200 protein-coding genes, 3 tRNA genes and 2 pseudogenes (2 of these 205 cut by a window edge) are annotated in these 228,104 nt (G+C 70.8%); 106 read left to right on the plus strand and 99 right to left on the minus strand.

The window, feature by feature from the left end; genetic code table 11:
• Window positions 1-202, minus strand: the 5' portion of a protein-coding gene (locus AC07FA_RS25055; RefSeq protein ID WP_479078371.1) for a PLD nuclease N-terminal domain-containing protein. It extends 206 nt beyond the left edge of the window; only the first 202 of its 408 coding nucleotides appear in the window; its start codon is at window positions 200-202; its stop codon lies beyond the left edge, outside the window.
• A 90-nt stretch (window positions 203-292) separates the two neighbouring features.
• On the opposite strand from AC07FA_RS25055, the gene AC07FA_RS25060 reads away from it, so the two are divergent.
• Together AC07FA_RS25060 and mqnP are read left to right on the plus strand one after the other, a co-directional pair.
• Window positions 293-1,750: a menaquinone biosynthesis decarboxylase gene (locus AC07FA_RS25060; protein WP_479078372.1), complete on the plus strand. Its 1,458-nt coding sequence runs from the start codon at window positions 293-295 to the stop codon at window positions 1,748-1,750.
• The gene (mqnP, locus tag AC07FA_RS25065) at window positions 1,747-2,649 is read left to right on the plus strand and encodes a menaquinone biosynthesis prenyltransferase MqnP (protein ID WP_479078373.1); all 903 of its coding nucleotides are present in this window, start codon (window positions 1,747-1,749) and stop codon (window positions 2,647-2,649) included. Before AC07FA_RS25060 ends, mqnP begins: the two co-directional genes overlap by 4 nt.
• Here mqnP and AC07FA_RS25070 read toward each other — a convergent pair.
• Entirely contained in the window at window positions 2,639-3,250 is a 612-nt protein-coding gene (locus tag AC07FA_RS25070; protein WP_479078375.1) for a rhomboid family intramembrane serine protease, read from the minus strand. The two genes, mqnP and AC07FA_RS25070, sit on opposite strands and share 11 nt — an antisense overlap.
• A 122-nt stretch (window positions 3,251-3,372) precedes the next feature.
• Here AC07FA_RS25070 and AC07FA_RS25075 point away from each other — a divergent pair, with 122 nt between their 5' ends.
• The gene (locus AC07FA_RS25075) at window positions 3,373-4,044 is read left to right on the plus strand and encodes a UbiX family flavin prenyltransferase (protein ID WP_479078377.1); all 672 of its coding nucleotides are present in this window, start codon (window positions 3,373-3,375) and stop codon (window positions 4,042-4,044) included.
• Window positions 4,045-4,054: 10 nt separating this feature from the next.
• On the opposite strand, the gene AC07FA_RS25080 is transcribed toward AC07FA_RS25075, so the two are convergent.
• The gene (locus AC07FA_RS25080; protein ID WP_453543696.1) at window positions 4,055-4,201 is read right to left on the minus strand and encodes a hypothetical protein; all 147 of its coding nucleotides are present in this window, start codon (window positions 4,199-4,201) and stop codon (window positions 4,055-4,057) included.
• Between the two features lie 121 nt (window positions 4,202-4,322).
• Between AC07FA_RS25080 and AC07FA_RS25085 the strand changes: the two genes are divergently transcribed.
• The 5 genes from AC07FA_RS25085 (at window position 4,323) to AC07FA_RS25105 (ending at window position 8,856) form a co-directional block, all read left to right on the plus strand.
• Entirely contained in the window at window positions 4,323-4,778 is a 456-nt protein-coding gene (locus AC07FA_RS25085; RefSeq protein WP_479078378.1) for an Lrp/AsnC family transcriptional regulator, read from the plus strand.
• Window positions 4,779-4,826: 48 nt separating this feature from the next.
• Window positions 4,827-5,990, plus strand: a complete 1,164-nt coding sequence (gene mqnE, locus AC07FA_RS25090; RefSeq protein ID WP_479078380.1) for an aminofutalosine synthase MqnE — start codon at window positions 4,827-4,829, stop codon at window positions 5,988-5,990.
• 136 nt (window positions 5,991-6,126) lie between these two features.
• Complete coding sequence (locus AC07FA_RS25095; RefSeq protein ID WP_479078381.1) at window positions 6,127-6,684, plus strand: N-acetyltransferase family protein; 558 nt, start codon at window positions 6,127-6,129, stop codon at window positions 6,682-6,684.
• 75 nt (window positions 6,685-6,759) lie between these two features.
• Complete coding sequence (locus tag AC07FA_RS25100; RefSeq protein ID WP_479078383.1) at window positions 6,760-7,053, plus strand: DUF4229 domain-containing protein; 294 nt, start codon at window positions 6,760-6,762, stop codon at window positions 7,051-7,053.
• 438 nt (window positions 7,054-7,491) lie between these two features.
• Window positions 7,492-8,856 (plus strand): dicarboxylate/amino acid:cation symporter, encoded by a 1,365-nt coding sequence (locus tag AC07FA_RS25105; RefSeq protein WP_479078385.1) that lies wholly within the window; start codon window positions 7,492-7,494, stop codon window positions 8,854-8,856.
• A 61-nt stretch (window positions 8,857-8,917) separates the two neighbouring features.
• On the opposite strand, the gene AC07FA_RS25110 is transcribed toward AC07FA_RS25105, so the two are convergent.
• Window positions 8,918-10,105: an alpha/beta hydrolase family protein gene (locus AC07FA_RS25110; protein WP_479078386.1), complete on the minus strand. Its 1,188-nt coding sequence runs from the start codon at window positions 10,103-10,105 to the stop codon at window positions 8,918-8,920.
• A gap of 326 nt (window positions 10,106-10,431) precedes the next feature.
• Between AC07FA_RS25110 and AC07FA_RS25115 the strand changes: the two genes are divergently transcribed.
• Complete coding sequence (locus AC07FA_RS25115) at window positions 10,432-11,049, plus strand: TetR/AcrR family transcriptional regulator (RefSeq protein ID WP_479078783.1); 618 nt, start codon at window positions 10,432-10,434, stop codon at window positions 11,047-11,049.
• Window positions 11,050-11,058: 9 nt separating this feature from the next.
• Here AC07FA_RS25115 and AC07FA_RS25120 read toward each other — a convergent pair whose 3' ends face one another.
• Together AC07FA_RS25120 and AC07FA_RS25125 are read right to left on the minus strand one after the other, a co-directional pair.
• Window positions 11,059-11,943: a MaoC family dehydratase gene (locus AC07FA_RS25120; protein WP_479078387.1), complete on the minus strand. Its 885-nt coding sequence runs from the start codon at window positions 11,941-11,943 to the stop codon at window positions 11,059-11,061.
• Window positions 11,944-11,948: 5 nt separating this feature from the next.
• The gene (locus AC07FA_RS25125) at window positions 11,949-13,274 is read right to left on the minus strand and encodes a 3-oxoacyl-ACP reductase (RefSeq protein ID WP_479078389.1); all 1,326 of its coding nucleotides are present in this window, start codon (window positions 13,272-13,274) and stop codon (window positions 11,949-11,951) included.
• A 99-nt stretch (window positions 13,275-13,373) separates the two neighbouring features.
• Between AC07FA_RS25125 and AC07FA_RS25130 the strand changes: the two genes are divergently transcribed.
• Together AC07FA_RS25130 and AC07FA_RS25135 are read left to right on the plus strand one after the other, a co-directional pair.
• The gene (locus tag AC07FA_RS25130; protein WP_479078785.1) at window positions 13,374-14,651 is read left to right on the plus strand and encodes an acetyl-CoA C-acetyltransferase; all 1,278 of its coding nucleotides are present in this window, start codon (window positions 13,374-13,376) and stop codon (window positions 14,649-14,651) included.
• A 78-nt stretch (window positions 14,652-14,729) separates the two neighbouring features.
• Complete coding sequence (locus AC07FA_RS25135) at window positions 14,730-16,643, plus strand: AMP-dependent synthetase/ligase (RefSeq protein WP_479078391.1); 1,914 nt, start codon at window positions 14,730-14,732, stop codon at window positions 16,641-16,643.
• Window positions 16,644-16,819: 176 nt separating this feature from the next.
• Here the strand turns inward: AC07FA_RS25135 and AC07FA_RS25140 are convergent, their stop codons facing one another.
• On the minus strand, window positions 16,820-17,584 hold the full coding sequence (locus tag AC07FA_RS25140; protein ID WP_479078393.1) for an ATP-grasp domain-containing protein: 765 nt from the start codon (window positions 17,582-17,584) through the stop codon (window positions 16,820-16,822).
• Between the two features lie 248 nt (window positions 17,585-17,832).
• Between AC07FA_RS25140 and AC07FA_RS25145 the strand changes: the two genes are divergently transcribed.
• The 6 genes from AC07FA_RS25145 (at window position 17,833) to AC07FA_RS25170 (ending at window position 26,018) form a co-directional block, all read left to right on the plus strand.
• Window positions 17,833-18,741, plus strand: a complete 909-nt coding sequence (locus AC07FA_RS25145) for an LLM class F420-dependent oxidoreductase (RefSeq protein WP_479078787.1) — start codon at window positions 17,833-17,835, stop codon at window positions 18,739-18,741.
• Window positions 18,742-18,755: 14 nt separating this feature from the next.
• Entirely contained in the window at window positions 18,756-19,541 is a 786-nt protein-coding gene (locus AC07FA_RS25150) for an SDR family NAD(P)-dependent oxidoreductase (protein ID WP_479078394.1), read from the plus strand.
• A 112-nt stretch (window positions 19,542-19,653) separates the two neighbouring features.
• Window positions 19,654-20,781 carry an LLM class flavin-dependent oxidoreductase gene (locus AC07FA_RS25155; RefSeq protein ID WP_479078396.1) on the plus strand — a complete coding sequence of 376 codons (1,128 nt, stop codon included), beginning with the start codon at window positions 19,654-19,656 and terminating at the stop codon, window positions 20,779-20,781.
• Window positions 20,782-20,965: 184 nt separating this feature from the next.
• Window positions 20,966-22,705 (plus strand): N-acyl-D-amino-acid deacylase family protein, encoded by a 1,740-nt coding sequence (locus tag AC07FA_RS25160; protein WP_479078397.1) that lies wholly within the window; start codon window positions 20,966-20,968, stop codon window positions 22,703-22,705.
• Entirely contained in the window at window positions 22,702-24,183 is a 1,482-nt protein-coding gene (locus tag AC07FA_RS25165) for an aldehyde dehydrogenase family protein (RefSeq protein WP_479078399.1), read from the plus strand. The genes AC07FA_RS25160 and AC07FA_RS25165 overlap by 4 nt, the downstream gene beginning before the upstream one ends.
• A gap of 269 nt (window positions 24,184-24,452) precedes the next feature.
• Window positions 24,453-26,018, plus strand: coding sequence for an APC family permease (locus AC07FA_RS25170; protein WP_479078401.1), 1,566 nt, complete (start codon window positions 24,453-24,455; stop codon window positions 26,016-26,018).
• 40 nt (window positions 26,019-26,058) lie between these two features.
• On the opposite strand, the gene AC07FA_RS25175 is transcribed toward AC07FA_RS25170, so the two are convergent.
• Complete coding sequence (locus AC07FA_RS25175) at window positions 26,059-26,790, minus strand: siderophore-interacting protein (protein ID WP_479078403.1); 732 nt, start codon at window positions 26,788-26,790, stop codon at window positions 26,059-26,061.
• 114 nt (window positions 26,791-26,904) lie between these two features.
• Here AC07FA_RS25175 and AC07FA_RS25180 point away from each other — a divergent pair, with 114 nt between their 5' ends.
• Window positions 26,905-29,616, plus strand: coding sequence for a GNAT family N-acetyltransferase (locus AC07FA_RS25180; protein WP_479078405.1), 2,712 nt, complete (start codon window positions 26,905-26,907; stop codon window positions 29,614-29,616).
• A gap of 18 nt (window positions 29,617-29,634) precedes the next feature.
• Here the strand turns inward: AC07FA_RS25180 and AC07FA_RS25185 are convergent, their stop codons facing one another.
• On the minus strand, window positions 29,635-30,525 hold the full coding sequence (locus tag AC07FA_RS25185) for a DUF4344 domain-containing metallopeptidase (protein ID WP_479078407.1): 891 nt from the start codon (window positions 30,523-30,525) through the stop codon (window positions 29,635-29,637).
• Between the two features lie 225 nt (window positions 30,526-30,750).
• Here AC07FA_RS25185 and AC07FA_RS25190 point away from each other — a divergent pair, with 225 nt between their 5' ends.
• On the plus strand, window positions 30,751-31,596 hold the full coding sequence (locus tag AC07FA_RS25190; protein WP_479078409.1) for an LLM class F420-dependent oxidoreductase: 846 nt from the start codon (window positions 30,751-30,753) through the stop codon (window positions 31,594-31,596).
• 81 nt (window positions 31,597-31,677) lie between these two features.
• On the opposite strand, the gene AC07FA_RS25195 is transcribed toward AC07FA_RS25190, so the two are convergent.
• On the minus strand, window positions 31,678-33,189 hold the full coding sequence (locus tag AC07FA_RS25195) for a M4 family metallopeptidase (RefSeq protein WP_479078789.1): 1,512 nt from the start codon (window positions 33,187-33,189) through the stop codon (window positions 31,678-31,680).
• A gap of 296 nt (window positions 33,190-33,485) precedes the next feature.
• Here AC07FA_RS25195 and AC07FA_RS25200 point away from each other — a divergent pair, with 296 nt between their 5' ends.
• Window positions 33,486-34,970, plus strand: coding sequence for a peptidoglycan D,D-transpeptidase FtsI family protein (locus tag AC07FA_RS25200; protein ID WP_479078411.1), 1,485 nt, complete (start codon window positions 33,486-33,488; stop codon window positions 34,968-34,970).
• 167 nt (window positions 34,971-35,137) lie between these two features.
• On the opposite strand, the gene AC07FA_RS25205 is transcribed toward AC07FA_RS25200, so the two are convergent.
• Window positions 35,138-37,036: a protein kinase domain-containing protein gene (locus AC07FA_RS25205; RefSeq protein WP_479078413.1), complete on the minus strand. Its 1,899-nt coding sequence runs from the start codon at window positions 37,034-37,036 to the stop codon at window positions 35,138-35,140.
• A gap of 63 nt (window positions 37,037-37,099) precedes the next feature.
• Between AC07FA_RS25205 and AC07FA_RS25210 the strand changes: the two genes are divergently transcribed.
• Window positions 37,100-37,693, plus strand: coding sequence for a TetR/AcrR family transcriptional regulator (locus AC07FA_RS25210; RefSeq protein WP_479078415.1), 594 nt, complete (start codon window positions 37,100-37,102; stop codon window positions 37,691-37,693).
• A 19-nt stretch (window positions 37,694-37,712) separates the two neighbouring features.
• Here AC07FA_RS25210 and AC07FA_RS25215 read toward each other — a convergent pair whose 3' ends face one another.
• From AC07FA_RS25215 to AC07FA_RS25235, 5 genes are all read right to left on the minus strand, one after another.
• Window positions 37,713-38,555, minus strand: coding sequence for a GNAT family N-acetyltransferase (locus AC07FA_RS25215; RefSeq protein WP_479078417.1), 843 nt, complete (start codon window positions 38,553-38,555; stop codon window positions 37,713-37,715).
• Between the two features lie 191 nt (window positions 38,556-38,746).
• Entirely contained in the window at window positions 38,747-39,055 is a 309-nt protein-coding gene (locus AC07FA_RS25220) for an SCO5918 family protein (RefSeq protein ID WP_479078419.1), read from the minus strand.
• An 89-nt stretch (window positions 39,056-39,144) separates the two neighbouring features.
• The gene (locus AC07FA_RS25225; protein ID WP_479078421.1) at window positions 39,145-40,659 is read right to left on the minus strand and encodes a DEAD/DEAH box helicase; all 1,515 of its coding nucleotides are present in this window, start codon (window positions 40,657-40,659) and stop codon (window positions 39,145-39,147) included.
• 208 nt (window positions 40,660-40,867) lie between these two features.
• On the minus strand, window positions 40,868-41,071 hold the full coding sequence (locus AC07FA_RS25230; protein WP_479078423.1) for a cold-shock protein: 204 nt from the start codon (window positions 41,069-41,071) through the stop codon (window positions 40,868-40,870).
• Between the two features lie 311 nt (window positions 41,072-41,382).
• Window positions 41,383-41,721: a MerR family transcriptional regulator gene (locus AC07FA_RS25235; protein WP_479078425.1), complete on the minus strand. Its 339-nt coding sequence runs from the start codon at window positions 41,719-41,721 to the stop codon at window positions 41,383-41,385.
• Between the two features lie 877 nt (window positions 41,722-42,598).
• Between AC07FA_RS25235 and AC07FA_RS25240 the strand changes: the two genes are divergently transcribed.
• The gene (locus AC07FA_RS25240; protein ID WP_479078427.1) at window positions 42,599-42,988 is read left to right on the plus strand and encodes an ATP-binding protein; all 390 of its coding nucleotides are present in this window, start codon (window positions 42,599-42,601) and stop codon (window positions 42,986-42,988) included.
• A gap of 64 nt (window positions 42,989-43,052) precedes the next feature.
• On the opposite strand, the gene AC07FA_RS25245 is transcribed toward AC07FA_RS25240, so the two are convergent.
• Window positions 43,053-43,733: an HAD family hydrolase gene (locus AC07FA_RS25245; protein WP_479078791.1), complete on the minus strand. Its 681-nt coding sequence runs from the start codon at window positions 43,731-43,733 to the stop codon at window positions 43,053-43,055.
• 119 nt (window positions 43,734-43,852) lie between these two features.
• Between AC07FA_RS25245 and AC07FA_RS25250 the strand changes: the two genes are divergently transcribed.
• Window positions 43,853-46,435, plus strand: a complete 2,583-nt coding sequence (locus AC07FA_RS25250; protein WP_479078429.1) for a bifunctional FO biosynthesis protein CofGH — start codon at window positions 43,853-43,855, stop codon at window positions 46,433-46,435.
• A gap of 70 nt (window positions 46,436-46,505) precedes the next feature.
• On the opposite strand, the gene AC07FA_RS25255 is transcribed toward AC07FA_RS25250, so the two are convergent.
• Window positions 46,506-46,880 carry a MerR family transcriptional regulator gene (locus AC07FA_RS25255; protein ID WP_479078430.1) on the minus strand — a complete coding sequence of 125 codons (375 nt, stop codon included), beginning with the start codon at window positions 46,878-46,880 and terminating at the stop codon, window positions 46,506-46,508.
• Window positions 46,881-46,956: 76 nt separating this feature from the next.
• On the opposite strand from AC07FA_RS25255, the gene AC07FA_RS25260 reads away from it, so the two are divergent.
• From AC07FA_RS25260 to AC07FA_RS25270, 3 genes are all read left to right on the plus strand, one after another.
• A complete protein-coding gene (locus AC07FA_RS25260; protein WP_479078432.1) occupies window positions 46,957-48,048 on the plus strand; it encodes an alkene reductase in 1,092 nt (363 codons plus the stop codon).
• Window positions 48,049-48,151: 103 nt separating this feature from the next.
• On the plus strand, window positions 48,152-48,625 hold the full coding sequence (locus tag AC07FA_RS25265) for a carboxymuconolactone decarboxylase family protein (RefSeq protein WP_479078433.1): 474 nt from the start codon (window positions 48,152-48,154) through the stop codon (window positions 48,623-48,625).
• 238 nt (window positions 48,626-48,863) lie between these two features.
• Window positions 48,864-49,988: an ADP-ribosylglycohydrolase family protein gene (locus tag AC07FA_RS25270; protein ID WP_479078434.1), complete on the plus strand. Its 1,125-nt coding sequence runs from the start codon at window positions 48,864-48,866 to the stop codon at window positions 49,986-49,988.
• A 63-nt stretch (window positions 49,989-50,051) separates the two neighbouring features.
• Here the strand turns inward: AC07FA_RS25270 and AC07FA_RS25275 are convergent, their stop codons facing one another.
• The gene (locus AC07FA_RS25275) at window positions 50,052-51,638 is read right to left on the minus strand and encodes a sodium:solute symporter family protein (RefSeq protein WP_479078436.1); all 1,587 of its coding nucleotides are present in this window, start codon (window positions 51,636-51,638) and stop codon (window positions 50,052-50,054) included.
• Window positions 51,639-51,988: 350 nt separating this feature from the next.
• The gene (locus AC07FA_RS25280; protein ID WP_479078438.1) at window positions 51,989-52,771 is read right to left on the minus strand and encodes an SDR family oxidoreductase; all 783 of its coding nucleotides are present in this window, start codon (window positions 52,769-52,771) and stop codon (window positions 51,989-51,991) included.
• 79 nt (window positions 52,772-52,850) lie between these two features.
• Between AC07FA_RS25280 and AC07FA_RS25285 the strand changes: the two genes are divergently transcribed.
• A complete protein-coding gene (locus AC07FA_RS25285; RefSeq protein ID WP_479078440.1) occupies window positions 52,851-53,690 on the plus strand; it encodes a hypothetical protein in 840 nt (279 codons plus the stop codon).
• Window positions 53,691-53,804: 114 nt separating this feature from the next.
• On the opposite strand, the gene AC07FA_RS25290 is transcribed toward AC07FA_RS25285, so the two are convergent.
• The 3 genes from AC07FA_RS25290 to AC07FA_RS25300 form a co-directional block, all read right to left on the minus strand.
• Complete coding sequence (locus tag AC07FA_RS25290; protein ID WP_479078442.1) at window positions 53,805-54,011, minus strand: DUF397 domain-containing protein; 207 nt, start codon at window positions 54,009-54,011, stop codon at window positions 53,805-53,807.
• Between the two features lie 223 nt (window positions 54,012-54,234).
• Window positions 54,235-55,092, minus strand: coding sequence for a helix-turn-helix domain-containing protein (locus AC07FA_RS25295; protein ID WP_479078444.1), 858 nt, complete (start codon window positions 55,090-55,092; stop codon window positions 54,235-54,237).
• A 209-nt stretch (window positions 55,093-55,301) separates the two neighbouring features.
• The gene (locus AC07FA_RS25300) at window positions 55,302-56,021 is read right to left on the minus strand and encodes a GOLPH3/VPS74 family protein (RefSeq protein WP_383785596.1); all 720 of its coding nucleotides are present in this window, start codon (window positions 56,019-56,021) and stop codon (window positions 55,302-55,304) included.
• A gap of 193 nt (window positions 56,022-56,214) precedes the next feature.
• Between AC07FA_RS25300 and AC07FA_RS25305 the strand changes: the two genes are divergently transcribed.
• From AC07FA_RS25305 to AC07FA_RS25335, 7 genes are all read left to right on the plus strand, one after another.
• On the plus strand, window positions 56,215-58,614 hold the full coding sequence (locus AC07FA_RS25305) for a D-alanyl-D-alanine carboxypeptidase family protein (protein ID WP_479078446.1): 2,400 nt from the start codon (window positions 56,215-56,217) through the stop codon (window positions 58,612-58,614).
• Between the two features lie 139 nt (window positions 58,615-58,753).
• Entirely contained in the window at window positions 58,754-60,622 is a 1,869-nt protein-coding gene (locus AC07FA_RS25310) for an MFS transporter (protein WP_479078448.1), read from the plus strand.
• A 115-nt stretch (window positions 60,623-60,737) separates the two neighbouring features.
• Window positions 60,738-61,679 carry an adhesin gene (locus AC07FA_RS25315; RefSeq protein ID WP_479078450.1) on the plus strand — a complete coding sequence of 314 codons (942 nt, stop codon included), beginning with the start codon at window positions 60,738-60,740 and terminating at the stop codon, window positions 61,677-61,679.
• Between the two features lie 183 nt (window positions 61,680-61,862).
• The gene (locus AC07FA_RS25320; protein ID WP_479078452.1) at window positions 61,863-62,381 is read left to right on the plus strand and encodes a hypothetical protein; all 519 of its coding nucleotides are present in this window, start codon (window positions 61,863-61,865) and stop codon (window positions 62,379-62,381) included.
• A gap of 62 nt (window positions 62,382-62,443) precedes the next feature.
• Window positions 62,444-62,941, plus strand: a complete 498-nt coding sequence (locus tag AC07FA_RS25325) for a DUF2975 domain-containing protein (protein ID WP_479078454.1) — start codon at window positions 62,444-62,446, stop codon at window positions 62,939-62,941.
• Window positions 62,941-63,189: a helix-turn-helix domain-containing protein gene (locus tag AC07FA_RS25330; RefSeq protein ID WP_479078456.1), complete on the plus strand. Its 249-nt coding sequence runs from the start codon at window positions 62,941-62,943 to the stop codon at window positions 63,187-63,189. The genes AC07FA_RS25325 and AC07FA_RS25330 overlap by 1 nt, the downstream gene beginning before the upstream one ends.
• Window positions 63,190-63,336: 147 nt before the next feature.
• Window positions 63,337-63,750, plus strand: a complete 414-nt coding sequence (locus tag AC07FA_RS25335; RefSeq protein WP_479078458.1) for a hypothetical protein — start codon at window positions 63,337-63,339, stop codon at window positions 63,748-63,750.
• Here the strand turns inward: AC07FA_RS25335 and AC07FA_RS25340 are convergent.
• The 10 genes from AC07FA_RS25340 to AC07FA_RS25385 form a co-directional block, all read right to left on the minus strand.
• A complete protein-coding gene (locus AC07FA_RS25340; protein ID WP_479078460.1) occupies window positions 63,740-64,537 on the minus strand; it encodes a helix-turn-helix domain-containing protein in 798 nt (265 codons plus the stop codon). The genes AC07FA_RS25335 and AC07FA_RS25340 overlap by 11 nt on opposite strands.
• A 58-nt stretch (window positions 64,538-64,595) precedes the next feature.
• A complete protein-coding gene (locus AC07FA_RS25345) occupies window positions 64,596-65,798 on the minus strand; it encodes a type III PLP-dependent enzyme (protein WP_479078461.1) in 1,203 nt (400 codons plus the stop codon).
• Window positions 65,795-67,555, minus strand: a complete 1,761-nt coding sequence (locus AC07FA_RS25350; RefSeq protein ID WP_479078463.1) for an IucA/IucC family protein — start codon at window positions 67,553-67,555, stop codon at window positions 65,795-65,797. The genes AC07FA_RS25345 and AC07FA_RS25350 overlap by 4 nt, the downstream gene beginning before the upstream one ends.
• On the minus strand, window positions 67,555-68,859 hold the full coding sequence (locus AC07FA_RS25355) for an MFS transporter (protein ID WP_479078465.1): 1,305 nt from the start codon (window positions 68,857-68,859) through the stop codon (window positions 67,555-67,557). The genes AC07FA_RS25350 and AC07FA_RS25355 overlap by 1 nt, the downstream gene beginning before the upstream one ends.
• Before the next feature lie 6 nt (window positions 68,860-68,865).
• Window positions 68,866-70,641, minus strand: coding sequence for an IucA/IucC family protein (locus AC07FA_RS25360; protein WP_479078466.1), 1,776 nt, complete (start codon window positions 70,639-70,641; stop codon window positions 68,866-68,868).
• Window positions 70,638-71,825 (minus strand): ATP-grasp domain-containing protein, encoded by a 1,188-nt coding sequence (locus tag AC07FA_RS25365; RefSeq protein ID WP_479078468.1) that lies wholly within the window; start codon window positions 71,823-71,825, stop codon window positions 70,638-70,640. Before AC07FA_RS25365 ends, AC07FA_RS25360 begins: the two co-directional genes overlap by 4 nt.
• 98 nt (window positions 71,826-71,923) lie before the next feature.
• Window positions 71,924-72,943, minus strand: coding sequence for an ABC transporter substrate-binding protein (locus AC07FA_RS25370; protein ID WP_479078469.1), 1,020 nt, complete (start codon window positions 72,941-72,943; stop codon window positions 71,924-71,926).
• A gap of 76 nt (window positions 72,944-73,019) precedes the next feature.
• A complete protein-coding gene (locus tag AC07FA_RS25375) occupies window positions 73,020-73,847 on the minus strand; it encodes an ABC transporter ATP-binding protein (protein ID WP_479078471.1) in 828 nt (275 codons plus the stop codon).
• Window positions 73,844-74,923 carry a FecCD family ABC transporter permease gene (locus tag AC07FA_RS25380; RefSeq protein ID WP_479078473.1) on the minus strand — a complete coding sequence of 360 codons (1,080 nt, stop codon included), beginning with the start codon at window positions 74,921-74,923 and terminating at the stop codon, window positions 73,844-73,846. The genes AC07FA_RS25375 and AC07FA_RS25380 overlap by 4 nt, the downstream gene beginning before the upstream one ends.
• Window positions 74,920-75,912 carry a FecCD family ABC transporter permease gene (locus tag AC07FA_RS25385; protein ID WP_479078793.1) on the minus strand — a complete coding sequence of 331 codons (993 nt, stop codon included), beginning with the start codon at window positions 75,910-75,912 and terminating at the stop codon, window positions 74,920-74,922. The genes AC07FA_RS25380 and AC07FA_RS25385 overlap by 4 nt, the downstream gene beginning before the upstream one ends.
• A gap of 186 nt (window positions 75,913-76,098) precedes the next feature.
• On the opposite strand from AC07FA_RS25385, the gene AC07FA_RS25390 reads away from it, so the two are divergent.
• Both AC07FA_RS25390 and AC07FA_RS25395 read left to right on the plus strand, forming a co-directional pair.
• Complete coding sequence (locus AC07FA_RS25390; RefSeq protein WP_479078474.1) at window positions 76,099-76,980, plus strand: (2Fe-2S)-binding protein; 882 nt, start codon at window positions 76,099-76,101, stop codon at window positions 76,978-76,980.
• 228 nt (window positions 76,981-77,208) lie between these two features.
• Entirely contained in the window at window positions 77,209-77,643 is a 435-nt protein-coding gene (locus tag AC07FA_RS25395; RefSeq protein WP_479078476.1) for a hypothetical protein, read from the plus strand.
• 79 nt (window positions 77,644-77,722) lie between these two features.
• Here AC07FA_RS25395 and AC07FA_RS25400 read toward each other — a convergent pair.
• The 3 genes from AC07FA_RS25400 to AC07FA_RS25410 form a co-directional block, all read right to left on the minus strand.
• Window positions 77,723-77,795 (minus strand) — tRNA-Arg (locus AC07FA_RS25400).
• A 116-nt stretch (window positions 77,796-77,911) separates the two neighbouring features.
• Window positions 77,912-78,334, minus strand: a complete 423-nt coding sequence (locus AC07FA_RS25405) for a hypothetical protein (RefSeq protein ID WP_479078477.1) — start codon at window positions 78,332-78,334, stop codon at window positions 77,912-77,914.
• 14 nt (window positions 78,335-78,348) lie between these two features.
• The gene (locus tag AC07FA_RS25410) at window positions 78,349-78,906 is read right to left on the minus strand and encodes an AMIN-like domain-containing (lipo)protein (RefSeq protein WP_479078478.1); all 558 of its coding nucleotides are present in this window, start codon (window positions 78,904-78,906) and stop codon (window positions 78,349-78,351) included.
• Between the two features lie 295 nt (window positions 78,907-79,201).
• Between AC07FA_RS25410 and AC07FA_RS25415 the strand changes: the two genes are divergently transcribed.
• Window positions 79,202-83,374, plus strand: a complete 4,173-nt coding sequence (locus AC07FA_RS25415) for a NocE (RefSeq protein WP_479078479.1) — start codon at window positions 79,202-79,204, stop codon at window positions 83,372-83,374.
• 63 nt (window positions 83,375-83,437) lie between these two features.
• On the opposite strand, the gene AC07FA_RS25420 is transcribed toward AC07FA_RS25415, so the two are convergent.
• The 8 genes and pseudogenes from AC07FA_RS25420 to AC07FA_RS25455 form a co-directional block, all read right to left on the minus strand.
• Window positions 83,438-84,127: a hypothetical protein gene (locus AC07FA_RS25420; RefSeq protein ID WP_479078480.1), complete on the minus strand. Its 690-nt coding sequence runs from the start codon at window positions 84,125-84,127 to the stop codon at window positions 83,438-83,440.
• Between the two features lie 121 nt (window positions 84,128-84,248).
• Window positions 84,249-85,223 (minus strand): RCC1 domain-containing protein, encoded by a 975-nt coding sequence (locus AC07FA_RS25425; RefSeq protein WP_479078481.1) that lies wholly within the window; start codon window positions 85,221-85,223, stop codon window positions 84,249-84,251.
• Window positions 85,224-85,305: 82 nt separating this feature from the next.
• On the minus strand, window positions 85,306-86,289 hold the full coding sequence (locus AC07FA_RS25430; RefSeq protein ID WP_479078483.1) for an RCC1 domain-containing protein: 984 nt from the start codon (window positions 86,287-86,289) through the stop codon (window positions 85,306-85,308).
• 101 nt (window positions 86,290-86,390) lie between these two features.
• Window positions 86,391-87,371 (minus strand): RCC1 domain-containing protein, encoded by a 981-nt coding sequence (locus AC07FA_RS25435; protein WP_479078485.1) that lies wholly within the window; start codon window positions 87,369-87,371, stop codon window positions 86,391-86,393.
• A gap of 87 nt (window positions 87,372-87,458) precedes the next feature.
• Entirely contained in the window at window positions 87,459-88,439 is a 981-nt protein-coding gene (gene cs1 / locus AC07FA_RS25440) for a clavaminate synthase Cs1 (protein WP_479078487.1), read from the minus strand.
• Window positions 88,436-89,395, minus strand: a complete 960-nt coding sequence (gene speB, locus AC07FA_RS25445; protein ID WP_479078489.1) for an agmatinase — start codon at window positions 89,393-89,395, stop codon at window positions 88,436-88,438. Before speB ends, cs1 begins: the two co-directional genes overlap by 4 nt.
• A 108-nt stretch (window positions 89,396-89,503) precedes the next feature.
• Window positions 89,504-91,015: pseudogene (locus AC07FA_RS25450) on the minus strand (asparagine synthase-related protein); the annotation flags it as partial.
• A 2-nt stretch (window positions 91,016-91,017) separates the two neighbouring features.
• On the minus strand, window positions 91,018-92,736 hold the full coding sequence (locus AC07FA_RS25455) for a thiamine pyrophosphate-binding protein (protein WP_479078491.1): 1,719 nt from the start codon (window positions 92,734-92,736) through the stop codon (window positions 91,018-91,020).
• Window positions 92,737-93,000: 264 nt separating this feature from the next.
• Between AC07FA_RS25455 and AC07FA_RS25460 the strand changes: the two genes are divergently transcribed.
• Window positions 93,001-94,296: a LysR family transcriptional regulator gene (locus tag AC07FA_RS25460; RefSeq protein ID WP_479078492.1), complete on the plus strand. Its 1,296-nt coding sequence runs from the start codon at window positions 93,001-93,003 to the stop codon at window positions 94,294-94,296.
• 175 nt (window positions 94,297-94,471) lie between these two features.
• On the opposite strand, the gene AC07FA_RS25465 is transcribed toward AC07FA_RS25460, so the two are convergent.
• Together AC07FA_RS25465 and AC07FA_RS25470 are read right to left on the minus strand one after the other, a co-directional pair.
• On the minus strand, window positions 94,472-96,151 hold the full coding sequence (locus AC07FA_RS25465; protein ID WP_479078494.1) for an ABC transporter substrate-binding protein: 1,680 nt from the start codon (window positions 96,149-96,151) through the stop codon (window positions 94,472-94,474).
• Window positions 96,152-96,279: 128 nt separating this feature from the next.
• Entirely contained in the window at window positions 96,280-97,023 is a 744-nt protein-coding gene (locus AC07FA_RS25470; protein ID WP_479078496.1) for an SDR family oxidoreductase, read from the minus strand.
• A 239-nt stretch (window positions 97,024-97,262) separates the two neighbouring features.
• Between AC07FA_RS25470 and AC07FA_RS25475 the strand changes: the two genes are divergently transcribed.
• Genes AC07FA_RS25475 through AC07FA_RS25490 form a run of 4 tightly spaced genes read left to right on the plus strand, consistent with a single transcriptional unit; the run spans window position 97,263 to window position 101,021 of the window.
• Window positions 97,263-98,492: a cytochrome P450 gene (locus tag AC07FA_RS25475; RefSeq protein WP_479078498.1), complete on the plus strand. Its 1,230-nt coding sequence runs from the start codon at window positions 97,263-97,265 to the stop codon at window positions 98,490-98,492.
• Window positions 98,489-98,704: a ferredoxin gene (locus tag AC07FA_RS25480; RefSeq protein WP_479078500.1), complete on the plus strand. Its 216-nt coding sequence runs from the start codon at window positions 98,489-98,491 to the stop codon at window positions 98,702-98,704. Before AC07FA_RS25475 ends, AC07FA_RS25480 begins: the two co-directional genes overlap by 4 nt.
• A 17-nt stretch (window positions 98,705-98,721) precedes the next feature.
• Entirely contained in the window at window positions 98,722-100,035 is a 1,314-nt protein-coding gene (locus AC07FA_RS25485; protein WP_479078502.1) for a serine hydrolase, read from the plus strand.
• On the plus strand, window positions 100,032-101,021 hold the full coding sequence (locus tag AC07FA_RS25490; RefSeq protein ID WP_479078504.1) for an EamA family transporter: 990 nt from the start codon (window positions 100,032-100,034) through the stop codon (window positions 101,019-101,021). Before AC07FA_RS25485 ends, AC07FA_RS25490 begins: the two co-directional genes overlap by 4 nt.
• Here the strand turns inward: AC07FA_RS25490 and AC07FA_RS25495 are convergent.
• The 4 genes from AC07FA_RS25495 to AC07FA_RS25510 are packed head-to-tail and all read right to left on the minus strand — an operon-like array spanning window position 100,973 to window position 106,144.
• Window positions 100,973-101,995 carry a GNAT family N-acetyltransferase gene (locus AC07FA_RS25495; RefSeq protein WP_479078506.1) on the minus strand — a complete coding sequence of 341 codons (1,023 nt, stop codon included), beginning with the start codon at window positions 101,993-101,995 and terminating at the stop codon, window positions 100,973-100,975. The genes AC07FA_RS25490 and AC07FA_RS25495 overlap by 49 nt on opposite strands.
• The gene (locus AC07FA_RS25500) at window positions 101,992-103,710 is read right to left on the minus strand and encodes an ABC transporter substrate-binding protein (protein ID WP_479078508.1); all 1,719 of its coding nucleotides are present in this window, start codon (window positions 103,708-103,710) and stop codon (window positions 101,992-101,994) included. The genes AC07FA_RS25495 and AC07FA_RS25500 overlap by 4 nt, the downstream gene beginning before the upstream one ends.
• Window positions 103,707-104,855, minus strand: a complete 1,149-nt coding sequence (locus AC07FA_RS25505) for a GNAT family N-acetyltransferase (protein ID WP_479078509.1) — start codon at window positions 104,853-104,855, stop codon at window positions 103,707-103,709. Before AC07FA_RS25505 ends, AC07FA_RS25500 begins: the two co-directional genes overlap by 4 nt.
• Window positions 104,852-106,144 (minus strand): ATP-grasp domain-containing protein, encoded by a 1,293-nt coding sequence (locus tag AC07FA_RS25510; RefSeq protein ID WP_479078511.1) that lies wholly within the window; start codon window positions 106,142-106,144, stop codon window positions 104,852-104,854. The genes AC07FA_RS25505 and AC07FA_RS25510 overlap by 4 nt, the downstream gene beginning before the upstream one ends.
• Before the next feature lie 275 nt (window positions 106,145-106,419).
• Here AC07FA_RS25510 and AC07FA_RS25515 point away from each other — a divergent pair, with 275 nt between their 5' ends.
• Window positions 106,420-108,069: a penicillin-binding transpeptidase domain-containing protein gene (locus AC07FA_RS25515; protein ID WP_479078512.1), complete on the plus strand. Its 1,650-nt coding sequence runs from the start codon at window positions 106,420-106,422 to the stop codon at window positions 108,067-108,069.
• A 71-nt stretch (window positions 108,070-108,140) separates the two neighbouring features.
• Here AC07FA_RS25515 and AC07FA_RS25520 read toward each other — a convergent pair whose 3' ends face one another.
• From AC07FA_RS25520 to AC07FA_RS25530, 3 genes and pseudogenes are all read right to left on the minus strand, one after another.
• Window positions 108,141-109,169: an MBL fold metallo-hydrolase gene (locus tag AC07FA_RS25520; RefSeq protein WP_479078513.1), complete on the minus strand. Its 1,029-nt coding sequence runs from the start codon at window positions 109,167-109,169 to the stop codon at window positions 108,141-108,143.
• 160 nt (window positions 109,170-109,329) lie between these two features.
• Window positions 109,330-110,514, minus strand: a complete 1,185-nt coding sequence (argJ, locus tag AC07FA_RS25525; protein WP_479078514.1) for a bifunctional glutamate N-acetyltransferase/amino-acid acetyltransferase ArgJ — start codon at window positions 110,512-110,514, stop codon at window positions 109,330-109,332.
• A 191-nt stretch (window positions 110,515-110,705) separates the two neighbouring features.
• Window positions 110,706-111,440 (minus strand): annotated as a pseudogene (locus AC07FA_RS25530) (AfsR/SARP family transcriptional regulator); the annotation flags it as partial.
• Window positions 111,441-111,640: 200 nt separating this feature from the next.
• Here AC07FA_RS25530 and AC07FA_RS25535 point away from each other — a divergent pair.
• The 4 genes from AC07FA_RS25535 (at window position 111,641) to AC07FA_RS25550 (ending at window position 115,937) form a co-directional block, all read left to right on the plus strand.
• Complete coding sequence (locus AC07FA_RS25535; RefSeq protein ID WP_479078515.1) at window positions 111,641-112,078, plus strand: helix-turn-helix domain-containing protein; 438 nt, start codon at window positions 111,641-111,643, stop codon at window positions 112,076-112,078.
• A 366-nt stretch (window positions 112,079-112,444) separates the two neighbouring features.
• Window positions 112,445-113,008, plus strand: a complete 564-nt coding sequence (locus AC07FA_RS25540; protein ID WP_479078516.1) for an ImmA/IrrE family metallo-endopeptidase — start codon at window positions 112,445-112,447, stop codon at window positions 113,006-113,008.
• Window positions 113,005-114,177 (plus strand): MAB_1171c family putative transporter, encoded by a 1,173-nt coding sequence (locus AC07FA_RS25545; RefSeq protein WP_479078517.1) that lies wholly within the window; start codon window positions 113,005-113,007, stop codon window positions 114,175-114,177. The genes AC07FA_RS25540 and AC07FA_RS25545 overlap by 4 nt, the downstream gene beginning before the upstream one ends.
• A gap of 41 nt (window positions 114,178-114,218) precedes the next feature.
• Window positions 114,219-115,937 carry a class I adenylate-forming enzyme family protein gene (locus AC07FA_RS25550; protein ID WP_479078518.1) on the plus strand — a complete coding sequence of 573 codons (1,719 nt, stop codon included), beginning with the start codon at window positions 114,219-114,221 and terminating at the stop codon, window positions 115,935-115,937.
• Window positions 115,938-115,949: 12 nt separating this feature from the next.
• Here AC07FA_RS25550 and AC07FA_RS25555 read toward each other — a convergent pair whose 3' ends face one another.
• Window positions 115,950-117,227 (minus strand): M6 family metalloprotease domain-containing protein, encoded by a 1,278-nt coding sequence (locus AC07FA_RS25555; RefSeq protein WP_479078519.1) that lies wholly within the window; start codon window positions 117,225-117,227, stop codon window positions 115,950-115,952.
• A 259-nt stretch (window positions 117,228-117,486) separates the two neighbouring features.
• On the opposite strand from AC07FA_RS25555, the gene AC07FA_RS25560 reads away from it, so the two are divergent.
• Together AC07FA_RS25560 and AC07FA_RS25565 are read left to right on the plus strand one after the other, a co-directional pair.
• Window positions 117,487-118,143, plus strand: a complete 657-nt coding sequence (locus tag AC07FA_RS25560) for a TetR/AcrR family transcriptional regulator (protein ID WP_479078520.1) — start codon at window positions 117,487-117,489, stop codon at window positions 118,141-118,143.
• A gap of 156 nt (window positions 118,144-118,299) precedes the next feature.
• The gene (locus AC07FA_RS25565; RefSeq protein ID WP_479078521.1) at window positions 118,300-119,823 is read left to right on the plus strand and encodes an MFS transporter; all 1,524 of its coding nucleotides are present in this window, start codon (window positions 118,300-118,302) and stop codon (window positions 119,821-119,823) included.
• A 104-nt stretch (window positions 119,824-119,927) separates the two neighbouring features.
• On the opposite strand, the gene AC07FA_RS25570 is transcribed toward AC07FA_RS25565, so the two are convergent.
• A complete protein-coding gene (locus AC07FA_RS25570) occupies window positions 119,928-120,440 on the minus strand; it encodes a MarR family winged helix-turn-helix transcriptional regulator (protein WP_479078522.1) in 513 nt (170 codons plus the stop codon).
• Window positions 120,441-120,528: 88 nt separating this feature from the next.
• On the opposite strand from AC07FA_RS25570, the gene AC07FA_RS25575 reads away from it, so the two are divergent.
• Entirely contained in the window at window positions 120,529-121,311 is a 783-nt protein-coding gene (locus tag AC07FA_RS25575) for a dioxygenase family protein (protein WP_479078523.1), read from the plus strand.
• A gap of 40 nt (window positions 121,312-121,351) precedes the next feature.
• On the opposite strand, the gene AC07FA_RS25580 is transcribed toward AC07FA_RS25575, so the two are convergent.
• On the minus strand, window positions 121,352-121,885 hold the full coding sequence (locus tag AC07FA_RS25580) for an N-acetyltransferase family protein (RefSeq protein WP_479078524.1): 534 nt from the start codon (window positions 121,883-121,885) through the stop codon (window positions 121,352-121,354).
• Between the two features lie 147 nt (window positions 121,886-122,032).
• On the opposite strand from AC07FA_RS25580, the gene AC07FA_RS25585 reads away from it, so the two are divergent.
• Window positions 122,033-123,031: a sigma-70 family RNA polymerase sigma factor gene (locus AC07FA_RS25585; protein WP_479078525.1), complete on the plus strand. Its 999-nt coding sequence runs from the start codon at window positions 122,033-122,035 to the stop codon at window positions 123,029-123,031.
• Between the two features lie 131 nt (window positions 123,032-123,162).
• Here the strand turns inward: AC07FA_RS25585 and AC07FA_RS25590 are convergent, their stop codons facing one another.
• Window positions 123,163-124,134, minus strand: a complete 972-nt coding sequence (locus AC07FA_RS25590; protein WP_479078526.1) for a helix-turn-helix transcriptional regulator — start codon at window positions 124,132-124,134, stop codon at window positions 123,163-123,165.
• A 61-nt stretch (window positions 124,135-124,195) separates the two neighbouring features.
• Between AC07FA_RS25590 and AC07FA_RS25595 the strand changes: the two genes are divergently transcribed.
• Complete coding sequence (locus tag AC07FA_RS25595) at window positions 124,196-125,770, plus strand: MFS transporter (RefSeq protein WP_479078527.1); 1,575 nt, start codon at window positions 124,196-124,198, stop codon at window positions 125,768-125,770.
• Window positions 125,771-125,850: 80 nt separating this feature from the next.
• On the opposite strand, the gene AC07FA_RS25600 is transcribed toward AC07FA_RS25595, so the two are convergent.
• A complete protein-coding gene (locus AC07FA_RS25600; RefSeq protein WP_479078528.1) occupies window positions 125,851-126,597 on the minus strand; it encodes a DUF6227 family protein in 747 nt (248 codons plus the stop codon).
• Between the two features lie 326 nt (window positions 126,598-126,923).
• Between AC07FA_RS25600 and AC07FA_RS25605 the strand changes: the two genes are divergently transcribed.
• From AC07FA_RS25605 to AC07FA_RS25630, 6 genes are read left to right on the plus strand one after another with little or no spacing between them, the layout of a single operon-like run.
• A complete protein-coding gene (locus AC07FA_RS25605) occupies window positions 126,924-128,075 on the plus strand; it encodes an MFS transporter (protein ID WP_479078529.1) in 1,152 nt (383 codons plus the stop codon).
• Window positions 128,072-130,396 carry a molybdopterin oxidoreductase family protein gene (locus tag AC07FA_RS25610; RefSeq protein ID WP_479078530.1) on the plus strand — a complete coding sequence of 775 codons (2,325 nt, stop codon included), beginning with the start codon at window positions 128,072-128,074 and terminating at the stop codon, window positions 130,394-130,396. The genes AC07FA_RS25605 and AC07FA_RS25610 overlap by 4 nt, the downstream gene beginning before the upstream one ends.
• Before the next feature lie 7 nt (window positions 130,397-130,403).
• Complete coding sequence (locus tag AC07FA_RS25615; protein WP_479078531.1) at window positions 130,404-131,006, plus strand: 4Fe-4S dicluster domain-containing protein; 603 nt, start codon at window positions 130,404-130,406, stop codon at window positions 131,004-131,006.
• Window positions 131,003-131,761, plus strand: coding sequence for a Rieske (2Fe-2S) protein (locus AC07FA_RS25620; RefSeq protein WP_479078533.1), 759 nt, complete (start codon window positions 131,003-131,005; stop codon window positions 131,759-131,761). The genes AC07FA_RS25615 and AC07FA_RS25620 overlap by 4 nt, the downstream gene beginning before the upstream one ends.
• Window positions 131,758-132,180, plus strand: coding sequence for a hypothetical protein (locus AC07FA_RS25625; RefSeq protein ID WP_479078534.1), 423 nt, complete (start codon window positions 131,758-131,760; stop codon window positions 132,178-132,180). The genes AC07FA_RS25620 and AC07FA_RS25625 overlap by 4 nt, the downstream gene beginning before the upstream one ends.
• Before the next feature lie 21 nt (window positions 132,181-132,201).
• Complete coding sequence (locus AC07FA_RS25630) at window positions 132,202-132,432, plus strand: hypothetical protein (protein WP_479078536.1); 231 nt, start codon at window positions 132,202-132,204, stop codon at window positions 132,430-132,432.
• A 79-nt stretch (window positions 132,433-132,511) separates the two neighbouring features.
• Here the strand turns inward: AC07FA_RS25630 and AC07FA_RS25635 are convergent, their stop codons facing one another.
• Window positions 132,512-133,045, minus strand: a complete 534-nt coding sequence (locus tag AC07FA_RS25635; RefSeq protein ID WP_479078538.1) for a large conductance mechanosensitive channel protein MscL — start codon at window positions 133,043-133,045, stop codon at window positions 132,512-132,514.
• 113 nt (window positions 133,046-133,158) lie between these two features.
• A complete protein-coding gene (locus tag AC07FA_RS25640; protein WP_479078539.1) occupies window positions 133,159-133,671 on the minus strand; it encodes an RcpC/CpaB family pilus assembly protein in 513 nt (170 codons plus the stop codon).
• Window positions 133,672-133,744: 73 nt separating this feature from the next.
• On the opposite strand from AC07FA_RS25640, the gene AC07FA_RS25645 reads away from it, so the two are divergent.
• Complete coding sequence (locus AC07FA_RS25645; protein WP_479078540.1) at window positions 133,745-133,870, plus strand: hypothetical protein; 126 nt, start codon at window positions 133,745-133,747, stop codon at window positions 133,868-133,870.
• A 155-nt stretch (window positions 133,871-134,025) separates the two neighbouring features.
• Here the strand turns inward: AC07FA_RS25645 and AC07FA_RS25650 are convergent, their stop codons facing one another.
• From AC07FA_RS25650 to AC07FA_RS25665, 4 genes are all read right to left on the minus strand, one after another.
• Complete coding sequence (locus AC07FA_RS25650; RefSeq protein ID WP_479078541.1) at window positions 134,026-134,919, minus strand: S-methyl-5'-thioadenosine phosphorylase; 894 nt, start codon at window positions 134,917-134,919, stop codon at window positions 134,026-134,028.
• A gap of 101 nt (window positions 134,920-135,020) precedes the next feature.
• Window positions 135,021-135,377, minus strand: a complete 357-nt coding sequence (locus AC07FA_RS25655; protein ID WP_479078543.1) for an FmdB family zinc ribbon protein — start codon at window positions 135,375-135,377, stop codon at window positions 135,021-135,023.
• 66 nt (window positions 135,378-135,443) lie between these two features.
• Window positions 135,444-136,724 (minus strand): MFS transporter, encoded by a 1,281-nt coding sequence (locus AC07FA_RS25660; RefSeq protein WP_479078544.1) that lies wholly within the window; start codon window positions 136,722-136,724, stop codon window positions 135,444-135,446.
• 304 nt (window positions 136,725-137,028) lie between these two features.
• Window positions 137,029-138,795, minus strand: a complete 1,767-nt coding sequence (locus AC07FA_RS25665) for a potassium/proton antiporter (protein ID WP_479078795.1) — start codon at window positions 138,793-138,795, stop codon at window positions 137,029-137,031.
• A gap of 276 nt (window positions 138,796-139,071) precedes the next feature.
• On the opposite strand from AC07FA_RS25665, the gene AC07FA_RS25670 reads away from it, so the two are divergent.
• Complete coding sequence (locus AC07FA_RS25670) at window positions 139,072-141,822, plus strand: penicillin acylase family protein (protein WP_479078546.1); 2,751 nt, start codon at window positions 139,072-139,074, stop codon at window positions 141,820-141,822.
• On the opposite strand, the gene AC07FA_RS25675 is transcribed toward AC07FA_RS25670, so the two are convergent.
• The gene (locus tag AC07FA_RS25675; RefSeq protein ID WP_479078547.1) at window positions 141,809-142,420 is read right to left on the minus strand and encodes a 5-formyltetrahydrofolate cyclo-ligase; all 612 of its coding nucleotides are present in this window, start codon (window positions 142,418-142,420) and stop codon (window positions 141,809-141,811) included. The genes AC07FA_RS25670 and AC07FA_RS25675 overlap by 14 nt on opposite strands.
• Window positions 142,421-142,514: 94 nt before the next feature.
• On the opposite strand from AC07FA_RS25675, the gene galU reads away from it, so the two are divergent.
• From galU to AC07FA_RS25710, 7 genes are all read left to right on the plus strand, one after another.
• A complete protein-coding gene (gene galU / locus AC07FA_RS25680; protein WP_479078548.1) occupies window positions 142,515-143,417 on the plus strand; it encodes a UTP--glucose-1-phosphate uridylyltransferase GalU in 903 nt (300 codons plus the stop codon).
• Between the two features lie 4 nt (window positions 143,418-143,421).
• Window positions 143,422-144,732 carry a molybdotransferase-like divisome protein Glp gene (gene glp, locus AC07FA_RS25685; protein WP_479078549.1) on the plus strand — a complete coding sequence of 437 codons (1,311 nt, stop codon included), beginning with the start codon at window positions 143,422-143,424 and terminating at the stop codon, window positions 144,730-144,732.
• Window positions 144,733-144,856: 124 nt separating this feature from the next.
• Window positions 144,857-145,357 carry a cyclic pyranopterin monophosphate synthase MoaC gene (moaC, locus tag AC07FA_RS25690; RefSeq protein ID WP_479078550.1) on the plus strand — a complete coding sequence of 167 codons (501 nt, stop codon included), beginning with the start codon at window positions 144,857-144,859 and terminating at the stop codon, window positions 145,355-145,357.
• The gene (locus AC07FA_RS25695; RefSeq protein ID WP_479078552.1) at window positions 145,354-145,893 is read left to right on the plus strand and encodes a MogA/MoaB family molybdenum cofactor biosynthesis protein; all 540 of its coding nucleotides are present in this window, start codon (window positions 145,354-145,356) and stop codon (window positions 145,891-145,893) included. The genes moaC and AC07FA_RS25695 overlap by 4 nt, the downstream gene beginning before the upstream one ends.
• A gap of 17 nt (window positions 145,894-145,910) precedes the next feature.
• Entirely contained in the window at window positions 145,911-146,531 is a 621-nt protein-coding gene (locus AC07FA_RS25700) for a GNAT family N-acetyltransferase (protein ID WP_479078554.1), read from the plus strand.
• 157 nt (window positions 146,532-146,688) lie between these two features.
• On the plus strand, window positions 146,689-147,876 hold the full coding sequence (sepX, locus tag AC07FA_RS25705; RefSeq protein WP_479078555.1) for a divisome protein SepX/GlpR: 1,188 nt from the start codon (window positions 146,689-146,691) through the stop codon (window positions 147,874-147,876).
• Between the two features lie 86 nt (window positions 147,877-147,962).
• Window positions 147,963-148,036, plus strand: a tRNA-Ala gene (locus AC07FA_RS25710).
• A gap of 732 nt (window positions 148,037-148,768) precedes the next feature.
• Here the strand turns inward: AC07FA_RS25710 and AC07FA_RS25715 are convergent.
• The 6 genes from AC07FA_RS25715 to AC07FA_RS25740 form a co-directional block, all read right to left on the minus strand.
• Window positions 148,769-149,215 (minus strand): DUF4265 domain-containing protein, encoded by a 447-nt coding sequence (locus tag AC07FA_RS25715; protein ID WP_479078556.1) that lies wholly within the window; start codon window positions 149,213-149,215, stop codon window positions 148,769-148,771.
• A 180-nt stretch (window positions 149,216-149,395) separates the two neighbouring features.
• Entirely contained in the window at window positions 149,396-149,515 is a 120-nt protein-coding gene (locus AC07FA_RS25720) for a DUF6461 domain-containing protein (RefSeq protein WP_479078557.1), read from the minus strand.
• A complete protein-coding gene (locus AC07FA_RS25725; protein WP_479078819.1) occupies window positions 149,478-149,600 on the minus strand; it encodes a hypothetical protein in 123 nt (40 codons plus the stop codon). Before AC07FA_RS25725 ends, AC07FA_RS25720 begins: the two co-directional genes overlap by 38 nt.
• 137 nt (window positions 149,601-149,737) lie before the next feature.
• Window positions 149,738-150,367 (minus strand): hypothetical protein, encoded by a 630-nt coding sequence (locus AC07FA_RS25730; protein ID WP_479078559.1) that lies wholly within the window; start codon window positions 150,365-150,367, stop codon window positions 149,738-149,740.
• A gap of 10 nt (window positions 150,368-150,377) precedes the next feature.
• Window positions 150,378-151,877 (minus strand): hypothetical protein, encoded by a 1,500-nt coding sequence (locus tag AC07FA_RS25735; protein ID WP_479078561.1) that lies wholly within the window; start codon window positions 151,875-151,877, stop codon window positions 150,378-150,380.
• Window positions 151,878-151,887: 10 nt separating this feature from the next.
• Window positions 151,888-152,367: a hypothetical protein gene (locus AC07FA_RS25740; RefSeq protein ID WP_479078562.1), complete on the minus strand. Its 480-nt coding sequence runs from the start codon at window positions 152,365-152,367 to the stop codon at window positions 151,888-151,890.
• A 353-nt stretch (window positions 152,368-152,720) separates the two neighbouring features.
• On the opposite strand from AC07FA_RS25740, the gene AC07FA_RS25745 reads away from it, so the two are divergent.
• Window positions 152,721-153,548 (plus strand): alpha/beta fold hydrolase, encoded by an 828-nt coding sequence (locus tag AC07FA_RS25745; protein ID WP_479078564.1) that lies wholly within the window; start codon window positions 152,721-152,723, stop codon window positions 153,546-153,548.
• A gap of 4 nt (window positions 153,549-153,552) precedes the next feature.
• On the opposite strand, the gene AC07FA_RS25750 is transcribed toward AC07FA_RS25745, so the two are convergent.
• Window positions 153,553-154,038 carry a GNAT family N-acetyltransferase gene (locus AC07FA_RS25750; RefSeq protein WP_479078566.1) on the minus strand — a complete coding sequence of 162 codons (486 nt, stop codon included), beginning with the start codon at window positions 154,036-154,038 and terminating at the stop codon, window positions 153,553-153,555.
• Window positions 154,039-154,088: 50 nt separating this feature from the next.
• On the opposite strand from AC07FA_RS25750, the gene AC07FA_RS25755 reads away from it, so the two are divergent.
• A complete protein-coding gene (locus AC07FA_RS25755; protein ID WP_479078567.1) occupies window positions 154,089-154,904 on the plus strand; it encodes an exodeoxyribonuclease III in 816 nt (271 codons plus the stop codon).
• A 28-nt stretch (window positions 154,905-154,932) separates the two neighbouring features.
• Here AC07FA_RS25755 and AC07FA_RS25760 read toward each other — a convergent pair whose 3' ends face one another.
• Window positions 154,933-155,586 carry a MerR family transcriptional regulator gene (locus tag AC07FA_RS25760; protein WP_479078797.1) on the minus strand — a complete coding sequence of 218 codons (654 nt, stop codon included), beginning with the start codon at window positions 155,584-155,586 and terminating at the stop codon, window positions 154,933-154,935.
• A 168-nt stretch (window positions 155,587-155,754) separates the two neighbouring features.
• Between AC07FA_RS25760 and AC07FA_RS25765 the strand changes: the two genes are divergently transcribed.
• The 4 genes from AC07FA_RS25765 (at window position 155,755) to AC07FA_RS25780 (ending at window position 159,370) form a co-directional block, all read left to right on the plus strand.
• A complete protein-coding gene (locus tag AC07FA_RS25765; protein ID WP_479078569.1) occupies window positions 155,755-157,281 on the plus strand; it encodes a flavin-containing monooxygenase in 1,527 nt (508 codons plus the stop codon).
• Window positions 157,278-158,207 carry an alpha/beta fold hydrolase gene (locus AC07FA_RS25770; protein WP_479078570.1) on the plus strand — a complete coding sequence of 310 codons (930 nt, stop codon included), beginning with the start codon at window positions 157,278-157,280 and terminating at the stop codon, window positions 158,205-158,207. The genes AC07FA_RS25765 and AC07FA_RS25770 overlap by 4 nt, the downstream gene beginning before the upstream one ends.
• Window positions 158,204-159,088: an SDR family oxidoreductase gene (locus AC07FA_RS25775; RefSeq protein ID WP_479078571.1), complete on the plus strand. Its 885-nt coding sequence runs from the start codon at window positions 158,204-158,206 to the stop codon at window positions 159,086-159,088. Before AC07FA_RS25770 ends, AC07FA_RS25775 begins: the two co-directional genes overlap by 4 nt.
• 87 nt (window positions 159,089-159,175) lie before the next feature.
• Window positions 159,176-159,370 (plus strand): hypothetical protein, encoded by a 195-nt coding sequence (locus tag AC07FA_RS25780; protein WP_479078799.1) that lies wholly within the window; start codon window positions 159,176-159,178, stop codon window positions 159,368-159,370.
• A 203-nt stretch (window positions 159,371-159,573) separates the two neighbouring features.
• Here AC07FA_RS25780 and AC07FA_RS25785 read toward each other — a convergent pair whose 3' ends face one another.
• Window positions 159,574-162,957, minus strand: a complete 3,384-nt coding sequence (locus AC07FA_RS25785; RefSeq protein WP_479078572.1) for a S41 family peptidase — start codon at window positions 162,955-162,957, stop codon at window positions 159,574-159,576.
• A gap of 183 nt (window positions 162,958-163,140) precedes the next feature.
• On the opposite strand from AC07FA_RS25785, the gene AC07FA_RS25790 reads away from it, so the two are divergent.
• Complete coding sequence (locus tag AC07FA_RS25790) at window positions 163,141-163,713, plus strand: TetR/AcrR family transcriptional regulator (RefSeq protein WP_479078573.1); 573 nt, start codon at window positions 163,141-163,143, stop codon at window positions 163,711-163,713.
• 119 nt (window positions 163,714-163,832) lie between these two features.
• Window positions 163,833-166,070 carry an MMPL family transporter gene (locus AC07FA_RS25795; protein ID WP_479078575.1) on the plus strand — a complete coding sequence of 746 codons (2,238 nt, stop codon included), beginning with the start codon at window positions 163,833-163,835 and terminating at the stop codon, window positions 166,068-166,070.
• Between the two features lie 156 nt (window positions 166,071-166,226).
• On the opposite strand, the gene AC07FA_RS25800 is transcribed toward AC07FA_RS25795, so the two are convergent.
• Complete coding sequence (locus AC07FA_RS25800; protein ID WP_479078576.1) at window positions 166,227-166,592, minus strand: SsgA family sporulation/cell division regulator; 366 nt, start codon at window positions 166,590-166,592, stop codon at window positions 166,227-166,229.
• A 181-nt stretch (window positions 166,593-166,773) separates the two neighbouring features.
• Between AC07FA_RS25800 and AC07FA_RS25805 the strand changes: the two genes are divergently transcribed.
• The 6 genes from AC07FA_RS25805 to AC07FA_RS25830 all read left to right on the plus strand — a co-directional run bounded on the left by AC07FA_RS25805 (window position 166,774) and on the right by AC07FA_RS25830 (window position 171,888).
• A complete protein-coding gene (locus tag AC07FA_RS25805) occupies window positions 166,774-167,823 on the plus strand; it encodes an energy-coupling factor ABC transporter permease (RefSeq protein WP_479078578.1) in 1,050 nt (349 codons plus the stop codon).
• 1 nt (window position 167,824) lies between these two features.
• Window positions 167,825-168,586 (plus strand): cobalt ECF transporter T component CbiQ, encoded by a 762-nt coding sequence (gene cbiQ, locus AC07FA_RS25810; RefSeq protein WP_479078580.1) that lies wholly within the window; start codon window positions 167,825-167,827, stop codon window positions 168,584-168,586.
• Window positions 168,583-169,341, plus strand: coding sequence for an energy-coupling factor ABC transporter ATP-binding protein (locus AC07FA_RS25815; RefSeq protein WP_479078581.1), 759 nt, complete (start codon window positions 168,583-168,585; stop codon window positions 169,339-169,341). The genes cbiQ and AC07FA_RS25815 overlap by 4 nt, the downstream gene beginning before the upstream one ends.
• On the plus strand, window positions 169,338-169,823 hold the full coding sequence (locus AC07FA_RS25820; RefSeq protein ID WP_479078582.1) for a MarR family winged helix-turn-helix transcriptional regulator: 486 nt from the start codon (window positions 169,338-169,340) through the stop codon (window positions 169,821-169,823). The genes AC07FA_RS25815 and AC07FA_RS25820 overlap by 4 nt, the downstream gene beginning before the upstream one ends.
• A gap of 86 nt (window positions 169,824-169,909) precedes the next feature.
• Window positions 169,910-171,073 (plus strand): serine hydrolase domain-containing protein, encoded by a 1,164-nt coding sequence (locus tag AC07FA_RS25825; RefSeq protein WP_479078801.1) that lies wholly within the window; start codon window positions 169,910-169,912, stop codon window positions 171,071-171,073.
• Complete coding sequence (locus AC07FA_RS25830; protein ID WP_479078583.1) at window positions 171,070-171,888, plus strand: SDR family NAD(P)-dependent oxidoreductase; 819 nt, start codon at window positions 171,070-171,072, stop codon at window positions 171,886-171,888. The genes AC07FA_RS25825 and AC07FA_RS25830 overlap by 4 nt, the downstream gene beginning before the upstream one ends.
• A gap of 57 nt (window positions 171,889-171,945) precedes the next feature.
• Here the strand turns inward: AC07FA_RS25830 and AC07FA_RS25835 are convergent, their stop codons facing one another.
• The 5 genes from AC07FA_RS25835 to AC07FA_RS25855 all read right to left on the minus strand — a co-directional run bounded on the left by AC07FA_RS25835 (window position 171,946) and on the right by AC07FA_RS25855 (window position 177,506).
• The gene (locus AC07FA_RS25835; RefSeq protein ID WP_479078585.1) at window positions 171,946-172,797 is read right to left on the minus strand and encodes an EamA family transporter; all 852 of its coding nucleotides are present in this window, start codon (window positions 172,795-172,797) and stop codon (window positions 171,946-171,948) included.
• Window positions 172,794-173,303, minus strand: a complete 510-nt coding sequence (locus AC07FA_RS25840) for a YbaK/EbsC family protein (RefSeq protein ID WP_479078587.1) — start codon at window positions 173,301-173,303, stop codon at window positions 172,794-172,796. Before AC07FA_RS25840 ends, AC07FA_RS25835 begins: the two co-directional genes overlap by 4 nt.
• Before the next feature lie 262 nt (window positions 173,304-173,565).
• A complete protein-coding gene (locus tag AC07FA_RS25845) occupies window positions 173,566-173,826 on the minus strand; it encodes a DNA-binding response regulator (RefSeq protein ID WP_479078589.1) in 261 nt (86 codons plus the stop codon).
• Between the two features lie 173 nt (window positions 173,827-173,999).
• Window positions 174,000-175,634, minus strand: a complete 1,635-nt coding sequence (locus AC07FA_RS25850; RefSeq protein ID WP_479078591.1) for a penicillin-binding transpeptidase domain-containing protein — start codon at window positions 175,632-175,634, stop codon at window positions 174,000-174,002.
• A 105-nt stretch (window positions 175,635-175,739) separates the two neighbouring features.
• On the minus strand, window positions 175,740-177,506 hold the full coding sequence (locus AC07FA_RS25855) for a dolichyl-phosphate-mannose--protein mannosyltransferase (RefSeq protein ID WP_479078592.1): 1,767 nt from the start codon (window positions 177,504-177,506) through the stop codon (window positions 175,740-175,742).
• 53 nt (window positions 177,507-177,559) lie between these two features.
• Between AC07FA_RS25855 and rsmI the strand changes: the two genes are divergently transcribed.
• From rsmI to AC07FA_RS25885, 6 genes are all read left to right on the plus strand, one after another.
• A complete protein-coding gene (rsmI, locus tag AC07FA_RS25860; RefSeq protein ID WP_479078594.1) occupies window positions 177,560-178,450 on the plus strand; it encodes a 16S rRNA (cytidine(1402)-2'-O)-methyltransferase in 891 nt (296 codons plus the stop codon).
• A gap of 165 nt (window positions 178,451-178,615) precedes the next feature.
• Window positions 178,616-178,984, plus strand: coding sequence for a hypothetical protein (locus AC07FA_RS25865; protein ID WP_479078596.1), 369 nt, complete (start codon window positions 178,616-178,618; stop codon window positions 178,982-178,984).
• 33 nt (window positions 178,985-179,017) lie between these two features.
• A complete protein-coding gene (locus AC07FA_RS25870) occupies window positions 179,018-179,884 on the plus strand; it encodes a TatD family hydrolase (protein WP_479078597.1) in 867 nt (288 codons plus the stop codon).
• 291 nt (window positions 179,885-180,175) lie between these two features.
• Entirely contained in the window at window positions 180,176-181,420 is a 1,245-nt protein-coding gene (locus tag AC07FA_RS25875) for a ubiquitin-like domain-containing protein (RefSeq protein ID WP_479078599.1), read from the plus strand.
• Complete coding sequence (gene rsmA, locus AC07FA_RS25880; protein ID WP_328910627.1) at window positions 181,417-182,301, plus strand: 16S rRNA (adenine(1518)-N(6)/adenine(1519)-N(6))-dimethyltransferase RsmA; 885 nt, start codon at window positions 181,417-181,419, stop codon at window positions 182,299-182,301. Before AC07FA_RS25875 ends, rsmA begins: the two co-directional genes overlap by 4 nt.
• Window positions 182,298-183,203 carry a 4-(cytidine 5'-diphospho)-2-C-methyl-D-erythritol kinase gene (locus tag AC07FA_RS25885; RefSeq protein ID WP_479078601.1) on the plus strand — a complete coding sequence of 302 codons (906 nt, stop codon included), beginning with the start codon at window positions 182,298-182,300 and terminating at the stop codon, window positions 183,201-183,203. The genes rsmA and AC07FA_RS25885 overlap by 4 nt, the downstream gene beginning before the upstream one ends.
• A 19-nt stretch (window positions 183,204-183,222) precedes the next feature.
• Here AC07FA_RS25885 and AC07FA_RS25890 read toward each other — a convergent pair whose 3' ends face one another.
• A complete protein-coding gene (locus AC07FA_RS25890; protein ID WP_479078603.1) occupies window positions 183,223-183,888 on the minus strand; it encodes a lipoprotein in 666 nt (221 codons plus the stop codon).
• A gap of 147 nt (window positions 183,889-184,035) precedes the next feature.
• Here AC07FA_RS25890 and AC07FA_RS25895 point away from each other — a divergent pair, with 147 nt between their 5' ends.
• The 5 genes from AC07FA_RS25895 (at window position 184,036) to AC07FA_RS25915 (ending at window position 192,546) form a co-directional block, all read left to right on the plus strand.
• A complete protein-coding gene (locus tag AC07FA_RS25895; RefSeq protein ID WP_479078604.1) occupies window positions 184,036-185,853 on the plus strand; it encodes an ABC-F family ATP-binding cassette domain-containing protein in 1,818 nt (605 codons plus the stop codon).
• A gap of 83 nt (window positions 185,854-185,936) precedes the next feature.
• Window positions 185,937-187,637 (plus strand): outer membrane protein assembly factor BamB family protein, encoded by a 1,701-nt coding sequence (locus tag AC07FA_RS25900; RefSeq protein WP_479078606.1) that lies wholly within the window; start codon window positions 185,937-185,939, stop codon window positions 187,635-187,637.
• 243 nt (window positions 187,638-187,880) lie between these two features.
• On the plus strand, window positions 187,881-189,719 hold the full coding sequence (locus AC07FA_RS25905) for an outer membrane protein assembly factor BamB family protein (protein WP_479078802.1): 1,839 nt from the start codon (window positions 187,881-187,883) through the stop codon (window positions 189,717-189,719).
• A 55-nt stretch (window positions 189,720-189,774) separates the two neighbouring features.
• A complete protein-coding gene (locus AC07FA_RS25910; RefSeq protein WP_479078607.1) occupies window positions 189,775-191,622 on the plus strand; it encodes an outer membrane protein assembly factor BamB family protein in 1,848 nt (615 codons plus the stop codon).
• Window positions 191,623-191,850: 228 nt separating this feature from the next.
• Window positions 191,851-192,546: a helix-turn-helix transcriptional regulator gene (locus AC07FA_RS25915; RefSeq protein ID WP_479078608.1), complete on the plus strand. Its 696-nt coding sequence runs from the start codon at window positions 191,851-191,853 to the stop codon at window positions 192,544-192,546.
• 36 nt (window positions 192,547-192,582) lie between these two features.
• Here AC07FA_RS25915 and AC07FA_RS25920 read toward each other — a convergent pair whose 3' ends face one another.
• Together AC07FA_RS25920 and AC07FA_RS25925 are read right to left on the minus strand one after the other, a co-directional pair.
• Window positions 192,583-192,870 (minus strand): hypothetical protein, encoded by a 288-nt coding sequence (locus AC07FA_RS25920; RefSeq protein WP_479078610.1) that lies wholly within the window; start codon window positions 192,868-192,870, stop codon window positions 192,583-192,585.
• Between the two features lie 15 nt (window positions 192,871-192,885).
• Window positions 192,886-194,556 (minus strand): sodium:solute symporter family protein, encoded by a 1,671-nt coding sequence (locus AC07FA_RS25925; RefSeq protein WP_479078612.1) that lies wholly within the window; start codon window positions 194,554-194,556, stop codon window positions 192,886-192,888.
• Window positions 194,557-194,791: 235 nt separating this feature from the next.
• On the opposite strand from AC07FA_RS25925, the gene galT reads away from it, so the two are divergent.
• The 3 genes from galT to galK are packed head-to-tail and all read left to right on the plus strand — an operon-like array spanning window position 194,792 to window position 197,987.
• The gene (gene galT / locus AC07FA_RS25930) at window positions 194,792-195,835 is read left to right on the plus strand and encodes a galactose-1-phosphate uridylyltransferase (protein WP_479078614.1); all 1,044 of its coding nucleotides are present in this window, start codon (window positions 194,792-194,794) and stop codon (window positions 195,833-195,835) included.
• Window positions 195,832-196,812: a UDP-glucose 4-epimerase GalE gene (gene galE / locus AC07FA_RS25935; RefSeq protein WP_479078615.1), complete on the plus strand. Its 981-nt coding sequence runs from the start codon at window positions 195,832-195,834 to the stop codon at window positions 196,810-196,812. Before galT ends, galE begins: the two co-directional genes overlap by 4 nt.
• Window positions 196,809-197,987: a galactokinase gene (galK, locus tag AC07FA_RS25940; protein ID WP_479078616.1), complete on the plus strand. Its 1,179-nt coding sequence runs from the start codon at window positions 196,809-196,811 to the stop codon at window positions 197,985-197,987. The genes galE and galK overlap by 4 nt, the downstream gene beginning before the upstream one ends.
• Here galK and AC07FA_RS25945 read toward each other — a convergent pair.
• A complete protein-coding gene (locus tag AC07FA_RS25945) occupies window positions 197,980-198,426 on the minus strand; it encodes a GNAT family N-acetyltransferase (protein WP_479078618.1) in 447 nt (148 codons plus the stop codon). The two genes, galK and AC07FA_RS25945, sit on opposite strands and share 8 nt — an antisense overlap.
• A 241-nt stretch (window positions 198,427-198,667) precedes the next feature.
• Here AC07FA_RS25945 and AC07FA_RS25950 point away from each other — a divergent pair, with 241 nt between their 5' ends.
• Window positions 198,668-199,462: a LuxR C-terminal-related transcriptional regulator gene (locus AC07FA_RS25950; protein WP_479078619.1), complete on the plus strand. Its 795-nt coding sequence runs from the start codon at window positions 198,668-198,670 to the stop codon at window positions 199,460-199,462.
• Here the strand turns inward: AC07FA_RS25950 and AC07FA_RS25955 are convergent.
• Complete coding sequence (locus AC07FA_RS25955) at window positions 199,424-199,918, minus strand: MarR family winged helix-turn-helix transcriptional regulator (RefSeq protein WP_479078621.1); 495 nt, start codon at window positions 199,916-199,918, stop codon at window positions 199,424-199,426. The genes AC07FA_RS25950 and AC07FA_RS25955 overlap by 39 nt on opposite strands.
• A 74-nt stretch (window positions 199,919-199,992) precedes the next feature.
• Here AC07FA_RS25955 and AC07FA_RS25960 point away from each other — a divergent pair, with 74 nt between their 5' ends.
• Window positions 199,993-200,820, plus strand: coding sequence for a trans-aconitate 2-methyltransferase (locus tag AC07FA_RS25960; RefSeq protein WP_479078622.1), 828 nt, complete (start codon window positions 199,993-199,995; stop codon window positions 200,818-200,820).
• Window positions 200,821-200,935: 115 nt separating this feature from the next.
• On the opposite strand, the gene AC07FA_RS25965 is transcribed toward AC07FA_RS25960, so the two are convergent.
• Window positions 200,936-201,622: a TetR family transcriptional regulator gene (locus AC07FA_RS25965; RefSeq protein WP_479078623.1), complete on the minus strand. Its 687-nt coding sequence runs from the start codon at window positions 201,620-201,622 to the stop codon at window positions 200,936-200,938.
• Window positions 201,619-202,581: an acyl-CoA desaturase gene (locus tag AC07FA_RS25970; RefSeq protein ID WP_479078624.1), complete on the minus strand. Its 963-nt coding sequence runs from the start codon at window positions 202,579-202,581 to the stop codon at window positions 201,619-201,621. Before AC07FA_RS25970 ends, AC07FA_RS25965 begins: the two co-directional genes overlap by 4 nt.
• Window positions 202,582-202,925: 344 nt before the next feature.
• Here AC07FA_RS25970 and ppc point away from each other — a divergent pair, with 344 nt between their 5' ends.
• A complete protein-coding gene (ppc, locus tag AC07FA_RS25975) occupies window positions 202,926-205,655 on the plus strand; it encodes a phosphoenolpyruvate carboxylase (protein WP_479078625.1) in 2,730 nt (909 codons plus the stop codon).
• A 28-nt stretch (window positions 205,656-205,683) separates the two neighbouring features.
• On the opposite strand, the gene AC07FA_RS25980 is transcribed toward ppc, so the two are convergent.
• From AC07FA_RS25980 to AC07FA_RS26005, 6 genes are all read right to left on the minus strand, one after another.
• On the minus strand, window positions 205,684-206,154 hold the full coding sequence (locus AC07FA_RS25980) for a hypothetical protein (protein WP_479078627.1): 471 nt from the start codon (window positions 206,152-206,154) through the stop codon (window positions 205,684-205,686).
• 75 nt (window positions 206,155-206,229) lie between these two features.
• Entirely contained in the window at window positions 206,230-206,823 is a 594-nt protein-coding gene (gene pth / locus AC07FA_RS25985) for an aminoacyl-tRNA hydrolase (RefSeq protein WP_479078628.1), read from the minus strand.
• A gap of 123 nt (window positions 206,824-206,946) precedes the next feature.
• Window positions 206,947-207,534, minus strand: a complete 588-nt coding sequence (locus AC07FA_RS25990; protein ID WP_479078629.1) for a 50S ribosomal protein L25/general stress protein Ctc — start codon at window positions 207,532-207,534, stop codon at window positions 206,947-206,949.
• Between the two features lie 198 nt (window positions 207,535-207,732).
• Window positions 207,733-208,716: a ribose-phosphate diphosphokinase gene (locus tag AC07FA_RS25995; protein ID WP_362843893.1), complete on the minus strand. Its 984-nt coding sequence runs from the start codon at window positions 208,714-208,716 to the stop codon at window positions 207,733-207,735.
• A 120-nt stretch (window positions 208,717-208,836) separates the two neighbouring features.
• Window positions 208,837-210,285: a bifunctional UDP-N-acetylglucosamine diphosphorylase/glucosamine-1-phosphate N-acetyltransferase GlmU gene (gene glmU, locus AC07FA_RS26000; RefSeq protein WP_479078631.1), complete on the minus strand. Its 1,449-nt coding sequence runs from the start codon at window positions 210,283-210,285 to the stop codon at window positions 208,837-208,839.
• Window positions 210,286-210,390: 105 nt separating this feature from the next.
• Window positions 210,391-210,465: transfer RNA gene (locus tag AC07FA_RS26005), tRNA-Gln, on the minus strand.
• Window positions 210,466-210,610: 145 nt separating this feature from the next.
• Here AC07FA_RS26005 and AC07FA_RS26010 point away from each other — a divergent pair.
• Window positions 210,611-211,924 (plus strand): sensor histidine kinase, encoded by a 1,314-nt coding sequence (locus AC07FA_RS26010; RefSeq protein ID WP_479078633.1) that lies wholly within the window; start codon window positions 210,611-210,613, stop codon window positions 211,922-211,924.
• Between the two features lie 87 nt (window positions 211,925-212,011).
• On the opposite strand, the gene AC07FA_RS26015 is transcribed toward AC07FA_RS26010, so the two are convergent.
• Window positions 212,012-212,587, minus strand: a complete 576-nt coding sequence (locus tag AC07FA_RS26015; protein ID WP_479078635.1) for a TetR/AcrR family transcriptional regulator — start codon at window positions 212,585-212,587, stop codon at window positions 212,012-212,014.
• 113 nt (window positions 212,588-212,700) lie between these two features.
• Here AC07FA_RS26015 and AC07FA_RS26020 point away from each other — a divergent pair, with 113 nt between their 5' ends.
• Window positions 212,701-213,414 (plus strand): SDR family oxidoreductase, encoded by a 714-nt coding sequence (locus AC07FA_RS26020; RefSeq protein WP_479078637.1) that lies wholly within the window; start codon window positions 212,701-212,703, stop codon window positions 213,412-213,414.
• Between the two features lie 27 nt (window positions 213,415-213,441).
• Here AC07FA_RS26020 and AC07FA_RS26025 read toward each other — a convergent pair whose 3' ends face one another.
• Together AC07FA_RS26025 and AC07FA_RS26030 are read right to left on the minus strand one after the other, a co-directional pair.
• Complete coding sequence (locus tag AC07FA_RS26025; protein WP_479078638.1) at window positions 213,442-213,987, minus strand: SUKH-3 domain-containing protein; 546 nt, start codon at window positions 213,985-213,987, stop codon at window positions 213,442-213,444.
• Between the two features lie 10 nt (window positions 213,988-213,997).
• Window positions 213,998-214,522, minus strand: a complete 525-nt coding sequence (locus tag AC07FA_RS26030) for a YwqJ-related putative deaminase (RefSeq protein ID WP_479078640.1) — start codon at window positions 214,520-214,522, stop codon at window positions 213,998-214,000.
• Window positions 214,523-214,783: 261 nt separating this feature from the next.
• On the opposite strand from AC07FA_RS26030, the gene AC07FA_RS26035 reads away from it, so the two are divergent.
• The 3 genes from AC07FA_RS26035 to AC07FA_RS26045 all read left to right on the plus strand — a co-directional run bounded on the left by AC07FA_RS26035 (window position 214,784) and on the right by AC07FA_RS26045 (window position 219,425).
• Window positions 214,784-215,761 (plus strand): SMI1/KNR4 family protein, encoded by a 978-nt coding sequence (locus AC07FA_RS26035; protein ID WP_479078641.1) that lies wholly within the window; start codon window positions 214,784-214,786, stop codon window positions 215,759-215,761.
• A 5-nt stretch (window positions 215,762-215,766) separates the two neighbouring features.
• Window positions 215,767-218,331: an SUKH-4 family immunity protein gene (locus AC07FA_RS26040; protein ID WP_479078804.1), complete on the plus strand. Its 2,565-nt coding sequence runs from the start codon at window positions 215,767-215,769 to the stop codon at window positions 218,329-218,331.
• 191 nt (window positions 218,332-218,522) lie between these two features.
• On the plus strand, window positions 218,523-219,425 hold the full coding sequence (locus AC07FA_RS26045; protein WP_479078643.1) for a cellulose-binding protein: 903 nt from the start codon (window positions 218,523-218,525) through the stop codon (window positions 219,423-219,425).
• Here AC07FA_RS26045 and AC07FA_RS26050 read toward each other — a convergent pair.
• The 3 genes from AC07FA_RS26050 to AC07FA_RS26060 form a co-directional block, all read right to left on the minus strand.
• Entirely contained in the window at window positions 219,422-221,071 is a 1,650-nt protein-coding gene (locus tag AC07FA_RS26050; RefSeq protein WP_479078644.1) for a sodium/solute symporter, read from the minus strand. The genes AC07FA_RS26045 and AC07FA_RS26050 overlap by 4 nt on opposite strands.
• Complete coding sequence (locus AC07FA_RS26055; RefSeq protein WP_479078646.1) at window positions 221,068-221,577, minus strand: DUF485 domain-containing protein; 510 nt, start codon at window positions 221,575-221,577, stop codon at window positions 221,068-221,070. Before AC07FA_RS26055 ends, AC07FA_RS26050 begins: the two co-directional genes overlap by 4 nt.
• Before the next feature lie 147 nt (window positions 221,578-221,724).
• Window positions 221,725-223,344 (minus strand): MFS transporter, encoded by a 1,620-nt coding sequence (locus AC07FA_RS26060; RefSeq protein ID WP_479078647.1) that lies wholly within the window; start codon window positions 223,342-223,344, stop codon window positions 221,725-221,727.
• Window positions 223,345-223,710: 366 nt separating this feature from the next.
• Between AC07FA_RS26060 and AC07FA_RS26065 the strand changes: the two genes are divergently transcribed.
• From AC07FA_RS26065 to mfd, 3 genes are all read left to right on the plus strand, one after another.
• Window positions 223,711-224,499, plus strand: coding sequence for an ABC transporter ATP-binding protein (locus AC07FA_RS26065; protein WP_479078648.1), 789 nt, complete (start codon window positions 223,711-223,713; stop codon window positions 224,497-224,499).
• Window positions 224,496-227,078, plus strand: coding sequence for an ABC transporter permease (locus AC07FA_RS26070; RefSeq protein WP_479078650.1), 2,583 nt, complete (start codon window positions 224,496-224,498; stop codon window positions 227,076-227,078). The genes AC07FA_RS26065 and AC07FA_RS26070 overlap by 4 nt, the downstream gene beginning before the upstream one ends.
• A gap of 312 nt (window positions 227,079-227,390) precedes the next feature.
• Window positions 227,391-228,104: the 5' portion of a transcription-repair coupling factor gene (gene mfd, locus AC07FA_RS26075; RefSeq protein ID WP_479078651.1), read on the plus strand. The gene runs 2,817 nt beyond the window's last position; only the first 714 of its 3,531 coding nucleotides appear in the window; the start codon lies at window positions 227,391-227,393; the stop codon falls past the right edge of the window.

The following is a 228,104-nucleotide window of genomic DNA, read 5'->3' on the forward strand; positions in this document are numbered from 1 at the left end:
GCGTACGGCCTCCGGCGGGCGCCACGCGGATCTTGCCCGCGGCGAACCACACGATCGGGCCCACGATCCAGAACAGCAGGATGATGAAGACCCAGGCCAGCTTCGGGAGGTGCTTGGCCTCGTCCTCCGGAGTGTTCAGACAGTCGATGAACGCGTAGATCGTCAGTGCCAGCGGAAGGAGATAGATCAAGGCCCTGAGCATGGTGGAAGGGTCCCCCGAGAAGAGGTGAGGGGGCGCGGTGTCCCGCCCCGGTGACGGGGCCAGGGTAGCGGGTGGCAGATACTGGACGGCATGGCTTACGACGATCTTCGCTCCCTGCTCCGGGCTCTGGAGCGCGAGGGCGATCTCAAGCGCATCAAGGCCGAGGTCGACCCGCACCTGGAGGTCGGCGAGATCGTCGACCGGGTGAACAAGGCGGGCGGACCCGCGCTGCTCTTCGAGAACGTCAAGGGGGCGAGCATGCCTCTGGCCATGAACGTCTTCGGGACGGACCGGCGCCTCCTCAAGGCGCTCGGGCTGAAGTCGTACGCCGAGATCAGCGACAAGATCGGCGGGCTGCTCAAGCCGGAGCTGCCGCACGGTTTCGTCGGGGTCCGCGAGGCGTTCGGGAAGCTCGGCTCGATGGTGCACGTGCCGCCGAAGAAGGTGAAGTCCGAGAACGCGCCCGTCCAGGAGGTCGTCCTCACCGGCGACGACGTGGACCTGGAGCAGCTGCCGGCGCTCTTCACCTGGCCGAAGGACGGCGGCTCCTTCTTCAACCTGGGGCTGACGCACACGAAGCACCCCGAGACCGGTATCCGGAATCTGGGGCTCTACCGCCTCCAGCGCCACGACAAGCGCACCATCGGTATGCACTGGCAGATCCACAAGGACAGCCGTAACCACTACCAGGTCGCCGCGAAGCGCGGCGAGCGGCTGCCGGTCGCGATCGCGTTCGGCGCGCCGCCCGCCGTGACGTACGCCTCGACGGCTCCGCTGCCCGGTGACATCGACGAGTACCTCTTCGCGGGCTTCATCCAGGGCAAGCGGATCGAGATGGTCGACTGCAAGACCGTGCCGCTCCAGGTCCCGGCGCAGGCCGAGGTCGTCATCGAGGGATGGCTGGAGCCGGGGGAGATGCTGCCGGAGGGGCCGTTCGGTGACCACACCGGCTTCTACACTCCGCAGGAACCGTTCCCCGCGCTGACGATCGACTGCGTGACCATGCGGAAGCGTCCGTTGATCCAGTCGATCGTGGTGGGCCGGCCGCCGACCGAGGACGGGCCGCTGGGCCGGGCCACGGAGCGGTTCTTCCTGCCGCTCCTGAAGATCATCGTGCCGGACATCGTGGACTACCACCTGCCGGAGGCTGGCGGTTTCCACAACTGCGCGATCGTCTCGATCGACAAGAAGTACCCGAAGCACGCGCAGAAGGTCATGAGCGCGATCTGGGGCGCGCACATGATGTCGCTGACCAAGCTGATCGTGGTGGTGGACTCCGACTGTGATGTCCACGACCTCCACGAGGTGGCGTGGCGGGCGCTCGGGAACACCGACTACGCACGGGACCTGACCGTCGCCGAAGGACCGGTCGATCATCTCGACCATGCCTCCTACCAGCAGTTCTGGGGCGGCAAGGCGGGGATCGACGCGACGAGGAAGTGGCCCGAGGAGGGCTATACGCGGGACGGCGGCTGGCCCGACATGGTCGAGTCCGACCCGGAGACGGCCGCGAAGGTCGACCGCCGCTGGAAGGAGTACGGCCTGTGAGCGCCTCGGCCGCAGCGCTGCCCGAGCCCGGCAGGACCAAGGCGTTCCTCCGGCTGGTGATGATCGAGCACTCGGTCTTCGCGCTGCCCTTCGCGTACATCGCGGCGCTGACCGCGATGTTCCGGCTGGACGAGAACATCCACTGGGGCACGCTGCTGCTCGTCACGCTCGCGATGGTCGGGCTGCGGACGTTCGCGATGGCCGCCAACCGGATCATCGACCGGGAGATCGACGCCCGTAACCCCCGTACCGCGGGCCGTGAGCTGGTCACCGGCGCCGTGTCGGTGAAGTCGGCGTGGACCGGGGCGCTCGTCGCGCTCGTCGTCTTCCTCGGGGCGGCGGCGCTGCTGAACCCGCTCTGTCTGGTGCTGGCGCCGCTCGCCGTGGTGCCGATGGTGGTGTATCCGTACGGCAAGCGGTTCACGAACTTCCCGCACGCCATCCTGGGAATCGCGCAGGCCATGGGGCCGATCGGCGCCTGGCTCGCGGTGACGGGCAGCTGGTCGTGGGACGCGGTGATCCTGGGGCTGGCCGTCGGGATCTGGATCGGCGGCTTCGATCTGATCTTCGCGTGCCAGGACGTACAGGCCGACCGGGCGCACGGGGTGCGCTCGTTCCCGGCGCGCTTCGGGATTCCGGCGGCGCTGTGGGGCGCGCGGGTCTGCCATGTGGTGACGACCGGGATGCTGGTCTGGTTCGGACTGGCGACCGGGGCTGAGCTGCTCTACTGGATCGGCATGGTGGTCGTCGCCGTGGCCTTCGTGTACGAGCACCGGGTGGTGCGGCCGCACGATCTGTCCCGCCTCAACCGGGCGTTCTTCTCGGTGAACGGCTTCATCGGCATCGCGCTGTTCGCCTGCGCGCTGCTCGACCTGCTGGTGCGCGGCCTCACGCCGTGACGGCGGTGGCGGTCTCGCGGGGGCGGCGGAAGGCGAAGGCCGCCGCCACCCCGCCGATCAGGCCGAAGAGGTGGCCCTGCCAGCTGATTTCGGAGTCGGTGGGCAGGACGCCCCAGAGGATCGAGCCGTAGACCGCGGCGATGATCACGCCGATCACGATGTCGAGCGGGCGCCGGTCCACGAAGCCGCGGACCAGCAGATAGCCGAAGAGGCCGAAGACCACTCCGGACGCTCCGAGGGTGACGGTGTGGGCCGGGGCGGTCAGCCAGACGCCGAGGCCGCCGGTCACGATGACCGTGAGGACGACGGCGGCGAACCGGCGCAGTCCGGCGAGCGCGGCGATGAAGCCGAGCACCAGCAGCGGGACGCTGTTGGAGGCCACGTGGTCCCAGCCGCTGTGCAGGAACGCGGACGGGACGATGTCGAGCAGTTCGGACGGCTCGCGCGGACTGATTCCGTATGTGTCGAGTGACTGCCCCGTGGCCGTGTCGATGCCTTCCAGCACCCACAGGAGGGCGACCCAGCCCAGCATCAGGGCGCCGGCCGTGACGGCCCGTGCGCCGGTGGTCGTGGTGGTGGCGGAGTTACGGATGCCGGTCATGGCTCCCCCTGTCCCGGGCCTGCGCAGTCCTGTCCCTCACCTGTCGGAACGTGCCGAGGCCCTGACTCGGTTCCTGATGCGGGGTGCCGGATAGGCTCACAGGTGTGAAATCCGGGACTTCGATGAGTCAACAGCAGCGGCGGCCTTGGATTGTCGGGGTGTCCGGCGCTTCGGGTACCCCCTTCGCCGCCTCGGTCCTGCGGGGGCTGCTGGCCGCCGGGGAGAGCGTGGACCTCGTGGTCAGCCGCGCCTCGCGGCTGACGCTGCTGGACGAGACCGGGATCGCCTTCCGGGACGCGCACTGGCGCGAGGATCTGCGTGGCTGGCTGGCGCGGGGTGCGGACGGGAAGCCGGACACCTTCGCGGTGAGCGAGGACGGCCTCGACGGCGTACGGCACTGGGCCGCCGGTGATCTGGCGGCCGGCCCTTCCTCGGGGTCGTACCCGGCGAAGGGGATGCTGATCGTTCCGGCGTCGACGGCCTGTGTGGCCGGGGTGGCGCTGGGTCTGTCGAAGGATCTGCTCCAGCGGGCCGCGAGCGTGACGCTCAAGGAGCGGCGGAAGCTGGTCGTCGCGGTGCGCGAGACGCCGCTGAGTGGTCAGACGCTGAAGCAGATGGTCGCGCTCGATGAGGCGGGCGCCGTGGTGCTGCCCGCCTCTCCGGCGTTCTACGCGGGTGCGACGCACATCCAGGATCTGGTGGATTTCGTCGCGGGGCGGGTGCTGGACGCGGCAGGGGTGCCGCACCAGCTCTACCGCCGCTGGGAGGGAGAGCTCGGTGGCTCCCGCTCCTAGGAGGCCGGGGTCAGCGCTTCTTGGGTGCGCGCGGGGTCCGGGCCTTGTCGATCCGGAGCGCGGCGGCGGGCTGGTGGGCACGCGAGCGGTTGGCCAGGTCCTGCAGCTCGCGCATCCGGGCATAGGCCATCTCGATCGTGTACACGGTGAAGTTCACTCCTGAAGATTCGAAAGCGTTTCTTGGATGTTCTGAAAGATTTGCAGGAGTTGAAGCCTGCATGCCTTAGATTCTATACGTAAACTCGCGGTACTGCTGAACAATGGAAGGTTTCAGTCATATGGACGCGGTGGACAGGCAGCTCATCCAGGCCCTCAGGGAGAACGGCAGGGCCTCGTATGCCGAGCTGGGGCGGCTCGTGGGGCTCTCCGGGCCCAGCGTCACCGACCGCATCAATCGGCTGGAAACCGCCGGTGTCATCACCGGCTACCGCGCCACCGTCGACTCCGCCTCGCTGGGCCTCGGGGTCACGGCGCTGATCGGTATCTCGCTCTCCGACGCCGCCGACCACGAGGACGTGGCGCACCGGCTGAAGGACCTGGCGGAGATCGAGGACTGCTGGTTCATCGCGGGCGACGACTCGTACATGCTCAAGGTCCGCGTCGGTGACGTGGACGGCCTGGAGAAGACGATCCGCAGGCTGAGCGGTACGAAGGGGGTCTCCCGGACGCGTACGACGATCGTGCTGTCCACGAAGTGGGAGAACCGGGTCGGGGACCTGCCCGAGGAGGGCTAGGCGTACGGTGGTCGAAGGCTGTTACACGGAGATATGGGAGGCGCCCTAGTGGACGCGGGACTCAAGCGCGAGCTGGAGGAGAAGGTCCGGGCCGGCGAGCGGCTGACCCGCGAGGACGGGATCGCCCTGTACGAGTCCGACGACCTGGCGTGGCTCGGCGGACTGGCCCATGAGGTGCGGACGCGCAAGAACGGCGACGTCGTTCACTTCAACGTCAACCGGCACCTCAACATGACCAACGTGTGCACCGCGTCCTGCGCGTACTGCTCGTTCCAGCGCAAGCCGGGCGAGAAGGACGCGTACACGATGCGCATCGAGGAGGCCGTCCGCCTCGCCAAGGCGATGGAGAACGAGAACCTCACCGAGCTGCACATCGTCAACGGGCTGCACCCCACCCTTCCGTGGCGCTACTACCCGCGTTCGCTCAGTGCGCTGAAGGAAGCCCTGCCGAACGTGGGGCTCAAGGCGTTCACGGCGACGGAGATCCACCACTTCGAGACGATCTCGGGGCTCACGGCCTCCGAGATCCTCGACGAGCTGATCGAGGCCGGTCTGGAGTCGCTGACCGGCGGTGGCGCGGAGATCTTCGACTGGGAGGTCCGTCAGCACATCGTCGACCACGACACCCACTGGGAGGACTGGTCGCGCATCCACCGTCTCGCGCACGAGAAGGGGCTCAAGACCCCGGCGACGATGCTGTACGGGCACATCGAGGAGCCCCGTCACCGCGTCGACCACGTGCTGCGGCTGCGGGAGATGCAGGACGAGACCGGCGGTTTCCAGGTCTTCATCCCGCTGCGCTACCAGCACGACTTCGTGGACATGAAGGACGGCAAGGTCCGCAACAGGCTCCAGGCGCGGACGACGATGGCGACGGGCGCGGAAGCGCTGAAGACCTTCGCGGTCTCCCGGCTCCTCTTCGACAACGTGCCGCACGTCAAGGTCTTCTGGGTGATGCACGGTGTGCAGACCGCCCAGCTCGCCCTTCAGCACGGCGCCGACGACATGGACGGCTCGGTCGTCGAGTACAAGATCACGCACGACGCGGACAACTACGGCACGCCGAACAAGCTCGGCCGTGACGATCTGCTGGACCTGATCCGCGACGCGGGCTTCCGGCCCGTGGAGCGCAACACCCGGTACGAGATCCTTCGCGAGTACCCGGGACCGGACGCGAGCCGGCGCGAAGAGCCGCAGCCGATGCGCCTCTGACGCCCTCGCGCATCTGTTCCGCCTCCGCAGGAAAGCCCCGGCCGCTGCCGACCGGGGCTTTCTCGCGTCCGGCCTGGGCCTTCTCGCGTTTCGGACACTGCTTGAGCCCCTTCAATGTAATAGTTAACATCGAGCTATGGCGCTTACATTCGAGCTGGACCCCGCCTTCGGCCGGCCTCTGCACGACGGCATCACCGCACTCTGGGCCGATGTCACCGACGCGGGCGGCGCCGTCGGATTCGTACCGCCCGCGAACCCCGACGAGATCCGGCCCGAACTGCTCAAGCACCTGGCCGCGATCACCGAGGGCCGCACCCGGCTCCTCGTCGGCTACGACGAGGACGGCACCGTCGCCGCCACCGCCTTCCTCGCCCGCACCTCCCACCGGCTGATGACCCACTGGGTCCTCTGCCACACGGTGATGGTCCACCCCCGGCTCCAGGGTCAGGGCCTGGGCCGGGAGCTCATGGCGGCGGCGGCCGACGCGGCCCGCGCCACCGACGGCATCGAGGCCATCCGGCTCACCTGCCGGGGCGGCACCGGAGCCGACCGCTTCTACGCCTCGTGCGGGTACAAGGAGGTGGGCCGCGTGCCCGGCGCGATCCGCGTCGCCCCGGGTGACGACCGCGACGACATCACCATGCTCCTCCCGCTCTTTCCCCCGCCGCGCGCGGCCGGCCCGGGAGCCCCCTGAACCACAGGAATTCGGGTCATGCTTCACTGGTCGGGCAGGTTTCGTGACGTGCCGTACGTAGAGAGAGGGTCAGCCGTGTCCGCTGCCAAGCCGAGCGCAACGATCCGGTACACCGCGTTGCGTCTGTTGATCTTCGTGGGCTGCTTCTTCGTCGCCGGTGTGGCGGTTCACTTCGGGCTGATGCCGGCCGGGCTCAAGGGCTCCAACTTCATCTGGGTCCTGCTGCTCGGGCTGCTGCTCTCGGCGCCGCTCAGCTTCGTGCTCCTGCGCAAGCAGCGCGACGAGATGTCTGAGCAGCTCATCACCAAGGTCGACCGGACCAAGGCCCGCCTGGAGGCCAACCGGACCCGCGAGGACGCCGTCCAGTAGTCGGCGCGGGCCAGTAAGCGGAACGTAAGCTTCCTCACACTCGCGCCCCCAGGTGCCCTCGGGCGCCCGCAACCCCAGCCCGGAGCCACCGCTCCAGTGCTGGGGTTTCGCTGTTTCCCGGCGTCGCGCGACGGGGCCCGGCGTGTCTTCTTGACGAAGAAGACCAAAGAACACCTTTGAGGTTCCCAAAGTTCAAGTGTTAACGTGTTCGACATGAAGACCGCAGTGCGCCACCCGCTTGCCGCGAGCGTCCCGCTCGTGGCGCGCCTGCATGTCGATCTCTGCCGCTGTATGTCCGCGGTCTGTTGCCGCAACGTCTGAACCGGCATCATGCAGCGGCGCCGCCCCTGACGCGGGCGCCGCACCCCGTCCCCGTTCGACCGCACGACCGTGCGTATGCCCCCGTACGCCACGCTGCGTCCCCACAGGAGTGTGTCCGTGTCCGCGAACTCCGCGCCCACCACCACCGGCACCGGTAAGCCCTCCGGTACCGGCACCGGTTTCCGCATACCCAAGGTCCCGTTCTGGGCCCAGATCGTCACCGGTCTGGTCCTCGGTGTCCTCCTCGGCTGGCTCGCCCGCAGCCAGGACATCGACTGGCTCTACACCACGCTCGACCAGGTCGGCCACATCTTCGTCCAGCTGCTCAAGCTGGCCGTCGCGCCCCTCGTCTTCTTCGCGATCCTGGTGTCGATCACCAACCTGCGCAAGGTCAACAACGCCGCCAGGCTGGCCACCCGCACACTGCTCTGGTTCATGATCACCTCGCTGATCGCCGTGGCCATCGGCCTCGCGATCGGTCTGATCACCAACCCGGGCGCCGGCACCGGCCTCACCCCGAAGGACGGCGCCAAGCCGGAGAGCGCCGGTTCCTGGCTCGACTTCCTGACCGGCATCATCCCGACGGACGTCATCACGCCGTTCACCGAGCTGAACGTGCTGCAGATCGTCTTCATGGCCGCCGTCGCCGGTATCGCCGCGCTCCAGCTCGGCGACAAGGCCAAGCCGATCCTCGCCCTCAGCGAGTCGATCCTGGAACTCCTCCAGAAGGCCCTGTGGTGGGTCATCCGCCTCGCCCCGCTCGGCACCGTCGGCCTCATCGGCTACGCGATCGCCGACTACGGCTGGGACCTGATCGGCAAGTACGCGACGTTCACCGCCGACGTCTACATCGGTTGCGCCCTGGTGATGTTCGGCGTCTACCCGCTGCTGCTCGCGACGGTCGCCAAGGTCAGCCCGCTCCAGTTCTTCAAGGGCGCCTGGCCCGCGATCCAGCTGGCCTTCGTCTCCCGCTCCTCGGTCGGCACGATGCCCGTCACCCAGAAGGTCACCGAGCGTCTTGGTGTCCCGAAGGAGTACGCGTCCTTCGCGGTGCCGTTCGGCGCCACCACGAAGATGGACGGCTGCGCCGCGATCTACCCGGCGCTGGCGGCGATCTTCATCGCGCAGATCTTCGATGTGCAGCTGGGTGTCGGTGACTACATCCTCATCGCGTTCGTCTCGGTCATCGGTTCGGCGGCCACCGCCGGCCTCACCGGTGCGACGGTCATGCTGACACTGACCCTCTCGACGCTGGGCCTCCCGCTGGAGGGCGTCGGCCTGCTGCTGGCGATCGACCCGATCCTGGACATGATGCGCACCGCCACGAACGTGGCGGGACAGGCGCTGGTCCCGGTGATCGTCGCCTCCCGCGAGAAGATCCTCGACCACGACGCGTACAACTCGGCCTCGGCCTCCCCGGTCGAGGAGACCGAGAACAGCGACGCGGAGTACAAGGACGACGCCGTACCGGTCCCCGCGTAACGCGGTCGGCCACACTTCGGCATCGAGTGCCCCGGATCGGCCGATCCGGGGCACTCGTGCGTCAGGGGCTGACGAACCTGACCTCCGGGTTGCCCGGTGCCGGGCCGTCCAGGAGCGGCTGGTGGATGCCGCGCAGATGCTGGTCGAAGAAGGCCGTGACGTACTCCCGGGTGAGGGCCATCGACCGGTCGCCGGCGATCGGCGTCCCGGGGTCCTCGATGCCCAGTTGCTGGGCGAGCACGGGGGTGTCGGTGAAGGTGAAGTGGCCCGAGCCGTCGACCGTCAGCCAGCGCTTCCAGCCGTCCAGGGCCGGCCAGCCGCTGTCCCAGCTGTCGTCGCCGCCGGGGCTGTGGCCGGCGGTGGAGCCGAGCATCAGGAACGGCCGGCCGCCGAGGCCGGAGGCGGGGACCGGGTCGGCGAAGGTGCCGTCCATGTTGATCCCGGCCCGCACGCGTGGGTCGGTGGCCATCGTCGACGCGGCGGCGCTGCCGCCGATGGAGTGCCCCGCGGCCCCGATCCGCCGCCGGTCGATGACGTCGGCCTGGCGCCAGGCCGGGTGGCGGCCGGTCAGCCGGTCGATGACGAACGAGAGGTCCGCCGCCCGGCCCTCGGACACCAGCTTCATGCCCTCCCGGCCGGTCCCCCTGACCCGGTCGCAGGCGACGCAGGTGAGCAGCCGCCCGCCGGGGAACGCGGTGCCGGTGGACTCGTAGGCGTGGTCGACGGTCGCCACGACGTATCCACGGCTCGCCAGTTCCTCGGCGAGGCCGGTGAGGGTCGTACGCGGGGTGGAGAAGCCGGGGGAGAGCACCACCAGCGGGAACCGGCCCCGGGCGGCGGGGGCATGGGTGCGGGCGTACGTGCGGGTGGCCGCGACCGTGGTGGCGGGGACGGTGTCCTCCAGGCCCTTGGCCACCAGGAGCAGCCGGGCCTCCTCCGTGGTCATGTACGGCGCGGGCCTGCCGCCGGTGCCAGGCCGGGCGGGGTAGTTGACGGACACCATGAGCTCCCGTGCGCCCGCTTCGGGGACCCAGGGGTCGCGGCGGCTCGTGTCGGTGAGGTGCAGGGTGTCGCGGCCGGTCGCGTACGGGCCGGTGGGGCGGGGCAGTTCCAGTAAGGAGGCGGGGGCGGCTTCGGCCGCCGGGGCCGCGTCCGGGGCGGAGAGGGCCGTGGCGGCGGTGGCGGGTGTCGCGAGGAGCAGGGTCAGGGCGAGCGCCGTGACCGCTGCCCGGCTGCGGTGACTGGTCATGGGCGCAACGCTAGGGCGGGGGCCCGCGCGCCCGCATCGCCCGCCGGTTGTAACGCCGTCTCCGCCCGTGGACGGAGCGCGGGGGCGGTTTCGCCCCTATACGCGTCAGGGTCGGCTGAGGGCGCGCGGGTGTCGCGCGGGGCTGGTCGGGGAGGGTGCCCGGGGGGCGCCCGGGGGGTCGGCCGGGCACCGCTTTCCGGCCGCTTTCGGGCATGGGAGCGGGAGTGCGCGTACGGCGGGTGCGGTGCCCGCGACATACTCTTGGCGAGGAGTGGCACAGCCGGGGGTGGGAGGATTATGTCGTGGGTGTTGTGAAGAGCAAACGGATGCCACGCGCCGTGCGCGAGCAGCAGATGATGGATGCCGCGGTGCGGACGTTCGGGCAGCTCGGGTACCGGGCGGCGTCGATGGACGAGATCGCGGAGCTGGCCGGGGTGTCCAAGCCGCTGGTCTACCTGTATCTGAACTCCAAGGAGGAACTCTTCACCGCCTGTATCCGCCGCGAGGCGAAGTCGCTGGTGGAGGCGGTACAGGCGGCGGTGGAGCCGGGGCTGCCCGCCGATCGTCAACTGTGGGCCGGGCTGCGGGCCTTCTTCACGCACACGGCGCAGAACCCGGACGGCTGGGCGGTGTTGCACCGCCAGGCGCGGACGCACGGGGAGCCGTTCGCCACCGAGGTCGTGGTGATGCGGGACGAGATCGTTGCGTTCGTGACGGGTCTGATCGGGGCCGCGGCGCGCGAGGCGCACCGTGATCCCGCGCTCCCGGACCGGGATGTCACCGGGCTGGCGCAGGCGCTCGTGGGGGCCGCCGAGGCGCTGGCCGGATGGGCGAACGACACCCCTGGGGTCTCGGCGAAGGAAGCGGCGGCCACCCTGATGAACTTCTCCTGGGCCGGCCTGGAGAACCTGATGAACGGCCGGCCCTGGCAGCCGGGGGCGTAGGGGCTGTCGTTACGCGTCCCGGGTCGTCCTTCCGGTGAGGTGGACGCGGCCGGTGGCGTCGCGCAGCTCGAAGGCACCGCCCGTGCGCGTGGTGTCCGCCGCGTAGGTCACGGTGGACGGCAGCAGGACGGGGGCCCTGAAGTCGGCCCGCACATGCCGGACGCGGCCGGGTTCGCCGGTCTCGGCGAGGCAGCGGGCGACGGTCCACATGCCGTGCGCGATGGCCCGGGGGAAGCCGAACAGCCGGGCGGTGAGCGGATGGAGGTGGATCGGGTTGCGGTCCCCGGACACGGCTCCGTACCGCCGCCCCAGGCCGGCGGGCAGGGGCCATGCGGCGACGGCGGGCAGCGTGGTGGGCGTGACGGGCGGAGTCCCGGACTCCGTGCCGTGCGGGGGCGCGGGCTCCGTGTCGTTCGGGGCGCCGGACTCCGTACCGTGCGGTGTTCCGTGGCGGGAGAGGTAGCCGCTCCGCGACTCCCACACCAGCTCGCCCGCGCACCGCGCCTCCGTCACCACCGTGACCTCGGTGCCCCGCCGGTGAGGCGTCAACCCGTCCGCGTACACCGTGAGTTCGAGCAGGTCGTGCGGCTGCGGGGACCGGTGGCGGGTGATCTCGATCCAGGTGTGGACGAGCCCGACGACGGGCAGCGGGAAGCCGCGGTCCGTCATCAGCCGCATGGCCGGGGCGAAGCCGAGCACGTGGGGGTACGTGAGGGGCAGTGCGCCCGACTCGGAGAAGCCGCAGATCCTGCTGTACGCGGCGAGGTGGGCGGGGTTCACGGGTGCGGGCGGCAGGGTGATCCGGGTGGCGGGCAGCACGGCGCCCGGCCGGCCTGCCCGCTTGAACGGGGACGTGACGGCCCCGCGTACCAGGGAAGCGATCGGGCTCGGCATCCGCGTCACGCCCCCAGCAGGCTCTGGCCGCAGACCCGCAGGACCTGGCCGTTCACGGCGCTGGACGCGGGCTGGGCGAACCACGCCGTCGCCTCGGCCACGTCCACCGGAAGCCCGCCCTGGGACAGGGAGTTCATGCGCCGGCCCGCCTCGCGGATGAGGAAGGGCACGGCGGCGGTCATCTTCGTCTCGATGAAGCCGGGGGCGACGGCGTTGACCGTGACGCCGTGGTCGGCGGCGGCGCGCGGGGCGAGGGAGCGGACGAGGCCGATGATGCCCGCCTTGCTCGTCGCGTAGTTGGTCTGGCCGTTGTTGCCCGCGATCCCGGCGATGGAGGCGGTGGCGACGATCCGGCCGCCGCGGCGGAGCGTGCCGGCCTTGAGCAGCGCGTCCGTGGTGCGCAGCACGCTGTCCAGGTTGACCTCGATGACGGAGGCCCAGCGCTCGGCGGGCATGTTGGCGAGCCGCCGGTCGCGGGTGATGCCCGCGTTGTGGACGAGGATGCCGAGGCCGTCCGGGGCGGCTGCCGCGATGCGGTCGGCGGCGTCGGGTGCGGTGATGTCCAGGGGGAGGGCCGTGGCGCCGAACCGCTCCGCTGTGCGCACGAGTTCTTCCCGCGCCTGCGGGACGTCCAGGCAGATCACCGTGGCTCCGTCCCGGGCGAGCACGGAGGCGACCGATGCGCCGATACCGCGTGCGGCGCCGGTGACCAGGGCGGTGCGGCCGGTGAGCGGGGCGGCCCAGTCGGCGACGGGTCCTGGGGTGGCGGCGGTGAGTTCGATGACCTGGCCGCTGACGTACGCGGACTTGGGGGAGAGCAGGAAGCGGAGGGTGGACTCGGCGGCGGCGACGCCCTCGGCTCCTGGGGCGAGCCGGAGCAGCTGGACGGTGGAGCCCTTGCCGGCTTCCTTGCCCAGCGAGCGTACGAACCCTTCCAGTCCCTGCTGGGCCGCCGCCTGGTGGTGGTCATCGGGGGAGGGGCGGGTGCCGAGGACGACGACGCGGCCGCCCGGGGCGAGGGAGCGTATGACGGGGTGGAGGACCGCGTGCACGTCGCCGAGTCCGGCGGCGGTGGCGACGGCCGTCGCGTCCACGACGATGCCGACGGGGCGTTCGGCGCGGTCGGTGACCTTCAGGCCGGTCCTGCCGAGGAGCGCGCCGAGTGCGTCCGTGACCGTCGACGGGCCCGCGGTGAGGTGCAGCAACGGGCCGTCGAGGGAAGGGGTCTCCAGGGACCACCGGCGCAGGGGCACCGGCTGCGGCAGGCCGAGCCTGCGGGTCAGGAAGCGGCCGGGTGCTGTGCCGGTGACGTGCAGATAGCGGTCGGCCATTGTCCAGACTCCTGCTCAGTCGTAGATTTACTCTTAAGTAAGGTTACTCAGGAGTCAGGAGTAGGTCGAGATGAGCTGCCCGAGATCGATCGAGACGAGCTGGTCGCCGTGATCCCCCTGCCACTTCCGCAGCCGCGCAGGGTGGCGGTCATCGGCGGCAGCCGTATCCCGTTCGCCCGCTCCGACGGCCCGTACGCGCGGGAATCCAACCAGGACATGCTCACCGCCGCGCTCGACGGGCTCGTCGAGCGGTACGGCCTGGCGGGGCAGCGGGTCGGCGAGTTCGTCGCCGGCGCGGTCCTCAAGCACAGCCGGGACTTCAACCTCGCGCGGGAGACCGTCCTCGGCTCCGGCCTCGACCCGCGTACGCCTGCCTACGACATCCAACAGGCTTGCGGCACCGGGCTCCAGGCCGTCATCGCCGCCGCCAACAAGATCGCGCTCGGCGCCGTGGACTCCGCGATCGCGGGCGGCTCCGACACCACGAGTGACGCGCCCCTCGGCGTCAACGACGAGCTGCGCAGGCTTCTGCTGGCGGCCCGCCGCGCGAAGTCGACGGGCGGCCGGATGAAGGCACTCGCGGGTGTACGTCCCCGGCATCTCGTCCCGGACATCCCGCGCAACGCCGAACCGCGTACCGGCCTGTCGATGGGCGAGCACGCGGCGGTCACCGCCCGCCGGTGGTCCGTGAGCCGCGAGGACCAGGATCTCCTGGCGGCCACCAGCCATCAGCGGCTCGCCGCCGCGTACGAGCGGGGCTTCCTGCACGACCTCGTCGTCCCGCACCGCGGGCTGGACCGCGACCAGAACCTCCGCCCGGGCTCGACCGTGCAGAAACTCGCCACCCTGAAACCGGTGTTCGGCACCGACCACCCCGACGCGACGATGACGGCGGGCAACTCCACCCCGCTCACCGACGGGGCCGCCACGGTCCTGCTGGCGAGTGAGGAGTGGGCGGAGCGGCGCGGCCTGGAACCGCTCGCGTATCTCTCCCTCTACGAGACGGCGGCCGTCGACTACGTGAACGGCGAGGACGGGCTGCTGATGGCGCCCGCCCACGCCGTACCCCGACTGCTGGAACGCGCCGGTCTCACCATCGAGGACTTCGACCTGTTCGAGATCCACGAGGCGTTCGCCTCCCAGGTGCTGGCCACGCTCGCCGCCTGGGAGCAGCAGGGCCTGGCCCCGGTCGACCGGGAGAAGCTCAACGTGGCGGGCTCCTCACTGGCCACCGGGCATCCGTTCGCGGCGACGGGGGCCAGGATCGTCGCCACCCTCGCCAAGCTCCTCGCGGAGCGGGACGGGCCTGGCCGCGGCCTGATCTCGGTCTGCGCCGCGGGAGGCCAGGGAGTCACGGCCATCCTGGAGCGCCCCTGACGGCGTGGTCGCACGGCCAGCGCCCGGCCGCCGGACGGACCCGGCGGCCATCCGCCCCACCCCGATGAGGAGCCGCACGTGTCGACGCCAGACTCCGCCCCCGTCACCCCTTCCCGCCCCGTCCTCGTCGAGCCGACCAAGGTCAGGGCCGCCGACGGGACGGTACGAGAAGTCTCCGTACCCGCATTCGCCCCGCCCGTCCGCCGTGGTTCGCTCGCCGAGATCCCCTTCGTCAACGCCCGCGAGGCTCCCGCCGAGGCGGTGCTCAGCCGCAAGCAGCCCGACGACAGCTGGCAGGACGTGACGGCCGCCGAGTTCGCCGCGGAGGTGACCGCCGTCGCCAAGGGGCTGATGGCCGAGGGCCTCCAGGCCGGCGACCGGGTCGCGATCATGGCCCGTACGACCTACGAGTGGACGCTGCTCGACTTCGCGTGCTGGGCCGCGGGGCTGGTCACCGTACCCATCTACCCGACGTCGTCCGCGTTCCAGGCGCGCTGGATCCTCCAGGACGCCGGTGTCGTCGCCTGCGCGGTGGAGACGACCGAACAGGCCCGGCTCATCAGCCAGGAGCGCAAGCAGCTCGGTGACCTTGCGCACCTCTGGCAGTTCGACACCGGGTCGCTCGGCCGGCTCAAGGCCCTCGGCAAGGACGTCCCCGACGAGGCGGTCGCCGCCCGCAGAGCCACCCTCGAACCGGACACCCCCGCCACCCTCATCTACACCTCGGGCACCACGGGCCGCCCCAAGGGCTGTGTCCTCACCCACGGCAACTTCTTCGCCGAGGTCGACAACGCGATCGAACTGCTCCACCCGGTCTTCAAGTCCGTCTCCAAGTACCCGGCGTCCACGCTCCTCTTCCTCCCCCTCTCCCACGTCTTCGGACGGATGGTCGCGATCGGCTGCCTGCGGGCGAGGGTCCGGCTGGGGCACGCGCCCTCCATCAAAACGGAGGATCTGCTCGCCGACCTCGCGGGCTTCAAGCCGTCGTTCCTGCTGGCGATCCCGTACGTGCTGGAGAAGGTGTACAACACCGGCCGGGCCACGGCCGAGAAGATGGGCCGCGCCTCGTCCTTCGACCGGGCGGCCCGCATCGCCCGGCGCTACGGCGAGGCGGTCGAGGCCGCCGAGCACGGCAGGGGCCCCGGGCCCGGGATCGGGCTGCGCATGGCCCGTGCGCTCTACGACCCCCTGGTCTACCGGCGTATACGGGCGGCGCTCGGCGGGCACGTACGGTACGCGATCTGCGGCGGCTCCCCGCTGGGCCACCGGCTTGCCGCGTTCTACGCGGGCGCGGGCATCGAGATCTTCGAGGGCTACGGCCTGACGGAGACCACCGCGGCCCACACGGTGACCCCGCCGCTCAGACCGCGCCTCGGCACGGTCGGCTGGCCCCTGCCGGGCACCGCCGTGCGGATCGCGGACGACGGGGAGGTCATGCTGCGCGGTGGCCAGGTGTTCCAGGGCTACTGGGACGCCGAGCGCGGGGCGGCGGTGCCGCATCTGGACGACGGATGGTTCGCCACCGGCGACCTGGGGGCGCTCGACGAGGACGGCTACCTCACGATCACCGGCCGCAAGAAGGACATCATCATCACGACCGGCGGCAAGAACGTCACGCCGGCCCCCCTGGAGGACTGGCTGCGGGCCCACCCGCTGGTCGGCCAGTGCATGGTGGTGGGCGACAACCGTCCGTTCATCACCGCGCTGATCACCCTGGAACCGGACGGCCTCGCGCACTGGCGCCAGATGCGCAAGAAGCAGGACGTCCCCCTGCGGGACCTCGTCAACGACGAGGAGCTGCGCGCGGTGCTGCAACGCGCGGTGGACGAGGCGAACCGGCTGGTGTCGCGTGCCGAGTCGATCCGTAAGTTCACCGTCCTGCCCACGGACTTCACGGAGGAGGGCGGCCATCTGACGCCGTCCCTGAAGCTGAAGCGGACGGTGATCGAGGAGGACTTCCGGGCGGAGATCGAGGAGCTGTACCGGAAGTAGGGAGAAGTCCGGACTTCCTCGGGGGCGGGTCCTGCCGGGCCCGCCCCGTGGGACTCCACCCCGTGACGGCCTACCGTTGCTCGCATCCGATCGGCCGGATCGGGCACTTCATGGCGGAAGGCCGGGTCATCGTCTCCGGAGCGGGCATCGCCACCAAGGAACAGGTCCACGCGATCTCATGCGTCGGCCCGCGGCTTGGGAACGCGGAGAAACCGCTGATCGCCGAGTCCGACGGCCTCGGCCGGGCCTGCGGCCTGGAGGACGACGTCCAGCACCCGCTGCGGGTCGGCGGTGTACATGCCGCTCGCCCAGGCGGCATTGGCCTCGATCACCGACCAGCGCCCGGCGACCGTACCCACGTCCACGACGATGGCGGAGGGCAACGTATCGCGGCACTCGGCGAGCAGCTCCGCTCCGAAGGAGGCCGCGTCCCTGTTCAGTGGCCCGGGACTCAGTCGCCCGTGCTCCGCGTACTGACTGCCGGTGTGTACCGCCCCGTTGAACAGGTACAGCCGGTACTCGGCGGCGAACTCCACCACGTCGCTGACCAGCACGGGCGTGTGCGGATCCACGGCGTCCGGGCCCGGCAGCCGTGACCCGTCCGTATAGACCCGCGCCGGGATCTGCTTGTCGTTGGGGGACTTGATGAAGGCGGGCCGACGCAGGGTGTAGGCCTCCCGGATCGGCCCGAAGGTGATCTCACGCCCGGTGAACTTCCGGGGCAGACGAGCCAGCCAGTCCTCGGGGGCCTCCAGGAGCGCGATGTTCAGAGCGGGTGCCGCGATGTCCGCGAAGCCGGGCCCGGCGTGCAGATGCTCGGCGCGCACATCGGGCGGCACGGCCAACGCAGGGAGCTGCACTGTCGGCAGGCCGCGTCGGTGGGCGGCAGCACGCAGAGCCTGCGCGGAGGCCGTAAGACGGGGCGGCAGAAGGAGAGTCACGAGGCCGAGCATCGCTCACGACCAGCAGCCGGCGCACCCGATATCTGCTCCCGCTCCCGGGCACGATGACCACGACGCGGGTCATCACCTCGGGCGGGCGCGCTGCGCGACTCCCCTTGCCTGATGGAGCGTCAGGTACGACGATGGCCCCGCCCGTCATGTGACGGGTTGTCAGATCCGCTTCGGGTCAGCCAGGGGAAGGAGGCCGGTCGGTGCCGATACTGTCCGCCGGGCCGCTGTCGTACGGGATGCAGCTGCCGATTCAGTCGCAGAGCACCATCTACGCGGAGAGGTGGGAGGCCGGGGCCACCCCCGACGACCTTGCCGAGATCGCCCGGACCGCGGACCGGGCCGGGTTCGGGTATCTGGCCTGTTGTGATCACGTCGGTGTGCCACCGCGGCTCGCCGAGGCCATGAGTACGGTCTGGTACGACCCCGTGGCCACCCTGTCGTTCCTCGCGGGGGTCACCGAGCGCGTCCTGCTCATGAGTCATGTCGCCGTCGTCGGGCTGCGGCATCCGCTCGTCACCGCCAAGCAGTACGCCACGCTCGACCACCTCAGCGGCGGGCGGCTGATTCTCGGGGTCGGGGCCGGGCACGTGCGGGAGGAGTTCGAGGCGCTCGGGGCCGACTTCGACGGGCGCGGGGGGCTGCTCGACGAGACCGTCGACGCGCTGAAGGCCGCGCTCGGCCCGGCGGAGTATCCGGAGTTCGCCGGGGAGCGGTTCTCCTTCGGCGGACTGGGGCAGCTGCCGCGGCCCGCGCAGGAGCGGGTGCCCGTCTGGGTCGGCGGGTCCTCGCCCGCCGCCGTCCGGCGGGCGGCCGTGCGCGGCGACGGGTGGCTGCCGCAGGGCGACCCCAGGAGCAGGCTGCCGGCCCAGATCGCCCGGCTGCTCGGCCTGCGCGAGGAGGCCGGGGTCGCGGAGCCGATCGTCATCGGCGCGATCACCGAGCCGCTGTACGTGGGCGAGCCGGACTGGGCCGTGGGCAGGCGCACCCTCACCGGGAAGCCGGAGGCGATCGCCGAATCGCTGCGGGAGTACGCGGCGATGGGCGTGCACCAGATCCAGGTGCGGTTCCGCAGCCGGAGCCGTGACGAGCTCACCGACCAGATGGCGGCCTTCGCCGCCGGGGTCGCACCTCATCTCGACAGGTAGGGAGGCGCAGGGGCATGGGCAAGCTGGACGGACGTGTCGTGCTGATCAGCGGTGCGGCGCGCGGGCAGGGCGAGCAGGAGGCGCGGCTCTTCGTCGCGGAAGGGGCGCGGGTGGTGATCGCCGATGTGCTCGACGGGCAGGGCGAGGCGCTGGCGAAGGAGCTGGGGGAGGACGCCGCGCGGTACGTGCATCTGGACGTGAGCCGTGAGGAGGAGTGGCAGGCCGCTGTCGAGGAGGCGAAGGGCGCCTTCGGGAAGATCGACGGGCTCGTCAACAACGCGGGGATTCTGCGCTTCAACGAGCTGGTGAGCACGCCGTTGGCGGAGTTCCAGCAGATCGTGCAGGTCAACCAGGTGGGGGCGTTCCTCGGGATCAGGACCGTCGCCCCGGAGATCGAGGCCGCCGGAGGCGGGACGATCGTCAACACCGCCTCGTACACCGGGCTCACCGGGATGGCCTTCGTGGGTGCCTACGCCGCCACCAAGCACGCGGTGGTCGGGCTGACGAGGGTGGCGGCGCTGGAGCTGGCGGGGAAGGGGATCCGGGTCAACGCCGTGTGCCCCGGAGCCGTGGACACCCCGATGACCAATCCGGCGGCGCTGGACCCGTCGGCCGATCCCGCGGAGACCGGGGCCGCGGTGGCCGAGCTGTACCGCAAGCTCGTGCCGCTCGGGCGGATCGGACGGCCGGAGGAGGTGGCGGCGCTCGCGCTGTTCCTGAGCTCCGAGGACTCCTCGTACATCACCGGGCAGCCGTTCGTGATCGACGGCGGCTGGCTGGCCGGCGTCAGCCTGTTCTGACGATGCGTCAGCTATTGACGGGTCGGACCGCCGGTGGAACAGTCGGTCGCACCGTGAACTGACGGTGTGTCAGAAATGGTGTGTCGGACATGACTGAGGACGGTGAACCTCCGTGGAATTCGGGCTCTTTGTGCAGGGTTACGTGCCTGCCGCGCGCGCCAAGACCGACCCCGAGGCAGAGCACAAGGCACTGATCGAGGAGACCGAGTACGTCATCCAGGCGGACAAGTCCGGCTTCAAGTACGCCTGGGCCTCCGAGCACCACTTCCTGGAGGAGTACTCGCACCTCTCCGCCAACGACGTGTACCTGGGCTACCTCGCGCACGCCACCGACCGGATTCACCTGGGGTCCGGCATCTTCAACCCGCTCGCCCCCGTCAACCACCCGGTGAAGGTGGCCGAGAAGGTCGCCATGCTCGACCACCTGTCGGAGGGGCGCTTCGAGTTCGGTACGGGGCGGGGCGCCGGCAGCCACGAGATCCTGGGATTCATGCCGGGCATCACCGACATGGACCACACCAAGGAACTCTGGGAGGAGACCATCGCCGAGTTCCCCAAGATGTGGCTCCAGGACGAGTACGTCGGCTTCCAGGGCAAGCACTGGTCACTGCCGCCGCGGAAGATCCTGCCGAAGCCGTACGGGAGGTCGCACCCCGCGATGTGGTACGCGGCCGGGTCGCCGTCCTCGTACGCCATGGCGGCCAGTAAGGGGCTCGGCGTGCTGGGCTTCAGCGTGCAGAAGGTCGCGGACATGGAGTGGGTCGTTGAGTCGTACAAGACGGCGGTGAAGGAGGCCCGGCCGGTCGGGGACTTCGTCAACGACAACGTGATGGTGACGTCCACGGCGATCTGTGCGCAGACGCATGCGAAGGCCGTGGAGATCGCGGTGGGCGGGGGGCTGAACTATCTGCAGTCGCTGCTGTTCCGCTACCACGACACGTTCCCCCGGCCCGAGGGGGTGCCGGAGTGGCCCGAGCTGCTGCCGGAGTACTCCGAGGAGATCATCGAGCTGCTCATCGCGGAGGAGCTGATGATCTGCGGTGATCCGGACGAGGTGCTGAAGCAGTGCCGGCGGTGGGAGCAGGCGGGGGCGGACCAGCTGAGCTTCGGGCTGCCGATCGGGATCTCGCCGGAGGACACGTTGAACTCGATCAAGCTGATCGGGGAGCACGTGATTCCGAAGATCGATACGGATCCTGTGCATCGGACGAGTCGGTTCCGGGCGGGGGGCGGGGCGTAGGGGTCTCGCCGGGGGCGGGGTGCGGTTCCGGGCGGGGCGCCCGCGGCGGGCCGGGAACCGCACCCCACCCCCGGGCAGTGACCGGGCGGCGTCTTCCCGGACCGTCGCCCCGGCCGCCGGGGCGCGTACCGCGGCCAACCCGTACGTACCCCGGCGGCACACCACCACCACGGAGGGAAGCGTCATGCTCGACCACCTCATTCGCGGAGCGACCGTCGTGGACGGCACCGGCGCTCCCGCGTACGTCGCCGATCTCGGCATCCGTGACGGCCGTATCGCCGTCATCGCCGAGCCGGGCACCCTCGCCGAGGAGGCCGTCACCAGTGAGGACGCCACGGGGCTCGTGCTCGCACCCGGCTTCGTCGACCCGCACACCCACTACGACGCCCAGCTCTTCTGGGACCCGTACGCCACGCCCTCCATGAATCACGGCGTCACCACCGTCGTCGGCGGCAACTGCGGGTTCACCCTCGCCCCGCTCCACCCGGACCGGCCCGAGGACGCCGACTACACCCGGCGGATGATGTCGAGGGTCGAGGGCATGGCCCTCGCCGCGCTCGAAGAGGGCGTCGAGTGGAGCTGGTCCGGTTTCGGGGAGTATCTCGACGCCCTCGAAGGGCGCATCGCCGTCAACGCCGGGTTCATGGTCGGGCACTGCGCCCTGCGCCGGCATGTGATGGGCCAGGACGCCGTCGGCGGGCAGCCCACCCCGGAGCAGCTCGCCGCCATGCTCGCGCTGCTGCACGACGCCATGGACGCCGGCGCCTGGGGCCTTTCCACCACCCAGTCCTCCACCCACTCCGACGGCGACGGCCGGCCCGTCGCCTCCCGGCACGCGCGGCCCGAAGAGCTCCTGGCCCTGTCACGGGCCGTGGGGGAGCACGAAGGCACCCAGCTCGAAGCGATCGTCGCGGGCTGCCTCGACCAGTTCTCGGACGACGAGATCGAGCTGCTCGTCGACATGAGCGCCGCCGCCGGACGGCCCCTCAACTGGAACGTCCTCACCATCGACGCCGCCGTCCCCGAACGCGTACCCCGCCAGCTGATACCCAGCGAACGGGCCCGCCGCGCGGGCGGCCGGATCGTCGCGCTCACCATGCCGATCCTCACCCCGATGAACATGTCGCTCGGCACCTTCTGCGCCCTCAACCTCATTCCCGGCTGGGGCGACCTCCTCGCCCTCCCCGTCCCCGAGCGCGTCGAGCGCCTGCGCGACGCCGGTACCCGCGCCGGGATGCTCCGCCGCGCGGAGAGCAAGGAGGCCGGTGTCTTCCGCCGCCTCGCGGACTTCGGCCGGTACGTCATCGGGGACACGTACAGCGCGGCGAACGAAGGACTCACCGGGCGCGTCGTCGGGGACATCGCCGCCGAACGCGGTCTCGACCCCTTCCACTGCCTCGTCGAGATCTGCGCCGCCGACGACCTGCGTACGGTGCTGTGGCCCATGCCCTCCGACAACGACCCGGCCTCCTGGGCCCTGCGCCGGCAGACCTGGGAACACGAGGACGTCCTGCTCGGGGGCTCCGACGCGGGCGCGCACCTGGACCGGATGTGCGGGGCCCCGTACACCACACGCTTCCTCGGCGACTGCCTGCGCGGCCGGAAGCTCCTCCCGCTGACCCAGGCCGTCAGGATGCTCACCGACGACCCCGCGCGGCTCTTCGGGCTGCGGGAGCGGGGGCGGGTGCGGGAGGGTTTCCACGCCGACCTCGTCCTCTTCGATCCCGAACGCGTCGACGCCGCTCCCGCCACCCTCGTACACGACCTGCCCGGCGACAGTCCGCGCCTGGACTCCAAGGCCATCGGCGTCGTGTCCGTCCGCGTCAACGGCGTCGAGACGCTGCGTGACGACAAGGTGACCGGCGCGGTCCCCGGCACGGTGCTCCGCTCCGGCCGCGACACCCGGACGGTGAGCACCGCATGAGCGGGACGAAGGAGATGAGGGGAAGGGCCCAGCGGCTGTTCGTCGGAGGGGAGTGGACCGAGCCGGACGACGGCTGTTACGAGGTGATCAACCCGGCCACCGAGGACGTCGTGGGCCTGGCGCCCGAGGCGAGCCGCGCGCAGGTGTACGCCGCGGCCGCCGCGGCCCGCGAAGCCTTCGCCACCTGGTCGCGCAGCCGTCCCGAGGACCGTGCCGCGATCCTCGACCGGGCCGCCGGGATCATCCAGCGGGACGCCGCCGCCCACACCGCGCTGGCCTCGGCGGAGAGCGGTGCGACCACGGGTACGGCCGGTGCGATGCAGGTGGCCGTGGGCGCGGCCCGTTTCCGGCGGTACGCGAAAGGCGCGCTGGAGCCCGTCGACGAGGCCGTGCCGCCGCAGATCAACGAGGCCGGTCCGATGGGGCGGGCCGGGGTCTTCGGCGCGCTCGCCGTCCGTCGGCCGGTCGGTGTCGTCACGTGCATCACCTCGTACAACAACCCCTGGGCCAACGCGGCCGGCAAGATCGCGCCCGCCCTCGCTATGGGCAACACGGTCCTCGTGAAACCGGCTCCGCAGGACCCGCTCTCCGTCTACGCGATGGCCGCCGCCCTCGAAGAGGCGGGCATCCCGCCGGGCGTCGTCAACGTCGTGACCGGCTCGGGCGCCGGGGCGGGGGAGGCCGCCGTCGACTCGCCCGACGTGGACATGGTCAGCTTCACCGGCTCGACGGCCGTCGGGCAGCGCATCGCCGAGGTGTGCGGGCGCTCGATGAAGCGGCAGCTGATGGAGCTGGGCGGCAAGGGGGCGGCGCTCGTCCTCGACGACGCCGACCTGGACGCGGCGGCGGCGGGCATCGGCACGACGTTCTCCTTCTACAGCGGCCAGATCTGCACGGCCCCGACCCGGGTGCTGGCGCAGCGCGGGGTCTACGACGCGCTGGTCGGGAAGCTGGCCGCGTACGCGGGCCACCTGAAGGTCGGGGACCCGGCCGTACGGGGAACCGTCGTCGGCCCGGTCATCTCCGCCGCCCACCGCGACCGGATCGAGTCGTACGTCGAGCTCGGCCGGAAGGAGGGGGCGCGCCTCGTCACGGGCGGCGCCCGTCCGGCCGGCCTCGACCGCGGCTTCTACGTCGCGCCCACCCTGCTCGCCGACTGCACGAACGACATGCGTGCCGTACGGGAGGAGATCTTCGGCCCGGTCGTCGTGGTCGTCCCCTTCGACGACGAGGAGGAGGGCATCGCCCTCGCCAACGACAGCGACTACGGGCTCCTCGACTACGTCTGGTCCGGGGATGTGGCACGGGCCTTCCGGATCGCCGGGCGGCTGCGGGCGGGCGGGGTCGGGATCAACACCGTCGGCCGGAACATGGAGGCGCCGTTCGGCGGGTTCAAGAGGAGCGGGGTGGGGCGGGACGTGGGGTCGTACGCCCTGCACGCGTACAGCGAGACGCAGGCGATCGTCTGGCCGGGCTGAGCGCGCGGGGCGGTGGCCCGGACGGAGGGCCGGGGCGGTGACTGTTCGGCATGCGGACAGGCACGGGAAACTTTTGAATCGTACAAAACGGACAGTGCTGCGGTTCTCGTACGGGACGCGTCGGTCCGTGGATCAATCATCGAGAGGCGCAGAGTTGCTCGGGCCTTTCATTCATCAACCTGTCATCGCCTATTCACATTCAATCGAAGGGTGAGACGCCGGAGTCTCACACTCCGGATGTGGATATCGCAGCGCATAGCGTCCTCTTCATGACTCAGCTGGACGCGCGGCCACAGGCCGGAGAAACGGTACGGGGAACGACCCCTGCCGACGGCGGTGTACGCGGCAAGGGCCTCGGTGGCAACTCCGTGGGTCTGATGGGCAGCGCCGTCATCGGCGTCTCCACCGTCGCCCCCGTGTACTGCCTGACCTCGACGCTCGGCTCCACCGCCGGAGAGGTCGGCGTGCAGATGCCCGCCGTCTTCCTCGCGGGTTTCCTGCCGATGCTGCTGGTCGCCTTCGCCTACCGCGAGCTCAACAGGGTCATGCCCGACTGCGGCACCTCCTTCACCTGGACCGTGAAGGCGTTCGGCCCGCGCGTCGGCTGGATGTGCGGCTGGGGCCTGGTCATCGCCACGATCATCGTCCTGTCGAACCTGGCGGGCGTCGCCACCTCGTACTTCTGGCTCCTGGCGGGCGAGGTCAGCGGCAGTGCCTCGGTCGCCGCCCTGGACGACAGCAAGCCGGTCCACATCCTCACCTGTCTCGTCCTGATCGCCGTCGCCACGGCCATCAGCTACCGCGGGATGACGGCCACGAAGGGCATCCAGTACGCACTGGTCGGCCTCCAGCTCGTGGTCCTCGCGGTCTTCGTGGTGATGGCCTTCCAGAAGGCGAGCAGCGGTGCGTTCGACACGGGCCTGGACTTCTCCTGGTCCTGGATGAACCCGTTCGCGGTGCAGTCCTTCGCCGCCTTCACGGCCGGTCTGTCGCTCTCGATCTTCATGTACTGGGGCTGGGACGCCTGCATGACCACGAACGAGGAGACCGTCGGCAGCGCGAAGACGCCCGGCCGCGCCGCCCTCATCGCGATGGTCGTCCTCGTCGGCTCGTACCTGGCCACCGGCATAGCCGCCCAGATGATGGTCGGTTCCGGCGACAAGGGCCTCGGCCTCGCCAACCCGGAGACCTCCGACAACGTCTTCGCCGCGCTCGCCGGCCCGGTCATGGGCCCCGGCCTGGGCATCCTGCTCTTCGTCGCGGTCCTCGCGTCGGCCGCCGCGAGCCTGCAGACCACGTTCATCCCGGTGGCGCGCACGGTGCTGGCGATGTCCTCGTACGAGGCACTGCCCGCCTCCTACGCCAAGGTCCACCCGCGCTTCAAGACCCCGGGCCGCGCGACGGTCACGGCGGGCGTCGCGACCGGCACGTTCTACACGGTCATGACGCTGGTCAGCGAGAACGTCCTCGTCGACACGATCTACGCGCTCGGCCTGATGATCTGCTTCTACTACTCGATCACGGCGTTCGCCTGTGCCTGGTACTTCCGCCGCGAGCTGTTCCGCTCCTCCCGCGACTTCGCCTACAAGGGCCTCTGCCCGATCCTCGGCGGCATCCTGCTGACCGCGGTCTTCGGCAAGACCCTGTACGACATGTGGGACCCGGCGTACGGCTCCGGCTCCTCCGTCCTCGGCGTCGGATCGGTCTTCGTCATCGCCGTCGGACTGCTGCTCCTCGGCGGAGTGCTGATGCTCGTGATGCAGCGCCGCAGCCCCGCGTTCTTCCGCGGCGAGGTGCTGACGCGGGAGACCCCGACGCTGGTCGTCGCGGACTGAACGACCGGTGCCGGGCCGGCGGTCGCCGGCCCGGCGGGGATCAGGTGGCGCGCCAGTAACCCAGGGCGTTGACGCGGTCCTTGGGGACGGACAGCTCCTTGCGGACGTACGCGGTCAGGGACCTGGTCGTCGCCGTGTCGCAGGCGATCCAGACGTACGCGTCGGACGGGTCGTCGCCCAGCAGGGCGGGCAGGGCCGCCTTCACCTCGGCCACCAGGTGCGCACCGGCCTCGCGGCGCGGGACCCTGTGCAGGGTGTGGTGGGCCGGGTCCAGACGGAACGGCAGCTTCTCGTCGGATGCGTGCGTCGTCTCGAACCAGATCGTCGCCGGGGTCCGCGGGATCGCGTCCAGCAGCGAGTTGACCGCCGGGAGGGACGCGGCGTCACCGATCACGAAGAGCCGGGCGGGGCCGGGCTCGGGCAGCGTGAAGCCGGTGCCCTGGAGGGTCGCGTCGATGGTGTCGCCCGGCCGGGCGGTGCGGGCCCAGTCGCTCGCGGTGCCGTCGTGCAGCGCGAACTCCAGGCTGAACGTGCCGGCGGCCGGGTCCGGGTCGACCAGGGTGTAGGCGCGCTGGTGCGGCTTCCCGGCCTCCTCGAACCAGACGCGCACCCACATCGTGGGGTGCGCGCCGCCGGTCGCGGCGAGCAGTCCGCCGTCCTTCATGTGCACCCTGCGGAAGTGCTCGGTGACCTGCTCGGCCCCCGTCACGGTGAACGTGAAATCACGCCCCCGCATCAGCTTGAGGACAACGCCCTCCCAGCCATGACCCACGACTGATCCCCTCCCTGTCCCCTGCCCCGAAAAATCCTTTAGGTTAGGCTAACCTAAATTGCGGGGGCTGGGGAGTGGCTGAAAAGCGCCGTAGAGCGGTGCTCGGGAGTGGGGATGGGGACTGTGGGCGGATCAACGGCCTCGGAGGCCGGTTTCGACGTCTTCAGGGACGACTGGGGGATACCCCATCTGCGGGCGGACAGCGCGCTCGCGCTCGCCCGCGCGCAGGGCCACAACGCCGCGACGGACCGCGCCTGGCAGGTGGAGACCGAACGACACCGGCTCCAGGGCACCACGGCGGCGTTCCTCGGCGAAGAGGCCCTGTCCTGGGACCGGTTCGCCCGGCAGGCGCGCCTGGAGGACACCGCACGCCGCTGCTTCGACCGTCTCGACCCGGGGACGGCCGCCTGGGTGGCGGCGTACGTCGACGGGGTCAACGCCGGGCTCGGTGCGGGGGCTCTCGCGGCGCCGGAGTTCGCGGCCGCGGGGCTCGCTCCGGGCCGGTGGCAGCCGTGGACCCCGCTCGGCGTCTGGCTCTCCACCCACATCCTGTTCGCCGGCTTCCCCACGAAACTCTGGCGCGAAGAGGTCGCCCGAAGACTCGGCGGTGACGCGATCACCCTCTTCGCCACCGATGGTCCCGGCACCTCCGGCAGCAACGGCTGGCTCCTCACCGGGGACCGCACCGTCACCGGCGCCCCCGTCATCGCGGGCGACCCGCACCGCTTCATCGAGGACCCCGGGGTCTACCAGCAGATCCGGCTGGCCTGCCCCGAGTTCGACGTGGTGGGCCTCGCCGTCCCCGGGGTCCCCGGTCTCGCGCACTTCGGCCACACGGGCGGCGTCGCCTGGGCGATCACCAACGCGATGGCCGACTACCAGGACCTGTACCGGGAGCAGCTGCGGCGTACGGAGGACGGCGGCGTCGAGGCCCTCGGCCCCGACGGCTGGGAGACGGCCCTCGCGCACACCGAGACGATCACCGTGGCGGGCGGTGAACCGGTCACGGTCGAGGTCATCGAGACGGGGCGCGGCCCGGTGATCGCCGACACCCCCTCCCTCAGCCTCCGTTATCCGCCCCGCGTCACCGGCAGGCTCGGCTTCGAGGTGCTGCCCGCCCTCCTGCGCGCCCGTACCGTCGCCGACCTCGACGCCGCACTCGACGACTGGGTCGAACCCGTCAACGTCGTCCTCGCCGCCGATACGACCGGCGCGACCCTGCACCGCGTCGCCGGGTACGTACCGCTGCGGCCGCGCGACAACCAGCTGCGGGTCGTCCCCGCCCACGACCCCGCGTACGCCTGGCGCGGCCGGCACTCGCCCATGCCGCGCACCGCGTCCGGCGCCGACGGGACCGGCACGGCGGTGATGGCGAACGAGCGCGGCCTCGCGGCCCCGCTGGGCGTCGAGTTCGCCCCCGCGCACCGGGCCGCGCGCATACGCGAGCTGCTCGACGGGGACGGGCGCTGGACCGTCAAGGGCATGGCCGGGATTCACACCGACACCCGACTCGCCTCGGCCCGGCCCTTGCTGGGCCTGCTGGCCGAGACGGCGGAGCTCGGCCCCGGGGCGACGGAGCTGCGCGGCAGGCTGCTGCGCTGGGACCGGCACATGGACGCCGACAGCACCGACGCCACCCTGTACTCGGCGCTGCGCGCGGAGGTCGTCCACCGCCTGGCGGCCCACCCGGCCCTGGCGGCCCTGACGGGCGCCGCCGACCCCGCCCGCAGCACCGCGTACCCCGAGCTGTTCCGTCCCTGGCTCGCCGCCGTGCCCAGGATCGGGTACGCGCTGGAGACGCTGATCGGCCACGAACTCGTCCCGTACGAGGACCGGTTGACGGTGGTGACCGAAGCCGTGGAGGCCATCGCGGCCCGGTACGGCGACGGGAGCCCGGCCCGCCCGTGGGGCGAGGTGCACCGCCTCGCGCCCTGGCAGGCGTGGCCGGGCACCGACCCCGACCCGGAGGCGAGCCGGCCGGGGCTGGCGGGCGACCACGACTGCGTGCTGTCCACCTCCAGCGTCCCCGGCATCACCGACCGCAGCGCCCGCGGCCCGGCCGCCCGCTACGTCTGGGACCTGGCGCGCCGCGAGGACAGCCTCTGGGTGGTCCCGTTCGGCGCGTCCGGGAAACCCGGCGACCCGCACCACCGTGACCAGCTCCCGCTGTGGACGAGGGGCGAGCTCGCACCCGTGGTCACCGACTGGAATCTGCTGCACCGCGACCGATCCGAGGAGACCACCGAAGTGACCGCAGCCCGCGCCACCGTCCCCGCCCAGCGCGAGACCGTGTACGAGCAGGAGGTCGACGGTTTCGGTACCGTGCGCCTCGTCGCCATCGATCCCGCCGCCGACCTGGACCTCATCCACAGCTGGGTGTCCGAGGAGCGCGCCCGCTTCTGGGGCATGTGCGAGTCGAGCCGCGAAGAGGTCCTGGAGGCGTACACCTTCCTGGACTCGCTCACGACGCACCACGGCTATCTGGCGCTGCGGGACGGCGTGCCCGTCGCGGTCTACCAGACGTACGAGCCGGCGAAGGACCCGCTCGGCGAGTGCTACGAGGTGCTGCCCGGCGACTTCGGCGTCCACCTCCTGATCGGTCCCGGTGACGGCGTCGAGCGCGGCTTCACCGGCCTTCTGCTGTCCGTACTCGTCGGCCACGTCTTCAGCGACCCGGCGCATCTGCGGATCGTCGTCGAGCCGGACGCGCGCAACGAGCGGGCGGTCGCCCGGATGGTCAGGGCGGGCTTCGAGCTCGGCCCGGAGATCGAGAAGCCGGAGAAGCGGGCGAGGCTGGCGTTCCTGCGGCGGCCGGCGGCCGTCTGATCCGACCCTGGGGGGAGGTCACTTCATATAGGGCTTGAGGGCCTTGCCCCAGGTGTCCGCCACCTTCGCGTACGCCTTCTCGCAGCCCTTGGCCCGCTCTTCGGGAAGGACGTCCGGACCGACCAGGTCCTGGTAGCCGTCGGGATCGGAGCCGTACACCCAGCAGGCCCACGCGGTGAACCGGGCACGGTCCACGGCGTGGTCCTCGGCGAAGGCCGTCCGGGTGCTGCTCCGCGTGTTCTGGCCGGCCATCACCCCCCAGGCGTCGACGATGCCGGTGACGAACTTCTTGTCGTCGTCGTTCGTGGTCAGGAGCACGGCGGAGAGCTGGTCCACGGCCTCCTCCTCGTCCCCGTCGACCGGCAGGCCGTACATCGCGGTCAGCCCGTGGCCCAGCTCGTGCAGGACGACGCCCTGGGTCAGACCGACGAGGCCGGCGGTGTCGGACGCGGCGAACGCCGGCTCCATCCGTCCGAGGAACTCGTAGCAGTACGTGATCGCCCTCGCCGTCGGGTCCCAGTACGCGTCGGTCGTGCCGCAGCTCTTCGCCTCGACGGGCACGTCGTAGGGGAGCGCGATACGGCTGTTCGCGTACGCGGCGATGCCTTCCAGGGCCTTGTTCTTCCGGAGGAACGCCTCCGTCTCCCGGTCGGCCGCCGTCAGGCCCTCGGTGTAGGTGACGACCAGCTCGCCCTTCCCCGCCGGGGACGCGGACCTGGCGCGGGCGGCCGCGCCGGCCGCGGTGGGCTCGGTTCCGCCACCGTCCCGCGCCCCGCCGGACGAGCAGCCCGCCGATGCCAGTCCCAGGACGGCGGCCAGTACGGCCGCCCCGGCAGCCCGCCGCACCGCCCGTGTTCCGGCCGGCGCCCCGCTCCCTGTGCCGTTCCAGGTCCGTGTCCGGGTTCGCATCGAAACTCAGCCCCTCACGATCGCCGATCGGTCCCTCCACGACGGTCCGGGACACCACCGGCGAGGGCCACCCTTCGCGGGCCGTTCGGGTGAGTGCCCGGCGGCCCGGGAGACCGGCCGGGCGGGGCGTGCGCGCATGGAGCCGAGGAATCCGCAAGGGCTCGGAATCACGGGCCCGACGGCATACGTTTGAGCTCCACCGGTCGACGACGGAGGTGCCCTCGCATGCGGATCGCCACAACGATCTTCCTCACCGATGAGACGATCACGCCGGTCGCGCTCGCGCGTGAACTGGAACAACGGGGTTTCGCCGGGCTCTATCTGCCCGAGCACACCCATATTCCGGTGAGCCGGGAGACGCCGTACCCGGCGGGCGGCGAGCTGCCTCCCGAGTACGGCAGGACCCTGGACCCCTTCGTCGCGCTCGGCCAGGCGGCGGCCGTGACGGAACGCCTCGCGCTCGGCACCGGGATCACCCTGGTCGCCCAGCACGACCCGATCGATCTGGCCAAGCAGATCGCCACGCTCGACCATCTCTCCGGCGGCCGCTTCACGCTCGGCGTCGGCTTCGGCTGGAACGTGGAGGAGGCCGCCGACCACGGGGTCGACTGGTCGACACGGCGGGCACTCGGCCGTGACCGGCTGGCCCTGATGCGGGCGCTCTGGTCGGACGAACCCACGGCGTACGAAGGCGAGTTCGGCTCCGTACGGGCGAGCCTGGCGTATCCGAAGCCGGTCCAGAAGCCGCGCGGTCCGGTGACCGGACCGCGCACCCTGATCGGCGGCGCCGCGGGCCCGAAGCTGTTCGCGCAGATCGCGGAGTCCGCGGACGGCTGGCTGCCGATCGGCGGGCGCGGCCTCTCGGAGTCCGTACCGGAGCTGCGCAGGGTCTGGGAGGCGGCGGGCCGCGACCCCCAGCACCTCCAGGTGGTGCCGTACGCGGTCCTCCCGAGCCCGGGGAAGCTGGCGCACTACGCCGACCTGGGCATCGAGGAGGTCGTCCTCCAGCTTCCCCCGGAACCCGCGCCGGGAGTGCTGAGGGTGCTGGACGCCTACGCGGCGCATCTGTAAGGACCGGTGGACGGACGAGGGGCCGGACCGCACCCGCGGACCGGCCCCTCCCTTCTGTCCTCTGTCCGTGCCCTCGTCGCGCTACTTCACGTTGATCGCGTTCCAGGCCGCGGTCACGCCCTGCTGCTCGGCGCTCCCCGCCCCGTACAGGTCGCTCGCGGCCTGCAGGGTCGCCACCCGGGCGCCGGCGTAGTCGGTGGAGGAGGTCATGTACGTGGAGAGGGCCTTGTACCAGATCTTGTACGCCTTGACCCGGCCGATGCCCGTGACGGTGGAGCCGTCGGCGGTCGGGGAGTCGTACGCGACACCGTTGACCGTCTTCGCGCCGCTGCCCTCGGACAGCAGGTAGAAGAAGTGGTTGGCCGGGCCGGACGAGTAGTGCACGTCGAGCCTGCCGACGGTCCTGGACCAGTAGTCCGCCGACGAGCCGTCCCTGCTCGGCCTGTCCATGTAGCGCAGCGGGGTGCCGTTGCCGCGGATGTCGATCTTCTCGCCGATGAGGTAGTCACCGGCGTCGGCGGAGTTGTTGGCGAAGAACTCCACCGAGGTGCCGAGGATGTCGCTGGTGGCCTCGTTGAGGCCGCCCGACTCCCGGCTGTACTTCAGCCCGGCGGTGGCCGCCGTGAGCCCGTGGCTCATCTCGTGCGCGGCGACGTCCAGCGAGGTGAGCGGCTTGAGGTTGTTCGCCCCGTCGCCGTACGTCATGCAGAAGCAGCTGTCGGACCAGAACGCGTTGACGTACGCGTTGCCGTAGTGGACGCGCGAGTACGCGGCCTTGCCGTCGCCCGCGATGCCGTTGCGGCCGAACTCCGACTTGTAGAAGTCCCAGGTCACGCCGGCGCCGTAGGCGGCGTCCACGGCGGCCGTCTGGCGGTTGGCGGGGGTGCCGCTGCCCCAGACGTCGTCCGCGTCCGTGAAGAGGGTGCCGGTACCGGTGGTGCCGCCGTTGAGGTCGTACGTCCTGTGCCCGCCGCGGCCCCCGTCCGTGAGGCTGTAGGAGGAGCCGCTGAGCGTGGTGCCCAGGGAGACGGAGCCGCTGTACTGGCTCGTGCCCGTCCCGTTGTCGACGCCCTCGTACGAGTAGAGCTTCTTGCCGCTCGTCGCGTCGGTGATGACGTGCAGCTCGCTCGGCGTGCCGTCGGCCTGTGTCCCGGTCACGACGGTCTCGTGCGCGAGGACCGGCTTGCCGGCCGCCGCCCAGACCACCTTGCGCGAGCCCGGGGCCGCCGCGAGGGCGGCGGTCGTCGTCGCGAGGGATATCTTCTCGGCGTGCGCGCGGGAGACGCCCTTGAGGGAGCCGTCCTTGCGGGTGTGGGCGACCAGGTCGCCACCGAGTACCGGAAGACCGTCGTAGGTCCGCTCGTACCGGGTGTGCACCGTGCCGTCCGCGTCCTTGATCACATCGCGGACGGCCAGTTTCTCCTGGGCGCCGAGCCCGATCTTCCGCGCGGTGGCATCGGCCCCGGCCTGCGCGTCCTTGATGGCGGCCGCCCTGGCGGAGGCGCTGAGCGGAAGAGCGGTGGCCCCGGCCTCCCGGTCGGCTGCCGTGGAGTCGGCGCTGGCGGGCGCGCCCTGTACGGCGACAACGGCCATGGCGGCAGAGGCGACAAGTGCCGCGGCACGCAGCGTGGTTCTCACGCGGTCTCTCCTTCACTCGGTTCGTGGGGGGTGCGCCGGTGAGAATGGCACCGAATGAACGTTCGTGACAGAGACCTGACAGACATTTGACCTTGTCGGCTCGGTCATAGACGGACAAAGACCGGTATCCGGTGACCGGGGGAACCCCTCCCGCTGCAACCGGGTGAGCCGAAGTGGCATCCTTCAACTGGAGTATCGAAGCGCGGACCGCCTCCACCGACGTGTGCGGCCGCATGGGAGTTGGGGGAGCCATGAACAGGCCGCTGCGGCACATCGCCATCTTCTGCGGGCTGTTGGTGCTTGCCCTGCTGCTGCGGTCGAACTGGCTGCAGTTCGCCGAGCGCGAGGAGCTCGCCAACCACGAGCACAACCGGCGCGTCAAGATCACCCAGTTCGCCACCCCGCGCGGTGACATCATCGTCGGGGGCAAGGCGGTGACCGGCTCGAAGGCCGTGTCCGGCGCCGAATTCAAGTACCAGCGCACGTTCAGGAACGGGCCGATGTACGCGCCGGTCACCGGCTACGCGTCCCAGGCGCAGGGCATGTCGCTCCTGGAGAAGACGTACGACGAGGTGCTCAGCGGCCAGGACGAGCGGTTCGCCTTCCGGCACGCCAAGGACATCCTCATGGGCGAGCAGCGGCGCGGTGGCGATGTGATCACGACCATCGACCCGAAGGCGCAGGAGGCCGCGTACAAGGGGCTGACCGCCATCGACGCCCGCGGCGCGGTCGTCGCCCTCGACCCGGCCACCGGCAAGGTCCTCGCGCTCGCCTCCACCCCCTCGTACAACCCCGCGGCCTTCGCCGGCAACTCCTTCAAGGAGGGCGACAAATTCCAGGCGCTCGTGAAGGACAAGAGCAAGCCGCTCGCCAACCGCCCCCTGCGCGAGACCTTCCCGCCCGGCTCCACCTTCAAGATCCTCACGGCCGCCGCCGCCCTGGAGCACGGCGTCATCACCGATGTCGATGCCAGGACCGACGCGGTCTCCCCGTACCCCCTCCCGCTCTCCACGAACAAGATCAGCAGCGAGGCGGGCGACGCGGCCTGCAACAAGGCGTCGCTGAAGACGGCCATGCAGTACTCCTGCAACAACGTCTTCCTCGACGCGGCGGCCAAGCTGGGCGACGACAAGATGCGCGAAACGGCAGAAAAGTTCGGTTTCAACTCCGATGTGTACTCGGAGGACTTCGGCGACATGCTCGCCACGAAGAGCCTCTACCCGGAGGAACTGGACAAGCCGGGCACCGCGCTGACCGGTATGGGTCAGGGCTCCCTCACCAGCACGCCGATGCAGATGGCCATGGTGACGGCGGCCATGGCCAACAACGGCAAGCTGATGCAGCCCTACATCGTCGACGAACTCCGCGGCCCCGACCTCTCCTCCCTGGAACAGAACGAGCCCAAGCTCATGAGCCAGGCCGTCTCCGAGGAGACCGCCAAGAAGGTCCAGGAGATGATGGAGTTCACCGCCAAGGAGGGCAGCGCCCAGCGGGCCCTGATCGACGGTGTGACGGTCGGCGGCAAGACCGGCACCGCGCAGCGCGGTGTGGACGTGCGCAAGGAAGTCCCGTACGGCTGGTTCGTCTCGTACGGCAAGAAGCCCGACGGTCAGTCGGTCGCGGTCGCGGTCTTCATCGACCCGACGGCGATGGACATCTCCCGCGAGGACATCTCGGGTGGCGGTCTGGGTGCCCCGATCGCGAAGAACGTGATGAAGGCGGTGCTGGGGAAGTAGGCCCCCCGGCCTACTTCCCCAGCGAGGGCCCAGGGCCTCCCTCGTGTGGCGCCGGACCAGGTCTCCCTGGTCCGGCGCCGCCCTGGGACCTCCCGTCCGGGTCAGGCGGGCCCTGACCCGGACGGCAGGCCCCAGGCCTTCCCTTCCCGCCCCCGTCGGCGCGCCGACTACTCCCTCGTCCAGCGCTGTGACGACTCCCCGGCGCACGTCGACGTCACCAGGAAACTGGTCGTGCCCAGGTCGAGGCAGCCGCCGTTGGAGACGCTCACGAGGCTGCCGCCCGAACCGGTACGCCAGATCCGGCCGGCCTCCTGGGCGCAGTCGCCCACGAAGACGGCCTGGCCGGGCATGTTGGCGTACAGGCACTGCCCGGTCTGCTGGTTGACGAGCTTGAAGCCGCCGGACTGGCTCCGCACGGTCCACCGGGCGGTCGAGTCCGAGCACGAACCCTGGTCCGAGCCCCCGTACGTCTGGGTGATGCAACCGCCGCTGTCGCCGTTGCGGTAGCGGTAGGTGCCGGAGGCGGGGGGCGGAGCGGCCGAGGTCTGCCCGCCGCCGGACGCGGCGGCCGCGCCGGAATCACCGGCGCCGTCGGAGTCGCTGGGTGTGCCCGCGTCGCCGGAGCCGTCGCTTCCGTCCGGGTCGTCGTGCGTACCGCTTCCGCTGCCGCCGGGAACGGCCTGGGAGCCGCCTGCTCCGTCCCGCTCCTTGCCGCCGTCCCCCGCGTCGCTCTCCGCGGCCTTGTCCTCGCCCGTGTCGCCGTCCTTGTCCCCGGTCTTTTCCCTGCCCGGCGACTTCGCCGGTGACGCCGTGCCCGAGGGGCTTGCGCCTGCGGCCGGCCCGGGGTCGGCCGGTGCCGAGACCGGGGCCGACGGGCCGGTCCTCTCCGTGGCCTGCGGAGAGGAGACGTACGGCAGGAGCTGGAAGGCGAGGGTCGTGCCGCCCACGGTGACAGCGACGGGGACGGCGGCGAGGAAGACACGCCTACGGCGGCGTCCGGGCCGTTCCGGACGGGCCTTGGCCCCGGGCTTCGACGGCGCTTTCGGCTCGGGCTTCCGCCCGGCCTCCGGCTCGGTCCGCTCCGGCCCGGCGTCACCGGCCGGTCCCGGGACTCCGCCGGCGAGCGGGACGGCCGGTACGTCGATCTTCTGCGGGTTCGCGGCGAAGGCGGCCCGCTCGGCCAGACACTCCGTGACGGCCGCCGGCCACACGGGCCCGGTGAACGGGCCTTGCCGCGAGGAGCGTTCCAGGATCTCGGCGGCGGTCGGGCGGGCGTCGGGGTCCTTGTCGAGGCAGGCCGCTCCGAGCTCGGCGAGGTCCGAGTCCAGCTCGCGCAAGGGCTCGAGGCCGGGCTGTTCGTGGACGATGCGGTACAGCACGCCGTGCCCCGAGTCGTCACCGAAGGGCGGACGGCCGCACGCGGCGTACGTGAGCGCCGAGGCCAGCGCGAACACGTCGGTGGCGCCGCTCAGCCCCCGTGTCCCCGAGGCCTGTTCGGGAGCCATGTAGGCGGGCGTGCCCACGACCATGCCGGTCCTGGTCAGCTGGCTCTGTTCGGTGGCGCGGGCGACGCCGAAGTCGATGAGGGTGAGGCCGCCGAGGGTCAGCATGACGTTGGACGGCTTGATGTCCCGGTGCACCATGCCGAGCGCGTGCACCGAGGCCAGCGCGGCCGCCGTTTCCCGCAGCAGCAGCCACAGCGCACGGGCGGGCAGGGGGCCACCGTGCAGCTCGACGGCCTGCCTCAGCGTGAGCCCGGGGACGTACGCGGTGGCGAACCACGGCGGCATCGCCTCGCGGTCGCTGGCGAGCAGCGGTGCGGTGGCCTCGGCGGGCAGCCGGGACAGGTTGTCCAGCTCGTGCCCGAACCGGCGCAGGAAGTCGGCGTCCTCGCCGACGACGGAGGACAGCAGCTGCTTGACGGCCACGTACCGGCCCTCGTGGACGCCGAGGTACACCCGCCCCATGCCACCGGCTCCGAGCCGCCCCGCCAGCGGTATCGTCCCGATCCGGAGCGGGTCCCCCGCCTCCAGGGGCTCGGCCCCGCTTCCCCCCAGCTCGAACACGTCAACCCCGTTAGAATTGGAATCAGTTTCTAGAAACCTACTCTAGAACTGGTAAGGATCTCCATGACCCCCAAACAGCAACGTGGCGCGGTCACCGCCGACTTGCTCCTCGATGCCGCGTTGCGCCTCTACGGCGAAGAGGGCGAGCGGGGCGTTACGGTCGGTGCCGTCACCCGGGCCAGCGGGGTGAGCATGGGCAGCCTGTACCACCACTTCGGCAGCATCGACGGCCTGATCGCCGAGCTGACGCAACGCTGGCTGGGCCGGCTGCTGGGCGAGCTGGCGACCGCCCTGCTGGGTGCCCGCACGGCCCGTGCGGCCATCGGCGGGCTCGTCGGGGCCTATCTGACGTTCATCCAGGAACACCGGGCCGCCGCCCTGCTCCTGCACTCCTCCGCCGCCGACCGTCACGGCATGGCCCGGGGCAAGGAACTCCGCGACACCCAGGAGGCCCGCGTCTCGGCCTTCGCCCAGTGGGTGCAGCCCCGCGTCGAGTCCGGCGAACTCGCCCCGCTCCCGCTGCCGTTGATCGAGTCCCTGGTCCTCGGACCGGTCGTCGCCGTCGCCCGCCGCTGGCTCTCGGGCATCGACGACGTCGACCTCGACGAGACCGCCCGCGTCCTGCCGGACCGGATCTGGCGGTCACTGGCCCCCTGACGGACGCCTCGGCCGGACCCTACGAACGGGCGGGCTGGTTGGCGATCAGCAGGGTGGTGCCGGCCGGGCGGAAGCCCAGGCGGGCGTAGATGCGGGCGACCGCGTCCTCGGCGTAGGCGAGGAAGACGGTGTGCACGCCGTGGTCGCGCGCATGGGTGGCCAGGGCCGCCATGACGGCGGCGCCCAGGCCCTGGCGGCGGGCCGTGGGAAGGGTCCCGATGCCGCCGATCTCGGTGGTGCCGTCCGCCGGGTGGTAGTGGCCCACGGCGAGCGGAGTTCCGTCGGGTGCGAGGGCGGACACGAGGACTTTCCGGCCGTCGCGGATGGTCGGGCGGACGACCGCGAGCGTGCCGTCGGCCGTCAACGTGTCGGCCACGGCGGCCAGTTCCGTGCGGCCCGCTGACCCCACCGCCGTACCGACGTCGGCGAAGGCGAGGCGGGGGATGGCGAGTGCGGCGGCCAGGGCGGGGTCGTCGGCGGTGAGGGCACGGATGCTGACGCCGTCCGGCAGGGGCGGCGGAACCAGCGGGTGGTCCGGGTCGAGGACCATCAGCCGGCGCTCCAGCACGGGCAGACCGGCGGCCTCGACCAGCCCGCGCATCGCGGGAGCCACCTCGTCCAGCCACTCGAACGCCTCGGGCACACCGAGCTCCCGCTGCCTGGCCCGTACGAGGGCGATACCGGCGCCCGTGACGCCGGCGGCGCCGATGGGCTGGGCGTGGCTCGGGCCGCCGTAGTACGGGGCGCCCGTCTCCCGCCGTACGAACAGCCGCAGCGGTCCGTACTCCTCGGCCTCGGCGAACCCCAGGGGCGCGGTGGCGTAATAGCGCTCCACACGGGCGCGGAGCGAGAGCTCTGTCATGCCCCGCATCCCATCACGGCCCGCCAGGCGTCCGAGCGGTGGCCTCTCCGCAACCGTTCCCGAACGCCGCATGCACGACGAGCCCCCGGAGCTCCCGCTGTTCGGGGAGGCGTTCCTGTGGGCGGGCCTGTTCCGCGGGAGGCAGGTGCGCTCTCGTGGTGGCGGAGCGCCCTGCTCACCCTGCCCGTCGGTCAGACGGCCGCAGGGGTTCCCAGCAGCGCGGAAGCCTGCTGGAACGGGGTGAGTACGCGCGCGGGCGCGGCGGCCGGGAGGCCGCGGCAGGTGAAGCCGAGCTGGGCCATGGCCCGGAGCACTTCGCCGGCGCTGAAGTCACGGCGGTCCTGGCGGGTGACGACCTGGCCGACCTGCTTGACGGGGTAGGTGCGGCGGCCGATGATCACGGACTCGCCGAGGACCTGCTCGGGCCTGATGCCCTTCATCGATTCCAGGACGCCGCTCTTGGTGAGGTCGAACGGGAAGCGGGCGATGACACAGCGCATGATGCCTCACAAGGAGAAGAGCGACGGGGGTGGTTCTGCTGCGGTGAGGCGGTCCAGAGGCGGTTCAGCCATGGCCCACCGGACACGGCCTAGGCCGCCGCGTCGAAGGTGGACTGTCGCGCGCTCACGCGCCGGGCAGCCGAGACGGGGCTGCGTCGGCCGCGTGAGGCGGTGCCGCGCTTACGCCGCTCGGTCACCGGCGCGGTGATGGTCACGGGGACGCCGGAGGGCGTCCGGGCACCGGTGATCCGGCAGAGTGCCTCTTCGCCGGAGCGGACCTGGGTGGTCAGGGGCACGATGCCGGCGGCCGTCATGAGACGGGTCATGTCGCGGCGCTGGTTGGGGGTGACCAGGGTGACGACGCTGCCGGACTCGCCGGCGCGGGCGGTACGGCCGCCGCGGTGCAGGTAGTCCTTGTGGTCGCTCGGCGGGTCGACGTTGACGACGAGGTCGAGGTTGTCGACGTGGATGCCGCGCGCCGCGACGTTCGTCGCGACGAGCACGGTGACGTGCCCGGTCTTGAACTGGGCCAGGGTGCGGGTGCGCTGCGGCTGTGACTTGCCGCCGTGCAGGGCGGAGGCACGGACACCGCTGGCCAGCAGGTGGTCGGTGAGCTTGTCGACGGCGTGCTTGGTGTCGAGGAACATGATCACCCGGCCCTCGCGCGCCGCGATCTCCGTCGTCGTCCGGTGCTTGTCGGCGCCGTGCACGTGCAGGACGTGGTGTTCCATCGTGGTGACCGCACCCGCGGACGGGTCGACGGAGTGGACGACCGGGTCGGTGAGGTAGCGGCGGACCAGGAGGTCGACGTTGCGGTCGAGGGTGGCGGAGAACAGCATCCGCTGGCCCTCGGGGCGGACCTGGTCCAGAAGCGCGGTGACCTGGGGCATGAAGCCCATGTCGGCCATCTGATCGGCTTCGTCGAGGACCGTGATCGCGACCTGGTTCAGTCGGCAGTCACCGCGGTCGATGAGGTCCTTGAGACGGCCGGGCGTCGCGACGACGACCTCGGTGCCACCGCGCAGCGCACTGGCCTGCCTGCCGATGGACATTCCGCCGACGACGGTGGCCAGGCGCAGCTTGACCGAGCGGGCGTAGGGCGTGAGTGCGTCGGTCACCTGCTGCGCCAGCTCACGCGTCGGCACGAGGACCAGGGCTAGCGGCTGGCGGGGCTCGGCGCGCTGTCCGGCGGTCCGGGCCAGCAGGGCCAGGCCGAAGGCGAGGGTCTTGCCGGAGCCGGTGCGCCCGCGTCCGAGCGCGTCGCGGCCGGCGAGGGTGTTGGGCAGGGTCGCGCCCTGGATCGGGAACGGGACGCTCACGCCCTGCGCGGTGAGTGCGGCCAGCAGCTGCTCGGGCATGTCGAGGTCGGCGAACGCCTCGACCGCGGGCAGCGCGGGAGTGATCGTCTTCGGCAGGGCGAACTCGCCCTGGACCGGTGCGGGACGCCGGCCGTGGCCGCCCGAGCGGCTCGGACCCCCTGAACGGCTCGGGGCGGGCGAGCCGAAGCGGCTGCTCCGGCCCGAACCGGCGCCGGCGCCGAAAGCGGGGCCGCCGGTGCGGCTGCGGGTGCGGGAGGAGCGGTCGTTCGTACGTGTGGGGTTCATTCAGAACCTTCCTTGATACGACACGTATCAAGGAATTCCCGCAGCGGAAAAGCAGCGCGGGGAATCACGAGAACGGGCCGAATGGAATGCGAAATGGGTGACGTCGTGCAGACGTGAAATTCCACAGGTGATACCACTGTGGGAAATGCGTGTAGCTGGGGCCCGCACCCCGAGGGATGCGGGCCCCAGCTACACGTGCGCGTCAGCGTCAGGCGGGAACGATGTTCTCGGCGGTCGGGCCCTTCTGGCCCGGCGCGATGTCGAAGGTGACCTGCTGGCCTTCGAGCAGCTCGCGGAAGCCCTGGGCGGCGATGTTCGAGAAGTGGGCGAACACGTCGGCGCCGCCACCGTCCTGCTCGATGAAGCCGAAACCCTTGGCCGCGTTGAACCACTTCACTGTGCCTGACGCCATGACATGTCTCCTTTGGGGCAGTGCGCTCGGGAGCCGCGATGCGCGGATGCCCGGGTCGCCGCGATGATGCCCCGTCCGGAGGATGAACCGGCGATACAAAAACGCTTCCAGTGGCTGAGAAAGCCGACGAAGGTGCGCTTTAAGTTTTGGGAACCACAACTGCAACTGGTAACGACAGTAGCATGCCGTAATGGCATGCGTGCGGTGAATAATTCCGCTCTGTTCGCTGTCCCAAAAACACTCCCCGCATGATGCGTTAAACCCTCATCCCGCGGTCACAGATATTTGATCCCTTGCGGGCGCGCACGACCTCACGCCGTGGGCGGTGTATTCCCCGGGTCGGCGGCACCGCGGTACTCGGCGTTGATGCGCTGGGCTTCTTCGAGCTGGTCTTCGAGGATGACGATGCGGCAGGCGGCCTCGATGGGGGTGCCCTGGTCGACGAGTTCACGTGCGCGGGCGGCGATGCGCAGTTGGTAGCGGGAGTAGCGGCGGTGTCCGCCGGCGGAGCGGAGCGGGGTGATCAGGCGGGCTTCTCCGATGGCGCGGAGGAAGCCCTGGGTGGTGCCGAGTATCTCGGCGGCCCGGCCCATGGTGTAGGCGGGGTAGTCGTCGTCATCGAGACGGCCGAACGAGTCGTCTGCTGTCATCGCACCTCTCTGTGGAACGCGTGGAGGGGCCCTGGTGCCGTATGGCACCAGGGCCCCGAAGGAACTGCTACACCATCTGCCGGCCCTGATACCGCGCCGGCCTTCTGTTTCCGCGGACCCGACCGTGTTGCTGTCGGGGGTGCGGGGATCGCGGTTGCTTGACCGGAGACCACCTCACTATCGATGTCCTGCGGTACCCGGGCTCAAGACATCGGCCCGGGCGATCCTGATGGCGCTCAACTCCTCCGTTCTTCCCTCTGGACGAGCACTTGCCGAAACCGGAACTGCGTACTGCTGGTACTGCTGGTACTGCTGGTACTGCGAACTACGTGTGGCTTCGAACAGCGCCACTCTTCGGCAGCCAGCCCCGTCGCCCGTCCTGCGTCTGCTCTGGCTTGGAACCCCACTGCCGAACTTCCCGGTACGCGCGTCCGCAGCCGACGCCTTTACCGAGGGACCACTGACAACCGCGCTGCTGGGTCCTGCGAACTGCACATGCTGAACTGCTCATGGCGGCCCCTGATCACTGCGGGCCCCCCGGTCCGGCCGTCAGTCCCGTCGCCGTCCTGCAACCAGCCTGGCTTCGAAACTCCACCACCGCACCGTCCTGCGAACTGCGTGATGCCTGCCCGGCAGTTCGTGTCTGCCGGGCCTTGCTCGATCTCGACTACGAGAGAAACCATAGCCACACCGCCATCCAATGTCTACCCCGGCCGACATAGATTTCCGTGCGGGAACCAGGGAGATAGTCGGATTTGATCATGGAAGGGCATGTTGCGGCCCCACTCCGGGTTTGTGCGGTTGACGCGCCGCAGGCCGGGCACAAGCACTGGTCTGACAAGAACGGGCATGGACGATCCAGAGGCAGGGTGACCTGATGGGCACGATGAGCGTCAACGTCGCAACCGTCCGCTCCACGATCTCCGTCGGCGACGCACGCGAGGGCGCCCGGGACTTCCTCGACGGCCTCGTGCCAACCATCAGGGACGAAGCCGCCGACTCCGTGGTCCTGGTCGTCTCGGAGCTCGTCACCAACGCCCTGCGGCACGGCGGCGGCACGTGCGCCCTGACCCTGACCGCACACCCGGACGGCATCGAGGTGGCCGTGCGCGACAGCAGTACGCAGGTACCGCGCATGCGCACCCCCGACCTGAGCGGCGCCACCGGAGGCTTCGGCTGGCCCATGGTCAACAGCCTCGCCCGCACCACCGCGGTGACCCTCGGGACGGACCACGGCAAGACCGTCAGCGCCTTTCTCGCCCGGTAGCGCCAAGAGGACGGCGGCCGGAGTGACGCGGCCACCGGCACGCTCGACGGCGTCCGGGGCGGGGCTAGACCGACCGCAGTGCCCGTGCCGGGGCGGGGGTCGCGGCCGTCTTGTCCAGCAGGGCCGGGAGTTCCGTCAGTGTGGTGATGTGCCAGTCCGCCGACTCCGTGACATCCGGGTGCTCCGCCCACCAGTGGCCGTAGGGGCCGCGGCGGATGTGGGCCGTCCGCAGGCCCGCCGACCTGGCCGGGAAGAGGTCGTTGGCCGGGTGGTCGCCCACGTACAGGGTGGACCGGGGGTCGGCTTCCGAGGCTTCCAGTACGTGGGCGAAGAAGGCCGGGTCCGGTTTGGCCGCGCCCCACTCCTCCGAGGTGACGACCAGGTCGGCGGGCAGGTCGAGAGCGCGGAGCAGTTCGCCCGCGCGCGCGGTGCGGTTGCCCGCGATCACGACGCGGAGGCCCAGCGCACGCAGTTCGGCGAGTGCGGGGCGGACGTCGGGGTAGAGGTCCGACTCGTCCAGGTGCTCGCCCCGGCCGGCCGCCGCGCGGGCGTGCGCGGCCTCGGCGATGTCCATGCCGGGGCGCAGCAGGCGCAGCGCGTCGGTGCCCTCGCCGCCCTGGGTGACCGCGGCGCCGACCAGCGCGCTGAGCGTGTGCGGCGGGATGCCCAGCCAGTTGGCCCAGGACGCCCAGTAGCGGTCGTCGCGGATGAGTGTTTCGCCGATGCCGAAGACGATCGTTTCCATCACCGGGCCGAGCCTACGGGCCAATCGGGGCATAACGGTCCAGGCGCCAGGGGTGCGGGGAAGGTCGGGTCCGCCGGAGTGCCGGTCCGGGGCGGATGCCTCGCTCGTATGCTCGGGTCATGACCGATCCTCAGCGCGGACGCCCGACCACCAACGCCATGCGGCGCGCACTCAAGCGCGCCCGGGACGGCGTCGCCCTCGATGTCACCGAGGCCGCCGTGCTGCTCCAGGCGCGCGGCGACGATCTGAAGGACCTCGCCGGGTCCGCCGCGCGGGTGCGGGACGCCGGACTCGACGCGGCGGGCCGGCCCGGTGTCATCACGTACTCCCGCAAGGTCTTCATCCCGTTGACGCGGCTGTGCCGGGACATGTGCCACTACTGCACGTTCGTGACCGTGCCGGGGAAGTTGCGGCGTGCGGGCCACGGAATGTTCCTGTCGCCCGACGAGGTCATCGACATCGCGCGCAAGGGCGCCGAACTGGGCTGCAAGGAAGCGCTGTTCACGCTCGGCGACCGGCCCGAGGACCGCTGGCCCGAGGCGCGCGAGTGGCTGGAGGCCGAGGGGTACGACGACACGCTCGCGTACGTACGGGCGATGGCGATCCGGGTCCTGGAGGAGACGGGGCTGCTCCCGCACCTCAACCCGGGGGTCATGACCTGGACCGATCTGCAACGGCTCAAGCCCGTCGCGCCGTCCATGGGCATGATGCTGGAGACGACGGCGACCCGCCTGTGGTCCGAGCCCGGCGGCCCGCACCACGGCTCGCCGGACAAGGAGCCCGCCGTGCGGCTGCGGGTGCTGGAGGACGCGGGGCGTTCCAACGTCCCGTTCACCACCGGCATCCTGATCGGGATCGGTGAGTCGTACGAGGAGCGCGCCGACTCCCTCTTCGAGCTGCGCAAGACGGCCCGCGCCTACCACGGCATCCAGGAAGTCATCGTGCAGAACTTCCGCGCGAAGCCGGACACGGCGATGCGCGGCATGCCGGACGCCGAACTGGAGGAGCTGGCCGCGGCGATCGCCGTCGCCCGCCACATCCTCGGCCCCTCCGCCCGCATCCAGGCCCCGCCGAACCTCGTCGACGCCGAGTACGCCCTGCTCATCGGCGCCGGGATCGACGACTGGGGCGGCGTCTCGCCGCTCACCCCCGACCATGTGAACCCCGAGCGCCCCTGGCCGCACATCGACGAACTGGCCGCGAAGACCGCCGAGGCGGGTTTCACGCTGCGTGAACGGCTCACGATCTACCCGGAGTTCGTCCAGCGCGGCGAGCCGTGGCTCGACCCGCGGCTCCTCCCGCACGTGCGGGCGCTCGCCGACCCGGAGACGGGACTCGCGAAGGAGGGGGCGGTCCCGGCCGGTCTGCCCTGGCAGGAGCCCGACGAGGGCTTCAACGCCACCGGCCGCACCGACCTGCACCGCACCATCGACACCGAGGGCCGTACCGGCGACCGGCGGGACGACTTCGACGAGGTGTACGGGGACTGGGAGGCCCTCCGCGAGGCGGCGGCCCCCGGCATGGTGCCGTCCCGCATCGACGGCGATGTGCGCCAGGCCCTGAGTCAGGCCGCCGACGACCCGACGAAGCTCACCGACGACCAGGCGCTCGCGCTGCTGCACGCGGACGGCGAGGCGCTCGACGAGCTGTGCCGGATCGCGGACGCGCTGCGGCGGGACGTGGTCGGTGACGACATCACGTACATCGTCACGCGGAACATCAACTTCACCAACGTCTGCTACACCGGCTGCCGGTTCTGCGCCTTCGCCCAGCGGCGTACGGACGCCGACGCCTACACCCTCTCGCTGGACCAGGTCGCCGACCGTGCCGCGCAGGCGTGGGACGTGGGCGCCGTCGAGGTCTGCATGCAGGGCGGTATCCACCCCGACCTGCCGGGCACGGCCTACTTCGACATCGCGCGGGCAGTGAAGGAACGCGTCCCCGGCATGCACGTGCACGCCTTCTCGCCGATGGAGGTCGTCAACGGGGCCACCCGCACCGGCCTGTCCATCCGTGACTGGCTGACCGCCGCGAAGGAAGCCGGGCTCGACTCGATCCCCGGCACGGCGGCCGAGATCCTCGACGACGAGGTCCGCTGGGTCCTCACCAAGGGCAAGCTGCCGACGGCCACCTGGCTGGAGGTCATCAGGACGGCCCACGAGGTGGGTCTGCGCTCCTCCTCGACCATGATGTACGGGCACGTCGACCAGCCGCGTCACTGGCTCGGCCATCTGCGGACGCTGGCCGGCCTCCAGCAGGAGACCGGTGGCTTCACCGAGTTCGTGACGCTGCCGTTCATCCACACCAACGCGCCCGTCTACCTGGCGGGCATCGCCCGCCCCGGCCCGACCGACCGGGACAACCGGGCGGTCACGGCGATGGCCCGGCTGCTCCTGCACCCGCACATCACCAACATCCAGACCAGCTGGGTGAAGCTCGGCACGGAGGGCGCGGCGGAGATGCTGCGCTCGGGCGCCAACGACCTGGGCGGCACCCTCATGGAGGAGACCATCTCCCGTATGGCCGGGTCGAGTTACGGCTCGTACCGGTCCGTGCAGGACCTCGTCGCCATCGCCGATCTCGCCGGCCGTCCGGCGAAGCCGCGTACGACGCTGTACGGGGAGGTGCCCGAGGAGCGCGTGGCGGCCGCCGCCGCGTCGGACGGGCACCTGCCGGAGCTGCTGCCGGTACTGCCGAGCTGACGCCGGGGCCGGCCGTACGCCCGCGCGGCACAGCCCTGCGGGAGCGCGGCCGGCCCGGCGTGCGGCGGGTTCAGCGTGCGGCCGGAGCCTCTTCGGCCGCCGTGGCGATCACGTCGTCCAGCACCTCCCGGGAACGCAGCAGCTCGCCGATCGTCCGGTCGATGCGGTCGCGCTCCGAGGTGAGGTCGCTGACCAGCCGAGGGGTGGCGATCGCGGACGGTCCGCCGTCCGAGTCCCGTACGCAGGGCAGCAGTTGGGCGATCTTCGAGCTGCACAGCCCGGCCGCGTAGAACTCCTGGATACGGATCACGCGGTCGACCGCCCCGTCCGGGTAGTCGCGATGGCCGCCGGGTGTGCGGTCGGCCGCCAGCAGCCCCTGGGCCTCGTAGTAGCGCAAGGAGCGCTCGCTCACGCCCGTACGCCGGGCCAGCTCACCGATCCGCATGGATTCCTCGCCTTCTCGAACGTGAAGCCGTCTCGGACTTGAACCTGACACCGGTGTCAATTCTTACCGTGACGGCATGACGAACGCATCCGCATCCACGAAGATCTTCGAACCGGCCGGACTCGGCCCCCTCACCCTGCCCCACCGCCTGGTGATGGCTCCGCTGACCCGGAACCGGGCCACGGCCGACGGCGTACCGACCCCGCTCATGGCCACGTACTACGCCCAGCGCGCCTCCGCCGGGCTGATCATCGCGGAGGCGTCCACGCCGAACGCCGTGGGCCAGACCTATCCGAACATCACCGCGATCCACAGCCCGGCCCATGTCGCGGGCTGGCGCCTGGTCACCGACGCCGTCCGGGCGGCGGGCGGCCGGATGTTCCTCCAGATCCAGCACGGCGGGCGCGTCGGCCACCCCGACACCAGCGGCCTCACGCCCGTCGCCCCCTCGCCCGTCGCGCTCCCCGAGACCATCCACACCCCGTCCGGGCGCCTGCCCTCGGTCGTCCCCCGCGAGATGACCGCCGAGGACATCGAGGAGACCGTGGCGGACTTCGCCTCCGCCGCCCGCAACGCGATCGAGGCGGGCTTCGAAGGGGTCGAGGTGCACGGCGCCAACGGCCACCTCCTGCACCAGTTCCTGGCCCGGGGGACCAACCGGCGGACCGATGCCTACGGTGGTTCCGTGGCCGGTCGCATCCGCTTCGTGACCGAGGTGGTCGAGGCCGTCGCCGCGGCCGTCGGACCCGGCCGGGTCGGCCTGCGCCTCTCGCCCGGGAACACGGTCAACGGGATCGAGGAGGGCGACACCGAGGAGATCTACCGGGCGCTCGTCGCCGCCCTCGCCGACAGCGGCCTCGCCTATGTCCACCTGGTGCACGCGGACCCGGACCACCCCGTCTACCAGCAGATCCGGAAGGACTGGCCGGGAACGCTGATCGCCAACCCCGTGCTGCCCGCCGACCGCATCCCGGACGACGGGGGCATCGGCCACGGAGAACGGCTCCTGGCCGCCGGAGCCGACCTGATTGCGCTCGGCCGCCCCTTCCTCGCCAACCCGGACCTCATCCACCGCGTGCGCACCGGCGCCCCGGTGAACCAGGTGCGGGACGCCTACCTGATGTACGTGGGCGGGGAGAAGGGCTACACGGACTACCCCGCCCTGTGACGCGAGAGGCGGGAGACGCAGGTCACAGCCGCTCGTGTCACATCCCGCCGAGCCGTTCCGTCAAGGAGGTACAGGCATCAGCAACGGCACACAGGAGTACGTCATGGAAGCTCGTCTCAACGTCTTCGGCAACCCGGTCGCCACCGCGCTCATGAAGCACTTCAACATGGCGGGGAAGGTGCTCACGGATTCGACGCTGCCGGCCGCGACACAGGAACTGGTGAAGATCCGCGCCAGCCAGATCAACGGCTGCGGCTTCTGCACCGACATGCACACCAAGGACGCCGCCCACCGCGGCGAGACCTCGACGCGCCTCCACCTGATCGCGGTCTGGCGGGAGGCCAACGTCTTCACCGACGCCGAGCGCGCCGCGCTGGAGCTCGCGGAGCAGGGGACCCGGATCGCCGACGCCGCCGGCGGCGTTCCGGACGAGGTCTGGGCGAATGCCGCCAAGCACTACGACGAGGACCAGCTCGTCGCCCTGGTGTCACTCATCGCCGTCATCAACGCCTACAACCGGCTGAATGTCATCTTTCAGATGCCCGCGGGCGACTACAAGGTGGGCCAGTTCGGATAAACGGCCGGAACGGATTCCGGGGAAGTGCCACCGGCCGGGACCGCGGACAGCGTCTCGGCCGGGCACCGCACCCGCCCCGGAAAACCGTGAGGAATGCCGTGCAAAACCGTGAGGAATGCCTTTCAAAAGTGCTCTCGCGAGCTACTCCGTACATACCGTTCCAGCCCTGATCCGGCCCTTCCCGTTCGATTACAGTGCTTGCGCAGTCGCAGGCCGGGACGCGGAGGGAAGGGGCACGGTGAGCACAGGGACCACAGGGACCACAGCTGTCTGGGGCCGTGCCGAACAGCAGGACTTCCGCAGCCGGGTACGCGGCGCCCTGCTCGGCGGCGCCATCGGTGACGCGCTCGGCGCGGGCGTCACCGGGCTCACGCTGGAGCAGATCCGCGAGGCGCACGGCGCCGAGGCGGTCACCGACTTCGTGCCCGCCCACGGCAGACGCGGAGCCGTCACCGCCGTCACCCAGCTCACCCTGTTCACCGTCGACGGTCTGATCCGCGCGCAGGTCCGCCGCGACATCGGAGCCTGGCACCCGCCCACCGACGTGCACCGCGCCCATCTGCGCTGGGCCGCGACCCAGCGGGACTGGGGCCCCGACGAACGCCGCGCGGAAGACGGCTGGCTGGCCCGCGAGGAGTGGCTCTACACCCGCCGCGCCCCCGCCCGCGCCTGCCTCACCGGCTTCGGCGACACCGTGATGGGCACGCTGGACCAGCCGAAGAACCCCACCGCGCGGGACTCGGCCGCCCTCACCCGCTCCGTGCCCTTCGGGCTCCTGGTCGGCTGGGAGCCGCAGCTCGTCCTCCAGCTGGCCGTCGAGTGCGCCGCCCAGACCCACGGCCACGCCACCGCCCAGCTCGCCGCCGGAGCCCTCGCGGTCATGGTGCACGGACTGGCCCGTGGTGAGACGCTGGACGGCTCCGTGCAGCACGCCCTGGCCCTGCTCGCCGGGCGCCCGGGCCAGGAGCCGGTCACCGAAGCCCTCAAGCGGGCGCTCGGCTCCGTACGCCAGGGCATCCCCGGCCCGGCTCTCATCGAGGCGCTCGGCGCCACGGACTCCGCCGAGGAGGTCCTCGCCGTGGCCCTCTACTGCGCCCTCGTCGGCGAGGACGTCCGGCACGGACTGCGGCTCGCGGTGAACCACGGAGGCCCTTCCGCGGCCACCGGGGCCGTCTGCGGAGCCCTGCTCGGCGCGCTGCACGGCGAGACGGCGCTGCCGCCCGCCTGGCTCTCCGAACTGGAGGGCCGGGCCACCCTCCTCGAACTCGCCGACGACTTCGCGATGGAGATGACCCAGGGCCCCGCCCTGCACAGCCCGACCGCCGTCGCCGTCGGCTGGCTGGCCCGCTACCCGCGGGGATGAGCGCGGGCGCGGGAACGGGCGGCGGACCCCCCGGCCCGCCACCCCCGCCCGGTCGTACGACGGTCAGTCCTTCACGCCCTCACGGACCACCGGGTCCGCGGGCCCGGCCTGTGCGGGAATCCCCGCACCGGACGCACCGCCCGCCGTGCCCCCGTCGTCGCCGTCCGTGTTGATCCGCTCGATGATCGCGTCGCGCTCCGGGGTGTCCTCCGGCTTGATGAACCCGATGACGATGTAGAGCACCAGCGAGATCGCCAGGGGCAGTGCCACCTGGTACTGGAGCGCCACATCCGTCTTCACCGAACCGTCGAGGTTGTAGTTGGTGAAGAAGAACGCCAGCAGCCCCGCCGCCCAGCTGGTGAGCGCCGCCGTCGGCCCCGACTTCCGGAACCCGCGCAGCAGACCCAGCATGAACGGGATCGCGATCGGGCCCATCAGACCGGCCACCCACTTGATGACGACCGAGATGATGTCCTTGAACGTGGGCGAGTTGATCTGCGTCGCCAGCGCCATCGACAGGCCGAGGAAGGCGAGCGTGGAGAGCCGCGCCGCCAGCAGGCCGCTGCGGTTGCTCCAGGAACGCGCAGCCTTGGAGAAGACCGGCGCGATGTCACGGGTGAAGACCGCCGAGATGGCGTTGGCGTCCGAGGAGCACATGGCCATCGTGTGCGAGAAGAACCCGACGACCACCAGGCCGAGCAGACCGTGCGGCAGCAGCTGTTCGGTCATCAGGGCGTAACTGTCCGAGGCGTCCGGCTTCTTGGCCTCGACGAGCACCGGGGCGACCCACATCGGGAAGAAGAGGACGACGGGCCAGACCAGCCACAGGACCGCGGAGAGCCGGGCCGAACGGGTCGCGGAACGCGCGGAGTCCGTGGCCATGTAGCGCTGGGCCTGGTTCCACATGCCGCCGTTGTACTCGAAGGTCTTGATGAACAGGTACGCCAGCAGGAACGTCACGGTGTACGGGCCGGCCGTCGGGTCCGTGTGGCCCTCGGGCAGCTTGTCCCAGACCGTCCACAGCGAGCTGAAGCCGCCCAGCTCCTTCAGGACGATGACCAGCATCGCGATACCCGCGAAGAGCTGGATGACGAACTGGCCCAGCTCGGTGAGCGCGTCGGCCCACAGCCCGCCGACCGTGCAGTAGACGGCCGTGATGGCGCCGGTGATGAAGATGCCCTGGGTGAGGGTGATGCCGGTGAAGACGGAGAGCAGCGTGGCGATGGCCGCCCACTTGGCACCGACGTCCACGATCTTCAGGAGCAGCCCGGACCAGGCCAGCGCCTGCTGGGTCTGGATGTTGTAGCGGTTCTTGAGGTATTCGAGCGGGGACGCGACGTGCAGTCGCGAGCGCAGCCGGTTGAGCCGGGGCGCGAAGAGTTTGGCGCCGATGCCGATACCGATGGCGATCGGCAGCGACCAGGTCACGAAGGACGTGACGCCGTACTGGTACGCGATACCGGCGTAGCCGGTGAACATCACCGCGCTGTAGCCGGACATGTGGTGCGAGATGCCCGAGAGCCACCACGGCATCTTGCCGCCGGCCGTGAAGAAGTCGCTGACATTGTCCACGCGCGCGTGCGACCAGAGTCCGATCGCGACCATCACACCGAAGTAGCCGATGAGCACGGCCCAGTCGAGACTGTTCATGCCCCCTCCAGGGGTCCGCCTTGTGAACGGGTACGCACTTCGTCAGTACGGCCGTTCAGCGGTGGCCCCGTGCGGGAGCGGGGACTTCGGGGATTGAACCGCCTGGCCGGGTCCCCGGTCAAGGCATTCCCACGATCAGAGATGTGAACGCGAATCAGCAAGGCGAACGATTTTGCCTTTTCTTGACCTTGAGGGGCGTTGTCGCGAACGTGACAGCGGCCACACGATGGGCGGGCACTTCGTCAGGCTGTGCAGAGTCCATGAGCCCGTCCTGGGCGACGCAGGTACGACAAGACCGCACGGGATGCGGGTCCCGTGCGGCCGAGCAAGGAGGAGATCTGCCCCTGCCGTCAGCGCATCAGCTCGCCGGCGTTGACCAGAAGCGACTGCCCGGTGATCGACCGGGCCCGGTCGGAGGCGAGGAACACCGCGGCCTCCGCCACGTCCCCGTCGGTGGCCGGTTCCGGCAGTGCCATCCGTGCGGTGAGCCCGGCCAGCACCTCCTCCTCGGGCACGCCGTCGGTGTGCGCGGTGAACTTCACGTACGCCTGCACCGGCGGCCCCCACATCCAGCCGGGCAGCACCGTGTTCACCCGTATCCGGTGCGGCCCCAGTTCCTGCGCCAGTGAGTACATCGCGGAGGTCAGCGCCCCCTTCGAGGCCGCGTACGCGGCCTGCCGCACCTGGGTCGGGGCGGCCACCGATGACTGCGTACCGATGATGACCACCGAACCGCCGTGCTTCTTCAGTGCGGGCAGGCAGGCTCTCGTCATCCGCAGGGTGCCGAGCAGATTGACGTCGAGAACCGACTGCCATACGGCGAAGTCGGCATCCTCCAGACCGCCGAAATGGGTGTCCAGGGCGGCCACGTGGACCACCGCGTCGATCCGCCCGAACCGCGCGAGCGCGAGTTCGGCGAGTGCCTCGCACCGGGCCTCGTCGGTGATGTCGGTCGGCAGGCAGGCCGTGCGCCGGCCCTCCGGGTCGATCTCGGCGGCCGTTCTGGCGAGACTGGCCGCCGTGCGCGCCCCGAGGACCGCGCGGCCCCCGTCCCGTACGACGGCCGCCGCGACCTGGTGCCCGAGTCCGGCGCCGACACCCGACACGATGACGGTCTTCCCCGCGAGCAACATCGGTGCCTCCCGGCTCTGGCAGTTCTTCTGACGGGGCGTCAGAGTAGGACGCCGCGGCGAAGCACGGAAGGGGAACGGCATGAGCGAGGAGACGCGGAGCGATCTGTACGCGGAGCTGGCGGCGGTGGGCCCGTACGGGGTCCGCCCCGGGCACGCGCTGATCACCATGGTCGAACCGCATCCGGGCCATGAGTACGCCTACAACCGCTGGTACGAGGACGATCACTACTACGCGGGCGCGATGGCCATGCCCTGGATGGCCGCGGGCCGGCGCTGGGTCGCCACCCGCGAGCTCCAGGCGCTGCGCTACCCGGCGAAGTCGGCCGTGGCGCAGCCGGTCGGGGCCGGGTGCTATCTGTCCACGTACTGGGTGACGGAGGGGCGATACGACGACCACATGAAGTGGACCGTCGCGATCAACAAGCGGCTCAACCGGGACGGCCGGGTCCACCAGGACCGCACCCACGTCTTCACGGCCTTCCAGGACCACGAGGCGACCGTCTACCGCGACGGGGCCGAGGGGCCGCGCGACATCCACGCGCTCGACCATCCGTACGCGGGACTCGTGCTCCAGGTCGTCGACGCCGACGGACCGGAGCAGCGGGCGGAACTGCTGGAGTGGCTGCGCTCCCGGCATCTGCCGGAGCGGCTCGCCGGGTCACCGGCGGCGATGGTCACGGTGTTCCGGCCGACACCGCTGCCCGGCGACCGGATGACCTATGTGAAGCAGGTCGAGGGGGTGGACACCCGGCTGACCCTGCTGTGGTTTCTCCAGGAGGACCCGCGTGCCTGCTGGGCGAAGCACTTCACGGGGCTCGACGGGGCGGTCGTCGCGTCGGGCCTGGGGCGGGTCGAACTGGTGGCACCGTTCCTGCCCACCGTGCCCGGGACGGACCGGTACGTCGATCAGTTGCGCTGACCTTCAGGCGCGCCGACGGCCGGTCGGTTCGGGCCGAGCCCCCTCGGCCAGGACGGCGGACCAGTCGAGAGGGCTCCAGTCGTTGATGCGCCTGTGTCCTGCGGGCAGCACCGGTCAGGCGTCGACAGCGCCCGTTGCGACATCCCGCACGAAGGCATTCCACGCACCGGACACGAAGGTGAGCGAAGGACCCTCGGGAGCCTTCGAGTCACGCACGGCGATGGCCTGGGTAAGCGGGGACTTGACCTCGACACATGCGCCGTTGCCGCCCGAGTACGAGGACTTCGTCCAGATGTCCGTAGCGCCCTGAAGAATAGCCATTTTCACTCCGGTTCAGAGAGTTGTGCGAGCGGAACAAACCGCGTTCCTGTTGGCGTGATCGACGCTACTCGCCAACTTCCCCGAGCGCCGGGGCCATTCACTCGACCGGATGGCATATCCCCTGTGAGTCTTCCGCCGAGAGGTGGCGGCGGTGTACTCTTCCGCCACCCCTCACCTGGCATCGCAGCATTTCTCGCAAAACAGACGTCGCGGGTGACTGGAATCAGCGGGTGTAACCCTTGGCGATGTCGCTGATGAACTCCCGGGTCTGTTCCACATTCAGCGCCTGTGCCCGCAAGTGCTCGTACATGACGCTGTATCGCTGCACATCATTGGCTTTCTCCAGGTAGAGGTCGCTGGTGACGCCCTCGATGTAGACCACGCTGGAGTCCGCGGCGTCCGGGAATTCCAGAATGGCGTACTGGCCGTTGATGCCGGGGTGTGCGCCCATGCTGAACGGCAGTACCTGCACGGTCACATGGGGCAGGTGCGACTGCTCGATGAGGTGCTCCAGCTGGTCGGTCATCACCTGCTTGCCGCCGACCACCCGGTGCAGCGCGGATTCGTCGATGACGGCCCAGAGGCGCAGCGGGTGCTCCGGCGCGTTGATCCGGTCCTGGCGGCGGGCCCGGACGCTGACCCGCTTCTCGATGTCGGAGGGGGCGGACTCCGGCAGGGCGCCGTTGATCAGCGCCTCGGCGTACTGCCGGGTCTGCAGCAGGCCCGGTACGACCTGGGGCTCGTACACCCGCAACGACTCCGCGTCGGTCTCCAGGCCGATGTAGACGCTGTACGGGATGTCGCCGAAGGCATGCCACCAGCCCTGCTGGCGGGAGTCCTTGGCCATCTGCATGAGGGAGTCGACGACGCGGTGGTCCTCGACCTCGTACACCCCGCAGAGGTCGCGGACGTCTCGCTGGCTGATGGAGCGGCGGCCGTTCTCCAGGCGGCTGATCTTGGACTGCGAGACCAGCAGGCGCTCCGCCACCTCCTCGGCCGTCATGCCCTTGATCTCGCGCAGGCGGCGCAGTTCCTGCCCCAACCGGCGTCGCCTGACGGTGGGATTGACGTTGGACGGCACGGAAAGTGCACCTCCGGCTATGTAGCTGTGCGTATCTACTGCTCAGCAGATTGCCACCCATGACCCCGGGCGCGCTGGGAAATGGCCACACGCAGGCGCGCGGGGCAGCCGGTGGACCCGGCTGCCCCGCGCGTGGTGCGGCTCCCGAACCGGGTCTTTGGGGACGTCGGTGCGGCGGTATTCGGTTCTCCGCGCGGTCCTCTGCGCGGTCAGTGGACGGAGGTGTGCGCCATGCTGCCGCGGCGCGCTTGCGCCCCGGGCTGCAACGGCACGCCTGCCGCCTGCTGATTACGGCGCGGCTGTACGGCCACGCCGTTCTGGACGTCCATCACGGCATGCGCCACGAGTCCGCCCATGGGGTCGTGTCTGATCAGGTCCCGGAGCCGTGAGCGCGATGAACGCCCCTCGTTCCCGGGGTACAGGTGCTTGCCGAGTCCGACCGCGTGGGCCAGTGCGGCGAGCGCCGCGGTCCGCGGGTCCGGCGGTACGCCGGTGCGGATCGCACTGTCCAGCCGGTTTCTGATGTCCCGGCTGATCGCCGTGTCCGTCGCTTGGTAGCGAGTCGTCGGCAGCACTCCGCACATCTGGCCCGCCACGGCATGCACCATGCCGCACCGCTCCAGATGAGCGAGGTAGATCTGGCGCAGCCCCAGGCGGGGCCCGCCAATCCAGTGGACGGCCCGGACCGGGCTGCCGCGTCGGCGCAGCAGTTCCAGTGCGGAGTCCAGAGTCGGATCTCCTGTCGGCCGTGGCATCACCACGGCGATACGATCCCCGTCAGGGGCTATCCGTCCTGCCAGAGCCAGCTCCACTAGCTGTGCTCCGGCGAGGCCGAGGTCGAGCGACTGCGGCTGCGCTGTGGTACCCGTGGTCGGGTCCAGAGCGAGCAGCAGAAGCTCCTCCGGAATTGTTCTGCGGCTCCTGCCCATCCATGCCTCCCCGCGTGGATGAATGACAGGGTGACCCCTCTCACATTGGTCTGTCGAGAGCGCCTGGGTGCTTTGTATGGGAACCAGTAGGTATGTCGTTCTCGTCTAGCAGCCCGGCCAGGGGTTCACACAGGACACTGGTAGATGGTTCGGACAGCGCGGGGTTCCCCCGCAGCGTATGGAGGAGGCATCGGTGGCGGGCGAGTCCCCCGACAAGTCGGAGCAGCGGAAGTCATCGGGGACGGCTGCGGAGGAACGTGATCCGCGGCTCGCCGTGTTCCGAGAACAGCCCGCTACGACGGACAGCGCGACGGCGGTCTTCCGCACGCAGGCCCCCCAGGACGCGGTGGACGATCCCGCGGAGAGCCCTGCGGAGGACTCCGTGCCGTCCACGGACGCCGTGGACGCCCCCGAGGAGGGCTCCACGCCCTCCGGTGGGGCCGCCGAGCCTCCCGATGCCGACGAGGCCGCTGAGACCGCTGAGACCGCGGTGACGGCTGAGGCGGACGCCGACGCGGAGCCGGAGGCCGACGCGGAGCCGGGTGACGCGAGGTTGCGGGCCGCGGTCGCGGCGTGGGTGGCGACCGGCGATGGGGACGAGGACGGGGACCAGAACAAGCCGGAGGCCGGTGAGGCCGGTGCCGAGGCCGACGCCGGTGCCGCGGCCGCCGCGGCCGCGGACGAGCCCCGGGTCCCGAAGTCCCGCGAGGAGCCCGTCGTCTCCGAGGCCGCCGAGGCCGGGGAGCCCGCAGAGGTCGTGGAGTCCGACGAGCCGTCCGAGCCTGCCGCCGAACAGGGCGGCACTTCCGAGCCGGCCGAGGACGCCGAGCCCGTCGTCGCGGCAGAAGCGGCCAAGGACACCGAGCCCGCGGACACCGCCGGACCGGCGAAGTCCACCGATGCCGACAAGGCCGACAAGGCCGACAAGCCCGACAAGCCCGCCGACTCCGCCGACCCCGCCGACACCGCGGGGGACAAGCGCGGAATCGATCAGCCCACCGCCGTCTTCAAGGCGGTCAAGCCGCCTCGGGTCGACCAGCCGACGACCGCGCTGAAGATTCCCCAGGCGAAGCCGAAGCCGGAGACGCCCGCCGAGCGGACCAGCAAGTTCGTGCCGCTGCGCTCCGACGACGTGCGGCCGGCCTCCGCCATCGGGCCCACGGTCACCCCCGACGTCACGCCGGCCCGGGACGACGGCCCCGGGCGGCCCGCGGCTCCCAGCTGGGCGGCCTCTCCGGTGGCCGCCGAGGCCCCCGCGCCGGCGCTCGGCGGGGCCGAGCGGACCCGGCAGCAGCCGCTGCCGCCCAGGCCGCCGCTCGACCTGCTCGCCGAGCTGACCAACACGCCTCCGCCGGAGGAGACCCCGGTCCGCACCGCGGTCCGCCGGGTCAAGATCTGGACCCCGCTGCTCCTGCTCGCGGTGATCATCTTTGCGATCGCGCAGATGGTGCGTCCGTTGCCGGCCCCCGAGCTCAGGCTGACGGCGGAGCCGACCTACACCTTCCAGGGCGACCAGCTGGACCTCGCCTGGCCCGACCAGGGGCAGTCCGCCGTGATCGTGGACGGCGTCGGTTCGCTCGGCTCCGCAGGGGCGCAGAAGCCCGCGCCGATCGCCAGCGTCGCGAAGGTCATGACGGCGTACGTCATCCTGCGCGAGCACCCGCTCAAGGGGGACGAGACCGGCGAGACGATCACGGTGGACCAGCGCGCGCAGGACGAGGCCAAGCTGACGGAGGAGTCGACGGCCCCGCTGAAGAAGGGCCAGAAGCTCAGCCAGCGCGACCTGCTCCAGCTGATGATGATCCCGTCGGGCAACAACGCCGCCCGGCTGTTCGCACGCTGGGACTCCCCGACCGAGGCGGAGTTCGTCGACAAGATGAACGACGCGGCCAAGGACCTCGGGATGGACGATTCCACGTACACGGACCCCAGCGGGCTGAAGAAGACCACCATCTCCACCCCGGCCGACCAGCTGAAGCTGGCCCAGGCGGTCATGCAGAACGACGTGTTCCGCGCGATCGTGGACATGCCCGAGGTCGATATCGAGGGCATCGACACCAAGATCTACAACAACAACTCGCTCCTGCTGGAGCCCGGTGTGAGCGGCATCAAGACCGGTTCCACGACCCCCGCGGGCGGCTGCCTGCTCTGGTCCGCCAACACGGTCGTGGACGGCAAGACGCACTGGATCTACGGAGTCGTCATGGGGCAGCAGGCAGGCACGGGCGGGTCGTACGACAGCCTCACGCTGTCGCTGACCAACGGCCTCAAGCTGATCCAGGACGCCCAGAAGGCCGTCACCTCCGCCACCGTCGTGAAGAAGGGTGACGTCGTCGGATACGTGGACGACGGCTTCGGCCACAGCACCCCCGTGGTCGCCACCAAGAATCTGAAGGCCGTCGGCTGGCCGGGACTGAAGGTCGAACTGTCCGTCACGGACAGCGGCAAGGAGATCTCCCACACCGCCCCGGCCGGTACGGAGGTCGGCATGGTGACCGTCGGCACCGGTACCGGAAAGGTCACCGCCCCCGTCGCGCTCCAGGGCGGACTGACGGAGCCGGCCTTCGGCGACAAGCTGACGCGCATCGGCTGATCCGGCAGGGAGAAGGAGGCGCCGCCATCGGCGCCTCCTTCCTGATGGGGGCACGTGTTAGCGTCCCCAGGCAACTCAGGGCCCCGGGACGGCGTCCTTGAGGACGTACGGGGCCGGCGGAGGACGGGGAGAGACCGTAGTGACCACCGCGGAGCCGAGACCCGGCCGTGCGACGGACCGCGTCACCGGAAAGAACGGTGCCGACGGAAGCGGTACGAGCAGCAGCGGCGGTACGCGAATACCGCTGCCCGCCCCACGCACCCCCGAGCCCCTGGCCGTCCCGCCGTCCCCCAGCCGCGGGCAGCGCCTGCTCCGGCACCCCGTCACGCTGGCCACGGCAGCCGCCGCGGTCACCCACGTCCTGTGGTTCTTCTTCTTCGCGAACAGTGGCGGCGACATCGCCGCCCAGGACGCCTGGGCCGAATTCGTCGGCCGGCACCCGGGAACCGCGTACAACCTCGCCTGGTACGGGGGCATGCACCCCGTCTCGTACAGCGTGGTCTCGCCCTATCTGATGTCGCTCCTGGGTGTCCGTACGACGATGATGGTCGTCGGTACGGTGTCGGCCGCGCTCACCGCGCTGATCCTCGTGCGGGTGCGGGCCGTCCGTAACCCTCTCGCGTGCTCGCTCGCCGGAGCCTTCGCGTATCTGTGCAACGCGCTCTCGGGGCGGGTGACGTTCGGGCTCGGCATGATGTTCGCGCTGGGAGCGGTCGCCGCCGTCTTCTGCTGGCCGTACCGCTGGCGGTACAAGCGCTGGGCGAAGGCGGCCGTCGCCGCGCCCCTCGCCGGACTCGCGACCGCGGGGAGCCCGGTCGCCGGGCTGTTCCTCGGAGTGGTGGCGGCGGCCCTGTTCCTGAACAAGCGGCGCCCCGGCGCGTACGCACTGGGGCTCGCCCCCGTCGCCGTGGTGGCGCTGTCCTCGTGGCTGTTCCCCTTCTCCGGTACGCAGCCGATGTCGCTCGGGACGCTGTCGCTGCCTTTCGTCTTCGCGGTCCTCGTCTTCCTGCTGGTGCCGAAGGACTGGCGCACGGTCCGCACCGCCGCCGCCGTGTACGGCGTGGGGACCCTGCTCACGTACGTGATCGACTCGCAGATCGGCTCGAACGTCTCGCGCATGGCGATGCTCTTCGCCGGAGTCGTCCTGCTCGCCGCGCTGCCGTACACGGCGCCGCGCAGCCGCCGCTGGTACGCCCTGGTCCTGGCCTTCGCCGGGCTGAACCTCTGGATCGGCTTCAAGGGCGTCGACGACATCGTCCGTACCGCCCCGGACGCCTCCTCGGCACGTGAACTGGCCCCGCTGGTCCACCAGCTCCGGCGGGCGGGGGCCGAGCGCAGCCGGGTGGAAGTGGTGCCGCCCAGCAGCCACCGGGAGGCGTCCGGTCTGGCGCCGTACGTCAATCTCGCCCGGGGCTGGAACCGGCAGGCGGACATGAAGCGCAACCCGCTCTTCTACGACGACACGCTGAACGCCGTGAACTACCGGCAGTGGCTGGACCGCTGGGCCGTGAACTACGTGGTGCTGCCCGAAGGCTCGCTCGACTCCAGCGGGACCGTGGAAGCGGCGCTGATCGAGGAGGGCCAGCCCTATCTGACGGAGATCTGGGGCGACGAGAACTGGACGCTCTACCGCGTCCTCGACCCGGTGCCGATGGCCGACCGGCCCGCGACGGTCGAGCGGGCGGGGGCCGACACGCTGACCATCCGCGTGCAGGAGGCGGGCCGGGTGCTCATCCGGATTCCGTACTCGCGCTGGCTGGCGGTCGTCGACGACCAGGGCAGGAGCGTGGAACGTCCGCAGGAGACCGAGGAGTCCAAGCGCCGTTCGGAGGAGGACGGGGACGCCGAGAAGTCCTTCGACAACGTGCACGGCTGCCTGATCAAGGTGGACGAGGACCCGGAGGGTGACGAGTGGACCGAACTGCTCGCGCCCAGGCCGGGGGTGTACCGGCTCGCCGCCCCGTACCAGTTCCCGCCCGGCACGCCGTGTCCCGAGGAACTGGGCTGACGCCCCCGCGCCGCGCGGGATGACGCCCGGCGCCCGGCCTGCCGATGCGGATCGGGCGAGTAAATCGTGCACGATGTCTCCCTCCGGGCGCACGCCCCTGGCAAGGTGTGCTGCCATGAGGTGCCAACACTGTGGTGGTGAACGGCGGGGCGCGCTGCCGGGCATGGTCTGTCCCGGCTGCGGTTCCGTGGCCCGTTCGGCGGCCGGGGACGGCTCGTGGATCGCGCGCGAGACACTGACCGGCCGGATATCCACCCTGCCTGGACCGCGCAAGGCGCTGCTGGCGGCGGGAGTCGTGGTGGCGGCCGGTGGTCTGGTGACGGCCGTCTGGTTCCTCGCGTCGACGGACGGAGGAGGCTTCGGCGGGGGCCGCCCGGACACGGCGGGCCGCGCCGACGCCCTGCCCGCTCCCGTCGGCGGGGCTCCGAGCCTGATCGGCCCGGGCACCGAGGGCCCGCAGACGCCGCCCGACGCGACCGGGAGCCCGCCGGGGAAGCCGGCCGCGACGCCGTCCCGTACGGCGGAGCCGCCCCCGGACGGGCCCCGCTACCGCTACACGGCGTGGGCGGGCCCCGGCTGCCCGGCGGGTGAGTACCGCGAGTACGGCCGCTTCGAGAACGGCGACGCGGGCTGGTACACCGTCGACTCCGGTGGTTTCGCGGGCGGTTCGTGCGACGGCCGGTTCAGCGCCGTCCCCATGTCCGGCAGTCCCACCGAGGACCGGGGCAACACCGCCGTCTGGTCCTGGCACCTCGGCAAGGGCTTCCGGGAGTGCGCGCTCACCGTCTTCGTGCCGAGGAGCGTCCGGGACCGCGATGTGGCGGGCGACCCCACCTTCTACCGGGTGCTCTCCGACCCCGACGACACGGACTCCGCCTATACGGGCTTCGCCGTGCGCCAGCCGGATCACCGGGGCGCCCCGGTCGGTGTGAAGAGCTTCCCGGTCAAGGGCGCCACCTTCGCCGTGCAGCTGCTCGACCGGGGCCGCGACTGGGGCGACGAGGAAGTGGCGGGCGCGCATCACGCGGCGGCCCAGATGAAGGTCTCCTGTCGCTGAGAAGCCCTACCGGACGAACGTCAGCCCGGCGGCCGGGGAGGTGTTTCCGAACGAGCCGGGGGTGCGGTGGGGTGTACGGCCCGGTGAAGGGGCCGCACATGTCCGGGTGGTGCCCCCCGCCGGGCTCAGGGGGGGCGAGACGGTTCGGCCGGCGCCGAAGCGTCCGGGCCCTACCGTCCGGGTATGAGCGACACCGCAACGATTCCCGACGACGGCACTCCCCTCACCGACGGGCGCGACCCGGCCGGGGTGGTCACCGGCATGGTGAGCCACGTGCTGGCGACGGCCTCGACCTGGACCGCCTGGGACGGCGTGCCCGTCGCCGCCGGTGAACGGATCTACACCCCGCACAAGGCCGTCCGGCGGGTGGCCGACCACATGGTCGACCATCTCGCGGAGCTGGAGGCGCGGCTGGCGGGCGAGGAGACCCGGCCCGACCGCTGGCACGCCTCGGCGGTCACGACCGCCGCGGACCTCGCCGCGTTCACCCCGGCCGATTTGGACGAGGCGCGCAGTCGCCTCGTCCGGCTCGCCCGGATCTGGGCGAACCGGCTCGACGCCCTGACCCCCGACCAGCTCGACCACTCGCCAGGAACGGGCTGGACCTTCCGCCAACTCGCCTTCCACATCGCCGAGTCGGCGTACTACGCGGACGCGGTCGGGAGCCTCGCGCCGGAGTCCCCGCCCGGCCGGGCTACCTGAATCCTTGCGGCACCTATCGTTTCTCGATAGATTTCGATCGTCGGTCGATCGAGGGAGACGTGATGGGAAAGCTGACAGTGCTCGCGCTGCGCGCCGTGCTCGTGGTGCTGCTCGCCGGTTCGGTGTTCGTGGAGGCGGTGATGGTGCCGCTGCTGGCCACCGATCTGAACGGGCTGGACGAGGAGTACGCGTATCTGCGCACGCCGTTCCTGGTGATCACCGTCCTGGGTGTCCTGACGGCCCAGGTCGTCCTGGTCTGCGTGTGGCGGCTGGTGACGATGGTGCGGCGCGGGACGGTGTTCTCCGAGGCCGCCTTCCGGTACGTGCACATCGTGATCGGCGCTTTCGTGGCGGCCGCCTTCCTGGTGTTCGCGCTCGGGGCCGTTCTGGCGCCGGGCGAGGCCGTGGCGCCCGGTATCGTCCTGCTGCTCGGCGGGGCCGGTCTTGCGGTTCTGGGGGTGGCGCTCATCGTGCTCGTCCTGCGGATGCTGCTCGCGCAGGCCGTCGCGCGCGATGTCGAGGCCGCGCAGATGAAGGCCGAGCTGGACGAGGTGATCTGATGCCGATCGTCGTCGACATCGACGTGATGCTGGCCCGGCGCAAGATGTCCGTCGGTGAGCTCGCGGACCGCGTCGGCATCACGCCCGCGAACCTGGCGGTCCTCAAGAACGGCCGGGCCAAGGCGGTGCGCTTCGCGACGCTCGCCGCGCTCTGCGAGGTGCTCGACTGCCAGCCGGGGGACCTGCTGCGGTGGGAGGCGGAGGAGGACGGGGACGCCGAGGAGGCGCAGGACGCCGTCGCCGGGTGACGGGGTCGGTGGAGCATTACCTCGCGGGTAATCGACCCGTTTCCCGGCGACCGGCATGGTGGTTCCACCGGGTTCCGAGGCGGCTTACCCCGCCTCGGGATCCGTCCCACGATCCGCGTGCACGTCCCCGATGGAGGCTGATTCCCGATGTCCGTGACCACACTGTCCGGCCTCGCCCGCACCGCCGAACCGCTCACCATGCTCCGCCGGTTCCTCGCCCTCGACGCGGTGGTCACCGGGGCCAACGGCCTCGCCTACGTGGCCGCGTCCGGACCGCTCGGCCGGCTGCTGGGCGTCGACCCGACGCTGCTCCTCTGGATCGGCGTCTTCCTCCTGGTGTACGCCGCCGACGTCGGCTGGCTCGCCTCCCGGCGCGAGCCCTCGGCCTTCCTCACCCGCGTGGTGATCGAGACCAACATCGCCTGGGTGGTGGTCAGCATCGCCGCACTCGCCCTCTGGCTCACTCCGACCACGACCGGTGCGGTGTGGGGTCTGATGCAGGCCGGCACCGTGGGGGCCTTCGCGGCCGTGCAGTTCGGGGCGCTGCGGCTCAGTCGCTGAGTGAGCGGAGGTAGGCGGCGGTCGCCTTGTCCGCCGGCAGGAGTGTCTCGATGGCCAGCTCGGCCACCGTCACGTCCATGGGTGTGTTGAAGGTCGAGATCGACGAGATGAACGACAGCACCCGGCCGTCGTGCTCGATCCGGAGCGGCAGCGCGAAGTACGGGACCGGCTCGGCCGGCTCCACGCCCGCGTCCCACACCGGATACGCCGACACCTCCTCGTACAACGCGCGCAGCGCCTCCGAGCGGACCAGGGCGATCTGCCGTTCCATCTGGGCGAGGAGGTGGCCACGCCACTCCCGCAGATTGCGAATCCTCGGCGCCAGACCCTCCGGATGGAGGGTCAGGCGCATCGCGTTGAGCGGGGGAGCGAGCAGCCGCTCCGGTACGCCGTCCAGGATCATCGTCATGCCGTTGTTGGCGGCGACCACGTTGTAGGTCGCGTCGACCACGAACGCCGGGTACGGCTCGTATCCGGCGAGCAGTTGCAGCAGACCGGAGCGCAGGGTTTCCAGCGCCGGGTCGTCGAGCGGGGTCTCCGGGTACACGGGTGCGTAACCGGCCGCCAGCAGCAGGGAGTTGCGCTCCCGCACCGGGACGTCCAGGTGCTCGGCCAGCCGCAGGATCATGTCCTGGCTGGGGCGCGAGCGGCCCGTCTCGACGAAGCTGATGTGCCGGGCCGAGGAGTCCGCCCGCAGGGCGAGCTCCAGTTGGCTGAGGCGGCGGCGCTCACGCCAGCCGCGCAGCAGGGGCCCTACTCCCGTATCCACCGCGACAGTCGAGGTCATGCGGCCACCGTAGCCCGGTCCCGGTCCCGCGTCGTGGCGCGGAGGCCGCCAGGGGTCTTCACTCCAGGAAGTGGAAGCCCGGCCGCGGGTGCATCAGGAAGTCGTGGTGCGAGATGTTCCAGGCGTACGCGCCGGTCAGGGCGAACGCCACCCGGTCGCCCGCCCGGAGCCCCGGTGCCGGAACGGAACGGGACAGTACGTCCTTCGGGGTGCAGAGCTGGCCGGTCAGCGTCACGGTGTCCTGCCGGGCGCCGGGGCGCGGCCACGGGTGGGGCCAGGTCTCCACGGGGAGCACGGCGCACGGCTGGTCGTGGCTCTTCGCCGCGGGGGTGCGCAGATGGTGGGTGCCGCCGCGTACGACGGCGAACTCCTCGCCGTGGCTGTGCTTCACGTCCAGCACCTCGGTGGCGTACCAGCCGCAGTACGCGGTGAGGGCCCGGCCCGGTTCGATGCGGAGCAGCAGGCCGGGGTGGGCGTCGGCGAGGGCGCCGAGGCCCTTGCCGTAGGCCGCCCAGTCGTAGCGGGCGGCGGGCCGGGTGTAGTCGACGTTCATGCCGCCGCCGATGTTCACCTCCGGCAGGGGGATGCCGTGGCGGCCGGCGAGCGCGAGCGACCAGGTGACGATCGACTCGGCGACCGCGAGCTGCTCCGGAGCGTCGAGTCCGCTCGCCAGATGGGCGTGCACGCCGCGCAGTTCGAGCTGCGGGTACGTGCCGTCGGTCAGCAGACGTACGGCGGCGTCCGCCCGGCCGGGGTCGAAGCCGAAGGGGGTGGGGCGGCCGCCCATGGCCAGGGAGCTGCCCTCCAGCGTGCCCGCCGCCAGCGGGAGGTTGAAGCGCAGGAGGACCGCGACGCGCGCGTCCGGGGCCCGCAGCGCCGCGAGGTGCGCCAGCAGGTGCAGTTCGTGCTCGCTCTCCACGTGGAAGCGCTCCACGCCGAGGTCCAGGGCGGCGGCGATCTCCGCGGGCGTCTTGCCGGGGCCGCCGAAGGCCAGCGGGCGTCCGGGAACGGCCTTGGCGACATGGGTCAGTTCGCCGCCGGAGGAGACCTCGTAACCGTCCACGTACGGTCCGAGGGCCTCCAGGATCTCCGGCTCCGGGTTGGCCTTCGCCGCGTAGTACAGCTCGACGCGCCCGGGCAGGGCCGCCCGTACCGCCGCGGCGTGCGCGCGCAGGGACGCCAGGTCGTAGAGGTAGGCGGGCAGCTCGTCGGGGGAGAGGGCCAGCGCGCGTGCGCGCACCACGGGGGTCGGGGAGGTCATCGGTTGCTCCAGGGGGCGGCGAGGCAGTCGGGCCGGGTCGCTCCGGAGAGCAGGTCCGCGGCGAGGGGCGAGGGGAGGCGGACGTAGGCGGCCTCGCGGTCGGCCTTGCGCCCCCAGCGGGTGAGCAGGTTGGCCTTGGCGGGCAGTGGTACGCCGGCCAGCAGGGCGCTCAGGCGGGGCGGGCAGCCGTGCTCGTCGGCGTACTTCTGGAGAGTGGTGCGCACCTGGGCCCACAGTGCGGTCTCGGTGTGCGGGTGGAGGTCGGCGAGAGCGGCGAGTGTCTCGGCGACGTGGTTGACCAGCAGGCAGTAGACGACGCGGTCCCAGCCGCGCTGCGCGTCGTAGGTGAGCGGGCCCGCGACCTCGGGCGGGAGAGAGGCGAGCGTCGCCGCGTGGAATTCGGGGACGAGCTTGGTGCCCTCCAGGTCACGGAAGAGGACCTGGACGGGCAGTCCGTCGCGGTCGACACAGACGAGGACGTTCTGGAGGTGCGGCTCCAGGACGAGGCCGTGGTCGAAGTACGCGGCCAGGACGGGCGGTACGAGCAGATCGAGGTAGGCCGCCCACCAGTCGAGGGCGGCCTGCGGGCCCCCGCCGTCCAGCAGCCGTGAGATATGGCCGGGGCCGGTGGGGAACTCGTCGGCGACGGCGCCCGCGAGCAGCGGGGTCGTACCGGGCAGCAGCCGCTCCGCCAGTCCCTCGCGGACGATCACGCCGAAGCCCTCCAGGAGCCCGACATCGGGCCGCCCGTCCGGCCCCGGCACGGCCAGGCTGCGGTACGCGGGCTCGCGGAGCATGGCGCTGCCGGGGAAGCGGGTGGCCAGGTCGGCGAGTGCCGGTGCCAGGACGCGGGTCAGGGCCACGGCGCCGGAGAGTTCGTAACTGGAGTTCTTGCGCAGGCAGTTGGTGATGCGGATGTTGAGACTGAACTTGAGGAACGAGTCGCCGTCGTACAGGGTGCGCACGGACGCGGTCGCCGTGAACGGGTCCTCGCCGGGGCCGAGGTCGAGGATGTCACCCCGGTCGAGGCGTTCCCCGAGCGCGGGGTGCTCGTGCAGCAGCTCGTACTGCCAGGGGTGCACGGGCAGCAGACGGTACCCCTCGGGCACCGGGTGGAGGCGGTCGAGCGGGGCGGTGGCCCCGGCACCGGTGGATTCCTCGGCGATCAGGTGGTCCCGCACGGCGAGCATCCGCAGCGGGAAGGAGGCGGCGGCCTCGGGGGCGTACGAGGACCAGGCGGCCGGGTCGCCGCTGCGGGCCTTGGGCGTGGGGTGGAAGCGGTGGCCGAGCAGGAGGGACTGTTCCGACGCCAGATACGTGGCCAGGGCGCCGCTCGCGGGGTCCGGGGTCCGGCGCGGTGCGGCGAGGGCGGCCGAGACCCCCTGATGGCTGGAGCGGACCTGGTCCAGGAACTCGTCGTTGGCCACGCCCGTGCGGAGCGAGAGTTCGGCGTGGATGTACTCGGCGAGGCGGAACCAGTCCACCTCCTTCCAGCCGCCGTCGTGCTGTTCGGTGACCGGGCCCCTGAAGCGGTGGGCGCCCAGGAGCGAGGTGCGGCGCAGGGCCACGCGGAGCAGCACGCCGCGCCGGGGCAGCCGCAGCAGCAGATGGCCGTCGACGACGGCCGTCTGGTGCTCGGGTCCCGAAACCTCGCGGAGCAGGCAGTTGAGCAGGGTGTGCGCCACGGCCCGGTCGGCGCCGGGCAGCCCGGCCGGCGTCGAGGGGTGTGCGCGGGCGGTGCCGGTGGGCAATGACATCAACGGCTCCAGCGGGTATGGGTGCGGATGCGGTGCGGGCGACGGGCCAGGGCGGGGAGGGCGACGGTCAGCACCGCTCCCACGGCCACGGCGGTACCGATGAGCAGGGGGGCGGCCGGCCCGAACGCGCTGTTGCCGGCCGCGGCGGCGACACCGGCGGCGACCGCCCCCGCCTTGGAGACGAATTCCAGCGTGCCGAACATCCCGCCGGGCGGCCGGCCCTTGGCGCAGTCGGCGGCCAGCATGGACAGGCAGACCAGACCGAGCGTGAGGCCGACGCCGAGCAGCAGGCGTACGGCGGTGAACGCGGCGAGGGTGTCGGCGGTGCCGTGCCCGGCGAGGCCGAGCGCGATGAAGGCGAAGCCGAGGGCGATCCCGGTCCGCGGGCGGCCCTCGAACGCCTTGTGCACCTGCATCGCGCACACGAGGTAGAAGAGGTGCGGCAGCGCGAAGAGCACACCGGAGACGACCGGGGAGATGCCGGGCACGCGCTCCCCGACCAGAGAGATCAGATAGGGGAAGGAGATGACGGTGGAGAAGACGAAGGCGAACTCGTAGGCGTAGAGCGACCGGAGCGGGGTGGCGGGCTCCATGGTCCGGGGCCGGGGGAGGCCCGGCGTGAGGGCGGACGGCTCGGGTGCCGGGGACGGTTCCGGCGCCTCCGGCGGTTGGACCGCCGTGGACGGTTCGGGTGCCGCGGGCGTCCGGCCCGGTTCCGGCAGCGCGGCGAGCATCACGGCGGCGGCCAGGGGCAGCACCGCGAGCAGGGCGTACTGGCGGTGCGGCGAGACCCAGGGCGACAGGGAGCCGACCACGATCGGCGCGAAGACCAGCGCCGCCCGGGCCGCTCCCTGCATCAGGGTGAGCGCCCTGGACAGTCCCGGGCCCTCCAGCGCCGCCGCGAGGTAGCCGTTGGACGCGGCGAACGTACCGCCGAGAATGCCCTGGAGCACGAGCGCGGCGGTGAACGTGGCCAGGGAGTCCGCCCACCCGGCGAGCAGGAACGACACGGCCAGGCCCAGCTGCGCGCGGAGCAGCAGCCTTTTGCGCCCGTAACGGTCGGCGAGGCGGCCCCACAGGGGAGCGCCCAGCGCGCCGAAGACCGTCGGCACGATGTAGAGCAGCCCGGCCCACCGGGCGGCGGTGTCACCGAGCTCGGGAAGGATCACGGTGAGGTACGGGGGCAGGCCCAGCGCGGCGAAGGACGCCACGAAGTAGCAGGCGGCCACGGCACGGACCTGGCGGCGGCCGAACTCCGGCCTGGTGTCCGCGGGTCCTGTCGTCGTCCTGATTCCGGATGTCATCGCGACTCACACCCCAGGCAGCAGGTAGTTGGGTCCTGTCGTGTAGTGCTTGTTGATGTCGGCCGCGCCCGAGCGCTCCTTGGTGAGCAGGGTCCCGGCGCTCACCATCGCCTTGACCGGCAGCCGCTCCGCGTCCAGCACCCGCCGGCGCAGTACGGTGCCGGGCTCGCCGGGACCGGTGCCGAGGCGGTCCACGGCCTCGCCGAGCCGGTCGCGTACGAGCCGCAGCAGTTCGTCGAGCGGGGCGCGGCCGTGCCGGGCGAGCCCGAAGGCGTACGCCCCCGCGCACAGGTGGACGGTGATGGTGGTGAACAGGTCGACGACCGGCCCGTCGCTGTCGCCGAAGATCCGCGCGTCGTCGAACTCCGCCGGGCCGGGGGCCTGGGGGCCGAGCGCGCCGCGCAGCCTGGCCGCGTGGACGCGGGGACCGTCGTTGTCCTTCAGCAGCAGCCGCAGACGGGTCCGGTGCGCGTGCTCGTCCAGCACCAGGGAGATGTTCTGCTGGTGGGACTCCAGGGCGATGCCGTATCCGAAGAGGGTGGTCTGCCAGTCGAAGAGCAGGGTCAGCACGGCGTCGAGGAGGGCCGTCGTCCGGCCGCCGTAGAAACGGTCGGCGAGGTGGTCGGAGAGCAGCCGGCCGTCGGGCGCCCTGCTGAGCAGCGCCGCCATGGGCAGGACGACGGCGTCGTCGAGTCCGGCCGGGTAGCGGCGGCAGAGGACGGCGAGCAGCTCGTGACCGGCGTGCGCGTACTGGGTCTCGTCGGCGTGCAGGATCGTTTCGCGGAACCGGGGCTCCCGGGCGATCACCGTTTCGATCAGCCGCTGGCCCGCGGCCCCGTCGACCAGCGTGCCCGGCTTGATGGTGCGCCGGTTGCGCAGGCCCAGGGTGGCGGTGGCCAGCGGGAGCTTGAGGTGCAGGGTGGGGTCGGAGGCGAGGGCCACGGTGCGCATCGACAGCGTCGGGACGACCTCCGGGTGCGGCCGTCCGGCCAGGACCGCCGTCCGGTCGAGCCCGGTGGCGCGCAGCGCCTCCCGCAACGGGGCGCCGAGCGTCAACGGATGTACGGGGAGGGCGAGATGGCTGCCTTCGAGCTCGGGCAGCCCGGCCGCCGAGGGCGAAAGCCAGGTGCTGGACCCCCGCACGGTGACGGCCTCCCGGGGCAGGGCGAGCGTCCGCAGCGCGAAGGTCGGGTGGAACTCCGGTGCGTACATGCGGAGTTGTTCGTCGGTGAGCCCGGACCGGCCGCGTCCGGTCGGATAGACGGGGTGGTCGAGGCGGGCCGCGAGCGTGTCGTGGGCCAGCCCGCCGGCCAGACCCGTCCACTCGGCCGGGTCGCTGCCGTAGCGGCCGGCGAGTCCGGCGGAGACCTCGTCGCGGGTCGCGTCGTGCAGCCGTACGGTGGCGAGGGTCTGCCGGCACTCCTCGGCGAAGGCGTCGAATCCGGCCCGGTCGGCGGGGTCGGCGAGCTGCCGGAGCGCGGCGAGGATCGCGTCGGTCGTCAGCAGCCGTGTCCCGTCCGGCTCCTGGCGGAGCAGCGGGAGCCGTGCGGCCAGTTCGCACTGGTAGCCGTCGTCACCGACAGGCAGCAGCAGCGCGTCGGGCGCCCCGGACGCCCGGTCCGCGGCGCTGGTGGGCAGCCGCAGCCAGCGGCCGTCGCGCCGCTCCACGACGGCGCCGCGGGTCCGCAGGCCGACCACGTCCTCGCGCAGCAGCGCGCTCAGTACCCGCAGCACCAGCTCGCCCTCGGCGGTGTCGCGCTCCGTGGTCGCGGGGGCCGTCACGGCGTTATCTCCCAGCGCCGTGCGGCCAGGAAGTCCGCCACGGCCCGGTCCACGGCTCCCTGGTCGGTGCCGGTGGCGCGGACGACCCCGAGGTAGTCGCGGTTGGTGCCGTACAGCTCGTGCCGTTCCCCGGTGCGGCGCAGCGGCCGGTAGGTCAGCTCGACGCCGTCGGCCCGCAGGTCCGCCGCTTCGGGCGCGGCCGTGAGCGTGCCGGCGCGCTCGGCGCACGGGTAGTCGATCCGGGCGCACCCGTCGGCACGGGCGCCGAGCGCGGCGGGCAGGGGCTCACCCAGGTGCGTACGCAGGATGTGCTCGAAGAGCGGGATACCGAGCAGCTGCTCCAGCAGCAGATCGCACTGGTCACCGATCGCCCGGTAGTTGACCTCGATGATCCTGGCCCGCCCCTCGCGCACCACGAACTCGGTGTGGCAGGCGCCGAAGCCGACACCGAGGGCGTCCAGCTGGGCCAGTACCTGCTGGAGGACGGCCGGCGGATGCGAGGGCACGAACCGCATGCGCTCCTCGATGAAGTACGGGGGCGCGGACAGCTCGGTGTGGAAACCGCCCAGGACGTGGCGTACGTGCCCGTCGCCCAGCGTCTCCAGGGTGTACAGCTCTCCGGGGAGATACTCCTCGACGACCAGCGCCGCGTCCGGCCGTCGCTCCCGGATCTCCTTGCAGCGCAGCGACAGCTCCTCGGGCCCGGCGACGAGCACCACGTCCTCGCTGGCCACGCCCTCGCGCGGTTTGACCACACAGGGGTACGGGGCTCCGGCGGCCAGGGCGTCGGCCGGCTCGCCCGCGGGCAGCTCGGCCGACCACACGGCGTCGGCTCCGGCCGCGGCGAGGTGGCGGCGCATCTGCGCCTTGTCCTTGGTCCGCAGCGTGGCGCGCCAGTCCTTGCCCGGCAGGCCGAAGTAGTCGGCGGCCAGGGCGGCCTGGGTCTGGAGGTGGTCGCTGTTGGTGAAGACGGCGGCGGGCGCGTGGTGCGTCGAGATCCGGGTGATGACGGCGCGGAAGTCCCGTACGTCGCACGGGAGGGTCTCGATGTCCGGGTGGGCGAGCAGATGGGGATCGGGCCGGTCGGTCAGCAGGGTGATGCCGAGGCCGAGCCGGCGGGCCGCGGGGAGGAAGCCCTCGGTGACCGAGTCGGTGGGATTGAGGGCGAGAACGTACAACCGCATGGGGACCACTTCCGGAGGACGACGGAGGGCGCGGGCGCCGACCGGGGGCGGGCCGACGGTGCGGCCGTCGGCCCGCCCCCGTGGTGGTGACCGGTGCGCTACTTCTTCGGCAGTTCGACGCCGGTGGCCTTGGCCACGTCGGCGAGCATGTTCCCGGCGGCCTGGACACCGATGCCGGACATCCACGTCTCGTCCGGGACGGTGAAGACCTTGCCGTCCTTGACGGCCTTCAGGTCCTTCCAGACGGGGTTGGACGTGACGTCCTTCTGCTGCGTCTTGTCGGGCTCGTCGGCGACCGTGACGAAGACGAGGTCGGCCTCGGCCTTGTCGATCTGCTCGGGGCTGACGTCCAGCATCGTCATCGCGGGGTCGTCGGAGTTCTGCGAGGCGGGGCGCGTCAGACCGATGTCGTCGAGGACGATGCCGCTGTACGCGGACTTCTGGTAGAGGCGGGTCGGCCCGGCGACGAAGCGGACGACCGAGGCGGACGGCATCGCACCGTCGTACTTCGCCTTGATGGCCTCACCGAGGGCCTTCGCCCTGGCCTCGTAGCTCTTCAGCGCCGTGTCCGCCTGCTTCTCCAGACCCAGGGCCTCGGCGTGGACCTTCAGGTTCTCCTTCCACGGAGCACCGGTGGTCTCCGTGAACACGGTCGGGGCGATGCCGTTGAGCTTGTCGTAGACCTTCTCGTGGCGGACCTTGGAGGAGAGGATCAGATCGGGCTTGAGCGAGGCGATCAGTTCGAGGTTCGGCTCCTCCATGGGGCCGACGTCCTTGACGTCACCGATCTTGTCCTTGAGGTAGTTGGGGAAACCGCCCTCGGTCTTCATGTGCGGGGAGACCGCGCCGACCGGCTCGATGCCGAGCAGCGTGACGTCGTCCAGTTCGCCGGTGTCGAGGACCACGACCTTCTTCGGTTTCGCGGGGATCTCGGTGTCGCCCATCGCGTGCGTGACGGTGCGCGGGAAACCGGCGTCCGCGGCGGCCCCCGCCCCGGCCTTCGTGTCGTCGGCCGGCTCGTCGCTGCCGCAGGCGGCGAGCGTTCCGGTGCCGAGGGCGACGGCGAGCAGTACGGCGCTCAGCCGGCGGGTGCCGTGCAGGGGAGCTCGTGTGGTCATGAGGGTTCTTTGTCCTTGCTGTGAGCGGCGGTTGGAGTTCGTGCGGGTGCTGAGGGCCGGGGTGGGGCGCCCTCGCCTAGGCGAGGACGGCGGCGGTGTGCCGCGCCGACCTGTCCTTCGGGATGACGAGCGGGGTGCCGGTCTCGGGGTCGGGGATCACCCGGCAGTCCACGTCGAACACGGACTTGACCAGCTCCGCGTCGAGCACGTCGGCGGGGGCCCCGGCCGCGGCCAGCTTTCCGTCCTTGAGGACCACGAGGTGGTCCGCGTAGCGGGCGGCCTGTCCGAGGTCGTGCAGCACCATCACGACGGTGCGTCCCGCCTCGGCGTGCAGTTCGGCGACCAGGTCCAGCACGTCGAGCTGATGGCGCAGGTCCAGGAAGGTGGTCGGCTCGTCCAGCAGCAGCAGTTCGGTGTCCTGGGCCAGGGCGAGCGCGATCCAGGCGCGCTGCCGCTGGCCGCCGGAGAGCTGGTCCACCGGCTGGTCGCGCAGCGATGTCGTGCCGGTACGCGCCAGCGCCTCGTCCACCGCCGTCTGGTCGGCCTCCGACCAGGGGCTCAGGAACCGCTGGTGCGGATAGCGGCCGAGGCGGACCAGCGCCTCGACGGTGATCGAGTCCGGGGTGACCGGCTGCTGCGGAAGCAGACCCATCCGGCGTGCCAGCGCTCGCGCGGACATCCGGTGGATGTCCGCGCCGTCCAGGGCGACGCTGCCGCCGGACGGGGCCAGCAGCCGGGTGAGCCCGCGCAGCAGGGTGGACTTGCCGCAGGCGTTGGGCCCGACGATGGCGGTGATCGCGCCACCGGGCAGGGCCAGGTCGAGGCCGGCGATGACGACGCGCTCCCCGTACCGCAGGTCGAGGCCGTGCGTGGACAGCTGGTTCGTGGCGATCGGTCGGCTCATGCGTCACTCCGGTTGACGGGCCTGCTCTGGCGGATCATCAGGACGAGGAGCCAGGGGGCGCCGAGCGTGGCGGTGACCACCCCGACCGGCAGCCCGCTCACGGGCAGCAGGTGCTGTACGACGAGGTCGGCGGCGAGGAGCAGCACGGCACCGCCCAGCCCGGTGAGGACCAGCGTCCCGGCGGTCGGCGGCCCGGCGACGAACCGCACCAGATGCGGTACGGCCAGCGCGACGAAGGCGACGGGGCCGGTGAGGGCGGCGGCCAGCGAGGCCAGGGTGACGGCGGTGACGAGGAGTTGGAGCCGGGCGGCGTCGGTGTTGAGGCCGAGGCCGCCCGCCGAGTCGTCGCCGAGGTCCAGGACGGCCAGCTTCCGGTGCAGCGCGAAGGCGGCGCCGAGCGCCACGGCCATCGCGGCGCCGGCCGCCCAGACCTCCGTCCACGTCCGGCCGTACAGCGAGCCGGTGGTCCACTGGAGGGCCGAGTTGGCGAGCTCGGCCGGGAAGCGTACGACCATGAGGTTCACGGCCGCGGCGAGCCCGGCCTGTACGGCGAGCCCGACGAGCACCAGCCGGGCGACGGAGACCCCCGACCGCCAGCCGAACACCCCGAGGAGCAGCGCGGCCAGCAGTCCGCCGCCGAGTGCCGCCACCGGGATCAGGGTCTGCGAGGTGCCCGTGGCGAGCAGCACGACCGCGCCGAACGAGGCGCCGCCCGTCACCCCCATCACGTCCGGCGAGGCGAGCGGGTTGCGGAACAGCCGCTGGAGCATGGCGCCCGCCACCCCGAGCCCGGTCCCGGCGAAGAGCGCCGCGACCATCCGGGGCGCGCGGAACTCCTGCACCACGAGCACATCGGCCGGATCGCCGAGCCCGATCAGGGCCCGCAGCGCGACGGACGCGGGCAGCCGCAGCTGTCCGGTGGTCACGGCGAGCGTCACCAGCACGCACAGGAGGGCGACGGAGCAGCCCCCGAGCAGCAGGGTCCGGCGCCGTTGCCGGGCCCGTGCCCCGCCGGTCCCGGGGAGCGCGGAGGTCTTCCGGCCGCTGTGCCGGTCGCGTACGGCCGTGTCGTTCATCGGGCCACCTTCCGGGCCAGCACCGCGAGCAGCGGCGCACCGAGGAAGGCGCTGACGATGCCGACCTCCAGCTCGGACGGGCGTACGACGACCCGTCCCAGGACGTCGGCGGCGAGCAGCAGCAGCGGGCCCGCGATCAGACAGCCGGGCACCAGCAGCCGGTGGTCGGAGCCGATGGCGAGTCGTACGAGGTGGGGCGCGGCGAGTCCGATGAAGGCGACGGGCCCGGCCACCGCGACCGCGGAACCGGCGAGCAGCACCACCGCGATCCCGCCGGCCAGCCGTATGCGGCCCACCGGGACCCCGAGCGCCTGGGCCGAATCGTCGCCCAGGGCAAGGGTGTTGAGGGCCGATGTGATGGCCAGGGCGAGGACCAGCCCGAGCACCAGCGTCGGCAGGACCGGCCACAGCACGTCGAGGGTGCGCCCGGACAGCGAACCGGCCAGCCAGAACCGGGCCTCGTCCAGCGTGCGCGAACTGGCCAGCATCACGGCCTGCGTCCAGGACAGCAGCACCATCTGGATCACCACACCGCCGAGCGCCAGCCGTACGGGGTCGATGTCCCCCGACCGCCGGGCGAGCGCCTGCGCGAGGAGCCCGGCGGCAGCGGCCCCGGCGAAGGCGAACCACACGTACTCGACGGGCCTGGTGAGATGCAGCGCGTAGATCGCGACGACCACGGCGAAGCCCGCGCCCGCGTTGATACCGAGCGTGGTCGGCGAGGCGAGCGGGTTACGGGTGATTCCCTGGGCCACGGCTCCGGCCACGCCGAGCGCGGCACCGACCACGACGGCGACGACGGTACGGGGGAGCCGGAGCCCGGTCACCACGATCGCGTCGCGTCCGTGGGCGTCGTGGAAGAGCGCGTCCAGGACGGTGGACAGCGGAACAGAACGCGAACCCACGGCGAGGCTCAACGCGACACAGACTGCCAACGCCCCTAAGCCGGCCAGGAGTAGAGGGGCTCTCAGTAGCGACGGGCCCGACAGGCCAACCTGCTCTTTCTTGGACACGTGAGGAGATTTTAGGTTAGGCAATCCTAAGGTTGTCAATCAGCTGTGGGGCTCGACTTGGTCACGACGGCGACACGCAGGGTGTGCGCGAAGACGGCAATCGTGGATAAGGTGAGCCTTACCTTGCCCTCGAAGTCGTGTGTTGTCGTCCAAGGAGTGCCGATGACCGTGGCCCCGGCCGCCCCGCCGACCGGCTCCACCGCGCCGAGCGCCATCCCTCTCGCCGCCACCTACCGACGCCTCGCCGCGCACTGCGGGACGCTGCGGGTGTCGATCATCACGCCGGAGGCGGCGCGCCCCCAACGCGGCCCCACCGCATACCAATTGGCAACGGACCCGCATCACCTCACCGCCTTCGTCGAGGCGGAGTCGGCGCGCATCCGCGCCCGCCACGACCACGAGCCCCGCCCCGATGTGGCAGCGTCCCGCGCCCTGCACGACTACCTCTGGGCGGTCTGCCTGCTCATGGGCGGTGCCTGGCACCTGGAGCGCCGCGTTCCGCGGGTGCGCCCCGGCGACGTACAAGTCGACCTGGCCACAGGCGTGTTGCACATCACGCCTGGTACGTTCGCCTGCCTCCCCGACGACCCGGCCGCGGGCCTCCCCGGCACCCGGGTGCTGGCGGACGAGGAAGCCCTGCGCACCGAACTGCGCGCCGCGGTCGCCGACCACGTGGGCCCCCTGCTGACCGCGATGGCACCCCGACTGAGGCGCGGCCCGCGCGCCTTGTGGGGCATGGCCGGGGACGATCTCGTCTCCGCCCTCTGGTACCTCGGCCGCGTGCTCGGCCAGGAGGAGGAGGCGCTACGGGCAGCCGAGGCGCTCCTGCCCGGCCCCCTCGCCCCGTTCCCGGCCGGCGCGGCCTTCCGCGACCTCACCACCCGGGACGGAACCCGCCACCCGACCCGCACCCGGCTGGGCTGCTGCCTCTACTACACGATCCGCCCCGCGGAGGCCTGCATCACCTGCCCCCGCACCTGCGACAAGGAACGCCTGCGCAGGCTGGAGGACGACCCGCTCGGCCCCGTCGACCCGCTCTCGTAAGAGGGCGGTCGCGGATGCTCCGTAGCGTGGTGCGCTACGGAGCATCCGCGAGTTCGCCGGTCAGCGGCTCGCCTGCACGGCCATGCTGCTGTCGGCCCCGCGTGCAGACGGTCGTACGATCCGGGCGAAGGGCGTCGCCCCGTGCGGACGATCCCGTTCCGCTACTGCCCGGAGGGTGTGGCAAAGTACCGGAGCCCGTCTGGATTCGACCTCGCAGGAGTACCCCCAGTGAACGGAAAGCGCCGCCGACTGCTGTTGGCCGCCATCGACCCCATGCTCGAACCCGGGGAGCAGGTGGAGGTGGTGACCATCGTGAACCTGAGCTCCGTCTCCGTGCGCCGGACAGCGGCGTTCGCGACAGCCTCGGCGATCATGAGCGGCGGCGGAATGGCCGTGGTGCCGGTGCCGACCCCCATGTACCTGGGAATGACCGACCGCCGCATCTTCATCTTCCGGGCGAACCCGACGTTCGCCCGGCCGGAAGAGCACCTGATGACGATCCCGCGCGCAGGCCTCGTACGCACCGAGATCAAGGAGCGCCTGCTCAACTCGTCGTTCGTGGTCTCCTCGCCGGACAACGAGCAGGGCCTGAAGATCATCTTCCCCCTGATCGGCCGCAAGGACCGGAACGCGATAGCGGCCGTCCTGCCCGTGGCGGGCTGACCTCCGCCGTCTCGGCGGAACACGCGCGGGGCCCCTTCCACGGCATGCGTGGAAGGGGCCCCGAACTGCTATTTCTCTGTGCCCCCGGCAGGATTCGAACCTGCGACACCCGCTTTAGGAGAGCGGTGCTCTATCCCCTGAGCTACGAAGGCGGGGTTCTGTCGCCGTAAGTGTAGCGGGTGGTCTCCGGTCCGCCGGGCTGCCGGTGGCTCAGTGCCTCGCCGACGACCCAGGGGCCGGACGCATGGCTCTCCTCGCGCGTTGATGGTCAGGCGTCGACGACGTTGCCGTACTCGCCCGCCCGGGTGACGCCGTCCTTGGATGCCCAGATGTGCACCCGGACCGGTGTGCCTTCCGCGACGCTGCGGTCGCAGAGGGTCGCGCCCGTGGTGGAGGTGTCGTCGAAGCAGACGCCGCCGGTGTTGTGCCAGACGCCCGAGGAGTCCCGGTACTGCAGCTGGACACGGGTGCCCCAGCCGTCTCCCGCGATGTCCTCCGCCCACAGCTTCTCGCCGTAGGGCTCCAGGGTGCCGTTTCCGCCCAGCTTGGTGGCGCCGCTCCAGGTGTTCCACCAGGAGGCCGACGAGAGGCCGCCGGCGGATGCCGTGCCGGCGCCGACGGTGGACATGAGGCCGAAGGCGGCGGCGCTCGCGGCGGCGACGACGAGGGACCGGTTGAGGGCGAGCTTCATGCGGGTGCTCCCTTTCAGTGGTTGATGTCGACCACGAGGCGGTTCGGGGCCGTGAGCTTGAAGATCTTGTACGAGGAGTAGTCGCCCAGCGCGAGGCCGATGTGGAAGGCCCGCGCCTCGGGGTCGTAGATGTCGGTGCGGCCCTGGCCCTTGAGGCTGGGGAAGTCGTACGTGGCGTAGCTCGGGCTCGTGTACACGACCGTGGAGGTGTTGAAGTCGAACGTGGTCGCCGGGGACAGGTAGATCTTCAGGTACTCCTTGCCCTGGATCGGCACCACGTGTTCGTTCGTCTCGTCTCCGCAGCACGTCAGCGGGGTCGTCTGGGTGCTCGTCGTCCACTGGGGGATCGTGCCCTCACCCAGGTCGATCACGAAGCGGTCGAAGTCGGGGTGGGTCGCGGCACGGACGCCGAGTACGCAGATCCCCTGGCAGTCCGGAGCGACGGAGGCGGCGGAGGCGGCGGCCGGCGCTTCGGGAGCGGCGGCCTGGGCCTGCGGCGCGGCTACGAGCAGGGTGCCGGCCGCGAACGCGACGGCCGAAGCCCAGAGGCGGGCGTGTGCCGTGAGAGCCATGTGAAGTCCCTTCCCCAATCCCCAATTTGTCCCGTGACAGTAGATACACGGGGGGCGGAAATTGACCTGCCCATGATCATTAGGCCGGATCTCGCCGTGATCACCTGCGGGCTTGCGTCAAAGATGTCCGGAAGCAGTTCCCTGGCCCAACGGCGGTGCAACGGGCGGGACATCAGGGAGAGGTGGGAGAGAGACCGCAGGTGTGCACTGACCCGTGGCGGCCCTCGTGCGCCGCCGGGCCGGGGCCTCCACAGGTGTGTGCTCCGGCTCCTGCCGAGCAGAGTAGGAACGCACCTTGAAACGAAGTATCAGACAGCGGCGGGCGCGGGGGCCGGTGGTCGTCGCGACCGCGGTCGCGCTCCTGGCGACACTGCCTTCGCAGGCCGCTGCCGTAGATCCCAAGATCCCGGACGGCGCCGCCCAGGGGTGGTCGGCCGACCAGGCGCGCAAGGCCGCCAAGGAAGGCGAGCGGCCCGCCGCCGCCATCTCCCCGGATCGGCGCGCCGCGGTGCAGGGCAAGGGGTACGCCACCTCCAAGGACGTGGCCTGGACGACCTCCGGTGACGCGGAGGGCTTCCACGTGCTCGTGGCCGACGCGGCCAAGGGGTACGAGTGGAAGACCGCCGCCACCCTGGCGGAGCCCGGCTTCGAGGCCGACGCCTGGATCGGGAACGCCTGCGTCTCCGAATCCGGGAAGCTGGCGGCGGTGGCCTACGCTCCCCGTACCTTCACCAACAAGCCCGAACTGATGGTCCGCGGGGCGTTCACCGCCGTCGTGGACCTGGAGTCGGGGAAGGTCACCAAGCTTCCGTACCAGGCGGCACTGGCGTACTTCTCGCCCGGTTGCGGTACGGGTGAGGAGGCGGTCTTCACCCAGCTCTCCCACGACGGGGACAAGCAGTCCGGAACCCGTCTCGTCTCCGTCGACCTCGCCAGTGGCAAGGCCGAGAAGCCGGTGCTGTTCGGGGGGCAGGTGACCTCCGCGGTGCCGACGGCGCAGGGCATCGTGGCCGCCGACGGCGGACGGCTGGTCCGGATCGGCAAGGACAACAAGAAGAAGACGATCGCCCGCACGACCGGCATCCCCTTCCAGCTGCGGGCCGACGCCGACGGCGGCGTCACGTACATCGAACGGATTCCCGGCTCCGCGAAGAAGAAGTCCGACGAGGGCGACAGCCGGGCCCGGCGGGTGAGCGCCCAGCAGATCAGGAACGGGGGCGCGAAGCCGGCCACGCTGGTCCGCGGTGGTCTGGCGGACTGGGACCTGGCGTCCTCCGCCGACGGCACCGTGTACGTCACCGGCGAGGCCAAGACCGAGGGCAAGCTGCCGGGCAGCGTCAAGAACCGGGGCGACCTGGCGAAGGACGCCCGGATCTCGACCCTCGGCAAGGCTGCCGTGGACAGCGCCTGGGCGACGGGGAAGAAGGCTCCCCTGCGCGCCGCGGCCGAGGGCGAGGCCATCACGGTCCGGACCGAGCTGCGCATGCTCGACACCGGGAAGACGGCGGCGCTCGAGGCACTGCCGGGCGGCAAGCCGCTCGGCGGCGTGAAGGAGCAGGCCTCGGGGACCGCCACCTCTCCGGCGCTGCTCGGCGGCGCGAAGGCCGCCAAGGCTTCGAAGGCGTCGAAGACCACCACCTCGGCGAGCGCTTCCAGCGCTTCGGCCGCCACGGTGCTCGCCGGTTCGCCCACCGACCCGGTCGAGGCCGAGCGCACCTGCGCCGTGCCGCGCAACGACATCCGCAAGCAGGCGTTCCAGCCGACTCCGCGACAGGTGGAGTGGGCCGTGAACCAGACGGTCGCCGGCACGCTGAACAAGCACGTATCCCGTGCGGCCAACTGGAAGAACACGGGCATGTCGGCCTACCAGCCGCAGTCCCTGTTCCCGCTGGACCTGATGTACGGGGACACCAACGGCGTACCGGACCGTACCGACGACTGGCACATCCCCTCGCAGGTGCTGCTCGGTATCACCGCGCAGGAATCCAACATGTGGCAGGCCACCCGCTTCGCGGTACCGGGTGTCACCGCCAACTCCCTGATCGGCAACTACTACGGCGTCGAGTACGCCGCGGACGGCGACCAGACCGACCCGTGGCTCATCAACTGGGCCAAGGCCGACTGTGGTTACGGCATCGCCCAGGTCACCGACGGCATGCGCCTCGCCGACCAGGGCGTCAAGCTGAGCAAGACCCAGCAGGAGGCCATCGCGCTGGACTACACGGCGAACATCGCCGCCGGTGCGAACATCCTCATCGAGAAGTGGAACCAGACCGCGAAGACCGGGCTGACCGTCAACAACGGCCACCCGCGCTACATCGAGAACTGGTTCTTCGCCCTGTGGGCCTACAACTCGGGCTTCTACGAGAAGGGCGGCGACCCGGCGGGCGGTGACGACCACTGGGGTGTCGGCTTCACCAACAACCCGGCCAACCCGATCTGGAAGTACAACCGGACCCCGTTCCTGGAGAACTCCTCCGGTGGGGACGACTACTCGCAGGCCGCGAATCCGCAGCACTGGCCGTACCAGGAGAAGGTCATCGGCTGGGCCGCCCGGCCCATCGCCGCGCTGTTCGGACCCGGTGACATCCAGGCCGGATACCGCCCCGCGTGGTGGAGCAGCAACAGCTACCGTACGACCGCGAAGCCGCCGATCGACCTGTTCTGCACCATGGAGAACAACGACTGCTACTCCGGCCGCATCGGTGACGGTGACTCCAACGACACCGGCCAGGGTGCCTGCACCCTCGACGAGGGCAACGACGACACCAACCCGCACTGGCTGCACTGTTGGTGGAACACATCGGTGGGGTGGAAGGACTGCACCCTCCTCGCGATGTGCGGCAACGCGATCCATCGCTTCAACGACACCTATGTCGAACAACCTGACGCGAACTCCTACCCGCCGCAGTGCGGGATGGGTGGTCTGCCGCTCGGGTCCCTGATCGTCGACGACATCCCCCGCGGACAGGAACCGGCGGGCAGTGCGAACAGAACCTGCGGACAATCCGCGTCGGCGGGGACGTTCCAGTTCACCTTCAACGGGTGGAACGGCGGTTACCCAGCCAAGATGGACCTGCACCAGATCGGGGCGGGCGACGACAACCACTTCTGGTTCTCGCACACCCGGGACAAGACCACGACCGACGGCAACCGGCTCTTCACCACGGGCAAGTGGACCCTCGGTGAGTCGGCCATCGGCTGGAGCAGGGTCCTGGTCCACATGCCCGACCACGGCGCACACACCCGCCAGGCGGCGTATGTCGTGGGCGGTACGGACTCGACGTCGACGGTCCGCGTGGTGCCCCAGCGCACCCGTGAGAACCGCTGGGTGAGCCTGGGTGTCTTCCGCTTCACCGGCACGCCCACGGTCTCCCTGTCGACCCACACCGTGGACGGCGTCGGCGAGGAGGACGTGGCCTGGGACTCGGTCGCGTTCCAGAAGCTGCCCGGCAAGCCCAAGCACCAGATCGTGGCCATGGGCGACTCCTTCTCCTCCGGCGAGGGTGCCTCCGACGGCAACGCGGACTACTACAAGGAGACCAACTACCGGGACTCCCTGAACGAGGACACCCGCAACGCCTGCCACCGTTCCAAGAAGACGTGGTCGCGCCAGGCCAAGACACCGGGGGCGTTCTCGTCCGTCGGTGAGATGGCGGACAGCTGGGACGCGGGCATGGACTACCACCTGATCGCCTGCTCCGGGGCCCGCACCTACAACATCTGGAAGGACCCGGAGAACGGCGAACTGCCGCAACTCCAGAAGGGGTATCTGGACCAGAACACCTCGCTGGTCACCATCTCCATCGGTGGTAACGACTCCCGCTTCGCCGACGTCATCCAGAAGTGCCTGGTCTCGTACGGATCGGGCAGCTGCGAGACGAAGGCGTTCGAGTCGCACGAGCCGAAGATCGACCGTGACGTCAACGGCGACGGCACGGTCGAGACCAACCGGGACGGCCCCTACCAGGGGCGCCAGATGCAGGAGGCACTGCCGCTCCTCATCACCCAGATCGTGAAGGAGGACATCGGCGCGGTCCTGGACCGGATTCACGCCAAGGCCCCCAACGCCAAGATCATGCTCATGGGTTACCCCAAGCTGATCTCCGGTGACGCCAGCTGTCTGCGGCTCGGCCCGCTCGGACTCTCCAAGGAGTCCAACGACTGGCTCAACTTCATCGCCACGCACCTCACCAGTGAGATGAAGGACGCCGCGCTGAGGGCCAGGTCCCGGGGCATCGACGCCCGGTTCTCCGACCCCACGACGAACTTCGAGGGCAAGGGAGTCTGCGGTGACCCGGAGAGCATTCACGGCATGGTCAAGACCCTGACCGACAGCGACAACACGATCAAGGACTGGCCGATTCTGAGCTCGTACGGCCTTTCGGCACAGTCCTTCCACCCGAAGATCGGGGGCGCCCGGCTGTACGCGGACGCCATGGAGTGGACGATCGACGGCTGGGTCTAGCGTCACGGAACACCTGAGTGAGTGAGCCGGCCGGGGAGAGGTCCCCGGCCGGCTTTCGTATGCCTACGTGCCGGGGACGGCGTGGTAGCCCGCGTTCAGCGTCCACTCGAACAGCGTGCCCCCGCGCTTCCGGAGGGCGTCCAGGGTGACGTCGGAGGGCTCCGAGACGCAGCGGCTGTAGATCGTCCGGCCCGTCGCACATGGTTCCGGGTGTTTCAGCTTCTCGTTGTCGCCGGTCACGTCCCAGGAGAGCTGCTCCCCTCCCGTACGGCTCGCGAGCGACGGCCGGTAGGCGTGCGGGCTCTCGTAGGTCTTCTCGTCGTAGTAGCGCAGAGCCCCCCGGACCGACTCCTCGTTCCAGACGGTGGGGGTCTTCATCGTCCGCAGCTCCCGCAGCACCTCCTGGACCGGGCGGTCCACGACGAAGTACAGATGCAGCCGCATCCGGCAGCTCATGGCGGGCTGCTTCTGGGGATTCGGGTCGAGGTGGTCCTTGCCGCCGCCCCGTACACACGTGTCCACCACGGTGGTACGCAGGGCAGGGCCCCAAGGGGACGCCGTGCCGATCTCCTCGGCACGGGCCCGCAGTTCGCGCTCGGCGCGCTCCCGCTTCTGCCGGACCTCCTCCGAGGTGGCGATCCCCTTGAGCTTGCTCTGACTCGGGCCTCCGGAGCAGGCGCCGACCCCGGCCAGCAGGAAGACGAAGAGCAGGGACGCGGCCTGGCCGGACCGTCGGCGTAAGCGTGAAGTCATGGAACGAGTCTCCTACAGGGCCGGAACATGACAGGCCGGAACTTGGCAGGACGGAACATGGCAGGACGGCGGAGCGGCTTCGTGGCCGGTCCGCCGTCCTGGGCTCGGGGTGGGACGTCCGTTACTTGAGGGCGAGGCTGTGGTTCGACCCGGCGGAGATCGCGGTCACACCCGATGTCGCGGCGGACGGCACGGAGTTGCTGCCGGGAGCGGTGCCGCCCCACGCGATGACCTTGCCGTTCTTCAGCGCGAGGCTGTGGGAGTCGGCGGCGGCGATGGCGGTCACGCCCGACTGGGCGTCGGTCGGCACGGCGACGTGGTCGCTGTCGCCCCAGGCGATGACCTTGCCGCTCTTGAGGGCCAGGCTCTGCCCGAACCCGGCCGCGATGGCGGTCACTCCGGTGGTGGCCGCCGTAGGCACGGTGTTCTGGCCGAAGTAGTTGTCACCGCCCCAGGCGATGACCTTGCCGTTCTTGAGGGCCAGGATGTGGGAGTGCCCGGCGGAGATGGCGGTCACGCCGGACTGGGCCTCCACCGGCACGTTGAGCTGGCCGCCCAGGTTGGAGCCGCCCCAGGCGATGACCTTGCCGTTCTTCAGAGCGAGGCTGACGTCGCCGTCGGCGGCGATGGCCGTCACGCCGGACTGGGCCTCGACCGGGACGTTCAGCTGGCCGCGGGCGTTGCTGCCCCAGGCGATGACCTTGCCGGCCTTGAGCGCGAGGCTGTGGTCGTATCCGCCCGCGACGGAGGTGACCCCGGACTGGGCCTCGGTGGGGACGTAGATCTTGTTGGTGGTGCAGTCGGTGACCTGCCAGCAGATCCAGGTGCCCCACATGAGGACCTTGCCGTTCTTGACCGCGAGGCTGTGGTAGTCGCCGCCGTCGATGGCGGAGACCCCCGACTGCGCCTCGGTGGGGACGGTGGCCTCGCCCCAGTTGTTCTCGCCCGCGGCCCAGGCCAGGACGGTGCCGGTCGCGGCGGCGTTACCCGCTGTCGCGTGGACGGGCGCGGCGCCCAGGGTGATCAGCAGGCCCGCCCCGACAGCTGCCGCCAGGCGCAGCGGAGAGCGGGTACGGGTCTGCGAGGTGCTCGGCATGACAGTTCCTTGGAGTTCGAAGAGATGTGGTGAGGAAGAGATGTGGTGAGTGGGTCCGGCGACCCGGGACGGAGTACGTCCTCTACTTGAGGGCCAGACTGTGGTCGGAGCCGGCGGCGATGGCGGTGACGCCCGATGTGGCGGCGGACGGCACGGAGGGGCTGCCGGGAAGGCCGTTGCCGCCCCACGCGATGACCTTGCCGTTCTTGAGCGCGAGGCTGTGGAACGAGGAGGCCGCGATGGCGGTCACGCCCGACTGGGCTTCGGTCGGCACGGTGGAACGGCCGTTCCGGTTGTCGCCCCAGGCGATGACCTGACCGTTCTTGAGGGCCACGCTCTGCCCGAACCCGGCCGCGACGGCGGTCACTCCGGTGGTGGCCGCCGTGGGCACGTTGTTCTGACCGAAGTAGTTGTCACCGCCCCACGCGATGACCTTGCCGTCCTTGACCGCCAGATTGTGCGAGTGTCCCGCGGAGATGGCGGTCACGCCGGACTGGGCCTCCACCGGCACGTTGAGCTGGCCGCCCAGGTTGGAGCCGCCCCAGGCGATGACCTTGCCGTTCTTCAGGGCCAGGCTGACGTCGCCGTCGGCGGCGATGGCCGTCACGCCGGACTGGGCCTCGACCGGGACGTTCAGCTGGCCGCGGGCGTTGCTGCCCCAGGCGATGACCTTGCCGGCCTTGAGCGCGAGGCTGTGGTCGTATCCGCCCGCGACGGAGGTGACCCCGGACTGGGCCTCGGTGGGGACGTAGATCTTGTTGGTGGTGCAGTCGGTGACCTGCCAGCAGATCCAGGTGCCCCACATGAGGACCTTGCCGTTCTTGACCGCCAGGCTGTGGTAGTCGCCGCCGTCGATGGCGGAGACCCCCGACTGCGCCTCGGTGGGGACGGTGGCCTCGCCCCAGTTGTTCTCGCCGACGGCCCAGGCCAGGACGGTGCCGGTCGCGGCGGCGTTACCGGCCGTCGCGTGGACGGGCGCGGCGCCCAGGGTGATCAGCAGGCCCGCCCCGACAGCTGCCGCCAGGCGCAGCGGAGAGCGGGTACGGGTCTGCGAGGTGCTCGGCATGACAGTTCCTTGGAGTTCGAAGAGATGCGGTGAGTGGGAGGGCCCGCGCGGGCCGGCCGGTCCGGAGGCCGGGCCCGCCGACCCGGGACCGAGCACGTCCTCTACTTGAGGACCAAGGCGTGACCCGACCCGGAGGAGATCGCGGTCACTCCCGAGGTGGCGGCGGCCGGGACATGGGTGGCGCCGGGGTAGGAGCCGCCGCCCCAGGCGAGGACCTTGCCGTTCTTCAGCGCGAGCGTGTGGCCCCCGCCGACGCCGATGGCGCTCACCCCCGACTGGGCCTCGGTCGGCACGTTGATGCGGTTGTACCGGGAGTCACCCCAGGCGATGACCTTGCCGTCCTTGAGCGCCACGCTGTGGTACAGCCCGGCCCCGACGGCGCTCACGCCGCTGGTGGCCTCGGCGGGGACGTCATTGATCCCCCAGTGGTTTTCACCGCCCCAGGCGATGGCTCGGCCGTTCGTGACCGCCAGGTTCTGGAACTCCCCGACGGATATGCCTGTCACGCCCGACTGGGCGTCGGCCGGCACGTCGAGCTCGCCGTAGAGGTTCGAGCCGCCCCAGGCGATGACTTTGCCGTTCTTGATCGCCAGACTGCGGTCACGGCCGGCGGCTATGGCGCTCACGCCGGACAACGCCTCGGCCGGGACGTTCAGCTGGCCTCGGGCGTTGCTGCCCCAGGCGATCACCTTGCCGTCCTTGAGCGCGAGGCTGTGGGCCTTTCCACCGGCGACCGCGGTCACGCCGGACTGGGCCTCGGCGGGCACATAGATGCTGTTGGTGGTGCAGTCGGGGACTTGCCAGCAGCTCCAGGTGCCCCACATGAGGACCTTGCCGTTCTTGACGGCGAGGCTGTGTTCTTCGCCGCCGTCGATGGCTGTCACCCCCGAGAGTGCCTCGGCGGGGACGGAGGCCTCCCCCCAGTTGTTCTCCCCGCCGAACGCGAGCACGGTGCCCGTGGCCGCCGGGGTGGCTGTATCGGCCGTCGCGTGGACGGGCGCGGCGCCCAGGGCGATCAGCAGGCCCGCCCCGACGGTGGCCGCCAGGCGCATCGAGAGGCGCGGGCGCGAAGTGCTCGACATGGCAAGGTCCTTGTCAGATAGGGATGATCAGGAAGCGGCAAAGGCCGGCCCCGGTAAAGGGGCCGGCCCGTCCCGTGGGGGTATGGGTCAGCGGCGAGGGCTGAACGAGATCACGTCGCCGGCCCGCTCGCCGCCGGAGAGCTGGCCGTTGCGGTCGGTGCGGATGTAGACACGGTGCAGCCACCGGTCCTTGCCGTCCCACCGCGGCGAGAACGGCGTACGGGCGTGTGTCGTACGGAAGTTGTCGATGATGAGTACGTCACCCGGGATCAGGCTGACTTCCTCGGTCACCTCGTCGAGAGCCGCGGACAGCGCCGCCACGGCTTCCTTGTCCGCGGGGTCCTCGGGGGCGAGGAGCTCACGGTCGTACCCCAGCAGCGGGTCCTTCTCGTCGCCGTACAGCGGCTTGACCTGGGCGATCGCTCCCGGGTCCTCCACTCCACCGCGGAAGGCCACGTCCACGCAGCACGGCATCTTGCGCTCGAAGAGGTGCGCGCGCACCTCGTCCGAGAGCAGCGGCAGCGCCTTGCGGACCGAACCGACGAGGGTCTTGGCCTTGCGCTCGTGGTCGGCACGGGAGCAGGCGAGCATCACGTAGTTGGGCTGGAGGACGTGGTACGCCATCTCCGTGTGGAACTCCAGCAGCGTCTCGGAGGTCTCCGAGGACAGGTGATGGGCGCCCGGCGACGGGTACACGTCGTGGTAGACGGTGCCCGAGCGGAGCTCCTGGTAGCCCGTGTGGAGTCCGAGCCTGCGCCCGACGAGCGCGAGCATCGCCTCCATGGTCAGCAGCCCGCGGTCCACCGGGGCCGGGGTGCTGGTCGGGGTGGCGGGCAGCGCGTCGCCCTGGTCCACCGGCAGTCCGCGCAGCAGCAGGTAGCCGTCGTGGTTGCCGTGGGCGTTGAACTCGTCGAGCGCGGCGCCCAGGTGCTCGGGCAGCTCCACCGAGTGCTTCTTCGCGGTGTCCAGGAACTCGTACAGGTCGGCGCGCGGGACCTTCGGCAGGCGCGCGGCGAGCGAGCGGAGCTGTTCGCCGTCCCGTGTGCAGTCGATGATCGGATCGGTCATGGTGCGTTGTCTCCTTCGCTTCTGGGGCGATGGGCGCGGGCGTACTGGTAGAGCAGCTCCGCGCCGATCTCGGTGGCCAGGACGGAGGTGATCCCCGCGTGGTCGTAGAGCGGGGAGACCTCCATGACGTCGAAGCCGACCGGTTTGAGGTCCCCGATGCAGCGCAGCAGCGCGAGGACTTCGCGGGAGGTCAGTCCCCCCGGGGCCGGGGTGCCGGTGCCGGGGGCGAACGCGGGGTCCAGTACGTCGATGTCCACCGAGACGTACACAGGACGCTTGCCGACCCGCTCGCGGACGAGGTCGGCCGTCCGGGCCACGGGGTTGTCGGCGAACTCGTCGGCGGTGACGATCCGGACGCCGTGCCCGCGGGCGTAGTCGAGCGAGTCCGGCTTCGGGTTGTGGCCGCGGATGCCGATCTGGACCATCGCCGACGGGTCGACGATCTTCTCGTCGATGGCGTGGCGGAACGGCGTCCCGTGGTGGAACTCGCCGCCGTAGAACGCCGGATTGGTGTCGGAGTGCGCGTCCAGGTGCACCACGGCCACCGGACCGTGCTGGTCCGCGACCGCCCGCAGTGCCGCCAGGGTCAGCGAGTGGTCGCCGCCGAGCATCAGGAACGCCGCGTTGTCCGCCAGCACCGCCTTGAGGTGCTGTTCGGCCGTCTCCATGGCGATGTGCATGTTGAACGGCGTCAGGTCGATGTCACCGGCGTCCGCGCACCTGATGAGATCGAAGGTCCCCGGGCCCCGGTCGATGCCGACGCCGTGGATGAGCCCCGACTCGGCACGGATGGCGCGCGGGCCGAAGCGGGCGCCCGGACGGTAGCTGGTGCCGCCGTCGTAGGGGGCGCCGATGACCACCACGTCGTAACCGCTCGGTTCCCTGTCGTGCGGGAGCCGCATGAACGTGGGGATCTGTGCGTAACGGGGTGAGACGTGCGAATCGATGCGCTGCACTGTTCACTCCCCTTCCGGAGCCGGCCGGTGACCGGGGACGGGCGCGGCGTGCAGTTGCGGTGAGCCCGCCGGCCGTCGCGAGGACGGCACGGAGCGGCGCTCCTTGAGCTGGTCCGCCACCTCACCGACCACGTCCCAGGTGGAGACGTGGTCCGGGTGCTCGCCGTTGACGACGGTGCGGTCGAACAGTTCCTGCACGACCTGCCGCTTGGCGCTGGGTATGGACTCCTCCGGTACGCCGTGCTCCGTGAGGATCAGGCTGAAGGCGGAAGTGGTGCCGGAACCCTCGTGCACACCGAGCTTGGGCCGGGTGACGGTCTCGTGCGGCAGCAGCTCGGCCATCGCGGCCCGCAGCACCCACTTGTCCCGTCCGTACCGGCGCTTGAGTCCGGCCTCCAGGGAGACCAGGTGGTCGAGCACCTCGCGGTCCCAGTAGGGGTGCGTGGTCCAGTGCCCGTACATCGTCGACAGCACCGGTGACATCTCGTTGAGACCGTCGAAGGTGGCCATGTCGTACGCCACCGCCGAGTCCAGGTCCGGCAGCCGGTCCTCGCGGTGCATTCCGGCGAGCGGGATGTCGGCCCCGTACCCGGTGAGGATGCGGCGCTGCGGTCCCTTGAGCGTCCCGTAGAGGGAGTTCAGGGGCAGCAGGTACTCGATGATGTCCGGGTCGAGCGACTCCGCGGACCAGATGGTGTGCGGCAGGCGGGCGAGCAGGTCCGAGGTCTGGAGCGTGATCTCGCGGTGCTGCGAGCCGAGGTGGTTCGCCACGACCCGTGCCTGCGGGAACTCGTCCGAGGTCTCGGTCCCCATCGACACCGTGTCCAGGGCGCCGGCGGCCCGGTGAGCGAGCGCCGCCACTCCGGAGGAGTCGATGCCGCCGGAGAGGACCACGAGCGGGGGCCCGTCCGGACCCAGCCGGGAGCGGACGGCGGTGTCCAGGACCTCGCGCAGCGACTGGACCGCCTCGTCCTCCTCGACGATGCGGCGGGACAGCGCCGGTGCCCACGTGCGGTGGGCGTCGGTGGTGCCGGTCTTGAGGTCGATGGCCAGCACCGTGCCGGCCGGCACCTGGTAGACGCCGGGCAGCCGCCGCACCCGACGGGCGGCCGGGACCGGCAGGCCCATCGGTCCGCCGTGTCTGGCCAGCGTCTTGGCCTCGGTCGAGGCGAAGACCTCGCCGCGGCCGGGCCGGATGTACAGCGGGACGGAACCGGCGTGGTCGGTCGCCAGGTAGACGCTCTGTCCGGTGGCGACGACTGCCGCGAACCGCCCGTTGACGAGGCGGAACGCGTGGATTCCGTACCGGTGGAACAGTTGGAGCAGCAGCTGCGCGTCGCCGGTGTCGGCGTCCGCGGAGGGGAGTACGGACCGGAGGTCGTCCCCGTTGTAGATCTCACCGACGGCCAGCACGGCGATGTCCGTGTCACGGGCGAGCGCGGGCTCGGGGGAGATGGCGGGGGCATGGACCAGCGACGCGGTGACGGTCTGCGTCTGCAGACTTTCCCGGACGCCGGTGCAGGTGCCCTGGGTGGCGTGGGCCGCACCGAGGACCCGGTCTCCGTCCAGATGGGCGGAGACCAGGAATCCGTAGGCGGCAGGAGACTCCTGCGCTGACATGATCAGATGCTCAGTGCCCCGAAGCCACCGGTCGTGAAGTCATAGTTGACCGGTACTTCGATGAGGAACGGGCGGCCCAGCTCGGCTCCCTTGCGCAGCGCGGCGAGCAGTTCCTCGCGCGAGGTCGCGCGGGCCGCTTCGACGCCGTTCGCCTCCGCGAGGGCGACGAAGTCGACGCTGCCGAACTTGACCGCCGGGTCGTGGCTGCGACGGTGGCCGAGGTTCTGGTAGAGCTCGATGAGACCGTTGGTGTCGTTGTTCACGACGACGGTGACGATCGGCAGGTTGAGGCGGGCGATGGTCTCCAGGTCGGCGCTGTTGGAGTGGAAACCGCCGTCGCCCGCGATGAGGAAGGTGGGCTCGCCGGGACGCGCCATCTGGGCGCCGATGGCCGCCGGGATGCCGTAGCCGAAGCTGGAGCAGCCGGCCGAGGTGAGGAAGCCGAAGGGCTGGTCGGCGCGGGCGAACAGCACTCCGTAGTGACGGAAGAAGCCGATGTCGGAGACGATCGTGCCGCGGCCGGCACCCGCCGTCTCGGCCATGACCTCGTTCATGGAGTCCATGACCTGGTGGACGCGCATGCCGTCCTCGTACTCGGTCGGGTCGGCGAGGAACTCCGCGATCCGCGCGCGCAGCGGGGCGATGTCGTGCCGGTCCTTCGCCGCGAGGTCGGCGGTGGCCGCGTCGACGTGCTCGACGAAGGCCAGCACGTCGGTGACGACGTCGATGGTCGGGCGGTAGACCCGCGGGATCGGGTTCGGGGTCGGGGAGATGCGTACGGTCTTCTTCTCCTGGCCGCGGGCCCACATCGAGGGCCGCAGGTCCTCGGCGTAGTCGTAGCCGACGGTGAGGACGACATCGACCGGGGCGAACAGCGTCTCCAGGGCCGGGAAGCCGAGGATGCCGTCCATGTAGCCGGTGACGGCGCCGTAGTTGAGCTCGTGCTCGTGGGGCAGCACGCCCTTGGCGATGTACGTCGTGATGACCGGGATGTTCAGCCGCTCGGCCAGGGCCCGGATGGCGTCGACCGCACCGGAGCGGATGGCCGCGGCACCGACGACCAGGACCGGGTGCTCGGCACCGCGCAGCAGCTCGACGGCCTCGTCGGCGGCGGTCTTCCAGTCGGCGTCGACCGTGCCGGTGGGCTTGGCCGGGGTGCGGGCGGGCGGGTTGTCCCCGAGGGTGATGCCCTCGCTGGAGCCCAGCAGGTCGACCGGGAGCGAGATGAAGGACGGGCCGACCGGCTCGGTCATGGCCGCCGACACCGCGGAGTCCACCAGGTCGGTGATCTCGGCGGGGCGCTCCAGCTCCACCGCGTACTTCGTCATCGGCTTCGCGATGGCGACCAGGTCGAGGCACTGGTGGGTGTCGTTGGGGAAGATGTCGTGGGACTCGGACTGGGCGGCCAGAGCGATGACCGGCGAGCGGTCCAGGACCGACGTGGCGATACCGGTGGAGAGGTTCGTCATTCCGGGGCCGAGCGTGGCCCAGCACGCCTGGGGGCGGCCGCTGATACGGGCGAGCACATCGGCGGCGACACCGGCGGTGAACTCGTGCCGGGTGAGCACGAACTCGATCCCCTCGACCTCGTCGAAGAGGATCGAGGCGGCCTCGCGGCCGACGACACCGAAGACCTTGTCCACACCGTGCTCGTGCAGCCGGGTCAGCAGTGCGTGGGCAGCCGTCGGTTCGTTCTTGGGGCCGGTCGATACGCGGGACATGGCACTCCTGGTCGTTCAGCGATGGGCAAGACCTGTGAACCGTGACGGTCGCCGCTCTTCGCCCGCTCTCTTCCAGATATCCGAGGAGGGGACGGAGAGAGGGCGGAGACGGGCGGGAGTGACGCGCCCCGAACTCTGATGCGGAAGCCTGCCCCTCAATCAAAAAGGATGTCCGCGGTGCCTTTTGAGCGAGTTTTGTCGTCCGTTCCCATTTCGCCGGCGCAGTTTCCCTTTTCCCGTGCGGACCTGCGGCTTCTGGACACGGTGGCGGGCTGCGGAGACCTCGCCGAGGTGGCCCGGAGGCTCGGTCTGCGACAGGGGTCGGTCGAGCGCCGGCTGGACCGGCTGGACAAGGACGTGGACCTGGCGCTGACCCGGCGCGGCTGTCATTCGGCCCAGCTGACATCGGCCGGTTCCCGACTGCTCGTGGCCGGACGCCGCTTCTACCGGCAGGTCGATCTGGCCGCCCGTACGGAGATATTCGGCAGCGGGCCGGAGGCTCTGGACGCCCCCGACGTGTTGTCGATCGCCTCCGCCGAACCGCTTCTGGAGGATGTGGTCGAGGACGCGTCGGCCACGCTGGGTGTGCTGCTGTCCATCAGCCACGACACCCCGCACGGGGCGTTGCGGCAGCTGGCCGACTTCTCCGTGGACGCCGTGCACACCTGGGGTTTCGACACCCCGCACGCCTCGGTCGACCGGGCGGTACGGGTGTACGACGTGCTCGACGACGCCCTGTGGGTCACCCTGCCGTCCGGTCACCGGCTGGCCGACCGGGACTCGCTCGCGCTGGCCGATCTGCTGGACGAGAACTGGGTGAGCGAGGCAGGGCCCGGCTCGGAGGCGCTGGTCGAGCGGGTCTTCCACGCCGCGGGTCTGCCCAAGCCGGCACGGCTCCAGGTGGCCGGGGCTTCGGTCGTGCGGGGCATGCTGCACCGGGGGGACGTCGTCGGCCTCGGATCGCCCACGGGTCCGGCGATGCACACCCCGAACCTGGTCCACCGGTCGGTCGTCGAGCGCCCCAGGCGCACCTGCGCGCTCGTCGTCGACCCGGCCGTGGTGCCGGGGGCGCTGGCCGAGCAGCTGGCCACCCTGCTCACGGCCCGGTATCTGGGGCGGTTCGCCGAGCACCACCAGGACATGCTGCGCGACCCCTGGTGGGCGCAGTGGTACGGGGCGCAGCTGGACCGGCAGGACGCGGACGGCGCCCGGCCCGCGCATACGTCACCGGAGCCGCCGTCGCCGCCGGAATCCGGGCAGCTCGATGTCGAGGATCTGCATCTGCTGCGCGCGGTCGCCCAGCACGGCAGCATCAACCGGGCCGCGGCGGTGCTCTCCATCAGCCAGTCCGCCCTGACCCGGCGGATCCACCGGCTGGAGTTCCGGCTGGGCGCCAGACTGCTGCTGCGCAGCTCCCGGGGGACCTCGCTGACGAGCTCCACCCGGCAGTTCCTGCGCCAACTGGACGCGTTCGAGACAGAGTTCCACGGGGCCGACGTCGCGGCCCGGCGAAGCACGGACCGGCCGGTGCCGCACCGCCGGTGGACGAAGGCGGGCTAGCGGGCGGGCGCCCGGGCGGGCTGGACGGCGGACACCCGGGCGGGCTGAGGGGGCTGGACGGCGGGCACCCGCGTGGGCTGGGCGGCGGGCCGGACGTCCTGGGGGGATACGGGCCGGCCGGCCGCGGCGGAGCTTCCCCCTGCCGCGGCCGGCCGTCACAGCCCGGTGGACCGGGTCAGTCCTCGGCCCCGATGGCTCCGAGCGCCGCGTAGTCGTACATGCCGAACGACCCCGTGACGAAGACGTTCTTGGCGTCCGGGTGCCGGTAGAGCAGCGAGCGCGGATAGAGATAGGGCACGATCACCGCGTGCTCCATCGTCAGCCGGTCGATGCGCTGCCAGATCTCCGCGCGCTCGACCGGATCGGCGCACGTCGCGCCCCGGTCCAGCAGCTCGTTGATCTCCGGGTCGTCGAGCTCACCCATGTTCTGGTTGCCGCGCTCCTTGATGGCCCGGCCGTCGACGATCTGCTGGAGGAATCCGTAGCCGTCGGGGAAGTCGGCGCCCCAGCCGAACATGATGATCCCGATGCCGTGCTCCGCCAGATAGGACGGCGAGCCGCCGTAGACCTCGAAGTAGTCGCCCGACGGGAAGTCCAGCACCTCGGCCTCGATGCCGACGCGCGCCAGCCCTGCGGCGAGCGCCTCGGCGGCCCGGTACTCCTTCAGCCGGTCCTTGCGGGCGGCGATCTTCGTCTTGAAGCCGTTGGGCATGCCGGCCAGGGCGAGTTCGGCCCGCGCGGCCTCCAGATCGCCGGTTCCGTCGTCCCCGACCGGGTAGCGGTCGAAGGGCTCGTACCCGTCGATGGTGGGCGGCAGGATCGTCGTCGCGATGTCGCCGCCGACCTTGCCGCCGTACGCCTCCTGCATGGCCGCCTTGTCCGTGGCGAACTGGACGGCGCGGCGGCAGTGCACGTTGTCGAAGGGGGCGATGTTGCTCGACAGGCAGTAGATCCAGGTGAACCCGGTCAGCGGGTTGTCGGCGTTGGCCCGCAGCTCGGGGTCGGCCAGGATGCGTTCCTGGGCCAGCGGCTGGACGCCGAAGCCGGCCAGGTCGATGTGGGCCTCGCCGGAGATGAGCATCCGGTCGACCTCGTGCGGCTCCACTCCGAGCAGCACCTCGATCCGTTGGGCGCGCTGCATACGGACCGGGTCGGTGTCCGGGTCCCAGTGCGGGTTGGGCTCCAGCACGGCCAGCTTGCCGCGGGTGTAGGAGGCGACCCGGTAGGGACCGGTCGCGACCGGGCGCACCGCGTATGCCGCACCCGTGTCCAGGCGGCGGGGGACCGGCGTGGTGCTGGGCATGGTCGCCAGCAGGTCCATGCCCGCGAACGGCTCCCGCAGCCGGAAGATCAGGGTGCGGTCGTCCGGGGTCTCCAGCGTCACCGGACCGTCGGCGTCGGGCTCCCGCCAGGGGCCGCCGTACTCGGTGCCCAGCAGCTGCCGGAAGTACGTCGGCCCGACACCCAGCACGTCGGTGCCGTAATTGCTCCTGGCGATCGCGTACTTGACGTCGCCGGACGTGACGGGGGAGCCGTCCTCGTACTTCAGTCCTTCGCGCAGCCGGTACGTCCAGGTGCGCCCGCCGTCGGACGACTCGCCCAGGCTCTCGGCGAGGTCGGGCACGAGCCGCTGTCCCGCCTTGCCCGGCGCGGTGTCGAACGTGACCAGGGTCCGGCCGATGAGCCGCAGAAAGTTCCAGGTGTACGCGTAGTAGGTGTTCCCCGGGTCCAGTGAGTCGAAGTCGTCGGTGCGTACCAGTCGGAGCGTGCCCCCTGTCGCGGTGGTCGGCCGGACCACACCGTGCACGCCGGCATCGAAGCCGCTGCCGGTCTCCGTCGGCTTACTGGTCGTCATTTCCCGTAACCCTTCCTCGCGTTGCTCTTCCGCACACATCCTGTGCGGGGGTACTCGTGGAGCGGCGCGGCCGCCGGGCCCGCGCATAGCGGGCGGCGGGTCGGCATAGCGCCGGCGGGGTGGCCGGATCAGGCCTGGTCGGTCGGGCGGATGAAGATCTCGTTGACGGTCGCGTGCTCCGGCGCCGTCACCGCGTACCGGACCGCCTCGGCGATGTCCGCGCTCTGCAACTGCCGGATCTTCGTCACCCGTTCCTGGATCGCGGCCTTCGACGGCGCGTGCGTGATGTGGTCGCGCAGCTCGGTCTCGACGGTCCCGGGCTCGATGACCACGACACGGACCCCGCGCTCGGTGACCTCCTGCCGCAGGCCCTCGCTGAAGCCGTTCACCGCGAACTTGCTGGCGTTGTACGCGGCGCTGCCCCGGCCCACCACACGCGCGGCGACCGAGGAGATCTGCACGACCGTGCCACGGCTGCGGAGCAGGTGCGGCAGCGCCGCGTGCGTCATGTACATCAGGCCGAGGACGTTGACATCCATCATGCGGGTCCAGTCCGTGGTGTCGGCGCCCTCGACGGGGCCCAGCAGCATCAGACCGGCGCTGTTCACGACGATGTCGAGGGAACCGAGCGTCTCCACGGTCGTCGCGACCGCCGCGTGCACCGCCTGCTCGTCGGCGACGTCGAGCGGCAGCACGAGCACGGTCGCGCCACCGGCCTCCAGCTCCGCGCGCAGCGCCTGGAGCCGGTCCGTACGGCGGGCCGCGATGGCGACCTTCGCGCCGTCGGCGGCCAGGGCGCGTGCCGTGGCCTCACCGATGCCGGAGCTTGCGCCGGTGACGAGCGCGACCTTTCCCTGCAGAATTCCGGACATGTGTAACTCCCAGTGTACGAGCCGGTGCGTTCCCTTGAATTACTTATGCGCATGGGCGCGGAATCGGTGACGTTATCAGCCCGTTCACCGCGCGTGAATACCCATTGTCACCACGGGTTATGTGCACTCCGCGCCTGTTATGCACAGTGGGCCGGAGCAGCAGACGTGCGTCCGCCATATCGGGCAGATTGTGACAGCGATCCCACGTCGGCATGACCTTTGTGTACTGATGGGCGGAAATGATGCGAGACGATGTAGCGGTCCAGGACGGGAAGGCGGCACCGTCCTACCCGATGCTCCGGGGCTGCCCGGTCGATCCGCCGCCGCAGCTCGCGGAGTTGAGGGCGGGACCGGCGGCGAGCCGGGTGACGCTGTGGGACGGCAGCGAGGTGTGGCTGGTGACCGCGCACGCCCATGTGCGCGCCGTGCTCGGCGACCGCAGATTCACCGCGGTGACCAGCGCCCCCGGATTTCCCATGATGACGCCCACATCGCAGCTGGTACGGGCGCAGCCGAAATCCGCCTCGTTCATCCGTGCGGACGATCCGGAGCACTCGCGGCTGCGTTCGATGCTGACCCGCGAATTCCTTCAGCGTCGCGCCGATGAAATGCGCCCGATGCTCCGGGAAATGCTGGACGAAATTCTTTCGGAACTGGTCGCGGGTGAACGCCCGGTCGATCTCGTGGCGAAACTGACGATCCCCGTGCCGTCCCGCGTCATCGCCGCGATGTTCGGCATCCCCGCCGGTGAGCGTGGACTGATGGAGGACCGCAGCGCCATCCTGATCGACCGCGGCTACACCCCCCAGGAGGTGGCCGCGGCCCGTGACGAGCTGGACGCCTTCCTGCGCGGGCTCGTCGAGTCACGCATCCGCGAACCCGGCGACGACCTGATCAGCCGGCTCGTCGTCGACCAGGTGCGCCAGGGCAAGCTGGACATCGACGAGATGGTCCCGATGTGCCGGCTGCTGCTGGTCGCCGGGCACGGCACGACCACGAGCCAGGCAGGTCTGAGCCTGCTGAGCCTGGTCACCGACGAAGGACTCGCCGCATCGCTGCGCGAGGACCCGGAGCTGCTGCCGGCGGCCGTCGAGGAACTCCTGCGCTTCCACTCCATCGTGCAGAACGGACTGGCCCGCGCGGCCACCGAGGACGTACAGCTCGGCGATGTGGTCATCAAGGCGGGCGAGGGCGTCGTGCTGTCGCTGTCCGCGGGCAACCGCGACGAGCAGCTCTTCCCGTCCCCCGACACCCTGGACCCGCACCGCGACGCCCGCCGGCACCTGGCGTTCGGCCACGGCATCCACCAGTGCCTCGGGCAGTGGCTCGCCAAGGCCGAGATCGAGGAGATGCTCGCCGCCGTACTGCGCTGGATGCCCGGCGTGCGGCTCGCCGTGCCCTTCGAGAAGCTCGAATTCCGCCACGAGGTGTCGAGTTACGGTCTCGGCAGCCTGCCGGTGACCTGGTGAGCGATCCCGGCCGGCTGACCGTCAGCGTCGACGTGACCGCCTGCTGCGCCATGGGCCGGTGCGCGGCGACGGAGCCCGATATCTTCGACCAGGACCCCGACACCGGCACCGTGGTGCTGCTCGACCCCACCCCGCCGCCCGCGCTCCACGAAGGAGCGCGGCTGTGCGCGGACCTGTGTCCGTGCGGCGCCATCACGGTCACCGAGAACTGACCGGACAAGGAGTGAAGATGACCGACGTCCCTGGTACCACCACGTCCGTCCGGACCGCGGCCGAGGAGGAACTCGCCGAGGACAGCTCTCCCCTGGCCGCTCCCTGCCGTTGGGCGATGGAGCTGCTGACAGCTCCGGACCTGCCGTCGGAGGAGGAGATGGCCCGGTCCCTGGTGCCCGGCTTCCTCGACAAGTACCCGCAGGGGTTCACCGCGACCCTGGACGAGTGGCGCAAGCTCGGCCCGTTCACCGTGACGACCTACCAACCGGTCGCGCACAAGGGCTGGTTGGTCCTCACCGACCCGTCCGGGCGTGATTTCTCGCTCACCGTGATCATCGACTCGACGGGTCTGGTCCGCATCCTGCACCTCCAGCCGGACATCTTCGTCCCGGAGATACGGACATGGGCCGACCTCGACGAGGCGCTGCGCATCGAGGGGGTCACCTCCTCGGTGCTGGCCGTCCGCCTCGAAGAGGGCCGGCACACCGTGCTGCACGAGAAGGAGGCCCACCGGGCGCTCCCCACCGGTTCGGCGTACAAGCTCTACCTCATGCGGGCCCTCATCCACGCCATCGACAACGGTGAGCTCGACTGGGACGACGAGGTCGTCACCCGGCCCGACCTGCGCAGTCTGCCCACCGGCGACATGCAGGAACTGCCGGACGGGACGCGGGTACCGGTCCGCGAGACGGCGCACAAGATGATCGCGATGAGCGACAACACGGCCGCCGACCTCCTCGCCGACAAGGTGGGGCGCGAGGCCGTGGAGCGCGCCGTGGTGGCCTCGGGTCACCACGACCCCTCCCTGCTGCGGCCCTTCCTCTCCAGCCGCGAGGTCTTCGAGATCGGCTGGGGCGCGCCCGAACTCCGCCGCGCCTGGGCCGAGGGCGACGAGACGGCCCGCCGGGAGCTGCTGCACCGGGTCGCCAAGCCGCTCACCGTGCGCGGCTCCGACCTCGGTGAGACGGTCCACCAGCTAGGCCTGGACTGGCACATGAGCGCGTACGACGTGTTCAGGGTCCTCGAAGCCCTCGTACAGGACGGCGCGCGGGACGCGAGCGGGACGGTCGACGCCATTCTGACCGCCTATCCCGGCATCCTCGTGGACCGCGAGAAGTGGTCCAAGGTCGTCTTCAAGGGCGGCTCGTGCCCGGGCGTCATGATGTTCTGCTGGCTCCTGGAGGACCACCAGGGCACGCCGCACGTCCTGGTGCTGCAACAGGCGGCCGACGAGCAGAAGCTGATCGGCGACGGCCAGCTGCTGCGCAGGCTCGGTGCGAAGGTCATCGAGTCCGGGCTCCTGGAAGGCGAGAAGGAACCCACTCAGTGAGCACCAGGGACCGGCTGCTCGCCGTCCTCGTCGCAGTGCTGTGGGGGCTGAACTTCCTCGCCGTGCGGGTCGGGCTCGACCACTTCCCGCCGTTCTTCCTCGCCGCACTGCGCTTTCTGGTCCTCGCGGTGCCCGTGGTCCTGTTCGTACCCCGCCCGCAGGTGCCGCTGCGCTGGCTGCTGGGGTACGGACTGGGCTTCGGCGCCATGCAGTTCGGGCTGCTGTTCCTGGCCATCGACAACGGAATGCCCTCGGGCCAGGCTTCCGTGGTGGTGCAGGCGGCGGCCCCCCTGACCGTGCTGCTCGGCGCGGTCCTGCTGCACGAGCGGCTTTCGTGGCAGCAGCTGGCCGGTATGGCGGCCGCGGTCCTGGGGCTGACGGTGATCGCCGTGGACCGGGCCAGGACCGCGGCGCTGCTGCCGCTCTTCCTGACCCTGCTGGCGGCGCTCGGCTGGGCGTTCGGCAACCTCGCCAGCAGGCAGGCCAAGCCCGAGCATCCGCTGCGCTTCGCGCTGTGGATGTCGGTGGTGCCGCCCCTGCCGCTGCTGGCGCTGTCCGCCGTGATGGAGGGACCGGCCACGGGATGGCGGGCCTTCGGCGGCGCGTTCGACGCGCAGGGCTGGCCCGGTCTCGTGGCGCTGCTGTACATCGCGCTGGCGGGTTCCGTGGTGGGCTCGGGCATCTGGACGGCGCTGCTGAAGCGGTACGAGGCCGGGACCGTGGCCCCGTACTCGATGCTCGTCCCGGTCGTCGGCATCGCGGCGGCCTGGCCGGCGCTCGACGAACAGCCGAGCGCCCTGTCCCTGGCCGGCGCCGCGATCGTGGTCGTCGGCGTGCTGGCCGGCATGGGACTCACCCTGCCCAAGCGCTCCCACGGCAAAGGCCCCGGCCCCGGCGCGGAGCCGGGGCCGGGGCCGGGGCCGGAGCCCGGCGTGGATCAGGCCGACGACCCCACCCCGAAGGTCCAGGACACCCAACGGTCCTGAGGCACGAAGCCCATCGCGCTGTTGACGGCGATCATCGAGTGGTTGTCCTCGGCGTTCGCCGTCTCCAGCAGCCGTACCGCGGGCTCCTGCCGCAGCACGTTCTCCAGGTTCGAGAGCTTCAGGAGCAGCCCCAGCCGGTGACCGCGATGCGCCCGGTGGACCACCGTCATGCCCTGGAGGGCGTACTCCGGGTTGCCGGTGGTCTTGGAGATGCTGGTGTAACCGGCCAGCGTCCCGCTCGCCTGGTGGACGACCCCGGTGTGGTACGCCCGGCGGCCCCGGCCCACGCGCATGGTCTCGAAGGCGCGGGCGTAGCTGGTCTCGACCTCCTGGTCGGACTCGGGCTCGGCCCCGGTGTCACCGAGGGACTGCTCCAGCCGTGAGACCGGCACCGCGTAGGCGTCGGGGGTGACGGTGCCCCACCGGACCAGGCGGTAGCCCTCGGGGAGCGCGGGCACGCCGTCGGCCAGCGGGTCGTGGCGGCGCAGATCGAGCCACTGGTGCAGCCCCGACGGGCCGTCCGCCGGAACCCCGCCGAGGGCGGCGACGAACGCCGCGGGGGCGGGGTCGCGCGCCGGGCCGCCCTCCAGCGGTTCGACGGTCATGCCGGCGAGCGTGGTGCGCCCGTGCTCGGCGGCCAGTTCACGTGCCCGGCCGAACAGCGCGCGGCCTGTCCCGCGGCGGCGCAGCTTGGGGTGGACGAGGAGCTGGTCCACCCGGGCCACGGGTGCGCCGTTGGGCAGGGCGAGCCGCAGCGCGCCGACGACCTGCCCGTCGCGCAGGGCGACCCAGTCCTCCAGCGCGGTGGCCGGCGGGGCGAACCGCAGGGAGCCGATCATGTCGACCGGGCAGGGCGGCGCGGACCCGGGGACGTCGTCCGCCGCCTCCGCCATCAACTGGAGCCACTGACCCGCCGTGTCGTCGTCGTCCGCGCTCAGCGGGATGAAGCGGAGCTCCGGTGTGCTGTCGTTCATGGAGTGGTCTCCCGGTCGAGATGGCCCGAAGTGGGGCTGCTGAGGCCCATGGCCTGGATGTCGTACAGACCGAAGGCCGGCTGGACGTAGACGTTCGTGACCCACGGATTGCGGAAGGACAGGGTCTTGTCGTGGACCAGGGGAAGGATCACGGCGTGTTCCATGACCAGTCTCTCGACCACTCGCCACAGGCGGGTGCGTTCCGCCGGATCGGTGGTGTGCAGGCTCCGGTCGATCAGCTCGTTGATCTCCGGGGCGTCCAGCTCGGCGATGTTCCAGTTCCCGCCGTTCCGCTTGATCTGGCGGCCGTCGACGAGCGGGGCGAGGAAGCCGTACTCGGTGGGGAAGTCCGCGCCCCAGTCGGTGACGACGAGCCCGAGATTGTGCTTGCGGATGGTCTCCGGTGAGCCCGCGCCCAGGCTGAAGTAGCTGGCCACGTCCAGTTCCTTGACCGTCAGCCGGATGCCGACCCTGGCCACCGATTCGACGACCGCGTCGGCGACCAGCCGGAACTTCCCGCGCTGGGTGCCGATCACCGCGTCGAAACCGTCCGGCAGACCCGCGGCCGCGAGCTCCGCCCGCGCCTTGTCCAGGTCGCCCCGCAGATCGGGTCCCGCCGGATAGCGGTCCAGGCCCTGGTGGGCGGGGAGCCGCGGCGGGAACAGCGCCGGGGTGAGGTCGCCCCCGGTGACGGGGCCGCCGCGGGCCTCCTGGAGCAGCAGCCGGTCGGCCGCGTAGTGCACCGCGCGGCGCACGTGCACGTTGTCGAACGGCGGGATGTGCGGCTGGAGCGAGACGAAGTGCAGGAAGCTCGTGCGGGGGTTGTCCGTGTGGGTGCGCAGGATCTCGTCCGCCGTGACCCGCTGCTGCGCCGCGTGCTGGAGCCCGCGCCCTTCGAGGTTGATGTCGAAGACCCCGTCGATCAACTGGGCGTCGAGGTCGTCGAGCCCCACCCCGATGGTCAGCTCCACCCGGTCGGGCAGGGCGGGCCGCACCGGGTCGGTGGCCCGGTCCCAGTACGGATTGCGCTCCAGGTACAGATGCGCGCCCGGCCGGTGCTCCGCGATCCGGTACGGGCCGCTGCACCGCGGGTCCTCCCCGTAGCGGGCGCCGGTGTCGGCGTGCTTGGGGACGGGCGACACACAGGGCTGGGCCATCAGGTGGTCGAAGTCGGCGAACGGGCTGCGCAGCCGGAAGACGATGGTGCGCTCGTCGGGCGTCTCCACGGACTCCAGGGGGTCGCTGCTCCGGTACGGCCCCGGGTAGGGCCGCGCCGGGTCGTCCAGGAGCGGGATCAGATACGTCGGGCCGCCCGGCAGCACGTCCTGGGCGAAGATCCGCTGCACGGCGTGGCGCACATCGGCGGAGGTGATCGGGGAGCCGTCGTCGAACCGCAGGTTCTCGCGCAGCCGGTACGTCCACGTCCTGGCCCCGTCGCTCGCCCGCCCGGGGCTCTCGGCCAGGTCCGGGACCGGGACGAGCCCGGCGGGACCGGGGTCCGTGGGGTAGGCCATCAGCGTCCGGTTGAGCATCCGCTGCAACAGCCATACCCATACGTAGTACGTACGGGCGGGGTCGAGGGAGTCCACGTCCGCCGACGAGACCAGGCGCAGCGTTCCGCCGCGCCGGTCCGAGGGGTTCACCATCGCTCCGACGGCGGCGTCCCAGCCGGCGCCGGGAACCGTCGCGGTCGGGTGTGGGGTGAGGGCACTCATCGGGGTGCGGTCCTCCGGTCTCGGTCGGTACGGGGAATGCGCAGCACGTACGAGCGCTCCTCGCTGGCCTCGCAGCCGCGCGCCAGCTTCGCCTCGACGCTGCCGATCCCGGCGTGCAGCACGGAGACACCGGCCTCGGCCGCGGCTTCGAGCACCCGGTAGTACAGGACGTCGTAGTAGAGCGGCAGCTTGCCCTGGGCCTCGTAGTCGAAGCCGGCGCGGTGGCCGAACCAGTGCTCCTTGCCGCGGGCCCTGGAGCGCAGGACCATGCCGAAGCCGATGATGACGCCGTTCTGCCGCGCCACGGAGACCATGACGTCGTCGCCCATCACATCGGCGATCCAGGACAGCAGCCCGGCGGAGTGCTCCGGGCTCGACGGATTGCCGTACTTCTTCAGGAGGTTGGAGTCCAGCTCGCCCAGACGCGGCACCAGCTCCTGCGTCAGCGGTTCGACCGTGACCTCCACCCCGGCCTCGGCCAGGGCCCGGCGCTCCAGGCGCACCCGGCGGCGCCGGTGCTTGCTCATGTCGGCGAGGAACTCGTCCCAGCCGCCGGGCGGGATGGGCAGCCAGGCGTAGTGCGCGGAGGTGTGCGAGCGGTAGCCGCGGCTCTCCAGCAGCTCGACGAGCGAGATGTCGCGGACGTCCACGTGCGGGAAGCAGACCGAGGCGGCCTTGCGCTCCTCGGCGAGTCCTTCCGCGTGATCGAGGAGCGCCGCGAGGTCCTCGGGCCGGGCGCCGGGGGTGGTGAGCATCCGGGTACGGCCCAGGTGCCGGCCCCCGCACACCAGCGAGGGCAGCAGCGACGAGGCGTCGCCGTCCGCCACCTCGGCGAGGATGGCCGCCGCCCCCGGGACCTCCTCGTCGGCGGCCCGGGAGAGCATCGCGTCGGGGCGGGCGAGCAGCCAGGGCACGGAGTCGGTCGCCCAGGCCGCGACGAGCCCGGCCACCGGAGCCCCGTCGCGGTGCTGCACGAGGAAGTCCATCGTGGTGCCGGAGTTGCGCTCCTGCACCGCCAGCCAGCGCGGCGTCTGGAAGAAGTCCTCCACACCCGCGAGGTCGTTCCACCCCATGTCCACGAGCGCGGCGGCATCCGGTGCCGCCCGCACTCCGTCCCGGCTCTGCACGTCGTGCGGGAGGCTCACGCCTGCTCCTCCTCGACGACGAAGTCGAGGTACGAGGCGGCCTGGTCGGCGAGCGCCTGTGCCTGGAGCCGGTCGGGGCCGTTGCAGTAGGTGAAGCCGACGCAGGAGGAGTTGTCCATGCGCTGGAGGAGCTGGTCGCCCTTCTCCACGTGCAGCAGCACCTGGACGCCCGGCACCGCCTCGGCGGCCTCCACCCCGTCGACCCGCTGGAGCGTGCCGCGCTTCGCGGGGTAGATCATGCGGACGGCGGCGCCGCCGGAATGCACGACGGGCTCGATCGCCGGGGTCGCGCCGATGGTCAGCAGCCAGGCGTCCAGGATGGGGCTGCGCCCGGTGACGTCGGTGACCAGCATCGTCATACAGCTGGACGGCGTACGGGGGTTGGCCTCGATGATCCGCCAGCCGGACTCGGTGAGCCGCACCTCGGTGTGGCAGGGCCCGTGCCGGTATCCGATGGCCTCCAGGGTCTGGCGGACGACGGAGTACAGCTCGTCGCGCGACGCGTCGGAGAGCGGTACGGGGAAGGTGTGCCCGCACTCGATGTACGCGGGGTCGCCGAACAGGTCCTTCGACGTGACGCCGAAGACGTGCGTGTAGCCGTCCACCGTCATCGTCTCGACGCTGACCTCGACGCCCTCGACGTACGTCTCCAGCAGGACGTCCCCGGAGCGCTGCTGGCCCCGCAGGCTCTTGCGTATCCCGGAGAGCTCGTTCCACGCCTCGGTCAGCTGCGCCATGTCGTCGACGCGGCGCACCCCGTAACTGATGGCCTCCGCCGGGGGCTTGGCGATCATCGGGAAGCCGAGCTTGCGCGCCGCGGCCTCCAGCTGGTCCTTGTCGCTGACCAGCACGTGGGGGATGTTGAACGGTACGTCGCCGAGCGCGACCCGCAACCGGTCCTTGACGTTGGCGGTCTCCACGGACTCCGGGTCGGGGCCCGGCAGGCCGAGCCGCTGCGCCGCCTGCGCGGCGATCACGGTGTGGTAGTCGGAGAACGAGGTCAGCCCGTCCACCAGGGGCTTGCCGTCCTCGCCGGTGACCGAGGCGAGAATCGCGTCGAGGTCGGTGGTGTCCACGTCGATCACCCGGTCGATGACCTGGGCGAGGGGGTGGGAGTCCCAGTCGTGGCCGTGGGTGTACCAGGAACGGTCACCGGTCAGCAGCCAGACCTCCAGGCCGTGCTCGCGGGCCTGGCGCAGACCGAGGACGAATGGGTGGTTCTGCATGTGCTCGACGATGGCGATCCGCTTGTCCGCGAACTGCGCGTAGTCAGCCAGGGGTGTTGTCATCGAACCGCCTCCATGCGTCGGCCGTCGCTCACAGTGTGGGTATGGGGATCAGTTCAACGGCTCGCCGACGGCAAGGCCATGGAGCGGCAGGTGTGCGCATAGGCCGTCTTCGACGCGCATAGGCGGCGGAGACGATCGATTCTCGGTCAAGTTCCCGGGGAGGGGAGGGGACAAGAGGGAGCGAATCCGGCGGAGAGAACGATGAGGGAATCGCGGTGGCCGGAACCTTTCAGCAATGAGAGGACGTAAAGAGCACCCGCGTATACCGTTCGAGCATGGCTCGACAGAACGATTACTACAGTCCTGCCCCGCACGGAAAGCCGCGATCCACCGGAAGCCGTGTGCTGGTGGCCCTGTTGGTGCTGGCGGTGGTGTCAGGCGTCGGATACTGGGGATACACCTCACTCGCCGGGGACGAGGGCGAGGACGATCCCGAAGTCACCGCGGCCGCGGCCCAGCTGGAGAAGTTCATCGGCGCCTGGGAGACGGGCGACGCGAAGGCGGCCGCTTCGTTCACGGACACCCCGTCGAATGCGGAATCCCTCATCACGTCCGTCACGAAGAATCTGGAACCGTCGAAGACGGAGATCACTCCCGGTGACGGGGAGAAGAAGTCTTCCGGCGCAGTTCAATTCCCGTTCAACGTGGCGATGAAGATTCCGGGCGCCGCGGACTACACGTGGGACTCCCGGGCCGAAGTCCTGAAGAAGGACGGCGCCTGGCTCGTCGAGTTCAGCACCCCCATGATCCACCCGAAGATGGTCGCCGGGCAGACGCTGGCCCTCCAGTCCCAGGAGCGGGCCTCCGTCCTCGACGCGAACGGGGACGAACTCCGGGCCGCGTCCGTGGTCGGGGCGGTCGACCCGAAGACCGGCAAGGGGATCTCGGGGCTTGAGGCCCGTTACGACAAGCAGCTCTCCGGCGGAGCCGGCGGCGGGAAGTCCGTGGTGGTCGTCGACCGCAATTCCGGACAAGTGGTGAAGCGGCTCACGAAGAACTCCGCGGGGAAACGCGAGCCGGTCAGGACGACCATCGACCCGAAGATCCAGGAAGCGGCGGCCGCCGCTCTGGAGGGAGTGTCGAAGAATGCGGCCATCGTCGCGATCGACCCCTCCACGGGGAACATCCTCGCGGCGGCCAACAAACCGGGCGGGCAGAACCGCGCACTGAGCGGCCAGTATCCGCCGGGTTCCACATTCAAAGTCGTTACGGCGGCAGCTCTGCTGAAGCAGGGTATGCGCCCCGATGACGTGGCGGAATGCCCGAAGTTCGCGTATGTGGACGGCCAGCGGTTCGAGAACCAGGACCAGTTCGTCCTGCCCGGGGGATCGACGTTCCGGGACTCCTTCGCCCACTCGTGCAATACCTTCTTCGTCAATTCGGCCGGAAAGCTTTCGGAATCGGCGCTCAACGAAACCTCGCGGGCCTTCGGCATCGGCGGGTCGTGGGATGTCGGAGTCACCACCTACGACGGCAGCGTGCCGGTGGCCAACGGCGTCAACGACAAGGCGGCCTCGACCATCGGTCAGGCCCGGGTGCTGGCCTCGCCGCTGGTGATGGCCTCCCTCGCGGCGACGGTGAAGGCAGGGGAGTTCAAGCAGCCGGTGCTGGTGCCGGCGGCGGTGAAGAAGAAGTTCGAGGCCACCGACCGGCTCGACCCCGGGGTGACGTCGGCGCTGCGCGAGATGATGCGGGCGACCGTCACCCGGGGCGCGGGCAAGGCGCTCCAGGGCATCGGCGGGGAGCCGCACGCCAAGACCGGCACGGCCGAGTTCGGCAACGACACCCCGCTGCGTACCCATGCCTGGATGATCGGCTACCAGGGCGAGGGGAACCTCGCCTGGTCGGTGCTGCTGGAGGACGGCGGCTCGGGCGGTTCGGACGCGGGCCCGATCGCGGCGAAGTTCCTGGGGAACCTGGACTGAGCCGGAACGCTTTCCAGCCGGTCCGGCGATCGAGGACGGAGCGCGCCAGGGTCTGATCCGCCGGACAGGCGCTAGCGCAGCTCGGCGGTGATGTCGAGCGGGACCATGGGCTGCGGGGTCAGCACCCGGCTGGCCGTCGCCGCGCGTCCGGCGGCGGCCTTGTCGAGGGCGGTGACCGCGGTTCTGGTCGGCGCCGTCCACAGGGTGTTCGTGGCGCCGGTCCGCAGGTCCGAGACCATGTCGTCGTGGTGGCTGGGGATGATCAGCGGCGGATCGCCGAGCACGTCGAGCAGCCGGTCGAGGTAGCGGTGCACCCCGGAGTGCGGGGTCATGCTGATCACGGCGACGTCCGGGCGCAGGCCCTCCAGTTCGCGGGCGATGTAGTTGCTGGCGCCGGAGAGCAGCACCGAGGGCCCGCCGTCGAAGGCGACCATGTACATCAGCGTTCCGCCCTCGGGCAGTTCCCCGAGGGTCGTGGGCCGCTTCGCCAGGGGCGCGGTGAGCACGTCGGGGGCGAAGTAGCCGAGATCCGCGCCCTGGCTGTGCAGGCTGGGGATCACCTGGACGGTGTAGCCGTCGAACTGGAGGTATTCGCCGCCCCGTACGGGGATCATGTCGGCGACCCGCTCCGCGGGCGTACCGAGCGCGGTGAGCAGATGCCGCGAGGTCAGGTCGCACAAGGTGCGGATGCGGTGCCGCCGCCACTGCGGGAGGGCCAGCAGCTCCGGTACGTCGGCGATGTGGTCGAAGTGCCCGTGGCTGACGAGGACGAGCTCGGGAGGCCCCACGAGCTGTTCGCCCGCCACCCGGGCCACCGCTGCCCGGTCCACGCGCAGGGGGAGCCGCGGGTCGAGTGCGCCGTCGTCGCCCTGGTACGGCATACGGCTCAGATACGGGTCGAAGAGCAGGCTGCGGCCACCGAAGGCGAGCTCCCAGCCGGCCACCCCGAGCCAGCGCATGCTCAGCCGCGTCGAGACGAGGTCGCGTTCCGGCCGCCGTGGTGCCGACGAGGGGCGGAGCGGGGCGGCCCCGGCCGTCAGTAGACCGGCGCTGCCGACCGCCAGCATCCTCTGGAGCACCGATCGCCGCATCCGCAGCATGCGCAAAACCTCCGTTTGTCACCAAGTGTGATCAGGAGGGTACAGACGGTATGGGGCGAGTCAGTGGCTTTCGGCCATGGGCGGCGTCCGTGTCCGGCAGCACGGCGCCCCGCGGCCCGGTGGGGGCCGCGGGGCGCCATGGGCCCGGAGGGTGCGCGGATCAGGTCGTGTACTCCGAGTTGAGCCGCACGTATCCGGGGGTGAGGTCGCATCCGTAGACGGTGAACTCGCCCTGGCCGATGCCCAGTCCGATGCTGATCAGGACTTCGTCACCGCGCAGGTGATCGGCGATCTGCTTGCGCACCAGGGTGTCGTCCTCCGCGCTGCCCGCCGGGTAGACGTCCGTGCCGCCGAACCCGATGGAGACCTTCTCGGGGACGATGTCGGTGTCGTCCTGGCACTTGCCGATGGCCATGGCCACGCGGCCCCAGTTGGGGTCGCTGCCGTGCACGGCCGTCTTGACGAGCGGGGAGTTGACCACGGTCTTGCCCACCCGCTTGGCCTGCGCGGTGTCCCGTGCGCCGGTGACCCGGATCTCGATGAGCTTGCCCGCGCCCTCGCCGTCCTTGGCGATCATCCGGACCAGCTTCAGCGCCACCTCGTGCAGCGCCACCTCGAACTCGGCCGCGTCCACGGGGCCCGCGAGGCCGTTGGCGAACACGGCTGCCGTGTCACTGGTGGAGGTGTCGGTGTCGATGGACACCGCGTTGAAGGTGACGTCCATGACCCGGCGGAAGACCCGGTCCAGCACCGGCTGCGGCAGCTCGGCGTCGGTGGCGAAGAACGTGAGCAGCGTGGCCATGTCCGGCTCCAGCATCCCCACCCCCTTCGCGATCCCGGTGATGGTCGCGTCGCCGCAGCGCGCCGTGGCGATCTTGGAGTGGGTGTCCGTCGTCATGATGGCCTCGGCGGCCCGCTCCAGGCCGCGGTCCTCCGGCGGCCAGCTCAGCGCGTCGAGGTGTACGCGGATGTCGTCCATCGGGTACTGCTTGCCGATGACGCCGGTCGAGGCGATCAGCAGCTCGTCCTCCGGCAGTCCGGCGATCTCGGCCGTCCTGCGGCGCACCTCCCGCGCGTTGCGGTCCCCTTCGGTGCCGGTGGCCACGTTGGCGTTACGGGCCAGCACGACCACGCCGCGTGCCGCCCCGAGCCTGGTCTCGTCCCGGCACAGGACCACACTGGGCCCGGCGAAGCGCGACTTGGTGAACACCGCCGCCGAGACGGTGGGCACGGTGGAGAGCAGGACGGTGAAGTCATCGCGGCCGTCGTCGGCGAGGCCGGCCGGAGCCGTGTGGACCAGAAAGCCCTGGGGTGTGGTCACTGCTGATGTCCCTTTTCTGTTCATGAGTTGGCGTACGCGCTCATGGCCGGCCCGGCGGTCGCCCGCTGTTCCGGAGCCACCACTCAGTCAAGCCCGTTCCCTCACATCTTCTATGCGGACAGGGCCGAACGCAGGGGTAACGCCGAGGCCCTCCGGGTCCTGGAGAAGGCGGAGGTGCTCGTCAGAAAGAACTCGTCCTGGTGCAGCACGGACTGGAGCGCGTCCTTGAGCTTGACGCCCGGGCTGATGCCGATCTGCTCGCGCAGCATCTCCTTGGCCCGGTGGAAGACCTGGATGGCGTCCGCGGGGCGGCCCGCCCCGTAGTACGCCTTCATCAGCCAGACGTAGAGGTCCTCGCGCAGCGGGTCCTGGTCCAGGAGCTCCGTCAGCTGGCCGATGGCCTCCTCGTACCGCTCCGTCTCGATGTCGATCTGCGTGCGCAGTTCGACCGCGGCGGCGCGCTCCCGGTCGAGGCCTTCGGCCTGGAGGCGGAGCCGGCCGGAGGCGATATCGGCGAGGGCGGTGCCCTTCCACATCGAGAGACTGGCGTCGAGCTTCACGACCGCGGCGTCGTACTCGCCGCGTGCGCACAGGGCGCGGACGTCCCGGAGCGCGTCCCGGAAGAGGAACAGGTCGATGCGTTCTACGGGGACGTGCAGTTGGTAGCCGAGGTGATTGGAGGTGAGGACGTCCTTCGGCAGGCCCGCTTCACGCAGAGCCGCCCGTATCTTCCATGCCGAGGTCTGGAGCTGTCCCGACACGGTGCGGGGCGGCTCGCTGTCCCAGGAGTCCTGGATGATCGCTTCCTTGGTGACGAACTGTCCGGGCCTGAGGGCGAGCGACGTCAGGAATCTGAGCTGCCGTTGCCCCTGGATCAGGATGGGTACGCTTGCGTTCAGCAAGGTCACTGGACCGAGGAGCTGGACCGTCAATCGCTGCACGGCACTCATGAAGCTTCCCCCTTCGCGATGATCGTTCGACTGTGTATCGACTGACGTAGAAGTTAATGTGTCCCTGTCCAACGTGAGTTGACGATCAAGCGGCGATGCTACCCGCGTGGATTGAGGTCGTCAACGAGAGTGGATAGACCCCGGCGTCGACGTCAACATGAGTCGAGAGTACGGTGATCCGCACGAAAGGCGGTGCAACTTTGAACAGCACAGACGGACCGGAGAACGCTCTGGCCGAAAAGCTGGACCACCTGTTCACGAACGTGGTTCCCGCCGGACGGCTCCCGTACAGCTCCGAGGAGGTGGCGCGCGCCATCACCGCCGATGGCACGCCGATCTCGGGCAGCTACATCTGGCTGCTGCGCAAGGGGCAGCGTGACAACCCCACGCTGCGCCACCTCGAAGGACTGGCCAAGTTCTTCGGGGTGCCGCCGGCCTACTTCTTCGACGACCAGGTGACCGCGGCCGTGGACACCGACCTGGAGCTGCTCACGGCCCTGCGGGACGCGCAGGTGCAGAAGGTGGCCCTGCGGACGGCCGGACTGTCGGTCAAGAGCCTCAAGTCGATCGCCGAAGTCATCGAGCGCGTACGGGAGTTGGAGGGTCTGTCGGAAGAACAGACCCCGAACGGCGCTTAGCTTCCTGGTTTACCGCGGGCAAATCGAAATTGGTCAAACCCCGCCGAGCGGCGGAAAGGGGAATCCCCGCCGTGGACAATGCGGCCCCCGGTGGAGGGGTCCCATTGCCGTGGCCGGAAGTTGCCCTAGACCACCCGTGGGCACACGTGTTTGGATCTTTACGGAGCGTGGGCGGATCCCGCCGCCTGAGCGTTCCGCGTCGGCATTGATCGACCCCAGGGGGGCTGGAGGTCACGTGGAACTTCGGCATGCGTGTGCGAGGGAATCGTGTACGACGGAATCTCGGCGATCCCGGATTCCCGTCCCGATCTCCGGTGGCACCGCGAGACCACGAGTTGTCCGCACGGACGGGTCGAGGTGATCTCCGTGCGCTGGCCGGTTCTGTTCAGGCGGCGAGGGAAGAACAGCCGCGACGACCGCTGCGAGCGGCGGGTGCGGGCCCTGGGTCTCCCCGTCGACACTACGCTGACGATCGAACAGCTCTGCGAGCATGTCGGCCGCATGCGCGGCCGCCCGGTGCAGTTGCTCTCCCTGACGCTGCCTCTGGGGAGCCCCCACGGACTGTGGGTGTCCACGGAGAGCCGTGAGTACGTCGTCGTCGAGGAGCGGCTCGCTCCCGTGCACCAGCGTCAGGTCATCCTTCACGAGATCGGTCACATCGTCTGTGACCATGCCGCCTCGCCCGCGCTGGCGGCCGAGGACGCCGGAATGCTGCTGCCCTCACTCAACCCCGACCTGGTGCGACGCGTGCTGGGGCGGGAACACGGGCAGTCCGAGGCGGAGATCGAGGCGGAGCTGGTCGGCTCGCTCATCGGCCGCCGGATCGGCGCCTGGACCGTCAGTCCGGTGTGGCCGGTGGCGCCGGAGGCCCGGAGACTCGCCGCGCGCCTGGCCGAACTGGAACCCCCGGCCGTGCCGGGCCGGGGATGAGCGCCTGGCCGAATCTGGTCTGCGCCGCGCTCGCCCTCGTCGCCTTCGTCGAGAAGGTCCGGGTCCTGCGGGCCGGCTACTCGGCGATCCGGCTCGCCCTGGCGGAGAGCTACTTCCTGCTCTGTGTGGTCGGTCTGGTCTCGGTTCCCGCCGTCTGGTCGGAGACGAGCCGCGTGCTCGGCACCGAGAACTTCTCCGGGCTCCTCACCCAGACCTGCGTCATTCTGGTGACGGTGTGTCAGCAGCTCGTGCTGATGCGGCTTTCCCACGAGAGGGTCACGGCATACCGAAAGGCCATTTTCCCGCTTATCGGTCTGGGTGTGACGCTGACGGGCATGACGACCCTGTTCTTCGCCGTTCCCATACGGCAGGCGGCGCCCACCGACTTCAGTGCGCAGGCCGCGGCGCAGAACCCGGTGTATCTGGCTTTCTACCTCATCGCCTTCACGGTGGGGCAGATCAGTATCGGTATCACCTGTCGGCGTCATGCGCATATTCCACAATCGGTTTGGCTCCGGCGGGGTTTGGGCCTTATCGCGCTGACCTTGCCTCTCAGCCTCATATATGCCGCCTGCCGCGCCATGGGCATATTCGCCGAGCATATGGGCGTTCCGGAGGGGCCGTGGGAGCCGATGGCGCAGCTCTCGCTGGCCCTGGTCGGCGTCATGCAGGCCGTGGGCTGGGCGCTGCCGGACATCGGCAAGCGCGTCACCGCCGTACGGCAGTGGGCCGAACACCTGCGCGCCTTCCGTGCCTTGGAGCCGCTGCACCGGGCGGTGACGGCGCGCACGCCCGAGCTGGTCATCCCCATGAAGGGCGCCGCCGGTCTGAACGCGCGGCTGTACCGGGTGATGATCGAGATCCGGGACGCCCAGTGGGCGCTGCGGCCCTGGATGGACCCGGCGCTCGCCGACGCCCTCCGGCGCCGGGGCGTGGACGCCGGGCTGGTGGGCGAGGAGCTGGCCGCGGCGGTCGAGGCGGCTCAGATGCGGGCGGCGATCAAGGCGAAGGACCTCGACGACCTGCCCCCGGAGCCGGTGGAGACCCCGCTGTCGGCGGAACCGGGCGACCTGGCGGCCGAGCTGGTGTTCCAGCGCAGACTGGCCCGGTACTTCGCGTCCCCCCTGGCCGGCGTGGGGCGCCTTGACGGCGCGCGGGTGCGGGCATAGCGTCGCCATGGCTACTGAGCAAGCGCTTAGGAAGGTCGCTCGTGCCGCACACCGAATCGCCCGCAACCGCTCCCGACCCGGCCGCCACGGCCCGTATCGAGGCCGGCCTGACCGCGCCCGGCGCACCCTTCGCCGTCGTGCGCGGGGAGCAGGGAACGCTCGTGTACGAGGGCGGGCCCCGCACCCTCCGCGAGTTCGTGGAGACCACCTGGGCCCTCGGCGACCGGCCGTTCCTGATCGCCGGGGAGCGCGTTTACTCGTACGCGGAGTTCTTCGCCGCCGCCTCGTCCCTGGCCCGGCGCCTGACCGGCACGTACGGTCTGCGGCCGGGGGACCGGGCCGTCGTCGCGATGCGCAACCATCCCGAATGGCAGATCGCGTTCTGGGCGACGCAGCTGGCGGGCCTCGTCGCCGTCCCCCTGAACGCATGGTGGACCGAGGAGGAGTTCACGTACGCCCTGGACGACTGCGCCCCGCGGGTGCTGCTCGTCGACGGGGAGCGGCTGCCCAAGGTGGCGGCCTGGCGCGAGCGCGCGGGGGCCCGTGCGGTCGTCTTCCACCCGGCGGACCGCGATGCCCCCGCGGTGGACGGGATCGAGCGGTACGAGGACCTGCCCGCCCCGGACCCGATGGCCGCACCGCCCGAGGTGGAGGTCCGGCCCGAGGACGACGCGACGATCATCTACACCTCAGGCACCACCGGACGGCCCAAGGGCGCCGTGGCCACCCAGCTCGCCCAGATCGGCGCGGCCGTCAACCCGCGCTTCCACGCGGCGGTCTCCGCGCTGGGCCGGGGTGCCGTTCCGGGCCAGGGGCCCGCGCCCGTCCAGCTGATGACGTTCCCGTTCTTCCATGTCGCCGCCTTCACCAGCTTCTACGCGACCATGGCCGCGGGCGGCACCATCGTCCTGATGCGCAAGTGGGACGCCGGTGAGGCGCTGCGGCTGATCGGCCGCCACGGGGTCACGCACTACGCGGGCGTCCCGGCCACCGCCCTCCAGCTCCTCGACGCCGCCGAGGAGGCGGGCGACGGCCTGGAGAGCCTGCTGATGCTGAACACCGGTGGCGCGGCCGCCCCGCCCGACCTGGTGGCCCGGCTCACCGCACGGCACGGGGAGCGGATCGAACCCCGTAACGGCTACGGGCTGACCGAGACCAGCGGCGGGGTGACGGCCAACTTCGGCGCCGACTACCGGAACCACCCCGGCAGCGTCGGCCGCCCGACACCCGTCACCGAGGTCAGGATCGCCGGCCCGGCGGGCGAGGCGCTCGCGGACGGCGAGGTCGGTGAGCTGTGGCTGCGCGGCCAGTCGCTGGTCCGGGGCTACTGGCGGGACGAGGCGGCCACCGCAGCCGCGTTCACCGACGGCTGGTTCCGCACGGGGGATCTCGCGGTGGTGCGCGAGGGCCGCGTCAGCGTCGTCGACCGGATCAAGGACATGGTGATCCGCGGCGGCGAGAACGTGTACTGCGTCGAGGTCGAGGCCGCGCTGCACGACCACCCCGAGGTCGAGGACGCGGCCGTGCTCGGCGTCCCGCATCCGGTGCTGGGGGAGGAGGTCGCGGCCGTCGTCCGGCTGCGCCCCGGCGCCTCGGTCACGGTCGAGGAGCTCCGGGCGCACGTGGGCCGTGGTCTCGCCGCGTTCAAGGTCCCCGCCCATGTGCTGGTGAGCGAGGAGCCGCTGCCGCGCAACGCGACCGGGAAGATCCTCAAGCGTGAGCTGCGCGGCCCGGTCCGGGCCCATGTGGCGAGGGACTGACCACCGGCGGTCTCAGGGACGGGTGATCCGCACCCGGTAGCTGTCGTCCGTGCCCTTGGAGAGTACGGACACACGTATGCCGTTGGCCCGGTCGGTGAACGTCTCGCCAGGCCGGAACGGGGCGTCGGAGAGCTCGGCGTGCACATTGGGCTCCCGGGTGCAGCCGCCGCTGTCCTGGGTGCTGTCGGCGACGGACACCGGTCCCTGCCCGGTGTCCACGTCGGAGCTGACCTTGTAGATCAGCACCCCGGGCCGGCAGACCGCCGCGTCGTTGCCGTCCGCCGTCCGTACCTCCACCGCGTATCCGGACTCGGCGCTCAGGGGTATGAAGGCGACTTTGGTGCCGCCCGCGTCGGCCAGCGGGCCGAGGGTGTGTTCGCTCGTGCCGGCCTGGGCCGCGCAGTCGATCTGCTCGTTGTCGAGCCAGCCGAGCTTCCACTTGTGCCAGCCGAGGAAGTCGTTGTTGGCCCCCCAGTCCTCGGACATGATGTCCCAGTGCCCGACCGAGCCGCCGCCCTCCATGGTGTAGAGGTCGGGCAGGCCGAAGACATGGCCGTTCTCGTGCGGCAGGACGCGGTAGCCGGTCTCGTCGTACGAGCCCGAGCCGTCGTCCTGGCGGCTGTAGACGAACGAGGTGTTGGCGAGCGGGACGCCGTCCGCGTACGGGGCGTCCTCGTTGGCGGAGAAGGTCACCGACAGCACGGTGTCCAGCGCCGAGGGACCGGCATTGGGGGTGACCAGCACGTTGACCAGGTCGTACGCGGAGAAGTCGACCTTGGGGTCGGCCGTGGCCACGAGGTCCTTCACGAGGTCGCGGTAGCCCGGCTCGTAGGGCGAGCCGCGCTCGATCCCGTACTCGGCGAACGGCAGCGGCATCCGCAGCCAGTCCTTCACCGGTGCCTCGGGCAGATAGGTGAGCCGCCCGTAGGAGCTGGTGCGGAACCACTCGGAGGTCTGCGGGAAGAACTCCGCGAGGCGTTCCTCCGCCGTCCCCGAACCCGGGGCGTCCGAGAAGTCGATCATGAGGTTGAGGGCCTTGATCCGGCCCGTCGAGCGCGCGTAGCCGGCTGCGGTCGGCATGCCCTCGGACATCTGTACGCCCATGGCCGCGGATATCCGGCACGAGCCGAGCGGGGAGTCCTCGGCTGCGGCGGACGGGCCCGCGGAGGCGCGGCTCGGGGTGGGCAGGTTGCTGCTGGCCGTGGCCATCGCCGCCACGACCAGGGCCGTGGCACCGGCGAGTGCGACCGGGTGACGGTGTCTGCGTATCCGGTGGCGGGGCTGCTGCATAGAGGCGCCTTCGGGGTCCGCGGCAGTCGGCCGGCTCTGACTGCGCTCTGGCGATCAGCCTGTGCCGGGCGCTCCGGGGCCGCTCGCTGACTGCGCCGATCGGAGGATTCCCTCCCTTTCGACATGTGACCCAGGTCACATCTTAAGGTGAAATACCGGGGACTCCTTCCCCGTTTGAACCTGTGTCCCCGCTAAACGGGGAAGCGGTCCCCGCTTAGGCCGGGGGAGCGCCACACACCGAGAGGGAAGGGCTGCCGTCGTGAAGACCGATACCGAGACCTGCGTCGTGCGGCGCCGTGCGTCCCGTCCGCGGGCCGACGCGCTGCGCAACCGGGAGCGGATCGTGACGGCCGCCCGCGAGATGTTCGTCGAGTTCGGGCCGGACGTGCCCCTCGACGAGGTCGCGCGCCGGGCGGGCGTCGGCAACGCCACGCTCTACCGGAACTTCCCCGACCGGGACGCCCTCACTCACGAGGTCGTCCTCTCGGTCACCTCCCGCACCACCGACCGGGCCGAGGAGGCCGTCGCGGCGGAGTCCGACCCGTTCGCCGCGCTCAGCCGCTTCGTGCACGCCGCCGCCGACGAGCGGATCGGCGCCCTGTGCCCGATGCTCTCCGGCAGCTTCGACAAGAACCACCCCGAACTGCTCGCCGAGCGCCGTCGCCTCGAAGAGGCCGTCGAAGGACTCGTCGAGCGCGCCATGACCGCCGGGCGCCTGCGCACCGACATCGCCGTCGGTGACGTACTGGTCGCCCTCTCCCAGCTCACCCGGCCGCTGCCCGGCACCGCCTGCCTGGACATCGACCGGTTCACCCACCGCCATCTGCAGCTGTTCCTGGACGGACTGGAGAATCCGGCCCGGTCCGTACTGCCCGGATCGGCGGCGACCCTGGAGGACCTGCGGCGCGGGCACTGACGCCCGCGACGACCATCACCTGAACCACCCGGTGCGACGCACCGCCGAAGCCAGACTTCCGGACCGGGCCCGAGACGCCGGGCCCGGGCCGAGCACGCCCGTTTTCGCCGACATCACGACTCTCGCGCCCCGACGCGCCCTTAGGTGGCTACTCCCATGTCAAAAACAGCCGACGTACGGCTCCCCGATCCCAGGCGCTGGAAAGCGCTGACCTTCATCGCACTCGCCCAGCTGATGGTCGTGCTCGACGCGACGATCGTGAACATCGCGCTGCCGTGGGCCCAGACGGACCTGGGCATCTCCGAGGGCAACAGACAGTGGGTCATCACCGCGTACGCGCTCGCGTTCGGCGGGCTGCTGCTCTTCGGCGGACGCATAGCCGACCTCTGGGGCCGTAAGCGCACCTTCGTGGTCGGCCTGCTGGGCTTCGCCGCGGCCTCCGCCCTCGGCGGCGCGGCCCAGGGCGAAGCGATGATGTTCGGCTCCCGTGCGTTGCAGGGTGTCTTCGGCGCACTGCTCGCCCCGGCCGCGCTCTCGCTCCTCGCGGTGATGTTCACCGATGCCAAGGAGCGCGCCAAGGCGTTCGGCATCTACGGCGCGATCGCCGGTGGCGGTGGCGCGGTAGGCCTGATCCTGGGCGGCTTCCTCACCGAGTACCTGAACTGGCGCTGGACGTTCTTCGTCAACATCCCGTTCGCCATCATCGCCGCCGCGGGCGCGTACTTCGTCATCCGTGAGCCGGCCGGCGGCCGCAACCGCTCGCCGCTCGACATCCCCGGCGTCATCCTGTCCACGCTGGGCCTGGTCGCGCTGGTGTACGGCTTCACCCGCGCCGAGTCGGCCGGCTGGTCGGACACGCTGACCATCTCCATGTTCGTCGCCGCCGGTGTGCTGCTCCTGGCCTTCGTCGCGACCGAGTCCCGGGTGAAGTCGCCGCTGCTGCCGATGCGCGTGGTGACCGACCGCAACCGCGGCGGGGTCTACCTCTCGCTGGGTCTCGCCGTCATCGCGATGTTCGGGCTCTTCCTGTTCCTCACGTTCTACCTGCAGGTCGTCCGGGACTACTCGCCGGTCATGACCGGCTTCGCCTTCATGCCGATGATCGTGGGCATGATCACCGGTTCCACCCAGATCGGCGCCCGTCTCATGACCCGGGTGCCGCCGCGTCTGCTGATGGGCCCCGGTTTCCTGGTCGCCGCGATCGGCATGCTGCTGCTGACCCAGCTGGAGGTCGACTCCTCGTACGCGAGCGTCGTCCTGCCGGGACAGCTGCTGCTCGGCCTGGGTATGGGTACGGCGTTCATGCCGGCGATGTCCCTGGCCACGCACGGCATCGAGCCGCGTGACGCGGGTGTGGCCTCGGCGATGGTCAACACCTCGCAGCAGGTCGGCGGCGCCATCGGCACCGCGCTCCTGAACACCATCGCGGCCGGCGCCACCACGGCGTACGTCGCGGACCACGCCGCGAGCGCCACGGACCCCCAGCTGCTGAAGTTCCAGGCCATGGTCGCCGGCTTCACCAGCGCGATCTGGTGGGCGGTCGGCATCCTTCTCGCCGCCTCGGCACTCGCGGTGTGGCTGATCAACACCGGACGCCCGGGCACCGGAACGGACGGTTCGGTCACCGGGTCCGCCGACGGGGCCGTGGACGACATCAAGATCCCGGTCGTCGCACACTGACGCGGGCGGCGCGCCCGACGTGATGCGCGACATCCGCCCCGGCTCCGTTCATCGGAGCCGGGGCGGACGTGTATCCGGACGGGTGGCCGGCGGGGCCGGTCCGCTCAGCGGAGCCAGGGCAGGTCGGCGCCCGTGCCCTCCGGTTCCAGGCCGGCGGCCATCACCCGCATGATCTCGCCGAGCCCGCGCACCTGCTCGGGCGTGAGCCGGTCGAACATCGCCTGGCGTACGGCGGCGACATGACCCGGGGCGGAACGCCGGAGCATCTCGAAGCCCTCCTCCGTGAGCACCGCGTTCTGGCCGCGCTTGTCGGAGGGACAGTCCTCGCGCCGCACCCAGCCGTTCTTCTCCAGCCGGGCGATGGCGTGGGAGAGCCGGGACCGGGTGATCTTCGCGTCCTTGGCCAGCTCGGTCATCCGCATCTGCCGGCGGGGTGCCTGGGAGAGATGGACGAGCAGGCCGTAATAGATGTGCGGCATCCCGGCATCGCGCTGCAACTGGCGGTCGAGGTGGTCCTCCAGGAGCGTGGTGGCGTGGAGGTAGGCGCGCCAGACGCTCTGTTCTTCGTCGGTGAGCCAGCGCGGCCCGCCGGTGGTTGCCGTGGTCATGGAGTCCACTCTACGACCCTTTCTTGAAAGTTGAACTAGATAGAGCTAAGGTCTCTGGTACTTGGAACTTGAAGTTTCAATGAAGCGAGGGAGCGTCATGACTGTCACCGCGGAGCGCATGCCCGCCCTCTACCTCTCCCACGGGGCGCCCCCGCTCGCCGACGACCCGGTCTGGCCCGGTGAGCTGGCGGCCTGGTCCGCCACGCTGCCCCGCCCCACCGCGATCCTGATGGTCTCCGCTCACTGGGAAGAAGCACCGCTCGCCCTCGGGGCCACCGAGTCCGTGCCCCTCGTCCACGACTTCTGGGGCTTCCCCGAGCACTACTACCAGGTGCGGTACGCGGCTCCCGGCGCCCCGAAGCTCGCCGAGAGCGTCCGTAAGCTGCTGCGCGCCGCCGGTACGCCGGTCCAGGACATCCCGGACCGGGGGCTCGACCACGGTGCGTACGTGCCGCTGGTGGAGATGTTCCCGGACGCCGGCATTCCCGTACTCCAGATCTCCATGCCCACCCTCGATCCGCAGAAGCTGATGGACATCGGGCGCAGGCTCTCCCCGCTGCGGGACGAGGGAGTGCTGATCGTCGGCAGCGGCTTCTTCACCCACAACCTGGCCGCGCTGCGCCACCAGGGCGGCGGCACGCCCGGCTGGTCGGCGGAGTTCGACGACTGGGGGAACAGGGCGCTCCTGGCGCAGGACGTCGACGCCCTGCTGGACTTCGAACGCAAGTCTCCGGCGGGCCGGCTCGCCCACCCGCGTACGGAGCACTTCGCACCGCTGTTCGTGACGCTCGGCGCCGCGGAGCATGAACTCCACCAGGGGCGGAGCGTCATCGACGGCTTCTGGATGGGACTGGCCAAGCGCTCGGTGCAGTTCGGCTGAGCGCCTCCGAGGGGCCGGGGGTCCCTGAGTCCGGCGGGGCTCAGGACTCCCGGCCCAGTCTCTTCTCGTACCAGGCCACGTCCCAGTAGCGGCCGAACTTCCGGCCCACCTCCGAGAACGTGCCGATGTGGTGGAAGCCGAACGCGTCGTGGAGCCGGACGGACGGTTCGTTCGGCTGGGCGATCCCCGCGTAGGCGCGGTGGACGTCCTCGTCGGCCAGAGCCTCGAACAGGGCCTTGTACAGCAAGGTGCCCAGCCCGCGCCCCCTCGTGTCCGGTGCGCAGTAGACGCTCACCTCGACGGACGTGCCGTACGCGGCCTTGGGCCGGAACGGGCTGCTGGTCGCGTATCCCAGGATCCGCGGCGCCTCTGCGGCGTCCTGGGCAACCAGGAGGCGGTGAGGGCCGTCTTCAGGGTGGGAGCGCAACCACGGGAGGCGCTGCTCGGGAGTGAAGGTGACCGTGTCGAATGTGAGGGCGGTCTCACGGACGTAATGGTTGTAGATGTCGGTGAGCGCCACCACATCCCCCGCCACGCCGGGCCTGACCTGCACTTCTGTGGGTATGTGCACCATGTGTCCTCCCGCTGGGGCCGACAGGGTACTGCATGATCGCGAAAGTGAATGCGACGCAGGGGAATTCTGTCCGGATTCCAGTCGTTGTTTCCATCGGATGCAGGGCACCCGAAAGGGTGTCGCGACCTACTCAGCAAGGGAGCACGCATGGCAACCCGTGCCGTCGCCCGTCGTTCGTCCACCACCGGTGGGACAAGCCGGGCGAGCAGTGTTCGCGCCGTGGGCGGGGAAATCGCCGATCGCGACCTGGTCGGCATGTACCTGGAAGAGATCGCTCGTACGCCGCTGCTCGACGCCGCCAAGGAAGTCGAGCTGTCGCAGATCCTCGAGGCGGGCGTCTACGCCCAGCAGATCCTCGACGGCGAGGTGGAGAGCGAAGCCGGCGGGGCGAAGCGTGAGGAACTGGAGGCGCTCGTCGCCGAAGGGGAGCGCGCGAAGGACGTATTCATCCGGTCCAACCTCCGGCTGGTCGTCGCCGTGGCCCGACGCTACCCACGAGCGGGTCTGCCCCTGCTCGACCTGATCCAGGAAGGCAACGCCGGACTGGTCCGCGCGGTCGAGAAGTTCGACTACGCCAAGGGATTCAAGTTCTCCACGTATGCGACGTGGTGGATTCGCCAGGCCATCACCCGCTCCATAGCCGACCAGTCCCGCACGATCCGGCTCCCCGTCCACCTGGTGGAGGAGCTCGGCCGTATCCGCCGGGTGCAGCGCGAGTTCAACCGCGAGCACGGGCGCGACCCGGAGCACGCGGAGATCGCCGCCGAGCTGGACACGACCACGGAGCGGGTGGGGAACGTCCTGGACTGGGCCCGTGACCCGGTCAGCCTCAACATGTCCGTGGACGACGACGGCGACACCCAGTTCGGTGACCTCCTGGAGGACACCTCCGCGGTCTCGCCCGAGACCTCCGTGATGACGCTGCTGCGCAGCGAGGAGCTGGAAGACCTCATAGGCAAGCTCGACAACAGGACCGCCTCGATCATCCGTATGAGGTACGGCATCGAGGACGGCCGTGAGCGGACCCTCACCGAAGTCGGCAAGCAGCACGGTCTCACCCGTGAGCGGATCCGCCAGATCGAGAAGCACGCACTGCTCGAATTGAAGCGAATGGCTCACGACACGGGCTTTGACGCTGCGGCGTGAGCCAATAACCCGTAACCTCACAATCAAGCCGGTTCACACCGGCACCCTGAGCTGAGTCCCGGCGCCCACCCCCCCCCGGCGCCGGGGCTCATTCATGTCCCGGCCCGTTTCCTCCGGGACCGGAGCCCGGCTCAGCGCGCCGAGGACGCCCGGGTCAGACGGGCCCCCAGGTCACTCAGGTACTCCACCAGCTGCGGCGGACCGTGCGCCGTGAACTCGCAGTCGACGAGCGCCAGCCTCAGCGCCACCCACTCCAGGGAATCCGTCGAGACCGCCCGCAGCCGGCAGCCGTCCTCCCCGGCGGGCTCCGGCGCGCCAAGCGCCGATGGCAGCCGCGCCGCCACGAAGTCCGCCGGGGCCCGGAAGCTGACATCGATCCGCAGCTCCGCCTGCATCCGGGACATCGACCGGGCGAAGAACTGGGCGGCGTCCCCGTCCTCACCCGGCAGCTCGCGCGGCGTGAAGCGGGCCCCGGTCGCCACCGGCTCACTGACCCGGTCCACCCGGAACGTACGCCAGTCCTCGCGCTCCAGGTCGTAGGCGACGAGATACCAGCGGTGCCCCGTGCTCACCAGCCGCACCGGTTCGACCAGCCGCCTGGTCTCGGCGCCGTCGCCCGCGCGGTACGCGAACCGCAGCCGCTCCCGCCCGGTGACCGTGGACGCCATCACCGTCAGCGTGCGCGGATCGATCGTGGCTCCGTCGCCCCGGGTGAGCGGCAGAGTCGCGTTCTGCAGGGACGAGACGCGGTGGCGCAGCCGCGAGGGCAGCACCTGCTCCAGCTTGGCCAGGGCCCGTACGGACGCCTCGTCGACGCCCTCGATGGCGTGCCCGGCCCCCGCCCGCAGCCCGACCGCGATGGCCACCGCCTCCTCGTCGTCGAGCACCAGCGGCGGCATGGCCGCGCCCGCGACCAGGCGGTAGCCGCCGACCGAGCCGCGCGTCGCCTCCACCGGATAGCCGAGGTCCCGGAGCCGGTCGATGTCGCGGCGGATGGTGCGCGGGCTGACATCGAGCCGGTCGGCCAGTTCACTGCCCGGCCACTCGCGTGGTGTCTGGAGGAGCGACAGCAGATTCAGCAGTCGTGCCGGGGTATCCGTCATGCCTTCAGGATGCCCGTCCATCAGGTCACGAACTGTCCTAATGAACCTCTAGCTTCTTCCCATGACTTCTTCCGAACCGCTGCCGTCCACGACGGCCGCCCGCACGGCGACCGAGGGCTCCGCGGCCCCGGCGGCCCCGGCCGACCGGCGCCGCTGGTACGCGCTCGCCATCGTGATGACCGCGGCCTTCATGGACCTGGTCGACGTCACGATCGTCAACATCGCCATCCCGAGCATCAAGCGGGACACCGGCGCCTCGTTCAGCTCGATCCAGTGGATCACCGCGGGGTACGCGCTCGCCTTCGCGGCCGGGCTGATCACGGGCGGCCGGCTCGGTGACATCTACGGCCGCAAGCGGCTCTTCCTCATCGGCATAGGCGGCTTCACCCTCTCGTCCGCCCTCTGCGGCTTCGCGGCCGATCCGGAGATGCTGGTCGCCTCCCGCATCCTCCAGGGCGCCATGGCGGCGCTGATGGTTCCGCAGGTGCTGTCGATCGTGCACGCCACCTTCCCGGCGCACGAACGCGGGAAGGTCTTCGGTCTCTTCGGCGCGATCGTCGGGCTCGGCGCGGTCTCCGGACCGCTGCTGGGCGCGCTGCTCACCGGCTGGAACCTCTTCGGTCTCGAATGGCGCCCGATCTTCCTGATCAACCTGCCGGTCGGCATCGCGGGTCTGATCCTGGGCAGCAAGTTCATCCGCGAGTCGAAGGCGCCCAAGGCGCTCCGCCTCGACCTGGTCGGGGTGGTCCTGGTGACGCTCGGCCTGCTGATGCTGATCTTCCCGCTGACCCGGGGACACGAACTGGGCTGGCCGGTGTGGGGCCATGTGTCGATGGCAGGCAGCCTCCTGGTGTTCCTGGCGCTGATCGCGTACGAGCGGCGGAAGGCGGCCAAGGACGGTTCGCCGCTCGTCGAGCTGTCGCTGTTCCGGGTCAGGAGCTTCGCCGCGGGCATCGCCGTGCAGCTGACCTTCGGCATCGGCCTCGGCATCTTCTTCCTCGTCTGGACGCTCTACATGCAGATGGGCCTGGGCTGGAGCGAACTGCGCGCCGGCACGACGGGCGTCCCCTTCTCGATCGCCGTCTCGGTCGCCGCCGGGATCTCCGTACAGAAGCTGGTGCCCCGCTTCGGCCGCAAGGTCCTCCAGGCGGGCGCGCTGCTGATGATCGCCGGACTGCTGCTCTACATCTGGGAGTCGGAGCACTACGGCATGGACATCACGCCGTGGCAGATGGCCCTGCCGCTGGTCGTCATGGGTGCGGGGATGGGGCTGATCGTGGCCCCGCTGACGGACGCGGTGCTCTCCGAGGTGCCCAGGGAGCACTCGGGATCGGCGTCCGGGCTGATCAACACCGTGCAGCAGATGGGTACGGCGCTGGGGCTCGGCCTCGTCTCGGTGGTCTTCTTCGGGGTGATCGACGACGCGGCGCCGCAGGCGGTGGGCCCGGCGTTCGCGGAGGCCTTCCAGCAGTCGCTGTGGTGGGTGGCCGGGGTGCTCGCCGTGATCTTCCTGGTGATGTTCGCCCTGCCGGCCAGGCCGAAGGCCCATGTGGAGGGCTCGGCCGACGAGAGCCCGGCCGACCGGGGCGAGCAGCCGGACGGCGGCACCGCCAAGGAGCCCGCGCTGACGCACTGAGTCCCACGTCATGACGGACGACGGCCCGTGCGCCTCCACCGGTGGAGGCGCACGGGCCGTCGTCCGTCATGACGCGTGTGTCAGCAGATGCGCGTGCGGCTTTCCATGGCCTGGCGTGCGGCGTGCTCGTCCCCGTACACCTCGCACATGTGGCGGCCGTCGGGTGTCGCCGTGTGCTCGACCTCCCAGAGGCAGGTCTCGCTGCCGTCCAGGAGGAGGAACGCGTGCTCGTAGAGCGTGAAACCGGCGTCCCGGCCGTCGACACGGCACTGGCGTCCGAAGATCTGGGTGATGTGGTGGGCGAAGGCGGCGCGCAGCAGACGAGCGGTCTCCTCGCCCGGCCGGTCGCCGTTCTCCGCGCGGCGCAGGACCCGGCGGGCGTGGTCCGCGGAGTTGTCCGGGGCGTACATCCGGGGCAGCGGGACCGGGGGAGCGGACATCAGGACCGTGAGGGTCTCCAGGTCGCCGTGCGGGCTCTCGTCGCCGAAGGCCGGGGCGTCGGAGAAGCTGCCGGCCAGTCGCACCGCCGCCACGTGTGCGTCGGCCTCGTCGTCGTACAGCTCGTGTCGGCGGGGAGCCGTGAGGTCCCGGCCGCTGCTGTGCACCAGCTCCCAGAGGGTGAGCGCGGAGCCGTCGGGAAGCAGATAGGTGTGCCGGTAGGTCTCGCGGTGCAGGACCGAGCTGTGGTGGGAGGAATGCAGGGAGCTGCTGTGCGCCAGCGCGCCTTCGAGCCGTTCGACCGTGCTGTCGGGCAGGTCGAAGGAGTTGAGGGCCCGTCGCAGGAGTCGCTCGAGGTGCTGCTCGGTTGTCTCGTACGAATCGCTCAAGGTGCTGTCTCCAGGCCGTCGCCGCGTGTTACTTGATGCGTGCTTAACGTAGTCCCTGGGTCTGACATCGTGACCGGGGATCGGGAAAACGTAGGGCCCACACGAAAAGTTCCCGGTACTTTTCGGATACTTCGGGTGAACTTCCTTGTCCTGAGGGTGAGTCGGGCCCTTCTGGCCGCTTCCTCGATTGCTCCCTCGGCCGCCTCCCGGGCGCCGCCCCGGGGTGCGGGTGCGTGCGAGAGGGCCACCGGACGTCCCTGCGACGCGCTCACCCACCGAACGCCTAAAACAGGGCCAATCGCCCCATACGGTCATACGGTGGCCGGGTGACCGAGCCACCAGAAGCTTCCGCGGAGCAGCCCGCCCCCGGTGCCCGTACCGGATCTCCCGTCGCGTCCGGCGCCCTGCCGCCCACCACCGGCGGCGCGGGAGATCCCGAAGCCGTGGCCGGCCCCCGGTCCGTCACCGCACGGGCGACCGCGGCCGGTGCCGCCGTCTCCGTTCTGCTGATCATCGGGATCGTGTTCGGCAGCCGTATGCTGCGGAACTTCGACTCGGCCCTCCTCCCGTACGCCGTCGCCACCGTCTTCCTCGCCTTCGGCGTCGCCTACCGCTACACGGTCTGGATCTCCGCCCCCGGCGCCCGGCGTCTGTTCACCCAGGGCCGGCGCAGCCTCTTCTCCCTCGACAACTTCCGTAAGGCCCCCACCGCCCTGCCGAAGATGATCGCCACCTACCTGGGCTTCCAGAAGTTCCTCGGCGCCCGGTCGCACGCCCGGTGGGCCGCCCATCAGCTGATCTTCTGGGGCTGCATTCTGGCCTCCCTGATCACCTTCCCGCTGACCTGGGGCTGGTTCACCTTCACCTCGGGCAACGGCTCGGGCCCCGGCTACGAGATGCGCATCTGGGGCTTCAAGGTCCTCGGCTTCGACGCGCTGAACATCCTGGGCTGGCTGATGTTCCACGGTCTGGACATCGCCGCCGTGCTCGTCATTCCCGGCGCCTCGTACTTCCTCTGGCGCCGGATGAAGGACCGCGGCGCCATCACGGGTCAGCGCTTCGCCTACGACCTGGTGCCGCTGATCGCGCTCATCGTCATCTCGGTCACCGGACTGCTGCTCACCTTCTCCTCGATCTTCCTGCACGGCGGCGGCTACGAGTTCCTGGCGATCCTCCACATGGTCTCGGTGGTCTTCACCCTCATCTACATCCCCTTCGGGAAGTTCTTCCACATCGTGCAGCGCCCGGCGGCCGTCGGGATGCAGCTCTTCAAGTACACCGGCCGCCAGGACGACAAGGTCTTCGTCTGCCGCCGCTGCGCGGAACCCATCGACACCGCTCCCTACGTCGAGAACCTGCGCGGCACCATGCGCGACCTCCGCCTCGGTTTCGACGAGTGGGCCGAGTACTGCCCGCGCTGCAAGCGGGTGCTGCGCGGCAGCGCCTATCTCTCCCAGGTCAAGAAGGGCTTCAAGTGACCGCGGACCCGCCGGCCGCCGACCGTCGTACGGTCGTCCCCCTCGATCCCTCGCTCGCGCCCCCCGGCACCCGGGGCTTCCGCGACGCGGGCGGGATCCCGGCCGACCAGTGGCACGCCGACCAGAACGGCGAGACGCTCGTCCCCACGCACTGCTGCTTCTGCGGGGTCCAGTGCGGGATGTATCTGCGTGTCGACCGCGGCGGCAAGGTCTTCGGCGTCGAACCCCGCAACCACGACATCAACCGGATGCGCCTGTGCCCGAAGGGCATCAACGCCTACCAGCAGGTCAACCACCCCGACCGCCTCACCGCCCCGCTCATGCGCCGGTCCCGTGACGAAGCCTTCCGGGAGGTCTCCTGGGACGAGGCGCTCGACTTCACGGTCTCCGAGATCAAGCGCATCCAGCTGGCCCACGGCAACGACGCCTTCGGACTGCTCGGCGGCGCCAGCCTGTTCTCCGAGAAGACGTACCTGGTCGGCAAATTCGCCCGGGTCGCGCTCAAGTCCCGGCACGTCGACTACAACGGGCGCCTGTGCATGGTGAGTGCCGCGGGCGCCAACAAGCTCGCCTTCGGCATCGACCGGGCCGGCAACCCCTTCTCCGACATCCTGCTCACCGACTGCCTGCTGATCGCGGGCTCCAACATCGGAGAGTGCTTCCCCGTGATGACCCAGTACGTCTGGGGAGCCCGGGACAGAGGTGCCAGCCTGATCGTCGTCGACCCGCGCGAGACCGCGATCGCCCGCACCGCCGACATCCACGTCGCACTCAAGCCCGGTACCGACTCCGCCTTCTTCAACTCCGTACTCCACGTCGTCGTCGAGGAGGGCCTCACCGACACGGCGTATCTCGCCGTCCACACGACCGGCTGGGACGAGGTCCGCGCCAAGGCCGCCGCATATCCGCCCGCCCGCGCCGCCGAGATCTGCGGCATCCCCGCCGAACAGATCGTCCAGGTGGCCCGCACCTTCGCGCGTGCCCCCAAGGCCATGGCCTGGCACGCCCGGGGCATCGAGCACCATTCGCAGGGCGTCGAGAACTGCCTCACCGTGATCAACCTCTGCGCGGCCACCGGCCACATCGGCAGACCGGGCGCCGGCTACGGCACCATCACCGGCCAGGGCAACGGCCAGGGCGGCCGGGAGCACGGCCAGAAGTCCGACCTCCTGCCCGGCGGCCGCTCGATCACGAACGAGGAGCACCGCCGGCAGATCTGCGAGATCTGGGGCATCGAGGAGTCCGAACTCCCGCAGGCCGGCACCTCGATGATGGAAATGGTCTGGCAGATGCAGCGCCGCGAGATCCGGGGTCTGATCGGCATCTGCAACAACCCCTTCGTCTCCCTCCCCCACTACAAGGTGGTCAAGGAGGGATACGACGCCACGGAATTCCACGCCCAATTCGATTTCTTCCTTTCCGAGACAGCTGCCAACGCCCATGTCGTCTTCCCCGTCACCACCTGGGCCGAGGACGAAGGGGTGATGGCCAACGCCGAGGCCCGCGTGGTCAAGCACAACAAGGCCCAGGACCCGCCCCCCGGGGTACGGACCGACACCTGGGTGATGTGCGAGCTCGCCCGGCGACTCGGCGCGGGCGACAAATTCGCGTTCGCCGACTCCCGCGCGGTCTTCGAGGAACTGCGCGTCGCGTCCGCCGGCACGGTCAACGACTACTACGGCATCACCTACGAACGGCTGGAGGAGACCGGCGGCATCGCCTGGCCCTGCCCCTCCACCGACCACCCCGGCACCCCCCGGCTCTTCGAGGACGGGAAGACCTACCACCCCGACGGCAAGATCCATATGCAGGCCGTCGAATGGCACCCGCCGATGGACCCGTACGACGACGAACACCCCATGTCACTGACCACCGGGCGCACCGTCGCCCACTTCCTCTCCGGCAACCAGACCCGCCGTCTGGGCGCCCTCGTCGAACAGACCCCGCGTCCCTGGGCGGAGATCCACCCCTCCCACGGCTTCCGCAACGGCGAACCCGTCCGCGTCGTCACCCGGCGCGGCAGCGAGGTCTTCCCCGCCCTGGTCACCGAGGCGATCCGCCCCGACACCGTCTTCATCCCCTACCACTGGCCGGTCCCCACCTCGGCCAACGCCCTGACCATCGACGCGCTGGACCCCCGTTCCAAGATCCCCGAGTACAAGGTCTGCGCCTGCCGCATCGAGCACGCCACGCAGATCGACGAAGTCCCCGCGCCGCCCGTCGCCCCCGGGCATGTCGCCTACCCGGAGACCCAGGTCTCCCGTACTGATCCGTTGCCGCCGACGGCTCCCCAGGGCCGCGGCACATCGGAGAGGAGCTGAGGCCCGCATGATGGGCAAGACGATCTTCATCGACCCCGGGCGCTGTATCGGCTGCCAGGCGTGTGTCTCGGCCTGCCGCGAGTGCGACTCGCACCGCGGCAAGTCGATGATCCACCTCGACTACACCGACGAGGGCCGGTCGGTCGCCTCCCTTCCCACGGTCTGTATGCACTGCGAGGACCCGGTCGCCCCCTGTGCCGAGGTCTGTCCCGCCGACGCGATCCTGGTGACCGCGGACGGGGTGGTGCAGCAGGCCGACACCAGCCGCTGCATCGGCTGCGCCAACTGCGTCAACGCCTGCCCCTTCGGTGTCCCCAAGATCGACCTCGGGGCGAAGCTCCAGATGAAGTGCAACCTCTGCTACGACCGCACCGCCTACGGCCTCGCCCCCATGTGCGCCACCGTCTGCCCCACGGGCGCGCTCTTCTACGGAACGGTCGAGGAGCTCCAGGCGGAGCGCCCCGGAGTGCAGGTCGCCGACACCTTCGTCTTCGGCGAGACCGAGGTCCGCACCGGGGTCGCCATGGTCGTCCCCGCCGAGAAGGTCCAGTGGCCCGTGCCCGGCGGTCTCCCCGTCGTCGAGATCAACGGTAAGGACGTCCGCCGATGAGCGTCACCGACCAGGAGCCCGGCGGCCGCCCCCGTACCGGCGACGAGCGCGACGCCCTGCACGACAGGATCGCCGCAGATTCCCTCACCACCCGGCGCGACTACCTCCGGATCGTCACCACCGTCTCCGGCGGTCTCGCGATCGGCGGGATCGGGGTGGCCGGCGGCATCCTGCGCCGCCACGGAGACGAGGCGGACGGCAAGCAGCCGGACCCCAAGCTGGTCACCCAGCAGCTCCTGCCCGGAGAGTCCATCGCCTTCCGTTACCCGGGGGACGAGGACCGGGCGGTCGCCGTACGACTCAACGACGGCACCCTCGTCGGCTACTCCGCGATCTGCACCCATCTCGCCTGCGCCGTGCTCTGGCGCAAGGACCGGGGTACGGAGGGCGAGCTGTACTGCCCCTGCCACGAGGGCGTCTTCGATGCCAGGACCGGTGAGGTCACCGCGGGCCCGCCCCCGCGCGGACTGCCCAAGGTGGTGGTCACCGAACGGACCGACGGGAGCGTGTGGGCCATCGCCACGACCCGCTCCGGCGAGAGCATCGAGGACGGTCTGTGCCGGCAGATCGGCAAGGACGACCCCGGCCTCGCCGCCCGTATCGGCTGCCCGGGCACCGGGGGCGGCGCCGAGGCGCCCCTCCCGCCCGCGTCACCGAGCCCCGGTCCCCGGTCCGGACCCGGGAGCGGGGCGGGGGGTGCCGCGCCGTCCCGTACGGAGGCCACCGAAGCCGAAACCTCTGGCAGGCGGACATGACCGAACCCCACCGGCCCCCCGACCCGCAGAGCCCGCAGCCACCGCGGAGCCCCCAGCCGCCGCAGAGCCCGCGGTACCCGGAGTACCACCCGGGCAGCGCCCGCCCCGAGCTGAACCGGCCCGTCCACGAGCGGTATCCACAGATCCGCCCCACGAGCGGATACGGCGACCCGCGCGTCCGCCACACGGGCCCGGGGCCGGGTGCCGGAACCGACCAGGAACCCGAGCGTTCCTCCAAGCTGACCGCCCGGCTGACTCTCGCGATGACCGTGGTCATCGGCCAGCTCTGGGGTCTGACGGTCGTCGTCGACGAGTGGATGGAAGGCAACACCGGCACCGCCTGGTGGGGTGCGGGCTTCCTCTGTCTCTCGTTCCTCGTGGTTCTCGGGCTGTGGCTGCTTGACCCGAAGGACCGTTGACCACCGCCGTATCCTGGAGATATGAGCACCGCCCCCGCCCACGGACCGCGAGATTCGAAGCCGCAGCAGCAGCCGCAGGAACAGCAGCCGCCACAGGAGCCCGAACCCAAGCCGGCTCTCGTCTTCGACGATCCGTTGGACCGGCAGTCCTCGGACGATACGGACCGAGGGTGGGGTGAGCGGGCTCCGAGCGGCGGCAGCGCCGCGGATCTGGCGCGCTTCCTCGACGAGAAGCCGCCTCACCACATCTGAGCCCCGCCGCCGCGCCCTCCCCCCTCGGCGGGGGCGGACCGCGAACTCTCGGCCGGGGCGGACCGCGCCGACCGCCGTACTACTCGTCGGCAGCCCTGCCGCCCGTCGCACCGCCGCCCGTCGCACCGCCGCCCGTCGCACCGCCGTCCGTAGTCCCGCCGTCGGCCCCGCCGCCGCGCTGCGCGACAAGCGCGTCCCGGATCTCCTTCAGCACCTCCAGCTCGCTGACTTCCAGCGTCTCCCGCACGCCCCGCATGGCCGCCCGCCTTGCCAGATACTTCGCCATCGGCAGGACCATCAGGAAGTACACGACGGCGGCCGTGATCAGGAAGCTGAGCGCCGCGCTGAGCACCGAACCCCACAGGATCTCGATGCCCTCCGTCTCGCCCGTCGCCGGATTCGTGGTGCAGGGGTTTTTCAGGCAGGAGGTGTACTCCTCCAGGCCCTGCGTACCGAACGCGCCGACCAGCGGGTTGATGAGGCCCTTCACCACCGCGTTCACCACATTGGTGAACGCCGCTCCGATGACGACCGCGACTGCCAGATCGATGACATTGCCGCGCGCCAGAAAGGCTTTGAAGCCGTCGAGCAGACTGACCTTCTTCTCGCTCATGAGGGGGACGTCCTTCATATGTGCCGTAGGGGGAGCGAACTGCTCCGCAACCTAAGGCGCCAGAAGGTGACGCTGTCCAATTCATCTTTTCCAGCACGTGGGGTGATGGAACGTCAGTGCGCACGGCTCACCGCCACGGCCAGTCGTCCCGAGGCCCCGGCACCGGCCAGCGCGGTCGCGGTGGCACGCTGCACGGACAACACGACCAGCGCGCCGCCGGAGTCCGGCCCGTCCGCAGTCGTGCCCTGCGGCCGCCGCGGCACGGACGCCACCCGCACCCCCTTCGCCACCACGCGCGCGTCGGCGCCCGCGGCGTCGGCGGCGATCACATCGACGCGGTCGCCGGGCCGCAGCAGCCGGACCGTCGCCGCATCGGCGATCCGGACCGGCGCCGACACCAGGTGCACGGCGCGCTCCGCCGCCCCCGGCACGGCCACCGCCCCCTCCGCGTTGCCCGGGCCCGGGGCACCCAGCCCCGAAGCGGCCAGCGCGGCAGCGGTCAGCGCGAGCCCCGCCGCCATCGCGCGGCGCTGTCTGCGCAGCGCCCGCCGCAGCCGGTGTGCGCCTCCTCCGCGCACCCGCAGGGGAGGGAACGGCGGCACCCCGCACGGCGTGGGAGCCGCCACCGGCAGCCACGGGTGCCGCGCGTGGTCCTGCCTATCGGCCGCGGAGAGGGACGGAATCGCCGTGGACGTGGGCGTGGACGTGGATGGGGACGTGGATGTGGACGTGGACGTGGGCGGAATCGACGTGGACGGAAACATGGACGGGGACATGGCTGCACCACCTGCCGTGACGGACATCCGCGCGGGACGTCCGGAGTGAACAACGAGGGGAGCCCGGCGGGCCGACCCCGCCGAACTCCCCTCACGATCCACCGTCCCGAGAAATCCTGCTGAGCCCTGTGGACAGCGCACAGCTTGTGGAAATCCCTGACACCCACACCCGTCACACCGGCCACACGGCCGGGCCCCGCACCGCTACGGCAGCTCGATCCCCGTATCGATCCCGGCCAGCGCGTGCGTGCAGGCGCAGTCGCGGTCCGCGGTCTTCGGCAGCGCCGACACCGCGTCGAACAGCACAGTCCGCAGCCGGTCCACATTGGCGGCGAACACCTTCAGCACGTCCCCGTGGGAGACGCCCTCACCGGCCTCGGCGCCCGCGTCCAGGTCGGTCACCAGCGTCATCGTGGTGTAGCAGAGCGCCAGTTCACGGGCGAGCACGGCCTCGGGGTGCCCGGTCATCCCCACCACCGACCAGCCCATCGCCGCGTGGAAGCGGGACTCCGCCCGGGTCGAGAAACGCGGCCCCTCGACGACCACCAGCGTTCCGCCGTCCACGGCGTCCCAGTCACGTCCGCGCGCTGCCGCGAGGGCGGCCTTGCGCCCATGGGGGCAGTAGGGATCGGCGAAACCGAGGTGGACCACGTTCGGCTGCGCGCCGTCGGCCCGGACCTCACCGTCGTAGTACGTCTGCGCGCGTGCCTTGGTGCGCTCCACCAGCTGGTCCGGTACGAGCAGCGTCCCCGGCCCGTACTCCGGACGCAGTCCGCCCACCGCGCACGGCGCGAGCACCTGGCGCACCCCGACCGAGCGCAGGGCCCACAGATTGGCCCGGTAGTTGATGCGGTGCGGCGGCAGGTGGTGGCCGCGTCCGTGGCGGGGCAGGAACGCGACACGGCGTCCGGCCACCTCGCCCAGGAAGACCGAGTCACTGGGCGGCCCGTAGGGAGTGTCCACACGGACCTCGGTGACGTCCTCCAGGAAGGAGTACAGCCCCGAGCCACCGATCACACCGATGTCCGCGCCCGACGAGGCGTCACTCGGCGACGCGTCCCCTGCCCCTGTTCCTGTACCAGCTTCTGCGTTAACCATGTGGTCACACTAGGCCCCTGCGCACCGTGCGGGGGCCAAGACGAAGACCCCGCCGATCCGATGATCGACGGGGTCCCGTTGAAGCATGTCCGTACGAGGGCTCAGGCTGCCGACGTACCACTCGACGAGGCCGACGCGGACGAAGCCGGCGCGGACGACGAGGAAGAGGACGACGAAGACGCCGTCGACTTTGAATCCGAACCCGTCGAGGACGACGACGAGGACGAAGCGGAATCGGACGCCTTCGAGGGCGACGAAGCCGGCGTGCTGCTCGACGAGGAGCCGCGGCTGTCGTTCCGGTAGAAACCGGAACCCTTGAAGACGATGCCGACCGCCGAGAACACCTTCTTCAGGCGTCCCTCGCAGTTCGGGCACACGGTCAGGGCATCATCGGTGAACTTCTGCACCGCCTCGAGGCCCTCGCCGCATTCGGTGCACTGGTACTGATAGGTCGGCACTTGCTCCTCCTGGCACTCTCACTCAATGAGTGCTAACGACACTCCATACTGACGTATTCCGCTCGATCAGTCCACCGTGACCGGCTCGCGGTGACCGACACCACGTGCCACCAGCCGTCCGGACGCATGCGGGGTGAGCCGCGAGCGCAGCGCCAGCAGGGTCGCCAGCGCCAGCACGGTCCCCACCAGCGGCACCACGAATCCGGTGCTCGCACCGTGGCGGTCGGCGAGCTGTCCGGCCACGGTCACCGCGCCTGCCTGGCCGAGCGCGACCGCGCCCGTCAGCCAGGTGAACGCCTCGGTCCGCGCGGACGCCGGAACGAGCGCCTCGACCAGGGTGTAACCGCTGATCAGCGCCGGTGCGATGGAGAGACCGACGAGCAGTCCGAGCCCGGCGAGCAGCGGCACGGAGTGCACGGCCCACAACCCGGACGCGGTCAGCGTCAGGGCCACGTATCCGACGATCAGACGACGCCGGGGGCTGCTCTTCCAGACGATGGCGCCGCACGCGATCCCGGCCAGCATGTTGCCGGCGGCGAAGACCCCGTACAGCAGACCGTTCACACCCGGACGGCCGATCTCCTCGGAGAACGCGGTCAGCGAGACCTGCATTCCGCCGAAGACCGCGCCGATCCCGAGGAAGGTGATCGCGAGCACCCGGACGCCCGGTACCGACAGCGCGGACCTGTGCGGGGCCGCGGCGGTGGCGGCGCTTCGCGGGGCGGGCTGGGTGGAGCGCTGGGCCGCGAAGAGCAGGCCGCCGACCAGGGTCAGCGCGGCTTCCGTGAGGAGGCCGGCCGCCGGGTGCACGCCGGTGCACAGGGCGGTGGCGAGAACCGGTCCGACGACGAACGTGAACTCGTCCGTGACCGATTCGAAGGCGGCGGCCGTCGCCATCAGCGGGGAGGCGGGGCGGCCGGGCGCGGCGCCCAGTACGGCGGCCCAGCGGGCCCGCACCATGGGCCCGACCTGCGGGATGGAGGCCCCGGTGGGGACGGCGGCGAGGAACAGCACCCACAGGGGCGCGTCGGCCAGCGCGAGCGCTGTCAGCGCCCCCACGGACGCGGCGTGCACCACGACACCGGGCAGCAGGACGGCCCGCTGGCCGAAGCGGTCGGCGAGCTTGCCGCCCTGCGGTGCGAACAGCGCCATGGAGACGCCGGAGACGGCCGCCACGGCGCCGGCGCTGCCGTACGAACCGGTGGTGTGCTGCACAAGGAGCACGATGCCGATGGTCAGCATCGCGAAGGGCTGCCGTGCGGCGAAGCCCGGAAGGAGGAAGGTCCACGCACCAGGGGTGCGCAGCAGTTGCCCGTAACCGGGGCGGTCGGAGACCGTGGACGCCACGGTCCTTGCCTTTCTGCCGCCTGGTGGCTTCGCTCCTGCGGCACGTCCGCCACGCATGGTGCGTGGCTCGTGCGGGAGCTGCCGAGAGCTGTCCTCTTCGCGCGGAACTGCGGTAGATGCCGGGCGGCTCGCTACAGAGGCGAAGGGACGCCACGACCGCCATACGGTCGCGCCAGCTCTGCGTCAGGCAGAGGTGGTCGATCGGGTTGGTCGATCAGGTTGGTGGATCGGATTTCCTTCATGCTACAGGCAGCGGCACCTGTACGCCTGTGATTGCGCACAGGTGCCGTGGCTGGACCTGTGATCAGTGGTGCGCCTTCGTGGAGTCGGACTGCTTGCCGCCCGATACGGCTCCGATGCCCTTGACGAGCTTCTTCGCCAGCTTCGACAGATGCGGCACCTTCGCACCGCCGACCCGCGTCGACCCGCCGGAAGGCCCCGACCCGCCGGTCCCACCGGAGCCGCCGGACCCTCCTGAGCCGCCCGAGCCTCCGGAACGCCCGGACCCGCCGGAGCCTCCGGAACGCCCGGACCCGCCGGAGCCTCCGGAACGCCCGGAGCCTCCCGGACCGGGCCGCCCCGGCCCGCCACGGACCCTGGAGCGCACTCGGGTCCCGGAGCCGCGCGGTTTCCCGGGTTCGCCACCGGCCCCCAGCCAGCCGGCCAGCTTGCCGCCCTCGCCGACCGCCCGCAGCCGCGCCTCGGCGGCGTCGCGTACCGGATCGGTCGCCACCACTAGCAGTTCGTCGCGGCGGCGCAGCACGGTGGACGGTGCCGGTACGAAACTCGTGCCGTCCCGGACCACGAGGGTGACCGCGGCCCCGGCGGGCAGTCTCAGTTCGCCGACCTCCACCCCGTGCATCTTCGACTCGGCCGGGATCGCGACCGACAGCAGGTGCCCGCGCAGCCGTTCCAGGGGCGCCGACTCGATGCCCAGGTCCGCCGCTTCCGACGGATCGTCGGAGATCTTCAGTGCCTTCGCGAGCCAGGGCAGGGTCGGCCCCTGGATCAGGGTGTAGACCACGACGAGGACGAAGACGATGTTGAAGACCCTGGTGCTGCCGTCGATTCCGGAGACCATGGGAATGGTCGCCAGCACGATGGGCACGGCGCCGCGCAGTCCGGCCCAGGACATCAGCGACTTCTCGCGTTTCGGCAGCCTGAACGGCGCCAGGCTGACGAAGACGGAGAGCGGGCGCGCCACCACGGTCAGGACCAGGCCCACCACCATCGCGGGCCAGAAGTCGTCGGCCAGGTCGTGCGGCGTGACCAGCAGGCCGAGCAGCACGAACATGCCGATCTGGGCCAGCCAGCCGAGCCCGTCCGCGAAACCGCGGGTGGCCGGCCAGTGCGGGAGCTTGGAGTTGCCGAGGACCATCGCCGCCAGATAGACGGCGAGGAAGCCACTGCCGTGCGCCAACGCGCCCGCGGCGTACGCCGAGACGGCGATGGCCATCACGGCGATCGGGTACAGGCCGGAGGCGGGCAGCGCCACATGACGCAGTCCGAAGGAGCCGAGCCAGCCGACCGCGAGGCCGATGGCCGCGCCGATCACCAGCTCCAGGGCTATCTCGCCGACGAGTACGTACCAGTGCTCCACGGGGCCGACGGCGGAGAACGCCACCACGAGGATGACCACGGGGGCGTCGTTGAAGCCGGACTCGGCCTCCAGGACACCCGTGATCCGGGACGGCAGCGGCACCTTGCGCAGGACGGAGAAGACGGCGGCGGCGTCGGTGGACGAGACGACCGCGCCGATGATCAGTGCCTGCCGCCACTCCAGGCCGACGAGGTAGTGCGCCCCGGCCGCGGTGACACCCACGCTGATGCCCACGCCGACGGTCGACAGCACCGCGGCCGCCGGCAACGCGGGACGGACTTCCTTCCACTTGGTGCCCAGACCGCCCTCGGCGAGGATGACGACAAGTGCGGCGTAGCCGATCACCTGCGTCAGTTCGGCGTTGTCGAAGTGGACGTCGAAGATGCCGTCCTGCCCTATGGCGACACCGATGCCGAGGTACAGGAGCAGGCTGGGGAGCCCGCTGCGGGACGAGATCCGCACCGCCGCCACGGCGACGAGCAGCACGAGTGAGCAGACGAGCAGGAGTTCGTTGAGCGTGTGGACTGTCAGTGTCCGTCCCTTCCCTGCGTGTGCCTGCCGGACCGGTCGCCGGTGGTCGGTACTTCGTTACCTTACCTAATCTTTAACGCTTTCTTGATGCGTTCGAGTGTTCGTGCGAGCAGTGCGCATATGGATGCATCTCCATACCGCGTCCGAGTGGCTTCCACGCTGCGCCTATGGTTGCTCCTGCACTCCCAGGACCACCCTGCCCCTCGAAGGACAGCGATGCCCGCCAACACAACCGCCTCTTCCGGTTCTTCCGATGCGAAGAAGCCCGGCAGGAAGAAGGGGCGACGCGCCCGCCTGCTCGTGATCGTCCTGGTGCTGGCGCTTGTCGCGGGTGTCGGCTACGGCGCGTTCTGGTCCGTTTCCACGGTGCGGGCCTCCTACCCGCAGACCACCGGCTCGATCGAACTCGACGGTCTCGACGCCGACGTCGACGTCAGACGCGACAGTTACGGAATCCCGCAGATCTACGCGGACTCCGACGCCGACCTCTTCCGCGCCCAGGGCTTCGTCCAAGCCCAGGACCGCTTCTGGGAGATGGACGTCCGCCGTCACATGACGTCCGGCCGGCTCTCCGAGATGTTCGGCTCCGGCCAGGTGGAGACGGACGCGTTCCTGCGCACCCTCGGCTGGCGCCAGGTCGCGCAGAAGGAGTACGACACCGTCCTCGACGAGTCCACCAAGAAGAACCTCCAGTCGTACGCGGAGGGTGTGAACGCGTACCTGAAGGGCAAGGGCGGCAAGGACCTCTCCGTCGAGTACGCGGCGCTGGGGCTGACCAACGACTACAAGCCCACCGAGTGGACCCCGGTCGACTCGGTCGCCTGGCTGAAGGCGATGGCCTGGGACCTGCGCGGCAACATGCAGGACGAGATCGACCGCTCCCTGATGACCAGCAGGCTGAGCGCGAAGCAGATCGAGGACCTGTACCCGGACTACCCGTACAAGAAGCACCAGCCGATCGTCGGGCAGGGCGCGATCTCCCCGGTCACCGGGGAGTTCGACCCGGCCGCCGAGCCCTCGGACAACATCGGCTCCGGTGCCGGCACCGCGGCGGGCGCCACCCAGGGCCTCAGCACCCAGCTCTCCTCGCTCGCCGACACCCTCGACGAGATCCCCGCGCTGCTCGGCCCGAACGGCAGCGGCATCGGCTCGAACTCCTGGGTGGTCTCCGGCCGGTACACGACCACGGACAAGCCGCTGCTCGCGAACGACCCGCACCTGGCGCCGATGCTGCCCTCGCTCTGGTACCAGATGGGTCTGCACTGCCGGACCGTCTCGGCGTCCTGCCAGTACGACACCGCGGGCTACACCTTCTCCGGGATGCCCGGGGTCATCATCGGCCACAACCAGGACATCGCCTGGGGGCTCACCAACCTCGGCGCCGACGTCACCGACCTCTTCCTGGAGAAGGTCTCGGGCGACGGCTACCAGTACGACGGCAGGGTGAAGCCCTTCGTCACCCGCGAGGAGACCATCAAGGTCGCGGGCGGCAAGGACCGTCACATCACCGTCCGCGAGACCAACAACGGCCCCGTGGTCTCCGACCGGAGCAACGAGCTGGAGAAGGTCGGCCAGAAGGCCCCGGTCACCAACTCGGCCCCCGACCGCGCCGAGGGATACGCGGTCGCCCTGAAGTGGACCGCGCTGCAACCGGGCAGGTCCATGGACGCCGTCTTCGAGCTCAACCGCGCCAAGGACTTCAAGACGTTCCGGGCGGCGGCCGAGCACTTCGAGGTGCCCTCGCAGAACCTCGTGTACGCCGACACCAAGGGCAACATCGGCTACCAGGCCCCCGGCACGATCCCGGTCCGCGTCAAGGGTGACGGCACGCTGCCCAGCCCCGGCTGGACCTCGGAGTACGGCTGGGAGAAGGAGCCGATCCCCTTCGACGAGCTGCCCTACGAGTACAACCCGGAGCGCGGCTACATCGTCACCGCCAACCAGGCCGTCATCGACGAGAAGTACCCCCACATGCTCACCAAGGACTGGGGTTACGGCGCGCGCAGCCAGCGGATCAACGACCTGCTCGCGAAGAAGATCGACGGCGGCGAGAAGATCTCGACCGACGACATGCAGAAGATGCAGATGGACAACAGCAGCGCGATCGCCGCCCTGCTGGTGCCCAGGCTGATGAAAATCAGTGTCTCCGACAAGCACGTCCGGGAGGCGCAGAAGCTGCTGGAGGGCTGGGACTACACCCAGGAGTCCGACTCGGCGGCCGCCGCCTACTTCAACGCGGTCTGGCGCAACATCCTCAAGCTGGCCTTCGGCAACAAGCTTCCCAAGGAGCTGCGCGCCGAGGGCGACTGCCTCAACGTTCCGCCGGCCAAGAGCACGGGCCCGGTGGACGAGCGGAAGAGGCTCGTACGCGAGTGCGGTCAGCGTGACCCGGACTCCGCGCAGCCGGACGGCGGCGACCGCTGGTTCCAGGTCGTCCAGAACCTCGTGGAGGACCCGGACAACGAGTGGTGGAAGGTGCCCAAGAAGGGCCGGGAAGAGGCGCTGGACAGCCGCGACGACCTCTTCGGGCGCGCCATGGAGGACGCCCGCTGGGAGCTGACCGCCAAGCTCGGCAAGGACATGTCCACCTGGAGCTGGGGCCGGCTGCACCAGCTGACCCTGAAGAACCAGACCCTCGGTACCGAAGGCCCCGGCCTTCTCCAGCGGGCCCTCAACCGGGGCCCGTGGAACCTGAGCGGCGGCGAGGCCGCGGTCAACGCCACCGGCTGGAACGCGGCGGGCGGCTACGAGGTCGTCTGGGTGCCCTCCATGCGGATGATCGTGAACGTGGGGGACTGGGACAAGTCCCGCTGGATCAACCTCACCGGTGCCTCCGGGCACGCGTTCAGCTCGCACTACACCGATCAGACCGACAAGTGGGCCGACGGGGAACTGCTCGACTGGTCCTTCGGTACCGACGCGGTGAAGCGGTCCACGGTCGACCACCTGACGCTCAAGAAGCCCTAGGGGCTCCTCCGGTGAAGCGCCGCGCTCCGGCCGGCGTCACCACAGCGTCCACGGGGTGGTCGTGCGGTTCCTCAGGGACCCGCGCGACCACCTCGTTCGCGTACAGCAGGACCACCAGCGCGGGATGCGCCCCCGCCGCGGACAACCGGGCCAGCACCCGGTCGTAACTGCCGCCCCCGCGCCCCAGCCGCATCCCGCGCCCGTCCACCGCCAGACCGGGCAGCAGGACGGCGTCCGCGTCGAGGACGGCGGCGGGCCCGAGGCGTACGCCGTCCGGTTCGAGCAGTCCGCGGCCCGCCCGGACCAGATGGTCCGGTCCCTCGTACGCCGCCCAGTCCAGGTCGTTGTCGGGGAGGAGCACCGGCAGCAGGACCCGTACGCCCCGCGCGCGCAGCGTGTCGATCAGTGCCCGGGTCCCCGGCTCGCGCCCCACGGACACGTACGCGGCGACCGTCCGGGCGGCGGCAAGCTCCGGGAGCTCCCGTGCCGAGGACGCGAGAGCGGCGCCGGCGTCCTCGACGTGCTGTGGTGTCAGGAGCGCGCGGGCGGCGAGCAGTTCGCGTCGCAGGGACGCCTTTCCTGAAGTTTCATCATTCAACGGGCACTCGCACTATTCTCGTATGGGTATAAATGAGTACAAAGTTAACCGGACGCTCATCTTCCGCCCATGTGCACCCGTTAAGGTTCTGCGCATGACTCAGTCGCTCCCCAGGATCAGCAAGGCCGTCATCCCGGCCGCAGGTCTCGGCACCCGTTTCCTGCCGGCCACCAAGGCCACTCCCAAGGAGATGCTGCCGGTCGTCGACAAGCCCGCGATCCAGTATGTCGTCGAAGAGGCGGTGGCGGCCGGTCTCTCCGACGTGCTGATGATCACCGGCCGCAACAAGCGTCCCCTTGAGGACCACTTCGACCGGAACTACGAGCTGGAGAACGCGCTGACCCGCAAGGGTGACGGCGAGAGGCTCTCCAGGGTCCAGGAGTCCAGCGACCTGGCCACCATGCACTACGTCCGCCAGGGCGACCCGCGCGGCCTCGGCCACGCCGTGCTCTGCGCCGCGCCGCACGTCGGTGACCAGCCGTTCGCCGTTCTCCTCGGGGACGACCTGATCGACCCGCGCGACCCGCTGCTCGCCCGGATGATCGACGTCCAGGAGCGTGAGGGCGGCAGCGTCATCGCTCTGATGGAGGTCGACCCCGCGCAGATCCACATGTACGGCTGCGCGGCCGTGGAGCCCACCGCCGACGGTGACGTCGTACGCATCAGCGGCCTCGTGGAGAAGCCCGACCCGGCCGACGCGCCCAGCAACCTCGCCATCATCGGCCGGTACGTCCTGGACCCGGCCATCTTCGCCATACTGCGCCAGACCGAGCCCGGCCGCGGCGGCGAGATCCAGCTCACGGACGCGCTCCAGCTCCTGGCGGAGGACGAGAAGGCCGGCGGCCCGGTGCACGGAGTCGTCTTCAAGGGCCGCCGCTATGACACCGGTGACCGCGGCGACTATCTGCGTGCCATTGTCAGACTCGCGTGCGAACGTGAAGACCTGGGGCCGGACTTCCGGGCCTGGCTGCGCAGATATGTCACCGAGGAGATGTAACCCCGTGAGCAGCACGATCTGGTCGGTGGACGAACACCTGGACGACATCCTGGGCTCGGTGAAGCCGCTCGAACCCATCGAGCTGCAACTGCCCGACGCCCAGGGCTGTGTCCTGGTCGAGGACGTCATGGTGGAGGTCGCACTGCCGCCCTTCGACAACAGTTCGATGGACGGCTACGCGGTCCGGATCGCCGATGTCGAGGGCGCGAGCGAGGAGTTCCCCGCCGTCCTCACGGTCATCGGTGATGTCGCGGCGGGCAGCGAGGGGCTGACCGGCGATCAGGTCGTGGGCCCGGGACAGGCCGCCCGCATCATGACCGGCGCCCCGCTGCCCGCGGGTGCCGAAGCGGTGGTGCCGGTCGAGTGGACCGACGGCGGCACGGGCGAGGGCCCGGCAGCCACCATGCGCGCCCACAGCGACGCGCCCGAAGGCGCGAGCGGCGAGGTCCGGGTCCACCGCCCCGTCGAGGCCCGCGCCCACGTCCGGGCCAGGGGCAGCGATGTGCAGCCCGGCGACCTGGCCCTGCGCGCGGGCTCGGTGGTGGGACCGCCGCAGATCGGGCTGCTCGCCGCGATCGGGCGGGCGACGGTGAAGGTGCGCCCGCGCCCCCGCGTCGTCGTCCTGTCCACCGGCAGCGAACTGGTGCAGCCCGGTGAGGAGCTGACCGGCGGCCAGATCTACGACTCCAACAGCTTCGCGCTGACGGCCGCCGCCCGGGACGCGGGAGCCATCGCGTACCGGGTGGGTGCCGTCGCCGACGACGCCGAGACGCTGCGGGCCACGATCGAGGACCAGCTGATCCGCGCCGACATCGTCGTCACCACCGGTGGCGTCAGCGTCGGCGCGTACGACGTGGTCAAGGAGGCCCTGTCCTCGGTGGGTGACGAGGACGAACCGGGCAGCGGCATCGAGTTCCGCAAGCTGGCCATGCAGCCCGGCAAGCCGCAGGGATTCGGCTCGATCGGCCCCGACCACACACCCCTGCTGGCGCTGCCGGGCAACCCGGTCTCCAGTTACGTCTCCTTCGAGCTGTTCGTCCGGCCCGCGATCCGCACCCTGATGGGCCTCGACGACGTCCACCGGCCCACGGTGACCGCGAGACTCGCCATCGACAAGGCGCTGTCCTCGCCGGCCGGCAAGCGCCAGTTCCTGCGCGGGACGTACGACGCGGACGCCGGCACCGTCACCCCTGTCGGTGGTTCCGGATCGCATCTGATCGCCGCGCTCGCCCGGGCCGACGCGCTGATCGTGCTGCCCGAGGACGTCACCTCCGCCGAGCCCGGCACGACGACCCAGGTCGTCCTGCTCCGCTGACCCGCGCCCGGTGGCGGTACGGTATCTGCCGCTGTGCCTTCCGGGGGACACCCCCCGGACCCCCGGCCCGCACCACGGTGCGGGCCGAGCGGGCAACCGGCGCCCTACCGCTAGGCGGAGTTCAGTGAGTACGCAGAACAGGCTGACGCACATCGACGAGGCGGGCGCTGCCCGGATGGTCGACGTGTCGGACAAGGACGTCACCACGCGCGTCGCCCGGGCCAGCGGCCGGGTCCTCGTCTCCCCGCGCGTCATCGAACTGCTCAGAGGTGAGGGTGTCCCCAAGGGGGACGCGCTCGCCACGGCCCGGATCGCCGGAATCATGGGCGCCAAGCGCACCCCGGACCTGATCCCGCTCTGCCACCCGCTCGCCGTCTCGGGTGTCAACGTCGATCTGAGCGTCGCCGACGACGCGGTGGAGATCACCGCGACGGTGAAGACCACGGACCGCACGGGCGTCGAAATGGAGGCCCTGACCGCCGTCTCGGTCGCCGCGCTCACCGTCATCGACATGGTCAAGGCGGTCGACAAGGCCGCGGTGATCACGGACGTCAGGGTCGAGGCGAAGTCGGGCGGCAAGTCCGGCGACTACCGGCGCCAGGCGCCGGAAGGAGCGGAGGCATGACCGGCTCCGACTCCGGCTCCGGCTCCGGCCGGGCCGCCGCGGCCCCGTACCGCGCCCTCGTGGTCACCGCGTCGAACCGCGCGTCCGCCGGGGTCTACGCCGACAAGGGCGGCCCGATCATCGCCGAGGCCCTCACCGGGCTCGGGTTCACCGTCGAGGGACCGCAGGTCGTCCCGGACGGCGACCCGGTGGAGGCGGCGCTCCGCGCGGGAGCGGCTGCCGGGTACGACGTGATCGTCACCACCGGCGGTACGGGCATCTCGCCCACCGACCGCACCCCCGAGGCCACCCGCCGCGTGCTCGACCACGAGATCCCGGGCATCCCCGAGGCGATCCGGGCCGAGGGCCGCGACAAGGTCCCCACCGCCGCGCTCTCCCGCGGCCTCGCGGGTGTCGCGGGCCGCACCCTCGTCGTGAACCTGCCGGGCTCCACCGGTGGCGTACGCGACGGACTCGCGGTCCTGGGCCGGATCCTGGTGCACGCCGTCGACCAGCTGCGCGGCGGCGACCACCCCCGACCGGGGAGCCCGAGCTGAACGTCCCGACCTGGCCGGTGACGCTCCGCGACGGCGAGATCGTCCTGCGCCCCATAAAACTGCGCGACCAGCGCGTATGGCGCGAGGTCAACCGGCGCAACCGCGACTGGCTGCGGCCCTGGGAGGCGACCGTCCCGCCGCCCGCCCCGGGCGGCCCGATGGCGCAGCGCCCCACATACCGTCAGATGATCCGCCATCTGCGCTCGGAGGCGAACGCCGGCCGGATGCTGCCCTTCGCGATCGAGTACGAGGGTCAGCTCGTCGGCCAGCTGACGGTCGCCGGGATCACCTGGGGCTCGATGTGCTCCGGTCATGTCGGCTACTGGGTCGACCGGGGGGTGGCGGGCCGGGGCGTCATGCCGACCGCCGTCGCGCTCGCCGTGGACCACTGTTTCCGCACGGTCGGACTGCACCGCATCGAGGTGTGCATTCGCCCGGAGAACGCGCCCAGCCGCAGAGTCGTGGAGAAACTCGGATTCCGCGAGGAAGGGCTGCGTCCCCGCTATCTCCACATCGACGGCGCCTGGCGGGACCATCTGATCTACGCGCTCACCGCGGACGAGGTCCCGGAGGGGCTGCTGCGGCGCTGGCACCAGTCGAGACCCGGCACTCCGCGCACACCCCGCGAAATGAAATAAGTGTTCGAAAGTGATCGCGGTCTGACAGCTAACGAACCCGCAAACGTCGACTGTTGATCTGAACAATCACAAAAAAAGTCCGTGATATCAGCTAGATCGTGCGACACACCGGGCCAATTGGCGGATGCCTCCGCGCAAACCCCTCTACGGTGTGAGCGTGAGCAGCAGCGGCCTCATCTACGCAGTCATCGTCGGGGCCTGGGCCGCCTACTTGGTGCCGATGTGGCTTCGCCGGCAGGACGAGCTCAATGAAGCACGTCCGACGGAACGCTTCAGTACCGCCATCCGGCTGCTGTCCGGACGGGCGGCCATGGAGCGCCGATACGCCAGGGAGCTGGAGGAGCGCACCGCGCAGGAGGCGGCGCCCGACGTCGACCCGGACGCGGTCACGGACCGAATGGATTCCGTGGACGTCCGGGCCTTTGCCGCGCCTCCGGCGCATACCGAAGCCCGGATGCACGATCCGGCGCACGCTCCCGAGCGTGCGTCAGGCCGTCCGGCTCCGGAGCGCCAGGCGCCCGAGTCCAGCCCCAGGGAGCGCCGCGAGGCGCAGGGGCGTACGCCACAGGAGCGGTCCGCTTCCGTGAGACGCCCGCGCACGTCCAGCGCGGACGCCGAGCGCGCCCGGCGGGCCCAGCGCTCGCAGGTCCTGGCCCGCCGTCGGCGTACCACCGTCGTCCTCTTCCTGGCGTTCACCCTCGGCGCGGTCGTCGCGGCGGTGGGCGGACTCGGCTTCCTGTGGGCCCCCGCCGTTCCGGCTGTGCTGCTGAGCACGTACATCGTGCATCTGCGCGCCAAGGAGCGGCACCGGTTCGCGTTCACGATGGACCGGCGCCGGGCGGAGATGGCGGCCCAGCGGCTGCGCGAGAACCGCCCCCGCAGGCACCAGCCCGCGACGACGGCTCCCGCCGAGCCCGACGAGGAGCCCGAAGCGCGCCACCCCCAGCCGGAACCCACCCCCACCGTCTCCCCGCAGGAGGCCGGCCGCCGCGCCCTCGTCGAGCAGACGGACCACGCGGAATGGGTCGACCAGCAGCGGGAGCGCGGCGGGGTGCAGGGCGACAGCTGGGAGCCGGTCCCCGTCCCGCTCCCCACGTATGTCACCGCCCCGGTCGCCCCGCGTGCCACGGGCGGCGTCGAGGTCAACGACCCGGAGACGTGGAGCGCGGCGCGCTCCAGCCCGGCCGAGCCCACCCAGACGGGCACCTCGCACCCCGTCACTCCCTCGGTGGACCCGGCGCCACGCCAGCGCGGCAACCAGTCCCGCCGCAACCGCGACCGCGGCCGGACCCCGCTCTTCGACCAGTACGACGAGGACGACCGCCCCCGCGCGGCCAACGAGTGAGCCCTCCGGGAAGCCGGCTCCGCTGACCAGCGGGGAACGGATTTCCAAGCACCCCTCTGGGGGTGCTAAAGTTTCACTCGTTGCAAGGGCCTGTGGCGCAGTCTGGTAGCGCACCTCGTTCGCATCGAGGGGGTCTGGGGTTCAAATCCCCACAGGTCCACCGCACAGACGAGATCCCGTCCGATCGTAAAGATCGGGCGGGATCTCGTCGTTTCCGGGGGCGTTCGGGGCGGTGGATGGCGGTGTTTCGGGTCTGGCGGGTTGCTCTAGTGGCTGCCCTGTCGGAACTTGGCAATCTTCCGCCCCGGCCGGAAGAGGCACCCGGCCCCGGAGGTCCCCGCCAGCTCAGCCAAGATGTCTTCCCAGTCGGAGTGGCACGCCACGAGTCGACCCAGCAGCTCCTCTCCAGCACCGCAACCCCACCAGAGGTCACGCGAACGTGGCTACCCCGAAGAGGCGGGGCCTCACCCGGCATCAGGCCCCGTCTCCGAGCGCCATGAGGGCGACACCGTCGAGCCGGGCCTGGCCTGGCAGATGATTCGTCCAATCCGCAAACGCGCCATCTCTCCGGCTCCGTAAGGTGACTGAGGCGTACGGGGCGAGGAAAGCCGAGCCGGAGGAGCTTCTCCGCGCTGGACCCACATCAGAGCCTCCCGAGTCCGCCGCAGCCAAGTTCGGTAGGTCAGCACCGTCAAGTCCTTCGCGGCTGAGGCCGGCAGTCGCGGATCTTGTTGGAGACCCCCCGGGCTCGCCGAACGCGAACTCCTCATCGAGCCGCCACCCCACGGCATCCGGACCGTCCTCCGCGCTGTCGTTGCATGCGATCTGCGACCGCCGCCACGGCCCGGACCAGCACTGCGGCTCACGGGCCTCCAGCAGCACGTGCAGCCACTCAGTCCGCGGCCGTGGACCTCCAAGCAGCGGTGACGCACCCTTCCTCCCAGTGCCACCAGCCTTCCGCTGCACCGTGTTCCAGCAGCTTGCGGATTCGTGGCAGGTCCGCCTCCGGTGGGACATCCAGCGCCACCATCCGGTACCGCTCGATGCCCTCGCCCGTCGTGCCGAGCTTGTGGAAGATCTTCAGAACGCTCTGCCGGGCAGCAGCCGAGCCGCCGTCTTTCAACACGATCAGCCGGATCGTGCAGTTCTCCGAGGGTCGGACCGTCTCTCCAGCCCAGCGGACGCCCTCATCGTCGATCTCCACCCGGACGATGTCGTCCCCGGCGACTCCGCGTAGGAACCAGGGAGTGTTGTCCAAGCGCACCGTGCCGTCACCGAGGTCCACCGCCCACAGGCTCTCGACGCTCGCTGGCGGCCAGCCGTCCTCGTCCACATCCATCCGGAAGTGGACCTTCACGTGGGCGTCACTGATGTTTGTCACCGCGCCATCATCCACACCGCATGCACAGGGCAGGCACGAGGAGGGCGGTCGCGCGACGTCATCGGACCTGGACAGTGGCGCAGGATGAAGGTCGCGTCCTGGAGCAGCGCCGGAGGGATGGCCACGCCGGTCAGGTGCTCAGCCAGAGCGTGAGGACAGATCCGTTTCCGGAGAATCGTCCTCGAGGTGGAAGCCGATACGCACCATGACGTCCAGGATCTCATCGGGTGCGGTGCCCCACCGGTCCTCCGGGAACATAGGGGTCGAAACAGAGTCGTAGGGCCTGGTCCTCCTCCAGGGCGTACTGGGCGAAGGCGGCGTCGACGACTGCGTCTATGCCCACCGGGTGAGCGAGTGAGCGAGTGAGCGAGTGGGCGGTGCTGGACGGGCTGTCGCTGAAGAACTGCGGTCAGAGGGCGGTAACCGGGAGGACCGGGCTTCGGTGTGAAGCGCACGCAGTGGCTCCGGGACCGTCCGGCCCTACGGGCTGGTGCTCGCCGGTGGCGGCGTCACGGAGGGTTCGATGGTCGACCGGACGTAGATCCGCGTTGTGCCTGGCTTGAAGTCGTGCGCGAAGAGGTCTACGCAACGCTGAAGGTACTTGCCTTCGGGGGTTGTGAGTTCATCGGGGCAGAGGCTGGTCTTCCGCAGCCCTTGGACGAACGTTTCCGGTTCGGCCAGCCCGAGGTGCGCGAAGGCGGCGGCGGGTCGGTAATCCTTCTTCTCGGGATGAAAGTTCCCGACCATCTCGGTGCCTTCTCGGACAAGCCGGTCCGTGTAGGCTCCCGCCTCCGTGCTGGGAAGAACGAAGGACAGCAGGCCTGTGTCGTAGCGCTGCCCGACCTTGTAACCCGCACGTCGGTCCGATGCCGCCTCCGGTATGCGGATGCCCATCTGCCCGCTCATCCAGGCCGGGGTGGCTCCGTCCTCCCAGCAGCAGGTCATTTCCTGCTCCGAGAGATCCGACGACACATCGTCGGCGACGTAGGCGAACGCGCCTATTGCGGCGGCGACGCATGCGAGGAACACCAGCGCGACGACGACTGCGACCGGCAACCGACGGCGACGTGTGGGCTGCTCGCCGGAAGCGTTCTTGCTGGAGTTGTTCATCTGTCGACCTCTATCGCCCTTCCTGCTGCTCACGACCGGGGTCCGTGCGGTCGCCCTCACGCCCTGGCTCGTCCGGATGCGGAAGAGGATCGTAGTTCGGAGCGGGGCCGCCCAGATCGTAGTGCTTTACGGAACTGCTGCCCGCCATGTCGAATTCGCGGGCGATGCCCGTGGTGTGCAGCCGGGCCATCTGGCCGTCCGGGATGCTCATGTCGCCTCCTCCTGGGAGGTCGATGGTCACCCCCTTGTCCTGGTCCCAGTTGTAGCGGTCCCAGGCGTTGGCCTGATAGTCGAGGCCTACCTTGGGTTCGCCGTTCGCGTCCGGCACGACGGTGACCACTCCCGTCACGTTCGACCGGGTGGAACCAACGGCGTAGAACCAGTTCTCGTTGACGTCCTTGGTGAAGCTGAAGTCCCGGTTGCTGGTTTCCACCGGTATCGAGACCGGCTGCCCGCCGTTCCTCCGGAACTCCGCAAGCGCCTGCTCGCGCCATGCGTCCTGGTGCCCCCTGATGTCATCCTCGATGTGCGTACGGAACCCGGGGACCTCGGACATCATCTTGTCCATGGGCAGATCCATGTCCGTTCCACTGTTCCCCAGGTAATGCGCCATGTGCCGTGCGGCGTCGTTGTCGCCCGTCCAGTCGGCCGTCTCGGCGATCAGGTTCATCTTCTCGCGAGTCCTGCGCTCCTCCGCTCCCGGTTCCTCGACGCCGTGCGGACCGGATCCCCGGTCGGGAGCGGCTTGCTTGACCGACGGAGAGAGCAGCCCGGCGGCCAGGAGGTCGTCCTTGTGCCCGTTCCACAACTCGGCGCGGGCCTGCGGGCTCAACGACGTCCAGAGTCGCCGCAGTTCGGCCCGTTGCTCCGGGTTCGCGTCGTCACCGTGCGAAGCCAGCGTCATGGCACGTGGCAGTTGGTCCTCATCGAGCGAGGTGTACGTCGCGTGTCCCGCGTTGTGCGGGTCGCCGCCGTGGCTCTTCTTCAGGGCGCGAGTCACGGCTGCGTCGACCTCCGACGCATGAGCCACAAGCCCTGTGAGGGTGTCGGCGTACCACTGCATCAGGTCCTTGGTCCGCTGCGAGGTTCCTTCTGCGTCACAGAAGGCTTCGGTAACCTTCACTGTCCCGTTGGGGCCGTCCGTCACCACCAGGCCCGGATCCGGGCCTGCCGCTCGCGCGGGATTTCCCTTACGGGCCTCCGCGGACAGCTCCCTGGCGCGTTTCTGGATGTACGTCAGTTCACCGTGGCTGTCCTCGAGGACAGCAGCGATGCTCTTGGCCTCCAGGTGCAGGTCCCCGATCTCCTTGGCCGTCTTGCGGACGAAATCCTTGGTGACCGCTGCGTTCACGCCTGCCCACCGGGCCCCGTCCGACAACTGCAGAAGACCGCTGTAGACCTCGGTTCTCAGCTTCTCCAGGCCGGCGGCCGTGGACGCCCAGTCGTCGGCGGCGGCACTCAGCTTTCCGAGGTCCACTTCGATGAGATCTGTATAGGTGAACGCCCCCATTGCTCCCCGCTCACTTCACATACTTCAATATGTCCGACACCGGGACCGCCGAGCCGTCCCTTCGCCTCAGAGCGGCGGCGATCTCCACATCGTCTTTGGCGTGCATCTTTTTCGAATGGTCCAGGTGGTTGGAGATGTGCGCGCACATCTGCAGGACCGTCTTGACCTGTGAGCTCCAGACTTCGAGCGTCGTGTACAACTCACTGCCCGCGCCGAAGTTCCGGCCCTGCAACTCCGCCGCGGCCCGGGCGGTCGTCCCAGCACCGGCCTTGTCCATCCCGGCACCGGCGATGTCGGCACGCTTCAGCAACTCGCCGTGGATGCGAAAGGCCTCATTGCCGACCGCGCCCAGGTCGTCCTGATGAACCACCAGGTCGGCCTCGGACCCGGCGCTGTCAGGCTGAGACCCCGTCGCGTTGAGTCGCGTCTGCACAGAATGCCGTTTCTGAGCCTCTGACTTGAGCTGTGCCCACTCGTCGTCGAACGCCATCGTTCCCCTCCCCGGTCTGCGCCAACACAGCACATTAGCAATGTTGTTGCGAGGGGTTCGGTGAGGGCATCTGCCCTGGTCCGAGGTTGTTTCTTGGTGTCGCGCCGCAACTCGAACGTCCACGTGTAGGTCTCAGGTGCCGTGGAGTGTTCGGATGGTGTGAGGGGATCAGCCGGGCCCGGGGCTCGTCTCGCAGCGCGGGTACCGAGTCGTGCATGCCCGGTCGCGGGCACCATGAACGACCGCGGTTCGACATGGCGTCGAGCCTGCGCTCGTCATCTTGGCAGCATTAGTGAACGTGTTCAATTATGGGGCGGTGGCGGCAGAGAGGGCGGTGACGGAAGACTGTGGGTATGTCGAGCAGGGGGGACCGGGCAGGTATGGAGTTCGTTACGCGGCATGGCTTCGTCATCGCCTACGACGATCTGGGGCCCTCCAGCGGTCTGCCTGTCGTGCTCGTGCACGGGCATCCGTTCGACCGGACCATGTGGCGGCCGCAGGTGGAGGTGCTCGTGCGGGGCGGGTTCCGGGTCATCGCGCCGGACCTGCGGGGCTACGGCGCCAGTGGCGTCGTGCCGGGGCGTACCCTCCTGTCGGACTTCGCGGACGACATCGCCGCGCTCCTCGATCACTTGGGGGTCCGTCGGGCGGTGGTCTGCGGGCTGTCCATGGGCGGGCAGATCGCCATGGAGTTCCACCGCGGGTACGGGGCACGTGTGGCGGGGCTGGTCCTCGCGGACACCTCGCCGGTCGCCGAGAGCGAGGAGGGCCGGGTCTTCCGTAACGGCATGGCCGACCGGCTGCTCGCCGAGGGGATGGGCGGGTACGCGGACGAGGTGATCGACAAGATGATGGCCCCGTACAACGTCACGGAGCTGCCCGACGTCGCCGCCCATGTCCTCGGCATGATGCGGGGCACCGCGCCCGAGGGGGCCGCCGCCGCCCTGCGTGGGCGTGCCGAGCGCCCCGACTACCGGGAATCGCTCGCCGGGGCCCGGGTGCCCGTGCTGGTCGTGGTCGGCGCGGACGACGGTTACACGCCGGTCGAGGACGCCCGGGTGACGCAGGGGCTGATCCCGGGCTCCGGGATCGCCGTCGTCGAGCGGGCCGGCCACCTGCCGAACCTGGAGCAGCCGGAACGGTTCAACGCGGCCCTGCTCGGGTTCCTCGCCTGCCTGTGAGGTCTCAGGGCTGCTGGAGCGGCTTGGCCATGCAGATGCTGCTGTCGTACGTGCGGTAGTGGCCGAACTTCGTGCAGGGCGTGTAGCCGCTGGACGTGTACAGGGCGATCGCCTCGGGCTGCCGGTCGCCGGTCTCCAGGACCATGCGCGTGCGACCGGCGGCGCGTGCGTCGGCCTCCAGGGCGGCGAGGATGCGCCGGGCCAGGCCGAGTCCCCGGCCCTCGGGCACCACGAACATCCGCTTGATCTCGGCGTCGCCGTCGGAGTAGCCCTCCTCGTTCCGCTCCTGGGAACGCCAGCCGCCGGTGGCGAGCGGCCGGTCCGACTCGTCGTAGGCGAGCAGATACAGCCCGTGCGGGGGATCGAACATGGTCGCGTCGAGGGGTGTGATGTCGCCCTCGTCCCCGTAGCGCTCGGCGTATTCGAGCTGGACCTGATCGTTGAGTTTGACGGCATCGGGGTGGTCGAAAGGCCGAGGCTGGATATTCATACGGGTGATGGTACATGTATGCGATCCGGGTCTGTCGGTACTGTTCCCTGATGCTCACTGTGACCTCCGTAAATGTAAACGGCCTCCGTGCCGCCGCGAAGAAGGGCTTCGTCGAGTGGCTGGCGGAGACCGAAGCGGACGTGATCTGCCTCCAGGAGGTCCGGGCCGAGCCGGGGCAGCTCCCCGCCGAGGTGCGGGAGCCCGAGGGCTGGCACACCGTCCACGCGCCCGCCGCCGCCAAGGGGCGGGCCGGTGTCTCCCTCTGTACGCGGCACGCGCCGGAGCGGGTGCAGATCGGCTTCGGCGGCTTCGGAGGGACCGAGGGCGCGGAGTTCGACGCGAGCGGCCGGTATGTGGAGGTCGACCTGCCCGGCGTCACGGTCGCGAGCCTCTATCTGCCGTCGGGTGAGGTCGGCACGGAGCGGCAGGAGGAGAAGGAGCGGTTCATGGCCGTGTTCCTGCCGTATCTGATGGGGCTCAGGGAGCGGTCGGCCGCCGAGGGCCGCGAGGTCCTGGTCTGCGGCGACTGGAACATCGCGCACCAGGAGGCCGACCTGAAGAACTGGAAGGCCAACAGGAAGAGCTCCGGATTCCTGCCGGAGGAGCGCGCGTGGCTGACCCGGGTCTTCGACGAGGCCGCGTACGTCGACGTGGTGCGGGCGCTGCATCCGGACACCGAGGGGCCGTACTCCTGGTGGTCCTACCGGGGGCGGGCCTTCGACAACGACGCGGGGTGGCGCATCGACTACCAGGTGGCGACCCCGGGACTGGCCGCGCGCGCGGTCAAGGCGTGGGTCGAGCGCGCCGCCACGCACGGGGAGCGGTGGAGCGACCACGCGCCGGTGACGGTCACGTACGAGAGGTGACGCCGCGGGCAGACGCCGCGGGCGCGATCTAGGGGCCGTCCGGCACCGGTCCGTCGGACGGGCTCTCGTCGCGTCGCAGTCTGCGGTCCAGGGCCATGGAGAGCTCCGCGTCCACCACCGCCCGTGCCAGCGGGCGGAGTTGGGCCGGTTCCTGCTCGGTGGTGTGGGCGCGCAGGACCTCCACGAAGAGGTCGGCGAGGGCTTCGGCGTGCTCGCGGACGCGGCGGCCCGAGTCGAGCACCGTGGCGAGGGGCACCCCTTCCCGTACGAGCTCCGCCGACACGTCGAGGAGCCGGCGGCTGATGTGCACGATCTCGTCGCCGTCGGTGCCGAGATAGCCCAGGTCGAGGGCGGCGGCGAGGTTCTCCGGGGTGGCCTCGCCCTCGAAGTAGTCGGCGAGCTGCTCGGGCGTGAGCCGGACCGGGGTCTCCTCGGTCGGTTCGCCCAGGCCGAGCACCTCGGCGACATCGCGGCCGCTGTCGAAGGTGGCGGCGAGGTCGGCGATGCCGTTGAGGGTGTGGCCGCGTTCCAGAAGGCCCGTCACGGTGCGCAGCCGGGCGAGGTGGTGGTCGTCGTACCAGGCGATGCGGCCCTCGCGGCGCGGTGGCGGGATGAGTCCGCGCTCCCGGTAGAAGCGCAGGGTCCGTACGGAGATGCCGGCCTCCTTGGCCAGTTCCTCCATGCGGTACTCACGGTGCTCGCGTCCTTCTGCCACAGGGGCACCCTATGTTGTACCGCCGGTAACTTTCCTTGGTCCGACCCCTACCCATCAGTACGGTGCTGCTCTACTCTCCCAACAATGCCAGTGATTGCTGGCAGAGTCGTGTGACGTACCGCGGGAGGCGGCAGCATGGCCCAGCACGAGCATGTACGAGTGGCGGTGATCGGATCCGGTTTCGGGGGCCTCGGCGCCGCTGTCCGGCTCCGCCGCGAAGGCACCACCGATTTCGTCGTCCTGGAACGGGCCGATTCGGTCGGCGGCACCTGGCGCGACAACAGTTATCCGGGCTGCGCCTGCGACGTACCGTCCCACCTCTACTCGTTCTCGTTCGCTCCCAACCCCGAGTGGCCGCGCACCTTCTCCGGGCAGGAGCACATCCGCGCCTACCTGGAGCACGTCACCGACACCTTCGGGCTGCGCCCGCACATCAGGCTCAACCACGAAGTGAGCGTGATGCGTTGGGACAACGACGAGCTGCACTGGCTCATCGAGTGCGCCAACGGCACCACCCTCACCGCCGACGCCGTCGTCTCCGCGACCGGCCCGCTCTCCGACCCGAAGATGCCCGACATCCCCGGGCTCGCCGAATTCCCCGGCAAGGTCTTCCACTCGGCCCGCTGGGACCACGACTACGACCTGACCGGGAAGCGCGTCGCCATGATCGGCACCGGCGCCTCCGCCATCCAGATCGTCCCGGCCATCCAGCCGAAGGCCGCCAGGGTGACGCTCTTCCAGCGCACACCGCCATGGGTCATGCCCAGGATGGACCGGGCCATCAGCGGCGCCGAGAAGTGGCTCCACAAGGCGCTGCCGATCACCGGCACCGCGCGTCGCGGACTCCTGTGGGGCATCAGGGAGTTGCAGGTCAGCGCCTTCACCAAGCACCCGAACCAGCTCGGCCTGGTGGAGCGGATCGCCAAGGCCAACATCGCCCGGTCGATCAAGGACCCGGCGCTGCGGGCCAAGCTGACGCCCTCGTACCGCATCGGCTGCAAGCGCATCCTGCTGTCCAGCGCCTACTACCCGGCGCTCGCCCAGCCCAATGTCGATGTGGTCGCCTCCGGTCTGACCGAGGTGCGCGGCTCCACGGTCGTGGCCTCCGACGGTACGGAGACCGAGGTCGACGCGATCATCTTCGGCACCGGCTTCCACGTGACGGACATGCCGATCGCCGAACGGGTCGTCGGCGCGGACGGCATCACGCTCGCCGAGCACTGGAAGAGCGGCATGGAGGCGCTGCGCGGCGCCACCGCGGTCGGCTTCCCGAACTGGATGACGATCATCGGACCCAACACCGGGCTCGGCAACTCCTCCATGATCCTGATGATCGAGTCCCAGCTGAACTACATGGCCGACTATCTGCGCCAGTTGGACGTCCTGGGCGGACGTGCCGCGCTCGGTGCGCGGCAGTCGGCGGTGACGGCGTGGAACCACCGGGTCCAGGAGCGGATGAAGCGCACCGTGTGGAACACCGGCGGCTGCACCAGCTGGTACCTGGACTCCGAGGGCCGCAACACCACGGTCTGGCCGGGGACGACCGCCGAGTTCCGCAGGGCGACGCGCTCGGTCGATCTGGCGGAGTACGAGGTGATCCGGGTACGGAAGCCCGGAGCCGCCGAGGGTGACAAGGCACCGGCCGAGGAGGCTGTCGCATGAGCAGGCTGCTGCGGCGCGAGGACGCGCCGCCCATACCCGTCAGCGAACTGACCGTGGTCTCCGCGGACGGCTCGCGCCTCCACGTCGAACTGCACGGGCCCGAAGGCGCCCCCGCGGTCGTGCTCGCGCACGGCTGGACGTGCAGCACCCACTTCTGGGCCGCCCAGATCCGGGATCTCGCCGTCGACCACCGGGTGGTCGCCTACGACCAGCGCGGACACGGCCGCTCGCCCGAGGGCGGCGTCGCGGGGTACAGCACGAACGCTCTCGCCGACGACCTCGAAGCCGTCCTGGCCGCCACCCTCGCACCGGGGGAGAAGGCGGTGCTCGCCGGGCACTCCATGGGCGGGATGACGCTGATGGCCGCCTCACGGCGGGCCGGACTGCGGGAGCACGCGGCGGCGGTCCTGCTGTGCAGCACCGGCAGTTCGCGCCTGCTCGCCGAGTCGCTGGTCCTCCCGTTCAAGGCCGGCGCGGTCCGGACCCGGCTCACCCGCGCCGTCCTGGGCGCGCGGGCGCCGCTCGGGCCGGTCACGCCGCTGTCGAGGAAGATCCTCAAGTACGGGACGATGGGCGCCGGTTCGGCGCCCGAGCGCGTCGACCTCTGCGCCCGGATCGTGCACGCGTGTCCGCGCAGGGCGCGGGTGGCGTGGGGGAACGTGCTCGCCGACCTCGACCTCGAAACCGGCGTACGGGAGTTGCGGGTGCCGACCGCGGTGATATCGGGTACCGAGGACCGGCTGACACCGCCCGTGCACGCCCGGGCGGTCGCCGCGGCGCTGCCGCACAGCCTGGGACTGACCGAGCTGACAGGCATGGGCCACATGACACCGGTGGAAGCCCCGGAAGTGGTCACGGCGAAGATCCGGGAACTGGTGACCGAGTACGTCACGGTGGCCGCCACGGGCAAGGAGGAGGTCGCATGAGCGGCAAGCGGAGTCTCGAAGGACAGGTCGTCGTCGTCACCGGCGCGGCGCGCGGCGTGGGTGAGCTGCTGGCGCGCAAGCTCTCGGCGCGCGGTGCGACGCTGGCGCTGGTCGGCCTGGAGCCGGACGAGCTGAAGCAGGTCTCCGAGCGGCTGCACGGGGAGAGCGACCACTGGCACGCGGACGTCACCGACCATGTGGCCATGGCCCGGGTCGCGCAGGAGGTCAAGCAGCGCTTCGGCAAGGTCGACGTGGTCGTCGCGAACGCGGGCGTCGCCGTGGGCGGTCCGTTCGTCGACTCCGACCCGGAGGCGTGGCGGCGGGTCATCGAGGTCAATCTGATCGGCGGTGCGGTGACCGGGCGGGCGTTCCTGCCGGTGCTCATGGAGAGCCGTGGGTACTTCCTCCAGATCGCGTCGCTGGCCGCGATCACTCCGGCGCCGATGATGACGGCGTACTGCGCGTCCAAGTCGGGCGTCGAGGCGTTCGCGCACAGCCTGCGGGCCGAGGTCGGCTACCGGGGCGTGCGCGTCGGCGTCGGCTATCTGTCCTGGACGGACACGGACATGGTGCGGGGCGCCGACGAGGACGACGTGATGCGGGAGCTGCGGCAGCGGCTGCCGTGGCCGTCGAACCGCACGTACCCGCTGGGCCCGGCCGTGGACCGGATCGTGGCGGGGATCGAGCGGCGTTCCTCGCATGTGTACGCGCAGTGGTGGCTGCGGGGGATGCAGTCGATACGCGGCTATCTGCCGACGGTCATCGGGATCGTCGGGCAGCGCGAGATGGCGCGGTTCGGGGACCGGCTGGGGAGCGTCCGCAAGGGTCTCGTGGGGGCCGGGGGCGCGGCTGACCAGGAGGCGCGCACGCAGAGTAAGTGATCGAAATGCGCGGAATGTCCTGGCGTGTAAATCTGGTCGAGGCCCCACCGGGGCCAACCCCCACGCACCCACATAGGAGTGAACAGCATGGGCATCGCCGACCAGTTCAAGGACAAGGCGCAGGAGCTTGCCGACCAGGCCAAGCAGAAGAAGATGGGCGACAAGAAGGGCGAGGCGCGCGAGCGTTCGTCCGAGCAGTCGGAGCGGGGCTCGGAGCAGTCCGGGCTTCGCGACCGCGCCCAGGACATGACGGACGAGGCGCGCGAGCGCTACGACCGTTGACGTCTGCGGCTGCCTGAACCTGCGCGCTTGCGCGTCCGCGCGCCCGCGCCTGCGAAGGGCGCACCCGGCTTACCGGGTGCGCCCTTTGGCGTGCGCGGGACTGGGGTCGGGCCCCGTGAAAGACGTGGCCCGGAGACCCCACTCCTCGATCGCCGGAGGGGCTCGATTCGGCGCGCTCGTCCCGGAGGACACACGCGAAACGGTCAGCGTGGCGGCAGCGGTGGGCGGCGCAGGTTCGGTGCCGTCGCGTACGTCGGCGGCGTGGACGCCGGATGCTTCGCGAGCAGGCTCAACGCCACCCGCACCGCGTCATCCAGCACCGCGTGCCGCCCCTCCGCCCAGTCGAGCGGCGTCCGCAACGCCTCCAGGTCCGGTTCCACGCCGTGGTTCTCCACCGACCAGCCGTACGTGTCGAACCACGCCGCGTTCATCGGCACCGTGATCACCGTGCCGTCACCCAGGCGGTGGCGCCCCGTCATCCCGACCACCCCGCCCCACGTGCGCTGCCCCACCACGGGCCCCAGCTTCAGCAGCCGGAACGCGGCGGTGATCATGTCGCCGTCGGAGGACGTGGCCTCGTCGGCCAGGGCGACCACCGGACCCCTCGGCGCACTGGACGCGTACGAGACGGCCTGGGCGTTGCGTGTCAGGTCCCAGCCCAGAATCCGGCGGGTGAGCTTCTCCACGACCAGTTCACTGATGTGGCCGCCCGCGTTGCCCCGTACGTCCACGATCAGCGCCGGACGGGACACCTCGAGTCGCAGATCGCGGTTGAACTGGGCCCACCCCGAGCCGCCCATGTCGGGGATGTGCAGATAGCCGCACTTGCCGCCGCTCAACTCCCGTACTACTTCCCGGCGTTTGGCCACCCAGTCCTGGTACCGCAGCGGCCGTTCGTCGACCAGCGGAAGGACCGCGATGCGGCGTGGCCGCCCGCCTCCCGCCGGCCTGAACGTCAGTTCAACGGTCGTGCCGCCCGCCGCGGTCAGCAGCGGGAACGGCCCCGCCACCGGATCGACGGGCCGGCCGTCGACATGGGTGAGGACCGCGCCCTCCCTGATGCCCGTACCTGCGAGCGGGGAGCGCGCCTTGGAGTCCGAGGAGTCGCCGGGCAGGATGCGCTGGATCAGCCACTCCCCGTCCCGGCACACCAGATTCGCGCCGAGCAGCCCGATCGCCCGCTGGTAGTGCGGCGGGCCCTCGTTGCGGCGGGCCGGGGAGACGTACGCGTGCGAGGTGCCCAGTTCTCCCAGGACCTCGCGCAGCAGGTCGGCGAACTCGTCCGGGGACGCGACGCGTTCGACCAGGGGCCGGTACTGGTCGAGCACCGCGGGCCAGTCGATCCCGCACATGTCCGGCTCCCAGAAGTAGGAGCGGATGATCCGCCCCGCCTCCCCGAACGCCTGGCGCCACTCCGCAGGCGGGTCGACCTCGTGCAGGATGCGGCGCAGATCGAGATAGACCGTGGAGTCGTTGTCACCGGCCTCGGTCGCCGGTACGGCGCGCAGCTCGCCCTCGTCCATGACGACCAGCCGGCTCGCGTCGCCGCTGACCGCGAACCAGTCCAGGTGGTCGACGAGTTCGGTCCGCCTGGCCTTGGCGATGTTGAAGTGCTCCAGGGTGGGCCGGCCCGACATGTCGGCCGGGTTGGCGAACGTCTCGCCCAGCGCGCCGGAGATCGGCCAGCGCAGCCAGACGAGCCCGCCGCCGCTGACCGGGCACAGCGCCGAGTACTTCGACGCCGAGACCGGGAACGGCGTGACCCGGCTCTCCAGCCCCTCGAACTCGACGGTGACGGCCGCCCCCTCGCCCGTACCGCCGTCGGGGATGTCCACCGGGTCGAGCCCGCCGGCGGCCGGGCGGCCGTCCGGCAGGAGCGCGAACGGCGACGGGGTGGCCGAGGACAGCGGGACCAGATAGGGGCGGCAGCCCAGCGGGAAGGAGAGGTCGCCGGTGTGGACGTCGTACACCGGGTCGAAGCCTCGCCAGGAGAGGAAGGCGAGGTAGCGGCCGTCGCCCGTGAAGACGGGGTTCTCGTCCTCGAAGCGGCCGTTGGTGACGTCGACGATGACGGGGGAGCCGGGTCCGGTGATCCGCGCCAGTTTGATCTGGCGCAGGGACCGGCCGATGCCCGGATGCGACCAGGTCAGCCAGTGCCCGTCGGGCGAGAACGCCAGATCGCGGACCGGGCCGTTCGTGGAGCGGATCAGCTCGGTGACCTCGCCCTCGGAGGCCGGGGCGGCGGACTCGTCCACCGCCCGGACCAGATCGGCCCGGGTCGACCCGGAGCCGGGTGCCTCTTCGCCGGCCTCGGCGGCCGCCGCCTCGGCGGCCTCCACCTCCGCCGTGTCCAGGAGCAGCAGCCGTCCGTCGTTGGAAGCGATCGCGAGCCGTTCGCCCTCCGGGTCGGAGGTCATCTCCTCCACCCGCCCCAGCTGCCCCGCGGCCAGCAGCCGGGGTTCCCGGTCGCCGCTGGCCCGTGGCAGGTAGGAGATCTCGATCGCGTCGTCGCCCTCCGCGTCCGTCACGTACGCGACCCGGCCGCCGCTGCCGAGCATCTCCGGCAGCCGGACCCGGACCCCGGGGGTGTCGGTGATCGTGCGGGCGGGGCCGTCGCGGTGCGTGAGCCAGTACAGGCTGCCGCGTACGGCGACGGCGCTCGCCCGGCCCGTCTCGTCGACCGAAAGCGAGTCGACGTTGCTCGCGGCCGGCACCTGGTACGAGCGCCGCCCGGTCCGCGGCCCGCCGAGTCGTACCTCCAGCTTCCGCGGCACGGCGTCCGGCGCTTCGAGGTCGTCGACCAGCCACAGCTCGCCCGCGCACTGGTAGATGACCCGGTAGCCGTCGCTGGAGGCGTTGCGGGCGTAGAAGGCGTCGTGGTCGGTGTGGCGGCGCAGGTCGCTGCCGTCCAGCGCGCACGAGTACAGGTTTCCGACCCCCTGGTGGTCGGAGAGGAACGCGATGCGGCGCCCGACGATCATCGGCGAGTTCAGATGGCCGTCGATGTCCGGCAGCAGACGCTCGCCGTGGAGCCACAGTCGTCCCATCGCCCCGCCCCGGTACCGCTTCCACGCCGCCGGTTCGTGCGGCGGCGTGCCGGTGAGGAGCAGGGTGCGCCGCTCTCCGTCCATGTCGGCGACCGCGATGTCGGCGACCGGGCCCCAGGGCAGTTTGCCGCCGGGGCTGCCGTCGGTGGGGACGCTGTAGGCCCAGGAGAAGTACGAGAACGGCTGGTTGTGCGAGGAGACGGCGAGGATCTGGGAGGAGTCGCCGGGGTCGGGACTCCATCCGCAGACCCGGGCGTCGGTCGAGCCCCAGTAGGTGAGTCTGCGGGCGGCCCCGCCGTCGACGGGGGCCAGATGGATCTCGGGGTCGAGGGTGCGCCAGGTCGTGTAGGCGATGTGGCTGCCGTCGGGCGAGAAGCGCGGATGGCTGACCCTCGTCCGGTCGACGGTCACGCGCCAGGCGCGGCCGGGCCGGTGCCCCGCGGGGGCGAGGGGAGCGACCCATAGGTCGTCCTCGGCCGCGAAGCAGAGCAAGTCCTTGTGGAGGTGCGGGAACCGGAGATACGCGACGTCGTCACTCACCCTCCAATGCTTTCGGTGCGCGGGGCCCGCGGCAACTTGTGGTGCAGCACACAAGCGAAACGGTTTCGTTTCGCTGGAGTGCGGGAGTACGGTTCAGGTGTACGAAACGGTTTCGTTCGATGGACTGGTGATCCACTGAGGATCGCCGGACGATCGACGGACGTAGGGATGGGAGGTCGACACATGGCGCGCACCAGGCTCACGCCCGAGCGTGAGAGCGAGCTGTACGCCGCCGTCCTCGACCTGCTCCGCGAAGTCGGCTACGACGCCCTGACCATGGACGCCGTCGCCCAGCGCACGCATTCCAGCAAGGCCACCCTCTACCGCCAGTGGGGGAGCAAGCCCAAGCTGGTCGTCACCGCCCTGCGGCACAACAAGCCGGTGAGTCTCGCCGAGATCGACACCGGCTCGCTGCGTGGGGACTTCCACGCCGCACTCAGTCGTACCGACGACTGTCAGATGGAGAAGGACTCCGCGCTGATGCGGGGTCTCGGCCATGCCGTCCATGACAATCCCGATCTGCACCAGGCGCTGCGCGAGCTGCTGATCGAGCCGGAGATGACCGGTCTCGAAACGCTGCTCAAGCGGGCTGTGGACCGGGGCGAACTGCGCGCGGACAATCCGGCGCTGAAATATGTACCGCACATGCTGATCGGCGCGTTCGCCGCTCGGCAGCTGGTCGACGACCGCGCCGTCGACCAGGCGTATATCCGTGACTACTTCGATGCCGTGGTCCTCCCCGCCCTCGGCGTCTGACGTCCCCGTTCGTTTCGTACGGCCCTCTCCCCGCAGCCCCACCTGACACGCCGCTCTCGTCGTCGGGCTGGTTCCTCACGCCCATTTCCACTCCACGACCTGACCGGGAGTACGCCCCCGTGGCCACTTTCCTTTACAAGCTCGGACGGCTCGCCTTCCGGCGCCGCCGCTATGTCGCCCTTGTCTGGGTGGCACTGCTGGCGCTCGCCGGATTCGGCGCGGCCTCCGCCTCGCCCGCCACTTCGAGTTCCTTCTCGATTCCGGGTACGGAGGCCCAGAAGGCCTTCGACCTGCTGGAGCAGCGCTTCCCCGGAGGCAGCGCCGACGGCGCCACCGCCCGGGTCGTCTTCAAGGCCCCCGAGGGCGAGAAGGTGACCGACGCGGCCAACAAGGCCGAGGTCACGGACATCGTGGGTGAGCTGAAGTCCGGCTCGGACCAGGTCGCCTCGGTCGCCGACCCGTACGCGGCGAACGCCGTCAGCAAGGACGGCTCCACGGCCTACATCTCCGTCTCGTACAAGGTCAACTCCATGGAGCTGACCGACGGGACCCGGGAGGCCCTGGAAGAGGCCGGTACCTCCGCCGAGAAGAGCGGAATGACCGTGGAGATCGGCGGTGACGCGCTCCAGGTGATGCCGGAGACCGGAGCCGGCGAGATCGTCGGTGTCGCCATCGCCGCGGTGGTGCTGGTCATCACCTTCGGCTCGCTGATCGCCGCCGGGCTGCCCCTGATCACCGCGCTCATCGGCGTCGGTGTCGGTGTCTCGCTGATCACGGCCCTGGCGAACGTGCTGGACCTGGGCTCGACCACCTCCACCCTCGCGATGATGATCGGCCTCGCGGTCGGTATCGACTACGCGCTCTTCATCGTCTCCCGCTACCGCGCCGAACTGTCCGAGGGCAGGGAACGCGAGGAAGCCGCGGGACGCGCGGTCGGCACCGCCGGTTCCGCGGTCGTCTTCGCGGGCCTCACCGTCGTCATCGCCCTGGCCGGTCTGGCCGTCGTCAACATCCCGATGCTGTCGAAGATGGGCTTCGCCGCCGCCGGTACGGTCGCGATCGCCGTCCTCATCGCCCTCACCCTCGTCCCGGCGCTGCTGGGCTTCGCGGGCAAGCGGGTCATGGGACGCAAGGCGCGCAAGGCCGCCGACGCCCTGGCCGCGTCCGAGGACAAGGCCGAGCCCAAGCCGAACATGGGCACCCGATGGGCGCGGTTCGTGCTGCGCAAGCCGGTGTGGGTGCTGCTGGTGGGTGTGCTCGGCCTCGGCATCGTCGCCGTACCGGCCGCCTCGCTGGAGATGGGCCTGCCCGACGAGGGTTCGCAGCCCAAGAGCACCACGCAGCGCCAGGCGTACGACCTGCTTTCGGACGGCTTCGGTCCCGGGTTCAACGGACCGCTGCTCGTCGTCGTCGACACCGACGACAGCTCCGACGGCAAGACCGCGGTCAACCGGGTCTCGGAAGAGATCAAGGGCATCCCGCACGTCGTGGCCGTCACCCCGGCCACCTTCAACAAGGCCGGCGACACGGCGACGATCACCGTCATCCCGCAGGACCGGCCCAGCTCCGCGCAGACCGAGGAGCTCGTCCACTCCATCCGCGACGCGGGTGGTGACATCAAGCGGGACACCGGAGCCGAGGTGCTGGTCACCGGCGCCACCGCGATGAACATCGACTTCTCGCAGAAGATGAACGACGCGCTGCTGCCCTACCTGGCACTCGTCGTCGGCCTGGCCTTCCTGCTGCTGATGCTCGTCTTCCGCTCGATCCTGGTTCCCCTGAAGGCGGCCCTTGGCTTCCTGCTCTCGGTCGTCGCGGCCCTGGGCGCGGTCGTCGCGGTCTTCCAGTGGGGCTGGCTCGGCTCGCTCTTCGGTGTCGAACAGACCGGCCCGATCATGAGCATGATGCCGATCTTCATGGTCGGTGTGGTCTTCGGTCTCGCCATGGACTACGAGGTCTTCCTCGTCACGCGGATGCGTGAGGCGTACGTCCACGGGGAGTCGCCCGGCCAGGCGATCGTGACCGGCTTCAAGCACGGGGCCCGCGTGGTCACGGCGGCCGCAGTGATCATGATGGCGGTCTTCTCCGGCTTCATCAGCTCCAGCGAGTCGATGATCAAGATGATCGGCTTCTCGCTCGCCATCGCCGTCTTCTTCGACGCGTTCGTGGTGCGGATGGCGATCGTGCCCGCCGTACTCGCCCTGCTCGGCAAGCGCGCCTGGTGGCTGCCGCGCTGGCTGGACCGTGCCCTGCCCAATGTGGACGTCGAGGGCGAGGGGCTGCGCAAGGAGCTCACCGGCGCTCCCGCCGCCTCCGGCGGGGACGCGGGCGACGAGCGTGAGCTGACCCGGGTCTGACCCCGGTCGGACAGAGCTCCGGGGACCGCGTGTGAGCGGAGCGCGGCCCCCGGCGGCACCGGTTACCTGTGGGGACGGGGGACCGGAGCGACAGGAAGCCCCCGTGCGAGCGGCACGGGGGCTTCCGTCATGCGTGGGCGATTGTATGCGCGGGCGTCAGGGCTGGGGGGTGCCCGTCGCCGCCGCGGGGGCCGAGGTCGCCTCGTACGTCCGGTGCAGGAAGCGGATCAGGGGCGCGTTGTCGATCTGGAACACCTCGACACCGTCGGCCGAGCGCAGTTCCACGATGAGCTGGGCGCGCCCGCAGGGCCAGACCCGCACGTTGCCGCGTTCGATGGGGAAGCGGAGTCCGCTCTCCAGGAGGTCGCGGCCGACGGCCCAGTCCGTTCCGCTGGCGAAGGTCACGTGGACGGTCGGTGACTCTTCGGCGGTGTCGTACCGCAGGTCGACGGGGACGGGCCGGGTGAGGGGACCGTCGGTGATGAGCCGGGCTCTTGCGTGTTCTTCGATCACGGGGGACATCGGCCGGCTCCTCCTGTTTGTAGAACTTTGCACTCTAATGTCCCATATTTCATGCCAGGGGCACTCCGGAGAGGGGCTGCGCAGTTGTGACGGACCCGCTCTTGCAAGCGATGCGCAACAAGGCTCTATCATTGGTGGGTTCTGACCCCGCCCCCGGGAACGCAGGAAAGCGGAGCCTCCCATGCATGTACCCGACGGATTCATCAATGCACCCGTCTCGGCAGTAGCGGGAGTCGTCGCCGCGGGCGCGGTCGCCGTCAGCCTCCGTGGCGCCCGACGAGAACTCGATGAGCGCACCGCCCCGCTGGCCGGGCTCGTCGCGGCCTTCATCTTCGCCGTGCAGATGCTCAACTTCCCGGTCGCCGCCGGCACCAGCGGCCACCTCCTGGGTGGTGCGCTGGCCGCGATCCTGGTCGGCCCGTACACCGGAGTGCTCTGCATCTCCGTCGTCCTGCTGATGCAGGGCATCCTCTTCGCCGACGGCGGTCTCACCGCTCTCGGCGTGAACATCACGGTCATGGGCGTGGTCACGACCGTGGTCGCGTACGTCCTCTTCCGCGGCCTGACCGGGATGCTCCCGCGCACCCGCCGCTCCGCGACCGTCGCGGCGTTCGTCGCCGCGCTGGTCTCCGTACCGGCCGCGGCCTGCGCCTTCACCCTGATCTACGCCGTCGGCGGCACCACGGACATCCCCATCGGCAAGGTCCTCACCGCGATGGTCGGCGTGCACGTGCTGATCGGTATCGGTGAGGCCGTCATCACCGCGCTGACCGTCGGCGCCGTGATCGCCGTGCGCCCGGACCTGGTGCACGGCGCCCGGAGCCTCGCCGCCCCGCTCAAGCTCCGCGTCGGCGGTGAACTGGTCGACGCCCCGGCCACCGCCCCGGCCCCGGTCGCCGCCCGCTCCACCCGCACGGTCTGGGCCACCGGCCTGGTCACCGCGCTCGTCCTCGCCGGGTTCGTCTCCTTCTACGCCTCCGCGAGCCCCGACGGCCTGGAGAAGGTCGCCGCGGACAAGGGCATCGACGCCAAGGCCGAGGAGCACGCCGCCGCGGACTCCCCGCTCGCCGACTACGGCGTCAAGGACGTCACCGACGCCCGCCTCTCGGGCGGCCTCGCCGGAGTGATCGGTGTCGGCGCCACGGTGGCCGTCGGCAGCGGGGTCTTCTGGGTGGTCCGCCGCCGCCGTCAGGACGAGCCGGTAGACGCCCGGGTCACGGAGACCGTCTGACATGGGCGCGGGCCACGCTCACAAGCTCTACCGGCACGCCCACTCCCCGGTCCACGAGCTGCCGCCGCACTGCAAGCTCGCCGCCGTCTTCGGGTTCGTGCTCGTCGTGGTCTCCACACCCCGCGAGGCGGTCTGGGCCTTCGCGCTCTACGCGGCGCTGCTCGCCACCGTCGCCGCGGTGGCCCGTATCCCGGCCGGATTCCTGCTGAAACGGCTGGTCATCGAGGTGCCGTTCGTGGCCTTCGCCCTGCTCATGCCGTTCGTGGTCCCCGGCGATCAGACCGAGATCCTCGGTGTCTCCGTCAGCGTCCCCGGCCTCTGGGGCGCCTGGAACGTCCTGGCCAAGGGCACCCTCGGCGTCGCCGCCTCCGTGATCCTGGCCTCCACCACCGAGCTGCGGTCCCTGCTGCTCGGCCTCCAGCGGCTCAGACTGCCTCCGCTGCTCGTCCAGATCGCCTCCTTCATGATCCGGTACGGCGACGTGATCACCGGCGAGATGCGCCGGATGTCGATCGCCCGCCGCTCCCGGGGCTTCGAGGCCCGTGGCGTACGCCAATGGGGTGTCCTGGCCAAGTCGGCGGGCGCCCTGTTCATCAGGTCGTACGAGCGCGGCGAACGCGTCCATCTCGCGATGGTCAGCCGCGGCTACACCGGCACCATGCCGGTCATCGACGAGGTGACGGCCTCCCGCACCCAGTGGGCGTACGCCGGCGCACTCCCCCTGCTCGCCCTCGCTATCTGTCTGCTGGGATGGACCGTATGACCCTGCCCCCCGCCTCTCTTCACGTCAGCGGTCTCGCCTACGCCTACCCCGACGGACACCAGGCGCTCTTCGGCGTCGACCTGACCGTGGAACGCGGCGAGCGTGTCGCGCTGCTCGGCCCCAACGGCGCCGGCAAGACCACCCTCGTACTCCACCTGAACGGCATTCTCGACGCGGGCGCGGGGACCGTCCGGGTCGCCGGGCTCCCCGTCGAGAAGCGCAACCTCGCGGAGATCCGCCGCCGCGTCGGCATCGTCTTCCAGGACCCCGACGACCAGCTGTTCATGCCGACCGTCCGCGAGGACGTCGCCTTCGGGCCCGCCGCCTCCGGACTGCGCGGCCCCGAGCTGGAGGAGCGCGTGCGCACCGCCCTGAAGCAGGTCGGTATGGAGGAGTACGCGAACAGGCCCCCGCACCACCTGTCCTTCGGGCAGCGCCGCCGCGTGGCCGTCGCCACCGTCCTGGCCATGGAGCCGGAGATCCTCGTCCTGGACGAGCCCTCCTCCAATCTGGACCCGGCGTCCCGCCGCGAACTCGCCGACATCCTGCGCTCCTTGGACGTCACCGTGCTGATGGTCACCCACGACCTGCCGTACGCCCTGGAGCTCTGCCCGCGCGCCGTCATCCTCAGCGACGGCGTGATCGCCGCCGACGACCGTACGCAGGATCTGCTCGGCGACGCGGAATTGATGCGGACGCACCGCCTGGAGTTGCCGTTCGGTTTCGACCCGCGCTCCGTGACAATGGGCGCGTGACCCAGGACGCTCCCGACACCGCCGCGCGCGGCCCGCACCCGCCGGCGCCCTCGCTCCTCCTCGACGACCAGCTCTGCTTCGCGCTGTACGCGGCCCAACGGGCCGTCACCGCCGCCTACCGGCCGCTGCTCGACGAGCTCGGCCTCACCTACCCGCAGTACCTCGTGATGCTCGTCCTGTGGGAGCGCGGTGAACTCCCCGTCAAGGAACTGGCCCGCTCCCTCCACCTCGACTACGGCACCCTCTCGCCCCTCCTGAAACGGCTCGAAGGCGCCGGTCTCGTACGCCGCGTGCGCTCGGCCGCCGACGAACGCTCCGTGCTCGTCGAGCCCACCGGCGACGGCGCGGCGCTGCGCGAGCGGGCGGCCTGCGTGCCCGGCGGACTGCTCGACGCCGCCGGAATGGCTTCCGCCGAAGTGGCCGAGCTCCGCACCGAACTGCACCGGCTGACGGCCCGCCTGGAGCACCCGGGGGAGCACTGAGCGACCGGCTTGTTCACGGCCCCGGCACATCGGTCACCTGCGGCGCGATGCACCATGGGGGGATGAGCGGGAGTGCGGGAGCAGGCGTGGATGTACGGGGCACGGTGTCGCCCGGGTTCGAACCGGTAAGGGACGCTTTCGTCCGCAACTTCGAGCAGCGGGGCGAGCGCGGGGCGGCGGTCACCGTCTACCGGCACGGCCGCAAGGTCGTCGATCTGTGGGCCGGTACGAGAGATGTCGACGGGGCCGAACCGTGGGCCGTCGACACCGTGCAGGTCGTCCGCTCGGCGGGCAAGGGCATCGCCGCCGCCGTACCGCTGCTGCTGCACCAGCGCGGCCAGCTCGACCTGGACGCCCCGGTCGGCACGTACTGGCCGGAGTTCAAGGCCAACGGCAAGGAGCGCGTCCTCGTACGCCACCTCCTCGCCCACCGGGCCGGGGTCCCCGCGCTCGACCGGCCCCTGACCCCGGCCGAGGCGGCCGACGGCACCTCGGGGCCGCGGGCGGTGGCCGCCCAGCGCCCCCAGTGGGAGCCCGGCACCGAGCACGGCTACCACGCCCAGACGTACAGCTGGCTCGTCGGCGAACTGGTGCGCCGGGTCACCGGGCGTACCGTCGGGCGCTGGATCGCCGAGGAGATCGCCCGCCCCCTCGGCCTGGACTTCTGGTTCGGCCTCCCGGCCGACGAGGCCCACCGGATCGGCCGGATCGGTCCCGTCGAAGCCCCGGTCGCCGAGGGGAACGGCGGCGCGTTGCGCCTGCGCCCCAAGCGGTCCGTCGTCGAGGCGTACCGCGACCCGGACTCCCTCACCCGCCGCGCGTTCGGTGCGATCGACCCGCTGCCGGACGAGAACGACGCCGTCTACCGCGCCGCCGAACTCCCCGCGTCCAACGGCATCGCCACCGCCCGCGGACTGGCCCGCTGTTACGCCGCGATGATCGGCGAGGTCGACGGCCACCGCCTGTTCGCGCCGGCCACACTCACCCTGGCCCGCACGGAGGAGTCGGCGGGCCCGGACCGGGTCCTGGTCGTCAGCACCCGCTTCGGCCTCGGCTTCATGCTGCACGGCCCGGCCGCCCCGCTCCTGGCCCCCGGCTCCTTCGGCCACCCCGGACGCGGTGGTTCCCTGGGCTTCGCGGACCCCGAATCGGGCATCGCCCTCGGCTATGTGACGAACGGTCTGCAGAAGGGAGTGACCGCCGACCCCCGTGCCCAGGCACTGGTCAGAGCAGTACGGTCGGCTCTATGACTCCTCCTTCCCCGGCCGTCGCACGGTTCGATGGATACGCCGTACTCATCACAGGAGCGGGCCAGGGCATCGGCGCGGCAACGGCCCGCCGCCTGGCATCGGAGGGCGCCGCCGTCCTGGTCACCGACCTGGACGCCGCCCGCGCCGCGCACACCGCGAGGGAGATCCGGGAGGCCGGCGGCACCGCCGATTCCCTGCCCTGCGACGTGGGCGACCGCGCGGCCGTCGAGGCGGCCGTCGCCCACGCGGCCGCCGCTTTCGGCCGCCTGGACGTCCTGGTCAACAACGCCTGCTCGGCCAGTGCGGACGCCCCGCTCTTCGAGGACGAGACCGACGAGGTCTGGCAACGCGACCTGGACATCAGCCTGTCCGGCCCCTTCCGCTGCTCCCGGGCGGCACTGCCCCACCTGGTGGCCTCCGGCCGGGGCGCGATCGTCAGCATCGGCTCCGTCAACGGCGAACAGGACTTCGGCGGCCACGCCTACAGCGCCGCGAAGGCGGGCCTGGCCGGTCTGACCCGTACGCTGGCGGGCCACGCGGCCCCGCGTGGCGTCCGCGTCAACCTGGTCTCTCCCGGCACGGTCCGCACGGACGCCTGGGCGGGCCGGGAGGCCCAACTCGACGCGCTGAGCGAGCTGTACCCCCTGGGACGGGTGGGCGAGCCGGACGACATCGCCTCGGCGGTCGCCTTCCTCGCCTCGCGTGACGCGTCCTGGATCACCGGCACGACGCTGCGCGTGGACGGCGGCCTGCTGGCCGTGAACACGGCTTTCCGGCAGGTGTCCTCGGAGCACCCGGCGCGGCAGGAGCGGTAACCGCGGGCGCCTGAGCGGGACGCGATCCCGGACGTGGTCCTGACTGCGTCCCGGGGGTCAACTCGTGTGCAGCATCAGGCCGATGCCGACCACCATCAGGCCGGCCGCCGCGATCCGCGGGGCGCCGAAGCGTTCCTTGAAGAACAGGGTGCCGATCGCGGCCCCCACGATGATCGACGATTCGCGCAGGGCCGCGATGGGGGCGAGCGGGGCCCTGGTCTGGGCCCACAGGACCAGGCCGTACGCCGTCACCGACAGCGCCGCGCCGATCAGCCCCCGCACCGCGAACGGCCTGAGCTCGACCAGGAGTCGCGCCCGGCGCCGGTACAGCGCGTACGCCGGAATGGTCAGGCCCTCCAGGACCATCAGCCAGGCGATGTAGCCGAGCGGGGTGCCGGAGGCGCGTACCCCGACGCCGTCGACGACCGTGTACCCGGCGATCGCCAGGCCCGTCGCGACGGCGGCGGTCAGGGCGGCCCAGTGCGGGCGGCTCCCCGAACCCCGGATGCCCCACAGGGCGAGCCCGACCAGTCCGGCGGAGGCGACCACGACGCCCGCCGTTGCCCAGCCGTCCGGGACCTCGCCGACGAACACGGCCGCGAGGACCGTCACCACCAGGGGGGCCGTACCGCGCGCGATCGGGTACATCTGGCCGAAGTCGCCGAGCGTGAACGAACGCATCAGCAGCAGCATGTACGCGACGTGCAGCACGGCGGAGACGATCAGATACGGCCAGGCGGCCGCCGCCGGAAACGGGACGAAGCCCGCGGCCGCCGCGCCGATCAGTACGCCGCCCCCGGAGATCAGGGTGAAGGAGAGGAGCTGGTCCTTGATGGCATGGGCGATCGCGTTCCAACTGGCGTGAGTGATCGCCGCGGTCAGGACGGCGAGGGCGACCAGCGGCGTCACTTCGTCTGCTCGCGCACGTCCACGAGGGTGCCGCCCGCGTGCCCGATCAGTGTCTTCGGATCGAGGGGGAAGACGGTGTACGGCGTGCCCGCCGCGGCCCACACCACGGCGTGGTCGAGCAGCGCGCGGTCGGCCAGGACCCGGGTCTTCGTGCGGTGGCCGAAGGGCGGTACGCCCCCGATCGCGTACCCGGTGGTCTCCCTGACCAGGTCGGCCCTCGGGCGGGTGACCTTCGCCGCGCACAGTTCGCGGCGCACCAGTTCCACGTCCACCCGCGAGGAACCGTCCATCAGGACGAGGACCGGTACGCCGTCGGCCTCGAAGATCAGCGACTTCACGATCGCGCTGAGCTCGCAGCCGATCGCCGCGGCGGCCTCCGCCGCGGTGCGGGTCGCCTCGGGGAAGCGGCGGACCTCGACCTCCAGGCCGAGTTCACGCAGGGCCTCGGCGAAGCGGGGGTGGGCCTCGGAAGGGGTGGCGGCGGGAGTGGTCTCGGGAGTGCTCATGCCCGCACGCTAGCGGTCGGTGTACGGCGCATGCGACACGGTTCCGGACTGTGGGCGGCCGGGCCGCCCACCCGCGTCCCCGGGGGTTTCTTTCGGGCAATCGCACCCAGCGCGGGGTCTTACGCATCTGGAGATCCCATGGAGGTACGCCCATGAAAAAGCTTTGCCGAACGGCAATCGTCGCCACTCACCGCTTTGGGGACGGCGGTTTTCGAAACGCCTGCCCCGGTGCTCGGTCATACGAATTCCAGGGCTGGCGTAATTACGCCTGGACCGTGCCGTCGAGAGCGATATCGCGTGCCGGCTCATGGCGGTTCCCGCCCAGCAGACCGGATTCCTGTGCATGGGCTCCGAGGGCGAACCGGCCGGTGACTTCCCAGCGTCGCATGAGGTCGTGCACCCTTCGCTGGACGGTGCGATGGCCCACGCCGAGCCGGCGGGCGATGGTTGCGTCATTCACACCCTCGTGCAGCATGCACAGGATGCGTAGTTCCGTGTCGTCGATATCCGGTACGCCAGACATATGCCCCCCCAGGCCAACCACGCCATTCACTGGTCGATACCTATTCTAGGAGTCGAGATCACGCCGCGACAGCCGAATAAATCCCACCGGATAGAGCAAAAGCGGGCGGGAGCATCGGCATGACGATGCCGTAACTCCCGCCCGCAGGGCCGAAAACCGCCCTCCGCGTACCGTCAGGAACCGGCCCGCAGTACCGCCGCCACCACCGGGCCCGCCGCGTCTCCGCCGTGGCCGCCGGACTGGACGACCGCGGCCGCCGCCAGGTCGTTGCTGAATCCGGTGAACCAGCTGTTGGACATGCCCTGTCCGTCGACCTCCGCCGAGCCCGTCTTGGCGCCCTTGTCGCCGCCGACCGAGGCCATCGCGGCCTTGCCGGTGCCCCAGGCCGCCGTCGCCCGCATCATGCTGTTCAGCTGATCGGTGACGTGGCCGGGGAGCGAGCGGGACGCGACGGCGAGCTGCCGGCCGTCCAGGGACTGCGGCACGATGACCGGCTGGCGGAAGGTGCCGGTACGGGCGGTGGCCGTGATGGACGCGATGTTGAGGGCGTTCATCTGGACCGTGCCCTGACCGATGTACTGCGCCGCCGCCTCGCCGCCGACCTCCTCGGGAATGCTGCCGTCGGTCGAGAAGATGCCGGTCTTCCAGTCCAGCCCGATCCCGAAGACGTCCCGCGCCTCCTTGCCGAGCGCCGAGTCGTCGTCCACCTCGTCGATCCGCTTGATGAAGGCCGTGTTGCAGGAGCGGGCGAAGCTCGTCGTGAACGTGTCGGTGTCCGGGAGCGAGAAGTAGTCCAGATTGTGGAAGGTGTTGCCCTCGTAGAGCACTTCCCTGGGGCATTCGATCGGGCGGTCCGCCGAGGCGACGCCCTTCTCGATCAGCATCGCCGCGGTCACGATCTTCAGGGTGGAGCCGGGTGCCTGCTTGCCCTGCATGGCCGCGTTGAAGTCGGTCACCGGGTTGTTGGCGACCGCGCTGATCGCGCCCGTCGAGGGCTGGACCGCGACCACCGACGCCTGGGTGAACTGCTTCACCGCGCGCTCGGCCGCCGCCTGGGCGCCGGCCTCGATCGTGGTGCGGAGCCTGCCGGGCTTCCCCTTCGTCAGGGTCAGCAGCGTCGTCTTCGGCACCAACGCGTCGGCGGGCTCGATCCACGTCTCGACGCCCGCCGTGCCGCCGCTCTTCGCCCCGTACTTCTCCCGCAGCGTGGCCAGCACCGGCGCCAGCGACGGGTACGTCTCCGGGTCCAGGACCTTGTCGTTGCGGTCCACGGCCTCGATCTGCGGCGTCGACGACTGGCCCGTCCGCAGCGTGGCCCCCTCGGTCAGCTGCGGGTGGATCACCGCGGGCTCCCAGTCGACGAGCGCCTTCCCGCTGGTCAGTCCGCGCACCACGGTCAGTTCGGAGGCGTACGACAGGGTCTTCGTCCTGCCCTCGTACGAGATCTTCGCCTTCACCGTGTACGGCACCTTCGCGCCGATCGCCGGGCCCGGCGTGATCACGGCCCCGGTGACATGGGCGTCCGTGGTGTAGCCGGCGAGCAGCGGTTGCGCGTCCGCCTCGTTGTTGGTGAGCAGAGCCGCGGCCGTCGCGTCGCCGGCCGCCCACGCCTTCAGGAACGCCTTCGCGGTCCCGGCTGTCTCCGCCGCGCTGGGCGGCCCCGACCGTACCTCCGACGAGGTGCCCGTGGCCTCCAGCCCGCTCTCCGGGCCGCCCGCCCCGACCACGGTGTACGCGCCGTAGCCGACGCCGCCGGCCACCAGCAGGAACGCGCCGCCGATGACGGCGACCTTTGCTCCACTGCGCATCGTGCAGTCCCCTCCCCAGGAGTTCCCCTTGAACACGTTCAAGGGGAATTTCCCGGCACTCTACGGGAGGGCGGGGAGGATGGGGCGGCTGTTATGGGACCGGGATCAGACCCATGTATCCAGCCACATCCGGTCGCGCCAGGAGTTCTCCGGGATGGACGTGCCCGTGTACAGCGGCCAGAAGTAGACGAAGTTCCAGACGATCAGCAGCACCAGCACACCCGCGGCCACCGCCCCCAGCGCCCGCCGGCGGTCACCGGACGGATCGCTTGTGGGCAGGGCCGGGCCCGCACCGGACCGTGCCCCCGCGGCGGGTCCGATCATCGCGCCGATCATCATCGTCACCGCCAGACACAGGAACGGCACGAACACGACCGCGTAGAACAGGAAGATCGTCCGCTCCTGGTAGAAGAACCACGGCACCCAGCCCGCCGCCACCCCGCACGCGATCGCGCCCGCCCGCCAGTCACGCCGGAAGAACCACCGCCACAGCACGTACAGCAGCGCGAAGCACGACGCCCACCACAGCAGCGGCGTGCCGATCGCCAGCACCTCGCGCGCGCACTTGCCGGTCGCCGACGCGGCACAGCCCGCCTGCTCCTCGTAGAAGTACGAGACGGGCCGGCCGAGCACGATCCAGCTCCACGGATTGGACTCGTACGTGTGCCCGGAGGTCAGCCCGACATGGAACTCGTACACCTGGTACTCGTAATGCCACAGGCTGCGCAGCCAGTCCGGCAGCCAGGTGAAGGAGCCGCCCCTGCCCTCCGTCGCGGCCCAGTTCCGGTAGTACCCCTTGTCCGTGACGATCCAGCCCGTCCACGACACGAGATACGTCCCGATCGCGACCGGCACCGTCGAGACGAACGCGGGCACCAGATCCCGGCGCAGCACCGCCGAGTACGGCTGCACCGCACCCGCCGTGCGCCGTGCGCCCACGTCCCACAGCACCGCCATCACACCGAACGCGGCCAGGATGTACAGACCGTTCCACTTGGTGGCGAAGGCCAGTCCGAGCATCAGGCCCGCGGCGATCCGCCACGGCCGCCACCCCAGACGCAGGGTCTCCGCGATACGGGCGTCGGGGCGCAGCACCCCGTCCTCGTCGGCCGGCAGCGCGGCCGCCAGTCTCCGGCGCGCCCAGTCCCGGTCGGTCACCAGACACCCGAAGGCGGCGAGCACGAAGAACATCAGCACCAGGTCGAGCAGCGCGGTGCGGCTCATCACGAAGTGCAGCCCGTCCACCGCGAGCAGTGTGCCCGCCAGGCAGCCCAGGAACGTGGAGCGGAACAGCCTGCGGCCGATCCGGCAGAGCATCAGCACGGACAGCGTGCCGAGCACCGCCACCATGAACCGCCAGCCGAACGGGGTGAAGCCGAAGAGCTGCTCACCCGCCCCGATGATCCACTTGCCGACCGGCGGATGCACGACGTAACCGGGCTCCACCGGGATCGGCACCTTCGAGGGATCGGCAAGGATCGACTTGTCGATGTCCTTGGGCCAGGCCCCCTCGTACCCCTGGTTGACCAGCGCCCAGGCGTCCTTCGCGTAATACGTCTCGTCGAATATCACCGCGTCCGGCTTGCCCAGATTCCAGAACCGCAGCACCCCGGCGACCAGCGCCACCAGCAGCGGCCCGCCCCACGCGGCCCAGCGGACCAGATGGCCGGCCAGGGTGGGCGGCACCCCGAGCACCGCCCAGAAGCGGCGTCCGGGACGCGTGTACGGCGGTACCAGCCGCTCACGCAGCCCTGTCTCCGGCCGGGGCACATGGCCGAAGCGGCGCAGCCGCTGCTGCCAGGCAGGCGGCGGTGCGCCGCAGGTGTCCCCGGCGTCTTGGCCCTGCTGGGCTTCGGGCGCTGTACTCGTCACCGCGCCATCGTAGGGAACGCATCTGTGCGAAGGGTGCCGCCCGTGCTGGGAGGATGGCTCATGTGACTGGATCGACTGGAACGCTGGTACTCGCAGGGACCCCCATCGGCGATGTGGCGGACGCCCCGCCACGACTCGCCACCGAGCTGGCGACGGCCGACATCGTCGCCGCCGAGGACACCCGGCGGCTGCGCCGCCTCACCCAGGCGCTGGGCATCCACACCACGGGGCGTGTCGTCTCCTACTTCGAGGGCAACGAAACGGCGCGTACGCCCGAACTCGTCGAGGCACTGACCGGCGGCGCCCGCGTCCTGCTCGTGACCGACGCGGGGATGCCGTCCGTCTCCGACCCGGGCTACCGGCTCGTCGCCGCGGCCGTGGAGAAGGACATCAAGGTCACCGCCGTGCCGGGCCCCTCGGCCGTGCTGACCGCGCTCGCCCTCTCCGGCCTGCCCGTGGACCGTTTCTGCTTCGAGGGCTTCCTGCCGCGCAAGGCGGGCGAACGCCTCGGCAAGCTCCGCGAGGTGGCGGGCGAACGCCGCACGATGGTCTTCTTCGAGGCCCCGCACCGGCTCGACGACACCCTGGCGGCGATGGCCGAGGTGTTCGGCGCGGACCGGCGGGCCGCCGTGTGCCGCGAGCTGACCAAGACGTACGAGGAAGTGAAGCGCGGCCCGCTCGGCGAGCTCGCCGTCTGGGCGGCGGAGGGTGTACGCGGCGAGATCACCGTCGTCGTCGAGGGCGCGACGGACTCGGGCGACGAGGGCCTGGACGCCGAGGAGCTGGTGCGCAGGGTGCAGGTGCGCGAGGAGGCGGGGGAGCGGCGCAAGGAGGCCATCGCCGCGGTCGCCGCCGCGGCGGGCGTTCCCAAGCGCGAGGTGTTCGATGCGGTCGTGGCGGCAAAGAACGCGGCTCGAACTGCCCCCGCCAAGGGCAAGGACTAACCTGAAAGGCAAAGCCCGAGCCGCGTACCGGGCCTCTTGGCCATGAGACGGCCAAGACCGCTCCAACACTCGTCCCGACCTGGTGCGCTCCCGCCGGGAAAGGCGTCCACTGGATGGTGCGACGCATTCCCCGGAGTGCTTGTCCGACGGACAAGAGGAGCAGGCATGAGCGAGATCGCAGCAACCACCGTGCATGAGGCGTACGCGTTCGCCTGCATGCGGTGTGGATACGGCTGGGAACAGGCGTACGAGATAGAGCACCACGTCGACGGTTCCGGCAACGCCTTCGTCGTCTACAAGGCGGACGGGCAGCGTGTGCCCTCCCCGCTGTCCACGCCGTCCTGCGCGAACTGCGGCGGGCACGTCGTCCGGATCATGCGGTCCGGCCGGGTCTCGACCGTTCAGCAGTTGCTCCACCACGAATTTCCCGAGGGGATCGCGTCGGCCCCCGAACCCGTCTCCGAGCCCGTCCCGGCGGAGCCGGAACACCACTGGAGCTTCTCCCACCTGCTGCACCCCTTCCACCGCAAGTGAGCCGGTGCCCATGATCCTCGTACGATCGTGGGCATGAGCCGTACGGAAGCCCCGCCGCTGCCCGAACCCCTCCGGGTGCCGGTCGCCGATTCGCACACCCACCTCGACATGCAGGACGGCACCGTCGAGGAGGCCCTGGCCAGGGCCTCCGCCGTCAACGTGACGACCGTGGTCCAGGTCGGCTGCGACGTCGCCGGTTCGCGCTGGGCCGCCGAGACGGCGGCCGCCCACGCCGCCGTGCACGCCTCCGTCGCACTTCACCCCAACGAGGCGCCCCGCATCGTGCACGGCGACCCGGAGGGCACCGCGCGCCAAGGAGTCCGGGAGCCGGGCGGGAAGGCCGCGCTCGACGAGGCGCTCGCCGAGATCGACGCACTGGCCGCCCTCGACCACGTACGCGGCGTCGGCGAGACCGGCCTCGACTACTTCCGTACAGGCCCCGAGGGCATGGCCGCGCAGGAGGAGTCCTTCCGCGCGCACATCGAGATCGCCAAGCGCCACGGCAAGGCCCTCGTCATCCACGACCGCGAGGCACACGCGGACGTGCTGCGCATCCTCGCGGACGCGGGCGCCCCGGAACGGACCGTCTTCCACTGCTACTCGGGCGACGCCGACATGGCCCGGATCTGCGCGGACGCCGGCTACTTCATGTCCTTCGCGGGCAACGTCACCTTCAAGAACGCCCAGCCGCTGCGCGACGCACTGGCCGTCGCGCCGATGGAACTGGTGCTGGTCGAGACGGACGCGCCCTTCCTCACCCCCGCCCCGTACCGCGGACGGCCCAACGCGCCCTACCTCATTCCGGTCACGCTCCGCGCGATGGCCGAGGTGAAGGGCGTCGGCGAAGACGCCCTGGCGGCGGCGATCTGCGACAACACGGCACGCGCGTTCGACTACTGAGCGGCTACCGGGGGCACTGCCGAACAGCGACACGGCCACTCCGCACAGCCGTATCGCTTTGGAGAGTCGTCGAAGCTCCGCTATCGTCCCCGCGCATTCGGGTCGCAGGGACCTATCTTCTGGAGCGTCGTGAGCAATTCGCAGGGCAGTCACCGTGCAGCGCGCGGCCGTCGGCGCGCGCCGGCCGCACCCGTCGCCGTCGCGTCCCCCGCCCCCCTCCCCGCCTTCGGCGAGGTTCCCTTCGGTGAAGCTCCTCTCCGTGAAGCCTCCCTCCATGAAGAGCCGACGCTCGTGGACCTGTCGTGGGCCGGCTACGCCGTCCACGACCCGACGGCGATCGACACCCCCCTGGTGCCCCGCCAGACGGTCACGGCGGAGGGCACCACCGGGCGCGGCACCCGGCCGACCGGCCGCGGCACCAGGCGCCGCAAGAGCACCGCGGGCCCCAAGGGCCTGCGGCGGCTCGTCCCGCAGGCCCTGGTGGTCGCCTTCCTGGCCGGGGGCACGTCGGCGTTCGTCGTCCACGACAAGGCCGTCCGGCTCAGCGTCGACGGGAAACCGCGCACCCTGCACACCTTCGCCGGCGACGTCGGCGAACTCCTCAAGGACGAGGGCGTCGCCGTCGGCGCCCACGACCTCGTCGCCCCGGCCCCGGGCACCGAACTGGACAGCGGCGACGAGGTCGTCGTCCGGTACGGCCGCCCCGTCACGCTCACCCTCGACGGCGCCCGCCACCAGGTGTGGACCACCGCCGAGACCGTGGAGGAGGCCCTGCGCCAGTTCGGGGTGCGCGCCGAAGGGGCGTACCTCTCCGCCTCCCGCTCCTCACGGATCGGCCGCACCGGTCTCGCCCTCGACATCCGCACCGAACGCACCGTGACCTTCATGGCCGACGGCCGCGAGCGCACCCTGCGCACCAACGCCGCCACCGTCCGCGAGGCCGTCGCCGAGGCCGGCCTCACCCTGCACGGCCAGGACACCACCTCGGTGGCCCTCGACAGCTTCCCGCGCGACGGCCAGACGATCTCCGTGATGCGGATCACCGACTCCCGCGAAGTGCGCGAGGAGACCATTCCGTACGCCGTCGAGCGAACCGAGGACCCCACCCTCTCCGCCGGTACGGAAGTCGTCGAACGCAACGGGCGCAACGGCGCGCGCCGCATCACGTACGCCCTGCGCACCGTCAACGGCGCACGGCAGAAACCGCGTAGGACCGGTGAGGAAATCCTGCGTGAACCGGTCAGCCGGATCGTGCGCGTCGGCACCAGGCGACTGCCGGACTCGGTGGCGGGCGCCGACGGACTGAACTGGAACGCGCTGGCCGCCTGCGAGTCCGGCGGCCGCCCCGACGCCGTCGACGCCAGCGGTACGTACGGCGGGCTGTACCAGTTCGACACCCAGACGTGGCAGTCCCTCGGCGGCACCGGAAGACCCCAGGACGCCCCCGCGTCCGAGCAGACGTACCGGGCGAAGAAGCTCTACGTGCAACGGGGGGCGAGTCCGTGGCCGCACTGCGGCCGTAGGCTTAGCGGGTGAGCAGCACAGAGCCCGACGCCCTCCTGGGCCCCGCAGACATCCGCGACCTGGCCGCGAAACTGGGCGTACGCCCGACCAAGCAGCGCGGTCAGAACTTCGTCATCGACGCCAACACCGTCCGCCGGATCGTGCGCACCGCCGAGGTGCGCCCCGACGACGTCGTGGTCGAGGTGGGGCCGGGACTGGGTTCGCTGACCCTGGCGCTGCTGGAGGCCGCGGACCGGGTCGTCGCCGTCGAGATCGACGACGTGCTCGCGGGCGCCCTGCCCGCCACGGTCGCCGCCCGGATGCCGGAGCGCGCCGACCGGTTCGCCCTCGTCCACTCCGACGCGATGCTGGTCCGGGAACTGCCCGGCCCGCCGCCCACCGCGCTGGTGGCCAATCTCCCGTACAACGTGGCCGTGCCCGTCCTCCTCACCATGCTGGAGCGCTTCCCGAGCATCGAGCGGACGCTGGTGATGGTGCAGGCCGAGGTCGCCGACCGGCTGGCCGCCAAGCCGGGCAACAAGGTCTACGGCGTGCCCTCGGTCAAGGCCAACTGGTACGCCGACGTCAAGCGCGCCGGGTCCATCGGCCGCACGGTGTTCTGGCCCGCGCCGAACGTCGACTCGGGACTGGTCTCCCTGGTGCGTCGCACGGAGCCGATCAGGACCAGCGCGAGCCGTACCGAGGTCTTCGCGGTCGTCGACGCCGCGTTCGCCCAGCGCCGCAAGACGCTGCGCGCGGCCCTGTCCGGCTGGGCGGGTTCCGCGCCCGCCGCCGAGGCCGCTCTCGTCGCGGCCGGCGTCTCGCCGCAGGCCCGCGGTGAGGCGCTGACGGTCGAGGAGTTCGCCGCGATCGCCGAGAACAAGCCGCAGAGCGAGCCGGAGCCGTCCGCATGACCCCCAGCGTCACCGTCCGCGTCCCCGCCAAGGTCAACGCGCAGCTCTCGGTCGGCGCCCCGCGCCCCGACGGCTTCCACGACCTGGCCAACGTCTTCCTCGCCGTCGGCCTGTACGACGAGGTGACCGTCACCCCCGCCGACGGGCTGACGGTCACCTGCTCGGGTCCGGACGCCGCGCAGGTCCCGCTGGACGCCACGAACCTCGCCGCCCGCGCCGCGATCGCGCTGGCCGCGCGGCACGGCCTCACGCCCGACGTGCACCTCCACATCGCCAAGGACATTCCCGTCGCGGGCGGTATGGCGGGCGGCAGCGCCGACGGCGCCGCCGCCCTGCTTGCCTGTGACGCCCTCTGGTCCACCGGCTCCACCCGCGAGGAACTCCTCGCGCTCTGCGCCGAGCTGGGCAGTGACGTTCCGTTCAGCCTGGTCGGCGGGGCGGCGCTCGGCGTCGGACGGGGGGAGCGGCTGACCCCGATCGAGGTCGGGGGCACCTTCCACTGGGTCTTCGCGGTCGCCGACGGCGGGCTGTCCACCCCGGCGGTCTACGGCGAATTCGACCGGCTCACCGCCGGCACGGACGTCCCGGAACCCACCGCGTCCGCCCCGCTCCTGGCCGCACTGCGCGCCGGGGACACCACCGCCCTCGCGGACGCCCTGAGCAACGACCTCCAGGCCGCCGCTCTCTCCCTGCGCCCCTCGCTGGCCGACACCCTCGCCGCGGGCACCGCGGCGGGCGCACTGGCCGCCCTGGTCTCGGGCTCCGGGCCCACTACCGCGTTCCTGGTGGCGGACGAGGAGTCGGCGCAGAAGGTGGCACACGCGCTGACCACGTCCGGGACGTGCCGAACCGCGCGCGTGGCGGTGTCCGCGGCGCCGGGGGCGACGATCCTGCGCGCCTGAGGCCCTGAGGCCGAGCGTGTCAGCCGCGCTTCAGGCTCCGCTTCGCCAGCTCGTACGCGGGCAGCATCTGCTGGTGCTCGGCGGAGTCGAGCCCGCCCAGGTGCACCACGACCGGCCCGTCCGGGGTGGTGACCGCGAACGCGCGCTCGGTCTTCGGCTCGTCCAGCAGCTCGCTGCTCACGGTGTACGTCACCTCGGTGGCGGCCAGGGATCCGGCCCTCACCTCGGTGTACGCGGCCTTCCCGGCGTTCTGGTCGGCAGCGAGGAACGCCTCCAGCACCGCGCGCGGCCCGCTGCCGGACGGTTCGCCCGCCCACACCCGGAGGTAGCCGACGTTCCCCGCAGGCTTCGCGTCGATCTCGCAGATCATCCTGACCGGGCCCTGCTCACCCAGCGCGGCCAGCTCCGAACCGGGCTCCACCTCGACGGCCTGCGGCTTCCAGGACGTCGCGACGTCGAAGGTGACCGGCATCGGGCAGGCCGAACCGGCGCCGCCGAGCGTGCCGGCCCGGGTGACGGGCTTCCCGGCGGCGGTGCCGGGGCTTTCGGGGGTGTCCGTCGTCTTCCGGGCGGCCTTCCCGGAGTCCGTACCGGAGTCCGTACCGCCGTCCGATGACGAGCAGCCGGTCAGCGTCACCGCCGCCAGGACCGCCGGAACCAGAGCCCGTACCGCATACCGCTTCATGAAGTCCCCACCCCTGAGCTGTTCCCCACCGCTCCGACCTGGGGTTCCTCCCCATGATCGGTCGCCGCACGCTATCGCACCTCCGGCGGCGACTACCCTGGGACTTCGAGCGGTCCCCGACGCAGGGACCCCCCAGGCAGGAGTGAAATGGCCGTCAATCTGGTCAATGTCGAGCAGGTCAGCAAGGTGTACGGCACCCGTGCCCTGCTCGACGGAGTATCTCTCGGGGTGTCCGAGGGCGACCGGATCGGTGTGGTCGGCCGTAATGGCGACGGCAAGACGACTCTCATCCGGATGCTCGCCAAGCTGGAGGACGCGGACACCGGCCGCGTCACCCACAACGGCGGGCTGCGCCTCGGTGTCCTCACCCAGCACGACTCACTCGACCCGAAGGCGACCATCCGCCACGAGGTCATCGGCGATCTGGCCGACCACGAGTGGGCGGGCAGCGCGAAGATCCGTGACGTGCTCACGGGACTCTTCGGCGGCCTCGCCCTGCCGGGCTTCGAGCACGGCCTGGACACCGTCATCGCCCCCCTCTCCGGTGGCGAGCGCCGCCGCATCGCGCTCGCCAAGCTGCTCATCGGCGAGCCCGACCTGATCGTGCTCGACGAGCCCACCAACCACCTCGACGTCGAGGGCATCTCCTGGCTGGCCGGCCACCTGCGGACCCGGCGCTCGGCGCTGGTCTGCGTCACGCACGACCGGTGGTTCCTCGACCAGGTCTGCACGCGCATGTGGGACGTCCAGCGCGGTTCGGTCCACGAGTACGAGGGCGGCTACAGCGACTACGTGTTCGCGCGGGCCGAGCGGGAGCGGATCGCCGCCACCGAGGAGTCCAAGCGGCAGAACCTGATGCGCAAGGAGCTCGCCTGGCTGCGGCGCGGTGCTCCCGCCCGTACGTCCAAGCCGCGCTACCGCATCGAGGCGGCCAACGAACTGATCGCCGATGTGCCGCCGCCCCGCGACACCAGCGAGCTGATGAAGTTCGCCAACGCCCGGCTCGGCAAGACCGTCTTCGACCTGGAGGACGTGACGGTCCAGGCCGGACCCAAGACGCTGCTCACGCACCTCACCTGGCAGCTCGGTCCTGGCGACCGGATCGGCCTGGTCGGGGTTAACGGCGCGGGCAAGACCTCGCTGCTGCGGGCGCTCGCCGAGGCGTGCCGTACGCAGGGCGACGTCCAGCCCGCCGCGGGCAAGGTCGTCGTCGGCAAGACGGTCAAGCTGGCCTACCTCTCGCAGGAGGTCTCGGAGCTCAACCCGAACCTGCGGGTGCTGGAAGCGGTGCAGCAGGTCCGTGACCGCGTCGACCTCGGCAAGGGCCGGGAGATGACCGCGGGGCAGCTCTGCGAGCAGTTCGGCTTCACCAAGGAGAAGCAGTGGACGCCCGTCGGTGACCTGTCCGGTGGCGAGCGGCGCAGGCTCCAGATCCTGCGCCTGCTGATGGACGAGCCCAACGTCCTGTTCCTCGACGAGCCCACCAACGACCTGGACATCGAGACCCTGACGCAGCTGGAGGACCTCCTCGACAGCTGGCCCGGGTCGATGATCGTGATCTCCCACGACCGGTTCTTCATCGAGCGGACCACCGACAAGGTGATGGCGCTGCTCGGTGACCGCGCGCTGCGGATGCTGCCGCGCGGGATCGACGAGTACCTGGAGCGCAGGCTGCGCATGGAGGAGACCGCCACCCCGGCCTCCCACTCCGGGGCGACCGCGGTGAAGGCGGCGCCGGCCGAGGCCGTTTCCCCGCAGGCCGCGCGTGCTGCGAAGAAGGAGCTCCAGAAGGTCGAGCGACAGCTGGAGAAGATGTCGACCAGGGAAACCACCCTGCACGCGCAGATCGCCGACAACTCCACGGACTTCGAGAAGGTCGCGAAGCTCGACGCCGAGCTGCGTGAACTGGTCGCGGAGCGCGATGTGCTGGAGATGCGCTGGCTGGAACTGGCCGAGGACTCCTGACCGTCGGCTGTGACGGATGGTGCGTTCGGGGCGGGTGATAGAAAGAAACCTTGCCCGGAACGCACCCAGGGGGAACGCACGGTATGAGTCAGCCGCCCGGCCAGCAGCCGCCCCAGGGGGCCTTCGGAGCCCCTTATGAGCCGGAGCCCGGCGTGTACGGGCGGCCTCAGGAGCCGTACGGGCGGCAGGCACAGCCGGGGTACGGACAGCCGGGTTACGGGCAGCCCGCCTACGGACAACCGGGTTACGGGCAGCCCGCCTACAGCTGTCCGCAGCCCGGGACTCGGCCCCAGCCCCAGCCGCCCCACGGGCCCGGCCGCGGCGGGCGTTTCAAGGGGAAGACCGCGCTCGTCGTCGCCGGGGTCCTCGTGGTGGCCCTTCTCGCGGGCGGCGGCGTCTGGTTCGCCGCGAGCGGCGGCGACGACGGGAAGAAGCCGGTCGCCGGGAAGAGCACGTCCGCGCCGCCCACCGGGGGCGACAGCAAGGGCAAGGGCAAGGGCAAGGACGAGGTCGGCGTCACCGACGCCGCGCTCGCCCGGAAGCTCAACGCCGCCCGCAAGCCCGGCGAGGCGAAGGTCCACTGGATTCAGCGCAACGGCGTCGACCTGCCCCGTAACGGCTTCGACGCCCACGGCCCGTGGATCGTCGGCGACACCGTGGTGAAGGCCATGTACCGCACGGTGTCCGGCTATTCGCTCGTCGACGGCAGGCAGAAGTGGAGTCTGCGCCTCACGGGTGAGGTCTGCGCGGCGCCCACGCGGGCATCCACCGACGGCAAGCTCGTGCTCGGTATCGAGGACAGCACCGCGAGCGACGCCTTCTGCGACGACCTCCAGATGATCGACCTCACCACGGGGAAGGCCGGCTGGCACCGGTCCTATGTGCGTTCGGGCGCGTGGGACGAGCTCTCCGATGTCTCGATGGCGATCAACGGCGCCACCGTGACCGTGGGACGCACCAGCCGGACGGACGCCTTCCGGATCAGCGACGGCAAGGAGCTGTGGGGCAAACTGCCCACCAACTGCCAGCCGTTCGGCTTCGCGAGCGGACCGGTCCCGATCGCCGCCGCCAGCTGTCAGACCGAGGCCGACGACCACGCCGAGCACCTGGTGCAGCGGATCGACCCGGTGACCGGCAAGGCCGCGTGGACGTACAAGGTCAAGAAGGGCTGGAAGGTCGACCAGTTCTACTCCGTCAGCCCGCTGATCGTCTCCCTCAAGAAGGACGACGGGTGGGCCATCGTCATCCTCAACGCCGACGGCACGTACCGCTCCCAACTGGTCGGCGGAACGGACGACTACGCGACGCGGTGCGGCAGCGATCTCCTCACCCGGGGCAGGAACATCGACAACTGCCTGGGTGTCGCGGCCGATGCCGGCACCGTCTACCTGGCGACGAAGCCCGAGTTCGTCGGCGACGGCATGACCAACGCGGTCGTCGCCTTCGACCTGGACACCGGCAAGTCCACCTGGAAGGTCGCGGCGCCGCCCGGACAGACCCTGATGCCCATGCGGGTGGAGGGCGGCAAGGTCCTGAACTACCTCTCCGCGGGGGAGGGTGACACCAAGACCGAGGGGGGCGGGATCGTGGCGCTCGCGCCGACGGGCGGCGCGTCGCAGCCGGTTCTGCGCCACCCCTCGTCGGCGGCCGCCGTGGAACGCGGCTTCTTCGATCCCCGGGTCGTCTACGCCGGCGGGCGCTCCCTGCTCATGCACGCGTACGTCACCGGGGTCACCGATGAGGAAGAGGTGGCGCTGAGGACGATGATCGTCTTCGGCGACTGACAGGCTCTCAGGTCCGGCCAAGGCGTAACGAGGGCATCACGGGGCGGTTCTCCCTTGGGAACAGGGGGTGGACCGACCCCGTGTTCGAGCCGGTGCGGGTGGTAAAAAGAAGCCCCGCTCGACTGTCGTAACACCGCGGAATCCATGCCCGATTCGCTCCTTTCCGAGGGGTATCAGCCCAGCGGAAACGCGGGGGAGACCGAAGTGGGCACCGGACCGCACCGCACGAAGGGGGACGTGCTGATGACCCAGCCGCCCAGCCAGCAACCGCCGCAGGGAGGCTTCGGGGCTCCGCAGGAGCCGCCGCAGGGGACTCCTCAGCCGCCGCCGCCCCACGGGCAGCCCCCGCAGACCCCGCCGCCCGCGCAGCCGCCGCAGATGCCGGGCGCCGCCCCGCAGCAGCCGCCGGGCCCGCCCGGTTACGGCTATCCGCAGGCACCCGGCCAGGCCCCGGGTCCGTACGCACCGCAGCCCGGCCCGTACGGGCAGCAGGCGGGACCGTACACCCAGCAGCCCGGACCCTACGGGCAGCAGCCGGGGCCGTACGGCCAGCAGACGCAGCCCGGTTACGGCTATCCGCAGCAGCAGTACCCCGGTGCGCCCGTCCCCGGCGGCCCGGCGGGCCCCGGTGGCGGCAACCCGTTCAAGGGCCGGCCCGCGGTGATCATCGGTGCGGCGGTCGCCGCGCTGCTCGTCATCGGTGGCGGCGTCGTGTTCGCCACGAGCGGCGGTGACGACGACAAGAAGCCCGTGGCCGAGAAGTCCACCGACGCCGAGCCGAGCACGTCCCCCACCGTCGACGAGGGCGACGGCAACGGCGACGGCCGCGAGGTCGACGACGACCTGAACGCCGGCCGCAAGCCGGGCGAGGCGAAGGTCCTCTGGCTCCAGACGAACGGTGTCGACCTGCCGCGCAACGGTGCGGACGTGTACGGGCCGTGGATCGTCGGTGACACGGTCGTCAAGGGCATGTACCGCGCGGTCTCCGGCTACTCGGCGGCCGACGGCAAGCAGAAGTGGACCCTGCCGCTGCCCGCCGATCTTTGCGCGGCGCCCCCGCAGCCCACCGCCGACGGCAAACTCGTCATCGGCGTGAAGGACAGCACCAAGGACAGCGCCGACTGTTCGGTCCTCCAGATGATCGACCTCAACACCGGCAAGCCCGGCTGGAAGAAGGCGGTCAAGCAGAACAGCACCTGGGACTTGATGTCCGACATCGGCCTGGCGATCAGCGGGGACACCGTCACCGTCGGACGCACCAGCAACTCCAACGGCTACCGGGTCAGCGACGGCAAGGAACTGTTCGGCAAGCCGGCGGGCAACTGCCAGCCGTTCGCGTTCGCGGGCGGCCCCAAGCTGATCGCCGCCGCCAGCTGCCGCACCGATGACATCGAGAACCCGCAGCACCAGATCCAGGAGATCGACCCGGCCACCGGCAAGGCCAAGTGGACGTACAAGCCCGCGCGCGGCTGGGAGATCGACAAGGTCTACTCGGTGAGCCCGCTGGTCGTCTCGCTGAGCCAGGAGAAGAAGAAGCAGTGGTCCATCCTCGCCATCAAGGAGAACGGCACGCTCCGTTCCCAGCTGGACGGCGACGACGAGGACAAGTTCTCCCCCAACTGCGGCAGCGGCTTCTCGATCTTCGGTGACAAGCTCGAAGGCTGCACCGGGGTCGCCGCCGACGCCAACACCTTCTACATGGCGACCGACGACGACACCAGCGGCACCAGCCGCACCAACAAGGTCGTCGCCTTCAACCTGAACACCGGCAAGCCCAAGTGGAAGGCCGCGGCCCCCGCCGAGCGCGTCATGACGCCGCTGCGGATGGAGGGCGGCAACGTGCTGCTCTACCTGGAGCCCTCGTACAACAAGGGCGGGGCCATCGCCACGCTCGCTCCGACCGGCGGCGCCCCCACCGTGGTGCTCCAGCACCCCGAGTCGACGGCCGGAATCGAGAGCACCTTCTACTCGTCGAAGATCGCCTACGCGGGCGGCCGTTCCTTCATCCTGAGCGGGCGCATCAGCGCGAGCAGCGACAAGGAGGAGAAGGAGCAGAAGACCATGATGGTCTTCGGCAAGTGACGGTTCACGACGGCACTCGACCCCACAGTCCCCTTCCTTCAGAGGTAAGCACCCCATGACCCAGCCGCCCCTGCCGCCCAACGAGCCGCCCCAGGGTGGATTCGGCGCCCCGCAGAGCCCCCCGCCCGGCGGGTTCGGTGCGCAGACCCCGCCGCCGTCCGACGGCTTCAGCAAGCAGCCGCCGCCCGCACCGCAGACCCCGCCGGCCCCCGCGCCGGGCGGTTACGGCACCCCGCAGGCGCCCCCGCCGGGGATGCCGCCGCAGAACCCCGGCTACGGCTACCCGCAGACCCCGCCGCCGGGGGCGCCCCCGGCACAGCCCGGCTACGGCTTCCCGCAGACCCCGCCGCCCGGCCAGCAGGGCATGCCCCCGCAGCAGGGGTACGGCTATCCGACCGCGCCCATGCAGCCGCAGTACCCGGGGCAGCCGGCCGGGAACGGCAAGAAGTTCTCCACCCAGATGCAGATCATCGTCGCGGCGGCGGCCGCCGTGGTGCTGATCATCGGCGCCGGAGTCGTCTACTCCGCCACCAGCGGTGACGAGACGGCCGGCAAGAACACCGAGGCCTCCTCGGCCGGCACGACCGGCGGCGAGAGCAAGGGCGGCGAGGGCAGCGGCCTCGCAGGCGGCGACGAGAAGGCACCGGCGAACAACAAGTCGACGGTCGGCTTCCAGCTGCCGCAGCCCAAGGTCACCGACACCACGACGGTCGCGGGCTCCTGGCTCACCGACAAGGTGTACGTGAAGACCGGCGTCTACGAGATCGTCGGCTACGACCCCGCCAAGGGCACCAAGCTCTGGTCGATCCCGTTGCCCGGCCAGGTCTGCTCCGCCTCCAAGCACATGAGCAAGGACTTCAAGACGGCCGTCGTCTTCGAGGCGGGCAAGCCGACCAAGGCCAAGAAGTACCAGCCGTGCAACCAGGTCGGCGCGCTCGACCTGGCCACCGGCAAGCTGCTCTGGAGCAAGTCGGTCACCGCGGCCACCGGCGGCGACGAGCCCGTCAGGTACGACGAGGTCACGGTCAGCGGCAGCACGGTCGCCGCGGGCGGTACCAGCGGCGGCGCCGCGTTCAACCTCACCACCGGCGCCGAGCTGTGGAAGCCGACGGCCGACGCGGACGGCTGCTACGACATGGGCTACGGCGGTGGCGAGGCCCTGGCCACGGTCCGCAAGTGCGGTTCGTACGACGACCCGCAGCTGACCGTCCAGTCGCTGAACCCGACGACGGGCGCACCGATCTCCTCGTACAAGATGCCGCCCGGTGTCGAGTACGCGAGCATCGTCTCCACCAAGCCCCTCGTCGTCGCCGCCGACGTCGGCGACACCGCCGGTGACGGCAGCGGCATCTCGGACTTCTTCTCGATCGACGCGGCCACCGGCAAGCTGCTCGTCCGGATCTCGGCCGACGCGGACAAGTACGCGGCCCGCTGCGGTTCCACCGAGGTCGAGACCTGCCAGCACCTCGCCGTCGGCAACAACCGGCTGTACGTGCCGACCGAGGAGCACGAGGGCGGTGGCGAGTACGGCGACACCAACGAGATCGTCGCCTTCGACCTGACCACGGGCAAGCTCGTGGGCGGCAAGGCGGACGCCGGCGACCGGTACACGCTCACGCCGCTGCGCATGGACGGCACCAACGTCATCGCGTACAAGCAGCCCCCGTACGACAAGGGCGGCCAGATCGTCTCCATCGACGGCGGAACCTTCAAGGAGACGCTGCTGATGGAGAACCCGGCCGACGAGGCGGTCCGTGACGCGGAGAGCAGTTTCTCCAGTGACTACGCCGAGGTCATCTACGCGAAGGGACAGCTGTTCCTGTCCGAGACGATGATCAGTGAGCCGCGCGAGAGCTCGCTGGACGACAAGGAGTACCTCGTCGTCTCCTTCCGCACCAGCTGACCCTGCGGCCCCCGCACGTCACGCACACGGCCCTGCCGGTCGATCAACCGACCGGCAGGGCCGATCGTTTTCCGACGGTCAACTGACCTTCAACGAACCATAATTCGGCATTCTCGGACGCTTCTGAGGCCTAAGGGGCGCGCGAGGTCGAACAAGCGTGTAGCTTGCCGGGTCACGGCCGGGGGGCCGGGCTCGCAGGGGCATACAGGGGTACATGGGGGTTGCTCGATGAGCGTGCGGCTCATGGTGGTCGACGATCACCGACTGCTCGCCGAGGCACTTGCCTCGGCGCTGAAACTGCGCGGGCACCGGGTGCTCGCCGCGGCCGCGCCGACGTCAGGTGCGGCCGAACTGGTCGTCAGCAGGGCGCCGGAGGTCTGTCTGTTCGGCACGGCGGCTCCCGCGGAACCGGGGACGTTCGACCCGATCGTCCGGATCGGGCGGGAGCGCCCCCAGGTGGCGGTCGTGGTGCTCGGCCCCGTGCCGAGCCCGCGCGGGATCGCGGCGGCGTTCGCGGCCGGGGCCGCCGGCTACGTGCGTCACGACGAGCGGATCGAGGGCGTCGAGCGGGCGATCATCAAGGCCAGGGCCGGTGAGGCGGCGGTCGCGCCGCAGCTGCTCAGGGCGGCGTTCACGGAGCTGCTCAACCCGGCGGTCCAGCCGGACGACGAGGGGCAGCGGCTGCTGCGGTTGCTCACCCCGCGCGAGGTCGAGGTGCTGGTGCGGGTCGCGGAGGGCGAGGACACCCGGCTGATCGCGGCCGGTATGGGCATCGCGTCCAGTACCGCGCGTACGCATGTGCAGCGGGTGCTGATGAAGCTGGGCGTCGGTTCCCGTCTGGAGGCGGCGGCGCTGGCCGCCCGCACCGGGCTGCTGGACCGGGCGCTCCTGGACACGCGGCAGGGGCCGGACCTCCCCGGCTGAGCGGGTGGCGTCCGGCCCCTGCGGCGGGCGGGAGCGTCAGTGGTCGGCGGGCTCCGGTACGTCGGCCGGGGCGACGGCCGGGCGCAGCTTCATCCAGATCAGGAAGAACAGCCCGAGCGCCAGCATGGCGAGGCCGGTCCAGAGATTGATGTGGACGCCCTCGGCCTTCTTCAGATCCGCCTCGGACGGGCTGATCCCGGCGATGGTGACGATCACGCCGTAGACCACGAAGAGGCCGCCGATGATCCTCCGGATGTCGAAGAGCCGGGCCGCGGTCGCGGACTTGCGCTCCAGGTCGGAGACTTCCTTGTGCAGGTCGGACATGGTGAGTGCCTCCGATCAGAGCGAGTAGGGCAGATAACACAGGGCGGCGAGGACGATGGCGCCCCAGCCGAGCAGGGCGGGGCTGCGGTACCAGGCACTGTCGGCCTCGTCCGGTACCTCGTCCGCGTCCGGGGGCTCCGTTCCGTACACCAGGCCGGCGAGTTCGGCCTCGGGCTTCGGCGCCGTGAAGAGCGTGACGGCGACCATGACCACGGCTCCGGCGACGAATCCGACGATCGCGGAGACGAAGTTGGCGCCCTGGTCGGTCGGGATGTCGATGACCCCGCCCTTGTAGATCCAGAAGTAGTTGACCATCGCGGCGGTGGTGCCCGCGACGAGGCCCCACACACCGGACTTCATCGAGGCGCGCTTCCAGAACATGCCGATGATGAACACGACGAACATCGGGACGTTGAAGAAGGAGAACAGCGTCTGGAGGTAGCTCATGATGTTGGAGAAGCTGGCGGCGATGAAGGCCGTGCCGATGGAGGCCACCACGCCGATCGCCGTGATCAGCCGCCCGAAGCGCAGGTAGTACGCGTCCGACTCGTCCTTCTTCACGTACCGCGCCCAGATGTCGGTGGTGAACACCGTGTTGAACGAGGACACGTTCGCCGCCATACCGGCCATGAACGCGGCCAGCAGACCGGTCACCGCGATGCCGAGCACACCGTTGGGCAGGAGTTCCTGCATCAGCAGCGGGATGGCGTCGTTGTACGTCAGGTCCGATTCCGGCGTGCCGATCTGCGGTACGACGACGGCGGCGACCAGGCCCGGGATCATCACCGCGAAGACGATGAAGATCTTCGGGAACGCGGCGATCAGCGGGGTGCGCTGGGCGGCCGAGAGGTTCTTCGCGGACAGGGCGCGCTGCACCTCGGCGAAGTTCGTCGTCCAGTAGCCGAAGGAGAGCACGAAGCCGAGGCCGAGGATGATCGTCAGCCAGTTGGCGCCGAGCGGGTTGGCGTCACCGATGCCGGTGCCGCCCCAGGCGGAGAGGAAGTCCGGGCCGTGGCTCTTCTCCAGCGACCCGGTCAGACCGTCCCAGCCGCCGACGCGCTTGAGGCCCAGCAGGGTGAGAGGGATCAGCGCGGCGAGGATGACGAAGAACTGCAGCACCTCGTTGTAGATCGCCGAGGAGAGCCCGCCGATGGTGATGTAGATCAGCACGAAGAGGCCCGCGACGACGATCGCGACCCACTGCGGCCAGCCGAGGAGCGCCTCCACGACGATCGACAGGGCGTAGAGGTTGACGCCCGCGATCAGGATCGCCGCGAAGGCGAAGAGTATGGAGCTCAGCAGGTGCGCCGACCTGTCGAAGCGCTGGAGCAGGAACTCCGGTACGGAGCGGACCTTCGACCGGTAGTAGAAGGGCATCATCACGAGGCCCAGGAAGACCATCGCCGGGATGGCCCCGATCCAGTACCAGTGGACGACGGCGACACCGTACTGCGCGCCGGTCGCCGCCATGCCGAGGATTTCGGTGGCACCGAGATTGGCCGCGACGAAGGCCAGACCGGTCACCCAGGCGGGCAGTGACCGCCCGGAGAGGAAGAAGTCGAGGCTGGTCTTCACGCTGGCGCGGGCGGCGAAGCCGATGCCGAGCACCACGACGAAGTAGATCGCCAGGATCGTGTAATCAAGCCCGTTTGTGGGGAGCCGGAGCCCTTCGGCCAGATAGTTCATGGGGGGTACTCGCTTCGTTGCGCGAACTGAACCCGACGGAACCTACGCCTCTGCATTCATAAAATGAACAGTTGTGATGGCGTTCTTTGTTCGATCGTGATCGGGTGGCCCGAGATTGAGATGATTTGCCCCTGTCCGCACTCCGTCGCATTCCTCGTCAGCCGGGCGACCTCCCACCATTGACGCGCCTGTTGGCTTGTGGTTTGTTATGTGCGGTTATGTTTGGAGGAACCTGGTGAAGAAGACGGTTACGCGCCTCGCCGACGGCCGTGAGCTGATCTATTACGACTCCGCGGACGACACCGTCCGCGATGCCATCGACCGCCGCCCGCTCGACGCCGTCTCCACCTCGTCGGAGGTCCGCCGCGATCCGCTGCTCGGCGACAGCGTCGCCATCGCCTCGCACCGGCAGGCACGCACCTACCACCCGCCGGCCGACGAGTGCCCGCTCTGCCCCTCCGCGGGCGACCGGCTGAGCGAGATCCCCGACAGCCACTACGACGTGGCCGTCTTCGAGAACCGCTTCCCCTCCCTCGCCGGGGACGCGGGCCGCTGTGAGGTCGTCTGCTTCACCTCCGACCACGACGCCTCGTTCGCCGACCTCACCGAGGAGCAGGCGGCCGTGGTGCTGGAGGCGTGGACCGACCGCACCGCCGAGCTCGCCGAGCTCGACCAGGTCACCCAGGTGTTCTGCTTCGAGAACCGGGGCGCCGAGATCGGCGTCACCCTCGGCCACCCGCACGGGCAGATCTACGGCTACCCCTTCGTCACCCCGCGCACCGAGCTGATGCTGCGCTCGGCGCGCGCCCACCGCGAGGAGACCGGCCGCAACCTCTTCGACGACGTCGTGGCCCGCGAGCTCGCCGACGGCGCCCGTGTGGTGCTGTCCGGTGAACACTGGGTGGCCTTCGTGCCGTACGCGGCGCACTGGCCGTACGAGGTGCACCTGTATCCCCGCCGCCGCGTCGCCGATCTGCGCGGCCTCGACGCGGCGGCCCGCACAGAGTTCCCACAGATCTATCTGGAACTCTTGAGGCGATTCGACCGGATCTTCGGCCCCGGCGAGCCGCCGACCCCGTACATCTCGGCCTGGCACCAGGCCCCGTTCCGAGTCCCCGGCCGGGAGGACTTCGCGCTCCATCTGGAGCTTTTCACCATTCGGCGCACCTCGGGCAAGCTGAAGTTCCTCGCGGGCTCCGAATCCGGTATGAGCGCATTCATCAACGACGTGCCGCCGGAGGCCGCGGCCCAGCGACTGCGAGAGGTAGCGAGCGAGTGAGCAACTCCCGGAAGAAGTACCTGGTGACCGGCGGCGCAGGATACGTCGGCAGTGTGGTCGCCGCACACCTGCTGGAGGCGGGTCACGCGGTGACCGTCCTGGACGACCTCTCGACCGGTTTCCGGGAGGGCGTCCCGGCGGGGGCCGAGTTCATCGAGGGGCGCGTCCAGGACGCCGCCAAGTGGCTGGACCCGTCCTACGACGGCGTGCTGCACTTCGCCGCGTACTCCCAGGTCGGCGAGTCCGTCACCGACCCCGAGAAGTACTGGGTGAACAACGTCGGCGGGACCACCGCCCTGCTCGCCGCGATGCGCGACGCCGAGGTGCGGACCCTGGTCTTCTCCTCCACCGCCGCGACCTACGGGGAGCCCGCCTCCAGCCCCATCACCGAGGCCTTCCCGACCGCGCCGACCAACCCGTACGGCGCGAGCAAGCTCGCCGTCGACCACATGATCACGGGCGAGGCCGCCGCGCACGGCCTGGCCGCCGTCTCGCTGCGTTACTTCAACGTCGCGGGCGCGTACGGCAGTTCGGGCGAGCGGCACCGCCCCGAGTCGCACCTCATCCCCCTCGTCCTCCAGGTCGCCCTGGGGCAGCGCGACACGATCTCCGTGTACGGGGACGACTACCCGACCCCCGACGGCACCTGCGTCCGCGACTACATCCACGTCGCCGACCTCGCCGAGGCCCACCTCCTCGCCCTGGGGGCGGCCACCCCCGGCGAGCACCTGATCTGCAACCTGGGCAACGGCAACGGCTTCTCCGTACGCGAGGTCATCGAGACCGTCCGGCAGGTCACCGGCCACCCCGTCCCCGAGACCCCGGCCCCCCGCCGCGCCGGGGACCCGGCCGTCCTCGTAGCCTCCGCCGCCACCGCCAGGGAGCGCCTCGGCTGGCAGCCGTCCCGCGCCGATCTGGCCGGCATCGTCGCCGACGCCTGGGCCTTCGCCCGCAGAGAGGAGTCCACCACCTCATGACTTCCGGACCCGCAGACACGGAGGCCGTCGGGGCCACCTTCACCGAGCTGTACGGGAGAGCCCCCGACGGGGTCTGGGCCGCGCCCGGACGGGTGAATCTCATCGGCGAGTACACCGACTTCAACGACGGCTTCGTGATGCCGCTCGCCCTCCCGCACACCGCGCTCGCGGCCGTCGCCCGCCGCACCGACGGCGAGCTGCGGCTGCACTCCACCGACGTGCCCGGCGGCGTCGTCCAGCTCCGTGTCGACGAGCTGGCCCCGCACCAGGGCCACGGCTGGGCGGCCTACCCGGCCGGTGTCGTCTGGGCCCTGCGCGAGGCCGGCCATCCGGTCACCGGCGCGGACATCCAGGTCACCTCCACGGTCCCGACCGGCGCCGGCCTCTCCTCGTCGGCCGCCCTCGAAGTGGTCACGGCGCTCGCCCTGAACGACCTGTTCGGCCTCGGCCTGAGCCCCGCAGAACTGGCGGTGCTCGGCCAGCGCGCCGAGAACGCGTTCGTCGGCGTCCCCTGCGGCGTCATGGACCAGATGGCCTCGGCCTGCTGCACCGACGGCCACGCCCTGTACCTCGACACCCGCGACCTCACCCAGCGCCAGGTCCCCTTCGACCTGGCCTCCCACGGTCTTCAGCTCCTGGTCGTCGACACCCGGGTCAAGCACGAGCTGGGCGACGGCGCGTACGCGGAGCGCCGCGCGGGCTGCGAGGAGGGTGCCCGGCTGCTCGGTATACGGACGCTGCGCGAGCTCCCGTACGACGGTCTCGGCGCCGCGCTCGCCACGCTGGCCGAGGCCGGCGCCGACGAGTCCGTCGTGCGCTACGTACGCCATGTGGTCGGTGACAACCACCGGGTCGAGCAGGTCATCGCCCTGCTCGACGCGGGCGAGGTGCGTGCGGCGGGACCGGTCCTCGACGAGGGCCACGTCTCGCTCCGCGACGATCTCCGGGTCTCCTGCCCGGAGCTGGACCTGGTGGTCGCCACGGCGAACACGGCCGGGGCGCTCGGCGCGCGGATGACCGGCGGCGGTTTCGGCGGCTCGGCGATCGTGCTGGTGGAGGAGGCGGACGCGGATGCGATCGCCAAGTCCGTGCGGGAGGCGTTCGCTTCGGCCGGTTACGCCGCGCCGGGGGTCTTCCCCGCCGTGCCGTCCGCCGGGGCTCGCAGGCTCAGCTGACCAGCCGCTTCACCAGGATGAACTCGGTGACGCCGGGCGGGTAGTCGTCGACCTGCCCGACCACCTCGTACCCCTGCTTCCCGTAGAAGGCCGGTGCCTGGAAGTCCCAGGTCTCCAGCCGCGCGTCGGTGCAGAACCGCTCGGTACGGGCCACGCGTTCGGCCTCGGTCAGCAGTCGTGAACCGAGGCCGAGCCCGCGGTGGCTCGCCTCCACCCAGAGCAGTTCGATGTGGAGCCAGTACGCCCAGGTCCGCCCGCACAGGCCACCGACGATGCCGCCCTCCTCGTCCAACACCCAGACGTCCAGAGGTACTTCGTGTTCGGCGTGGGTGGACAGCAGGGCCCGGAGCTCGGGTGAGGCGGCTCTGTTGTCATCACGCAGTCGACCGCTCAGCAGAATGCGACGTTCTTTGTCTACTTCTGTCTCAAGACGGAACATGAAACACACCCTAAACACCCTGGGCGACCAGTTCCGCGAATTCCCTTCCCCTTCCGGCCCCCGCCCGTACGCTGATGCTCAGCACCGGTGGGGGCCGGTGCCGATTCAGGGGAGCGAGACAGTCGGGTACGACGCCCGGGACTGGTGGCGGTCGGTGTGCGGCGGCGGCCGTGTGCCGAGGACCACCGGAGGGTTCCGGGCGTCGTACCCGTAACTGTCGGCCCCCACGATGGGGGTGTCTGTGGCTCGTATCCGGGTTCTGGTGGTCGACGACCACCGCATCTTCGCCGAGTCGCTCGCGGCGGCCCTCGCGGCCGAACCGGACGTCGACGTGGCGGCGGCGGGCAGTGGCCCGGCCGCGCTGCGCTGTCTGGAGCGCGCGGCGGCCGAGGGTCGTCCGTACGACGTGCTGCTGATCGATGCCGAACTGGGCATCCTGGCAACGGGCGGTGCGCGCGCCGTACCCGTACCGAACAACGGGGAGAACGGCCTGGTCGACGGCATCTCGCTGGTCGCGGGTGTCCGTGCGGGCCAGCCGTCCGTCCGTTCGGTGGTGCTCGCCGAGAGGGACGATCCGCGCCGTGCGGCGGCGGCGCTCCAGGCCGGCGCGTCCGGCTGGGTGGCCAAGGACTGCTCGCTGCAAAGGCTGCTCGCGGTCATCCGGGGCGTCCTGCGCGACGAGACGCATCTGCCGCCCGCGCTGCTGACCGGGGTCCTGCGGGAGCTGACGGCGGCGCGCAAGCACCGTACGGAGAGCCAGCGGCTCATCGAGTCGCTGACCCCGCGCGAGTGCGAGGTGCTGCGGTGCATGGTGGCGGGGCTGGGCCGCAAGGCGGTCGCGGAGCGCCTCTTCCTGTCCCCGCACACGGTGCGTACGCACATGCAGAACGTGCTGGGAAAGCTGGGCGTGCACTCCACGCTGGCCGCGGTGGCACTGGCGCGGCGGGCGGGCGTTGGGCCGGCCGATCTGTCGGTCGGCCCGCTGTCCGGACCGGCCCTAGGGAACGTTGTCGAACGGGGCGGTCAACTGGCGTAGCAGTCCTGCCAGTTCACCGCGCTGCTGGCGGGAGAGCTGTCCCAGGATGGCACGTTCCTGATCGAGGAGGCCGGCCAGTGACTGGTCGGCCTTGTCCCGGCCCTCGGCGGTCAGCCGTACGAGCACGCCGCGCCGGTCGCTGGGGTCGGGGAGGCGCTCGACGAGATTCTTCTTGGTCAGCCGGTCGATGCGGTTGGTCATCGTGCCGGACGTGACCAGTGTCTGGGTCAGGAGCTGGCCGGGGGAGAGCTGATAGGGGGAACCCGCGCGCCGCAGCGACGTCAGTACGTCGAACTCCCACGGCTCCAGGTTGTGCTCGGCGAAGGCGATCCTGCGGGCCCGGTCGAGGTGGCGGGCCAGACGGGAGACGCGGCTCAGTACCTCGAGTGGTTCCACGTCGAGGTCGGGGCGCTCTCGGCGCCATGCAGCGACCAGCCGGTCGACCTCGTCCTCCATGTGGATCAGTGTAGAGGGTCTGTCGACATAGAGTCTCTTGAATTCGAGTCTCTTGACATCAAGATACTTTCGGGATGATCCTGGCTCCCATGACCGCACCCCTCTGGGACCCGCAGCAGTATCTGCGCCACGCGGACCACCGCACCCGCCCCTTCCACGACCTCCTCGCCCGCGTCGGTGACCTGCCGAACCGGCCCGCTCCCCGTATCGCGGACCTCGGATGCGGCGCCGGCAACGTCACCACCCTGCTGGCCGACCGCTGGCCGCGGGCCCGTATCACCGGCTACGACAACTCCCCGGAGATGCTGTCCCGCGCGGCCGCCCACGCCCGTCCGCTCCTGGACTTCGCGGAGGCCGACGCCGCCACCTGGGAGCCCCCGGAGACCTACGACCTGATCGTCTCCAACGCCCTGCTCCAGTGGGTCCCCGGCCACGCCGACCGCTTCCCCGTCTGGCTGGACGCACTCACCCCCGGCGGCACGTTCGCCTTCCAGGTCCCCGGCAACTTCACCGCCCCCAGCCACACCCTGCTGGCCGCACTGCGCGAATCCCCCCGCTGGCGCCCCCGCCTGCACGGCGTCGGCGACCGCACGGCCGCCGTCCTGGACCCCGCGGACTACCTGAACCGCCTGCGCGCCCTGGGCTGCGAGGCGGACGTCTGGGAAACCACCTACCTCCAGACCCTCCAGGGCGAGGACCCGGTCCTCGACTGGGTCAAGGGCACCGCACTGCGCCCGGCCCTCACCGCCCTCGCCGGCGACCCGGAAGCCCGCGACGCCTTCCTCACCGAATACCGCGACCTCCTGCGCACCGCCTACCCACCGGGCCCGCACGGCACGGTGTTCCCGTTCCGCCGTATCTTCGCGGTGGCCCGCAGGGCGGCGGCGCCGGGTCGCAGCTGACCAGCGCGTCCCGCGTGAGGCCGATGCCGGCCGGGAACGGAAGCGCTGACACGGCAACGGGCCGCGCACCCCGTGTCCCAGGGGTGCGCGGCCCGTGCCGCGAGAGGTGGCGGTGTCAGTTCTTGCGGTGGCCTATCAGGCGGGGCTTGGCCTCCAGGTTCTCCAGGCCGTGCCAGCACAGGTTCACCAGGTGCGCCGCGACCTCCGCCTTCTGCGGTTTGCGGACGTCCAGCCACCACTGGCCCGTCAGCGCGACCATGCCGACCAGCGCCTGTGCGTACAGCGGGGCCAGCTTCGGGTCGAAGCCCCGGGCCTTGAACTCCAGGCCCAGGATGTCCTCCACCTGGGTGGCGATATCGCTGATCAGCGAGGCGAACGTGCCCGTCGACTGGGCGACCGGGGAGTCGCGGACCAGGATGCGGAAGCCGTCCGTGTACGTCTCGATGTAGTCGAGCAGCGCGAACGCCGCCTGTTCGAGGAGTTCACGCGGATGGCCCGCGGTCAGGGCGCTCGTCACCATGTCCAGGAGCTGACGCATCTCGCGGTCGACCACGACGGCGTACAGGCCCTCCTTGCCGCCGAAGTGTTCGTAGACGACCGGCTTGGAGACCCCGGCGCGGGCCGCGATCTCCTCCACCGACGTGCCTTCGAAACCCTTGGCGGCGAAGAGGGTGCGGCCGATGTCCAGCAGCTGCTCGCGGCGCTCCTTGCCGGTCATCCGGACCCGTCGGGTCCGGCGGACGGGGGAGGGTCTGCTCTTCTCGCTGCCTGTGCTGCCGTCGGTCGCCACGTCGTCAATCATGCCGCGTCGGCGGGCGCGGGGTTGCGGCGGGCGTCGATACGGGCCGTATCGGGCCAGCGGACGTCGGACGCCCAGCCCAGCTGCTCGAACCAGCGGATCAGCCGGGCACTTGAGTCGATCTGGCCCTTCATCACCCCGTGCCGCGCGCTCGTCGGGTCCGCGTGGTGCAGGTTGTGCCAGGACTCGCCGCAGGACAGGACCGCCAGCCACCACACGTTCCCGGAACGGTCACGGGACTTGAAGGGGCGCTTGCCGACCGCGTGGCAGATCGAGTTGATCGACCACGTGACGTGGTGCAGCAGCGCGACCCGTACCAGCGAACCCCAGAAGAACGCCGTGAAGGCACCCCACCAGGACATCGTCACCAGACCGCCGACCAGCGGCGGGATCGCCAGCGAGACGATGGTGAAGGTGAGGAAGTGGCGGGAGATGCCGCGGATCGCCGGGTCCTTGATCAGATCGGGGGCGTACTTCTCCTGCGACGTCCGCTCCTCGTCGAACATCCAGCCGATGTGCGCCCACCACAGCCCCTTCATCAGGGCCGGCAGCGTCTCGCCGAACCGCCACGGCGAGTGGGGGTCGCCCTCGGCGTCGGAGAAGCGGTGGTGCTTGCGGTGGTCGGCGACCCAGCGCACGAGCGGGCCTTCGACCGCCATCGAACCCGCGACGGCCAGGGCGATGCGGAGCGGACGCTTCGCCTTGAAGGAGCCGTGCGTGAAGTAGCGGTGGAAGCCGATGGTGATGCCGTGGCAGCCGAGGTAGTACATGCCGACCAGCAGGCCCAGGTCGAGCCAGCTGACACCGCGGCCCCAGGCCAGCGGCACCGCCGCGAGCAGGGCCACGAACGGCACCACGATGAACACGAGCAGCGCGATCTGCTCGACCGACCGCTTCTTGTCGCCGCCGAGCGTGGCGGGGGGAAGGACGGGATCGTCAATCACATTGGGGCTGGTGGGCATGGGGAGTCCCCTGTGGGATGAGAAGTACGACGGATTCCGCAGGCTACGCATCCGTAACCTACGGCTTGGTAAGTATGGCAGTGAGAAGCCCCGCGATACGAGAGCCGCGTCACCGTGGTCGTTTCGCGGGTACCCGTCAGGGCTGCGCGGCACGCCGCCGACACGGACACCTATCCTGGGAGAGTCGGACAGCGCGGTCCGCACTCTGCATACCCGGGGTGGCGACAGCACCGCAGCACCCCCGGACCCCCTGACAGACGTGCCCACCCGTCTCCCGCCACCGCCCTTCCAGGGAGACGCCTACGCGACGCACCTCCTCTATTCACTGCAAGGAGCCGCACACTGTGAGCAGTGCCGACCAGACCCCCGCCGCCAGCGCCGAGCTGAGGGCCGACATCCGCCGCCTCGGCGACCTGCTGGGCGAGACGCTCGTACGTCAGGAGGGCCAGGAACTCCTCGACCTCGTCGAGCGGGTCCGCGCCCTGACCCGTACGGACGGAGAGGCCGCCGCCGAGCTGCTGGGCGACACGGACCTGGAGACCGCCGCGCAGCTCGTGCGCGCCTTCTCCACCTACTTCCACCTCGCCAACGTCACCGAGCAGGTCCACCGCGCCCACGAGATGCGCGACCGCCGTGCCGCCGAGGGCGGGCTCCTCGCCCGCACGGCCGACATGCTCAAGGACGCCGACCCGCAGCACCTGCGCCAGACCGTCAAGAACCTCAACGTGCGCCCCGTCTTCACCGCGCACCCCACCGAGGCCGCACGGCGCTCCGTGCTGAACAAGCTCCGCCGCATCGCGGAACTGCTCGAAACCCCCGTCATCGAGGCCGACCGGCGCCGCCAGGACCTGCGGCTCGCCGAGAACATCGACCTCATCTGGCAGACCGACGAGCTGCGCGTGGTGCGGCCCGAGCCCGCCGACGAGGCCCGCAACGCGATCTACTACCTCGACGAACTGCACGCCAACGCCGTCGGCGACGTCCTGGAGGACCTGGCCGCCGAGCTGGAGCGCGTCGGCGTCGAGCTGCCCGCGGGCACCCGCCCGCTCACCTTCGGCACCTGGATCGGCGGCGACCGCGACGGCAACCCCAACGTGACGCCCGCCGTCACCTGGGAGGTGCTGATCCTCCAGCACGAGCACGGCATCACCGACGCGCTCGAACTCGTCGACTACCTGCGCGGCCTGCTCTCCAACTCCATCCGCTACACCGGCGCCACCGCCGAGCTGCTGGACTCGCTCCAGGCCGACCTGGACCGCCTCCCCGAGATCAGCCCCCGCTACAAGCGGCTGAACGCCGAGGAGCCCTACCGGCTCAAGGCGACCTGCATCCGGCAGAAGCTCGTCAACACCCGCGAGCGCCTCGCCAAGGGCACCCCGCACCGCCCCGGCTGCGACTACCTCGGCACCGCCGAGCTCATCGCCGACCTGGCCCTCATCCAGACCTCGCTGCGCGAGCACCGCGGCGGCCTCTTCGCCGACGGCCGCATGGACCGGACGATCCGTACCCTGTCCGCGTTCGGCCTCCAGCTCGCCACCATGGACGTACGCGAACACGCCGACGCCCACCACCACGCACTCGGCCAGCTCTTCGACCGGCTCGGCGAGGAGTCCTGGCGCTACGCCGACATGCCGCGTGACTACCGGCAGAAGCTCCTCGCGAAGGAACTGCGCTCCCGGCGCCCGCTCGCCCCGACCCCGGCACCGCTGGACGCCGCGGGCGAGAAGACCCTCGGCGTCTTCCACACCATCAAGGAAGCCTTCGAGCGCTTCGGCCCCGAGGTCATCGAGTCCTACATCATCTCGATGTGCCAGGGCGCCGACGACGTCTTCGCGGCCGCCGTCCTGGCCCGCGAGGCCGGACTGCTCGACCTGCACGGCGGCTGGGCCAAGATCGGCATCGTGCCGCTCCTGGAGACCACCGACGAGCTGCGCGCCGCCGACGTCATCCTCGACGAGATGCTCGCCGACCCCTCGTACCGCCGGCTCGTCTCGCTCCGCGGCGACGTGCAGGAGGTCATGCTCGGATACAGCGACTCCTCCAAGTTCGGCGGCATCACCACCTCGCAGTGGGAGATCCACCGGGCCCAGCGCCGGCTGCGCGACGTCGCCCACCGCTACGGCGTACGGCTGCGCCTCTTCCACGGCCGCGGCGGCACCGTCGGCCGCGGCGGCGGCCCCTCGCACGACGCGATCCTCGCGCAGCCCTGGGGCACGCTGGAGGGCGAGATCAAGGTGACCGAGCAGGGCGAGGTCATCTCCGACAAGTACCTCATCCCCGCGCTCGCCCGGGAGAACCTGGAGCTGACCGTCGCGGCCACCCTCCAGGCATCCGCGCTGCACACCGCGCCCCGCCAGTCCGACGAGGCCCTGGCCCGCTGGGACGCGGCCATGGACACCGTCTCGGACGCCGCGCACGACGCGTACCGCAAGCTCGTCGAGGACCCCGACCTGCCCTCGTACTTCTTCGCGTCCACCCCCGTCGACCAGCTCGCCGAGCTCCACCTCGGCTCGCGCCCCTCGCGGCGCCCGGACTCCGGTGCGGGCCTCGACGGGCTGCGCGCCATCCCGTGGGTCTTCGGCTGGACCCAGTCGCGGCAGATCGTGCCCGGCTGGTACGGAGTCGGCTCCGGGCTGAAGGCACTGCGCGAGGCCGGTCTTGGCTCCGTCCTGGAAGAGATGCACGGTCAGTGGCACTTCTTCCAGAACTTCATCTCCAACGTCGAGATGACGCTCGCCAAGACGGACCTGCGGATCGCCCGGCACTACGTCGACACCCTCGTCCCGGACGAGCTCAAGCACGTCTTCGCCGATATCGAGGCGGAGCACGCGCTGACCGTCAGCGAGGTCCTCAAGGTCACCGGCGGCACCGAACTGCTCGGCACGAGCCCCGTGCTCCAGCAGACCTTCGCCATCCGTGACGCCTACCTGGACCCGATCTCCTACCTCCAGGTCTCGCTGCTGGCCCGCCAGCGGCAGGCGGCGGAGCGCGGTGAAGAGGCCGATCCGCTGCTCGCACGGGCTCTGCTGCTCACCGTGAACGGTGTCGCGGCGGGTCTGCGCAACACCGGCTGATCCGACTCCGGCGCGGGTGCGGTTCCGCTCAGAGGGCGAAGAACGTCGCCGTCAGCAGAACCGCGCCCGCGATCGCGGCACCCCAGGCCACCCGGGGCAGCCGCAGACCGCCCCCGATCACGAGGGCGGACAGCAGCAGCGCACCGCCGAACGGCACCCAGGCGTGCAGGAATCCGGGAGTCCCGGTGCGGACGGCCTCGGCGGTGCCGGGCTTCACGACCACCGGGAACCGGTCGCCCTTCGCCACGGCGACGGACTTCTCGATCGTCACCCGGGAACGCCGCGGCGAATCCCGGTCCGGTACGTACGGCCCGGTGCACGCCGTGTCGCCGCACCCGGTCACCGTCAAGGTGCCGTGTTCGCGGCCCTTGGACAGGACGACGTGATGCGCGGTGTTCCACGACGTCCACAGGCCCGCGACGAGCATCAGCAGGACGACGCAGCCCGCGGCGACGACACGGCCGTGGGCCACCATGCGGTGGGAGGAGCTCCGCTTCATGGGGGCAGATCTTTGGGCAGACCCATGCCCTCGGTCAACCTGTGGCCGAAAATGCTCCTGGGATCTGCGCCAATGTCATGAGTTGTACGTGGACTGCGCCCGCTCCAGCCCCTCGGCGAGCAGGGACTCCACCGCGTCCGCCGCCCGGTCCACCTGGTAGGCGAGGTCCTTGCGCTCCGTGGACGAGAAATCCTTCAGTACAAAATCGGCCACCTGCATCCGGCCCGGCGGCCGGCCGATCCCGAACCTGACGCGGTGGTAGTCGGGACCCATCGACTTCGTCATCGACTTCAGCCCGTTGTGCCCGTTGTCACCGCCACCCAGCTTCAGCCGCAGCACGCCGAAGTCGATGTCCAGCTCGTCGTGCACGGCCACGACGTGGTCCGTCGGCACCTTGTAGAAGTCCCGCAGCGCCGTGACGGGCCCGCCCGACAGATTCATGTACGACATCGGCTTGGCCAGGATCACCCGGCGGCTCGCGGGCCCGGGCGGCCCCACCCTGCCCTCGACGACCTGTGCCTGGGCCTTCTGTGCCCGCTTGAACTTCCCGCCGATCCGCTCGGCGAGGAGGTCGGCGACCATGAAGCCGACGTTGTGGCGGTTCGCGGCGTACTCGGGACCGGGATTGCCCAGGCCCACGATGAGCCAGGGGTCGGTGGCATCGGACATCTGCGCTCGGTCTCCTCGCGTACGTCGGGTGATGACAGGCGAACGGGGCGGCGGGCCCGGTAAGGGTCCGCCGCCCCGTCAGTGAAGCAGTCAAGCAGTGGCGCTACGAAGCGCCGGTGGGACTCAGGCCTCGGTGGTGGCGGCCTCGGTGCCCTCGGCGGCCGGCTCCTCGGCCTGCGCGGCGACGATCTGGAGCACGATGGCGTCCTCGTCGCCCGCCAGCACGGAACCCTTGGGGAGCGGAACGTCCTTGGCGAGGATCGAGTCACCGGCGTCGAGGCCCGCGATGGAGACCGTGACCGACTCGGGGATGTGGGTGGCCTCGGCCTCGACGAGCAGGGTGTTCTGCACGTACTCCAGGAGGTTGGCGCCCGGGGCCAGCTCGCCCTCGACGTGCACGGCGATCTCGACGTTGACCTTCTCGCCGCGCTTCACGGTCAGGAGGTCGACGTGCTCGATGTTGCCCTTGATGGCGTTGCGCTGCACGGCCTTCGGGATGACCAGGGCGTCCTTGCCCTCGATCTCGAGACCGATGAGGACGTTGGCGGTGCGGAGCGCGAGCTGCAGCTCGTGGGCCGGCAGCGTGACGTGGACCGACTCGGCACCGTGGCCGTAGACGACCGCGGGAACCAGGTTGGCACGGCGGGTACGGCGGGCGGCGCCCTTGCCGAACTCGGTACGGACCTGAGCGGCGAGCTTGATCTCGGCCATGGTGCACTCCTCGTGAGATGACGAAACTAGGACGTCACCCGGCCCGTACGACAGGCCGCCTGCTACGAAGAGCGCGTCGATAACGGATCGCCGTACCAATGGGTACGGCCTCCCTCGCCGAGCAACTCGCTGAGTCTACCCGGCGGGGAGGCCGCACCCAAAGTGGATCTTCGGTACCTCTTCGGTACCGCGGTTCCGCTAGTGGTTTTCCTGCTCCTCGAAGAGGCTCGTCACCGAACCGTCCTCGAACACCTCACGCACCGCGCGCGCGATCGTCGGCGCGATCGACAGCACGGTGATCTTGTCGAGCTCCAGCTCGCCCGGGGTCGGCAGGGTGTCCGTGAAGACGAACTCGCTGACCTTGGAGTTCTTCAGACGGTCCGCGGCGGGACCGGACAGCACACCGTGCGTCGCGGTCACTATGACGTCCTCGGCACCGTGCGCGAACAGGGCGTCCGCGGCGGCGCAGATCGTGCCACCCGTGTCGATCATGTCGTCGACCAGGACACAGACCCGGCCCTTCACGTTGCCGACGACCTCGTGGACGCTGACCTGGTTCGGTACGTCCTTGTCGCGGCGCTTGTGCACGATCGCCAGCGGGGCGTCCAGACGGTCGCACCAGCGGTCGGCGACCCGCACACGGCCGGCGTCCGGGGAGACGATCGTCAGCTTCGAGCGGTCGACCTTCGCACCCACGTAGTCGGCGAGGATCGGCAGAGCGAACAGGTGGTCCACCGGGCCGTCGAAGAAGCCCTGGATCTGGTCGGTGTGCAGATCCACGGTCAGGATGCGGTCCGCACCCGCCGTCTTCATCAGGTCGGCGACCAGGCGGGCCGAGATCGGCTCGCGGCCGCGGTGCTTCTTGTCCTGGCGGGCGTAGCCGTAGAACGGCACGATCACCGTGATCGAACGGGCCGAGGCGCGCTTCAGCGCGTCCAGCATGATCAGCTGCTCCATGATCCACTTGTTGATCGGAGCCGTGTGGCTCTGGATCAGGAAGCAGTCGGCGCCGCGGGCGGATTCCTGGAAGCGCACGTAGATCTCACCGTTGGCGAAATCGAAAGCCTTCGTCGGCACGAGACCGACACCCAGTTGGTGTGCGACCTCCTCGGCCAGCTCGGGGTGGGCGCGGCCGGAGAAGAACATCAGTTTCTTCTCGCCGGTCGTCTTGATCCCGGTCACAGCACAGTCTCCTCAGACGTGTATCTGGCGCTGCACGCATAGGTCCCGATGTGCAACGAGCCAGCCGAAATGGGGTGAGCATCTATCACGGTACGCCGTGTCCGGCGCACCTGTTTCCGGTCAGCTTTCGCCGTCGGTGTCCTCGGTTGCGGCCTGAGCGGCCTGCGCGGCGGCGCTTCCCGGACGCTTCCGGGCCACCCAACCCGCGATATTCCGCTGCTGGCCCCGGGCGACGGCCAGCGAACCGGCCGGTACGTCCTTGGTGATGACCGAGCCCGCCGCGGTGTAGACGCCGTCCCCGATCGTGACAGGCGCCACAAACATATTGTCGGAGCCGGTGCGGCAGTGGGAGCCGATGGTGGTGTGGTGCTTGGCCACGCCGTCGTAGTTCACGAAGACGCTGGCGGCGCCGATGTTGGTGTGGTCGCCGATCGTCGCGTCACCCACGTAGCTGAGGTGGGGAACCTTCGTGCCCTCGCCGATCGTGGCGTTCTTCATCTCCACGTACGTACCGGCCTTGGCCTTCGCGCCGAGCCTCGTGCCGGGCCGCAGATACGCGAACGGGCCGACCGTCGCACCGGGGCCGACCTCGGCCCCGTCCGCGACCGTGTTGTCCACGCGGGCGCCCGCGTGGACGACCGTGTCCGTCAGCCGGGAGTTCGGGCCGACCTCGCAGTCCTCGGCCAGATGGGTCGCACCGTACAGCTGGGTGCCCGGGTGCACGATCGCGTCCGGCTCGTACGTCACCGTGGCGTCGATCAGCGTCGAGGCCGGGTCGACGATCGTCACGCCGGCCATCATGGCGCGCTCCAGGAGCCGTTCGTTGAGCAGCCGCCTGGCCTCGGCCAGCTGGACCCGGTTGTTGATGCCGAGGATCTCCCGGTGGTCCCCGGCGATCGAGGCGCCCACGCGGTGTCCGGCCTCGCGCAGGATGGACAGCACGTCGGTGAGGTACTCCTCGCCCTGGCTGTTGTCGGTACGGACCTTGCCGAGCGCGTCCGCGAGCAGGCGCCCGTCGAAGGCGAACACCCCGGAGTTGATCTCCCGGATCGCCTGCTGGGCGGCCGTGGCGTCCTTGTGCTCGACGATGGCGGTGACGGCGCCGCTGGCCGCGTCGCGGACGATGCGGCCGTAGCCGGTGGAGTCCGGGACCTCGGCGGTCAGCACGGTGACGGCGTTGGCGTCGGCTTCGTGCGTGGCGGCGAGCGCGGCGAGGGTCTCGCCGGAGAGCAGCGGGGTGTCGCCGCAGACGACGATCACGGTGCCCTCGACGGTCCCGCCGAGCTCTTCGAGCCCCATCCGGACGGCGTGCCCGGTGCCGTTCTGCTCGGCCTGGAACGCGGTGCGTACGGGGGCGTCGCCCGAGGACAGGTGCGCGGTGACCCGCTCCGCGGCGTGGCCGACGACCACGACGAGGTGCTCGGGACCGAGCTCACGGGCGGCGGCGACGACATGCCCGACGAGCGAACGCCCGGAGATCTCGTGCAAGACCTTGGGGGTCTTCGACTTCATGCGGGTGCCCTCACCCGCTGCGAGGACGACTACGGCTGCCGGGCTGGTGGCGCTCACGGATGTGCCCTTCGGCTTCGGGTGGTGGACATCCGCAGGATACCGGGGGTGCGCGTACCGGAAACGAGCGCGGGCCCCGACCGTGAGGTCGGGGCCCGGAGCGTGTGGCTCCCCCACCAGGACTCGAACCCGGACAAATAGCACCAAAAGCTACTGTGCTGCCAATTACACCATGGGGGAATAACTCGAACGAACTGGACATTGCGTCAGCCGCCCGGATTGGCACCCAACACTATGCCGTACCAAGCGCCCTCCACGCGACGGTGCCGTCCCGCCTGTCCGAGTCACCCGAAAATGAGGTGCGCCCGCCCGTAGGCTGGACGGCATGACCGCAACGGGGGCAGACCGGGAAGCGGCGGGACCGACCACCCGCGGCTACTGGTGGTGGGGGCGGCGGCGCAGTGTCGCCCTGGACGTGGGACTGGCGTCGGTTTCGGCGCTGGAGTGTGCGTTGGAAGGGGTGGTGTTCGCCGACGACACCGGATTGCCGGTGCCGGTCGGCGTGCTGTTCGGGCTGGTGGCGGGTTCGGTGCTGCTGGTGCGCAGGCGGTGGCCGATCGCCGTGGTGCTGGTGTCGATCGCGACGACGCCGGCCGAGATGGGCTTCCTGATGGCCATCGTCGGCCTCTACACGCTGGCCGCGTCCGACGTGCCGCGCAGGATCACGGTCGTGCTGACGGGGATGGCGTTGGTCGGCACCTTCGTCGTCACGTACGTGCGGCTGCGCCAGAGCGTCACCGAGGGAGCCGATTTCGGGCCGGGGGACTGGTACGTACCGCTGGTGTCCCTCTTCATGTCGCTGGGGCTGACCGCGCCGCCCCTGCTGTTCGGCCTCTATATAGGGGCGCGAAGACGGCTCATGGAGAGCCTGCGGGAGCGCGCCGACTCGCTGGAGCGGGAGCTGTCGCTGCTGGCCGACCGGGCCGAGGAGCGGGCGGAGTGGGCGCGTACGGAGGAGCGGACCCGGATCGCCCGGGAGATGCACGACGTGGTCGCGCACCGGGTGAGTCTGATGGTGGTGCACGCGGCGGCCCTTCAGGCGGTCGCCCCGAAGGACCCGGCGAAGGCCGTGCGGAACGCGGCGCTGGTGGGCGACATGGGGCGCCAGGCGCTGACGGAACTGCGCGAGATGCTGGGTGTGCTGCGCAGCGAGGACGCGTTGTCCGCCCCGCCCGCGGGCCGGGTCCCCCTCGCTTCGGTGCGGGCGGCCGCCGCGGCGGCTGTGGCGGCCGCGGACGAGGGGCCCCGGCTGGACGAGGTGGAGTCGCTCGTCGCGCAGTCCCGGGAGGCGGGGATGACGGTGGAGCTGTCGGTGGAGGGCGAGCTGCGTCCGTACACGCCCGAGGTCGAGCAGACGGCGTACCGGGTGGTGCAGGAGGCCCTGACGAACGTGCACAAGCACGCGGCCGGAGCGAAGACGTGGGTCAGGCTCGCGCATCGCGATGCGGAGGTGGCCATGCAGGTGGAGAACGGCCCGTCGGACGGCGGCGCGGCGGACGCGGGGCTGCCGAGCGGGGGCAACGGCCTGGTGGGGATGCGGGAGCGGGTGCTCGGGCTGGGAGGCGTCTTCGTGTCGGGGCCGACGGAGGCGGGCGGCTTCCGCGTATCGGCGGTCCTCCCGGACAAGGGCCTGGCGTAACCCCGGCGGGCCGCCTGGGGCGCCCGGCTCAGCCTGCCGGGGCGCCCTCTTGAGCCCGTCCGGGAACAGAACCGGGTTCCGGGATGGTCAGCCGGCTTCCGTCAGGGCCGCGTGCGCGGCGGCAAGGATCTCCTCGGAGAGCGGGGAGCCCTGGGTGGCGCGGGACAGCACCAGCGCACCGAACAAGGTGCACAGCCGGGCGATGCCGTCCCCGCCCCCACCGGCTGCCCCGGCCGGGGCGAGGAACGCGGCAAAGTCGGCCACCCCTTCGGTGTAGGCGCGGCGGCCCTCGCGGTCCTCGCCGCCGCGTGCGACGTCTACAGCAAGCGCCGCGACCGGGCAGCCGTCCGCCACGCCGTCACGGTGCTCGACGGAAAGATAGGCGTCGATCAGTGCCCGCTGAGCGGCATCCCGCTGCCCGTCGTACTGCTCGAGCCCGGCCGCATGGCGTCGGGTGAGCTCGGCGAAGGCGTGGGCGGTGGCCTCGTCGACGAGCGCCTCCTTGGAGGTGAACTGCTTGTAGAAGGCTCCGTGAGTGAGACCGGCCGCCTTCATCAGGTCGGCGACGCTGACCTGGGTGCCCTGTTCCCGGAAGAGGCGGGAGGCGGTGTCCACCACCCGCCTGCGGTTTTCCTCCGCCTGCGCCTGCGATACGCGGCCCATGGCCACCTCCCGTTTGGATGTCGACTGGCATCTATCGTAGCTCCATGTTTAGATTGGATGCGTAATCTAAATTGTGCGGGGGTCAGACGGCCCCACCAGGACCAGGAGCAGACATGGAACTGAAGAACGCGGTCGCAGTGGTCACCGGCGCCAACCGGGGCCTCGGGCGGCACCTGGCCGCCCAGCTCGTCGAGCGCGGCGCGAAGGTGTACGGCGCGGCCCGCCGCCCCGAGGCAGTCGATGTGCCGGGCGTCATCCCGCTGCGGCTGGACGTCACGGACGAGGCGTCGATACGGGAGGCCGCACGCGTGGCGTCCGACGCGACGCTGCTGATCAACAACGCGGGCATCTCCACGGGCGCGACGCTGGTCGGAGGCGACCTGGCTGAGGTGCGCCGGGAGATGGAGACCAACTTCTTCGGCCCGCTCGCCGCGACCCGCGTCTTCGCCCCCGTGATCGAGGGCAACGGCGGCGGCGCCGTACTCAACGTCCTGTCGGCCCTGTCCTGGTTCCACCCGGCAGGACTCGGCTCGTACGCCGCTTCCAAGGCCGCCGCCTGGGCGCTGAGCGACGCGACCCGTGAGGAGCTGGCACCTCGCGGCATCACGGTCTCGGCGCTGCACGTCGGCTACATGGACACCGACATGGCCGCCGCCGTCCCCGCCGAGGAGAAGACCGCCGCCGCCGACGTCGCGGCCCGGGCCCTGGACGGCATCGAGACCGGCCTGCCCGAGATCCTCGCCGACGAGACCAGCCGGTACGTCAAGCAGAGCCTGTCCGCGGCACTCCAGCCCAACGCGGACAGTGGCCTGACGGATAACGCGTGAGATGCCCTTGCATGAGGGGCGGGGGCGTCAGGCCGAGGTGAGTCGGGATGGCTGGGTGCCCGTCACCAGCGTGGCCAGGGCCTGGTCGATGTCCGCGCCCAGGTACCAGTCGCCCGTGTGGTCGATGCTGTAGACGCGGCCCTCGATGTCGATCGCGAGGACCGCCTGGCCGTCGCCCTCCTCGCCCAGCGGGCTGATCTCCGTCTCCAGCGCCCGCCCCAGGTCACCCAGCGTCCGGGCCAGATGCAGACCGCTCAGCGGATCGATGCGTACCGCCGCGGGCGCGATCTGCCGGCCGGGTGCGGACGCGGTGATGCGCAGGGCGCCGAACTCGGCCCACGCCTCGACGGCCGCCGGGAACACGGCGTGCCGGTGGCCCGCCGGTGAGGCGTGGGAGCGCAGTGCGTCGGCCCACTCCTCCGCCTGCCGGATGTCCCAGCGCCCCGGCTGCCAGCCCGCCTCGCGGAGTGCGGCGTCGACGGCGACGGGGAAGCGCGTGGTGGCGTGCCGGTCGGGCTGGGAAGGCTGGGAGCGTGGGGAGGGTGGGGCGGAGTGCCCGGGTCGGTCCTGCATCGAGGTGCCGTCAGCCCTTCTCGGCGGTGGTGGCCGCCCCGGTCGTGGTGAGGTCGACGGGACGTACGCCGAAGTGCGCGAGCATCGCCGTACAGGAGCGGCAGGGCGGGGCGTAGCTGCCGTGCAGCGGGTCGCCGTCCTCGCGGATGCGCCGGGCGGTGATACGGGAGTGCTTCAGCGCGCGCCGGGCCTCTCCGTTGGTCAGCGGTTTGCGCTGGGCCCGTTTGGAACGGCTGCTGTCGGTGGCGGTGAGCTGCCGCGACAGCAGTATCGCCTCGGGGCAGCGGCCGGTGAAGCGTTCGCGCTGTCCGCTGGCCAGGGTGTCCAGGAAGTCCTGTACGAGCGGGTGCAGCGCCGGCGGCCGGTCGCCCTTGCCCGCGGTGCAGGTCAGCGTCTCGCCGCGGACGGACAGAGCCGCGGCCACGGCGGGCAGGATGCCGTCGCGGCGGTGGTGCAGTCGCGGTGTGCGGCCTGCTTCGGTACTGCTCCAGCTGAGCCTTGGGTCCCCGGATGTGACTGTCGGTGCTGTGTTCATGGTGCTTGCATCCCTCCCGTGCCCGCAGCGGTAGCTGCAGGTGTGCACGCCCCCGAGTTGCGGTGACAGCCTGCCAAATGTGCTGGGGGCTGGGGAAGCTGGGTCGGTGAAACGTGTCTGCGTGTCGCCCGAAGTGGCAGGACCGTCGCTCGTCCGTCACCTGGCTGTGACGGTTGGTGACCGAAGCGGAGGGGCGAGACCCCCTGTTGCCCCACCGCATAGGCTGTGCGGAATCACCGGACGCAGCAGGGGGCAACCGCCATGACGACAGGTCGGCTCGGGCAGCAAGCCGCGCCACCGAATGCGGCCTACGCCGGGCAGGTCGTGCATTTCCCGGACCCGGTCCGGGCGTCCCGCCACCCCAGGGGTGTGCGCATGGACGGGAACGGCTATCCGGAACTCACACCGTATGCGCGTGCCGCCGCCGAGATCGCCGATCCGCCCCCGGGCTTCGGCATCGACGAACTGCGGCTCACCGACTACGTGTCGGCGAACGCCGCTCTGGCGGCGAGCGGTCATGAGCTGTGGGACACGATCCCGCCGGTGGCGACTCCGCACGGCTGGACCTGGCACCACGTGCCGGGCGGCCGGCGGATGGAACTCGTACCGGTCGAGGTGAAGGCGCTGCTGCGTCATCACGGCGGCATGGCGACGGCTCCGGTCGACCACAACCGGCGGGGTACGCGCCCCTTGCAGGAGACGCGGCCTCCGCATTTCCGGCTTCCCAAGGGCTCGGTGGCGGTGAGCGAGCAGCAGGTGCTGGGTGTCGAGGAGGACCTCGGTTACCGGCTGCCCGGTGCGTACCGCTCGTTCCTGAAGGCCGCGGGCGGTTCGGCCCCGGTGGGTGCGGCGCTCGACGCGGAGCTCGGTCTCCTGGTCGACCAGCCCTTCTTCACGGTGCGCGAAGAGGCCGCGGTGAACGACCTGCTGTACGTCAACAAGTGCCTGCGCGACCACTTCACCAAGGACTACCTGGGAGTCGGATTCGTCCAGGGCGGCATCCTCGCGGTGAAGGTGCGGGGCCATGACATCGGCTCGGTCTGGTTCAGTGCGTACGACGATGCCCGGGACCAGGACGGCTGGAGCGTGCAGGACCGCGTCGAGCGGCTGCTGCTCCCCTGTGGTGCGGACTTCGACGCCTTCCTCCAGCGCCTGGCGGGCAGTCCGCCGGAGCTGGAGACCGTGGCGAACCTGATGGTGGACGGCGGCTTCGCGCGCGCCGTCCCGGTGGAGGGGTGAGCGCGATGGTGACCTTCGCGCAGGCGCAGGAACGTGCGGACGAGTGGGTCAACGGCGATGTGCCCGCGTACCAGCACCGTGAGGTGCGGGTACGCGAGTTCGAGCTGGGCTTCGTGGTGTGGGCCGAGGACCGGGCGGAGGGCCCGGTCTCGGACGGCGGGCGCCAGCGGCTCGTGATCGCCCGCGACAGCGGTGAGGCCACCCTGTGGCCCGGGCTGCCGGTGGGCGAGGTGATCCGGCGGTACGAGGAGGAGTACGGCGTGGCCGCCGACGCTCCGGCTGCTCCGGTGCCGCCGCAGCGGATCGATCTGAACCAGACGTCGTTCCTGCTGAGTCCACCGGAGTGGCTTCAGGAGGCCGCCGACAAGCTGGGGATTCCGGACCGGCGGGCGGAGCCGGGTGACGGTCCGCCGTCCGACGCCACGCCTTCCTCTGCCTCTCCTGCTGCTCCCTCTCCTCCCTCTGCTCCCTCTCCTCCCTCTGCTCCCTCTGCCCCTTCTTCTCCCGCGTCTCACGGGGGCGGGGCGACGCCGTGGCCTGCCGCGGGTGGGCAGGCCGACTACGAGCCCACGGCCGCCGACGGTGTGCCCGCGTCGTCCTCGCCCGGTGCGCCCTCCGGGGCCACGCCGTGGGCGGGTACCGACACCAACGCGGATCCCGACGCCGGCGCTGTCGATCTGCCGGCCACGGTGTTCGCGCCGCCGCTGTCGGGCGCGGACGACGAGGAGGCCCCGCCGCCCGTCGTACCGGCCGAGGCGCCCACCGCGTTGATGTCCGGCGGCAGCCAGCTGCCCCGGACCGCCGTTGCCCCGGCCCTCGGAGCGCCCGGAGCGGGTGGGCCCGGCCCGGCCGCGCCCGTGCGTCCCGGCGCCGGTGACATCGCGGACGCGGCCACCAGCAAGGCTGTCGTGCCTCCGCGCGGGGCGCGCGGGACGGGTTCGACGGCCCCGCCGCCGCCCGGCGCCCCCGGCACCCCGGGTATGCGGCCGGGCGCCACGCCGCCGCCTTCGGGACCGGGTACGCCCGGTGCTCCGGCGGGCGGATACGTACCGACCCAGCTCGTCTCGCAGCTCGGCCCGCCCGGTGCCCCCGGTGCGCCGCAGCCTCCCGGCCCGCCCGGTGCGCCGCAGCCTCCGGGTCCGCCCGGGCCTCCTGGTGCGCCCGGTGCGACGCCGCCGCCCGGTGGCGGGATGCACCACGCGGCGACGATGTTCGCCGACGCGAGCCTCGGCGGCCCCCGGCCCCCGGCCCCGCCCGGTCCGCCCGGAGTACCCGGTGCGCCCGGCGTACCGCAGCCGCCCGGTCCGCCCGGTGCGCCCGGTGCCCCCCGGCCCCCCGGCCCGCCCGGTGCGCCTGGTGCGACGCCGCCCGGTGGCGGGATGCACCACGCCGCGACGATGTTCGCCGACGCGAGCATCGGTGGCCCCGGCACGCCCCGGCCCCCGGGGCCTCCCGGTCCGCCGCCCGGTGCCCCGCAGCCTCCCGGTCCGCCCGGTCCGCCCGGGATGCCGCAGGGCGGGGCCCCCGGTCCCGTACCGCCGAATCCGCACACCCCGCCGCCTCCGGCGTACGGCTATCCGCAGCAGCCGCTCGGTCTGCCGACCGTCGGTCCCGGCTACCAGGCCGTGCTGCGCTTCCGCGCGCCCGACGGCAGCGAGCAGCAGCTGATCCGCCGCTCGGCGCCGGGCACCCCGCACCCCGAGTGGCAGATGCTGCACGAGCTGCGCGCCATGAACGTGCCGCCGCAGCAGGTCATCGAGCTGCACACCGAGCTGGAGTCGTGCGAGCTGCCGGGCGGCTACTGCGCGCGGATGATCCGTGAGACCTGGCCTCAGGTGCGGATCACCAGCGTGGCTCCGTACGGGGCCGATCACGCGAGCCGTCAGCAGGGCATGCAGCATCTGCTGACGCACCAGGGCGAGTTGCACCAGGTCGCCGACGGCCCGGCGCGGCCGGCGCCGGTGCGGGCGCCGTTGCCGCAGATGCAGCCCGCTGTGCCGGTGCCTCCGGAGGCGCTCGCGGAGGAGCTGGCGCAGGTCTTCGGGCCGCAGGGCGTGCTCCGCTTCGACCAGCGGTCCGTGTCCCGTCAGGGTGTGCCCGAGATCGTGGGGCGGACGTTGGTGTGGGCGGGGCTGCCCGCCGATTTCGGGCCGTTCTTCTGGGCGCAGCCGGGTCAGCCGGTCGTGCCGACGCTGGCCGAACTGGCCGCGCAGCGCCAGGTGCAGGCGGCGCCCGACGCGGGCTCGTACCTCGTGATGGGGTCCGACTTCGGCCGGGCCATCTGTGTCCAGTACGGCACGGCGAACATCGTGGCCGTGCCGGTCGAGGCGGGGCCGGGCGGGCAGTCGGTGGCGCCGCAGTTCGTGAACACCGGGCTGCCGGAGTTCGTGCGCTCGATGGCGCTGCTCGGCCGGATGTGGCGGCTGCGCTTCGGGCTCAACCCGGAGCAGGCGGGCCGCTGGACCGTCGACTTCCAGGCACAGTTGGTGGCCCTCGATCCGGCGGCGCTCGCGTCGCCGGAGAGCTGGTGGTCGGTGCTGCTGGAGCAGATGTGGGACGGACTGCTCTGACCTGTCCCGTTGTGGGAGAGCGGTGGGGGAGGCGCCCGGTACCCGTGAGGGGCCGGGCGCCTCTCCTTTCGCTCCCTGTGATGCCCGTCGCTTCCGTCCTGAATACGGCTGATCGATTCCGACTTCTGTACCAATTGCCGCATCCTTGACGTATTGCTGGTGGTCGGAGTGTCGGAGAGAGGGCTTCAAGGATGAGTGCTGCACCGGTGTCCGGGCATGGCTTCGTCGGTGTACGGGGGCGTGGCTACCGTCCGGACCAGGTGGACCGGACTGTGGCGGCCCTGTCCGCGGAGCGTGACGCCGCCCTGGAGAGGCTTTCCGGGCTGACGGATCTCGCCGAGGAGCTGGCGGCGGAGTCGGCCCGGCTGGCCGAGGCCGTCGCCTCGCTCGCCCCGCAGACGTATGCCTCGCTCGGTGAGCGGGCCCAGCAGATCCTGTCGCTCGCGCAGAGCGAGGCGGAGGCCGCCCGGGGCGCCGCCCAGGAGGACGGGCAGGCGCTGCGGGACGCGGCGGACGCGGCGGGGCGGGCGGTGCGGGATGCGGCCCGTGAGCACGCCGAGTCCGTACGGGCGGCTGCCGAGGCGCACGCCGGGGCGGTGCTGACCGCGGCGCGGCAATCCGCGGAGGAGACCGTCGCCGCGGCCCGTAAGGAGGCCGCCGAGGTACGCGGCGCCGCGGACGAGGCGATGGCGGAGACCCGGCGGCGTACGGCGAGTGTGCTGGCCCATCAGGAGCAGGAGCACGCCGAGCGGTCGAAGGCGGCGGCGGCCGGACTGGCGGCGGACGAGGCCGCGGCGGCGGCGCGCGAGGCCGAGCTGACGGAACAGGCCGAGGCCCTCCTCGCGGAGGCGAGGCGCGCGCTCGCGGAGACCGAGGAGGCCGCCCGGCACGGCCAGGAGGACGCCGAGGCGCGGGCCGCCGAGCTGATCTCGCAGGCTCGGGTGCGTGAGGAGCGGGTGGTGCGGGAGACGGAGCGGATTCTGCGGGAGCACGAGGAGGGCCGCGAGGAGGTGCAGGCGCACATGGCGCACGTACGCAACTCGCTCGCGGCACTCACGGGCCGTGGGGTGACCGGCGCGGAGGCGGAGGACTAGGAACGGGGGCCGGGGCCGCCCGCCACCCGTGCGGGCCGGCCTGATGTCGCCGGGGGCGCCCCCGCCAGGATCCACGGCTCCACCGCCTCGTACTGCCGGCGTTCCTCCGCCGCCGTGCGCCGGCCGAGCACCGTCCCCAGCCAGCCCGCCAGGAAGCCGGCCGGGATGGAGACGAGCCCGGTCGTGGTGAAGGGGAACCAGTTGACGTCGCGGTCGGGGAAGACCGCGCCGGGGGAACCGGACACCAGGTTGGTGCCGGTCATCAGCACCAGTACGCACAGGGTGCCGCCGATGAGGGTGCAGAGCAGTCCGGTACGGGTGAAGCGCCGCCAGAAAAGGCTGTAGACCAGCGCCGGGGCCAGGGCCGACGCTCCGATGCAGAACGAGAGCGTCACCATCGCCTGGACGTTCCAGTGCCGGGCGAGCACGGCGAGGGCGATGGCGGCGAGGCCCACCCCCACGGCGGCGAGCTGCGCCGCACCCATCTCGGTGCGGCCCCGCACCGGCTGCACGCTCCGGCCGCGCAGTCCGTGCGCGAACAGGTCGTGGGCGAGGGAGTTCGCGCAGGCCAGGATCATTCCGGCGACCGAGGCGAGCAGGGTCAGGAAGATCGCTGTGGTCATGGTGGTGACGACCAGGGCCCCGATCTCGCCGCCGCCCGCGACGGCGCCGCTGACCTGGAGGATCGCGCTGTTGCCCTGCGCTCCCGCGGCGGTGATGCGGGTGTGGCCGACCAGTGCGGCGGCGCCGAAACCGATGACGGTGAGCAGCAGGCAGAGGCCGACGACGACGCAGACCGCCCAGGACAGTGACCGGCGGACGGCCTGGGCGCTGCGGACGCTCGCCATCCGCATGGTGATGTGCGGCAGGCAGGCGGCGCCGAGCACGACGGTGAGCTCGGAGCTGATCATGTCGAGGTCGTTGCCGCCGAACTGGAGCCCGGAGTGCAGATAGGCGTCTCCCGCGCCGCTGCCCTGCTGGGCGGCGCGCAGGAGGGCACCGGCGTCCCAGTCGAAGCGGTTCATGATCAGGACGGAGACGAGCAGACCGGCGCCGAGCAGCACCACGGTCTTGATCATCTGGATGAGGGCGGTTCCCTTCATCCCGCCGATCGCCGCGTAACCGATCATCACGACGCCGAGCACGATGATGGCGCCGGTACGGAATCCGGAGCTGTCGAAGCCCAGGATGAAGGCGAGCAGGCTTCCGCTGCCCGCGAGCTGTACGACCATCAGGGGCACCAGCGCGGCGAGGGTGACCGCGCAGGCGGCGATGCGGACGGCCCGGCCGGGGGAGCGGCGGGTGAGTACGTCGCCCATGGTGAACCGGCCCGCGTTGCGCAGGGGTTCGGCCAGCAGGAACATCAGCAGGACGAGCGAGAGGGCCGTGCTCAGGGCGAGTACGAGCCCGTCGTGGCCGGTGAGGGCGATGACGCCGGTGGTGCCGAGGACGGTGGCCGCGGAGAGGTAGTCACCGGCGATGGCGAGGCCGTTGCGTACCGGGGAGAGCGAGCGGTAGCCGGTGTAGAACGTGTCGAGGTCGTCGCGGTCCGGGCCGGTCATCACGCAGAGCAGCAGGGTCACGGTGGCCACCGCGATGAACGCCATCAGCGACATCGTCTGCGCGGACTCGTCGAAGCCGTTCATCGGCCCGTCCCCCTTCCGCGGCGTTCGGTGGCCGCCCGGCCGTCCGTGGCGCGGGCCCGGTTGCGGAGTCCGGCGCAGAGGGGGTCCACCGTGCGCCGGGCCGTCCACTCGTACACGGTGATCGCGGCCAGCGTCACCGGCAGCTGGCAGAGGCCGAGCAGGAGGCCGGTGGTGAGGCCGCCGTCGCCGACGGGGCGGGTCATCAGGGCCGGGGCGAAGCCGGAGAGCAGCAGGAAGAGGGTGAAGTAGCCGAGTGCGGTGAGCGTGGAGACGCGGCGCAGGACGCGGTACGCGCCGCGCAGCCGGCGCAGATCGCTGTGGTGGCCGGGGGCGGGGACGGGTGCGGCGGGCGGGGTGGGCCACCGGGGAGGCGGCGGCGGGGAGGAGCTCTGCCAGGGCAGGAGGTACTCGCCGCCGGGGGAGGGCGGCGGCGGGGGACGCCGGTGCGGCCGGAAGGGCGCGTACGGGGGGTGTGGCGGGCGCTGCGGCGGGTGCTCGTGAGACATCAAGGTGCTGCTCCTTGCATGGCTCGGGTCCGGGGACGGACCGCAAGGCAGGAGCGCGGATGCGCTGTAGGGAGCGCGTACGTTACTCGTGGGTATGAGAGGTGGGCAGGGGTGCGGCCGAACTACCTCCGGTAACCCTGGAGTTGCCTACCTCTTGAGGGTTGGGGGAGCGTTCTCGGGGCCCTCGTCCAGGACCGGGAAGCGGCGCGGGGCCACGAAGACGAGCACGAGCAGGGCGAGTGCGGCGGCCCCCGCCGCGCCGAGGTAGACGTAGTCGACGGCCGCGTCGACGGCCCGTCGCAAATAGTCCGTCGCCGCGGCGGAGAGGGAGCCCGGATCGTCCAGGGCGTGCGAGATCGCGTCCAGGTCGCCGGGCAGCCCGGAGACCGGGGCGTCGGCCAGCCGGGAGGCGAGCACCCCGTTGGCGACGGCGCCGAAGAGGGCGGCGCCGAGGCTCTGGCCGACCTGGCGGCAGAACAGTACGGAGGCCGTCGTCGTACCCCGCTCGGCCCAGCCGACCGTGGACTGGACGCCCACGATCAGCGGGAGCTGGAACAGGCCGAGCGCCGCGCCCAGCAGCAGCATGATCAGGGCGGGCTGCCAGGCCGAACCGGGGTACGGCAGCAAGGGGAAGGCGAGCAGGATCAGCAGGGTGGCGCTCATGCCGATGATCGCGGTGATCCGGAAGCCGACACGGTTGTAGACCCGGTTGGAGAAGGCCGCCGAGACCGGCCAGCTCAGCGTCATGACGGAGAGCACGAAACCGGCGGCGATCGGGCCGAGCCCCAGGACCGACTGCGCGTACGTCGGCAGGAAGACGGTGGGCGCCACCATCAGCAGCCCCAGCGCGCCCAGGGCCAGGTTGACGGAGGCGATGGTGCGCCGCTTCCAGACCCAGCCGGGGATGATCGGGTCGGCGGCGCGCCGCTCGATGACGACGGTCAGCGCGGCGAGGGCGGCGCTCGCGCCCAGCAGGCCGAGCGAGGGTGCGGAGAGCCACGGCCAGGCCACGCCGCCCTGCACGAGCGCGGTCAGCAGGAGTGCGCCGGTCGCGAAGACGGCGAGGGCGCCCGCCCAGTCGATGCGGGGCCGGGCGCCGGTGCGGGGGCGGGCCGGTTCGTGGAGGTGGCGCACGACCAGCCAGAGCGCGACGGCACCGACCGGCAGGTTGATCAGGAAGATCCAGCGCCAGTCCGCGTACGCCGCGAGCAGCCCGCCGACCGCCGGTCCCGCGACCGCGGAGGTGGCCCACACGGTCGACAGCCTCGCCTGGATCCTGGGGCGTTCCCTGAGCGGGTAGAGGTCGGCCGCGATGGTCTGGACGGTGCCCTGGAGCGCGCCGCCGCCGAGGCCCTGGACGACACGGAAGGCGATCAGGGCCGCCATGTTCCAGGCCGCGGCGCAGAGCACCGAGCCGACCAGGAACAGGATGATGCCGGCGACCAGGACCGGTTTGCGGCCGAAGGTGTCGGAGAGCTTCCCGTACACGGGGAGGGTGACGGTCACGGCCAGCAGATAGCCCGAGAACAGCCAGGAGAAGACGGCGAACCCGCCGAGATCGCCGACGATCTGGGGGACGGCGGTCGAGACGATCGTGCCGTCGATGGCGGCGAGCGCCATGCCGAGCATGAGAGCGGCGACGACGGGCCGCCGGCCCCGGGGTGTGGTGGACGCGGCGCCGGCGGTATCCGCGCCGTCCGCCGGGACCGTGCCGTCCTTGCCCCTGCCGACGCCTGTGCCCGCGCCCCCGCCTCCCGTGCCGGCCACAGGTTTTCCTTTCCCTATGCATGTATTTCCCGGGACACTGTCTCATCCATGGGCCGTGCGGCGGGAGGGTGCGGGCGGGCGGTCATCGGACCGGCCCCTACTCCGGTCTCATTCCCGGGGCGGAAACCCTTAGGGGTAGCTCCGTACTTGTGGCCAGGGGTCGTTCCTCCCGGCGGAGGACGTGGCAGCGGGGGCCCGTTCCTTAGCGTGGTCCTACACCGCAAGGGCGGCTGACCGCAGAGGGCGGGGTGGGGAAAACCCCACCTGAAGACTGCGCTGGGCACCAGCGCGCCGGACCCCCTGCTCCCGCAAGACTCGGAACGTACACAGAGACGTCGAGTCATCCACCGGCATAGGAGAAAAACCGTGACAACGGCTGTAACCATTCCCAGGCACGGGGGCACTGGAGGGCGTACGGCCGTCGCTGCGCGAGCGCGGCAGGTCGTCAAGGCGTACGGGTCCGGGGAGACCCGGGTCGTCGCGCTCGACCATGTCGACGTCGACATCGCTCGCGGGCAGTTCACGGCGATCATGGGGCCGTCCGGTTCGGGCAAGTCGACGCTGATGCACTGCCTCGCGGGACTGGACACGGTGACCTCGGGCGAGATCCACCTCGACGAAACCGAGATCACGAAGCTCAAGGACAAGAAGCTCACCCAGCTCCGCCGGGACCGGATCGGCTTCATCTTCCAGGCGTTCAACCTGCTCCCGACGCTCAACGCGCTGGAGAACATCACGCTGCCGATGGACATCGCGGGCCGCAAGCCCGACGCCGCCTGGCTTCGGCAGGTCGTGGAGACCGTCGGCCTCGCCGACCGGCTGAAGCACCGGCCGACCCAGCTCTCCGGTGGCCAGCAGCAGCGGGTCGCCGTCGCCAGGGCGCTCGCCTCGCAGCCGGACATCATCTTCGGTGACGAGCCCACCGGGAACCTGGACTCGCGGGCCGGGGCGGAGGTGCTGTCCTTCCTGCGCAGGTCGGTCGACGACCTGGGCCAGACCATCGTGATGGTCACCCACGACCCGGTGGCGGCCTCCTACGCGGACCGGGTGCTGTATCTCGCGGACGGTTCCATCGTCGACGAGATGCTGGACCCGACCGCCGACCAGGTCCTCGACCGCATGAAGCACTTCGATGCCCGGGGGCGTACCTCGTGACTGTCCTCAAGACCTCGATGCGCAACTTCCTCGCGCACAAGGGACGCATGGCGCTCTCCGCCGTCGCGGTCCTGCTGTCGGTGGCGTTCGTGTGCGGCACGCTCGTCTTCACCGACACCATGAACACCACGTTCGACAAGCTCTTCGCGGCGACCGCCGCCGATGTCACCGTCAGTCCCAAGTCGGCCGCGGACGTCGACGACACCCCGGAGACGGGCAAGCCCGAATCGCTGCCCGCCTCCGTCGTCGGGCAGGTGGAGAAGGCCGAGGGCGTGAAGTCCGTCGAGGGCGCCGTCTCCAGCATGGCCGTCACCGTCGTCGACAGCCACAACAAGAACATGGGCTCCGAGACCGGCGCCCCGACGATCGCCGGCAACTGGACGCGGAACGACCTGCGTTCCATGGAGATCACCTCCGGTCACGCCCCGCGCGGCCCCACCGAGGTGATGGTCGACGCCGACACCGCGGAGAAGCACCACCTGAAGCTCGGCGACGAGCTGCGCACCATCGCCGTCACCGGTGACATCAAGGCGAGGATCAGCGGAATCGCCTCCTTCACCGTGACCAACCCCGGTGCGGCCGTCGTCTACCTCGACACCGCCACCGCCCAGGAGAAGCTGCTCGGCGGACCCGGCCTCTTCACCCACATCGCCGTCACCGCCGAACCCGGGGTGAGCGACACGGAGTTGAAGAGCGGTGTCGCCACCGTGCTCGGCGACTCGGCCCCGTACAAGCTCCAGACCCAGGACGAGGCCGCGGCGGCCAACAAGGACTCCATGGGTTCCTTCCTCGACGTGATGAAGTACGCGATGCTCGGCTTCGCCGGGATCGCCTTCCTCGTCGGCATCTTCCTGATCGTCAACACCTTCTCGATGCTGGTCGCCCAGCGCACCCGTGAGATCGGCCTGATGCGGGCCATCGGCTCCAGCCGCAAGCAGGTCAACCGGTCGGTGCTCGTCGAAGCGGTGCTCCTCGGGATCGTCGGCTCGATCCTCGGGGTCGGCGCCGGAATCGGGCTCGCCGTCGGTCTGATGAAGCTCATGGGCGCCATGGGCATGGAGCTGTCCACCAAGGACCTCACCATCGCCTGGACCACCCCGGTCATCGGACTCGTGCTCGGCATCTTCGTCACCGTCCTCGCCGCCTACGTGCCCGCCCGCCGGGCCGGCAAGGTCTCGCCGATGGCGGCCCTGCGCGACGCCGGTACCCCGGCGGACGCCAGGTCCGGCCGGGTCCGCGCCGCCATCGGTCTGCTCCTCACCGCCACAGGTGGCGCGGCCCTGTGGGCGACCACGCAGGCCGGGGAGGCGAGCGAGGGTTCGCTGTACCTGGGTCTGGGTGTGGTCCTGACCCTCATCGGCTTCATCGTGATCGGCCCGCTGCTCGCCGGGGTCGTGGTGCGGGCGCTCAGCGTGGTCGTGCTGCGGCTGTTCGGCCCGGTCGGCCGGCTCGCGGAGCGCAACGCGCTGCGCAACCCGCGGCGCACCGGAGCGACCGGCGCGGCCCTGATGATCGGCCTGGCCCTGGTGGCCTGCCTCTCGGTCGTCGGCTCGTCCATGGTCGCCTCGGCCACCGACGAGCTCGACAAGTCGGTCGGCGCGGACTTCATCGTCCAGTCGTCCACAGGACAGCCGATCGTCCCCCAGGCGGCGAAGGCCCTGGAGAGCGCGCCCGGCATCGAGCACATCACCAACTACAAGGCCGTGGGCGCGAAGCTGACCGCCCCCGACGGTTCGACGGAGGACGAGGAAGTCGTCGCCGCCGACCCGACGTACAAGGACGACCTGCGGCGCAAGACCGTCTCCGGTGACCTGGCCGACGCCTACGGCGAGGACGCCATGTCGGTCGGCGACGCCTACGCCACCCGGCACAGGATCAAGGTCGGGGACGAGATGACGGTCGCGTTCAAGGGTGGTGAGACGGCGAAGCTGAAGGTCGCCGCGATCACCTCGGACGAGACCAACGTCGACAAGGGGGCGATGTACATCCACACCAGGACCGCCGAGAAGTACATCCCCGCCGACAGGATGCCGAAGAACCTGATCATGTTCGCCACGGCGCAGGAGGGCAAGGAGAAGGAGGCGTACGCCGCCCTCAAGACCTCGCTCGCCGCGTACCCGCAGTACAAGGTGCAGAACCAGGCGGACTTCAAGCAGGACCTGAAGGACCAGATCGGCCAGCTGCTCAACATCGTGTACGGCCTGCTGGCCCTGGCGATCATCGTCGCGGTGCTCGGTGTGGTGAACACGCTCGCGCTGTCGGTGGTCGAGCGGACCCGTGAGATCGGCCTGATGCGGGCCATCGGCCTCTCGCGCCGCCAGCTGCGCCGGATGATCCGGCTGGAGTCCGTGGTCATCGCCCTCTTCGGCGCCCTGCTCGGCCTCGGCCTGGGCATGGGCTGGGGCACCTCGGCCCAGAAGCTGCTGGCCCTGGAGGGTCTCGGCGTCCTGGAGATCCCGTGGCCGACGATCCTCACGGTCTTCGTCGCCTCGGCGTTCGTCGGACTGTTCGCCGCACTGGTTCCCGCGTTCCGGGCCGGCCGGATGAACGTCCTCAACGCGATCGCCACCGACGGGTGACGACGGCCGTCATAGGATGACGGAGCCGGCCCCGGGGCGTTCCTCCAAACGCCCCGGGGCCGGCTCCGTCGCGTCCCCGGTGGGCGCGGGTCGCCCGCCCCGGCGCCGGACCGGCATTCGGCTGAGCGGTGACCGCTCCCGGCCCCGGCGTGAGGCGGTTGCGGGAGCGGCTGTCGTAGGGGAGTCGTAGTCTGGAACCCCGGCCCGTCCCACGTGTCGGGCCCTTCGCGTTGCCCCCTGCCCGGGACGGCGCGACGCCCCTGGCAGCAGCCGGCTGCCAGTACACCCCCGTACCCCGGACGGAAGCCCTTCATGAGCCTGCACGGTCTGCTGGATGTCGTCGTACGTGACCCGGCGCTCTCCGAAGCGGTGAAGGCCGCCGCCGACGGCCACCGGATGCATGTCGACCTGGTGGGCCCGTCGGCCGCCCGGCCCTTCGCCGTGGCCGCGCTGGCCCGCGAGACCGGCCGGACGGTGCTGGCCGTCACCGCGACCGGCCGGGAGGCGGAGGACCTGGCGGCGGCGCTGCGCACGCTGCTGCCGCCGGACACCGTCGCGGAGTACCCGTCCTGGGAGACCCTGCCCCACGAGCGGCTCTCACCGCGCTCGGACACCGTGGGCCGCCGCCTGGCCGTGCTGCGCCGGCTGGCGCACCCCAGGCAGGACGACCCGGAGACCGGGCCGGTCAGCGTGATCGTCGCGCCCGTGCGCTCCGTGCTCCAGCCACAGGTCAAGGGGCTCGGCGATCTGGAGCCCGTGGCGCTGAGCAGCGGACAGAGCGCCGATCTGGGCGAGGTCGTCGAGGCGCTCGCGGCCGCCGCGTACTCCCGGGTCGAACTGGTCGAGAAGCGCGGTGAGTTCGCCGTACGCGGTGGAATCCTGGACGTCTTCCCGCCGACCGAGGAACACCCCCTGCGCGTGGAGTTCTGGGGCGACGACGTGGAGGAGATCCGCTACTTCAAGATCGCCGACCAGCGCTCCCTGGAGGTCGCCGCGCACGGGCTGTGGGCGCCGCCCTGCCGCGAG

This window comes from Streptomyces sp. NPDC045968, assembly GCF_056430475.1.

Excerpts from the sequence above, each read along its gene's own strand:
- AC07FA_RS25735 (WP_479078561.1), bottom strand. The coding sequence starts at position 151,877 with ATGGGGGCGTTCACCTATACAGATCTCATCGAAGTGGACCTCGGAAAG.
- AC07FA_RS25580 (WP_479078524.1), bottom strand. The coding sequence starts at position 121,885 with ATGGTGCACATACCCACAGAAGTGCAGGTCAGGCCCGGCGTGGCGGGG.
- AC07FA_RS25955 (WP_479078621.1), bottom strand. The coding sequence starts at position 199,918 with ATGGAGGACGAGGTCGACCGGCTGGTCGCTGCATGGCGCCGAGAGCGC.
- AC07FA_RS25225 (WP_479078421.1), bottom strand. The coding sequence starts at position 40,659 with ATGAACCCCACACGTACGAACGACCGCTCCTCCCGCACCCGCAGCCGC.
- AC07FA_RS25720 (WP_479078557.1), bottom strand. The coding sequence starts at position 149,515 with ATGTTCCCGGAGGACCGGTGGGGCACCGCACCCGATGAGATCCTGGAC.
- AC07FA_RS25510 (WP_479078511.1), bottom strand. The coding sequence starts at position 106,144 with ATGACAACACCCCTGGCTGACTACGCGCAGTTCGCGGACAAGCGGATC.
- AC07FA_RS25870 (WP_479078597.1), top strand. The coding sequence starts at position 179,018 with ATGAGCCGTACGGAAGCCCCGCCGCTGCCCGAACCCCTCCGGGTGCCG.
- AC07FA_RS25790 (WP_479078573.1), top strand. The coding sequence starts at position 163,141 with ATGGCGCGCACCAGGCTCACGCCCGAGCGTGAGAGCGAGCTGTACGCC.
- AC07FA_RS25430 (WP_479078483.1), bottom strand. The coding sequence starts at position 86,289 with ATGCCGAGCACCTCGCAGACCCGTACCCGCTCTCCGCTGCGCCTGGCG.
- AC07FA_RS25285 (WP_479078440.1), top strand. The coding sequence starts at position 52,851 with ATGAGCGAGGAGACGCGGAGCGATCTGTACGCGGAGCTGGCGGCGGTG.
- AC07FA_RS25740 (WP_479078562.1), bottom strand. The coding sequence starts at position 152,367 with ATGGCGTTCGACGACGAGTGGGCACAGCTCAAGTCAGAGGCTCAGAAA.
- AC07FA_RS25335 (WP_479078458.1), top strand. The coding sequence starts at position 63,337 with ATGTCCGTGACCACACTGTCCGGCCTCGCCCGCACCGCCGAACCGCTC.
- AC07FA_RS25115 (WP_479078783.1), top strand. The coding sequence starts at position 10,432 with ATGCCACGCGCCGTGCGCGAGCAGCAGATGATGGATGCCGCGGTGCGG.
- AC07FA_RS25545 (WP_479078517.1), top strand. The coding sequence starts at position 113,005 with ATGAGCGCCTGGCCGAATCTGGTCTGCGCCGCGCTCGCCCTCGTCGCC.
- AC07FA_RS25890 (WP_479078603.1), bottom strand. The coding sequence starts at position 183,888 with ATGAAGCGGTATGCGGTACGGGCTCTGGTTCCGGCGGTCCTGGCGGCG.
- AC07FA_RS25630 (WP_479078536.1), top strand. The coding sequence starts at position 132,202 with ATGAGCACCGCCCCCGCCCACGGACCGCGAGATTCGAAGCCGCAGCAG.
- AC07FA_RS25750 (WP_479078566.1), bottom strand. The coding sequence starts at position 154,038 with ATGAATATCCAGCCTCGGCCTTTCGACCACCCCGATGCCGTCAAACTC.
- AC07FA_RS25220 (WP_479078419.1), bottom strand. The coding sequence starts at position 39,055 with ATGCGCTGTGTCATCGCCCGCTTCCCGTTCGACCTCACCAAGAGCGGC.
- AC07FA_RS25260 (WP_479078432.1), top strand. The coding sequence starts at position 46,957 with ATGACGAACGCATCCGCATCCACGAAGATCTTCGAACCGGCCGGACTC.
- AC07FA_RS25150 (WP_479078394.1), top strand. The coding sequence starts at position 18,756 with ATGGGCAAGCTGGACGGACGTGTCGTGCTGATCAGCGGTGCGGCGCGC.
- AC07FA_RS25635 (WP_479078538.1), bottom strand. The coding sequence starts at position 133,045 with ATGAGCGAGAAGAAGGTCAGTCTGCTCGACGGCTTCAAAGCCTTTCTG.
- AC07FA_RS25160 (WP_479078397.1), top strand. The coding sequence starts at position 20,966 with ATGCTCGACCACCTCATTCGCGGAGCGACCGTCGTGGACGGCACCGGC.
- AC07FA_RS25865 (WP_479078596.1), top strand. The coding sequence starts at position 178,616 with ATGAGCGAGATCGCAGCAACCACCGTGCATGAGGCGTACGCGTTCGCC.
- AC07FA_RS25380 (WP_479078473.1), bottom strand. The coding sequence starts at position 74,923 with ATGAACGACACGGCCGTACGCGACCGGCACAGCGGCCGGAAGACCTCC.
- AC07FA_RS25845 (WP_479078589.1), bottom strand. The coding sequence starts at position 173,826 with ATGTCTGGCGTACCGGATATCGACGACACGGAACTACGCATCCTGTGC.
- AC07FA_RS25075 (WP_479078377.1), top strand. The coding sequence starts at position 3,373 with ATGAGTCAACAGCAGCGGCGGCCTTGGATTGTCGGGGTGTCCGGCGCT.
- AC07FA_RS25965 (WP_479078623.1), bottom strand. The coding sequence starts at position 201,622 with ATGATTGACGACGTGGCGACCGACGGCAGCACAGGCAGCGAGAAGAGC.
- AC07FA_RS25775 (WP_479078571.1), top strand. The coding sequence starts at position 158,204 with ATGAGCGGCAAGCGGAGTCTCGAAGGACAGGTCGTCGTCGTCACCGGC.
- AC07FA_RS25375 (WP_479078471.1), bottom strand. The coding sequence starts at position 73,847 with ATGAGCCGACCGATCGCCACGAACCAGCTGTCCACGCACGGCCTCGAC.
- AC07FA_RS25085 (WP_479078378.1), top strand. The coding sequence starts at position 4,323 with ATGGACGCGGTGGACAGGCAGCTCATCCAGGCCCTCAGGGAGAACGGC.
- AC07FA_RS25970 (WP_479078624.1), bottom strand. The coding sequence starts at position 202,581 with ATGCCCACCAGCCCCAATGTGATTGACGATCCCGTCCTTCCCCCCGCC.
- AC07FA_RS25340 (WP_479078460.1), bottom strand. The coding sequence starts at position 64,537 with ATGACCTCGACTGTCGCGGTGGATACGGGAGTAGGGCCCCTGCTGCGC.
- AC07FA_RS25465 (WP_479078494.1), bottom strand. The coding sequence starts at position 96,151 with ATGACGACCAGTAAGCCGACGGAGACCGGCAGCGGCTTCGATGCCGGC.
- AC07FA_RS25455 (WP_479078491.1), bottom strand. The coding sequence starts at position 92,736 with ATGTCCCGCGTATCGACCGGCCCCAAGAACGAACCGACGGCTGCCCAC.
- AC07FA_RS25110 (WP_479078386.1), bottom strand. The coding sequence starts at position 10,105 with ATGACCAGTCACCGCAGCCGGGCAGCGGTCACGGCGCTCGCCCTGACC.
- AC07FA_RS25960 (WP_479078622.1), top strand. The coding sequence starts at position 199,993 with ATGATCCTGGCTCCCATGACCGCACCCCTCTGGGACCCGCAGCAGTAT.
- AC07FA_RS25730 (WP_479078559.1), bottom strand. The coding sequence starts at position 150,367 with ATGAACAACTCCAGCAAGAACGCTTCCGGCGAGCAGCCCACACGTCGC.
- AC07FA_RS25765 (WP_479078569.1), top strand. The coding sequence starts at position 155,755 with ATGGCCCAGCACGAGCATGTACGAGTGGCGGTGATCGGATCCGGTTTC.
- AC07FA_RS25520 (WP_479078513.1), bottom strand. The coding sequence starts at position 109,169 with ATGCTGCGGATGCGGCGATCGGTGCTCCAGAGGATGCTGGCGGTCGGC.
- AC07FA_RS25325 (WP_479078454.1), top strand. The coding sequence starts at position 62,444 with ATGGGAAAGCTGACAGTGCTCGCGCTGCGCGCCGTGCTCGTGGTGCTG.
- AC07FA_RS25180 (WP_479078405.1), top strand. The coding sequence starts at position 26,905 with ATGGGGACTGTGGGCGGATCAACGGCCTCGGAGGCCGGTTTCGACGTC.
- AC07FA_RS25405 (WP_479078477.1), bottom strand. The coding sequence starts at position 78,334 with ATGAAGCTCGCCCTCAACCGGTCCCTCGTCGTCGCCGCCGCGAGCGCC.
- AC07FA_RS25840 (WP_479078587.1), bottom strand. The coding sequence starts at position 173,303 with ATGAGCACTCCCGAGACCACTCCCGCCGCCACCCCTTCCGAGGCCCAC.
- AC07FA_RS25625 (WP_479078534.1), top strand. The coding sequence starts at position 131,758 with ATGACCGAACCCCACCGGCCCCCCGACCCGCAGAGCCCGCAGCCACCG.
- AC07FA_RS25500 (WP_479078508.1), bottom strand. The coding sequence starts at position 103,710 with ATGAGTGCCCTCACCCCACACCCGACCGCGACGGTTCCCGGCGCCGGC.
- AC07FA_RS25120 (WP_479078387.1), bottom strand. The coding sequence starts at position 11,943 with ATGCCGAGCCCGATCGCTTCCCTGGTACGCGGGGCCGTCACGTCCCCG.
- AC07FA_RS25800 (WP_479078576.1), bottom strand. The coding sequence starts at position 166,592 with ATGTCCCCCGTGATCGAAGAACACGCAAGAGCCCGGCTCATCACCGAC.
- AC07FA_RS25200 (WP_479078411.1), top strand. The coding sequence starts at position 33,486 with ATGAACAGGCCGCTGCGGCACATCGCCATCTTCTGCGGGCTGTTGGTG.
- AC07FA_RS26055 (WP_479078646.1), bottom strand. The coding sequence starts at position 221,577 with ATGTCTCACGAGCACCCGCCGCAGCGCCCGCCACACCCCCCGTACGCG.
- AC07FA_RS25475 (WP_479078498.1), top strand. The coding sequence starts at position 97,263 with ATGATGCGAGACGATGTAGCGGTCCAGGACGGGAAGGCGGCACCGTCC.
- AC07FA_RS25275 (WP_479078436.1), bottom strand. The coding sequence starts at position 51,638 with ATGAACAGTCTCGACTGGGCCGTGCTCATCGGCTACTTCGGTGTGATG.
- AC07FA_RS25195 (WP_479078789.1), bottom strand. The coding sequence starts at position 33,189 with ATGGCCGTTGTCGCCGTACAGGGCGCGCCCGCCAGCGCCGACTCCACG.
- AC07FA_RS25345 (WP_479078461.1), bottom strand. The coding sequence starts at position 65,798 with ATGACCTCCCCGACCCCCGTGGTGCGCGCACGCGCGCTGGCCCTCTCC.
- AC07FA_RS25215 (WP_479078417.1), bottom strand. The coding sequence starts at position 38,555 with ATGACAGAGCTCTCGCTCCGCGCCCGTGTGGAGCGCTATTACGCCACC.
- AC07FA_RS25300 (WP_383785596.1), bottom strand. The coding sequence starts at position 56,021 with ATGGGCAGGAGCCGCAGAACAATTCCGGAGGAGCTTCTGCTGCTCGCT.
- AC07FA_RS25915 (WP_479078608.1), top strand. The coding sequence starts at position 191,851 with ATGAGCGTGCGGCTCATGGTGGTCGACGATCACCGACTGCTCGCCGAG.
- AC07FA_RS25060 (WP_479078372.1), top strand. The coding sequence starts at position 293 with ATGGCTTACGACGATCTTCGCTCCCTGCTCCGGGCTCTGGAGCGCGAG.
- AC07FA_RS25410 (WP_479078478.1), bottom strand. The coding sequence starts at position 78,906 with ATGGCTCTCACGGCACACGCCCGCCTCTGGGCTTCGGCCGTCGCGTTC.
- AC07FA_RS25945 (WP_479078618.1), bottom strand. The coding sequence starts at position 198,426 with ATGTTCCGTCTTGAGACAGAAGTAGACAAAGAACGTCGCATTCTGCTG.
- AC07FA_RS25670 (WP_479078546.1), top strand. The coding sequence starts at position 139,072 with ATGCCCGCCAACACAACCGCCTCTTCCGGTTCTTCCGATGCGAAGAAG.
- AC07FA_RS25420 (WP_479078480.1), bottom strand. The coding sequence starts at position 84,127 with ATGACTTCACGCTTACGCCGACGGTCCGGCCAGGCCGCGTCCCTGCTC.
- AC07FA_RS25585 (WP_479078525.1), top strand. The coding sequence starts at position 122,033 with ATGGCAACCCGTGCCGTCGCCCGTCGTTCGTCCACCACCGGTGGGACA.
- AC07FA_RS25185 (WP_479078407.1), bottom strand. The coding sequence starts at position 30,525 with ATGCGAACCCGGACACGGACCTGGAACGGCACAGGGAGCGGGGCGCCG.
- AC07FA_RS25555 (WP_479078519.1), bottom strand. The coding sequence starts at position 117,227 with ATGCAGCAGCCCCGCCACCGGATACGCAGACACCGTCACCCGGTCGCA.
- AC07FA_RS25905 (WP_479078802.1), top strand. The coding sequence starts at position 187,881 with ATGACCCAGCCGCCCAGCCAGCAACCGCCGCAGGGAGGCTTCGGGGCT.
- AC07FA_RS25900 (WP_479078606.1), top strand. The coding sequence starts at position 185,937 with ATGAGTCAGCCGCCCGGCCAGCAGCCGCCCCAGGGGGCCTTCGGAGCC.
- AC07FA_RS25250 (WP_479078429.1), top strand. The coding sequence starts at position 43,853 with ATGACCGATCCTCAGCGCGGACGCCCGACCACCAACGCCATGCGGCGC.
- AC07FA_RS26025 (WP_479078638.1), bottom strand. The coding sequence starts at position 213,987 with ATGCAGGACCGACCCGGGCACTCCGCCCCACCCTCCCCACGCTCCCAG.
- AC07FA_RS25755 (WP_479078567.1), top strand. The coding sequence starts at position 154,089 with ATGCTCACTGTGACCTCCGTAAATGTAAACGGCCTCCGTGCCGCCGCG.
- AC07FA_RS25210 (WP_479078415.1), top strand. The coding sequence starts at position 37,100 with ATGACCCCCAAACAGCAACGTGGCGCGGTCACCGCCGACTTGCTCCTC.
- AC07FA_RS25280 (WP_479078438.1), bottom strand. The coding sequence starts at position 52,771 with ATGTTGCTCGCGGGGAAGACCGTCATCGTGTCGGGTGTCGGCGCCGGA.
- AC07FA_RS25095 (WP_479078381.1), top strand. The coding sequence starts at position 6,127 with ATGGCGCTTACATTCGAGCTGGACCCCGCCTTCGGCCGGCCTCTGCAC.
- AC07FA_RS26020 (WP_479078637.1), top strand. The coding sequence starts at position 212,701 with ATGGAACTGAAGAACGCGGTCGCAGTGGTCACCGGCGCCAACCGGGGC.
- AC07FA_RS25230 (WP_479078423.1), bottom strand. The coding sequence starts at position 41,071 with ATGGCGTCAGGCACAGTGAAGTGGTTCAACGCGGCCAAGGGTTTCGGC.
- AC07FA_RS25780 (WP_479078799.1), top strand. The coding sequence starts at position 159,176 with ATGGGCATCGCCGACCAGTTCAAGGACAAGGCGCAGGAGCTTGCCGAC.
- AC07FA_RS25910 (WP_479078607.1), top strand. The coding sequence starts at position 189,775 with ATGACCCAGCCGCCCCTGCCGCCCAACGAGCCGCCCCAGGGTGGATTC.
- AC07FA_RS25330 (WP_479078456.1), top strand. The coding sequence starts at position 62,941 with ATGCCGATCGTCGTCGACATCGACGTGATGCTGGCCCGGCGCAAGATG.
- AC07FA_RS25715 (WP_479078556.1), bottom strand. The coding sequence starts at position 149,215 with ATGGATGTGGACGAGGACGGCTGGCCGCCAGCGAGCGTCGAGAGCCTG.
- AC07FA_RS25070 (WP_479078375.1), bottom strand. The coding sequence starts at position 3,250 with ATGACCGGCATCCGTAACTCCGCCACCACCACGACCACCGGCGCACGG.
- AC07FA_RS25920 (WP_479078610.1), bottom strand. The coding sequence starts at position 192,870 with ATGTCCGACCTGCACAAGGAAGTCTCCGACCTGGAGCGCAAGTCCGCG.
- AC07FA_RS25590 (WP_479078526.1), bottom strand. The coding sequence starts at position 124,134 with ATGACGGATACCCCGGCACGACTGCTGAATCTGCTGTCGCTCCTCCAG.
- AC07FA_RS25435 (WP_479078485.1), bottom strand. The coding sequence starts at position 87,371 with ATGTCGAGCACTTCGCGCCCGCGCCTCTCGATGCGCCTGGCGGCCACC.
- AC07FA_RS25895 (WP_479078604.1), top strand. The coding sequence starts at position 184,036 with ATGGCCGTCAATCTGGTCAATGTCGAGCAGGTCAGCAAGGTGTACGGC.
- AC07FA_RS26045 (WP_479078643.1), top strand. The coding sequence starts at position 218,523 with ATGAGTGCTGCACCGGTGTCCGGGCATGGCTTCGTCGGTGTACGGGGG.
- AC07FA_RS26035 (WP_479078641.1), top strand. The coding sequence starts at position 214,784 with ATGACGACAGGTCGGCTCGGGCAGCAAGCCGCGCCACCGAATGCGGCC.
- cbiQ (WP_479078580.1), top strand. The coding sequence starts at position 167,825 with ATGGGCGCGGGCCACGCTCACAAGCTCTACCGGCACGCCCACTCCCCG.
- AC07FA_RS25355 (WP_479078465.1), bottom strand. The coding sequence starts at position 68,859 with ATGACATCCGGAATCAGGACGACGACAGGACCCGCGGACACCAGGCCG.
- AC07FA_RS25265 (WP_479078433.1), top strand. The coding sequence starts at position 48,152 with ATGGAAGCTCGTCTCAACGTCTTCGGCAACCCGGTCGCCACCGCGCTC.
- AC07FA_RS25190 (WP_479078409.1), top strand. The coding sequence starts at position 30,751 with ATGCGGATCGCCACAACGATCTTCCTCACCGATGAGACGATCACGCCG.
- AC07FA_RS25805 (WP_479078578.1), top strand. The coding sequence starts at position 166,774 with ATGCATGTACCCGACGGATTCATCAATGCACCCGTCTCGGCAGTAGCG.
- AC07FA_RS25815 (WP_479078581.1), top strand. The coding sequence starts at position 168,583 with ATGACCCTGCCCCCCGCCTCTCTTCACGTCAGCGGTCTCGCCTACGCC.
- AC07FA_RS25365 (WP_479078468.1), bottom strand. The coding sequence starts at position 71,825 with ATGCGGTTGTACGTTCTCGCCCTCAATCCCACCGACTCGGTCACCGAG.
- AC07FA_RS25575 (WP_479078523.1), top strand. The coding sequence starts at position 120,529 with ATGACTGTCACCGCGGAGCGCATGCCCGCCCTCTACCTCTCCCACGGG.
- AC07FA_RS26010 (WP_479078633.1), top strand. The coding sequence starts at position 210,611 with ATGACCGCAACGGGGGCAGACCGGGAAGCGGCGGGACCGACCACCCGC.
- AC07FA_RS26015 (WP_479078635.1), bottom strand. The coding sequence starts at position 212,587 with ATGGGCCGCGTATCGCAGGCGCAGGCGGAGGAAAACCGCAGGCGGGTG.
- AC07FA_RS25695 (WP_479078552.1), top strand. The coding sequence starts at position 145,354 with ATGACCGGCTCCGACTCCGGCTCCGGCTCCGGCCGGGCCGCCGCGGCC.
- AC07FA_RS25760 (WP_479078797.1), bottom strand. The coding sequence starts at position 155,586 with ATGGAGGAACTGGCCAAGGAGGCCGGCATCTCCGTACGGACCCTGCGC.
- AC07FA_RS25125 (WP_479078389.1), bottom strand. The coding sequence starts at position 13,274 with ATGGCCGACCGCTATCTGCACGTCACCGGCACAGCACCCGGCCGCTTC.
- AC07FA_RS25165 (WP_479078399.1), top strand. The coding sequence starts at position 22,702 with ATGAGCGGGACGAAGGAGATGAGGGGAAGGGCCCAGCGGCTGTTCGTC.
- AC07FA_RS25650 (WP_479078541.1), bottom strand. The coding sequence starts at position 134,919 with ATGGTTAACGCAGAAGCTGGTACAGGAACAGGGGCAGGGGACGCGTCG.
- AC07FA_RS25925 (WP_479078612.1), bottom strand. The coding sequence starts at position 194,556 with ATGAACTATCTGGCCGAAGGGCTCCGGCTCCCCACAAACGGGCTTGAT.
- AC07FA_RS25315 (WP_479078450.1), top strand. The coding sequence starts at position 60,738 with ATGAGGTGCCAACACTGTGGTGGTGAACGGCGGGGCGCGCTGCCGGGC.
- cs1 (WP_479078487.1), bottom strand. The coding sequence starts at position 88,439 with ATGACCGATCCGATCATCGACTGCACACGGGACGGCGAACAGCTCCGC.
- AC07FA_RS25515 (WP_479078512.1), top strand. The coding sequence starts at position 106,420 with ATGGCTCGACAGAACGATTACTACAGTCCTGCCCCGCACGGAAAGCCG.
- rsmI (WP_479078594.1), top strand. The coding sequence starts at position 177,560 with ATGGCTCATGTGACTGGATCGACTGGAACGCTGGTACTCGCAGGGACC.
- AC07FA_RS25390 (WP_479078474.1), top strand. The coding sequence starts at position 76,099 with ATGACCGTGGCCCCGGCCGCCCCGCCGACCGGCTCCACCGCGCCGAGC.
- AC07FA_RS25980 (WP_479078627.1), bottom strand. The coding sequence starts at position 206,154 with ATGAAGCGGAGCTCCTCCCACCGCATGGTGGCCCACGGCCGTGTCGTC.
- AC07FA_RS25850 (WP_479078591.1), bottom strand. The coding sequence starts at position 175,634 with ATGCGCAGTGGAGCAAAGGTCGCCGTCATCGGCGGCGCGTTCCTGCTG.
- galU (WP_479078548.1), top strand. The coding sequence starts at position 142,515 with ATGACTCAGTCGCTCCCCAGGATCAGCAAGGCCGTCATCCCGGCCGCA.
- AC07FA_RS25745 (WP_479078564.1), top strand. The coding sequence starts at position 152,721 with ATGTCGAGCAGGGGGGACCGGGCAGGTATGGAGTTCGTTACGCGGCAT.
- galK (WP_479078616.1), top strand. The coding sequence starts at position 196,809 with ATGACTTCCGGACCCGCAGACACGGAGGCCGTCGGGGCCACCTTCACC.
- AC07FA_RS25240 (WP_479078427.1), top strand. The coding sequence starts at position 42,599 with ATGGGCACGATGAGCGTCAACGTCGCAACCGTCCGCTCCACGATCTCC.
- AC07FA_RS25245 (WP_479078791.1), bottom strand. The coding sequence starts at position 43,733 with ATGGAAACGATCGTCTTCGGCATCGGCGAAACACTCATCCGCGACGAC.
- AC07FA_RS25990 (WP_479078629.1), bottom strand. The coding sequence starts at position 207,534 with ATGGCCGAGATCAAGCTCGCCGCTCAGGTCCGTACCGAGTTCGGCAAG.
- AC07FA_RS25425 (WP_479078481.1), bottom strand. The coding sequence starts at position 85,223 with ATGCCGAGCACCTCGCAGACCCGTACCCGCTCTCCGCTGCGCCTGGCG.
- AC07FA_RS26040 (WP_479078804.1), top strand. The coding sequence starts at position 215,767 with ATGGTGACCTTCGCGCAGGCGCAGGAACGTGCGGACGAGTGGGTCAAC.
- AC07FA_RS25565 (WP_479078521.1), top strand. The coding sequence starts at position 118,300 with ATGTCAAAAACAGCCGACGTACGGCTCCCCGATCCCAGGCGCTGGAAA.
- AC07FA_RS25885 (WP_479078601.1), top strand. The coding sequence starts at position 182,298 with ATGACCCCCAGCGTCACCGTCCGCGTCCCCGCCAAGGTCAACGCGCAG.
- AC07FA_RS25830 (WP_479078583.1), top strand. The coding sequence starts at position 171,070 with ATGACTCCTCCTTCCCCGGCCGTCGCACGGTTCGATGGATACGCCGTA.
- AC07FA_RS25485 (WP_479078502.1), top strand. The coding sequence starts at position 98,722 with ATGACCGACGTCCCTGGTACCACCACGTCCGTCCGGACCGCGGCCGAG.
- AC07FA_RS26030 (WP_479078640.1), bottom strand. The coding sequence starts at position 214,522 with ATGAACACAGCACCGACAGTCACATCCGGGGACCCAAGGCTCAGCTGG.
- pth (WP_479078628.1), bottom strand. The coding sequence starts at position 206,823 with ATGTCCGATGCCACCGACCCCTGGCTCATCGTGGGCCTGGGCAATCCC.
- AC07FA_RS25290 (WP_479078442.1), bottom strand. The coding sequence starts at position 54,011 with ATGGCTATTCTTCAGGGCGCTACGGACATCTGGACGAAGTCCTCGTAC.
- AC07FA_RS25370 (WP_479078469.1), bottom strand. The coding sequence starts at position 72,943 with ATGACCACACGAGCTCCCCTGCACGGCACCCGCCGGCTGAGCGCCGTA.
- AC07FA_RS25770 (WP_479078570.1), top strand. The coding sequence starts at position 157,278 with ATGAGCAGGCTGCTGCGGCGCGAGGACGCGCCGCCCATACCCGTCAGC.
- AC07FA_RS25170 (WP_479078401.1), top strand. The coding sequence starts at position 24,453 with ATGACTCAGCTGGACGCGCGGCCACAGGCCGGAGAAACGGTACGGGGA.
- AC07FA_RS25495 (WP_479078506.1), bottom strand. The coding sequence starts at position 101,995 with ATGAACGACAGCACACCGGAGCTCCGCTTCATCCCGCTGAGCGCGGAC.
- AC07FA_RS25620 (WP_479078533.1), top strand. The coding sequence starts at position 131,003 with ATGAGCGTCACCGACCAGGAGCCCGGCGGCCGCCCCCGTACCGGCGAC.
- AC07FA_RS25320 (WP_479078452.1), top strand. The coding sequence starts at position 61,863 with ATGAGCGACACCGCAACGATTCCCGACGACGGCACTCCCCTCACCGAC.
- AC07FA_RS25615 (WP_479078531.1), top strand. The coding sequence starts at position 130,404 with ATGATGGGCAAGACGATCTTCATCGACCCCGGGCGCTGTATCGGCTGC.
- AC07FA_RS25350 (WP_479078463.1), bottom strand. The coding sequence starts at position 67,555 with ATGTCATTGCCCACCGGCACCGCCCGCGCACACCCCTCGACGCCGGCC.
- argJ (WP_479078514.1), bottom strand. The coding sequence starts at position 110,514 with ATGAACAGAAAAGGGACATCAGCAGTGACCACACCCCAGGGCTTTCTG.
- AC07FA_RS26050 (WP_479078644.1), bottom strand. The coding sequence starts at position 221,071 with ATGAACGGCTTCGACGAGTCCGCGCAGACGATGTCGCTGATGGCGTTC.
- AC07FA_RS25235 (WP_479078425.1), bottom strand. The coding sequence starts at position 41,721 with ATGACAGCAGACGACTCGTTCGGCCGTCTCGATGACGACGACTACCCC.
- AC07FA_RS25595 (WP_479078527.1), top strand. The coding sequence starts at position 124,196 with ATGACTTCTTCCGAACCGCTGCCGTCCACGACGGCCGCCCGCACGGCG.
- AC07FA_RS25145 (WP_479078787.1), top strand. The coding sequence starts at position 17,833 with ATGCAGCTGCCGATTCAGTCGCAGAGCACCATCTACGCGGAGAGGTGG.
- AC07FA_RS25255 (WP_479078430.1), bottom strand. The coding sequence starts at position 46,880 with ATGCGGATCGGTGAGCTGGCCCGGCGTACGGGCGTGAGCGAGCGCTCC.
- AC07FA_RS25470 (WP_479078496.1), bottom strand. The coding sequence starts at position 97,023 with ATGTCCGGAATTCTGCAGGGAAAGGTCGCGCTCGTCACCGGCGCAAGC.